This window comes from Gayadomonas joobiniege G7, assembly GCF_000300815.1.
Classification (GTDB): domain Bacteria; phylum Pseudomonadota; class Gammaproteobacteria; order Enterobacterales; family Alteromonadaceae; genus Catenovulum; species Catenovulum joobiniege.
Window position 1 is genome coordinate 346,029 of the sequence record NZ_AMRX01000008.1, and the last position, 230,686, is coordinate 576,714.

At 41.2% G+C, this 230,686-nt stretch carries 159 protein-coding genes and 4 pseudogenes (1 of these 163 running past the window's edge); 105 read left to right on the forward strand and 58 right to left on the reverse strand.

Going from position 1 to position 230,686, the window contains the following annotated elements; all coding sequences use genetic code 11:
- Positions 1 to 152 precede the first annotated feature (152 nt).
- Both C727_RS0116185 and C727_RS0116190 read right to left on the reverse strand, forming a co-directional pair.
- A complete protein-coding gene (locus tag C727_RS0116185; RefSeq protein WP_155949311.1) occupies positions 153 to 2,681 on the reverse strand; it encodes a glycoside hydrolase family 3 protein in 2,529 nt (842 codons plus the stop codon).
- 434 nt (positions 2,682 to 3,115) lie between these two features.
- The gene (locus tag C727_RS0116190) at positions 3,116 to 3,988 is read right to left on the reverse strand and encodes an alpha/beta hydrolase (RefSeq protein ID WP_162131408.1); all 873 of its coding nucleotides are present in this window, start codon (positions 3,986 to 3,988) and stop codon (positions 3,116 to 3,118) included.
- Between the two features lie 290 nt (positions 3,989 to 4,278).
- Here C727_RS0116190 and C727_RS0116195 point away from each other — a divergent pair, with 290 nt between their 5' ends.
- The 7 genes from C727_RS0116195 to C727_RS0116225 all read left to right on the forward strand — a co-directional run bounded on the left by C727_RS0116195 (position 4,279) and on the right by C727_RS0116225 (position 12,101).
- The gene (locus tag C727_RS0116195) at positions 4,279 to 4,845 is read left to right on the forward strand and encodes an RNA polymerase sigma factor (protein WP_155949288.1); all 567 of its coding nucleotides are present in this window, start codon (positions 4,279 to 4,281) and stop codon (positions 4,843 to 4,845) included.
- A 79-nt stretch (positions 4,846 to 4,924) separates the two neighbouring features.
- Positions 4,925 to 5,698: an SDR family NAD(P)-dependent oxidoreductase gene (locus tag C727_RS0116200; RefSeq protein WP_017446707.1), complete on the forward strand. Its 774-nt coding sequence runs from the start codon at positions 4,925 to 4,927 to the stop codon at positions 5,696 to 5,698.
- 10 nt (positions 5,699 to 5,708) lie between these two features.
- The gene (locus C727_RS0116205) at positions 5,709 to 6,563 is read left to right on the forward strand and encodes a fumarylacetoacetate hydrolase family protein (RefSeq protein ID WP_017446708.1); all 855 of its coding nucleotides are present in this window, start codon (positions 5,709 to 5,711) and stop codon (positions 6,561 to 6,563) included.
- A gap of 16 nt (positions 6,564 to 6,579) precedes the next feature.
- The gene (locus C727_RS0116210) at positions 6,580 to 6,888 is read left to right on the forward strand and encodes a UxaA family hydrolase (RefSeq protein WP_017446709.1); all 309 of its coding nucleotides are present in this window, start codon (positions 6,580 to 6,582) and stop codon (positions 6,886 to 6,888) included.
- Complete coding sequence (locus C727_RS0116215) at positions 6,878 to 8,077, forward strand: UxaA family hydrolase (protein ID WP_017446710.1); 1,200 nt, start codon at positions 6,878 to 6,880, stop codon at positions 8,075 to 8,077. Before C727_RS0116210 ends, C727_RS0116215 begins: the two co-directional genes overlap by 11 nt.
- Before the next feature lie 30 nt (positions 8,078 to 8,107).
- A complete protein-coding gene (locus tag C727_RS0116220; RefSeq protein ID WP_017446711.1) occupies positions 8,108 to 9,598 on the forward strand; it encodes an arylsulfatase in 1,491 nt (496 codons plus the stop codon).
- 10 nt (positions 9,599 to 9,608) lie between these two features.
- Positions 9,609 to 12,101, forward strand: coding sequence for a glycoside hydrolase family 95 protein (locus C727_RS0116225; protein ID WP_017446712.1), 2,493 nt, complete (start codon positions 9,609 to 9,611; stop codon positions 12,099 to 12,101).
- Between the two features lie 30 nt (positions 12,102 to 12,131).
- Here C727_RS0116225 and C727_RS0116230 read toward each other — a convergent pair whose 3' ends face one another.
- A complete protein-coding gene (locus tag C727_RS0116230; protein WP_017446713.1) occupies positions 12,132 to 12,911 on the reverse strand; it encodes an IclR family transcriptional regulator in 780 nt (259 codons plus the stop codon).
- 199 nt (positions 12,912 to 13,110) lie between these two features.
- Here C727_RS0116230 and C727_RS0116235 point away from each other — a divergent pair, with 199 nt between their 5' ends.
- Both C727_RS0116235 and C727_RS0116240 read left to right on the forward strand, forming a co-directional pair.
- The gene (locus tag C727_RS0116235; protein ID WP_017446714.1) at positions 13,111 to 13,848 is read left to right on the forward strand and encodes a sialate O-acetylesterase; all 738 of its coding nucleotides are present in this window, start codon (positions 13,111 to 13,113) and stop codon (positions 13,846 to 13,848) included.
- A gap of 51 nt (positions 13,849 to 13,899) precedes the next feature.
- Positions 13,900 to 15,570: a DUF2961 domain-containing protein gene (locus tag C727_RS0116240; protein ID WP_017446715.1), complete on the forward strand. Its 1,671-nt coding sequence runs from the start codon at positions 13,900 to 13,902 to the stop codon at positions 15,568 to 15,570.
- 70 nt (positions 15,571 to 15,640) lie between these two features.
- Here the strand turns inward: C727_RS0116240 and C727_RS0116245 are convergent, their stop codons facing one another.
- The 8 genes from C727_RS0116245 to manD form a co-directional block, all read right to left on the reverse strand.
- Positions 15,641 to 18,421: a glycoside hydrolase gene (locus C727_RS0116245; RefSeq protein WP_017446716.1), complete on the reverse strand. Its 2,781-nt coding sequence runs from the start codon at positions 18,419 to 18,421 to the stop codon at positions 15,641 to 15,643.
- 106 nt (positions 18,422 to 18,527) lie between these two features.
- Positions 18,528 to 21,920 (reverse strand): TonB-dependent receptor, encoded by a 3,393-nt coding sequence (locus C727_RS0116250; protein ID WP_017446717.1) that lies wholly within the window; start codon positions 21,918 to 21,920, stop codon positions 18,528 to 18,530.
- A 318-nt stretch (positions 21,921 to 22,238) separates the two neighbouring features.
- Positions 22,239 to 25,433 carry a TonB-dependent receptor gene (locus tag C727_RS0116255; protein WP_017446718.1) on the reverse strand — a complete coding sequence of 1,065 codons (3,195 nt, stop codon included), beginning with the start codon at positions 25,431 to 25,433 and terminating at the stop codon, positions 22,239 to 22,241.
- A 237-nt stretch (positions 25,434 to 25,670) separates the two neighbouring features.
- Positions 25,671 to 26,984: an MATE family efflux transporter gene (locus tag C727_RS0116260; RefSeq protein WP_017446719.1), complete on the reverse strand. Its 1,314-nt coding sequence runs from the start codon at positions 26,982 to 26,984 to the stop codon at positions 25,671 to 25,673.
- Positions 26,985 to 27,010: 26 nt separating this feature from the next.
- Positions 27,011 to 27,844: a hypothetical protein gene (locus C727_RS0116265; protein WP_017446720.1), complete on the reverse strand. Its 834-nt coding sequence runs from the start codon at positions 27,842 to 27,844 to the stop codon at positions 27,011 to 27,013.
- A 17-nt stretch (positions 27,845 to 27,861) separates the two neighbouring features.
- On the reverse strand, positions 27,862 to 29,616 hold the full coding sequence (locus C727_RS0116270) for a sodium:solute symporter family transporter (protein ID WP_017446721.1): 1,755 nt from the start codon (positions 29,614 to 29,616) through the stop codon (positions 27,862 to 27,864).
- Positions 29,617 to 29,625: 9 nt separating this feature from the next.
- Complete coding sequence (locus C727_RS0116275) at positions 29,626 to 30,768, reverse strand: Gfo/Idh/MocA family protein (RefSeq protein ID WP_017446722.1); 1,143 nt, start codon at positions 30,766 to 30,768, stop codon at positions 29,626 to 29,628.
- A gap of 36 nt (positions 30,769 to 30,804) precedes the next feature.
- A complete protein-coding gene (manD, locus tag C727_RS0116280; RefSeq protein WP_026052764.1) occupies positions 30,805 to 32,025 on the reverse strand; it encodes a D-mannonate dehydratase ManD in 1,221 nt (406 codons plus the stop codon).
- Positions 32,026 to 32,412: 387 nt separating this feature from the next.
- On the opposite strand from manD, the gene C727_RS0116285 reads away from it, so the two are divergent.
- Positions 32,413 to 33,423, forward strand: coding sequence for a LacI family DNA-binding transcriptional regulator (locus tag C727_RS0116285; RefSeq protein WP_017446724.1), 1,011 nt, complete (start codon positions 32,413 to 32,415; stop codon positions 33,421 to 33,423).
- Positions 33,424 to 33,482: 59 nt separating this feature from the next.
- Here the strand turns inward: C727_RS0116285 and C727_RS19940 are convergent, their stop codons facing one another.
- The 6 genes from C727_RS19940 to C727_RS0116315 all read right to left on the reverse strand — a co-directional run bounded on the left by C727_RS19940 (position 33,483) and on the right by C727_RS0116315 (position 45,285).
- Positions 33,483 to 35,876, reverse strand: coding sequence for a sulfatase-like hydrolase/transferase (locus C727_RS19940; protein ID WP_017446725.1), 2,394 nt, complete (start codon positions 35,874 to 35,876; stop codon positions 33,483 to 33,485).
- On the reverse strand, positions 35,876 to 37,858 hold the full coding sequence (locus C727_RS0116295; protein WP_017446726.1) for a glycoside hydrolase family 97 protein: 1,983 nt from the start codon (positions 37,856 to 37,858) through the stop codon (positions 35,876 to 35,878). Before C727_RS0116295 ends, C727_RS19940 begins: the two co-directional genes overlap by 1 nt.
- 227 nt (positions 37,859 to 38,085) lie before the next feature.
- A complete protein-coding gene (locus tag C727_RS0116300; RefSeq protein WP_017446727.1) occupies positions 38,086 to 39,336 on the reverse strand; it encodes a hypothetical protein in 1,251 nt (416 codons plus the stop codon).
- Positions 39,337 to 39,427: 91 nt separating this feature from the next.
- Positions 39,428 to 41,026: a glycoside hydrolase family 30 protein gene (locus C727_RS0116305; protein WP_017446728.1), complete on the reverse strand. Its 1,599-nt coding sequence runs from the start codon at positions 41,024 to 41,026 to the stop codon at positions 39,428 to 39,430.
- On the reverse strand, positions 41,023 to 41,667 hold the full coding sequence (locus C727_RS0116310) for a hypothetical protein (RefSeq protein WP_017446729.1): 645 nt from the start codon (positions 41,665 to 41,667) through the stop codon (positions 41,023 to 41,025). The genes C727_RS0116305 and C727_RS0116310 overlap by 4 nt, the downstream gene beginning before the upstream one ends.
- A 150-nt stretch (positions 41,668 to 41,817) precedes the next feature.
- Positions 41,818 to 45,285, reverse strand: coding sequence for a hypothetical protein (locus C727_RS0116315; protein WP_017446730.1), 3,468 nt, complete (start codon positions 45,283 to 45,285; stop codon positions 41,818 to 41,820).
- A 208-nt stretch (positions 45,286 to 45,493) separates the two neighbouring features.
- Between C727_RS0116315 and C727_RS0116320 the strand changes: the two genes are divergently transcribed.
- From C727_RS0116320 to C727_RS0116370, 11 genes are all read left to right on the forward strand, one after another.
- Complete coding sequence (locus C727_RS0116320; protein WP_017446731.1) at positions 45,494 to 48,577, forward strand: glycoside hydrolase family 2 TIM barrel-domain containing protein; 3,084 nt, start codon at positions 45,494 to 45,496, stop codon at positions 48,575 to 48,577.
- 17 nt (positions 48,578 to 48,594) lie between these two features.
- Positions 48,595 to 49,389 (forward strand): SDR family oxidoreductase, encoded by a 795-nt coding sequence (locus C727_RS0116325; RefSeq protein ID WP_017446732.1) that lies wholly within the window; start codon positions 48,595 to 48,597, stop codon positions 49,387 to 49,389.
- Positions 49,390 to 49,496: 107 nt separating this feature from the next.
- Positions 49,497 to 51,041: a sulfatase family protein gene (locus C727_RS0116330; RefSeq protein ID WP_026052765.1), complete on the forward strand. Its 1,545-nt coding sequence runs from the start codon at positions 49,497 to 49,499 to the stop codon at positions 51,039 to 51,041.
- Positions 51,042 to 51,154: 113 nt separating this feature from the next.
- A complete protein-coding gene (locus C727_RS0116335; protein ID WP_017446734.1) occupies positions 51,155 to 51,787 on the forward strand; it encodes an RpiB/LacA/LacB family sugar-phosphate isomerase in 633 nt (210 codons plus the stop codon).
- Between the two features lie 133 nt (positions 51,788 to 51,920).
- Positions 51,921 to 54,092, forward strand: a complete 2,172-nt coding sequence (locus C727_RS18810; protein WP_017446735.1) for a sulfatase-like hydrolase/transferase — start codon at positions 51,921 to 51,923, stop codon at positions 54,090 to 54,092.
- A 72-nt stretch (positions 54,093 to 54,164) separates the two neighbouring features.
- Positions 54,165 to 54,395, forward strand: coding sequence for a VF530 family protein (locus C727_RS0116345; RefSeq protein WP_017446736.1), 231 nt, complete (start codon positions 54,165 to 54,167; stop codon positions 54,393 to 54,395).
- A 60-nt stretch (positions 54,396 to 54,455) separates the two neighbouring features.
- A complete protein-coding gene (locus C727_RS0116350; protein ID WP_017446737.1) occupies positions 54,456 to 55,892 on the forward strand; it encodes a sulfatase in 1,437 nt (478 codons plus the stop codon).
- Between the two features lie 136 nt (positions 55,893 to 56,028).
- The gene (locus C727_RS0116355; protein ID WP_017446738.1) at positions 56,029 to 57,402 is read left to right on the forward strand and encodes a sulfatase; all 1,374 of its coding nucleotides are present in this window, start codon (positions 56,029 to 56,031) and stop codon (positions 57,400 to 57,402) included.
- A 92-nt stretch (positions 57,403 to 57,494) separates the two neighbouring features.
- Positions 57,495 to 58,091 (forward strand): RNA polymerase sigma factor, encoded by a 597-nt coding sequence (locus C727_RS0116360; RefSeq protein ID WP_017446739.1) that lies wholly within the window; start codon positions 57,495 to 57,497, stop codon positions 58,089 to 58,091.
- Positions 58,092 to 58,127: 36 nt separating this feature from the next.
- Positions 58,128 to 59,141, forward strand: a complete 1,014-nt coding sequence (locus C727_RS0116365) for a FecR family protein (RefSeq protein ID WP_162131409.1) — start codon at positions 58,128 to 58,130, stop codon at positions 59,139 to 59,141.
- Between the two features lie 78 nt (positions 59,142 to 59,219).
- Positions 59,220 to 62,237, forward strand: a complete 3,018-nt coding sequence (locus C727_RS0116370) for a TonB-dependent receptor (RefSeq protein ID WP_162131410.1) — start codon at positions 59,220 to 59,222, stop codon at positions 62,235 to 62,237.
- Here the strand turns inward: C727_RS0116370 and C727_RS0116375 are convergent.
- From C727_RS0116375 to C727_RS0116385, 3 genes are all read right to left on the reverse strand, one after another.
- Positions 62,234 to 62,998, reverse strand: a complete 765-nt coding sequence (locus tag C727_RS0116375; RefSeq protein ID WP_017446742.1) for an SGNH/GDSL hydrolase family protein — start codon at positions 62,996 to 62,998, stop codon at positions 62,234 to 62,236. The two genes, C727_RS0116370 and C727_RS0116375, sit on opposite strands and share 4 nt — an antisense overlap.
- 106 nt (positions 62,999 to 63,104) lie before the next feature.
- Positions 63,105 to 63,653: a hypothetical protein gene (locus tag C727_RS0116380; RefSeq protein ID WP_017446743.1), complete on the reverse strand. Its 549-nt coding sequence runs from the start codon at positions 63,651 to 63,653 to the stop codon at positions 63,105 to 63,107.
- An 11-nt stretch (positions 63,654 to 63,664) separates the two neighbouring features.
- Positions 63,665 to 66,814: a LamG-like jellyroll fold domain-containing protein gene (locus tag C727_RS0116385; protein WP_017446744.1), complete on the reverse strand. Its 3,150-nt coding sequence runs from the start codon at positions 66,812 to 66,814 to the stop codon at positions 63,665 to 63,667.
- 234 nt (positions 66,815 to 67,048) lie between these two features.
- Here C727_RS0116385 and C727_RS0116390 point away from each other — a divergent pair, with 234 nt between their 5' ends.
- The 8 genes and pseudogenes from C727_RS0116390 to C727_RS0116425 all read left to right on the forward strand — a co-directional run bounded on the left by C727_RS0116390 (position 67,049) and on the right by C727_RS0116425 (position 82,156).
- Positions 67,049 to 68,614 (forward strand): arylsulfatase, encoded by a 1,566-nt coding sequence (locus C727_RS0116390; protein WP_017446745.1) that lies wholly within the window; start codon positions 67,049 to 67,051, stop codon positions 68,612 to 68,614.
- Between the two features lie 145 nt (positions 68,615 to 68,759).
- Positions 68,760 to 71,921 (forward strand): beta-galactosidase, LacZ type, encoded by a 3,162-nt coding sequence (lacZ, locus tag C727_RS0116395; RefSeq protein WP_017446746.1) that lies wholly within the window; start codon positions 68,760 to 68,762, stop codon positions 71,919 to 71,921.
- Between the two features lie 57 nt (positions 71,922 to 71,978).
- Positions 71,979 to 73,901 carry a hypothetical protein gene (locus C727_RS0116400; RefSeq protein ID WP_017446747.1) on the forward strand — a complete coding sequence of 641 codons (1,923 nt, stop codon included), beginning with the start codon at positions 71,979 to 71,981 and terminating at the stop codon, positions 73,899 to 73,901.
- Between the two features lie 180 nt (positions 73,902 to 74,081).
- Complete coding sequence (locus tag C727_RS0116405) at positions 74,082 to 75,230, forward strand: efflux RND transporter periplasmic adaptor subunit (RefSeq protein WP_237742352.1); 1,149 nt, start codon at positions 74,082 to 74,084, stop codon at positions 75,228 to 75,230.
- Complete coding sequence (locus C727_RS0116410) at positions 75,220 to 77,163, forward strand: MacB family efflux pump subunit (protein ID WP_017446749.1); 1,944 nt, start codon at positions 75,220 to 75,222, stop codon at positions 77,161 to 77,163. The genes C727_RS0116405 and C727_RS0116410 overlap by 11 nt, the downstream gene beginning before the upstream one ends.
- Positions 77,164 to 78,531: a TolC family protein gene (locus tag C727_RS0116415; protein ID WP_017446750.1), complete on the forward strand. Its 1,368-nt coding sequence runs from the start codon at positions 77,164 to 77,166 to the stop codon at positions 78,529 to 78,531. It begins immediately after the preceding gene.
- Positions 78,521 to 79,006: pseudogene (locus C727_RS18815) on the forward strand (GFA family protein). The gene C727_RS0116415 and the pseudogene C727_RS18815 overlap by 11 nt, the downstream one beginning before the upstream one ends.
- 153 nt (positions 79,007 to 79,159) lie before the next feature.
- Positions 79,160 to 82,156 carry an MGH1-like glycoside hydrolase domain-containing protein gene (locus C727_RS0116425; protein WP_017446753.1) on the forward strand — a complete coding sequence of 999 codons (2,997 nt, stop codon included), beginning with the start codon at positions 79,160 to 79,162 and terminating at the stop codon, positions 82,154 to 82,156.
- On the opposite strand, the gene C727_RS0116430 is transcribed toward C727_RS0116425, so the two are convergent.
- The 7 genes from C727_RS0116430 to C727_RS0116465 form a co-directional block, all read right to left on the reverse strand.
- Positions 82,134 to 82,463 (reverse strand): hypothetical protein, encoded by a 330-nt coding sequence (locus C727_RS0116430; protein ID WP_017446754.1) that lies wholly within the window; start codon positions 82,461 to 82,463, stop codon positions 82,134 to 82,136. The genes C727_RS0116425 and C727_RS0116430 overlap by 23 nt on opposite strands.
- Positions 82,464 to 82,526: 63 nt before the next feature.
- Positions 82,527 to 82,835, reverse strand: coding sequence for a hypothetical protein (locus tag C727_RS0116435; protein WP_017446755.1), 309 nt, complete (start codon positions 82,833 to 82,835; stop codon positions 82,527 to 82,529).
- 419 nt (positions 82,836 to 83,254) lie between these two features.
- Positions 83,255 to 84,739: a mannitol dehydrogenase family protein gene (locus C727_RS0116445; protein WP_017446757.1), complete on the reverse strand. Its 1,485-nt coding sequence runs from the start codon at positions 84,737 to 84,739 to the stop codon at positions 83,255 to 83,257.
- A gap of 9 nt (positions 84,740 to 84,748) precedes the next feature.
- Positions 84,749 to 86,485, reverse strand: a complete 1,737-nt coding sequence (locus C727_RS0116450; RefSeq protein ID WP_017446758.1) for a purine-cytosine permease family protein — start codon at positions 86,483 to 86,485, stop codon at positions 84,749 to 84,751.
- A 73-nt stretch (positions 86,486 to 86,558) separates the two neighbouring features.
- On the reverse strand, positions 86,559 to 87,518 hold the full coding sequence (locus C727_RS0116455; protein ID WP_017446759.1) for a sugar-binding transcriptional regulator: 960 nt from the start codon (positions 87,516 to 87,518) through the stop codon (positions 86,559 to 86,561).
- A gap of 11 nt (positions 87,519 to 87,529) precedes the next feature.
- Complete coding sequence (locus tag C727_RS0116460) at positions 87,530 to 88,204, reverse strand: HAD family hydrolase (protein WP_017446760.1); 675 nt, start codon at positions 88,202 to 88,204, stop codon at positions 87,530 to 87,532.
- Positions 88,205 to 88,527: 323 nt separating this feature from the next.
- Positions 88,528 to 90,036, reverse strand: a complete 1,509-nt coding sequence (locus C727_RS0116465) for a UxaA family hydrolase (protein WP_017446761.1) — start codon at positions 90,034 to 90,036, stop codon at positions 88,528 to 88,530.
- Between the two features lie 122 nt (positions 90,037 to 90,158).
- On the opposite strand from C727_RS0116465, the gene C727_RS0116470 reads away from it, so the two are divergent.
- The 7 genes from C727_RS0116470 to C727_RS0116500 all read left to right on the forward strand — a co-directional run bounded on the left by C727_RS0116470 (position 90,159) and on the right by C727_RS0116500 (position 106,404).
- Positions 90,159 to 90,512 carry an L-rhamnose mutarotase gene (locus C727_RS0116470; protein WP_017446762.1) on the forward strand — a complete coding sequence of 118 codons (354 nt, stop codon included), beginning with the start codon at positions 90,159 to 90,161 and terminating at the stop codon, positions 90,510 to 90,512.
- A gap of 476 nt (positions 90,513 to 90,988) precedes the next feature.
- Positions 90,989 to 94,525: a TonB-dependent receptor gene (locus tag C727_RS0116475; RefSeq protein ID WP_017446763.1), complete on the forward strand. Its 3,537-nt coding sequence runs from the start codon at positions 90,989 to 90,991 to the stop codon at positions 94,523 to 94,525.
- Positions 94,526 to 94,551: 26 nt separating this feature from the next.
- On the forward strand, positions 94,552 to 96,066 hold the full coding sequence (locus C727_RS0116480) for an Ig-like domain-containing protein (protein ID WP_017446764.1): 1,515 nt from the start codon (positions 94,552 to 94,554) through the stop codon (positions 96,064 to 96,066).
- Positions 96,067 to 96,107: 41 nt separating this feature from the next.
- Positions 96,108 to 97,622 carry a tryptophan halogenase family protein gene (locus tag C727_RS18820; RefSeq protein ID WP_017446765.1) on the forward strand — a complete coding sequence of 505 codons (1,515 nt, stop codon included), beginning with the start codon at positions 96,108 to 96,110 and terminating at the stop codon, positions 97,620 to 97,622.
- Between the two features lie 18 nt (positions 97,623 to 97,640).
- On the forward strand, positions 97,641 to 101,312 hold the full coding sequence (locus C727_RS18825; protein ID WP_017446766.1) for an Ig-like domain-containing protein: 3,672 nt from the start codon (positions 97,641 to 97,643) through the stop codon (positions 101,310 to 101,312).
- 197 nt (positions 101,313 to 101,509) lie between these two features.
- Complete coding sequence (locus C727_RS0116495) at positions 101,510 to 105,286, forward strand: hypothetical protein (RefSeq protein WP_017446767.1); 3,777 nt, start codon at positions 101,510 to 101,512, stop codon at positions 105,284 to 105,286.
- Between the two features lie 56 nt (positions 105,287 to 105,342).
- On the forward strand, positions 105,343 to 106,404 hold the full coding sequence (locus C727_RS0116500) for a hypothetical protein (RefSeq protein ID WP_017446768.1): 1,062 nt from the start codon (positions 105,343 to 105,345) through the stop codon (positions 106,402 to 106,404).
- Here C727_RS0116500 and C727_RS0116505 read toward each other — a convergent pair.
- Positions 106,401 to 107,330, reverse strand: a complete 930-nt coding sequence (locus tag C727_RS0116505) for a hypothetical protein (RefSeq protein ID WP_017446769.1) — start codon at positions 107,328 to 107,330, stop codon at positions 106,401 to 106,403. The genes C727_RS0116500 and C727_RS0116505 overlap by 4 nt on opposite strands.
- A gap of 124 nt (positions 107,331 to 107,454) precedes the next feature.
- Complete coding sequence (locus C727_RS0116510; protein ID WP_017446770.1) at positions 107,455 to 109,029, reverse strand: sulfatase family protein; 1,575 nt, start codon at positions 109,027 to 109,029, stop codon at positions 107,455 to 107,457.
- A 218-nt stretch (positions 109,030 to 109,247) separates the two neighbouring features.
- Between C727_RS0116510 and C727_RS0116515 the strand changes: the two genes are divergently transcribed.
- Positions 109,248 to 111,485, forward strand: coding sequence for a bifunctional diguanylate cyclase/phosphodiesterase (locus C727_RS0116515; RefSeq protein WP_017446771.1), 2,238 nt, complete (start codon positions 109,248 to 109,250; stop codon positions 111,483 to 111,485).
- Between the two features lie 56 nt (positions 111,486 to 111,541).
- Here the strand turns inward: C727_RS0116515 and C727_RS0116520 are convergent, their stop codons facing one another.
- The 5 genes from C727_RS0116520 to C727_RS0116540 all read right to left on the reverse strand — a co-directional run bounded on the left by C727_RS0116520 (position 111,542) and on the right by C727_RS0116540 (position 116,881).
- A complete protein-coding gene (locus C727_RS0116520; protein WP_017446772.1) occupies positions 111,542 to 112,438 on the reverse strand; it encodes a LamG domain-containing protein in 897 nt (298 codons plus the stop codon).
- Between the two features lie 80 nt (positions 112,439 to 112,518).
- Complete coding sequence (locus C727_RS0116525; RefSeq protein ID WP_017446773.1) at positions 112,519 to 113,445, reverse strand: ZIP family metal transporter; 927 nt, start codon at positions 113,443 to 113,445, stop codon at positions 112,519 to 112,521.
- A 149-nt stretch (positions 113,446 to 113,594) separates the two neighbouring features.
- The gene (locus C727_RS0116530; RefSeq protein ID WP_017446774.1) at positions 113,595 to 115,022 is read right to left on the reverse strand and encodes a mannitol dehydrogenase family protein; all 1,428 of its coding nucleotides are present in this window, start codon (positions 115,020 to 115,022) and stop codon (positions 113,595 to 113,597) included.
- Entirely contained in the window at positions 115,023 to 115,856 is an 834-nt protein-coding gene (locus C727_RS0116535; RefSeq protein ID WP_017446775.1) for an amidohydrolase family protein, read from the reverse strand.
- Between the two features lie 8 nt (positions 115,857 to 115,864).
- Positions 115,865 to 116,881: a zinc-binding alcohol dehydrogenase family protein gene (locus tag C727_RS0116540; protein ID WP_017446776.1), complete on the reverse strand. Its 1,017-nt coding sequence runs from the start codon at positions 116,879 to 116,881 to the stop codon at positions 115,865 to 115,867.
- Positions 116,882 to 117,236: 355 nt separating this feature from the next.
- Here C727_RS0116540 and C727_RS0116545 point away from each other — a divergent pair, with 355 nt between their 5' ends.
- Positions 117,237 to 118,886: a sulfatase-like hydrolase/transferase gene (locus C727_RS0116545; RefSeq protein WP_017446777.1), complete on the forward strand. Its 1,650-nt coding sequence runs from the start codon at positions 117,237 to 117,239 to the stop codon at positions 118,884 to 118,886.
- Positions 118,887 to 118,923: 37 nt separating this feature from the next.
- On the opposite strand, the gene C727_RS0116550 is transcribed toward C727_RS0116545, so the two are convergent.
- The 3 genes from C727_RS0116550 to C727_RS0116560 all read right to left on the reverse strand — a co-directional run bounded on the left by C727_RS0116550 (position 118,924) and on the right by C727_RS0116560 (position 126,573).
- The gene (locus tag C727_RS0116550) at positions 118,924 to 120,384 is read right to left on the reverse strand and encodes a tryptophan halogenase family protein (protein WP_017446778.1); all 1,461 of its coding nucleotides are present in this window, start codon (positions 120,382 to 120,384) and stop codon (positions 118,924 to 118,926) included.
- Positions 120,385 to 120,464: 80 nt separating this feature from the next.
- Entirely contained in the window at positions 120,465 to 122,942 is a 2,478-nt protein-coding gene (locus C727_RS0116555; RefSeq protein WP_017446779.1) for a hypothetical protein, read from the reverse strand.
- Positions 122,943 to 122,958: 16 nt separating this feature from the next.
- A complete protein-coding gene (locus tag C727_RS0116560; RefSeq protein WP_017446780.1) occupies positions 122,959 to 126,573 on the reverse strand; it encodes a TonB-dependent receptor in 3,615 nt (1,204 codons plus the stop codon).
- A gap of 581 nt (positions 126,574 to 127,154) precedes the next feature.
- On the opposite strand from C727_RS0116560, the gene C727_RS0116565 reads away from it, so the two are divergent.
- The 4 genes from C727_RS0116565 (at position 127,155) to C727_RS0116580 (ending at position 135,760) form a co-directional block, all read left to right on the forward strand.
- Positions 127,155 to 130,892: a TonB-dependent receptor domain-containing protein gene (locus tag C727_RS0116565; protein ID WP_017446781.1), complete on the forward strand. Its 3,738-nt coding sequence runs from the start codon at positions 127,155 to 127,157 to the stop codon at positions 130,890 to 130,892.
- Between the two features lie 60 nt (positions 130,893 to 130,952).
- Positions 130,953 to 132,692 carry an Ig-like domain-containing protein gene (locus C727_RS0116570; RefSeq protein WP_017446782.1) on the forward strand — a complete coding sequence of 580 codons (1,740 nt, stop codon included), beginning with the start codon at positions 130,953 to 130,955 and terminating at the stop codon, positions 132,690 to 132,692.
- 237 nt (positions 132,693 to 132,929) lie between these two features.
- Positions 132,930 to 134,306, forward strand: a complete 1,377-nt coding sequence (locus tag C727_RS19695; protein ID WP_017446783.1) for a c-type cytochrome — start codon at positions 132,930 to 132,932, stop codon at positions 134,304 to 134,306.
- Positions 134,306 to 135,760, forward strand: coding sequence for a DUF7133 domain-containing protein (locus tag C727_RS0116580; protein WP_017446784.1), 1,455 nt, complete (start codon positions 134,306 to 134,308; stop codon positions 135,758 to 135,760). The genes C727_RS19695 and C727_RS0116580 overlap by 1 nt, the downstream gene beginning before the upstream one ends.
- 66 nt (positions 135,761 to 135,826) lie before the next feature.
- Here the strand turns inward: C727_RS0116580 and C727_RS0116585 are convergent, their stop codons facing one another.
- The 5 genes from C727_RS0116585 to C727_RS0116605 form a co-directional block, all read right to left on the reverse strand.
- Positions 135,827 to 136,972, reverse strand: coding sequence for a serine hydrolase domain-containing protein (locus C727_RS0116585; RefSeq protein ID WP_017446785.1), 1,146 nt, complete (start codon positions 136,970 to 136,972; stop codon positions 135,827 to 135,829).
- Positions 136,973 to 137,124: 152 nt separating this feature from the next.
- Positions 137,125 to 138,327 (reverse strand): glycoside hydrolase family 117 protein, encoded by a 1,203-nt coding sequence (locus C727_RS0116590; RefSeq protein WP_017446786.1) that lies wholly within the window; start codon positions 138,325 to 138,327, stop codon positions 137,125 to 137,127.
- A gap of 66 nt (positions 138,328 to 138,393) precedes the next feature.
- Positions 138,394 to 139,398, reverse strand: coding sequence for a Kelch repeat-containing protein (locus C727_RS0116595; protein ID WP_017446787.1), 1,005 nt, complete (start codon positions 139,396 to 139,398; stop codon positions 138,394 to 138,396).
- Between the two features lie 25 nt (positions 139,399 to 139,423).
- Positions 139,424 to 140,272, reverse strand: a complete 849-nt coding sequence (locus C727_RS0116600) for a type 2 periplasmic-binding domain-containing protein (protein ID WP_017446788.1) — start codon at positions 140,270 to 140,272, stop codon at positions 139,424 to 139,426.
- 117 nt (positions 140,273 to 140,389) lie between these two features.
- On the reverse strand, positions 140,390 to 142,099 hold the full coding sequence (locus C727_RS0116605; protein ID WP_017446789.1) for a sodium:solute symporter family transporter: 1,710 nt from the start codon (positions 142,097 to 142,099) through the stop codon (positions 140,390 to 140,392).
- Positions 142,100 to 142,553: 454 nt separating this feature from the next.
- On the opposite strand from C727_RS0116605, the gene C727_RS0116610 reads away from it, so the two are divergent.
- On the forward strand, positions 142,554 to 143,300 hold the full coding sequence (locus C727_RS0116610; RefSeq protein ID WP_017446790.1) for an outer membrane protein OmpK: 747 nt from the start codon (positions 142,554 to 142,556) through the stop codon (positions 143,298 to 143,300).
- 69 nt (positions 143,301 to 143,369) lie between these two features.
- On the opposite strand, the gene C727_RS0116615 is transcribed toward C727_RS0116610, so the two are convergent.
- The gene (locus tag C727_RS0116615; RefSeq protein ID WP_017446791.1) at positions 143,370 to 144,671 is read right to left on the reverse strand and encodes an NCS2 family permease; all 1,302 of its coding nucleotides are present in this window, start codon (positions 144,669 to 144,671) and stop codon (positions 143,370 to 143,372) included.
- Between the two features lie 105 nt (positions 144,672 to 144,776).
- On the opposite strand from C727_RS0116615, the gene C727_RS0116620 reads away from it, so the two are divergent.
- Entirely contained in the window at positions 144,777 to 145,340 is a 564-nt protein-coding gene (locus C727_RS0116620; protein ID WP_017446792.1) for a phosphoribosyltransferase, read from the forward strand.
- Positions 145,341 to 145,430: 90 nt separating this feature from the next.
- Here C727_RS0116620 and C727_RS0116625 read toward each other — a convergent pair whose 3' ends face one another.
- Complete coding sequence (locus C727_RS0116625) at positions 145,431 to 146,900, reverse strand: alpha-L-fucosidase (protein WP_017446793.1); 1,470 nt, start codon at positions 146,898 to 146,900, stop codon at positions 145,431 to 145,433.
- Between the two features lie 6 nt (positions 146,901 to 146,906).
- Complete coding sequence (fucP, locus tag C727_RS0116630) at positions 146,907 to 148,334, reverse strand: L-fucose:H+ symporter permease (RefSeq protein ID WP_017446794.1); 1,428 nt, start codon at positions 148,332 to 148,334, stop codon at positions 146,907 to 146,909.
- A 349-nt stretch (positions 148,335 to 148,683) separates the two neighbouring features.
- On the opposite strand from fucP, the gene C727_RS0116635 reads away from it, so the two are divergent.
- From C727_RS0116635 to nspC, 12 genes are all read left to right on the forward strand, one after another.
- Positions 148,684 to 149,421, forward strand: coding sequence for an SPOR domain-containing protein (locus C727_RS0116635; RefSeq protein WP_162131411.1), 738 nt, complete (start codon positions 148,684 to 148,686; stop codon positions 149,419 to 149,421).
- Positions 149,422 to 149,589: 168 nt separating this feature from the next.
- A complete protein-coding gene (locus tag C727_RS0116640; protein WP_017446796.1) occupies positions 149,590 to 150,171 on the forward strand; it encodes a DUF4402 domain-containing protein in 582 nt (193 codons plus the stop codon).
- Positions 150,172 to 150,221: 50 nt separating this feature from the next.
- Positions 150,222 to 150,665 carry a hypothetical protein gene (locus C727_RS0116645; RefSeq protein WP_155949291.1) on the forward strand — a complete coding sequence of 148 codons (444 nt, stop codon included), beginning with the start codon at positions 150,222 to 150,224 and terminating at the stop codon, positions 150,663 to 150,665.
- Between the two features lie 11 nt (positions 150,666 to 150,676).
- The gene (locus tag C727_RS0116650) at positions 150,677 to 151,471 is read left to right on the forward strand and encodes a fimbrial biogenesis chaperone (protein WP_162131412.1); all 795 of its coding nucleotides are present in this window, start codon (positions 150,677 to 150,679) and stop codon (positions 151,469 to 151,471) included.
- 18 nt (positions 151,472 to 151,489) lie between these two features.
- Complete coding sequence (locus C727_RS0116655; protein WP_017446799.1) at positions 151,490 to 154,342, forward strand: hypothetical protein; 2,853 nt, start codon at positions 151,490 to 151,492, stop codon at positions 154,340 to 154,342.
- A gap of 69 nt (positions 154,343 to 154,411) precedes the next feature.
- Positions 154,412 to 155,044 carry a hypothetical protein gene (locus tag C727_RS0116660; protein ID WP_017446800.1) on the forward strand — a complete coding sequence of 211 codons (633 nt, stop codon included), beginning with the start codon at positions 154,412 to 154,414 and terminating at the stop codon, positions 155,042 to 155,044.
- A 137-nt stretch (positions 155,045 to 155,181) separates the two neighbouring features.
- Entirely contained in the window at positions 155,182 to 155,913 is a 732-nt protein-coding gene (locus tag C727_RS0116665) for a FadR/GntR family transcriptional regulator (protein WP_017446801.1), read from the forward strand.
- A 151-nt stretch (positions 155,914 to 156,064) separates the two neighbouring features.
- A complete protein-coding gene (locus tag C727_RS0116670; protein WP_017446802.1) occupies positions 156,065 to 156,805 on the forward strand; it encodes a FadR/GntR family transcriptional regulator in 741 nt (246 codons plus the stop codon).
- A gap of 18 nt (positions 156,806 to 156,823) precedes the next feature.
- Entirely contained in the window at positions 156,824 to 158,392 is a 1,569-nt protein-coding gene (locus tag C727_RS0116675; protein ID WP_017446803.1) for an MFS transporter, read from the forward strand.
- Positions 158,393 to 158,395: 3 nt separating this feature from the next.
- Entirely contained in the window at positions 158,396 to 159,292 is an 897-nt protein-coding gene (locus C727_RS0116680) for a 2-dehydro-3-deoxygalactonokinase (protein WP_017446804.1), read from the forward strand.
- Between the two features lie 467 nt (positions 159,293 to 159,759).
- Positions 159,760 to 160,968: a saccharopine dehydrogenase family protein gene (locus C727_RS0116690; protein WP_017446805.1), complete on the forward strand. Its 1,209-nt coding sequence runs from the start codon at positions 159,760 to 159,762 to the stop codon at positions 160,966 to 160,968.
- A gap of 105 nt (positions 160,969 to 161,073) precedes the next feature.
- On the forward strand, positions 161,074 to 162,261 hold the full coding sequence (gene nspC / locus C727_RS0116695) for a carboxynorspermidine decarboxylase (RefSeq protein WP_017446806.1): 1,188 nt from the start codon (positions 161,074 to 161,076) through the stop codon (positions 162,259 to 162,261).
- Between the two features lie 159 nt (positions 162,262 to 162,420).
- On the opposite strand, the gene C727_RS0116700 is transcribed toward nspC, so the two are convergent.
- Positions 162,421 to 165,312, reverse strand: a complete 2,892-nt coding sequence (locus C727_RS0116700; RefSeq protein ID WP_017446807.1) for a TonB-dependent receptor — start codon at positions 165,310 to 165,312, stop codon at positions 162,421 to 162,423.
- Between the two features lie 140 nt (positions 165,313 to 165,452).
- Here C727_RS0116700 and C727_RS0116705 point away from each other — a divergent pair, with 140 nt between their 5' ends.
- From C727_RS0116705 to C727_RS0116725, 5 genes are all read left to right on the forward strand, one after another.
- Positions 165,453 to 166,208, forward strand: a complete 756-nt coding sequence (locus tag C727_RS0116705) for a hypothetical protein (protein WP_017446808.1) — start codon at positions 165,453 to 165,455, stop codon at positions 166,206 to 166,208.
- 175 nt (positions 166,209 to 166,383) lie between these two features.
- Entirely contained in the window at positions 166,384 to 167,304 is a 921-nt protein-coding gene (locus C727_RS0116710) for a hypothetical protein (RefSeq protein WP_017446809.1), read from the forward strand.
- 104 nt (positions 167,305 to 167,408) lie between these two features.
- Entirely contained in the window at positions 167,409 to 169,985 is a 2,577-nt protein-coding gene (locus C727_RS0116715; protein ID WP_017446810.1) for a TonB-dependent receptor, read from the forward strand.
- Between the two features lie 208 nt (positions 169,986 to 170,193).
- Positions 170,194 to 171,174, forward strand: a complete 981-nt coding sequence (locus C727_RS0116720) for a DUF1852 domain-containing protein (RefSeq protein ID WP_017446811.1) — start codon at positions 170,194 to 170,196, stop codon at positions 171,172 to 171,174.
- 25 nt (positions 171,175 to 171,199) lie between these two features.
- Positions 171,200 to 172,228: a methionine synthase gene (locus C727_RS0116725; protein ID WP_026052772.1), complete on the forward strand. Its 1,029-nt coding sequence runs from the start codon at positions 171,200 to 171,202 to the stop codon at positions 172,226 to 172,228.
- 45 nt (positions 172,229 to 172,273) lie between these two features.
- Here C727_RS0116725 and C727_RS0116730 read toward each other — a convergent pair whose 3' ends face one another.
- Both C727_RS0116730 and C727_RS0116735 read right to left on the reverse strand, forming a co-directional pair.
- Positions 172,274 to 173,167 carry a DNA-binding response regulator gene (locus C727_RS0116730; RefSeq protein WP_017446813.1) on the reverse strand — a complete coding sequence of 298 codons (894 nt, stop codon included), beginning with the start codon at positions 173,165 to 173,167 and terminating at the stop codon, positions 172,274 to 172,276.
- Positions 173,164 to 176,565 (reverse strand): hybrid sensor histidine kinase/response regulator, encoded by a 3,402-nt coding sequence (locus tag C727_RS0116735; protein ID WP_017446814.1) that lies wholly within the window; start codon positions 176,563 to 176,565, stop codon positions 173,164 to 173,166. Before C727_RS0116735 ends, C727_RS0116730 begins: the two co-directional genes overlap by 4 nt.
- Before the next feature lie 271 nt (positions 176,566 to 176,836).
- Between C727_RS0116735 and urtA the strand changes: the two genes are divergently transcribed.
- The 30 genes from urtA (at position 176,837) to C727_RS19215 (ending at position 206,561) form a co-directional block, all read left to right on the forward strand.
- Complete coding sequence (gene urtA, locus C727_RS0116740) at positions 176,837 to 178,078, forward strand: urea ABC transporter substrate-binding protein (protein ID WP_017446815.1); 1,242 nt, start codon at positions 176,837 to 176,839, stop codon at positions 178,076 to 178,078.
- A 63-nt stretch (positions 178,079 to 178,141) separates the two neighbouring features.
- Positions 178,142 to 179,068 carry an urea ABC transporter permease subunit UrtB gene (urtB, locus tag C727_RS0116745; protein WP_017446816.1) on the forward strand — a complete coding sequence of 309 codons (927 nt, stop codon included), beginning with the start codon at positions 178,142 to 178,144 and terminating at the stop codon, positions 179,066 to 179,068.
- 11 nt (positions 179,069 to 179,079) lie between these two features.
- The gene (gene urtC, locus C727_RS0116750; RefSeq protein WP_017446817.1) at positions 179,080 to 180,267 is read left to right on the forward strand and encodes an urea ABC transporter permease subunit UrtC; all 1,188 of its coding nucleotides are present in this window, start codon (positions 179,080 to 179,082) and stop codon (positions 180,265 to 180,267) included.
- Positions 180,264 to 181,007 (forward strand): urea ABC transporter ATP-binding protein UrtD, encoded by a 744-nt coding sequence (gene urtD / locus C727_RS0116755; protein WP_017446818.1) that lies wholly within the window; start codon positions 180,264 to 180,266, stop codon positions 181,005 to 181,007. Before urtC ends, urtD begins: the two co-directional genes overlap by 4 nt.
- Before the next feature lie 12 nt (positions 181,008 to 181,019).
- Complete coding sequence (urtE, locus tag C727_RS0116760) at positions 181,020 to 181,715, forward strand: urea ABC transporter ATP-binding subunit UrtE (RefSeq protein WP_017446819.1); 696 nt, start codon at positions 181,020 to 181,022, stop codon at positions 181,713 to 181,715.
- A gap of 43 nt (positions 181,716 to 181,758) precedes the next feature.
- Positions 181,759 to 182,994, forward strand: coding sequence for a formamidase (fmdA, locus tag C727_RS0116765; protein ID WP_017446820.1), 1,236 nt, complete (start codon positions 181,759 to 181,761; stop codon positions 182,992 to 182,994).
- A gap of 61 nt (positions 182,995 to 183,055) precedes the next feature.
- Entirely contained in the window at positions 183,056 to 183,403 is a 348-nt protein-coding gene (locus tag C727_RS0116770; protein ID WP_017446821.1) for a zinc ribbon domain-containing protein, read from the forward strand.
- Positions 183,404 to 183,588: 185 nt separating this feature from the next.
- Positions 183,589 to 184,632, forward strand: a complete 1,044-nt coding sequence (locus tag C727_RS0116775) for a family 16 glycosylhydrolase (protein WP_017446822.1) — start codon at positions 183,589 to 183,591, stop codon at positions 184,630 to 184,632.
- 9 nt (positions 184,633 to 184,641) lie between these two features.
- Positions 184,642 to 186,516: a CRTAC1 family protein gene (locus C727_RS0116780; protein ID WP_017446823.1), complete on the forward strand. Its 1,875-nt coding sequence runs from the start codon at positions 184,642 to 184,644 to the stop codon at positions 186,514 to 186,516.
- Between the two features lie 161 nt (positions 186,517 to 186,677).
- Positions 186,678 to 188,201 carry a sulfatase-like hydrolase/transferase gene (locus tag C727_RS0116785; RefSeq protein ID WP_017446824.1) on the forward strand — a complete coding sequence of 508 codons (1,524 nt, stop codon included), beginning with the start codon at positions 186,678 to 186,680 and terminating at the stop codon, positions 188,199 to 188,201.
- 65 nt (positions 188,202 to 188,266) lie between these two features.
- The gene (locus C727_RS0116790) at positions 188,267 to 189,421 is read left to right on the forward strand and encodes a mandelate racemase/muconate lactonizing enzyme family protein (protein WP_017446825.1); all 1,155 of its coding nucleotides are present in this window, start codon (positions 188,267 to 188,269) and stop codon (positions 189,419 to 189,421) included.
- Positions 189,418 to 190,851, forward strand: coding sequence for an aldehyde dehydrogenase family protein (locus tag C727_RS0116795; protein WP_017446826.1), 1,434 nt, complete (start codon positions 189,418 to 189,420; stop codon positions 190,849 to 190,851). The genes C727_RS0116790 and C727_RS0116795 overlap by 4 nt, the downstream gene beginning before the upstream one ends.
- Positions 190,852 to 190,862: 11 nt before the next feature.
- Positions 190,863 to 192,320 (forward strand): sulfatase family protein, encoded by a 1,458-nt coding sequence (locus tag C727_RS0116800; protein WP_017446827.1) that lies wholly within the window; start codon positions 190,863 to 190,865, stop codon positions 192,318 to 192,320.
- Between the two features lie 334 nt (positions 192,321 to 192,654).
- Positions 192,655 to 192,864, forward strand: coding sequence for a cold-shock protein (locus C727_RS0116805; RefSeq protein ID WP_017446828.1), 210 nt, complete (start codon positions 192,655 to 192,657; stop codon positions 192,862 to 192,864).
- Positions 192,865 to 193,078: 214 nt separating this feature from the next.
- Entirely contained in the window at positions 193,079 to 194,095 is a 1,017-nt protein-coding gene (locus tag C727_RS0116815) for a hypothetical protein (RefSeq protein WP_017446830.1), read from the forward strand.
- A 78-nt stretch (positions 194,096 to 194,173) separates the two neighbouring features.
- Positions 194,174 to 196,141, forward strand: a complete 1,968-nt coding sequence (locus C727_RS19820; RefSeq protein WP_237742353.1) for an RHS repeat domain-containing protein — start codon at positions 194,174 to 194,176, stop codon at positions 196,139 to 196,141.
- Positions 196,141 to 196,551, forward strand: a complete 411-nt coding sequence (locus C727_RS0116825; RefSeq protein WP_017446832.1) for a hypothetical protein — start codon at positions 196,141 to 196,143, stop codon at positions 196,549 to 196,551. The genes C727_RS19820 and C727_RS0116825 overlap by 1 nt, the downstream gene beginning before the upstream one ends.
- An 89-nt stretch (positions 196,552 to 196,640) precedes the next feature.
- Entirely contained in the window at positions 196,641 to 196,844 is a 204-nt protein-coding gene (locus C727_RS19825) for a hypothetical protein (protein WP_017446833.1), read from the forward strand.
- Positions 196,825 to 197,073 (forward strand): RHS repeat-associated core domain-containing protein, encoded by a 249-nt coding sequence (locus C727_RS19830; protein WP_237742354.1) that lies wholly within the window; start codon positions 196,825 to 196,827, stop codon positions 197,071 to 197,073. Before C727_RS19825 ends, C727_RS19830 begins: the two co-directional genes overlap by 20 nt.
- A gap of 3 nt (positions 197,074 to 197,076) precedes the next feature.
- Positions 197,077 to 197,580, forward strand: a complete 504-nt coding sequence (locus C727_RS19835; protein WP_017446834.1) for a hypothetical protein — start codon at positions 197,077 to 197,079, stop codon at positions 197,578 to 197,580.
- Complete coding sequence (locus tag C727_RS0116840) at positions 197,580 to 198,119, forward strand: hypothetical protein (protein WP_017446835.1); 540 nt, start codon at positions 197,580 to 197,582, stop codon at positions 198,117 to 198,119. Before C727_RS19835 ends, C727_RS0116840 begins: the two co-directional genes overlap by 1 nt.
- Before the next feature lie 142 nt (positions 198,120 to 198,261).
- On the forward strand, positions 198,262 to 199,248 hold the full coding sequence (locus tag C727_RS19840; protein WP_017446836.1) for an RHS repeat-associated core domain-containing protein: 987 nt from the start codon (positions 198,262 to 198,264) through the stop codon (positions 199,246 to 199,248).
- An 11-nt stretch (positions 199,249 to 199,259) separates the two neighbouring features.
- Positions 199,260 to 199,481 (forward strand): hypothetical protein, encoded by a 222-nt coding sequence (locus C727_RS0116850; RefSeq protein ID WP_017446837.1) that lies wholly within the window; start codon positions 199,260 to 199,262, stop codon positions 199,479 to 199,481.
- A gap of 246 nt (positions 199,482 to 199,727) precedes the next feature.
- A complete protein-coding gene (locus C727_RS19845; RefSeq protein WP_017446838.1) occupies positions 199,728 to 200,183 on the forward strand; it encodes an RHS repeat-associated core domain-containing protein in 456 nt (151 codons plus the stop codon).
- 75 nt (positions 200,184 to 200,258) lie between these two features.
- On the forward strand, positions 200,259 to 200,744 hold the full coding sequence (locus C727_RS19635; RefSeq protein ID WP_155949292.1) for a hypothetical protein: 486 nt from the start codon (positions 200,259 to 200,261) through the stop codon (positions 200,742 to 200,744).
- A 62-nt stretch (positions 200,745 to 200,806) separates the two neighbouring features.
- Positions 200,807 to 201,091 carry a hypothetical protein gene (locus tag C727_RS0116865; protein ID WP_017446840.1) on the forward strand — a complete coding sequence of 95 codons (285 nt, stop codon included), beginning with the start codon at positions 200,807 to 200,809 and terminating at the stop codon, positions 201,089 to 201,091.
- On the forward strand, positions 201,092 to 201,370 hold the full coding sequence (locus tag C727_RS0116870) for a hypothetical protein (protein ID WP_017446841.1): 279 nt from the start codon (positions 201,092 to 201,094) through the stop codon (positions 201,368 to 201,370).
- A 198-nt stretch (positions 201,371 to 201,568) separates the two neighbouring features.
- Positions 201,569 to 202,471 (forward strand): hypothetical protein, encoded by a 903-nt coding sequence (locus tag C727_RS0116875; protein ID WP_017446842.1) that lies wholly within the window; start codon positions 201,569 to 201,571, stop codon positions 202,469 to 202,471.
- Positions 202,472 to 202,600: 129 nt separating this feature from the next.
- Positions 202,601 to 205,141 carry a glycoside hydrolase family 2 TIM barrel-domain containing protein gene (locus C727_RS0116880; protein WP_017446843.1) on the forward strand — a complete coding sequence of 847 codons (2,541 nt, stop codon included), beginning with the start codon at positions 202,601 to 202,603 and terminating at the stop codon, positions 205,139 to 205,141.
- Positions 205,142 to 205,253: 112 nt separating this feature from the next.
- Positions 205,254 to 206,561: a family 16 glycosylhydrolase gene (locus C727_RS19215; protein WP_162131413.1), complete on the forward strand. Its 1,308-nt coding sequence runs from the start codon at positions 205,254 to 205,256 to the stop codon at positions 206,559 to 206,561.
- A gap of 6 nt (positions 206,562 to 206,567) precedes the next feature.
- Here the strand turns inward: C727_RS19215 and C727_RS0116890 are convergent, their stop codons facing one another.
- Positions 206,568 to 207,581 carry a helix-turn-helix domain-containing protein gene (locus tag C727_RS0116890; RefSeq protein ID WP_017446845.1) on the reverse strand — a complete coding sequence of 338 codons (1,014 nt, stop codon included), beginning with the start codon at positions 207,579 to 207,581 and terminating at the stop codon, positions 206,568 to 206,570.
- A 170-nt stretch (positions 207,582 to 207,751) separates the two neighbouring features.
- Between C727_RS0116890 and C727_RS0116895 the strand changes: the two genes are divergently transcribed.
- From C727_RS0116895 to C727_RS0116935, 9 genes are all read left to right on the forward strand, one after another.
- On the forward strand, positions 207,752 to 209,815 hold the full coding sequence (locus C727_RS0116895) for a hypothetical protein (protein ID WP_017446846.1): 2,064 nt from the start codon (positions 207,752 to 207,754) through the stop codon (positions 209,813 to 209,815).
- Positions 209,816 to 209,972: 157 nt separating this feature from the next.
- The gene (locus tag C727_RS0116900; protein WP_017446847.1) at positions 209,973 to 210,977 is read left to right on the forward strand and encodes an alcohol dehydrogenase catalytic domain-containing protein; all 1,005 of its coding nucleotides are present in this window, start codon (positions 209,973 to 209,975) and stop codon (positions 210,975 to 210,977) included.
- 12 nt (positions 210,978 to 210,989) lie between these two features.
- Positions 210,990 to 212,102: a mandelate racemase/muconate lactonizing enzyme family protein gene (locus tag C727_RS0116905; RefSeq protein ID WP_017446848.1), complete on the forward strand. Its 1,113-nt coding sequence runs from the start codon at positions 210,990 to 210,992 to the stop codon at positions 212,100 to 212,102.
- Between the two features lie 4 nt (positions 212,103 to 212,106).
- The gene (locus C727_RS19430; RefSeq protein ID WP_017446849.1) at positions 212,107 to 212,883 is read left to right on the forward strand and encodes an L-rhamnose mutarotase; all 777 of its coding nucleotides are present in this window, start codon (positions 212,107 to 212,109) and stop codon (positions 212,881 to 212,883) included.
- On the forward strand, positions 212,880 to 213,677 hold the full coding sequence (locus tag C727_RS0116915) for an SDR family NAD(P)-dependent oxidoreductase (RefSeq protein WP_017446850.1): 798 nt from the start codon (positions 212,880 to 212,882) through the stop codon (positions 213,675 to 213,677). Before C727_RS19430 ends, C727_RS0116915 begins: the two co-directional genes overlap by 4 nt.
- Position 213,678: 1 nt before the next feature.
- Positions 213,679 to 214,449 (forward strand): SDR family NAD(P)-dependent oxidoreductase, encoded by a 771-nt coding sequence (locus C727_RS0116920; RefSeq protein WP_017446851.1) that lies wholly within the window; start codon positions 213,679 to 213,681, stop codon positions 214,447 to 214,449.
- Between the two features lie 12 nt (positions 214,450 to 214,461).
- Positions 214,462 to 216,099, forward strand: coding sequence for a sodium:solute symporter (locus C727_RS0116925; RefSeq protein WP_017446852.1), 1,638 nt, complete (start codon positions 214,462 to 214,464; stop codon positions 216,097 to 216,099).
- 22 nt (positions 216,100 to 216,121) lie between these two features.
- On the forward strand, positions 216,122 to 217,720 hold the full coding sequence (locus C727_RS0116930; protein WP_017446853.1) for an alpha-L-fucosidase: 1,599 nt from the start codon (positions 216,122 to 216,124) through the stop codon (positions 217,718 to 217,720).
- 549 nt (positions 217,721 to 218,269) lie between these two features.
- Positions 218,270 to 218,974 (forward strand): phospholipase D-like domain-containing protein, encoded by a 705-nt coding sequence (locus C727_RS0116935; protein ID WP_017446854.1) that lies wholly within the window; start codon positions 218,270 to 218,272, stop codon positions 218,972 to 218,974.
- 90 nt (positions 218,975 to 219,064) lie between these two features.
- Here C727_RS0116935 and C727_RS19440 read toward each other — a convergent pair.
- Positions 219,065 to 219,466 (reverse strand): annotated as a pseudogene (locus tag C727_RS19440) (group II intron maturase-specific domain-containing protein); the annotation flags it as partial.
- Positions 219,467 to 219,562: 96 nt separating this feature from the next.
- On the opposite strand from C727_RS19440, the gene tnpB reads away from it, so the two are divergent.
- Together tnpB and tnpC are read left to right on the forward strand one after the other, a co-directional pair.
- Positions 219,563 to 219,931 (forward strand): IS66 family insertion sequence element accessory protein TnpB, encoded by a 369-nt coding sequence (gene tnpB, locus C727_RS0116945; protein ID WP_017446856.1) that lies wholly within the window; start codon positions 219,563 to 219,565, stop codon positions 219,929 to 219,931.
- 34 nt (positions 219,932 to 219,965) lie between these two features.
- Positions 219,966 to 221,573, forward strand: a complete 1,608-nt coding sequence (gene tnpC / locus C727_RS0116950) for an IS66 family transposase (protein WP_017446857.1) — start codon at positions 219,966 to 219,968, stop codon at positions 221,571 to 221,573.
- Positions 221,574 to 221,600: 27 nt separating this feature from the next.
- Here tnpC and C727_RS0116955 read toward each other — a convergent pair whose 3' ends face one another.
- Positions 221,601 to 222,755: a hypothetical protein gene (locus C727_RS0116955; RefSeq protein WP_017446858.1), complete on the reverse strand. Its 1,155-nt coding sequence runs from the start codon at positions 222,753 to 222,755 to the stop codon at positions 221,601 to 221,603.
- A 187-nt stretch (positions 222,756 to 222,942) separates the two neighbouring features.
- Here C727_RS0116955 and C727_RS0116960 point away from each other — a divergent pair, with 187 nt between their 5' ends.
- Positions 222,943 to 223,164 (forward strand): hypothetical protein, encoded by a 222-nt coding sequence (locus C727_RS0116960; RefSeq protein WP_017446859.1) that lies wholly within the window; start codon positions 222,943 to 222,945, stop codon positions 223,162 to 223,164.
- A gap of 58 nt (positions 223,165 to 223,222) precedes the next feature.
- Positions 223,223 to 223,492 (forward strand): hypothetical protein, encoded by a 270-nt coding sequence (locus C727_RS18850; RefSeq protein WP_017446860.1) that lies wholly within the window; start codon positions 223,223 to 223,225, stop codon positions 223,490 to 223,492.
- Positions 223,493 to 223,546: 54 nt separating this feature from the next.
- Here C727_RS18850 and C727_RS19640 read toward each other — a convergent pair.
- Positions 223,547 to 223,678 (reverse strand): annotated as a pseudogene (locus C727_RS19640) (IS256 family transposase); the annotation flags it as partial.
- Between the two features lie 69 nt (positions 223,679 to 223,747).
- On the opposite strand from C727_RS19640, the gene C727_RS0116970 reads away from it, so the two are divergent.
- Positions 223,748 to 224,959 carry an IS256 family transposase gene (locus C727_RS0116970; RefSeq protein ID WP_026052775.1) on the forward strand — a complete coding sequence of 404 codons (1,212 nt, stop codon included), beginning with the start codon at positions 223,748 to 223,750 and terminating at the stop codon, positions 224,957 to 224,959.
- 31 nt (positions 224,960 to 224,990) lie between these two features.
- Here C727_RS0116970 and C727_RS0116975 read toward each other — a convergent pair.
- The 6 genes and pseudogenes from C727_RS0116975 to zigA all read right to left on the reverse strand — a co-directional run.
- Positions 224,991 to 226,073: pseudogene (locus C727_RS0116975) on the reverse strand (IS256 family transposase); the annotation flags it as partial.
- Between the two features lie 110 nt (positions 226,074 to 226,183).
- A complete protein-coding gene (locus tag C727_RS0116980; protein WP_017446863.1) occupies positions 226,184 to 226,855 on the reverse strand; it encodes an RloB family protein in 672 nt (223 codons plus the stop codon).
- A gap of 2 nt (positions 226,856 to 226,857) precedes the next feature.
- Positions 226,858 to 228,126, reverse strand: coding sequence for an AAA family ATPase (locus C727_RS0116985; protein ID WP_017446864.1), 1,269 nt, complete (start codon positions 228,124 to 228,126; stop codon positions 226,858 to 226,860).
- A 774-nt stretch (positions 228,127 to 228,900) separates the two neighbouring features.
- Positions 228,901 to 229,341 (reverse strand): MerR family transcriptional regulator, encoded by a 441-nt coding sequence (locus tag C727_RS0116990; RefSeq protein WP_017446865.1) that lies wholly within the window; start codon positions 229,339 to 229,341, stop codon positions 228,901 to 228,903.
- Positions 229,342 to 229,475: 134 nt separating this feature from the next.
- Positions 229,476 to 230,156, reverse strand: coding sequence for a DUF1826 domain-containing protein (locus C727_RS0116995; RefSeq protein ID WP_017446866.1), 681 nt, complete (start codon positions 230,154 to 230,156; stop codon positions 229,476 to 229,478).
- A protein-coding gene (zigA, locus tag C727_RS0117000) for a zinc metallochaperone GTPase ZigA (RefSeq protein WP_017446867.1) crosses the window boundary here: on the reverse strand, positions 230,153 to 230,686 show its 3' portion. The gene runs 696 nt beyond the window's last position; only the last 534 of its 1,230 coding nucleotides appear in the window; its start codon lies off the right edge, out of view; it ends in the stop codon at positions 230,153 to 230,155. The genes C727_RS0116995 and zigA overlap by 4 nt, the downstream gene beginning before the upstream one ends.

Consider the following 230,686-nt stretch of genomic DNA (forward strand, 5'->3'; position numbering starts at 1 on the left):
AAGCAGCGTTTAAAGGTTTACCGGAACAAAGGTAGGGTCACAGGTGCATATTTTTAATGACGTACTTTATCAAGAGTTACTAAGTTCGATTGTTTTGCTTGCAACCAGTATCTGATAAACCCCGCACAAATTCGATTGTGCGGGTCTTGTTTTTACTCGCAGTCTAGCAAGTTTTTTTGTTCCGCTGTGCTTAAGCGAATATTAGCCACGCTTAATTCGTTCATTTGAGCGCTGCTTAGGCCCCAAATTGTGCTGATTGGCTGGCTAAAGTCTGTTTGTTTAAAACAATTTAATTTAACCGCAACAGGTTGCCACTGACCGTCTGTTTTTATTAATGAGTTAATTGAAACAGTATCTAATGCTTGCTGCTTTTCTTGCACCAATACATTAATATTACCGCGCACGGGTTTATCGGCTTTTACTTCAAAGACCAAGGCTGCATTTGCATCTGCATAAGCAGAAATGTTTATGCCGTTGTTTTGCTGCATAGCGATAGCGCTTAATTTTTGCTCTGCAGTCCAATTGATTTTAAATGAGTCTTCTTGCACAAACCGGTTTTGACTTGAAAAAGTGATGGCATCGGTTGTGACCACACTGGCATTGATTGCAGTAGATTGCTCGCCAGTGTTCAATGCAAAAGTATAACCTAACTTAGGAGCCTGGCTGAATAAAACTAAATCAGAAGAGGTGTCTAATTTAGGCATGTCAGCATAGTCTTCTTGCAATTGAGCAAGCTGAATATCATCTTGATAAGTTAACCCGTAACCCAATTTAAACAACGCATCATTTTTGTCTGTGTAGGGGGCATTGACGGGTTTAGCATTGGCTTTAGCAGGCCAGCTAAAGCTGAGCTTGCCAGTAAAATCATACTGCACTTGTCCGTTGACATCACGTAATAATACATCGGCGATACCTGCACCTTCTGAGCCAGGTAACCAAGCGGCCACAAAAGCATCAGACTGGTTGATTTCTTTGTTCATCCATAATGGACGGCCCGATAAAAATACTGTGACCACAGGGATGTTTTGCGATTTTAATGATTTTAATAAAGCCAGGTCTGCTTTAGTAATCGGCTGGTATTCAAAAGTGCCAGATTTAATATCACCTTGCATCTCAGCATAAGGTTCTTCACCTATTACTACAATTGCAACATCTGGCTTTTCACTGAACTGGCCATTTTCACTTAACATGACTGAGCCGCCAGCGGCTTCAACCTGATTTTTAAACCCTTGATAGATAGAGGTTGCGTTCGGGAAGTCGTCGTTGGTATTGCCGGTTCCTTGCCAGGTTAATGTCCAGCCACCATTTTGTTTGCTGATATTGTCAGCACCGTCACCCGCTAACAATATTTTTTGTTTAGGGTTTAATGGTAAAAGACTGTGATTATTTTTTAATAATACGAGTGACTCGCGCACCGCTTGGCGAGCGATGGCTTTATGCTCTGGATGCCCTAAACGATCGCTATTTGCTGCATGTAATCTTTGCGACGGTAAATCATTAAATACACCGGCTCTTAATTTAACGCGCAAAATTCGGGTCACAGCATCATTGATTCTGGCTTCTGAAATTTCGCCGCTGCGTACTTGAGCTAAGGTATTATGATAAAATGCTTTCCAGTCTTCAGGCACCATAATAATATCAACACCTGCATTGATTGCGGCTGCGCAGCTTTCGTTGCTACAACCTGCTACTTGGCCATGTCCATTCCAATCACCAACGACTAAACCATCAAAATTCATGCGCTCTTTTAAAACATCCGTTAATAGATATTTATAACCATGCAACTTTTGACCGTGCCAACTGTTAAACGATGCCATAATGGCTTGTACGCCAGCTTCAATTGCGGTGACATAGCCTTGCGCATGAATATTTATTAACTCTGCTTCGCTGGCCAAATTATTGCCTTGGTCAACGCCTCTATCAGTGCCGCCATCACCAACAAAATGTTTGGCTGTTGCTAAAATGTGTTGGTTAGATAAAAAGTCTTTACCGGCTTCACCTTGAATGCCCTCAACATATTTTCCTGCATAGCTTCGTACAATAGCCGGATCTTCGGAAAAACTTTCATAAGCTCGTCCCCAGCGGTCATCGCGTGCAACTGCAACGGTAGGCGAAAAGTCCCAATCGATGGCTGTCGCAGCCACTTCTCGTGCGATAGCTGCGGCAATATCTTTAATTAAATCTGGGTTATTGGCAGCACCAAGGCCAATATTGTGAGGGAACAAGGTTGCACCTAATACATTGTTGTGGCCATGAACAGCATCTGTGCCCCAGATACAGGGAATACTGCTGCCATCTAAAGAGTCGTCTAAACAGGCTTTATAAAAGTCATCGGCTGTTTTTATCCAATCTTGCACGCTGGCGTATTTGTTCTGCTGTGGAAACGAGCCACCACCATTTAAAAATGATCCAAATCCATATTGGCGCATCTCTTCAACTGTAATAGAGCGTAACTCTGGTTGCACCATTTGAGCGACTTTGTGCTCTAGGGTCATTTCAGCCAGAAGTGCCTCGATTTTTTTTTCTAACTTGGGGTCTTGTTTTATTTTAGAGATGGGCTGGGGCCATAGTTTTAAGGTTTCTGATTTTACGTTTGGCTGAACTTTATCTTCTGTGTTTTGGCATGCAAATAATGCACAAGTAGTGGCTGCTATCGCCGTATATTTAAAAAGTTTGGTCATCATAATAAGGATCCGCTATTGCTCTATGTAACATTTAATTCAATGTTACATATAAGTTAATTTTTAACCTATTGAGAAACGATGAAGCGGGTAAAATACGGGTTTAATCGTCTTTGCTTGCTGCTTATCCATGTTGATTGTGAGGTAGAGCTAGGATTCAGACCATGTGTTGCGTATCATTGTAAATGATTTACTTATTACTCCATCACTGGATGATCGGAAAGTGATATATTGTGCTTCTTTAGTAGAACATATACTTGGTAAATCTTATCAAACTAGGCACTCGCTTCATCTAGGTTTAAGATCCTTTTTATAAAGAGAAAGTATTCGCATAGATATCAATTGTAAGTATTCAATACAGATCAGGATTATGTTTATTAAGGATTGAGCGGAGCTAGCTGCGCAGCTCCACTTGTTTTAACTTTTCTAAATTCTTATAGCGCATTAATTTTCTGAAGGTCAGCTTGGCCTTTTAAATATCCTAAAGACACTAAAAAGTTATCAACTTTTAGTAGTGTATCTCTGAAATTGTTTTTGTTTTTATAATTAAAAAAACCATGCCCTTGTCCTGGGTAAATTTCTAATTCACTGCGAATGCCTAAAGCATGCATTTTTTGTTGAAAGCGTTTGGGTACAGAGATAGGGATGAGTTTATCTTTGTCGCCTATCAGGACTAAAGTTGGTGGTACACCAGCATGCAAGTTATGCATTGGCGAAATATCTTGCCAATAATTTTTGACTGTTTCGTAACCCCAGCCGTCTGGACCGTTATCAAAAACTGGGTTAAATAACACCAAGGCATTTGGCACTGTACTAATGGTTAGATCATCAGTTTTAGCATTAAAAGAGGGTATGGTTGCCGTTGATGCGGCTAAATGGGCCCCAGCAGAACCCCCTGCTGCAATAATTTGGTCTGGATCAATATTTAACTTATCGGCGTTTTGACGCAGCCAACGCATCGCTGACTTTGCATCACTAACGGCATCTTTAGGCGTAGTATTATTGCGCTTTTTAACTCTGTATTCAGCCGAAATCGCTAAAATTCCTCGATCGGCTAAATAGTCTGCTTGACGATAGAATTGATTAGGATTACCGCTCACCCAGCCACCACCAAAAAAGAAAATAATAGCCGGTGTTTTTATGCCCTGCGCCACCTGTTTGGGCAAAAACATATGCAGTTTTAAGTCAACTTCACCTACTGTTTTATAAACCATGGATTGATCGGGTTTGGGTTGAGCTGCATGACTGATATTGATCAAACCTAAACATAACAAACAAAAAACACTCAATTTTTTAATGATATTCACAAGTCTATTTTCCTCAAAAATTATCTTAATGATATTAAACATTTAACCTTCTTAAAACCGGAATTTTAATTCTGCTTTGTTAATTAAATGATAATTTAAATTTAATTAACCTTGACTTTATAACATGTTTTATTAAAATTGAATCAAATGTGAAATGATGTTTCTCATTTAGAATAGGTCGAATGCGAATAGGCATAGAGCGTTTTAAAAATACTTCACAAATAGTGATGAAAATTTGACCTAACGTGAAATGGATTCTTGGTTTATCAAATGACGGTGACAATAAGATTATGAACCATTGCAGAATGCAGTTAACCGATACATTTATCAAACACGATCTTTTTATTAAGCGTTTTTTAAAAAACTATTTAAAACGTGATCAAGATATAGAAGATATTACTCAAGAAGTGTTTATTCGGGCGATGCATGCTTCTGATCAAAAAAACGAAATTAGTCAACCAAAAGCCTTTTTATTTACGATTGCTAAAAATCTAGCACTCAACGAAATCGCGCGTAAATCTAATCAAACTACCGATTATATCGAGGACTGTATGCCAGAAATGGAAAACTATGGCTGTAATGGTTTGGAATTTGAGTTTGATAAACGTCAGCGAATGGAGATCTACCAAGAGGCATTAGGTCTGTTGTCTGAAAAGTGCAAACAAGTCTTTTTATTAAGAAAGGTCTATTCATTTTCGCATAAAGAAATCGCACAAGAGTTGGGCATTTCTATTAGTAGCGTCGAAAAGTACTTACGTGAAGCAATTTTAGTATGCAAGCGTCATTTAGAAACCTACGAAAATAAACAAACGTTTAAACGTAGTTATTATCAAGCGGATCCCGTTAGCTCACTTTAAATTGCTGCATAAACATGATTGACAAATGTTAAAAAAATAATAACATGTCAAATATAAAACAATGTTTCGGATTTAATTTATGACTTCGCAGAATATTAAAAATGCCGCTGTCACTGGCGGCGGTAGTGGCATTGGTCGCAGCATATGTCTGGCGCTTTCTAGAGCTGGGCATAACGTAGTGGTACTAGATCTCAATCTGGCTGCAGCGGAAGAAACTCAAGCCATGATCCAATCTCAAGGCGGCCAAGCCCAGGCTTATCAACTCAATGTTGCCGAACACGAGCAAGTGTTGTCTGTTTTTGAGCAAATACAGCAAACGACAGCCATCGACATTTTGATAAACAATGCCGGCATTGGGTTTGTTGGCAACATCGAAAATACACCCGTTGACGATTTTGACCGAGTTTATCAAGTGAACGTCAAGGGTATTTATAATTGTGTGCAAGCGGTCATAGCAGGTATGCGTGAACGTAAACACGGCGTTATTATTAACATGGCCTCTATTGCCTCTTCGGTCGGTATTGAAGATAGATTTGCCTATTCGATGTCAAAAGGTGCGGTATTGACAATGACATATTCAATAGCACGTGACTACATTGACCAGGGGATCCGGTGTAATTGTGTCTCGCCAGGTAGAGTGCACACACCATTTGTAGATGCTTACCTAGATAAAAACTACCCAGATAATAAACAAGAAATGTTTGACAAATTGTCTAAAAGTCAGCCAATCGGTCGTATGGGTACACCAGAAGAAATTGCTAATTTAATCGAATATTTAGCCTCAGATAAAGCGAGCTTTATCACTGGCAGTAACTTTCCGATTGATGGTGGTTTTGTCACCATCAATAATTAATGGAGTCTTTATGAAACTTTTAAGAGTAGGTCCCGCTGGTCAAGAAAAACCAGCCGTGTTAGACAAACAAAATAAAATCCGCGATATCTCTTCTTTGATCACTGATGTTGAAGGCCAATTTTTATCAAACGAATCTCTGGCAAAACTGGCCGAGAGCGACTTTTCTCAATTGCCTGAATTAAGTGCTGAGCAACGCATTGGTCCATGTGTGAACAAGGTCGGAAAATTTATTTGTATTGGTTTAAATTATAGCGACCACGCTGCTGAAACAGGGATGCAAGTACCAGAAGAGCCAGTGGTATTTATGAAAGCCACCAGTTCTATCACTGGTCCAAATGATGACATTATTAAACCTAAAAACAGCACTAAACTAGATTGGGAAGTTGAACTGGGTATCGTAATTGGTGAGCACACGGCATATGTTGATGAAGCAGACGCAGAAAAACACATTGCTGGTTATTGTTTAATTAATGATATTTCTGAACGTGCATTCCAGATTGAGCGTCAAGGACAATGGTGTAAAGGCAAAGGCTGTGACACTTTTGGTCCAATCGGTCCTTGGTTAGTGACCAAAGACGAAATCGAAGATGTGACTCAGCTACCTATGTGGTTAGAAGTTAATGGCAAACAATACCAAAACGGCAATACCAATACCATGGTATATCAACCGGCCTTTATCGTTAGTTATTTAAGTCAATTCATGAGCTTACAGCCGGGTGATATTATTTCTACTGGCACTCCACCGGGAGTTGGCATGGGCCAAAATCCAGCTGTTTATCTTAACCATGGCGACAAAATGAAATTAGGCATTGATGGTTTAGGTGAGCAAACACAGACGGTTGTTGACTATACACCTGCTGGTTAATGGATAGGGCGCGCATATGAATAAAGAGCCACGTTTGATCTTGCTGCATCCAAATGACAATGTTTTGGTTTGCAGTCGATCAATTAAAAAAGGTGAGCCGCTGACGGTTGAGGGGCACTCTGTAGTTGCCGACGCGGATATGGAGCTTGGACATAAAATTGCTCGCCGAGCGATCACCGCAAGCGAAAAAATTATTAAATACAACGCACCTATTGGCTCAGCTAGCAAAGATATTGAGTTAGGCCAGCATGTCCATATGCATAACTTGCAAAGTGACTATATTGCCAGCCATACAAGAGACAATAAAGGAGGCAATGGTGCTTAAAGGTTATCTACGAAAAGACGGGCAAAAGGGTATCCGTAATCAAGTATTGGTGGTTTATTTAGTTGAATGCGCACACCATGTTGCGCGCACTATTGTTAACAAGGTCAATCAAGAAGAAGTTCAATTATTAGGATTTCCTGGTTGTTATCCAAACGACTATGCGCTTGATCTAATGACGCGTTTATGCACACATTCAAATGTTGGTGCTGTGACTTTAGTTTCGCTGGGCTGCGAAGGGTTTAACCGTGAACATTTGGCTGCCGAAATAGAAAAGAGCGGTCGCCCAGTCTCTACTTTAGTGATCCAAAAAAGCGGTGGTACGTTAAGCACCATTAATAAAGGGATTGAAATTGTTCAACAACAAGTCTCAGAAATTAACCAAGTTGAACAAGTGCCAATGGGCTTGGATGAGCTAATTATAGGAACGATTTGTGGTGGCTCTGACGGCACCAGTGGCATCAGCGCCAATCCTGCAGTTGGATACTGTTTCGACCAGTTGTTAGCAAAAGGCAGTCGTTGCATTTTTGAAGAAACTGGTGAGTTAATTGGCTGTGAAGTGATTATGGCTGGTCGAGCTCAAACACCAGAGGTTGCGGATAAAATTGTCTCAGTTGTTGAAAAAGCTGAGCGTTATTACAGCATTATGGGGTATGGCAGCTTTGCGCCTGGTAATGCCGAGGGTGGTTTAACCACACAAGAAGAAAAATCTATGGGGGCCTATGCTAAATCGGGCGCATCAATGATCACAGACGTGATTATCCCCGGCGAAATCCCAACTAAATCAGGTTTATATTTAATGGATGTTGTACCTGATGGCGACCCTCGTTTTGGATTTCCGAATATCGCAGATAACGCAGAAATCATCGAAATGGTTGCTTCAGGTGCCCACATTAATTTATTTACAACGGGACGTGGTTCAGTTGTTGGTTCTGCAATCTCCCCTGTTATTAAAATCTGTGCTAACCCTGAAACCTACCGAAATTTATCAGGTGATATGGACATTAATGCAGGTAAAGTTATTGATGGCGAAGCAACCGTTGAAGAGGTAGGGCAGGAGATTTTTGATTTGATTGTGGCGGTGGCCCAAGGACAAAAATCTTGCTCAGAAGCGCTCGGGCATGCGGAGTTCTTAGTAACCTACAAACAATTTCAAAATAAAGAACAAATGGGCCCAGGTTGTCTAATCTAATTTGAAATTCATTAAACGAGTTTAAAAATAATGAAAGCTAAATTTGTTAAAAACATGATAAAGCTCTCCACAGGCTTGTTATTTGCTAATTTGATAACAGCGTGCGGTCAAAACGAGCAGCAAAGTTCCACTGAAACTCAGGTAGCGCCAGAACAAAAAGCGCAGGTTGAAGTGGCAAAAAAGCCTAACATTATTCATTTGATGTTAGATGAATGGGGCTATTTTGAGTCCTCATTTATGCATCATCCAAAGCTAGAAACTCCAAATATTGATAAGTTTGCGCGTGAAGGCATGGTATTTAGTCAATTTTTGGCGGGCAATAACGTGTGTGCATCGACTCGTAGCAGTTTGATGACAGGGCAACATGCTGGACATACGCCCATCCGCTCAAATGAAAAAGGTAATATTTTAAAAGACAGTGATGTCACTATTGCTGAAGTATTAAAAAAAGCCGGGTACGTCACTGGCGGGTATGGTAAGTGGGGGTTAGGCGATCGTGGCACAACGGGTATCCCTGAAAAGCAAGGTTTTGATGAGTTTTATGGGTACTATAACCAAGTGCATGCACATAGCTATTACCCTGAATATCTTGTCCATAATAGCGAAATAGTGCCATTAAAAGGCAACACAGGTTACCCATTAGATGGCGAAACCTTTTCTCATTATTTAATTCATGACAAAGCGATGGAATTTTTACGTAAAAACGCTGAAAAGCCGTTTTATGCGTATCTAGCTTACACGCCACCGCATGGTTATTGGGATATGCCAGATGATGATCCAGCTTGGCAAAAATTTAAAGATCTGGATTGGGGCGGCAAAAACCAATTTGGCGAAAAAAACGCACAATTGTATGCTGCCATGGTTGAGATGATGGATCGTCAGTTAGGCGAAATTATGGCTTTTTTAAAAGAACAGGGCTTAGATGAAAATACGATTGTCATTTTATCTGGCGACAATGGTGGCGAGGCTTATTTTAGAGACAAAGAGCATCCACATGGGGTATTGGCGCCTAACTTAAACCCTGTGACAGGTGAGCGTTTTAGAGGTGGCAAACGTCAATTTTATGAAGGCGGTTTACGGATTCCGTTTATCGTACGTTGGCCAGGTAAAGTGGCACCAGAAACTCAATCTGACTTTTTAGGTTATTTCCCAGATGTCATGCCGACGCTTGCAGACATTGCTGGCTTAGAAAAACCAGAAACAACAGACGGTGTTTCAATTCTTCCGACGCTATTAGGTCAACCTGAGCAGCAGCAACAGCACGAATATCTATATTGGGAAGATCATAAAGCCAAAGCGGTGCGAATAGGGCATTGGAAAGCAGTTGCAAAACATGGCGAACCATTTGAGCTTTATAACTTAAAAACCGACATTGAAGAGCAAAATAATGTTGCGGCGGATTATCCTAAGATTGTCGCTAGAATGGAAGCTATTGCTAAAGAGGCGCATAAACCAATTGAAGTCGGTCAAGTGCTCGATGAAAGTTTAGCTTTCAAGCCTGTAAAATGGAAAAAGCCGTAGGAGTTTGTTAATGAAACACTTTAAACGTACGTTAGTGTTGGCCAGCTGTTTTTCTTTGCCGCTTGTCGCGGCAGAGGTCGGACAGCAAAAAGCGCTAACGATCTGGGCTGATGCTCCGCCGGCGCAAATGCAAGAGACAACCCCTTTGCCTGACCCAAAAGCTGGCGAGCGAACTAAAATGAAAACTCTGCATGCCAAAATCTGGGAAGCAGAAGGTTTTCCAATTGGCAATGGCCGCATGGGCGCTATGGTGTTCGGGGGCATTGCAAAAGAACGCATTCAGTTAAACGAAGACACCCTTTGGTCAGGACGTGAGCACCCGGTTGCCAACCCACAAGCTAAAGAAGGCATTCAGGAGGCACGCGAACTTATTTGGCAAGGCAAATATGGGCATGCAAACGAAGTTGCTCGCACCAAAATTCTTGCTAAAGAAGGCCCAGCCCGTAGCTATCAAACGCTTGGCGACTTGATTATTGAATATCCAGATTTATTTGATCAAAACGCGACTGAATATGAAAGGCGTTTGAATATTGAAACCGCGCTGGCAACTACAGAATTCACGGTTAACGGTGTCCATTATCAGCGAGAAGTTTTCGCGTCAGCCCCAGATCAGGTAATAGTGATCAAACTCAGTGCCGATCAAGCGAATGCATTGAACTTTAAGTTGAATTATAAACGCCGGTATACACAAATTAACAGTCAGCCGAACGGTTTAACTTTTAATGGTATCGCGCAGCACCATGGCGAATTATTCGGCACTAAATACGCGGGACAGTTGACGGTTAGCGAAACTGATGGCCAAGTGAGCAGCAAAGATGGCTTAATTGAAGTGACTGACGCCACCGAGGCTGTTTTACTTTTTAGTGTGAATACAGATTATAATCATGCTGATCCGCACAAGCCGTTAAATACTGACCTAGCCAGCGCGAGTGCTGCCACAATAGCGGCAGCCAAAAATAAAACTTATACGAAGTTAAAACAGGATCACCACAAACACTACAAACACTTGTTTGGCCGGGTAAAAGCAAACTTTGCTGGTTTAGAAAGTACTCGGCTGCCAACCGAAACTCGGTTAAAAAATTATAGCAATGGTCAAGAAGATTTAGAGCTATTAACGTTATATTTTCAATTTGCCCGTTACCTAATGATTTCGAGTTCAGCCGAAGGAGCTATGCCGGCCAACTTACAGGGTTTATGGGCCGATGGTTATGTAGCGCCTTGGAATTCTGATTATCATGTTAATATCAACATGCAAATGAATTATTGGTTGCCGCAGAGTGCAAACCTAGCCGAAATGCATCGACCTTATTTAGACTTTATCGAACGATTGTCTATTGCCGGACAAGCAACTGCTAAAGCTTATGGTATGCGTGGCAGTACGGTTGGTCATACGACAGATGCTTGGTTGATGACCGCTTTGTCAGGCCAACCTCAGTGGGGTATGTGGGTAACCGGCGGTGCTTGGGCGACGCGCCAAATGATGGAATATTATAATTACACAGGCGATAAACAACGACTGCGCGAACAGGCGCTACCAACTTACCGGCGCTATGTTTCGTTTTTTCTTGATTGGCTCACAGAAAATCCAGACACAGGTAAATTGGTATCTGGTCCAGCAACTTCACCCGAAAATAAATTTATTTATATCGACCCTGAGTCAGGTGAAGAAAAAGTCACAACTGTGTCTATGGGCCCTTCAATGGATCAGCAGATCATTTTAGAAGCCTTTACCTATTATCTTGAGATACTCGATATTTTGCAAGAATCTGATCCGTTGCGTAGTGAAGTTGAAGCGGCGTTGAGCAAGCTTGAGCGTCCACAAATTGGACCGGATGGACGTATCATGGAATGGTCGGAAAACTTTGCCGAAAAAATGAAAGGGCATCGCCACATTTCACATATATACGGCCTTCATCCAAGTGACTTGTTCACTTACCGAAACAATCCAGAAATGGTTGATGCAGCGCGGCAAACAGTTGACTATCGATTAGCTAATGGGGGTGGTCATACTGGGTGGAGCCGAGCATGGATAATTAACCTTTGGGCCCGTTTTAAAGAGCCCGAAAAAGTTCGCGAAAACTTGCAAGCATTGTTTGCAAAATCGACCCTCAAAAACTTGTTTGATAGCCACCCTCCCTTCCAAATTGACGGTAATTTTGGCGCGAGTGCTGGTATTATTGAAAGTTTAATGCAGAGTCATGATGGTGGTATCGAAGTGCTACCCGCATGGCCTAAAGAGTGGATGCAAACACCAGGATTTATTGAAGGTATTCGGGCACGCAAAGGATTTGAGCTAGATATTGCGTGGAATGATGGTGAGTTGATTAATGTAAAAATTGAATCGATTGCCGGAAATCCTTGTCAGATTATTCTTAATGAGCATCTGCCAAAGGTTAAAGTAACTAATTTGACGTTAGGTGAAACAGTCACCTTCACTAAAACGAACGATTTAGTGACTTTTTCAACCGATCCAGGCCATGTTTATAAAATAGAAAAGATTTAAGAATTTTTTCAAAGATTTCAGTTATGGTGGTTAAAAACCACCATAACTGCTTGCCAATGTTGAGATCCTTTGTGCAGTATCCCGCAGTGTTTCAAACGTTTCAGTAATATCAGCATGGCTAAAGCGACCTTTTAAATAAGGTACCGTTAAGCTGGCCAATACGACTTGCTCGTTTAACATTATCGGAAACGATAAATCGACAACACCCTGAATAATTTGGCTTTCGCTTTTGGCATAACCGTTTGCAGTTATTCGTTCTATTTGGGTTTCAACCAATGCTCGGTCGAAATCTGCTCTAGTATTTTTATATCTCTCAAACAGAGCAAGTTTTTGCTGTTCATCCATAAATGACAATAATACTAACCCAGAGCCTGATTCATACAAATCTAAATGGTGGCCAATGCGCACTGACAAACCGACCGAAGAAGGACTTTCTACCCGCGCAATGACTACCATGCGTTCGCCGCTTGCTACGGCCATATGGCAGCTTGATTGGGTTGCATGGCTCAGTTCATGCATCAAAGGATAGGCCGCTTCAACCAAAGTGCCAGTGGGGGGCACACTCATGCCTAAGTCAAATAACTTGTTCGAAATATAAAAGTAATCAGAACCTGGTTTTTTGCTTAAATAACCACGCTGTTCTAATGTTGTGACCATACGAAAGATTTCGCTTTTAGAGCGGCTTAGTTTTTCCGACATTTGGGCAAGAGACATGGGGACTTTTTCTCTTGCCAGCATCTCTAAAATATCAAAGCCTTTTTCGAGTGCAGGCGCTGCATATTTTCGTTTTGTTGGAGTGGTTTCAGCCAAACTTCTCTTCCTTTTCTGTTTTAATTATCTAATTAGTATGCCTAACGTAACAAAACTTTAAAAGAAAAATTAAATTTAAAATACAAGTTTTTATTTGAAAAACTCATTTAAAGTTACGGATTCGTGAGGGATGACGGTTTAATAATTAACTTTTTATTTAATTTTAGACTGAGGCCCAATTGGGCGACATAGGAGCAATATGAAAGCCATATTTTCTGCGGTATTTATCTTATTAGTCGCTGCCTGTTCAAGTACTTCTGAACCGAGCAATAGCGTACAGCAATCTAACTCACAAAAGCACTTATTTATTTTGGCGGGTCAGTCAAATATGAGCCAGTTAGACTTAACCAAGTCTTTCAAACCTCAGTTAAATAAAGAGTTTGGTGCGAACAATATTATTATTGTTAAAGACGCAGAGCGCGGCTTATCCATTAGTCGTTTGGATAAAAATTATCGTTTGCCCAACGGTAAAACCCCTAAATTGGTTGGAGATGTGTTTGAACGTTTAACTAAAAAAGTGGATAAAGCCATTAAAGGTAAAAATATAGCTTCGGTTACTTTCATTTTAATGCAAGGCGAACGCGATGCTAAATTACAGTTAGCGTCTGTGTATGGCGAGAGTTTAAAGCGGGTAATTGCAGACTTAAAAACTAAATATCAACAACCCAATATGAATGTGGTACTAGGCCGTATTAATGATTTTGATCTTGCAAATAAAAATTATAAACACTGGAGCAAAATTCGCGCTGCACAAGTTAAAGTCGCATCTGAATTGAACAACATTTATTGGATCGATACCGACGATTTAAATAACCGCTATGACCAAAAAACACAGCAGCAGGTCAATGGACTTAACATGACAAAACAAGGGTTTGTTGAGTTAGGTTTTAGATTTGCTGAAGCAGCTACCGCGTTGATCAAACAGACACAATCATAAATTTGGGGTGATTTTATATCACCTCAATAGTACAACACCTAAGGTTAAAAAATGAACAAACTTATCTGTACAGGCTTAATGGCCGTTATCTATATATCAGGGCTTGGGGCATGTAGTTCTGGGTCGGGCGAACAACTAGTATCTAAAAAAGTTTCTGAGCAAGCTAATCAAGCTGTTACCATGCAATCCCTGCTTAAGGAAATGGTCGATCGGTCAGCAATTGCTCAGTATCCTACTCACGACTTTAGGTTAAAGCAAGAGAGCAGCTATAACCGAGGTTCAGTGAGCCCTGATGAGCCTGAAGGTTGGTTTTTAAATCATGACTTTAATAGTAATGCTAAAGATGCCAATTTTATTCGTACCGAAATCAATGACGGACGAAAAGAGTGGGTATTAATGGATGCCAAAGGCCCTGGTGTTCTGGTTAGAACCTGGATGCCCTGGCAGAATGATAAAAAACCAACAACTGATTCTATTATTCGTTTTTATTTTGATGGGGAAAGTGAGCCAGAATATGAAGGCAACATGTTTTCGTTATTAGATGGTAGTGGCGATATTCCTTATCCACTTGCGCATAAATCATTGCGTTCTGCCGTTTCGTTTTTTCCAATGCCTTATGCCAAAGGCCTAAAAGTGACCGTCTCAGAACGACCGTTTTTTTATCAATTGACTTACCGTGAATATAGCTCTGAAACAAAAATCAAAAGCTTTAAACGGAGTGATCTAGTACACGCCAAACCATTAATTAATCAGGTCGCTCATGAACTGCTATATCCTAACAATAATACTGACGGCAAACCGGTAAAATTATCAGGCACGCTTGCACCAGGTGGTGAAAAATCTTTGTCGTTACCTAAAGGAATGGCAGCGATTAACGCTCTGGCATTACAATTAGGCGACTATTCAAATAAAAATATTACGCGCTCGATTGTTGTTAAAATGGACTTTGATGGTCAACAAACTGTGCAGACACCCATTAGTGAATTTTTTGGCACAGGGGTTGGCCTAAATCCATTTACAGGTTGGTATCGAACTGTATCTGAGTCTGGGTTATTAAGCAGCCGCTGGGTGATGCCGTATCAGAGAACAGCCTCGATATCTTTGCTGAATTTATCCGAACAGGCGGTTGATTTTGAGCTAACCGCGCAAGTGGGCGACTGGCAATGGGATGACAATAGCTTATATTTTCACGCTATTTGGCGCGGCCAGTACCCTGTGGCTACCCGCCCATTTTCAGATTGGAATTATGTTAACCTAACTGGACGAGGGGTATATGTTGGAGATACTTTGACAATATGGAATCCTATTGCCCGTTGGTGGGGAGAAGGGGATGAAAAAATCTTTGTCGACGGTGAAACTTTCCCTTCGATTTTTGGCACAGGTACCGAAGATTATTATGGCTATTCGTGGGGCGGTAAAAGCACTGACTTTTATCAGCATCCGTTCCATGCACAGCCGTTTAGCCATCAATATAACAAGTTGAATAGAAAAACAGGTGATGAGCGAAATACTCAAGGTTATAGCACAGAAACACGCACTCGCGCGCTGGATACCATGCCGTTTGCAAGTTCGTTAAAACTAGATATGGAAGTTTGGCATTGGGAAGAGGTGGATATGGGGTTTGCGGTTGGGGCGTACTGGTATGGTGACTTAACAACCCGTCACCAAGGCTCTAGTAATGCTAAAGACGCTCTAAAACACAGTCAGACAGAAGTCCGGTAAGCTTTTTTTCTTAAAATGGTGACATCGCGATTAAGTCAAAGATGTCACCCGAATCAATTTAACAGAATATTTATTCAGAGACTGTTAATTTAAACTCTACTTGCCCAGGGCAGCCCCCATTTTGCGGCGTATAAATCGCGCTATAAGTACCTGCTTGTGCCAGTGTGACCTTGCTTAATTGAATTTGACGTTGATCACTTGCGTAGTCATCAGGCCCTGACCAAGACCAAGTTCCACCATGTGGTTGCGGACCAATATCAATGGTATCACCGACTTTAACGCTCGCCTCTCCGGTTTGCATCCAAGTACCTTGATTTATTCTAAAATAAGGGGTCACTTTCGCCGGCGTACATTCACCGGCGACTAGGTTTGTGGTAAAGGTTTGGCTTGCTTGGCAACCGGCTGGGGTGGTAAAAGTAGCCGTGTATGTACCAGTTTGAGCATCACCTGCATCACTAAACTGCAGTTGTTGTACTTCCATGGCAGAAAAACCATTTGGACCTGTCCATTGCCAACGGCCTGCAGTTGATGCATTGGCTGAGATCTGAAAGGTATCACCCTGTCTATACTCTAGTTGGTTGCTTTCTGACCAGGCGCCTGCTATCTGCACTTTAGGCATAATTAACGGTGTTGCACTACAACTGGCTGTGACCTGATAGGCTTGCTGGACACTGCAACCTTGTTCACTGGTAAAGGTGAGCTGATATTGACCTGATTGTTTGGGTTTTATCAGAGAAAGCTGAGGGTTTTGACCAGAATGGCTAAAACCGTCCGGCCCATGCCATTGCCACTGACCTTGACCGTTAGCCTGAGGTGAAAACCTGAGTTTGTCTCCTGCTGCTAGGTTAATATCGCTATGCCCTGTCACAGGGCTGTTGTCATTAATTTGATAGCCTAACGACACGAATGGGTCAGTTGCACAATCGATTTGTAATTCAGTGCTAATTTGGCTGCTATGACCATTTTCATCTGTAAAAGTCGCAATATATTCGCCAGCGCTAAGCGAAGAGACATTAGCGATCTCAATGGTTTGAGTGGTGGCACTAAAATCATTGGGGCCCTGCCAAGACCAGTCTCCATCAATACTGCTGGTCGCTTTGAATGCGACCGTATCACCTTCTTTAACAAAAAGACGATCACCTGTGGCCCAAGTGCCATTATCTTGTTTTATTTCAGTGATCAGCGGGTAGTCAGCGCGAATCATAAAGCCAGTTAGGCTGCGGGCTTTAATGTCTGCGCTAAACAGATCATCTGAGGTGAGTGAAATAGATGATTGATTGCCCCGTATCTCAGTATTCTCTTGCCAATAAATTTGCTCGATCTGCATACCAGATTTTAAATTAAAATTTTGCACTGCAATGTCAATTGCATTGAGATCTGTTTCTCCAGTATTGACGATCCATAAAGAAAGTTGATCCCCTTGTTTAAACGCCATGGTTTTTAGCTCGGGCTGAGATTCAATTGTGGTATTAACATATTCACTATCCACTATGCTGTTAATAAAGGTTTTCATAATAAAGTAGCTGCGCATACGGCGACCATCTGAGCCTTTATCAAAAAATATTGGTTTAGCGTAATACTTGTTGGTTTGCACTTCGCCATAACCTCGTGGCCATAGCTCAAAAATGGCTTCGCCTTGTAAACCCCCTGCGTACATATCAGCTTTTTTGGAATAGGCACCTAATACACTGCCGATATTCACCTCATTTAAAATAGGGCCACCGCCACCATGGCCGGTTTCGTCATTAAATGCTATTTTACCGGCCTCCCCAGCGGCGGTTGCAAAATCCTGCCAGGTTTTTGTTTCGCCAGACCAATAGTCGTGTGAGCTATATCCGTATACATGCTGGTTAATGCCTAAATCCTGGTATTGTCCGATTAATTTAATGCCGTTTGAAATCGACCAAGTACCTGCATCTATGATTTTAGGCATAGCCACATTGCGACGGCTGAGTTCTGCGATGAGGGTTTCTAATGCTTCTTTGGTTCGCTCTGCTGTGATCACGCCAACATATTCTTTTGACATCGCTAAATAGCTTAAAGGAACACCAGATTGCTCCATGTACTCGACGTAGTCGGCCAAAAACAAAGCATACTTTTGGGCATCAAAGTGCTTACTGCCGGTGCCTGCACCATTTTTATATTCATAATCGTAGATGAATGTGGGTAAATTATTTCGGTTGCCCTGACCATAGCCATTATAATCAGACTCTAAGGTTGCAAAAAACTGCATGTCCGGATTAATGGCTTTGATCATCTTCATAGCTTTTATGGCGTTGTCATAAATAGAAAAGTCTTTTACGCCAGGGCTCATCTCTTGATGTTTGTCATAAGATACGCGCCAGGTATTAAATTTAATATCTTCCACTAACCATTTTATAATCTCTTCTTGGTTGGCGGCTTGATGAAAGTTTCTATGGCTACGCTCCATATCACCACCAAGCATTATTATTGGCTGAGCTGTGGCAGTTGCATCTAACAAAATACTGGCTTGGACTGGGGGTTCAATTTCGCGTGCCCAACAATAACTGTCATCCTCTTCTGTTATGTGGTTAAAGATATCTGAGCTACAGAGCACACCATCATTGTGTGTTTTTATGCTGTAGTCACCAGAATTACCAAAGGCCACTTCGAACTGGCCGTTAAATTCACAGGTCTCGCCAGCTTTAGCACAATACTGCCAATCTTTACCACTTGGGGCAATGGGAGACGCCGGTTGGGGCGGTTCAGGCTCAGGTTCGTTAGGACTCGCCGAGTCACTGCCTCCGCCTCCGCCTCCGCCACATGCGCCTAATAATAAACTCATCAGGCAAACATAGGTATATTTAGGTTTAAATAACTTAAGGTACATCTTATACATCCTTATTTAGTGCTTTTTATGGTTTTGTCGCTTTTTTAGGTAAAAAAAAGCAAGCGGTTAAGCTTGCTTTTTGGTTTCTAACGGAGATAACTAGAATTTAGTCAAATCTATAGTTGATACCCACTGTATAGATGCGGTCAGAATAACTAGAACGGTCTGTTATTTGTCGATCGATGCGATAGTGGTGTAATTTTGTTTTAGTAATATTGTTGATATTAAACTGTACTTTTAGCTTTTTATTGATTCGGTAGTTAGATGAAAAATCTAAACGTGTTGATGAATCTGAGTACAGTGGCCAGTTGCGGTTTCCACTTTTATAATATCCACTACGATAGTTCGCTGCTAAACGTGCATTTAACTTGTTTCTGTCGTAGAAGAAAGAAAGATTACCTGAGTGTTCTGACATATTTTGAATCGGCATAAGTGCATTTGGATCTTCCAAATCAAATCCATTTGGCAAAGGTCCGTCACTGCCCTGAGCAACTAGCGCATCAAGCGCATCACGTTGTCCTTCAAAATCACCAGCTGTTATGCCAAGTGCATTTAAATCAAGCGGTAATTCTGTGGCTTTATCGATAAAGGTTGGATCTGGTCTGCTACCGTCACTATAGGTATAGTTGGCTTGAAAACCAAAACCTTGCCAAAAGCCAGGTAAAAAGTCTAACCATTGAGTATAACCAATTTCGATACCTTGACGGGTTGAACCTTTGCCGTTAAAGGCGGTACGGATACGCCAAAGTTCATAACCCGGTTGAGCTGAAATATCTTCACCAACTAAGATATCTTCACCAGTTTCACCGCCATTACCTTCAACACCAACTAAGGTTGTACCAGGTTCGGCAGGCACTGCTAATACGCCGCGACGAGTTACAGTGTCTGCTTCTACTTTACGGTGGAAGAAAGCTAAGCTGAACATGTTGCCTTTACCCCAATAACGTTCATAACTTAAATCTACGTTGCGAGAGGTTTGTGCAACTAGGTTAATGTTACCTATATTCGTTGTGCCTGAGCGGATACCAGGACAAGTATCTGTTACACCCTCATAGTAGTTTTGAATTGCGTATTGTTGAGCAATCATTTTGTCTCGGACATCTTGTGGCAGATTTTCTGGTGGAAAAACACCATTATCCGGCAATACATTGAATGGGTCTTGCGGATCGTAAGGCACACAGCCTTGGAAGTTATTTAACTGAGCAACTGGTAAAAGTTTGCCTAAAGCAGGGCGAACCATGGTTTCAGCGGCTGCTAAACGAACTAAACCATATTTATCACTGGCAATGGCAAAGTTCATGCTAGGTAAGTAGTTGGTATAATCATTTTCAGAGATTAACGCTTTAGGATCACCGTTCTCGTCTACCGAGTTATAAGTTTCTGCTTTAACTTCTGTTTTAACGGCACGTATACCAAAGTTGCCACGGTAAGTTAAATTAGAAGTTAAATCACCATCTAGGTTAGTCATCACATAAAGTGCAGTGGTATCTTCAGTTAAGTTATAATTCTCACCTGGGCTTTCAGAATAACCGCCAACGTCATTAAAACCTGATAACTCGTTCCAGCGTTCACGATCGTCTTGAAAAACCGCCAAGTCAATTGCGCTAAACGAAGGTACAGAGCCTGCCTCAGCATAAAAACCATCATGGGTTTTTATCAGATCAGGATACTGGTCGGCAAACTCCACACCTGACATAGGTTTTTGACAATCTAAATCAGTTTTGGGGTCGTATGAATTTGCTACGCTTTGATCTTCTTCCGTTCCCCACGCCCATTTTCCAGCGCAGCTTACGCGGAAGCGAGTTGAGTTTTCCATATAATCTTGAGCAACACGTGCACCAAATTCAAGTGTGGTGAATGGCCCCCAATCTAAATCATAATCAAAATCAATTTTTGCTGCAGAGCTGGTTGGATCACGTTTCCAGCCATCGTTCCCAAAACTAGCAACTCGCCAATAGCGCATATCATTTGGATCCATACCTTCGGTATCTAAAGTTAACCCTATGGTTCTTGGATCTGATAAGTCCACTGTCAAGTCAGAACCGTTTTGACGGATCGCGGTAGCCTGATCTGTGCCAACGATGCTTTTATCGTCAATTCTATAACGTTGATCGTTAAAGTTTAGTGGGTTACCAAAATAAGCATTGAGTCGTGCCACAACATAATGGCGTTCATGCTCAGATTTTGAGTGGGCGGCTTCGGCTTCAATGCCTAAACGATCGAAATTCCATTCACCTTTTAACGCGACTGTCGTTTGAGTGGTTTCAGATGGAAATGCCTGTGCATTGACGTTATTAACAACACCAATGGCACTAGTGTACGAGGTGGCTGGCAGGACGGTATCAACAAAACGACCCATGGCATCATAACGCTCAACCTCGGTGCCAGTTTTTAAGTCAGAAAAGGCATATAGCTCACCATCTGGACCTAGCTCTTCTGCTGGCAATACCCAGTTGGTATCAGTATGTATCCACATAATATCGCTATAAGCCATATTGTCTGCTTTATTGTGAATTACATCTAAGGTATATGAAGAGTCTTGTGTTGGTTTCCATTGCAGTGTGGTTGCAATCGCCGTTTTAGTATTTTGACGATTACTATCAATTAAACCAAATTGACGTGCTCGATAAACAGTGATTTCACCCTCTTCTGGGTTACAGCGGCCTTGCGCCAATACTGTCCGGCCACTATTGTCTTCTGCGTACATGGGACAACGCTTTTGCCATTGGTTTGTACGCACCACATCACCACCATTGTGGTTGTCGTTATACGTTAAGTTAACTAAAGCACCAAAATCCCCAAGTGGGGTATCGCGCCATGAGTGAGTACCGATAATATTCAAGTTGGGGAAAAGTTCTTCGGCTTCGTCACCATATTTGGCTTTTGCGTTCACATTAATAAAACTCTTTTTAATGCGCAGTGGACGTTTAGTTTTTAAATTGATGGTTGCACCTAACGAACCTTCAGTTAAAGCGGCGGTTGGTGATTTAATAACTTCTAAAGAGTCGATTAATTCAGCTGGAAAATCAGCCAAGTTAACGTCACGAGACGGATCACCACCTTGACCACCGGCGACACTACGCCCGTTTAGCTCTATTCGGTTTTGCGAAACACCCCGTACTTGGAATGCCCCAGCTGAACCATTGTCACCAAAAATAACCTGAACACCTGTGACCCTTTGTAAAGATTCAACCACATTCTCATCAGGGAAGGCACCCACATCTTCGGCCGTGATCACATCAATTAAGTTATTGGCGGTACGTTTAAGCTCGGTGGCTTTTAATAAACTTGAGCGTAAACCTGTGACTTCGATAACTTCGGTTTCTTCCGCTTCTTGTTTTGCCTTTTTTGCTCTAGTTTGAGCATTTGGATTTGTGACTTCGGTTTCTGCTTCGTTCACAGCGGTCGTGCTTTCGGTCTCTTGTGCGTTTGCCGAATTAATTGCTGCTAAGACCGAAATAGCCAATAAGGTTGGCTTTATTTTCGAGGTTATTTGCATCGTATGCTCCACATTGTGTTTACCGTTTAGCTGAGATTTATAAAAACTAAAACGGTTTTTTTAATGTTATTTACATTTAAACCTTAGTAAAAAAGGCTCTTTGTAACTAATGGTTACATTTTATAAACATTACAGGGAGCAAAACCCTCAAGTTTTTTTGCTATTTTTGATAAAAAAATTGTGCAAAGAGGTTACAAAAAATAGAAAGAATTTACTGGGTATGGGGTAAGTGTCTGAATATGCGTAATATTACCCGAGGAAACTAAGTTTTTTTTAGAAATTAAAAAGGGCAACAGAATGCTGTTGCCCTAGCGAAAATTAGAAGCGTACACCCACACCTAAAGTATAAGTGGTATCTGAGTATGATAATCGACGTGTGATCGATGGGTCATAATCATATTGGTGATTCCAAGTGCCTAACAGGTTTTGGATATTGAATGTTGCGCGCACACTCTTAGTCACTTGATAGCTAGATGCAAAATCTAAGCGCTCTGTATCGTCGTTATATAAGTTATTTCCTTTATAATAGGCATCACGGAAGTTATACGACACACGCACGTTAACCCCATGTTTATCGTAGAATAATGACGCATTATAAGAGTGTTTAGACAGGTCAATAACTGGTTTAAAGGCCTCTTGATCGTATAATTGTGCGCCTTCGGTATCGGCTGATACAAAGTTATCATTTTGATCAATATAAAGGGCATCTGGACGAGAACCATCGGCATAGGTGTAGTTAAGCTGTACACCTAAACCACTATAAATACCTGGCAAGAAGTCAAAAAACTGAGTGAAGGCTAATTCAAAACCTTGGCGAACACTTTCACCGCCGTTTTGCATCTGTTTAACGCGCCATAGTTCATAACCTTCTTCAACCGCTTCTGGCAATTGAATGCTTGTTTCAACAGGCAGACGGAATACGCGGTTCGAACGGACAATGTCTGCCTGAACATCACGATAGAATAAGGTTGCAGAAGCTGAGTTACCTTTGCCCCAATATTTTTCAAGACTTAAATCATAGTTATAAGCGGTATAAGGTGCTAACTCAATGTTACCTATGGTTGTACCAAAACCTCGAATACCTGGGCAGGCAAGACCTGTACCATAATCATTCGCAATTGCCTCTTGCAACGCTAGTTGCTGAGCTTGCACTTCCTCACTGGCATTAGGATCTGGGTAAGCCAAACCAAGTGAGTTAAAAGGGTCTGCCGGATTGTAGACGTTACAACCAATAAATTGGTTAAAGCTACCCGTTGGTTTAAGTTCACCAAAGTTTGGGCGCACCATTACTTTAGCTGCCGCAAAACGAGCAATGGTTGATTCATCATATACTAAAGCCAAGTTTACACTTGGTAGTGCTTCAAAATAATCGTGTTCCAGTGTTAGTGGTGAGCCTTTGTTTTCTAACGTTGCATTTGGATAGGTTAACGATTCTATGCTGGTATAAACGCCACGTACACCAAAGTTACCGCGGTAAATTAAATCACCAAATATTTCACCGTCTAAATTTGCTTTTAAATAAATAGCAGCGGTTTCTTCGGTTAATTTATAGGTTTCAATCGGGTCATAAACATAACCTGAGTTAACAACATCTTCACCTTCGTCATAAAAACCAAATATATCTCGCCATTTTTCTTTGTCGTCAAAATATAGGCGGTTATTGGTCCCTAACCATGAGGTAAAGTTTGTTTTGTCGGCGTCAGAAAAATAGCCTTCAACCACGTCAAAAGCTTCTGGATGTGCTGCCATCAAATCCACAACAGAAACAGACGGGTCTGTACACTCCCTGTCAGTGTCTGCATCATATGAATTGCCGTTTGGCCCGTCGGCACCATAGGCATAGTTGCGGTTACAGGTGAAGCGGAAACGACTGGTACGTTCCATGACGTTTTCGGTTAAACGAACCCCAAATTCTAATGTCGTAAAATCATGCCAGAATAAATCATAATCAACGTCCGCTTTAAATTCTGCAACACTTGGCTTATGAATCCAACCATCGTCTTGTAAACCGCTCAAACGATAAATACGAGGATCTAACAGGTCTGCCCCTTGCCAATCGATACCAACAGTATCGCCACGTAGGTCCATGGTTAATGACTGGCCCGCAAGGCGAATTGCTTCATCAGGGTCAACTCGTAACGTTTGATCATTCATGGTGGTATCGTTACCAGCCCAACGCGCCATGCCAATAGAGATATAATGACGTTCAAATTCAGAAGTAGAATAACTGGCTTCACTGGAAAGCTGGAAGTTATCAAAATTCCATTCGCCGCTTAAACCAAATACATAACGCTCTGTGGTTAATCCCATGCCCTGGCTACCACCGCCGTTTGTGAAAGCGTTATCCATATTGACGTATTCCACTGGCTGCACTGTCTGTGCAACTTCGCCTAGTTGATTGGTAATTTCAACAGGGGCTGCTAATTCGACGTCTTGGTAGGCGTAGTGCAGATAGCCGTCTTCTTTTCCGTCGAAGATAGCTGGGTCCATAAAGTCTCGGCCCTGATTAAAACCAAGTCGATAAGTTTGGTTGAAGGTTCTGTCGTCTTTGTATAAGTAGTTAAAATCGAAAATATACTCAGAGTTAGACGTTGGTTTCCACTGGAAAGTGGTATTGAGCGATGAACGCTCGCGTTCGCTTAGCGACTGCAAATGAACAGAGGCATTTGGCGCATAAACCATTTGCACGTCTTGGCTATGACCATTGTTGGTAAAAGTAGCACAGTTGTTTTCAGTTTCAGTCACACCGTTTTGGGTACGGTATAAAGTGCCATCAGGTTTGCTGACCGCATATGTTGTACAGCGATTACCCCAACCATTTAATCTAAGGGTATCACCACTGACTCTGTTATCGTTATAGGTCGCGTTGACCAAAACACCAAATTTACCTATTTCTTCGTTTTCCCAAGTATCGGATAAAACTACATTATAGTTGCCGTAAACTTCGTCAATATTGTTGCCATATTTTGCTTTTAAATTGAGTTTGACAAGTGGTTTAGCAAAGTTGAAAGGGCGGGCTGTTTTTAGGTTAACCGTTGCACCTAACGAGCCTTCTGTCATATCGGCGGTCGGTGATTTAATCACTTCTAAGCCGGCAATCAGTTCACTTGGGATATCACCCAAGTTTGCGTTTCGGCCTTCACCTTCACCAGCAGCCATTGAGCGACCATTTAATTCGACTCGGTTTTGGCTCATACCACGAATTTGGAAAGAGGCTGCATCCCCTGCATCATCACGGATGATTTGAACGCCGGTGATCCTTTGTAATGAATCCATTACGTTAGAATCTGGAAACTTACCAACGTCTTCTGCGTTGATTGCATCAACAAGTTTGTTGGCATTTTTTTTAAGATCAGTCGCCGAAATCACACTATTACGTAGACCCGTCACCTCAATAACTTCAGTATCTTCAACTTGGGCGTTAGTATCAGCATCTTGCGCGTTCGCCGCGTTAATAGCGGCGAAAACAGAAAGCGCAGTTAAGGTTGGCTTTATTTTCGATTTAATTTGCATGTTTATGTCCACCTTGATTGTGCCTGCTGCAGTGCTCTCCCTAACAAACACTAAAGCAGGAATTAGTTAATTTTGATAGCTGAAAAGCGATGTAAAAAACATAGTTTTTCGAGCTATGAGTGTTAAACAAATCAAATCTTCAAATCCTCATTTTTTTTACAAAAATTTACAAAAATCGATAAAGTTGCGTGCAAAATAAGTGATTTAGTTCGCTAAAATCGTCATTGATTAATGATTTTAAGACACTGTATTTCGGCGCAGTAAATAATAAAAAGGGCCTAATTTAAGGATCTCTTCAAGTGGTAATAATGCAAAAGCCCAAAATAGTGGCAGCTTTAGATAAAGCACAAATATTGCGCATAACGGCAAAGTGATTAACCATTGGCAAATAAAATGAATTTTTAGGACTTGCAAACTGCTACCCATAGCACGCAGTGAGTTACCGGCAATCGTATTAAAAGTTCGAACAATAGGCAGCAAAACAAATAGGGCAGTAATGCTGGCGATGGCTGTATAAGTTTGAGCAGCCAATTCGGGATAAATAGATTGAATCAATAAACTAAACACATATAGCGCCAAAGCGACTCCAAAAGCCATGGCAAAACCGGCTAACAAACAGCTTTTTATAATCGTATTAAGATGCTGTTTTTTTGCCCGACCAATTGCTTGGCTGATGCTAATGGCATTGGCTTGTGCCCAAGCAACAATAAAAAGAGTGGCCATTTTAAGCCAAGGAAATAGTAAGGTAACGGCCACATACTCATATAAATTTAGCTGAGAAAAGAGCAACAAATACAGGGTGTTGCCGATTGAAAGTAAAATAAAATTAATGGCGATTGGAAAAATCTCAGTAAAATGTTGGTGTAATTGCCGACAATGTTCAGGGCTTTTTGCCGCTGCTAAAAACTGGTATCGTCGCTCTATTATTTTAATGGTTAAATAAGCGCATCGAAATATTATCGCTGCTAAACTACCGTACGCTGCGCCAACTAACCCCATCTCTAAAACAAAAATAAAGCTGTAGCTTAAGACGATATTAATGGGTACTTCAAACAAGTAAGCATTAAATGGCAGTCGGGTTTGTCCTTGGGCATTTAAAAATGCAATTAAGGTTTGTGAGAGTGCATTAAAAATAAAAATAAACTGGGCAATAAATAAATAATTTTTCGATAAAATAATCACCTCTGAATCATCTGATAACAAAGGTAAAAAATGGTTTTGGCTGCCATTAAGCAGCAGGATAAAAGCGATGCCAGCCAATAGATTGATTGCCGCACTGTATAGTGCAGATTGATGCAACCTCAAGCTGTTTTTGGCGCCAAAAGCCCGGCTGATAATCAGTTGAGAGCCATTTGCTAATGCCAGTTGTACGCCCAGTACAAAAGCGACTATGGTAACAGAGATCCCCATTGCCGCGACTGATAGTTCACCAAGTGGTGCGACAAGTAGGGTGTCTATGACTAACATGGCTTGCATTAAAATGGCGTTGAGCGCCATTGGCCAAGCGAGTTTAATATTTTTACGCAGATAAAACGCAGTGGCTCTGTTCATTATCGCTGTTTCATATTGGCGATTATTTAGTCTAATAAAGAATAGATTTTATTAGACACCCTTTTATATTCAGTAGATTCAACAAATCCGATAGAAAACTTTTGTGGACTATTGAGGTATTTGTTTTTTTGGCTGCGGCCAAACGCAAATACAGTCATATCTGGTCTATCTTCATAGTTGTCGGGGTGATCGTCGTCCTCGTGATGCAACATAATGAGCATTCTGGGTGAATTTTTGTCACCAAACGCCATCCATTCAGGCGCGGGTAGATCACCGTCAAAATGCGTTCTGATGTTTTGTTTTTGTTCAATTGCAGACGAAAACCAAAAATCAGAATCATCCATTTTACCGCCAGGTACGCCTTCGTATTGCACCCAATACTGGTGTCCGGGGCTCACTTTTGTCATTAAAAAGTCACAGCGGTCGGGATAAAAATTCCATTGTGCCTGCCATTGACCATTGCCGGATGTCACCTTGATGCGAACATGATTGTTGTTTTCAAGCTCGACTATTGCAGTGGAGGGATCTGTGCCGGCGTTCATCGCGTGAAAATAACTGCCGTCTTGTTTATGAACGGCATTAGGGAAACCGCGATATTCACCTTTATGACCAGAACCTGGCGTTTTATCAAACGCCAGCCAATCTACGCCATCTTTGTCAAGTAAACTGGATAAACCGCCACCTTGTTTTTCTAAATAATAGGTTGCGGTTGGCGTTTTAATAATAAATGCAGGATCGCCGCCTGCGGATTGATCAATGCCATGGCTCAATGTGACTTGTTTAGTCGTTTGAATTTGGCTGCAAGCAGTCGTCAGCACAGCACTGGCTAACATTAATATTGTGAATAATCCTAAACGCATAACAACTCCTATAAATATCATTCATTTAGAGCTTTAATGTTGGCGCTCTTTTTTAATAAATAACCAACAAACAGCACCACACCAGCACATAAAGCAAAAATAATCCGACCTGAAAGCGGGTTAGGGATCAACGTCATTGCGAGCATGCCGGAGCCCATAATCATCACCATAGTACCGAGTTTGTTTCTTTGCTGACGGTCATATTCATCTTGCTCACCATCGGATACCACTGGGGTTTCTACGTCGGCAAAAAATCGCTCGGTCTCTGCTTTGTGAAGATCGTTCGCTCCGTTATAAAACAAGCTGGTTGCGCAAAAAAAGCCGGCTGTGATAAATAAGTGTCCCATAATGGTTAACATTAAATTCATATCAACAGACTCGCGTCGAGTTAGGGGATCTAAACCCATCATATCAGCAACTAATTCAGGGGTGATCACTTCCATCATCAACCAAGAAACAAACATGCCAAGTGCAACGGTTGCCCAAGGTGCCCAATGTGGTGTTTTTTTAATGAACAAACCAAACAATAAAGGAACGAGTAGCGGGACCTGGATCATGGTGGATACTTGCATCATGAGTTCAAATAAGCTGAGTTCTTTTAATGATTTAAAAAACAATGCGGCCAGTATTACCAATAAACCATTAATCGTACTTGCAGCCATCCCCACAGCTAAAAGACTTTTATCCGTGGGCTTTTTGCCTTTTTTGGTTAACAAAGGCTGATAAACACTACGAACAAAAATACCGGCAGTTTTATTTAACGACGAATCCATTGACGACATTGTGGCTGCAAATAACCCAGCGACCAATAAACCAACAGTGCCAATGGGCATCGCATTTTGGGTGAACACTAAATATACCGAATCTGCCGCTTTATTACCTAATTGAGCATAAGCTTGTGGGGCATCTGGATATAAAATAGCTGACGCCCAAGGTGGAATAAAAAAGATAATGCTGCCAACACCCATGAGTGTTGCTGCTAAAATGGCCGCTTTACTGGCTTCTTTAGAGTCTTTAGCGGTTAAAAAACGGTAGGAGTCGTTTAAATTCATTATGGTGATCATTTGTTTCACCAAAAAGAAAATAAAAGTACCAAACAAGAGGAGTCCATAATTCATATCCGGTCCCATGATAAAACCAGAAGGAAAGTCGGCGACTAATCTAACTGGACCACCCACTTCAATCAAGGCAACCACAGCGCAAGCCACAGAAACAACGGCGACGACTAAAGTTTGTAAGAAGTCTGAAGCCACAACGCCCCATGCGCCTGACAATACCGAAATAAATAACAGCGTAAGTCCAGTACCAATAATAGTAATACTGACGTCAGCATTAAAAAAAGTACCGGTAAACACACCAAGCGCGTTTAACCAAACACCACCATTGATAATGCCGAAAATAATAATGGCCCATGAAAAAAATAACTCATTTTGATGGCCAAAGCGTCTTTTTATACCCTCGGTGGGTGTATCTACTCGCATCTGGCGAAATCGTTTAGCGAAATAAGCCCAGCCACATATATACGCAAATGTATTCGCAAAAAAGACCAAACTAATCGAAAAACCGTCGGTAAAAGCTTTGCCGGCTGCACCGGTAAAGGTCCAGGCAGAAAATTGGGCCATAAAAGCAGCCGACCCAACCATCCACCAGAGCATACGTCCACCCCCGCGAAAATAATCGCTGGTTGACTTGTTTGCCATGCGTTTAAACACAAAAGCAATGCCAATAACGAGCGCAAAATAAGCCGCAATGACTAAATATTCATAGACCATAAATCAACCTTATTTTTGCAAATGAGTCACATCGACCCAGTTATTATTTTGGCGGATCAGATCAATCAATTGCTGGTATAAACAACCTTCTTTAAAGGTCTGGTAAGGGCGGACAGATTGGCCTTGAATATCTTTAACAAATTCACGGGCTAAATAACGCCAGTTGCGCTCGGTATCACCTTGCACATCCGGAACATCATCGACAATGTCTTGAGGTAGGGGCATTTCTTGCCAGTTATTATCGTTATCGTACAGGTATAAAGGTCCTTGCCCGTAGTGTCCTTCGATATAGATAGCCCCTTTGCTGCCATAAAAAACAATATGATCTTTGTTAAATCTTGGATTTAAGCCGCCATGTTTAAATAACACAGAAACAGGTTTTTGTGCGTAGTCACTGGCTAATTTGGCTAAAACTGTGTAACTCCATTCAACGTTAGACTTACCCCATTTTAAACTAGGGTCGTTCAGGTTTTTTGGAATAAACTCGCGACGGCTTTTAAAGTTGTGAACACCTTCTACAATAGGTGCTTTGCCTAAATCATCCCGTACTTCACCACAAATGGCTAGGATTTGCTCGCCAATAACTGAAGTGACAATAGATAACTTATGAGTGAAGTTATTGTTTAAGCGACCGCCACCATCTTCTTTGCGGTGTGACCAGCCAAACGGAATATCACGCTCTAAATTAAAATGAGAAATGCATTCAACTTCTAGCGGTTCACCAATGACACCATCGGCGACCAAACGTTTAGCATGTAAAATTTCTGGCATATATCTAAAACTGGCCGCAAAAGCTGTTTTAACTTGTTTTTGCTCGGCGAGTTGCTGTAAAACTTGTGCCGATTCACCGTCAACCGTTAGCGGTTTATCACAATATATGTGACAACCCTGTTCGATTGCTTGTTTAATGGCTTCAAAGTGCGCGCCGCCGGGTGTCGCAATTGAGACTATATCTGGCTGACAGTGTTGCAGTGCTTGTTGCCAATCGGTGCCTGCAAATTCAATATCCATTTTAGCCGCGACCTCTTTAACCACTTTTTCGGTGCGACCAACAATACCGACCACGTTAGCACCCGCACCGCGAAAGGCATCTACATGACCTTGACCACCAAAGCCAGTACCATGAACCAGAACTTTTAATTTATTACTCATTTCAACTGTCCTATTTGTTTGAATTTAAGATGATAGTTACCAATTCCACACAGTGCCGTCTTCGAGTCGGCTGACCGGTAAATAAGAACGTTTATAAGGCAGCGCTTTGGCCGCATCTTCATCAAAATCTATGCCTAAGCCGGGGGCATCACTAACAAACGCCATGCCGCTTTCTACTGTGTAGTTATGCTTAAACACCTGATTAAGTTGCTCATTATCAAAACCGACAAACTCTTGAATCGCAAAATTAGGCGCTGAGATATTTAGGTGCATATGTGCAGCAAAACAAATCGGCGATAGATCAGGTGCCCCGTGTGGTGCTGTGCGCACATTAAATAGATTGGCAAAATCTGCAATTCGGCGCATGGCAGTAATGCCCCCAGCGTGGGTTGCCGCTGTGCGGATAAAATCGATATGCTGATTTTGAATTAAAGATTTGCATTCCCAAATCGAATTATAGGTTTCTCCAATGGCCAGCGGTGTGGTGGTATGTTGTCTGATCACCTGATAGTTGTCTTGGTTTTCAGCGATTGATGCGTCTTCTAAAAAAAATAAATCATAAGGTTCTAACAATTTGCCTAAGCGGGCTGATTCGATAGGCGTTAAGCGGCTATGTACATCATGTAAAAAGTCAATTTGGTCTCCGAGACGTTCTCTTGCTTGCTTAAATAATTCGACCACCATGGCAAAATATTTTTTTGTTGACCAGGTTTCTTCGGGTGGTAAAGGCCGGCTGCCTTGCAGTTCAAAATAATCTTTTTTATCCCCGAGCACGCCATAAGTCACCGCTAAACCTGGAATGGCTGCTTGCAACCGAATCGCTTTGAACCCCTGTTTAATCAGGGCTTCGGCTTTGTCTAAAGTATCTGAGATAGATTCGCCATTAGCATGCGCATATAAATTGACAGCGTGGCGACTTTTACCGCCAAGTAGTTGGTATACGGGCAAGTTTGCTACTTTGCCTTTTATATCCCAGAGCGCCATATCAATTGCGGCAATCGCTGCCATATTGACTGGACCTTTACGCCAATACACACCCTTGTAGAGATACTGCCATATATCTTCGATATTATGTGCATCACGACCAATCAGGCAGGGCGCTATATGCTCTTCGAGCATAGTGGCAACAGCCATTTCTCGACCGTTTAATGTGGCATCTCCAATCCCATATATCCCTTGCTCAGTAATAATTTTTACTGTAACAAAGTTGCGCCCCGGATTGCAGACAAAAACTTTAACTTGTTCAATTTTTAACATTTTGACCCGCACACCTATTTGATAAAACGATTTACTAAAACGATTTATTAAATAACTTAGCATATCAAAATTGAATGTCAATTAAATGTTGATCTCTGGTAAAGTTTTGTCGTTTGATAGATACAGGTCTAGCGGGCTGCGGGCGTAGCCAGATTTAGAACCAATAATAATATTTTTAAGGTACTAAAGCCCATAAAAAATCAAACCCCATTGGGTTAGATCTTGCTGAGCGTTTAGAGCACTTTCAAAGTTACGGATTTAAACACGGTGAACGATGCCATCATTCAGATAATAAACTTCGTTAAGCATATCAGCTAAATAAACGATATAATAAAGCAGTTTTTATAATTATTGTTTAATTTACGTTAAAAATATCTTTGGGAATATATGGCAAAAGTTAAGCTGGTCGACGTGGCTGAGTACGCGGGCGTGTCAAAAAGCACGGTTTCTCAGTATCTAAATGGCCGTTACGATTATATGTCGGAAAAAACAAGAATTCGGATCGAGCAGGCGATTAAAACACTAAATTATGTGCCTAATTCTATTGCGCGTAGTTTAAAAACTGATACGACCTTAACCATTGGTGTCGTGGTACGAGACATAACTGGCTATTACACAAGTCGGGCCATTCGCGGCATCGACGATTATTGCAAAGAGCAAGGTTATAATGTGGTGATTTATAATACTGACTTTGATCCTGAAACCGAAGCTAAAGCCCTTCATTCACTAAATCACCTAAATGTTGATGGAATTTTAATAGCGCCTTCGGGTAAAAACAGTGCGCTTATCGACGACTACGAAAATAAAGGTTTGCCGGTTGTGCAGTTTCAGATAGCGCATCGGGCCGAGGAAACAAATATCATTTTGTCGGATTATCGGCAAGCTGCCTTCGAGGCGACCGAATATTTAATCGAACTGGGACATAAAAATATTTGTTTTGTGACGCAAGATTTTTCCGACGTTTATTCCCGAAAAGAAAGATACGAGGGTTTTACTGCGGCTTTGAACAAACATCAAATCGCTCTAAGCGAGGTCACAATTTTACATTGGTCTCGGGAGCAAGGTTTTGCGCAGCAACCTTGCAAGCTATTGCAATCTACGGTTAAACCTACGGCATTTTTTTCTCAACATCTGGCCATTACCGCTGAGCTATTGACGGTTTTTAACGAGCACAATGTACAAATACCGGATGACGTGTCGTTATTAGGATTTGATGATTTGCCGATGGCCGAATTTTTCAAAGTGCCAATCACAGTAATTCAGCAACAGGCGTACGATGTAGGTGGTGCAGCGGCAAACCTTTTGCTTAAACGTATAAAAAGGCCTCAACTGGCTGCACAAAAGTCTTATATTCCATGTCGTTTACTTAAACGTGATTCCTGTAAAAAAATTAATTAAATTAAAATAAAAAACCCCAAGCTTGTTTGGGGTTTTTTATTTATTGATAGCAGTGAGAATCAATCTGCATGGGTCACATCAAATCGATGAATAAAAGGTAATTGCCCTTTTGCTCGACCAATTTCGACACCCCATTGCGGTAGCTCACCTAAATTATCATCTGTGAAAGCATGCGGGCGGTATGCACCTGCTGCCCATGGGTGATTAAGAACGTCATGAGTTTTATAAAAATTCATGCCGTCTGGTGAGTACATGATGGCGTTTTGAATTTCGACAGGGGCTCGTTTACCAACCATAGCAGCAACACCCGAGCCCTGTGGCCATACATAAACTTCATGATTGCCAGGAATAACTGGGTTATTGGTCACTTTTACATAAGGGCCTTGCGGTTTATTGGCAATAGCTAAACCCATTTGTGTTTCTTTTGGGCTACGACCTAATTGGCGGCCTTTATAGTATAAATAGTACTTGCCGTTTCTTACCATTAAACTTGCATCATCGACTAAATGGCTATCGAAGTCTGTTTCGGTTTCACTATTTTTTAAAATTGGATAACTATATACACGCTGCCAAGGCCCATCTGGTGAATCAGCAACCGCCACACCTATTTTTGAGTCCGGGTTAAATGGGTATTTATAAGGTTTTGAAGTCCCAGTGTAAAATAGCCAGTATTTATTTTCGGCGACTAAAATATTGGGTGTAAACACACTGTTGGCTTCCCAACTGCCGGCTTTGCCTTTTGCAAGGGCTTGGCCTTGTTCAACCCAATGATGGCCGTCTTTTGATGTTGCATACCAAACAGTGGCGTCATATCCGGTTGAGATTTTACCTTTTGAATACCAGAGGTAATAAGTATCACCAACTTTAATAATATCACTCGGATCGCGGCGCATAACGCCTTTTTCGATGCCAATCCCTGTCAGCGAAGATTTTTCAATCTTCACTTGTTTATTGTTTTGATAATCTGGACGCCAAGGTGATCCAAATTCAGTGTATTTAGGATTGGGGCGTAAAAACTTAGCATTATGCTGCTGATACCACTGGTGGAGTGTGTTTTTCATTTCTTCAACACGTTCAGGGTATTTAGCAGCCAGGTCATTACTTTCACTTAAATCGTTCGCTAAATTAAATAATTGCAATTGACCATCTTCGAACCGCTCGATGAGTTTCCAGTCACCAATGCGAACCGCTGCGCCAGGGAAACCACCTTGATTTGAGTAGTGCGGGTAGTGAAAAAATAAAGGTCTTTCGTCAGTGATGGTGCCACCTTGAATAAGCTCGACTAAGCTATCACCATCGGTTTTGGTATCAGTATAATCAAGCTTTAATAAATCATATAATGTAGGCGCTATATCTAACGAGCTTGCAGGTGTATCTGTTACCCGACCAACTGAACGGCTACCAGGCACACTGATCACGTAAGGCACTCTAATTCCACCTTCGTATAACCAGCCTTTACCTCCTTTGAGGGGTAAGTTTGAAGTTGAGCGAGCTTCACCAATAGATAAACCACCATTGTCAGATAGAAGCACCACTATGGTGTTTTCATCTAAACCCTGATCTTTTAATGATTTTAGTAGGCGACCTATGTTGTGATCGACATTTTCAACCATAGCTGCATAGGTTGGCTCTGTTTGTTTTACTCGGTTTAGCTTTGGTTCGCCTTCAGGCCAAATTTGCTCAACGGGCTCAAATTCACTACTTGGATCCGTGTCTTTAAATTTGTTTTTATAAGCTGCAACTCTGTCTTCAGGCGCTTGAAGGGGGGTATGCACTGAATAATAAGACATCATTAAAAAGAAAGGCGATGCTGACTTTTTATACTCAGCCATCAACTTAGTCGCCTCTGTGGTTAAACGATCCGTTAAATATTCGCCTTTGGGACCACTTTCTAATCTGGGATTTTGATACGGGGCAAAATAACCTCCGCGAGGCATACCTGCAGCATGACCAGCAATATTAATATCAAAACCATAATTTTCTGGCCACTCTTGTTCGCTTTGTCCTAAGTGCCACTTGCCGACAAATGCAGTTTTGTAGCCATTATTTTTAAAAACATTTGCGATCGTATTGTGGTTTTCGGGCAGATGTTCGGTGTATTTAGTCGGCTTAAATTTACCTTCACGGTAGCGGTGAAAGCGACTTTTATCGCGGAAAAAATCTGTATTGTCCGTGACCACTGGATGCAAACCGGTAATGAGCGAAGAGCGAGTGGGGCTGCATACGGGGCTAATGGCATACCCATTGGTAAAGGTCAAACCAGAGCGGGCAATCTCGTTCATGTTTGGTGTTGAATAATTGGTTTCCGGATTGTATACAGCAACATCGGCCCACCCCAAGTCATCGACTAAAATCAGCAATACATTTTTATGCTCAGTTGCCGCTTGAGAGAAGCTGCTTGCTAGCATTAAAAACCCCCCTAACAGAGGTTTAAATCGAGAGATTTTTTTCATTATTTGTTTCCTTCATTGTTCGGGCTGATCCAAATGGCTTGGCCGCCGCCTGGTGCCATTTTAAGATCGATTAAATCGCCTTTTTTAGCCTCTATTTTAAAGATTTGATAAGCTTCCCGGTTGGTTTTAAAATGAGCGTCTTCGGCATCTGCGTAAACTTTAACTCGGTAGTTTTTGCCTGCCTGTAAAAAATCTAGTTTAAGGGGCAGAGTACCACCTTGTTCATTAATGGCCGCACCAATAAACCAGTCTTCGCCGCTGCGGCGGGCGGTGATAATGTGTTGTGTTATATCGCTGGATAAAACTCGTGATTCGTCCCAACTGGTTGGCATTTGTTGCAAAAATTCAAACAAATCCGGTTTGGCTAAATACTCTTCTGGTGCATCTGGTAAAATAACTAGGCCTGAAAAGATAATCAGGGTTCGAGCGACTTCGCCAGCCACGGTTGAATAAACTTCTGAGCGGACATAATCACGGCTTTCGACTAATCCATCTAATTTAAAAAAGCCGTTGGACATATCAATAGGCCCAGCCAACGCATTGACATGAGCCATTTCTATAAAGCCGGTCGGGGTAAAAGAACGGCGGCTATCTGTTTGTCCGTGAACTGCTTCACGGGTAACCCAGTTCGGCCAAGTCCGGCGCATTCCGCTCGGTACTATCGGTTGATCGTGAAAGTTGATGAGTAACTTATGTTTTGCCGCTAGCTCTACAATCTTAAGTGTTTTTTTAACTTTGGCATCGCCGTCAAGTTTCATAAAACCATATTTTACACCGGCTGCACCCCATTCAGCCCAAGTTTTGAAAAGCTCGTCCAGATCATGGTTAATACTTGCTTTATCATTAAGATACAAAATAAAACCTATGCCTTTTTGTTTAGCTTGTTTGATGAGATCTTTAATGTGTAGCCCATCAATTTCGGTGTAAGGGTTAGATTCTTTATTATGTTCAGGCCCATACCAATTTGCGTCTATCATGACATACTGCATATTATGATTGGCCGCAAAATCTATCATACGGAGCAGTGATTCGTTGTCGAGAGCATAGGTGTGGTCTGCATAACTTTGACCACGAACGCGCCAATCCCAAAATGATTTACCTGTTTTAATCCAGTTAGTATCTTGAATACGGCTTTCTGGAGACAGGTTCAGTACAGCTTGCGAGGTAATTAATTCACCGGCCTGTTCTGATATTTGTAATAAGCGCCATGAGGTGGTTTTAGGTAACTGCTCTATCGCTAAAGGCTCACTAATAATGCTAAGGCCTTTTTTATCAGTTTTGGTTTTTAATTTAATTAAACCAGTTTCTTCTCGGCCAGCTTCTTGTATCGCTAACACAGTTTTATTTGGGCTAAAAAACATAGCGGGTAACTGCAAAGCTCGGTCATTTGCTTGTTTTAAACTGGCTAATTTTAGCGGGTCTCGCTCGCCACGATAACTATATAGAGCCCCATCATTTTGTAAGTTGATGTCTGTCACTTCATAAAGGGCGTCGCCGCTTAATTCAGGCGCTGATTCAAAGCTATGTCGAAACGCAACTGCATTATTAAACACTCTAAATTCTAGGCGGCTTATAACTGACTGACTGGTTTTATCAACCAGATTAAAAGTCGCACTTTGATATTCATTGTGTGCCGAGTTAAATTGTCCCCAAGGTAAATGATAGGTTTCATCAACGCGTTTTTTAGCGATCATCACTAAGTCATGCTCGGCAGATTGTTGCCCGTCAAGGCGCAAATCTATAATGGATTCAGTGACGAGCGTTTTTCCCTGGTAACTGATCTGATAAACCGGAGATGGCCCTTGGTCCCAAGCTAACTTTATTTTGATATTTTGGTCAGGTGAGCTAAAGGCGTATTTTTCAGATAAATCTTCTGCTGCTAAGCTGAGCGGACTAATAAATCCGCTCAATAATAGGGCTGAGAGTTTTAATTTTGGTTTTTTAAGCCAGTTCCGCTTAGTTGGCAACTTAAGTATGTTCATTGGTTTTTCTTGACCTATTGAGAATTGGGCTTTAGCTAAAGCCACAAAAACGAAATAATCTTGTTGTTAAAACAAAATACTTAGGCAAACCCGCAATACAGAATGGCAATATTTTATTCAATCATCGCAGCCATTATTAATTAACTTAAGGTGCGCTATAAAACAATCACTGAATTGTCGACGGCTAACACCTCATCATGAGTGATAAGGTGTTAGCCTGTGTTGGCTTAAAGTTGATTTAACGGAACATCCAAGTGCACATAAGAACCGGCAGGAACGGTCACATTCCAGCTCGCATTGTTGCCAAGATGATAAGTGTTAGCGGTGCCTTCATCCGTTGCAGTCCAAATCGTTCTAGTAACAGTGCCTGACGCTTTATAACCATTTTGTAACTGAATGGTCACCGTTTTGTCTGTGCTATTTTTATTGGTAATATTAACGCTTAACACACCGTTGTTAACAAAACTAACGGTAGTTAAATCAGTATCATCACTGGTAGATCCAGCCACTTGCCCATCAGCGTTAGTCATAAAGTGTTTAGCTGTGCTAAAACGATACGCTCGGGTGCCGCCGTTGTACCACACCAAGCGGTTGGCTGTTTGGTAAATTATAACACGCTCAGCCCCACCACGGATTGCGGGAATAAAGTGTTCTAAGCCTAAACGGGCGCTTTCTAAGTCGGTCGAACCCAAAGCATAACGAGTTGATTCGGTAAACCAAGTTGGGTGATTAGTGGCCGTGACTAACTCGTTCCACTTGCTATCTTTTTGTGCGTATGAAAAGTTGGCATCATCGTAAAAATGGGCACCAATGATATCTAACCTGTCTTCAACATCAGCGACTTTGTTAATGCCGGCTTGTAGGGCATAAGTCTCAACGCCAATACGCTGAAAATCATTTCGTACCATTTGATTCCAGATTTTGTTGTAATCGCTGTCGTCGGCATCATCTTCATTGTACGGGCCTAAAATATCGACAGTGGCGTCATTGATTTGCATATTGTCCAAATAATCATCCAAATAAGCGGCATATTTGGTTAGGTTTAAGTTATACAAGTTATAGCTACAGTTGCAAAAAAATGAACTGGCGAATTTATCAGCGTGATGCAGGTTATTATTTTGATCGCCGTCACCGTTGGCGACACTGGCAAAAATTTTAAGTCCTTTGTCTTCGGCAATATCACTGACCCGATAGACTCTCTCATAAAAGGGATCACTGATGTCCCGGGTGGTATAAATGGGCACTCGGACCAGATCCATGCCCATTTCAACAAACCTGTCCATCACGGCACTGGTATTGCCATCATCGACGCCTTTTAACGTAAGTTTAATGTCGGCACCAAAAGCAACTGACTGATTTTTGTCGGCCGGGTCTATTGTAATGGTACTGGCATAAACAGCTTGACTGGATAAGCCAGTGGTTGCCAGGGTTAGCGCTAAGCTGAGTGGCTTAACGAATGATAAAGGATTTAACTTCATAACTTTTTCCTTTGTTAGTTTTTTATTAGAGCCAATTATTATCATTGGCTCTAATAGAACAAATCAAAGTTGCAAAACCTTTTTTTAATTGTTACTCAATAGTAACTGTTGTGATCGAGTTGGCAGGTACCATAAACTGGTTAAAGTTTATCGAATCGGTTTGTTTAGCTAGATTGAACGTTTGATTGGTGAGATAAACAGAGACATTTTTGTGCTGTGGTTGCGTTATGCCCATTAATTTCAGCTGCTTGGATTCGGGTGCTGCATTTATAATGACCACGACTTGTTTGTGACCTGTGGGGCTTTGATACGCGGATGCCATTAATCCGTTTAAATCATCTGCGCCTGTTGTTTCAATCCGATAATAGCCAGGACGAATAAAGCGACTATACTGGCCTAATGCCCAAAAAGTTTTTGATGTAATTAGAGAGTCTGCGTCTAATTCCGCATTCACTTTTAACAGGCCATCTTTGTAGTCGTATGCGGTAACAGCCAACCACCAATGCCAAGCACTGACATTTAAACGAGTGAGATCCCGGTGCATAATACGTGCAATATGCAGCGCATTTTGCATATTTTGGCCATCAAACTTGCGTCCTCTAAACTTTCTAATATCAGCCGGACCACCCAGAATACACATTTCACTCATCCAAAGTTCCGCACCAGGCGAAACCGTTTGTGCATGCTGCCAAACTTGATCTCTAAGTGGCCCTAAACGTTCGCTAGCCGCATCGGAAAAATAGCCATGCAATGAAAGTTTGTTACCTAAAACGGTGCGCATTGCTGGGTCACCTAAAAAATCTTGAATATAATTTTTATATAGCCCTTTGCCATTTTTATTCATTCCGCCTTGATAAACATCTGAATTGCCGTTGAACTGTTGGAATGTTTGGTCACTCAGAGCGGCAGCATATTCAACCACTTCACCTCCTTCAATCTGGACTTGGCTGCTTAAATTTAGATGTTTAAGTTTTTGATACAGTTCAAGGTAGAGGCTTTTTAATTCTTGGTTGTTAAAGGGGCTCCCTTCTTGGTTGCCGTTTTTCCACTCCCACGTCGGTTCGTTCACTGGGCTGATAAAGTTAATTGGCACAGACAGCTCTTGTCGCAAGTATTGGATCGCATTTATTAAAAAGTCTACATACGCACTTTGCATCTCAGGATTTAAATTACTCGATTGAGTGTCGCGATCTGGGAAAGCCAAACCATTTTTTGTTGCCCAAACAGGCGGGCTGTTAACAAAAGCAATCAGGTCGGGTACCTTGTAATGTGCGGCTTGTTTGAGCAGGTAAAGCTGCCCTTGTTGGGCATTTGGATCAATCGGGCCATAGGGTAACTTTTGTAATAGACCCGCGCGGCGGTATGGTTTACCTAATGGATCTAGGCGAATTTGACTGGCTTCACCTTGCTCTAAGCTGCCAGCACCCAGGTTAAAACGCCACGCGGTTAAACCAATTCCCTGATCTGGCGAAAATAATAGCTGACTGAGTTGCTGGAGTTTGTTTTGACGCCCGTTTTTAATCCATTTTTTTACCAACGGATCTATGATCCACGCATCGGATGCGCCAAATGCTCGGATCTTTTGAAATTTTTTCGTATTGTCTAAAAAAATGATGTTTGGGGTATCACTAACCGCCTGCGCTAGGCAGGAGGTTAGCAAAACCAAAATACATAAAATCGCTTTTATCATGTTTTGTTACATCTGTGAGTAAATTTAAAAAGCCTTAACATTAAGATAAATAATATGCCAAATTGGCTGAAAGCGCCTGAACTGGTGTCAGCTTCATCTGTTTCGGGTGTTGGTTCGGGTGTTGGTTCAGGGGTTGGTTCAGGTGTTGGTTCGGGTGTTGGTTCAGGTTCCGGAACTGGGTTAATTTGAGTTTGATAATTGACCTCAACATCTTGATAAGTATTTTGTGCAAAAAACAGCCCTTCAAATAAACCATTGTCTTGACCAGAAAATGATACTAATGCATTCCCTTCGGCTATCGTATCAAAGGTTAAAGTTGCAAGTTTGTATTCACCTGGACCACTGATAGGATCACCATCTGGTTTGACCGAACCACCAATGTCTGCCAGATCATCCACTGTTAGCCAAGAGGCAAGGCTGGTATTGGTCAATTGTAAATTTTCGGCTTGAGTTAAGTCCATTTTTAAGCCGACGCCAGTCAAGGTTTCTCCATCGTCCAACTCAACCATTAAATCAAAGCTTATAGATTCTCCTAAAGTGACCTGCGTTTGCTTAGCAGATACTTTTAAGTCCGCCTGCGCTGATAAACTAATAAAAAAGCCAGTGGCCAGGGCTAAAGCTGGTTTGCATTTTATGTACATAGATTTTCCTGTAAATTTTTGTAAAGTAAAAATCGCATAAAATATTTTTATGAGGTGCACTACTCAAAACAGTTGTCGTTTACAAATCCGCAAAATAGATTTAATAAAAATTAAAAAGCCTCTAACCTAAAAGCTAGAGGCAGGTAGGGGTTATTGATTAATTAAAATTAGAACGTCATTTTGACAACCGCTGCTATCAGTATAGATCGCTTGGTATTGGCCAACCTGTTCTGCTTGAATATTAGTGAGTTTTATTTGTCGAATGTCGCTGCTAAAACCATTCGGCCCAATCCATTGCCATGAGCCCCCAGAGACAGGTTGTGGTCCAATATCTACTGTATCGCCCAAGCTTACAGTGATCTCAGAGGTTTGTGCCCAAGCGCCATTGTTGACTCGTATATAAGGCGTAATTTTAGGTTTGGTACACTCACCATCACCAAGCGCTACTTGCCATGTCAATTGATTCGAACAGCCATGCACGGACGTAAAAGTTGCTTGATAAGTTCCTAATTGAGCTTGTTCAAAATTATCAAAGCGCAACGCACGTACTTCAATGGTTTTTAAGTTGCTCGGGCCAGTCCAGTGCCAGCTGCCAGCTACTGAAGATAAGGGGCTAAATCTTAATGTTTCGCCTTCATTGATAGTGACATTATTGGCTTGGGTCCAACCACCCTCGTTTATTTGCACTCTGGGCGTTAACGCCGGAATGCTACACTCTGCTGCAATATAATAGTCAACTGTAGTGCTACATCCTTGCACACTAGTATAAGTCGCTTGGTAGTGCCCCGTCATATCTGCGCTAAACGAATCAAATGTCACCTCACGGTTCTCTGAACTAAATCCATTTGGACCCGTCCAATGCCATCGCTCATTCCCATTTGGCAGCGGAGACAGAGTCAACGCATCACCTGCAGTCACACTAATGTTTGTTTGCCCGCTGCTCCAAGCGCCGCCGTTTATTTTATGGCGTGCAGTGGTATTGGGTGACTCAGTACAAGAAACTTGTAAACGGGTTTGTATTTGGCTGGTTACGCCGGTTTTTCCGGTATAAGTGGCAAAATAATCGCCTGCCATGGTTGGGCCGATATTTGTTAAACGAATATCTTTTTGACTTGATTGATAGCCTTGTGGGCCAGTCCACAACCAGTCGCCATTCACTCGGGATTGCGCAGAAAAATCAACTGTATCTCCTTCTTCTACCGTCACCATCTGCGTTGTTGCCCAATTACCGTCGTTAACTCTTACTGCGTTTTGCAAGCTATAGTTCGCTGATATTTCAAACACATTGATGCTGCGAGCTTTGATATCAGAAACAAAGTGGTCGTCTTGTGCCATGTTAACTTGACTAACGACCCCAGTAATATCTGAAAATTCATCCCAATATGTTTTTTGCAGATCCATGCCACTTTCTAATCCAAACTGGGTGACGTTAAAATCGAGTTTGTTGTAGTCGGTGTCTGAATTATTGATAACCCATAAGGTGATTTTGCCGTTTTTAGAAAAAGCCATAGTGCTAACATCAGGCAGCGAGTTGGATTCAGTTTTAATGTACTGACTATCAACGGCATTCGTTGCAAACTTTTTCACCAGGTAATAAGCACGCATGCGTCGGCCTTTAGAGCCGTTATCGAAAAATATTGGTTTAGAATAATAGTTATTTTCTTGAATTTCGTTAAAACCGCGCGGCCACAATTCAAATATAGCTTCGCCTTGTAAGCCGCTCGCGTACATTTCGGTTTTTGCCGCAAAATTACCTAATGCAATGTCAAAATTAGCTTCTAAGGTGGCTTTACCGCCACCGCCATGACTAGATTCTTCGTTAAAAGCGTACTTACCAACATTGTTTGCAGCTGAGATGAAGTCAGCCCATGTTTTGGTTTCACTCGACCAATAATTATGTGAGCTGTAACCATACATATATTGCGTCATATCTCTTTCTTCATACTTATTAATTAAACTAACGCCGCTGCTCAGTGACCAAGTGCCCGCATCCACTAATAAAGGCACAGCGACACCGCGAGTATTAAGTTCATCGATCAGGGTTTGGATCGCGATTTTAGCTCGATCAGCGGTAATAACGCCGACGTATTCTTTGGAGGTAGCTAAGTAGGTGAGTGGAAAGCCAGCGTTATCCATAAACTCAACATAGTCCGCTAAAAACAAACCATATTTAACAGCGTCAAATGATCGTGTACCTGTATCTTCGCCAGTGCTGCGGTCATACGCGTAGTCGTAAATCCAAGTGGGCAAATTATTCCGATTGCCTTGGCGGTAACCATTGTAATCTGATTCTAAGGTTGCAAAAAATTTTATATCAGGGTTGGCTTGTTTAATTAAGTTAAGCGCAAATAACTCATCGTCATAATATGCCCAGTTTTTCACCCCCTCGACGATTTCTTGGTTTTTGTTGTAAGCGATACGCCAAGTATCAAACGGGATATCGTCAATTAACCAATCGATAATTTCTTCAGGGTTGGAAGCGTTAATCAGGTTGCCACCACTGCGCTCCATGTCGCCCCCCATCATAACAATAGATTGACCAACATCCGCTGCGTTTATTGAAATCGAGGGAGTATTTGGCTCATTCGCTGCCGGTGGTACTTGTGAGGGGGTATCTTGATAGTCTTGGTAGCGGGCATAAAAGAGACCATAATCCTTGCGACTGATTAAACCATCGCCATCCAGATCGGCTGCGGCATTATAGCCGTCATCTCCTTCGCGCTTTCCTAGCTGAGTTCTAAACAAATTTAAATCATCTGTGCTTAAAGCGCCATCACCGTCTAGGTCGCCTTCTATCGCGACACTGTCCACTGGAATTAGGTTTTCAACGCCGTTGATAATTTCGATTTCACTGAGTGCATCGTCCCAGATTCGAACATTATCAAAAATCGCATGGACTGACCCTGGATGATTGGCTGCGCCTTCAGTGCCTGTGTAATAATTGTAACCATCTAACACATCGACCGTGCCGCCTTTAAATCGAGCGCCTATGGTAATATCTGCTTGCGACCATTGCCAATCAGCAAAATCGACATCGTACTCGTGATAATAAGCAAATACGCCATCAACATACCAAGTGATACGATTATCATTAAATACCAGAACATACTCATGCCAGTTGCGCACATCCATATCTGGAATATCAGCAGGGACGCCTTTTACTTGGCTGCCGCTGGCGCTGATCCCATAAAAAGCATGATTCCAATAGTCATTGCCTGGGTTTCTAAATCCAAGCGACAGCATATATTGATTGGCTAAATCGCGAATGGCAAAACTGTGTGATGCCCATGCGGTGCCTCCATCGGCACGGGAACTGATGTGATAATAATCAAATTTAACGGTAAAACGACCATCCACCTGATGTAAAGGGATCCTTAAATACCGTAAAAAATCTACCTCAAGTGCATAACCAGCTTTAGCTTCGCTGGTAAAGGATAGTTCGCCATCTTCTTCAGCACCTGTCATAAAATCTGATGTGCCAGTAATGTTGTCAGATAGTGTTTGTTGATCAAAATCTATTGATGTGATGAGGTTTGCAGCCAGTGCGCTACTCGTTGCAATAAGCGCGGCGCCGCCGAGCAATAGGTTGAGCGAGGTTTTTTTTAATGTTTGGTACATAACCAAACCTCCGTTTAGTAATTAATGTCCAGATAATTAAGGTACTCCTTAGCTCCTCATTGTTTATAAACAGTTTTAGATATCTAATCCTCAATAAAATGTTTATTTTTTGTTGGTTTTTTGTTGTGTGTCCAGGGTGAGGTTTTTATTGAGGGTTTGCACTGCTCAATTGTTGTATTAGCATTATGAGTAGCTAAGAGTTAATTGAATGTTTAATTTAGGACAAAAATTATTGGCGGCAAAAACGGTTTTGATTTTTTTGGCGCTATTAGTTAGTCATTCGGCTTTTGCCCAGCGGCTGACGATGGATTTGAATAAAAACTGGTTGTTTAAGCGAGCAGATATACCTGCAGCAAAGCAGTATGAGTTTAACGATAATGACTGGAAAAAGGTTCACGTCCCTCATGATTGGTCTTTTAATAACGGGGTTTCACCGAACGGCGCGCAAGGTGCAAATGGCGGTTATTATGATGGTGGCATCGGCTGGTATCGTCGGACGCTGTCGATAGATGCGCAATGGTTAAAAAAACGTATAGTGCTGGATTTTGATGGTGTTTATATGAACAGCGAGCTATGGGTGAATGGCCAGTATGTTGGCAAAAAAGCTTATGGCTATATTTCATTTCGTTATGACATCACCGACTATTTAAAACCGGGTGAAAACCAAATTGCAATGCGTGTTGATAACAGTAAAGAGCCATCTGCTCGCTGGTATCATCCGGCTGGTATTTACGCACCGGTACAATTGCTGGTGACAGAAAATACCTATATTAAACCGAACGGCGTTTATGTCACCACGCCAAAAATTGATTCAAATTCAGCACAAATCCTTGTGCAAACTGAAATAAATAAAGAAGATGCAAATAAAAACGTGCGTTTGCAAACTCGTATTTATAGTCCATCTGGTAAGTTAGTTAACCAAACAGAACAAGCGGTTTGTGAAGATAATAGTTGTACACTAAAAACAAACTTAACTATTCCAAAACCACAATTATGGTCTCCGGATTCGCCTAACTTGTACCAAGTGCAGACAAGCCTAATGCTTGATGGTCGAGCGATTGACGAAACTAAAACGACGTTTGGTGTTCGTAGCATTAAATGGGAAACCGAAACCGGTTTTTGGTTAAATGGAGACGTGGTTAAGTTATTAGGTGTGAGTGAACACTACGAAGGTGGCCCTGTCGGCGGTGCCTGGACCAAACCCTTATTACGTTGGAAGCTGGCCTTGTTAAAAGATATGGGGGTCAATGCTGTACGTACAGCTCATAACCCTTACCCTCCTATGTTTTACGAGTTGTGTGATGAGTTAGGCATATTGGTCATGGATGAGATTTTTGATGGTTGGAGCAAAAAAGCCCATTTTGATTATGGCCAACAAGCGTTTGCAGATGATTGGAATACAGATTTAACCGAGTGGGTTAAACGTAATCGCAACCATCCTTCTGTTGTTATTTATAGCGTTGGTAATGAAACTCGAGGTGAAGAAATTGCTCGCAAGCTGGTTGCGCGAGTGCATGAACTAGATAATACCCGACCAGTGACTTCTGGGCATAGTGCTTCTCAACAAATGGATGTATATGGTGTGAACGGTGGCAGTGAAAAACGCCAATTTTTTGAAAAAGAAAGACCGCAAAAGCCTTTTGTGGCAACCGAAGCGCCTCATACTTGGCAGACCCGGGGTTATTATCGCAGTAAAACTTGGTTTAGAGACGGTAATAAAAGCCCCAAACAAGGTATTTTTCCACTGCCAGATCTGACTGAAAAAGAGATTTTTCATTACGAGTGGGCTGATCCAAAAACTTGGAAAAATAAAAAGCAGCACTTTAATTCATCTTATGATAACGCAACAGTGCGTATCACCGCTCGCAAAAACTGGGAATTAATGCGTGACTTACCTTGGTTTAGCGGACATTTCCGTTGGACGGGGTATGACTATTATGGCGAAGCCGGATACGTACATGGGGGGTGGCCATTTCGGTTATTTATGGGCGGCGCATTAGATGTCGCTGGTTTCAAAAAAGACCTTTTTTATTTTTATCAAAGTCAGTGGACAGATGAGCCTATGGTGCATATTTTGCCACATTGGACGCATCCAAGAATGAGTGAAGGCACAAAGGTCCCAGTTTGGGTATATTCTAACTGTGAAGAAGTTGAACTGTTTTTAAATGGTAAATCTTTGGGTACAGATAAACCAGGTACAAAATGGGATCAAATGCAAGCTGAATGGATGGTGCCTTGGCAGCATGGTACTTTGCGAGCTGACTGTATCAATCAGGGGCAGCGTGTGACTTCAACCGAGCAAACAACCGCAGATGTCCCTAGCCAGCTGACATTGCACAGCGAAACAACTCATCTAACGCCAGCTAAAGATCAAGTCGCTGTGGTCACTGCAAATTTATTGGATAAAAACGGGGTTTATTATCCATATGGCGAAAATAGAATCTATTACAAACTTTCAGGGCCTGCGACAATCCGCTCATTAGAAAATGGCGATCCGGTTGATACAGCTAAAAACTATGGTGTGAATAACCGTAAAGCCTTTATGGGTGCAACACGAGCTTTTATTGATATTGAACAAAAAAATGCTGACGTCAGTTTATTTGCTGCTGCAATTTTAGGTGATAAAAGTTTATATACTTCTAACTACGTGACTATCGATACGCAACAAATTGATATTACAGGCCAATCGTCTGCAGCCAATATTGAGATATTCTATAGCACCGACGGTTCTCAACCGGATCGTAATAGTCAGCGCTATACAAAACCTTTTCCAGTCTCTGCAGGCACTCAGGTTAAAGCGGCGGTTTATCAAAATGGTGAGTTATTATTTGTCATGCAAGAAGGTTTTGCCGACGGATCTGGACTCTTTTGGGGCGACGGAAAATCAGCCATTAGCTATCAAGCTCAGTCGCAGCAGGATTTGGGTATGTTAGCGATAGACGCTAAGTTTTCAGGTGCCACCAAAAAATCAGATCACCTTGATTTTAATGGTAGAGAGGGAAATATTCGCTGGTATCAAGAAAATGATGGTGAAGCCGGTGAGTTTTTACTGACTTTTAGCTACGCGTCTAAAGATAGACAATCTCAGCGGCCAATGGATTTATATTTAAACAATCAAAAAGTGATACAAATCGATTTTCCAGCAACGGGCGCTTGGAGCGGACAGTGGAAACAAATTTCCGTTAAAGTCAATTTAGTGGCCGGTGCAAATAATATCGAACTGCGCACCAAAGGTGAAAGTGGCCCAAATATTAAAGCGTTAGCCATTGAATATGCCAGCGATAAAAATTAAATAAAGAAGAAGACAGTATGGATTTAAAACTAAAAAATAAAGTTGTGGTGGTTTCAGGTGCAGCCGGGTTGCCAGGCAGTATTGGTCAAACCATGATTGCAAGTCTTGCTGATGAGGGTGCATTACCTGTGTTATTGTGCCAAAGCGAGCGGGGGTATCAATATGAACAAGACCTTAAAGCAAGGGGCATTGATGCACTATTTATTCAATTAGATATGTGCGATCCGGTTGCAATCGAAAACGCAGTGACACAGATATTGAATAAATACCAGCGTATTGATGCTGTGATCAATAATGTGGGTGTTAATGATGGCGTTGGGTTAGACGCTTCTTACGATGAGTTTATGCAATCAATTAAAGTGAATTTAGCCAGCTATTTTATGTTGGTTAAATGTGCCCTGCCGGCATTAAAAGAGAGCTGTGGCAATATCTTAAATATTGGCTCTAAAGTCGCTATGACAGGACAAGGGGGGACCTCAGGATATGCTGCGGCAAAAGGCGGTGTTTTGGGATTGACACGAGAATGGGCGGTGGATCTAGTGCAGTATCAAATTAGAGTGAATGCTATTTTAATTGCCGAATGCTGGACACCTGGTTATCAGCAATGGCTTGATGGAATGCCAGACGGTGAGCAAAAACGTGCTCAGATTGAAAATAAAATTCCTCTATGTAATCGAATGAGTACACCACAAGAGATTGCTGATACAGCCCTTTTTGTATTATCCGAGCGGTCATCTCATACCACAGGCCAATTTGTGCATGTGGATGGGGGCTATGTTCATCTTGATAGAGCTTTATTAACCGCTAAATAAAGCGAATTGAAATAACACTTAAGCCGCGATATCCATTGCGGCTTTTTTATATTAAAACAAAAAAGTTTAACTTTGTGTGTCTGTTTAGCGGCACAAATGAGGTCAAAATGATTAAATATGCAAAGATCTTAGTCTCCGCCTGTTCGCTTTTGTGTGTTTTATCTAGTGCGAGTGCAATCGCTGAGCAAACCCCAGATAAACCTAATGTTGTGATATTTTATGTGGATGACCTTGGCTGGGGAGATTTAAGCAGTTATGGCGCGCATAGAGTACAAACACCACATGTTGATAAACTCGCTAAAAACGGCATTCGTTTTACTGATGCACATAGCTCATCGGCAACCTGCACCCCCTCCAGATATTCTTTATTAACCGGTGAACATGGTTTTCGCCGGAACGCACAAATTCTAAAAGGTGATGCGCCGCTATTGATAGGGACAGAGCAAGCAACCTTGCCAAAAATGCTAAAAAAGGCGGGTTACATGAATGCGGTTGTCGGCAAATGGCACCTTGGTTTAGGTGATGGTAAACAGGCAGTGGATTGGAATGGAAAGGTAAAACCTGGCCCATTAGAAATTGGTTTTGATTACAGTTTTTTAATTCCGGCCACTGGCGATCGAGTACCAACCGTTTATTTAGAAAACCATCAGGTGGTTAATTTAACGCCCGATGATCCTTTATCGGTAAACTATAAACAAAAAATTGGCAATCGACCGACCGGATATGAAAATCCTGAGCTACTAAAGCAGGGGGCTGATAGACAACACGATAAATCTATTATTAATGGGATTAGTCGGATTGGTTGGATGAAAGGTGGCAAAAGTGCAGAATGGAGAGATGAAGATTTTCCGTTTGTGACCACAGAAAAAGCGAATCAATTTATTAGCCAGCATCAAAAACAGCCGTTTTTTTTGTTCTTCTCATTTCATGATATCCATGTTCCAAGAGTGCCACATAAAATGTTTCAAGGCTCGACCGAGATGGGTGTGCGCGGTGACGCCATTGTGCAGATGGATTGGATAACAGGGCAGGTGGTTAATCATTTAGAATCACTTAATTTACTCGACAACACCTTGATAATTTTTACCAGTGACAATGGCGCTGTAATGTTTGACGGATACCATGATGAGGCGTTCAGCAAACAAGGTAGCCATAAACAAAATGGACCCTTTAAAGGGGGCAAGTATAGTGCGTATGAGGCGGGCACTCGTGTGCCCTTTATTGTTCATTATCCAGCCAAGGTTGAACCAGGTATCAGCAGTGCATTAATGAGTCAAATGGACATTTATGCGTCGATAGCGGTTCTATTGGGTCAACCCTTAGCAAAAACCGAAGCCATAGATAGTCAGGATCATTTGTCTGCGTTATTCAATGCGACCTCACTTGGCCGTGAATTTTTGATTGCAGAAACCCCACACACCAGAGCGCTCCGCTATCAAGATTGGAAATATATACGACCAACAGCAAAGAAAAAACCTTCGTTAGAAACGCTCAAAAAAATTGCGAGTGGCGTGCAAAAAACGCCTCAGCTTTACAATTTATCGGCTGACATCTCTGAATCAGTTAATTTGGCCAATGAACTTCCGCAAAAAGTGCAATTTTTGGAAAGAAAAATGCGACAAATTGAGCAGCAGACTGAGCGCTATAAATAGCGCTTCTCACCGTTAAAAGTTCGTATACGAACTAAATTAACTAAACTTATGAAGCAGGGCGCCAAACAAGTTAGCATAGCTGTTAGCAAAATAAATGAATTGGAGAGATAGTTATGAAAATCGCCTTAATGAACGAGTTTAGTCAAGCGGCCAAAAATCCTGTGGTACTAGAGCAGTTACAAGCAGTGGCTTCAGCGCAGGGACATACGATATTTAATGTGGGTATGGATGGCGATCAAGACCATCGTTTAACTTACATTCATTTAGGTATTATGTCTGCCTTGTTATTAAATTCAAAAGCGGTTGATTTTGTTGTCGCAGGATGTGGAACAGGGCAAGGGGCTCTGATGTCTTTAAATGCCTATCCTGGCGTCACCTGCGGTTATTGCATCGAGCCATCAGATGCCTATCTGTTTGCGCAAATCAATAATGGTAATGCCTTATCTTTACCCTTTGCTAAAGGTTTTGGTTGGGGTGCGGAGCTCAACATCAAGTATATTTTTGAAAAAGCCTTTACCGGTGTTAAAGGTCAAGGTTACCCACCAGAGCGCAAAGCTTCACAAGTCGAAAATGCTCAGATTTTAGATACAGTTAAAACGAGTTTGGCGAAAGACTTATTGAGCGGTTTAGAAACTTTAGATCCTGAATTAGTCAAAACTGCGGTGGCAGGTGAGCGTTTTCAACAATGCTTTTTTGAAAATTGTGAAGATGAAAAATTTGCTGAATTTGTTCGTCGTTTTGTATAAAAACCCAGAGCCCGTTTTAAATCAGGTTCTTTTAAATACTGTGTCAAGTAGAGGTAAAGAATTGTAAATAAGCTTGGAAGCGAATCCATGGAACCTTAAAGTGAGAGTATAAACAATCTTTTAGGGTGATTATATGCAATTTTTACCTCTTATTATTTATGGGCTGATGTTATCAGCCTTTACCAAACAAGCCATTGCACACGATGCGCAAAACCAGCAGCCAAACATATTAGTTGTTATCTTGGATGATCAAGGTATTGATTCATCTGCCCAATACTCAGTTAGTTCTGAGCAACCGCAAACCCCAATGCTGAATCAGTTAGCTAACTCTGGCATTGTTTTTGATAATTTTTGGGCGACGCCAGCCTGCTCAAGCAGTCGGGCCAGCTTATTAACGGGTAAATACGGCATTCACAATGGTGTTAATCAAGTACCGGGGCGTTTATCTAGCCAATATACGAGCTTGCCTGCATTATTAAAAGGTTCGGCTAAACCACATGGCTACCAAACGGGCTATTTTGGTAAATGGCATCTAAGCGGGCGAGAAAATAATTTTGATGCGAGCGTTTATGGTATCGATTATTTTGCTGGCAATGTTAAAAATATTAAAGATTATTGGCAGTGGCCATTAACCCTCAATGGCGAGCAAAAAGACGTGGATATTTACCATACGACCGCCATCAGTAGTTTAGCGATTGATTGGATCAATAAACAAAACGATCATAAGCCTTGGTTTGCTATATTGGCCTATAACGCACCGCATGTCCCGTTTCATAATCCTCCAGCACACTTGCACTCAAAAAAGTTATCAGGTAGCCAGCGAGATATTCGACAAAATGCGCGAGCTTATTATTTAGCAGCCATTGAGGCAGTAGATACTGAACTTGCGCGAGTCATTGCAAATATTCCGGACGCCATGTTAGAACAAACCATGATTTTTGTATTAGGTGATAATGGTACACCAGTACGGGCATTGCCTAAAGATGCCAAATATAACCGTAACCAAGCTAAAAATAGCCTGTATCAAGGCGGAATACATACCCCACTAATGGCCGCAGGTTTCGGTGTTAATCAAGCCAGTGCTCGAAGTTCAGACTTGGTAAATATCAGTGATTTATACGCCACTATCGCGCAAGCGGCAGGCGTGCGAACCAGTGAACAAACAGATAGCGTGAGTTTTTATGCAAGATTAAAAACGGGTGAAGCCTCGGCTCGTAGGTATAACTTTATGAGTTACCAACACAAAGGGCAAAAAATGTATGCTGTCCGTGATAACCGTTACAAACTCATATCCACTAATGGTCAATATTCACTTTTTGACTTGCAGCAAGATCCGTATGAAAAAGATGATCTTTTGGCGGCCGAGCTGACTGCCACGCAGAAAACGGCTTATGCTCAATTAAAGGCAGAGTTGCAGCGGGTGACAGAAACGCCCGTCGCGAGCGAAGCGGAAGCCTCAGATGCCATTGATTTAACCGGTATAATACTGGATTCAAGAGCGCATCAGTGTTTGCATTATGTGAATCAATATACCTCAACCGCGACAGATATCCATGAAGATATAAACTATCAGGGTAAGCTTGTGATTCGTTATCGTAACGGTAAGTGTGTGTTTACGAGCAATGCGATCCCCAATCATGATTTTAATGATGGTCGCCGTTCGTTTCCGAATCAAGTACAACCGCAAAATAATCAGTTTGAGGTCACAGCCAAACCAGAATTTACTGGCAAAAATACACCCCTGTCTTTGTTAACCGATAATGCTATTTTGCTTAACGGCGTTAAAGTCGATCTAGTGGCAGCGGGCTGTTACGGCGTTCGCGACGGCAAAATCGGCTGTCATGATATGTCAACGCCGTGGCGCTATGACCCTATGTTTGAAAACAGTGGATTTGTGGTCGATAGCCATAACGCGCATGCTCAGCGCGACGGCACTTATCATTATCATGGCAATCCAAATGCCTTGTTTGATCCAAGTGGCAAAACAGAGTCACCTGTGATTGGATTTGCTGCTGACGGATTCCCTATATTTGGGCCTTTTGTTAAAATCAACGGCAAAATTATTGAAGTCAAATCAAGTTACCAGCTAAAACAAGGCCAGCGTCCAGATGGTTGGGGCGAACCCGGCGGTCAATATGATGGAACTTTTGTGGATGATTATGCGTATGTTGAAGGTTCAGGCCATTTAGATGAATGCAATGGGATGGAGCATGATGGTATTTATGGTTATTATTTAACAAGCACCTATCCACATATGCTGGGCTGCTTTAAAGGTAAACCCGACGTTTCATTTAATAAAAGATAAGCGCGGTTAAAGACTTCACCCCGCCTTGCTTGCGGGGTAAACTAGTGCCATTGTGTTTAACAGTAGCTTTTTATGAACCAACAACCGAACAACCCGTTACATGGTTTGACCTTGGAAAAAATTCTTGTGCGCTTACAAAAACATTATGGCTGGCAGGGATTATACGAGCAAATACGAATAAATTGTTTTAATAAAGATCCTTCAATTAAATCATCGCTAAAGTTTTTACGCAAAACACAATGGGCGAGAGATAAAGTAGAAGCGCTTTATATAGATACTTTTTGCCCTTATCATCAAGGCTGAAATTACGGTTTTAGCGACTTTAAATGTCTTATTAATTCAATTGTAAAAAATAGAGTCAATATGAGATATTTAGTCAATTTGCTTATCGCTTGTTGCTTAATGTGTATCACGCATGCCCAGGCAAACCAAAAGCCGAATATTGTTATGTTGGTTGTGGATGATTTAGGCTGGCGAGATCTGGGTTATAACCAGTCTAACGCCAACATTTTTGAAACGCCCAACATAGATAAGCTTGCACAGCAAAGCGCACTTTTCACCCAAGCTTATGCAGGTGCTGCAAATTGCGCCCCAAGCCGAGCCGTGTTAATGTCAGGTCAATACGGTCCAAGGCATGGCATTTATACTGTATCTCCGTCTGATCGAGGATCTAAATACGCACGCCGTATCAAGGCAACAAAAAACCTCAATACACTGCCCGATGCAGTGATTACACTGGCCGAGACTTTGAAAACAGCAGACTACACAACGGGTAGTTTTGGCAAGTGGCATTTAGGGGAAGATGCTAAAACTCAAGGGTTTGATGTGAATGTTGCCGGTTATCAAAAAGGTCATCCAAGTTCTTATTTTAGCCCATATAACCTTAAACATTTAATAGATGGCCCAGATGGGGAATATTTGACTGATCGTATCACGAGCGAGGCAATCAATTGGATAAAGGCACAAAAAGAGCAGCCATTTTTTGCCTATATTCCATATTATACAGTGCATACACCTTTGCAAGCCGAACCCGATATGCTTGCAAAATACCTTAATAAAAAAGGAATTATCAATAAACAGCAAGCAACTTATGCGGCTATGGTTGAGTTGATGGATAAAAACGTTGGACGTATCTTGACCGCACTTAAAACCTTAGGTTTAGCTGATAATACGCTGTTTATTTTTACCTCGGATAATGGAGGTATACGCTCAATCTCAGCACAAGATCCGCTCAGAGCTGGTAAGGGATCCTATTATGAAGGTGGAATACGGGTGCCCTTGTTAATGTTTTGGCCCGGTAAAATAGCGCCCCAGCAAATAGATGAACCAGTTATTAATGCAGATTTTTACCCGACCTTAGTGAGTTTAACGCGGGCAGAAAAACCGTCACAGGTGTTGGATGGGATCGACCTGATGCCAAGGTTATTAAATCAGCATCCGCTGCCAGAACGAGCTTTATTTTGGCATTTCCCAATTTATCTGCAAGCGTATAATCCAGCTGCAGATCAGGGCCAAGACCCCATGTTTAGAACCCGTCCAGGTTCAGCAATGCGTTTTGGTGATTGGAAACTGATTCATTATTTTGAAACAAACGAATACGAGTTGTATAACTTGCACACTGATTTATCGGAACATGTTAATTTAGCCACAATTTTGCCGGATAAATTGGCGCATATGAAAAATATGTTACGTCAATGGCAAATACAAGTTGGCGCCCCTATCCCGAGCGATAAAAACCCAGACTTTGATTTGAACAAAGCAAAAGAATGGATTAATCAACAATTTTATAAAAAAAATTAATATGATTTTACGGTTTTTCTAAAGCGATTTGTTTAATCACTCAATAGTAAAAAGTGAGTAAAAATTTTGTCACTCGCAAGGTCCGTTGGCGACTAAAACGCCAACGGACCTTTTTTGCGTTTTAGTGGAGTGAAATATGAGAATAAATATACTAAAAGTAATTTATTTGATTCTGCTTTTGCCTTCAATAGGCATGGCAAAACCAAACATTTTAATGATTTTAGTGGATGATTTAGGTTGGCAAGACACTAGCGCTTATGGAGGCCGCCTATACCAAACCCCAAATATTGATAAATTGGCAAAAAGTGGGGTTAAATTTAACCAGGCTTACGCGGCGGCTCATATTTGTTCACCCACCCGAATGAGTATATTAACCGGTCAATATCCGGCTAGATTACAAGTCACTGATTGGATCCCTGGCTGGTCTTTTCCGCACGAAAAATACTTGCCGCCAAATTGGAACCAACAAGGCCTTTCACACTCAATGACCAGTATCGGTGAGGTAATGCAAGCGCAGGGTTATAAAACAGCCTGGCTGGGGAAATGGCATGTTCGTGGTTTAAAAAACGCGACTGAAACCACTGATTACGAACATCACAAAGCCGCACAAGAGCACGGTTTTGATGCCGGTGAACAAGATTTTCGCTTAAATGGAAAATTGAATCCAGATGATCCTAAAGGGGTGCTAAATTTAAGCAAACAAGCGATTGAGTTTATCGAGCAGCAATCAGGTCCATGGTTTGCAACTATTAGTCATTATAGCGTGCATACACCGGTTCATTTTAATCCTACCCGCAAACAAGCGTATTTAAACCACCCAGATAAAGCAGTGCAGGCGCATGCAGGTTATGCGGCTATGTTGGATGCTTTGGACCATAGCGTAGGCTATTTATTGAATTATCTGCAGGCATCTGAGCAATTAACCAATACGGTTATTATTTTCACTTCTGATAACGGCGGTTTAGATAAAAATGATTCAGGCCAGCCAACGGATAATGCGCCGTTGAAAAACGGTAAGGCGACTCTGTTTGAAGGCGGTATTAGAGTCCCATTTATTGTTAGTTGGCCGAATGTAGTATCCCCCGGGACAGAATCAGAAGCACTCGTTTCAAGTATAGATATTTTGCCAACCGTCGCAGCCATTGCCGGAAATACTCAGCCGCAAACTTCGCAAATATTAGATGGCATAAACCTATTACCGATTTTAAAAAATGAACAGATTGCAAATGCCCGAAATACATTATTTTGGCATTATCCACATTATCATCGGCAGGGTGGGCCAGCATCTGCAATTCGCCAAGGGCATTATAAACTCATCCAAGCATTAGATTCAGGAGAGTTATACCTCTATAACTTGGCGAAAGATATTGGCGAACAAAAGAATTTAGCCAATAGTCATAGTTTATTAGCGGATCAACTTTTGCAAAAGTTACAGGACTGGCGTCAATCCGTTGGGGCTCAAGCTCTGCGAAATAACCCAAACTATAATAAAGATAAAGCAAAATTCTGAGGTTTTGTTACGGGTTTAGCCTGCTGAATTGTTATATTAACGAGCCAAAGATAGTGAATGCTATTTATCGGTTTCTAACAGAGCATAAATAAATGAGCAAAGATAAATCTGCGTCTAGCCTAGTGGCCAAAGTTGTTTCGGCGAGTAGCAGCGTCACCAGCACTTTTATTGAACACAATCAGTTTATGAAAAAATTCTTGGCTCGCTTTTTAAAATGCGAGCAAGACATTGAAGATGTAGTTCAAGAGGTATATATACGGGCTGTATCTGCCGAAAATGAACGTAATAAAGCGGGTCAAAGTATAGATCAGCCAAAGGCATTTTTGTTTACTATTGCTAAAAATTTAGCGTTGAATGAGCTTAATCGAAAGTCTCGGCAGGCGACTGACTATATTGAAGACTGCATGCCAAGTTATGCCGAACAGCAGAGTGAGTCGCTAGAGTCTGAACACGATGCAGAATTATCTTTGGGCACTTATTGCGAAGCGGTTGCTGCTTTGCCAGAGAAGTGCCGAAAAGTTTATTTATTGCGTAAGGTACATGGTCTGCCGCATAAAGAAATTGCTAAGCAGCTCGATATATCGCTCTCGAGCGTTGAAAAATATTTAAAGTTAGGCATAGTGAGTTGTCACGCAGCCTTAAAAGAACAACCCAATAGTCGTACGAAAAAAGTACAGGTGCGACGTTAGTACCCCAATATCAGGTATTTTAAGATGGAAAACAAAGTGAGTTACATAAACCAATGCAGTCAAATCGAGAACGAAGCACTCGATTGGCTCATTTTACTTGATGGGGATGAAGAGCCAACAGAGCAGCAGCTCTCTGAGTTAAAACAATGGCTGGCACAAAGCGAGACGCACCGACAGGCATTGCGTGGGTTTAATGATTTTTGGAACGATCAAGCGTTAACAGAACTTTTTGTTCAGGTACAACCTAAAACAAGCAAAAAAACTCGCTATTTTTTCGGTGGGGTAATGGCGACTGCCGCAAGCATTATGTTTGTCGCAGTAGTCGCTTGGTTGTTCCCGGATAAAAATATACATACAGAAACATTTGCCACGCTAGTGGGTGAACAAAAACGAATCGAGTTAACAGATGGCTCAGTTTTGCATTTAGATACCAACTCTCGTATTCGAGTTTTATTTAACGATGAGCAAAGAGATCTGTTTTTACAACAAGGGCAAGCGTATTTTGATGTTGCTAAAGATAAACAGCGCCCGTTTAGAGTGTATGCTGGCAATGGCAGGGTAGAAGCTATTGGGACAGAATTTAGTGTTGAACTTGCTGAGGGTGCACTAAAACTTTTAGTGACCGAAGGGGTGGTGGCCGTTGCAAAGTCGTTGTCATTAGATGACGAAAAACGCTTCGAATATGTCACACTAGGCGCTGTTAACGCTGGTAACCGATACAATTTGTTAGAATCGCTTAAACTTGCCGACCTTAAACATAACTTTAATCAAAGGATAGAAGCGGTTAACGAAGCTGAGTTGGCGGAAGGTTCAGCCTGGGTTTCTGGCGCTCTGGTATTTGATAATGAACCACTTAGTTTAGTGGTAGAAAAAATAAATAAATATTCAACAAAACCTTTGTTAATTAAAGATCCTAATATTGCTAATTTAAAAATAGGTGGTCGTTTTAATGTTGGTGATTTGGATGCCTTTTTAAACCTGTTAGAAGCTGGATTTTCGGTAAAAGTAGAACAATTTTCTAACGAATATGTATTAACTTCGGCAAATTAAATTTATAATATTTACATGATATTTTTAGTTTAATGGCTAATGAGAGTTAATCCTGCAATTTTTTTAGGGTGGTTGTTATTGCAACCGCCGCTTTTGGCCAGTGATCCTTCTACGACTTTCCCTTCTGAAACTGTATTTCAGCTTACGTTGCCACGGGATAATGTCGCCAGTGCATTGCAAAAACTCTCGGAGCAAACTGGCTACGCTGTGGTCTATTCACCAAAAGATGTTGATGGTTATCAGTCACATGCTCTTTTTGGCTATTTTGACACTCAACAGGCACTCGATTTTTTATTAGCTGATACTCCACTCACAGGTGTCTATCAACCCGGTATCGGCATTCGTGTTTTTTTTGATACTGCTAAATTTGCTCGTTTGCAAGCCGAAGCTAAACCCGTTGAAAGTCCTAATGAAACAAAATTTATCGCGCAAAATAATAACGAACTAGAAGCTGAAGTGATCAGTGTTCGTGGACAAATTGATCGAGCGAATGCAGACACTTTAAATAAAAGATATTCTGACTTTATTATTGACTCTGTGCATGCTGGGGCTTTAGGTCAATTACCTGGGCAAGATATCGCCAATGCCTTGCAAAGGATCCCAGGCGTGAGTATTGAAAGGCGAGACGAGCAGGGCGTATTCGCGACTGTTCGTGGATTTGGACCAGAGTTTAATACGGTTCTATACAATGGGCGGGTTATTGCCACTGAGAATCAGGGCCGGGAATTTAGTTTTGATGTATTGTCGCCCGAAATCATTACGAGCGCGGATGTTTATAAATCTTCTTCAACCGACGTGCTCAGTGGCAGTATCGGCTCGACTATTAATTTGCGGATCCCTAAACCTATGCAGCATCCAGGATATCGCAGTTACACCAATATCGGAGGGCACTTTAACAAGCTGTCACAAAATTGGTCGCCTCAATTTGCTACATTAATTAGTTACGCAAATCAAAACTTTGGTGCATTAATCACCTTAAACTATCAAAATATTGATTATCGTACTGATTCAGCGCACACAGACGGTTGGTTTAACACAGATCTTAGTTATGTTAAAAATCAAGCTGGAGAAGGTGACTTCAGTCAGGTTTGGGTGCCAAGAAACTTTGATTTACGTACAGATGAAGGCAATAAGAGCCGTATCGGCGGCAGTATTGTTTTAGAAAGCCAAATAAATGATGTTTTAAAAGCGACTCTGGATTTACTTTATTCACGCTATAAAATTGATTCAAATATTCGTTCAAATGCAAATTGGACACACATATACAGCAGTAGTCAAATTGAAGATTATCAAACGATAGATGCCGCTATTGTTGATGAAAATAATACACTATTGCAGTACCGTTATGATCCAAGAGGAAATTATGCCACTGATTTTGTTCAACTCAATCGCAGCAGGCCCACGCAGACCAGCCAGATCGGTTTAAATCTATTATGGGATATTGAACAAAATTGGGCGGTGGAATTAGATATCTCCCATTCATCCGCTGCCAATAAAAATGGGGGTAACCGAAAGTTCATTATCGCGGGGGCACCGAACGCTAATCCATTATACAAATATGTACCGGGTGAAGCTTATCCTCGGTTAAAGTTTCAAAGACCCGTCGATGTAACAGAATTGCGGAGTCATGGGACTATTTATTCCGGTAATGATATTGAAGATGCAATTAATCAGCTAAGGCTGGATGCTGAATACCTTATTGATAAGGGGGTCTTTGATAGCTTGTATTTTGGTACCTATATATCTGAACGTCAGAAGAGTAATATTGGTTATCGGTCACCTTGGGGGTGGGAATTTGCGGGATATGAGTTTGACATACCGGATGAGTTATTTACACCAATCGACACAGGTGATTTTTTATCTGGCCACGTGCCAAAAACTTGGTATGCCTTTGATGCAGAGGATTATGTTGGCTTTTTATGGTCTGATGAAAATATTCAACAAAACGTTATTGGCAGTGGTCATTGGTTAGAAGATAGCATTTGGATTAGAAAAGCCGCAGGGGGGGTAGCACCCATCGAGTACCCTAGTAATTCTTGGCGAGTGAAAGAGTCTATTCAGGAAGCTTATGTTAAATTAAGTCTGTCGGGCGATTATTTAACGCGTCCGTGGGAGCTAAACGCGGGGATACGTTATGCAAATACACAGGTTAATTCAGAAGGTTACGAGCAAGCAATCACTAATATAGAATCTATCCAAAGTGATCCTACAAACTTATCTTTAACCTTATCTGATCCTATTGATATCGCCAAATATCATAGTTACTCGCACTGGCTTGCGGCAATTAACTTTAAATATAATTTAACCGACAGCCAAGTGTTACGCGTTGCATTATACGACACTATTTCAAGGCCATCGTTAAGTAGTTTAATCCCCTCTATTGGAAACTATAACGCGCGGGTGGGTGCCAGCACTGCTGTGGCCGGAAATCCTTATCTAATGCCATACGAAGCAGCCAATCTAGATTTATCTTGGGCTTGGTATTTTTCCGGTGGCAGTTATCTAAGCGCTAATTATTTTTATAAAAATCTAGCAAATTTTGTTTCCGATGAAGCCAATATAGAAACTTTATTTGATCACCCCGAAGGGGACTATATTGTTTTACGGCCGGTGAACGGTGATAGTATCAAAGTGTCCGGTATTGAAGTATCGGTCGCAGCGCGGTTAGATTTCATTGCTGATTGGGATTGGCTTACAAATACTGAATTGCAAGCTAGGTATACCTTTGTTGATGGTCGTAACAGCAGTGCTGCGGTTTCGAGTGAGACTGACTTATTAATCGAAGGTCTATCGGATTCGTTTAATATCGTTGCCAGCCATCAGTATAATCAATTTAAAGGCGTTTTATCCTATACTTTTAGAGATGAATATTTACGTAATGCCAAAGCAGATATGGGGCAACCCGAAATGGTAGAGGCCTATCGACAGCTGGATTTTAGCTTATCTTGGATAGCAGATGATCAGCTGGAGTACTATTTTGAAGGCAGTAACCTGTTAAATGCTAAGCAGCGCACTTTTTCTATTTATAAAGAGCGCTTACTTAATTATGAAGATACCGGGGTTTCGTATACCCTAGGGGTCCGATTGGGATTTTAATCTGCTTCGATTGCCTGCTCTATACTAAATGCGACTTGTTCGGCCAAATATTGATAGCCAGCTGGTGTAAAATGCACATCTCCTTTAGCTTTTTGAATTTGTGCTTGTTTTTTGCTGGCATGCTGATGTAAATCATTAATACTGATCTTGTTCTTGAGCATCAACTGTTGAGCAATATTATTGTAGTGAATTTCATCACCTTTTATGCGGCCCAGCTCATGATCCGGCACTGGGGTTGTGTTTGCCCATATCAGCTTAGCTTGTGTATTGTTTTTTAAAATTTTAATAATTTGCTTTAAATTGGCTTTATATTGTTCCGGAGTGGTTGTTAGTTTCCCGTTTATTTTGTCTCTATGGCCTTGGTTTTTGGACTCAGGGTGGCGGTAACAAATATCCCATAGACCCCAATTAAAATGAACAAGATCCCAGTGGCGATCCCCTAACCATTTTTTAAGGTTTTTTGCACCAAACTCGCTATGTTTGCCATTACTGGGTACTCTAAAAACGTCTACTTTTCCGGCTAATAATTTACGAGTGGGTACTGTATACCCGATTGAAATAGAATCGCCTATTAATAACACATTCGGTCGGTCGGGGTGATCCACTGGATTGTTAAACGCTTTTTGAAAAGCAGGCCCTTCATACAACTCATTGTTGTGTGCCAGATCACTGTTATTTTTTGACATGGGATTGGCATAAAGCAAGTTTGAAATGTTAATGACTAAAAGCTGAACGATAAATAAAAAAGCAAATTTTGTCATGTTTAAATCCTTTTTAAGGGCTTAAAAGTAATATATTAAATGTTAAAAAGCCCTATTGCGCTATGGCTCAAGGGCTTTTGAATAAGTTCACCGGTAACGGAAATTGTTAGTTTTGTTGTCGTTTAACTTTTCTGCGCCAAAATACCATCATCATAGCCAGTGCTGCTAAACTCGCTGTGCCTGATTCGGGTACTGGATTAACCGTCACGTTAAAGCTAGTGTCGACGTCTTGATAGCTAAAGTCATCAAAAAATAACCCCAAAAAGAAACCGCCATCAGCCCCCGTTAAATCTACCGTGCCCGAACCGGCTGCACCAGCAGTAAAGTTTAATGTTGCTATGGTATAAATATCATCGCTAATCACAGGGCCTGCGGGGTCGACAGAGCCGCTTACATCGGCAAAAGGATCTGCGTCCAGCCAAGCGGCTAAATCGACAGAATCTAAGCTAATATTAGCGGCATCAGTTAAATCAAGATTAAAACCCAAACCTGTTAATACCTCACTGCTGTCTAAATCGACTTGTACATCCACTGCAAAGCTATCTCCTGCATTCACAGTGACATCAGATGGTGGCATCAGAAATGCTGCCTGACTGGTAAAACTTAATACCGATACAGTTGCAGCACATAATAATTGTTTTATCTTTTTATTCATGGTTGTATTCCTTAGTTGTTTTGACGATATAGTGAATAGAACAAGCTATAATCACGGCGTGATACAATGCCATCATTATCTAAATCGGCAGCTTCGTTAAAATCGCTGTCTGAAACCCGTTTACCCAATTGCGCTCGAAAGAGCGTGAGATCAGCTGGGGTTATCGCTGCATCTCCATCAAGATCACCGTCTACCGGCGGTGCTTGATATCCTTCTGCAATCAATTGAATATCGTCAATCAACATACGGCTTGAATTGCTGTTTTTAATGCTCAATTGATTCAAGTCATAACTTGGATCAGTTGCGGTGGTCACAAAACTATTGCCATGTGCCCAGTTTATTTTGTTGCGGTAAATGACCCATGCAATCTGGGTTTGACTATCGCTATTTGGGGTGATAGTTAGATGAATTTGATAAGGAACATTGGCTTCAAATTCTTCTGGGATACCTAAATCAATTGTTTGTTTTCCTTGCAGGCCGTCAACTGCTAACTCTGCGATAGAGGTTGCCGAATTTGAGCTGTTTAATATCAGTTGATAAGCTGCATCGCCTGCTTGATTTAATATTTCTACCGTGCGTCTTGCACCCAAGGTATCAGAGGTACTGTCAAACATCACGTTTAGCGATAAGGTTAATGCGTCGTAGTTTTCTGCCCGTATTGGCGAATTTAAATCGACCGTTAATCTGCTGTTATCTGCTAATGATTTTAATGCAAGCGCATTTGAACTTAATGGCCCGTCAGCATCGATAATTGACATGCCTGAAACTGTATCACTTTGTTGCTGCCAGTTATGGTCTGCCGCTAGTATTTGATTGGCATTGACCTCACCCATTGGAAGATTATCCCAGCTTTCATTTAATAACACCTGATCATTTGCAGTATCTAAATTAAAGCTAAAAGTGGTTACAGTCATTGGCGGAAAATCTAACGTGAAAGACTTGTCATTAATTTGTTCCGCATAACCTGTTTCGCCAGCAGGAATAGTTTCACTATACTGGCGATACCAAACGGGATCGCTCAACTTGCGGTTATTTAGAGAAAATTGATAATCCTGATAGCTATTTTCAGTGCTAAAGTTCATCACCCAAACACGGATTTGGTTGCCTTTGCGTAACACTCGAGTATGTAGCTTACCATCAGTTAAAATATCGCTACCGTCGTGGTCATCGCTCATGACTGGGCTGTAGTTTAATAAATTACCCATTAGCTCTCGCATAATGTTGCCACGCAGACCACTGCGACCGTATGACCACCACATCAAACCATTAAAACCATGATCTGTCATGTCAAAAAGTGATCCAAGCCCATCTTCTATTTCTTCAATGTCGGGGATGTCTGATTTGGTATTCCAATGTAATTCAGAGTGCCATCTGTCTTTAAAGCCTGAATTGGAGATATCTTGGCGTAGTAAGTTGATTTCTCTTTCGCGGCGGTCTTCTGGATAATAATGAGTACCATAAATATCCATGGTATCCAGCCAGCCGTTGCGATTTAAATTGCCCATCCAGTCTCTTAGGCCAGGTTCATAATCTTCGTATCCAATAATCTGTGGCATCGGGAATCCACGCTCAGCAGATAAGGTTTTTAAAAAGCCGACAATTTTTTGGAATCTATCCGGCCAAATTTTACCTTCGTTAAAGATGTATTCGTTATCTATGCCAAGGATGTGAGTCGGGATCCCCTCAGATGCCATATACTCAATGTAGTCAGCGAGCAATATTGCGTATTTTTCTGGATCAACCCCATCGCTTTGCAAAACCCATTCAGGAAACGAGTAGGGGCCATTTAGTTTTTTACTTGCAAATACAATCAGGTTTTCATTGCGAGCCATCGCTGCTTTAATTTTTTGTACTTCTGGCGCGTAATAACTTGCATCAACTACACCTGCTTCAGGGTGCGCGGGTTTACCATTGGCTTGATCGGGCCTATCTCGGGTGCCATAAATTGAGGTTCTAACCCCATTAAACCCATCAATTAAATAAAGTTTGTCTGCAAAATCATCGCCCATGGTTGCGCCCCAACTACTCTTGAGGTCGTAAAACATGTATTCAATTTCTTGGTTTTCAGAATCTGGGAATATGACTGCATCACTATGGTCTAAAGCGTATGCGGCTGATTGCAAGATGGTTATAGCTTGACCATTAATATTAATGGTGGCTTCTCGCGGATTGAATAAAGCGTTTTCTTCAAGCGTTAGGATAACTTCAGCATCACCATCGCCAGAACTGATATCGGCGTGCACCCAGCTAGGTAAGTCGTCAATTTGCCAAGCCTGATTGCTACTGACATACAGGCTTACTTGTTGGTTAGCAGACGAGCTTTTAATATACTCCTTATTAATGCTCAAATAAGCTTCTTCAGGCACTAAATTTTCAACACCAGCGGTGATTTCGCTTTCGGTTAAAGCGGAGTCCCAAATGCGTACATTATCAAAAATAGCATGCACTGAACCTAAATGGTTGTTATTACCTGTTTGATTTAAATAAGCGTCTAAGCCATCAATTTCTGTGGTTGAACCCCCTTTAAAGCGGGCCCCTATTGTTATATCAGTATTGCTCCAGTCCCACTGAGAAAAACTGGTATTGAACTTTTGCGTATATGCAAAAACACCGTCTACGTACCAGTCAACTTGTGAATCATGAAAGACTAAAACATATTCATGCCAAGTATTTTTCGCAAAATTTGGAATATCATCGGCATTGCCTTTGATCTGGGCACCATCTTTAGTGATGCCGGCCATGGCATCACTCCAAAAATCATTCCCTAAATTTCTAAAGCCATGTGACCACATGTAGCCATTGCTCGTGTCCCTTAATGCAAAGCTATGCGAGTGCCAGGCGGTATTGCCCTCTGGTGTAGAGTCGATATGATAATAATCAAATTTAACTGTAACAGCGTTATTACTAATTTGGTCAAGAGGGATGCGCAGATAGCGAAGTGAGTCGACTTCTAGTCCGTAACCAGATTTAGCTTCGGTTGAGAAACTAATATCGCCGTGATTTGGATCACCTGTTAAGTAGGTGGCACTCGGATCATTTATGTTACTGATGCTTTGTTCATTAAAATCAAACGAAATTAACGGTTCTGCACTTTGCACCGACGGGCAAAGTGCAGCTAAAGACAAAGCAGTTAGGCAAGCATTTAGCTTAAAGGTCCGCATTTGTAATCATCCTATTATGAGGTAAAAAAAACTTGAGTACCGCTCAGCTCACAAGATAGGTCTAACAACAAAAACAGATGAATGTTTAAAAACCGTAAATAAAATTTAAATAAATATTTTTTTTACATAGGATGTAAAAAATAAAATGTATTAATTTTTGCGGTTTTATCGTTTTATTTTGTTATATGAATACTCAATTCGCATCTTGAATATTAACAAGAGGTTAATCTCTGAATGAAAATTAAAAAACCATTGGTTGCACTTAAAAAAGTGCTTGTCCCCGTTTTAAGTGCGGGTTTGACCCTAAGCTGTGGTAGTAGCGTGGCTGAAGTACAAACTGGTTCTGTGACTTACGACAAACCAAATGTCATTTATATTATCGTAGACGATATGGGAATTGGTGATATCACACCATACGGACAAGATAAAATCCGTACACCCAATATTCAAAAAATGGCTGAAAAAGGCATTACTTTTGCGCAACATTATGCGGGTAATACGGTTTGCGCGCCGTCACGTGCCGCTCTAGTTACAGGTTTGCATACAGGTCACACCCAAATTCGAGGTAATTACGAACTGGGTGGTTTTACTGATGACGAAGAATTTGGTCAAATGCCATTAAACCCTGGAACACAAACCATAGCGACAGTGATGAAAGATGCGGGTTATAACACTGCACTTATTGGTAAGTGGGGATTGGGCGGACCCGGTTCTTACGGGGTGCCAACTAAGCAGGGGTTTGATTACTTTTTTGGTTATTTAGATCAAAAACAAGCACACAACCATTATCCAACCCATTTATGGCAAAACGAAGAAAAATTTCCGCTGAATAATGAGTGGGTTCACCCACACCAAGAACTTCCAGAAGGTGTGGATCCAAACGATCCAGCGTCTTACCAAGCTTATTTAAGAGAAGATTTTGCGCAAGAGCGATTAACTGAAGAGGCTTTGAAATACGTTAAAGAAAACAAAGACAAGCCATTCTTCTTATATCTAGCTTATGCCGGCCCTCATGCCGCACTACAAGCCCCTGAAGACGAAATCGATAAATATAACTTTGAAGAAACGCCATATACAGGTGAGACAGACGGCAACTATTTACCACAACGCCGTCCGCGTGCTGCTCGCGCAGCTATGATCAGCCATATTGACGAAGGTGTTGGTCGATTGAATAAACTGCTAGAAGACCTTGATATTGATGAAAATACGCTGGTTATTTTCACAAGTGATAATGGTCCGTCGTTTGAAGGTGGCGCAGATTTAGAATTTTTTGATAGCAACGGAAAATTCCGTGGGTACAAGCGTGATTTATACGAAGGTGGTATCCGTATGCCAACGATTGCACGTTGGCCTGGTCAAACACCCGAAGGTAAAATCACCGATCATGTATCTGCCTTTTGGGATGTTTTACCAACGCTGGCTGACCTAACAAATACCGAATTGACTAAAAAGACAGACGGTATTTCATTTTTACCCACTTTGTTAGGTAAAGGCGAACAAAAGCAACACGATAGTCTGTACTGGGAATTCCATCATTGGAATGGCGATCATGCTCAAGCGCTTCGTATTAAAGATGATAAAAATGGCGATTGGAAAGCGGTTAGAGTTTACAACCCAAAAAATCGTCAAAATCCACCGATTGAGCTATATAACTTAAAACGTGATCCGGGTGAGCAAAACAATGTCGCTTCTCAATATCCGGAGATGGTTAAAAAAGCCGAAAAATTGTTTAAAAAGTCCCGTACGCGTTCATTTGTTGATAGCTGGAACTTTGATTTTTGGCCAGGTAAATATAAATAAACAATTAAACTATTGTCAGGTTAAAAAGGGGCTTTATAGCCCCTTTTTTAATTATTTTAGTAACTTTTTTGCGGTTTTTTAATTTTGTTTTGTTTTATTGATAATTCAATAATTTTGCAACAATGTCTATTCAATAGAGATAATTATGAAACTAAAAAGAGCAATTTTAACCTTATCCAGTGTATTGCCTATCACACTAGCAGCTGGCCTTAGCCATGCTGAGTTGTTAGAGTGGCAAGATCCGGAAGTTTTCCAAGTAAATAAAGAGCCAGTTAAAGCACATTATTTTGCCTATCAAGACGAAAGTGAAATCGACCTTTACGAACCTTGGAAAGCACATAACTATAAGCTATTAAATGGTACTTGGAAGTTTCATTGGGCTAAAAATCCGGAGAGCCGCCCGGTAGACTTTTATAAAAATGATTTTGATGTTAGCGGTTGGGATGATCATCAGGTGCCTGCCAACTGGCAACGCAATGTAGCAGGACAGAATTATGGTGTACCAAACTACTTTAACCATCCTTGTCATAAACCTAGGATCCCAGCGCCAGAAACGCCAAAAGACGTCAATCCAGTAGGTTCTTACAAACGTTCGTTTGACGTGCCGGCAGATTGGTCTGGCGAGCAAATATTTGTTCACTTCGGCGGCGTAAACTCAGCTTATTATGTTTGGGTGAATGGCGAAAAAGTGGGTTATGCAGAAGATTCAAAAACCCCGTCTGAGTTTGACGTAACCGACTATGTTAATCCCGGTCAAAACCAGATTGCGTTAGAAGTATACCGTTATTCAGACGCAACCTATTTTGAATGCCAAGATATGTGGCGCATGAGCGGGATTGAACGCGATGTTTACATCTACTCACGCCCTAAAGTACATGTAGAAGATTATTTTGCAGATACTAACTTAACTGACGACTATCAAGATGGTGTGTTTAATTTTACCGCTAGCATTGAAAATGATAGTCAAGAAAAAGCGTCTGGATATCAGCTAAAAGTGGAAATTTTAGATGATTCAGAAAAAACCATATTTAGCGATACGCTGAAAGTTAACGCTGTTAATAAAGGGCAAAAGTCTGAAATCAGTATCAATAAAACCCTTAAAGACGTCGCCAAGTGGAGTGCTGAACAGCCTAATCTGTATCATCTTAAGTTGACTTTATTAAACAACGCCAACCAGCCAGTTGAATTTATTGAACAAAAAATTGGTTTTAGGCGAGCTGAATTAAAAGACGGTTTAATTTTAGTTAATGGTAAGCCAGTTAAATTTAAAGGTGTTAACCGACACGATCATCACCCAGAATCTGGTCACGTGGTTCCAAAAGAAACCATGCGTAAAGACATTGAGATGATGAAAAAAGCCAATATCAATGCAGTTCGTACCTCACATTATCCAAATGACAGCTATTTATATAAGTTGGCTGACGAATATGGTTTATATGTGATGGATGAAGCCAACATAGAAACACATGGTTTAGGTGCCGCTAACCAAGCACCTTATAATCCTAAAAAACACATTGTGAATAAACCTGAATGGAAAGGAGCTTATATTTACCGCGCGGAAAATATGTATGAGCGTGATAAAAACCATGCTTCTGTTATTTTATTCTCGCCAGGTAACGAAACCGGGGATGGTCCGAATACCGCAGCTGTTTACGATTATCTAAAAGCTCAAGGTCCACGACCGGTGATTTTTGAGCAAGCACAACAAAGACGTCATACTGATGCCTATGGTCAGATGTATGCGCATCCGGAACTTGTTGAATATTATGCATTAAATACATACCCAGATGATAAACGTCCGCTGATCCTGATCGAGTACGAACACTTGATGGGTAACTCAGGCGGTAATTTAAAAGATTATTGGGACATTTTTGAAAAATACGATTCACTGCAAGGTGGCTTTATCTGGGATTGGGTTGACCAAACTTGGGCGTTAAAAGATGACAAAGGACAGGCGTACTGGGGTTATGGTGGTGACATCGAGCCTGCAGGCACACCAAGTGATGGCAGCTTTAGTGCAAACGGTGTTTTATACGCTGATCGCAGCCCATACCCTTATTATTACGAAGTTAAAAAAGTTTATCAAAACATTGACTTTTCAGCGGTCGATGCGGCTGATGGTAAAATATCAGTGATTAATGAAAACTACTTCAAAGACTTATCAGATCGAGTATTAGATTGGCAGTTAATCGAAAATGGTCAAGTGGTTAGTCAAGGGAGCGGCATTCGTTTATCGGCAAAACCTCAACAAAGTGAAACCATTACTATTGATTACGACTATGATTTTGAACAGGGTAAAGAGTACTTTGTTAACTTAACCGTTCGTAACCCTAAAGCTGAAGGTATGCTACCTGCAGATTATGCGATTGCGACTGGCCAACTGGCGGTGACAGAAACGAAAGCTGACTTCACTCAGGGACCTGAGTCTGAAGGCGAGCTGGAACTGAGTCAAAATGCAAACTCGGTGACTGTTTCTGGGGATGACTTTAGTTATCGCATAAATAAAGGCAGTGGTTTATTAGAGTCGATTAACTTCGACGGCGAAGAATTGTTAAAATCTGCTATCCGTCCTGACTTTTGGCGTGCACCAACTGATAATGATTTTGGCGAAAAATTCCCGAACGAGTCGGCTATTTGGCGGAATGTCGGTGACCGAGTTATAGGTAAAAATTTAACCACTGAGCAAGGTGAAAACTGGGTTAAAGTAAATGTTGAGCAACATTTACCATTGATTGAAACCCGTCAATTAGTGACTTACACCTTCTACGCCAATGGTGAAGTAAACTTAGATACTTGGTTCTATGCTGCTGAGCATAAAAAACGCCCAGCCTTGCCTCGTATTGGTTACCAATTGGAATTGGACCAGAGCAAAGATCAAATAAGTTATTATGGCCGTGGTCCAATGGAAAATTATTGGGATAGAAAAGCCGCTGCTTATATGGGGGTTTACCAAAACAATGTTGACGATATGTATGTTCCATATGTACGTCCGCAAGAAAACGGTCACCGTACTGACGTGCGCTGGGCTCGTTTTTATGAAAAAGACGGTAAAGGGATTGAAGTTATTGCTCAAAACAAAGTGGGTATTAATGCACAGCGTTATTCAGTAGATGATTATCTGCAGAAAAAACGTGGCACTCAACATCCAAATGAACTCGTGGCGACAGAAAGTGTATTTGTTAACATCGACCACAGACAACGAGGTGTTGGCGGCATTGATTCATGGCGAACTGCGCCACTGTTCAAGTACACTGTGCCTTGGATGGATTACCGATATTCAATCACGATACGTCCGTATCAAGACTAAACAATCAAAGGGGCGCTAAGCCCCTTTTTTATAGGCACTCAATTAAAGGTTTTAACAATGAAGTTTGGGCAAAATAAATTAATTAGTTTAATGGCTTTTTCTGCTTTGGCAGCCTGTTCAAATCAACCTGAGTCTGATTCTCAAACAGCTTTACAAGCACAAATTATTGTTGATGCAGACGCTGTGTTTGCACAGCAAAACCCATTGTTTTATGGCGGCAATAATATTTACCCGAAAGGGGGGCAAGGTTTATTAAATATAAAAAGTGGTGAATTTGACCAACAAACGCTAAAAATGTCAGCCGAGCTAGGTTTACGTACATATCGCTTTCCTGGTGGATCTGAAGGCAACTTGTATAAATGGAAAAGGGCTATTGGCCCAGTCGATCAGCGCATTGATAATGTGAGTGGCAATAACCAAGGTCCACAAAGTAACGAATTAGGCCCTGACGAATTTGGTCGCCTGTTAGAAACGACTACCTTTGATCAAGGTGTCATCATGGTCGCCTACGGTTACGAAAAACCAGATGATGCCGCGGATTGGGTTGAATATATGAATGCCGAAGTGGGCGAAAACCCGAACGGCGGTATCGATTGGGCCGCAGTACGTGCCAAAAACGGGCATCCAGAACCATACAATATAAAATATTGGGAAATTGGCAACGAAGTGTACGGAAACTGGGAATTAAACTGGGGATCTTACCCACATAAAGGGGATGCGAAGCGTGGAACTGGCAACGTAGTATTTGACGACACCACGGGCAAAGCGGGTACTTTACCTTTTGGTTCAGCAGATCGTTATATCCACGGTGGTTATAAGTATTTTCAACAGCAAAAAGCCGCCGCTAAAAGCTCATGGAAAGATCAGCATATAAAAACGAACGGCCAGGCCAATCAATCTTTTTACGTTAAATTTGCCCCGGTTAGCCTAGCTCAAGCCGACAAACCTTTTGTGGTAACTATTAACGGAATAAAGTGGCAACGCGTCGATACATTTTCAAATTCTGGACCAAAAGATAAACATTATCTACTACAACCAGATGAAGGCAAGATAACCTTCGGTGACGGGAAAAATGGCTTGATTCCGCCAGCGGGTCAGTTTGTGATGTTAGATTATTTATCTGGTAAACAACCTGGATTTATAGATTATTATCATAAAATGAAAGCTGTTGATCCGTCGATTGTGATCCTGTCTTGTTTTGAGAAAGAGTCGTTTTATAAACTAATGGCAGAGGCTAAACAGCCATATGATGGTGTGGTTAAACATTATTATCCGCCCCTACCAAAAAACGTTAGCCCAGAAGAATTCTACCGTCATTCGGTATATAAGGGCTTGCAAATTAGCCGTCCAATGCACGAACATCAAGTTTGGACAAAGCGCTATCCTAATCCTGCGCTAACAGGTAACGAAAAGCTTTGGTTGACTGAATATGGTATTCGCGGTCATATGGAACAACAAGTGATCATGCAAACGGTTATCAATAAATACAGTGATCAAATTGGTAGTTTATTAGGCCATTCGTTGTTTTTAAATAACAATACGCCAATGATAACAGATCAAGGGTATTATCGAGCCCGTGCCTTGCCAGTGCCTTTGTTTAGCAAGCTGTCGCAGAACAATTTTGTTAAATCTGAGGTGGCAGCACCGAGCTACCGAATTAAAAATCAAGTGATCCCAGCGGTGTTATCTACTGCGAGTATTAGTGACGATAAGTCTGAGATGAGTATCGTATTAACGAATACTTATCCGGATAAAGCAGTCAATGCGGAAATCGATTTAAAAGGTTTTAAACCTGATCCGTCTGCACCTGTTGAAGTTTGGCGACTCGCCAGCCGAACAGATAAAGTGATTGATGAAAATCGTCCAAATCAGACAGAAAACGTGCAACTGACCCGTGAAGCTGATATTAGCTATGCAGAAAGCCTAAACTTTAATATGGCAAAAGGATCGATTTACTTGCTTAAGTGGCAAGCTGAATAAACCTCAGTTAAACCCATCTATAAGCCCTTGTTCAAGATGAACGGGGGCTTTCTCTTAAATGTCAGTCGTTTGTAAATAAGTGTAAAGACGCTGGCGCTTAACGATGAATGTGCCAAAGTATTTATTAACTTAAATAAAACACTTATCTTAAATATGGCCCACTCGAAAAAGTTTTCTCTGTTGCTCAAATTACTTTTGATTTTGTTTGTGATTGCGGCGCCAGTCGCAGGTTGGTTTTATTATCAAAATGATGATCAAACGGGCCAACAAAATTTCGTGTTTGATGTTGCTGCGATAGGAAACATAGAAAATAGTATTGTTGCAACGGGCCAGCTTGAGCCGAAAAAGTACGTAGAAGTGGGGGCTCAGGTCTCTGGTCAGGTTGAAAAAATTTATGTCGAAGAAGGACAAGAAGTTAAACAAGGTCAATTGCTTGCAGAAATAGATGCGACAGTATTCGAAACTAAAGTACAAAATGCCGCAGCGGCATTAGAAAACAAAAGAGCGCAACTGGCTCAGCTTGAGGCCGAATTAGAATTGGCCGAACTTAGGGCAAAACGAAATCAATCATTGTTTGCCCAAAATGCGGTTAGTGAAGATACTTTAATGAGCAGCCAAACGAATGTGAAAGTGTTAAAAGCCCGCATTCGTGCTAGCCAAGCGACCATTAAAGCCGACGAAGCTTCATTAGCCGGTGACCAAGCAACATTAGATTTTGCAAAAATTTATGCGCCTATTTCGGGCACTGTTGCCAGTATTAAAGTGCGCGAAGGGCAAACCCTGAATGCAAGTCAAAATGCACCGACTATTTTGCAGATATCAGATTTAAGTTTAATGACGCTTAGAGCGGAAGTGTCAGAAGCAGATGTGAATAAAATTACCCGGGGTATGCCGGTTTATTTTTCGACTTTAGGGAATTTAAAACGCCGTTGGAATTCACAAGTGCGTCAAATTTTACCTACGCCAAATGTCATTAACGATGTTGTTTTATATCAGGTATTGGTTGATGTGAAAAACGATGATCGGGCATTAATGGATTCTATGACTACTCAGGTTATGTTTGTGGTTGATAAAGCTGAAAATACCTTATTAGTGCCGCTTAGTGCGGTGCGTAAAACCCTCCGTGGCGCTATGGTGCGCGTAAAACGTGGCGATACCGTAGAACGGCAACCGGTTAAAATTGGTGTTGAGAATAGAACCCAGATTCAGATTCTGTCTGGGCTAAATGAAGGTGATCAAGTGGTTATTGGGCAGCAAGGCGCTAGTGGTCCTCGCCGAGCCGATAACGAGCGTTTTGGCCAGCGAATGGGAGGCCGTCGTGGCTTCTAACGCTCTGCTGACACTTAATAACGTTGGCCGCCATTACACCAGTGGTGATGTCACTGTAAAAGCGTTAGATGGTATTAATTTAAACATCTGCCAGGGTGAGTTCATCGCCATTATGGGTCAATCGGGTTCGGGTAAATCAACCTTGATGAATATTCTTGGCTGTTTAGATAAACCGACTCATGGTGAATATTTAATTAACGGTCATAATGTTGCCGAGTTAGATGTTGATCAACTTTCCGCTCTGCGCTTAAAAACGTTTGGTTTTGTTTTTCAACGTTATCAATTATTGGCAAACGCAACCGCGTTAGAAAACGTTGCAATGCCGGCAATTTATAGCGGCGAAGATAAAAACGAACGTGAATCACGTGCAGCGACACTGTTATCGCGTTTAGGTCTAGCGCAGCGAGCAGCGCATACGCCGACCGAACTATCAGGTGGCCAGCAGCAGAGGGTTTCTGTTGCCCGAGCATTGATTAATGGTGCCGAGGTCATTTTAGCGGATGAACCCACAGGGGCATTGGATTCTGCTAGCGGTGAGCAGCTATTAAACCTATTAAAAGAGCTGAATAAAGAGGGTGTTACCGTTATCTTGATCACTCATGACGCGGAAGTGGCTGAGCATGCCGAGCGGTTAATTCAGATAAAAGACGGCCGGCTATTATCTGACTCAGCATGCGATCAGCATAATCACGAACAATCTGACGCCGATATAAATGCTAAACAATCGATCAAACCTATGCCAGGTGTAAGTAGTATTGAATCGATTCGAATGGCGACTATGTCGCTTAAATCAAACTGGTTTCGAACCTTATTGACTTTGCTCGGTATCATCATTGGCGTTGCATCTGTGGTGACTATGATGGCAATCGGCGAAGGTGGCAAACAGGATGTATTAAAAAAAATTGAAACTATAGGTACTAATTTAATATCGATCAGGCCAGGTGGTCGAAATATGCGAAATACTGGCGATATTGCGACCCTTACCTTAGAAGATGCATACGCGATAAAAAAACTGCCCAACGCTTTATATGTTGCACCCGAGCGCAGCACCCGAGCGACGATACGCTTTGGTGAGAACGATTTTTCAGGTCGTATTACCGCAACAGGACCAGATTACAAAGGGGCAAAAGACTGGCAAATGGAGCGCGGGGTATTTTTTACCGAGCAAGACATGGCCGCTTTTGCGCCTGTTGTTGTCATGGGTAAAACCGTAGCAGAGGAGCTGTTTACCAATAATGAAAACCCGGTCGGCCAATATATTTTAATGAAAAATGCATTTTATCAAGTCATTGGCGTGCTGGCCGCAAAAGGCGCAAGTGCTGGTGGAAACGATATGGACGATGAAGTGCTGATACCCTATACCACGGGCCAACTAAAAGCGTTTGGCCGTGATTATCTTTCGTCTATTACGATAAAAGCTGCGAGCACAGAGGCGGTTGAGCAATTACAAGCAGATATTAGTGCTTTATTAATTAAACGCCATGGGCAAGAAGATGTTCGGGTTAGAACCACAGAGTCCTTAGTTAAAGCAGTGACTGAAACACAGGATACGCTCACTTATTTGTTGGCCTCTGTTGCAGGTATTTCATTATTTGTTGGCGGCATCGGGGTGATGAATATCATGCTGGTGAATGTATCTGAGCGGCGGCGAGAAATTGGATTGAGAATTGCAACGGGGGCTAAACCCAGAGATATTTTAAAACAGTTTAATATTGAAGCTTGGGTTGTTTGCCTGTTAGGTGGATTGATAGGGATTGCGCTGGGATTTGTGATTTCATTATTGTTGCGTAGTTTTGCCATCCCCGTGGCCTTTACACTTTTGCCCCCAGTTCTTGCTTTTGTAACCTCGTTATTAGTAGGTTTAATTTTCGGTTATGCACCGGCAAAAAAAGCGTCTCGCCTTAATCCGATTCAAGCGCTTGCAGAGGAATAGATGACAGCTAAGTTTTATTTACCCGTATGTTTGTTTTTGGCCGCGTGTGCATATCAGCCCACCGAATATCAATTGACCCAACTCAATAGTCAAGCGGAGATTTTTAAGCCGGATGCCGCCCCGATAGCGCTAGATTGGTGGACACAATTTAATTCAAAACAGTTAAGCGAATTAATGCAGCGCTTGAGGGTACAAAATCCCGATTTAGCGATTGCCAAACAACGGATAAAAAAAAGTCGGGCGTTGTTACAGCAACAACTCAGTACTCAATGGCCCACTGTCAACGCAAGGGCAGGTCAAAATAGTCGCTACGATTTTGACCGGGCACAAACAAGCAGTGGTTCCAGTGGCTCGTTTTCGGCCAGTTATACGGTCGACTTGTGGGGCAGCCGCAGTGCCCAAAATCGTTTAGCTGAACTGTCGTTAGACAACCAAAAACAAAGCTGGCGGAGCGCTTTGATCCAGTTACAAAGCAATTTAGCTAGCCAATATTTTAATACTTTATCGCTCGCCCAGCGGGTCCAGATTAGCCAAGAAAATTTGCAAGCCAGTGAATCGCTGTTAAATTTATTGCAAACCCAGTTTGAAGCCGGTAGTGCATCTAAAATCGAAGTCAACCAACAACGCAATACCTATATAAGCTCGCAGAATCAACTGGCGCGCTTAGTTAAAGATCTCGAAGTGAGTCAACGAGCGTTAGCCGTTTTATTAGGCCAGCCCTCTTTAACGATTGATTTAACTGTTGAAAATATTATGGATCTGGCGGTCCCGCGCATCAAAGGATTACAAAAAGCACAGGTTTTAACACAACGGCCTGATATTCAATTAGCTGAAAATCAATTGTGGCAGGCCGATGCGAGTTTATTTGTGAACAAACAAAAAAAGTGGCCAACTTTAGGTTTGTCCGCAGATTTAAGTTTAGCCGATCTTGCGTCACTAAGCTCTGGATGGGGTGCATCGCTTGCGGGTTCACTTAGCATGCCGTTATTTGACGCAGGCAATATAGACGCACAAATTGAGGCGGCAAAAACTGATGTAGCAATCGCGCAGCTCAATTATCAGGCTGTTTTGCTGGCCGCTTTTGCTGATACATTGGATACCTTAGCAGATTTACAATATCAGCAACAAAATCATCAATATAGTGCTCAGCAATTAGACAATAATCAGTCTTTGTATCAGCTAGCAAAAATTCGCTACGATGCGGGTGAAACGGATTTTATAAATTTATTAAATGCGCAGCGTAGTTGGGCCAGCGCTCGACTGGATTTTGCATCGGCTAAATTGGCTTTGCTACAGGCCAGCGTTAATTTGTTTAGTGCGGTCGGCAGCGCACCCGAAACCACTCAGGAAATAAATAATGAATCTTGACGGTTCATGCCATTGTGGTCGCGTACATTTTAGTGTTATCGCCAATCAACCCTATCCGTTCAATCAGTGTTATTGCTCAATTTGTCTGAAAACGGCTGGTGGGGGAGGTTACGCGATAAATTTGGGCGCTGACTTTGGTTCACTAGAGGTTGAAGGTGAAGAGTTCATTAGCGTTTATAAAGCTATGATTAAAGATCCCAATACCGGTGAACGTCAGCAAAGTCCTGGCCAAAGAAATTTTTGTAGCCAATGCGGAAGTGCGCTTTAGCAATGGGACCCAAGATGGCCAGAACTTGTGCACCCGTTTGCGTCTGCAATAGATAGCGATTTGCCGATACCGCCAGAGCGTACGCATATGATGTTAGCGTCGAAAGCTCAATGGGTTGAGCTTCAAGCTAATGCACACGATAAATTATTTGAAGAATACCCGCAAGAGTCACTTGCCGAATGGCACAATCGAGTGGTAGAGGATTAACTGGATCCTACCAAGATGCAAAAACGCCTGCCGTATTCGAGTTAATAACAGGGTTTGATACTCTGCTGGACGATAATAATTAACAAAAAAGATACAATTGAACTAGGACTTTAGGTATACTGTCTTAATCGTTTTAGATCGTTAGAGTTTTTTATGTTTACTGTTATTGTCAAATCAGCGTTAGTCAGCCTTTTAGCGGCATCCACAGCTATTTTAATGGCCTGCTCACCGGCCAAGCAGAGTGCCAGTACAGAGTCTTTTAAAAAAATTAAACAGTTGCCAACCCAACTTTATTTGCGCGGCTCTTTTAATAGCTGGGGGTTAACGAGTCCGTTAACACAGGTATCAGATGATAGTTATCAGGTCGGAGTGGATCTCGGACTTGGTGTTCATAGCTTTAAAGTTGCCGATGATAACTGGTCTTTTCAATTAACATTGCAAAGTAACGATAGCCAAGCTTTTGAATTAAAAAATCAGCTTGAAAAGCCGCTCGATTTACAATTAGGTGAAGCTGAGCAAGAAGCAGTGCAAATGATGGTGGAAGAGCCAGGCGAGTATCAGTTTTTAATCACAGTAAAAAGTGATCGCGCATGGGTTAAATTAACTCGTTTGCAAGCAGAAAACCAATCGGCAACGCCGCCTCACAACCCTCAGCACCCCCATCAAAAACTTGTTTTTAAAAGTTATGATAACAAGCCGTTAACCGCCACTTTTTCGATTAGCGAGACAAACAATGGACTTCGCAACTATGTGCATTCAACTACGCAAAAACTAAGAGATCCAGTGCCTCAGTTTAGTTTATATCAGGAAAAACCCGATCAGCCTCTACTTCGTTCAGGGAATCTTGCATTGGATGCTTTATTTGCGCTTGCGGTCGACGAGGTCGATTTGAATTCAGTGTCGCAAATAAAAGATTCTAGCTACAATAAAGGGTTGCCAATTGCGTGTGATTGTTTTGAAACCGGCGAAAAATGGCACTATGTTTGGACACGTGATTTAGCCTACGCGGCTCATCTAGGTTTGGCATGGCTGGATCCGCAGCGGGTTAAAAACTCATTGGAATTTAAATTATCTGGTTACCGGGATGGGATCACAAAACCGACTTTTGCTGCTGGTAGTAGCAGTGGATTACAAATTATTCAGGATACAGGGAGTGGCGGGAGCTGGCCGATTAGCACAGACAGAGTGACTTGGGCATTTGGCGCAGAAGCAGCCTTGAATACTTTAACGGGTGACGATCGGTCTAATTTTATAAAACGAGCGTATGAAGCGCTAGTCAATACCATAGAAAATGATCGGTTAGTCGCTTATGATCAAAACTTAGCTTTATATACGGGTGAGCAATCATTTTTGGATTGGCGAGAGCAAAGTTATGCCGCCTGGCTGCCTGATGATTTAACGTCGATGGCAACCAGTGCTGCGCTATCAACTAACGTCGCTCATTACCAAGCTATTCGGCTGACGGCAAAACTTGCCGGTGAATTGAAGCAATCACAAGCCGAAAAAAAATATCAAAACTGGGCCAACGAATTAAAAACCTCAATAAATGATCAGTTGTGGTTAGCTGACAAAGGTTTGTACTCGAGTTTGACGGCCGGGCATTTTGATAAAACTCCATTAACTAAATTCGATTGGCTGGGACAAGCCCTGGCTATCATTAGCGGCGTGGCAGATACTCAAAAAAGTAAAAAAATTTTAGCGAGTTACCCGCATGGACCTATGGGAGCGCCTGTTATCTTTCCGCAGCAACAAGGGGTGCCTGTATATCACAACCGTGCGATCTGGCCATTTGTGACCGCTTATGGATTACAAGCGGCCATTGAGGGAGATAATTATCTGGTTGCAGATCAAGCGTATCAAACCTTGATCCGCAGTGCTGCGCTTAATCTCTCGAATATGGAAAACTTGGAATGGTTGTCGGCCCAGTCTGTTTGGCTTGAAAAAACACAAGCAGAGCTGTCAGGGCCTGTGATTAACTCTAAACGCCAACTTTGGTCGGTCGCAGCCTATTTGAATATGGTCATAGAAGGGGTGTTTGGACTTAAACTTGAGCAAAATGAGTTAACTATAAACCCGTATATTACGACAGCGCTTGTTGAACAGTTTTTTAGCCCAGCGGATAGGCTTTCCCTGCAACAGATAAAGTGGAAAGGTAAAAAGCTTAGTATTGACATTCAGCTACCAGAACGAATGCATAAACATCAAGGTGCTTTTCGGGTTGAACAAGTGAGTTTGAATGGCCAAAAGCTATCAGGACAGGCTATTAAGCAAAGCTTGTTAACCGAGGGGCAGAATCTTATTCAGGTGGAGTTAGGCTTGCCCGAACCACAAACAAGAGAACTTACTCAGGTCGCTGCAGGACCCGGCGATAAAGATCATCAAGTATTTGCGCCTTATGAACCTGATTTAATGGTGCAAACGACCGAGCAAGGGGTACATCTTCGTATTATTGATGATAAAAACCAAGGCGATGTGAGCTATCAAATTTTTAGAAATGGTCAGCCTTTAATCGATAAGCTACCGCAAAAAAACTGGTTTGATTCGTCGGCACCAAATTTACAAGCCTGTTATTCGGTCGCAGCGGTTTATGCGTCCAGCGGCAATACTTCGCATCATAGCCCAGTAGTGTGTCGTGATAACGGCAGCTTTGTATCTATTGATAGTGAGCAGGTCGCGACCAATGTCAAAGTAACAGACTCGGCGCTCGGTAAAGTAGTTAAAAATTGGGGGCATACGAAGGATGAGCTGACAATTAAGCAAATTGAAATAAAAGAAACGGGCGAATATGCCTTTCAATTTGCGTACACCAACTATCAACATAATATTAATACCGGCATTACTAATGGCGTCAAGTGGTTGCAAGTATATGATGAAACAGATAAATTGTTAGCTCAAGCGGTTGTACAAATGCCTCATGGCAAAAAGCAAAATGGGATCCTTTATTCAAGCCCATTGCAAATTGAATTAGCGGCGGGTATTTATCGAGTTAGCTTGCACGACTTTTTTAACATGAGCTATTTAACCAATAATCAAAGCTATACCGCCGCTGGAGGCATAGCTGGGCCCGTTAATTTAGTTAACCTCTATGGACTTAGACTTATGCCTGTTGTGATGAATTCGCCAGCGGCTAATCATAGTCACGAACACTAAATAATGCATGTAAAGTTAGGGTGCCAGTTTGTTCTTGCTTAACACTTGTGTTTTGGTTGTTTGGCACCCGGCTTAAGACTCGAGGTTTTAATTTAGGTTTTAGGTGGGCGAACCTTAGCCCTTTTTTGGGATCTCTTGGCGCTGGTTTATTTTGAACCGAGGTTTCATCTAGCTCACTTTGCATTGTTAAAGTGACTTCAAGCTCTTCGAGCGCCACATTTAATTTCATCTCTTTCATGGTTTTATGAGACTCTTCAACAGACTCGCCCATTGAAAGTATTAGCTGAGATAAATCAATATTTTTCATACTTTAACTCCCTTAAATAAACAGGTGGCATTTTAGTTAATGCACACCTGCTAAATCACCACGCTAAGCTGCATCACCTTCAATCTCTTTTCCGCTAAAAAGAAATCGCACCTCTAGTCCATAAGTTGCTTTTTGGCGGGTTGATCTAGTATGACCGACTTTAGACTTCACGGTTAAAAACTTTAAGTTTAAACCTGCGCTTAGTGACCCCGAAGTTTTTGTTTCAATTGAAGTTTCAGCCGCATAAGTGACTTTTATTTCAAACTCTTCAAGCTCGACTGGAATGTCGGCTTGCTGCAATTCTCCAACACCTTCCGAGGCACCTTCTGCTGCTGCGAGGATCAGCGTTTTGATGGTCGCTTCTTGTGACATAATCATCTCCTTAAAAATAACTACTATGGTCTGCAAACGACTTGGTTAAAAAATAAGCAAGCCGCTTGTTGAAGATAGCTTATTATTTATGGATGTCTAATTTTTTGTTCGTATGAGTCTAATTCTTAAAAGTGGAGATAGTTTCAGCGTCTTGATTTGTCAGAGGCATTGAATGGCTTGATGAAAATTGAACCCCTTGTCACTAGGTAATACACTGCCGATGAAAGCGGAAACCAAAGCGTTTTTGCAATTATTTTTTTGCCGAGAGCTGACAGGCCTAAGTGAAATTGTTGGTTTAGAGCTAGACAAATTGTGGTTTGCGGATAACAAATAATACCCAATGAGCAACGAGTTGTTTGTAAAATAAACCTACATAGTACTGCTTTAAAGGACATACTATGTAGGTTTTTTAGTTCGTTTTATTTAGCCAACCAATTTTGCATAATGGTTTTTATCTTATCATCGGAAAGATATAAATCCTTGATCGCTTGCTGATAGGTTTCGGTGAAATTTGGCTTGTCGGATAAATTACCAAAGACAGTTTTTACCTTTAAAAAAGACAGGCTATCAGTCACAGTGCCTTGGGCTGCATGGTGCAGCTTATCTTGCATCGCATCAATGATGGTAAGCGCTTCACCATTTTCAGAAGTTTGTTTATCGCTGTAGTAACACCAAGCAGCGACCACTAAAGTAGAAAGCTTAGCGCTGCGACCTTCTGCTAAGTTTTCATTAATGGTAGAAATTAAAAACTTAGGCAATTTAGCTGATGTTTCTGAGCAAATCCGTGATAACGCATCTTTAATATTTGGATTTGCGAAACGAGCCAATAAAGCGTCTTTATACTCTTCTAGATCAATGCCTTCAACGGGTGCTAAAACTGGTGTAACCTCTTCGTCCATAAAAGCACGCAAATATTTGGCAAACAAAGGATCTGACACTGTCTCATCGATAGTTTGATAACCATGAATAGAGCCTAACAAACCTAATACCGAGTGACCTGCATTTAACAGTCTAATTTTCATGGTTTCGTAGGGCGTCACATCGGGTACAAATTGGGCGCTGACCGCATCCCAATTTGGACGACCATCACTAAACTCATCTTCTATAACCCACTGGCTAAAAGACTCACAGGTGATCGGCCATTCATCTTGGTAGCCTAAGAGTTTTTCTACGGCATCAATATCTGCTGGTGTAGTCACTGGTGTAATACGGTCGACCATGGCGTTAGGAAAAGCGACGTTATTTTTAACCCACTCAGCGAGTTCTACATCGCTTTGAGCGATAAAAGTTAATAATAAACTTTTAGTCACCGAGCCATTATGTTGAATATTGTCGCATGACTGTACGGTAAAGGCTTTTTTACCCATCGCCCGTCTGGCTTTTAATGCCGCTGTGATATAACCGTAAAAGGTTTTGGGGTCGTCTGGATAATTGATATCATGTTGAATATCAGCATGTTTAATATCTAGCTCACCGGTTTCTGAATCTTGGTTATAACCACCCTCGGTGACAGTTAAAGAAACAATGCGGGTATCATCACTAATGAGTTTATCTATGACCGCTTGTTTGTTCGCTGGCGCAAAAATGAAATCCACCATAGAGCCAATGATTTTAGTATCAATTTTACCATTCGAATGGCGAACTAGCAGGGTGTAGAGATAATCTTGTTTTTTTAATACTTCACTTAACTTGCGGTTGGCCTCTAACAAACCAACCCCACAAATACCCCAATTTTCATTACCGGGTTGCTTCAACAACTCGTTGGTATACATAGCTTGGTGGGCGCGGTGAAAACCGCCCACTCCAATGTGTACAATACCAGCTTTTACCTGACTACGGTCGTATTCAGGTTTATCGACTGAGCTAGGTAGAGTGCTTAATAATGTTTGATTTAATGTCTTCATGATAAAACCTTAATTTAAGCTGTTTGCGTTGTCAGCATTTAATGACTTTTCGCGCTGTAGTGCCCAATAGGCAGTAACAAAATAAATAATAGTGCCGATGAAACAATAGAGTTCAAAGTCTGCTTTATTTGCTTCGTACGTCATCATATCTGGGCTAAAAAACATAACTCTAGTCGCGAAAACAGTGACAACTGCTAACGAGATCCATGAAATAGCATGCAAAATTTTGCTGACTTGGCTGTGATCCTGTACATAAGGGACTTCTTTAGCCGCTTGTGCAGCCTGAAACTTTTCAATTTCGGCATCTTGTTTTTCTTCCAGCGCTATTTCTTTTTCGTAATTTCGATCGGCGCCATATTTTTTAGCGAGCAGGGTGTAAACGACTATCGTAAAGATCCAAGTTGGAATAAACAGATAATAAAAAGACATTACATCCAGTGCATTTAGACCAAAACCAAAGATCAGTGCTAAAGCCCATGCAGCGATTGCTGGCACACTGGTTGTTAAGTTTTGATAACGAGCCCAATAGCGGGTTAAACCTAATTTTGGAAACAATTTATGTTCGGCAAAAACAATACCGCCAACAGGAACAACTAATAACCCAGCATAAGTTAACAGAGGCAACATTTGCGTAAATACGAATGGAAAACAGGCAATAATGACTGTTACGACACCCACTACAGCGGTCGTTTTACGGCGAGAATGGTTTACAAAAATTGACTGGGCGGCTAAGCCTGCTCGGTACAAGTTTGCATTGGCAGTTGTCCAGCCGGCAATAATCACTATAACAAAACCAGTTAAGCCTAAAGCATGATAAGCCACATCACCCGGATCTAAGTTAGCAATTGAGGTTTTAATTAATACAGCCGCACCTGCACCCATAATACCGGCGGAGATCCAAGCTAAATAGTGGCCAAAAAACATACCAACACCAGAGAACAAACCATAGCTCTTTTTCTTGGCAAAACGGAAAATGGCCATGTCAATTAGACCAAAGTGAGTAATAGAGTTGGCTGCCCACGCAAAACCAATCACTTCTAACAAGCCGATTCCAGGCTCTCCATTTGCCGCCACACCAGTCCAAACTGAACTGTCACCAATGGTCATAAAATCGCCCCAGCTAGATAAAGTTGTTGAGCCAATAACCTGCTCTGAAAGGGCGGGAAATAATGCGAATGAGCCAGATAAAAAGATCACAAACAACCAAGGCGCACAAATTTTAGAAAAATCAGCAACTGTTGAAAAACCATACATAGCAACTAAAACAACCACAGTGCCAACCGCGAGTACAATAGCAACAAACATCCAGCTATTGGGGTACCAATTCAGCTGTGCTGGTATATCGAATAAAAACCTGACTGCGGTTGAAGACACTGTGATCATGGCTGCGGATATGACAGAAAATATAACCACATTGGCCCAGTTATAGAGCTTGGTCATTGAGCGACCGGTTATTTTATAAAGATAATTATACAGGCTTAATCGAGTCTCTACAGCGATGGGCGCGGTTAATAGCCACCATGAACACATCGCTAGTAAATTACCAATTAATAAACCGATAATAATATCAATTGTTGAGGCACCTAAGGCAACAAATGTTGCACCTATTACGAATTCGGTGGCAGCAACGTGTTCACCTGCATACAAACCAGCAAAATGTTTCCAGCCATGCAGTTTATGTTTTGGCACAGGCATTTGTTCTTCGTTGACCTGTGCTAACGATTCTTGAGTGTGGATCTCGGCCATAATTTGCCTTCCTTTTAGTTCAAGTTCCGGAAAACCGGAAGGTTAACTTATCCCCGCTATGACGCGGGTGCGGTTAATTGTGTGCAAGCAATTGTTCCGCTGTGTATTCGTTAGTGATAAGTGAATTAATCAACTTTCCCTCAAGTGCTGCATACATGGCTGCAACTTTTGTTATACCTGATGCAATTCCATAAACAGGTTTTTCAGCACAGGCCTTTAATGGGGCACTGACTACGCGCTGGTTTAACGAAGATGCCACCAGTTGACCGTTTTTATCAAACAACCAGCTGGTGATCTCTCCACAAGCACCCTGATGGATAACATCCTGTAATTCACCATGCTGAATAAATCCATCAATAAACAAGGGAGCTTGCTGGTCGATCTGGCCGATGCCAACAAAAGTGACGTCTGCTTTTTCAACCAAAGTTAAAATATTTTTTACTGCTGTTAAGCGATGTAAAATTTGTTTTTCTTTTGCCGAGCTTGCATAAACAGGCAGCGGCATCGGGTAGTGTTTGGCATGAATTTTATTTGCCATTGCTACTAATATGTCAAATGCTGATGCCGATCCGTCTTTGCTTACATTACCGACAACAGACACAATTTTGTGCTGTGGGCAATGCATTTCAGACAATTCGTCTACACTGGCTTTTAATGTTCGGCCAGTGCCAAATGCCAGAGTTAATCCAGTCTCTGACTTTAAGTATCTTTCTATTACGGTGGCGCATCGCTGAGCTATCCCTAAGGTTGAATTAGGCATCGCTATATCGCTTGGAACCACTTCACAATCAAATAAAGCAAATTTATCTTTTAGTTTAGATGCTAAATCCATGCATTGGTTGATTGGATGGGCGAGTCTTACTTTTATTAAACCCTCGTTCACTGCTAAAGCCACCAATCGTTGCGCAGACTGTCTTGAAACATCTAATTTTTGAGCAATTTCATCTTGAGTATTTTTTGCAACATAGTAGAGCCAAGCCGCTCGGGCAGCTTGTTCTAACTTTTTTAACTCAGCAGACGATCGCTTTTCCACTTTAATTTTCCTTAGCGTTTAGCTAGCTGAGGGTAAACGTTAAAAAATTCTTGCCAATCGGCCAGCACTTGGGCTGATTCAGGGCAATGAATGCTTATCGGGCTATTTTTTAAATGGATGCCCCCACAATAATGAAGTAATTGCATGTTGGCCGAAATGGCCGCTTGCATGCCGGCCGGACTATCTTCAATTACCAAACAATCTTCCGGTGCGATCATCATTGTTTTAGCCGCATGTAAAAATAAATCAGGTGCAGGTTTACCATTTTTAACCTGACTGGCGGTAAATACCCTATCAGCAAAATAATCTTGCAAACCAACTAGCTTGAGTGCGTGTGCGGTGCGTTCTGGGCTTGAGCTCGTGGCCACACAAGCGGGTACAGCTAATTTGTTTAACATTTCTTTCAAACCCCTTGTTGTTTCAAGCGACTCACTAAAGCGCGTTAACAATGTGGTTTGGTAATTAACTTCAAACTCTGGTGAAAGTGAAATATCAAACTCTTTTTTAAGGGTATCAACCACAACCTGAAACTTTCGCCCTAAAAATGTTTGGTAAACATAATCAATCGAAACCTGTACTCCGGCGTGCTTGGCAATCTGTTCTACTAAAACCTGGGCGCTCAATTGTTCGCTTTCAATCAAAACACCATCACAATCAAAAATAACCAGATTTATGTTTACACTCATTTAACAACCCACCTTTTTATGAGCTTATGCTCAATATGTTGGCATAATCTCATTCATGTGATTGCTTGTCAATAATAAATGTGCATTTTATAAACATCCTTGTAACGCTTAGTAATATTCTGCGGTGTGACTTAATGACTGTTATAAAAAATAACTAGTTGCGCAAAACGAGTTTGCGAAATAAACAGATGTAACTGGGAGTTAATAATTTTGAATAATTTTAATTCAGCAGGATTGGGGAGAGATGTTAATCGTTGAAAAGGGTATCTGCCTTAAATAAGACAGATACCAAATGAAAAGTATGTTGTACTTTGATTTGTATATTACAAAGTGACACCGTTTTTCCAAATCGCTATTTCCCGGCTATCGTTTTTTTCGTTATTTGTTAAACGACCACTCGCGACATCCAGAACGTAGGCAAGCAGCTTATCGGCACACTCATCCAAAGTGACATCGGAATCCAGGATTTGACCGGCATTAAAATCTATCCAATGTGGCTTTTTGGCGGCTATGTTAGGATTTGATGAGATTTTAACTGTTGGTACTGGAAATCCTAATGGCGTCCCCCGGCCTGTCGTAAATAAAACCATATTTGCACCGGCAGCCGCGAGGGCAGTTGATGATACGGCATCATTTCCTGGCCCTTGCAAAAGCGTTAACCCTTGACTACTGGTGGCCATTTCGCCATAGTCGATGACTTCATTCACCACAGCTTGGCCACCTTTTTGGATGGCGCCAAGCGACTTTTCTTCTAATGTGGTTAAACCGCCGTCTTTGTTGCCCGGAGATGGGTTTTCATATACAGGCTGTTGATTATCAATAAAATACTGTTTAAAACCGTTAACTAAAGTCACAATCTTAGTAAAGGTTTCTTGACTGTCCGCTCTATCCATTAAAACTTGTTCCGCACCAAACATTTCTGGCGTTTCGGTGAGGATAACCCGACCACCCATATTGGTCACTTTGTCTGTCATTCTTCCAACAACAGCGTTCGCTGTTAGGCCACTAAAACCATCTGAGCCGCCGCATTTCATACCTAAAGTTAGTTTGCTAATTGGCTGTTCGCTACGCTCATCTTGTTTCATAAGTTTCAGTAATTCTTCAACTAGGTTAAGTCCATGTTCAACTTCATCTTCAACTTGCTGACTATTAAAATAACGGACTCGGTTTTCATCTAATCCTGTCGCTTCGGCTAATAAAGATTTTAACTGGTTATTTTCGCAACCCAAACCTATCACTAAAACACCACCCGCATTAGGGTGCTGGATTAGGCTAGCCAGCAGTTTACGTGTATTACTTAAATCATCACCGAGCTGAGAACAGCCAAACGCATGAGTCAAAGGAACGTAGGCGTCTGCGGCTTCTGGATAGCGTTTTTCGGCGAGTGTTGCGATACGTTTTGCGGTCTGATTAACACATCCCACTGTATTGACGATCCAAACTTCGTTACGTATACCGACGCGACCGTTATTTCGAAGGTAACCTTTAAAAATTGGAACCTCTTCACTGCGTTCAGGCAAGGCCATTCCGCCGTTAAACTGATATTCTTCCGTACCGGATAAACTCGTTTTTAAATTATGGCTATGCACATGTTCGCCCGCGCTTATTGTTTGTGTCGCATGCCCAATAGCATAACCGTATTTGTAGATACTTTGCTCAGTTTGCACGTCATGAATCGCTATCTTATGGCCAGCTGGCACATCGCTACGAACTTTAATTGACGACCAAGGTTCAGGTAATGCTGTTCCTTGAGTGATTGCTTGGACAGCAACCACCACGTTATCTTTGGGGTGCACTTGAATAAACTGACGATGCATGGCTTTAGACGACATATGAAAATCCAGATAATTTAATTTATATATGATTGTCTAATTTTGTATGTGTTGTGTCAATGAGTGTGGTAAATTATCTGTAATAAAACGAACTCAATTAATCTTTTAAAGGAAGCTGCATAATGTCAAAAAGAATCTGCTTAGCGCTTGATCTGGTCGATGATAAACAATTAATAGCCGAGTACATCAATTATCATAAACCTGAAAATGCATGGCCGGAAATTACCCAAAGCATCAAAGATAAAGGTATTTTGGATATGGAGATTTATCATACTGGTGATCGTTTATTTATGATAATGCAAGTAAGTGAAACATTTGACCCAGAAAATTTTGTGCCAACGCCTGAAGCGGCAGCTAAAGAAGCGGCGTGGGAGTCGCTAATGTGGAAATACCAAAAAGCCTTACCCAATGCCAAAGCAGGAGAAAAATGGGTCAAAATGGAAAAGATTTATGATTTAAAGGATGCTGTAAAATAACCACTCGTTTCGTTGCAAAGCATCATGTTTGTAAATGACTGCGCAATCATTTTGCTCGCCTCTCTCGCTTAAAAGGGCGAGAGAAGTTAAAACTACTGAGTCTAAAAAGTCTAGATTAGCTTTATTATTTAGTATTTTAACAAGCTCTATTATTATAAAAGTGCTTAAGAAAATATATGTAAAATATTGTATTTACATATAAGTTTTCATTCTCACCTTCTAAATTTAACATCTGTCCTTATTTAATACTTAATTTGAGTGTGTAAATACTCATATTAGACTGAAAATTAAGTTGCCTATACTTCTTTGTTGCTTTTATAGCGTTGATTGGTTTGTTATTTTAGATTTTGTGTTTTTTATTTGATTTTAACGTGTAATTTCGTGAATTAGGTGTTTCATAGGTTAAAATTATGTAGTATATTTCAAATATAACGATATTCGTTTGTATGCGAAATTTATAGTCCTTGGAGAATATAATGAACACAAAACCAACACTCGCAAAAACAAGCCTGGCTGTAATGGCTGCGCTCGCTGCGCAAGCAGCCTGGGCGGCAGAAGATACTGAAACTGAAAATAAAGCGGTTAATGAAAATACAACTGAAACCATTGAAGTTACTGGTTACCGTGGCAGCGTATTAAGATCTATTAGCGAAAAGCGCAATGCAGGGACAATTGTCGATTCTATATTTGCTGAAGACATAGGTAAAAATACTGACCAGAACATTGCCGATGCTTTGTCTCGCGTGACAGGGGTAAGTGTTCAAACCGAAGATGGTGAAGGGACTGTGATTTCTGTACGGGGTGCAACGCCCGATTGGAACAATGTTTCGTTGAATGGCGTCACTTTGACCAGTGGTGGCGAAAACCAAGCGGTTGACCTTAGTGTTTTTTCATCAGATATCTTATCGTCGATCAATGTGTATAAAACTTCAAGTGCCGATCATGATGAAGGTTCATTAGGCGCGAACGTGGTTTTAAATACAGTAAAACCACTTAATGTTAAAAACGAGCGGATCACGGGTGAAATACAAGGTCGTTACAATCAATTTGCTGACGAAACAGATTATAAAGTTTCTGGTTCTATCATTAAAAAGTTTTTTGATGATAGATTTGGTCTTGCATTAACTGCAAGTGATGAAACTGATTTTATTCGGCGCGACCAAATCGGCGGTGATTGGCAAACACCTTATCAGGTAGTAGACGTTAGAGCGGGCGGTGCGCGTGATACCGACGGCAATTTGATCACCGAAGATATGAAAGCCATTATGCGGAAGACGATCGGTTATGAGTTGCATCAAAACGCACACGAACGCCAGACCGTCAACGCAGGTTTACAATTTATTCCTGGTGAAAATACCGATATTCAATTGGATTTGTCGTATACGAAAAAAAGGGTATTGCAAGATAACCATAAGATATCAGTCAATGCGCCAAACCAATCAAATACCGAGTTTGATAATTTTGCCGATGACCCACAACAAGATTGGTGGGTGGTTGACACTGAAACGAACACCTTAGTTAAATACTTAAACCGCCATGGAGGCGGATCTTTTGGACGTTCTCAGGGCGGCAATGAGACAGAAACCAAAACGGCAACGTTAAAAATTCAACATTATATTACCGATGATCTAAAGGTTAACATCACAGGCGGCTATTCACGCTCTGATTTTGAATCGTTACCTAATTCAACGGTGAGCACCGCAAACTGGGGCACAATTCCTCGTCAAGTGCTTGATTCAACACCGCTAGAGCTACTGGAGCCTGTCGGCTACGACTGTACCGGTGGCGATAAGTGTCAATTTGTTGTGGCAACTGAAGACTATACCTATGTACCGGGCGGTGTGAATGACAATGAATCAAATATCGCAACAGGTGGTTTTAATCCGCTGGATCCTTATGCATCGCATATTGGCTATACCTCAAGTGTCGATTCATCAACGGTCGATATTAATAAATCATTATATGTAGACTTTGACTGGTCAGTTGATTTTGCAGGTATTCATAAAGTTGAATTTGGGGCCAAGATTTCTCAGCGAGATAAAGATGTTTATCGCGGCCAGAAACAATTTTCTGGTGCTGATGAAACCGTGTTTGACGCCGAAGGGCGACCGGTAAGCGGTCAAAACACCTCAGATATTTATGTGGTTGATATCTTAGATCAAGGTAAATTGCCGGTCGACGACTTTATGCAAGATCTCGTCGGGCATCGTAGTGAATATAGTGAAGACTTTTTGTCCGGTTGGGGTTTAATTAACGCGAATAAAGCATTTGAAGAAATTTTTGGTTTGAGTGATTTTTCGCTTAGAGTGGATGAAAGTGCCAGTCGAAGAATGATCCAAGACAACCACTCCTTATATAGTAAATTTAACTTTAGCTATTTAGATGACCGATTAACTGGTGACATAGGGCTTAGATATGTGCATACCGAGGTTCAGTCGCCATCAGGCACATCTGCCGCCAAGTTCTTTGAAGGAGATAGAATATTTACCGGTCACGAATTGATTGCAAACGGATTGTTTGATGATAGCAACCCTGCTTGCCCGCCAAATCAAGGCAATAACCGAACAATTCGGATTGATGGTACATATGAGTTAGCACCGGGCGAAATATTTGTCATCGATCCGAATGTAGGTGGTGAAGATGACGGTGTTTTAACAGGGGCAGCTGCGGATAGTGGAGACGTGACGGTAGTACCGAATTTTTACCCATGTTATGACCCTAATATGGCCATTATCAATGTTGCCGGTGATACATCAGATTCAATGTATCTAGGTCCTGAAACGGCTGTACCTAAAGGTTATGATGGACGAAGCTGGTGGCAAAATTATCGCCATGCAGATACCTCAACTCAAAAACGCTTTGATGATGGACGTGAACAAAGAGGTTATGCAAGTTCAGGCTATTCAGAAAACCAAATGTGGTTACCGAGTTTAAACTTGAACTATGCAATATCTAGTGAAGTGATAGGTCGCTTTGCGATATCCAAAACTATGGCGCGACCTAAGTTTGATGATTTGCGCCCTAATTGGGAATACATAGAAAATGTTTGGGGTGAATTTAGTACCTTTAAAGCACCAAATCCTATGTTGAAGCCGCTGGAATCTCGTAATCTTGATTTATCGTTAGAATGGTATTTTGAAAAAGAAAGTCAATTATCAGTGGCATTATTTGATAAAAAAATGACTGATATTCCAGAGGAAGTGCAAAGCCGCTTTTATATGCGTGATTTAAGAAGGGAGTATGACTTAACCGAAGTGGATATTGATGAAGTTTTGATCCCTCAAGAAGAAGGAATTGTGCCGGGGCAGGACATTCAATTGAATGACGAGCTCACGGTTCAATGTATGCCGGATCGCATTGTGCAAGATAAGTTAAAAGACTCTTTTACCTTAGGGTGTGAAGATATACGCGTGAATTCTATTCGAAATTCTTCGGGCGCATATACCCGAGGTTTAGAGTTTACTTATCGCCAGGCCTATAGCTTTTTACCCGGTATCTGGTCTGGTTTAGGTAGTAATATTAACTATACGTATCAACGCTCCGAAAGCGAGCCCGAACGATTAATTGTTGCGGGCATAGATACAGGTAAAGATCTTAAAGCACTGCCGCAAAGTTATACACCAGAGCACACAGTCAATACCGCATTCTATTGGCAGAAATTTGGTCACAGTATCAAGTTAACGCATAGATACAATACATTGCAGTTAGTTAGACGTGGCGACCAAGGCGGCGCTGTTTGGCAAGACGCGAAAGAGAGTTTAGATTTTTCAGCGGTCTATAAACTAAACAATCATGTTTCTTTTACCTTTAATGCGCTTAATTTAACCGATGATACGGTTCGCACATTTTTCACCAGCACAGATATGGATCTAGGCATGACCAATGATCAAGGTGAACCTGTGTTGTTTGATGAAGGTAACGCGATTACCAATAGTGCCGCTGATACCAGTCGAACCATCACTGAGTACCAATTGGGTCGTCGTTATCGATTGGGCGTACGAGTTAACTTTTAATGAGCAGATTTAATAAGGTGAAAACAATGAAAAATTTATTCTTAAACGTAACTGCTTTAGCAGTAACAACTGCTCTGACTGCTTGTGGGGGCAGCAATGAAATCAGTAAGCCAATTGATGATACTAAAATCCCTGCAGTAACAGTAGAAGATGCAGTGATGTCTCTTGAGTTTGGCGAAACAGAGGGAGTCAAACGAATCAGTTTGCTGCAGGGAGTAGACAACCCGTATCCGCAAAACAGTGTATTTGCGACTAAGTTCCAACACGTTTTTGAAAAAGATGATGATGGAATAAAATTGGACACTGAGCCTGATCTTCCACCAGGGGCGATTACAAAACAAGCTGAAGAGATAATAATTGATACCAGTGCTTGGTTAGATGTTTTGGAATATCAGGAAAGTCTAACATATGAATTTTCTTATACCCTAGACAATGGCTCTGCTGAATTAGTTGAGCGTACTGTCATGGTTAAAATAAATGGTGAAGAAGTTGTCGCTGAGCAAATTGACTTATTAGTTGCTGAAGATGCAGAAGTGCCGGTAGGCACACAGGTTAACATTGAGGCTGTTGTCAGCCCTGCTAATACCACCTTTCCTGAGCTGACTTGGAGCACGAGTGATGCAAGCATTGCAACTATTAATGAGCAAGGGGTTGTGACTGGCGTTGCAACTGGCAGTGTCGACATTTCAGCGACCAGCAAGGATGGCGATGTTACCGCGACAACCAGTTTAAATGTGGTGACAGACTCTGATAAGCCGATCGGTGTTGAAGTTCAGCAAGATGGTCAAACAATAGATATGTTGACGGTGGAACAAGGGCAAGCGATTCAATTATCTGCAAATGTATTGTTTCAAAATAAAACAGAGGATTCAGATGACTCGGTCACTTGGACAGGTTATAACGATGAATACTTTACCGTTTCGGAAAATGGTTTAGTGGAAGGTCTGCAAGTTTTGTTTAATGGCCTGCTGGATGTACGTACCAATGTACAGGGCTTTTCAGATAAAGTTTCTGTTCGGGTTACACCAAGTAAAAACCTTCTTTATAATCATAATTATAACTTCGAAAATGACAGCATAGCACCTTGGATCACTTACTGGGAAAATGCTGAAGGTTCGATAGCCCAAGTGTCTGAAGAAGCAGCCTTTAGTGGTGAAAAAGGACTACACTTAAAATCTGATGCCGGTAAAAATCTAGGTATCACATTAGGCGTTGATCATGCACCACAAGTGTTAGGTTCTAATGATGGCAACACCTACCGCTTTAGCTTTAAAATTAAAGTAAACGATGGAACGCCAGTAAATGGCTGGTTTAGAGCGGTTGCACAAGGGTATTGGGCCACTCGTTGGGATAGTTGGTGGGGATATGAACCAGAAAAAGCAGATGCAAACGGTTGGCAGACTATTGTTATTGAAAAGCCAGTGAAAAACTGGGCCGGTCAAACTGTGAACGGGCGATTCGACTTTTATTTAAATGCGAACGCTAAACAAGACGTCTACATTGATGACTTACGCTTAGAAGTTGTTGAAAACGCAGACTAACCTATCTAGCCACTCCACTCAGGAGTGGCTTTTTTGTGTTTATGAAAACTAAAATTCTAATTGCGGGCGGGGGCAGTGCAGGATGGATAACTGCCGCCGTTTTAAGCAAAGGCTTACCCGCTCAAAAATACCAAATTGAACTGATAGAATCACAAGATGTGGCACCGATTGGAGTTGGCGAAGCGAGTATTCCTCCGATATTTCAATTTTTAACTTATTTAGAAGTCAGCCCAGCTGAGTTTATCAAACAAACCGGAGGGACTTTTAAATATGGCATTGATTTTGAAGGCTGGGGTAGCCCAGGCCGTCGCTATATGCATGCTTTTGGCCCGGTCGGCACTCACTTTGAAGGCATAACATTTGCTGATATTTGGCTTGCTTATGCCGAACAATTAGGATTTAAAAACTTAATTCCGTTTTCAAGCTCAGCGGTGGCGGCCTATAAAGGCAAATTTAGTTTACCAAAAGCACGAAGCGGTGTTGGGTTTAAACCGCTTGAGCAGTTGTTTTCGGCCTTTCATTTTGATGCTGGCCGTTTAGCCAATTTTTTAAAAGACTATGCGATTAAAAAAGGCTGTATTTGGCGGCAAGACCATATTGCCAGCGTAAATCAGCACAATCAGAAGATAGATTCACTAACGCTAGCTTCAGGCCAAACAGTGACAGCAGACTATTTTGCTGATTGCACTGGTCAAGTTGGTTTATTCAATAAACAAACACTAAACGGAGAATTTCTCGATTGGCGGTCTTGGTTGCCTTGTGACAGCGCCCTAGTTGTGCCAACAGACAGGCTCGAACATCTGCCGCCCTACACTAAATCTGTTGCAATGAGTGCAGGCTGGCGTTGGCAGATCCCGCTGCAAAATCGCACAGGCAATGGTTATGTATTTAGCAGTCAATTTATTACTCAAAAACATGCCGAAAAAGAGCTGCAAGCGGCACTTAAACTATCAGATCAAAACGCGCAAAAAATGCGTTTGATCCAGTTTAAAACCGGCTATTTAAAAAAACCTTGGCAAGCAAATTCTATTGCTATTGGGTTATCCGCTGGCTTTGCAGAGCCGCTAGAATCGACCAGTATCCACTTAATTTATAAATATGCGATCGAGCTTAAAAATGCCTTTATATACGGTCGTGATATGCAGCAAGAGGCCGATGATTTTAATCTTAAATTCGAGCAAGACATGTTAGATATACGCGATTTTTTGATCGCACATTACAAAATCAACCAATATAAAAACAATGATTTTTGGAGCTCACGGCAAAACATGGCGATCCCAGATCGACTCGGACAAAAACTAAACAGCTTTAAACAAAGTGGTCAGATTGACTTGCCTACTGGCACTTTATTTAGTTATTACAGTTGGTTTCAGGTATTGCTCGGGCAAGGCATATTGGACGATCAAAATCAACAAGTCGCCGCACTCGAGTGTCAAAAGTTGCCCGACAAACAAATTGCAGATCAATTTTTTAAAACAATTTATCAAAAAATTCATCAAGCCACCGAACCTTTAAGCGCCCATCAAGCTGTTTTGCGCGACCTTCAACTTAACTAAGCACTATGGGAAAACACTATGTATAAATTAACGCACTGTGCGCTCGGGATCAGCCTAGCTTTGACTATGTCTGGGCTTGCCAAGCAAGCCGTTGCTAACCCCACTCAAGTAAAAATCTATCCTCACCATAAGCTCTACATAGGTGATACTTCGGACTTGCAGCGAAATAAGTTTTTTAATTTACATACCAGTCCAAGTGATCCTGCGATGCAGAAAGTAGAGCGAGATTATTTAATAAATGAACTGAACGCCGATTTTGGTCGAGCGTTCTCCAGCCCTTTTAATCGGGGCATGGGAAGTCATTATCCAGATACCCAAAGCGTGATGCAAAACGGCGCAAACAGCTTGCAAAATTACAATAAATTCCCACACGCGGGGTATGATGTTTCGCGTATGGTATCAACCGAACATCCGTACAATGTGATAGTTGACGGCAATGATCCAATTGATGGTGCACGTTTTATTGCAGATTATTATCAGAATTATTTTAATGATGAGAACCGCCCTGGTTTTTATGAACCTATGAACGAACCTTTTGTGCACGCTCATGAGTTTGTAGATGGCCCTTGGAATAATGAAAATAATGAAGCCATGCAGCGTCACATGGCGACTTGGTTTGCTGAAATTGGGCGCGAGTTTGATGCCAGGGGCATTCCCGTTGATGTAGTGGGATTTTCATCGGCTTGGCCATCACTTGAGTTAAATAACTTTAACCATTGGCAAACCCGAATGAAGATGTTTATTGATACTGCGGGTCAATATATGGATGCTTTGTCGTTTCATTTATACGATGGGGTGAATGTTACAGGGCAAGATAATTTGCGTTCAGGTGCGAACACTGAAGCCATCATGGATTTGCAAGAAACCTATACAAAGCTGACATTTAATCGGGTGATCCCCCATGCGGTAACCGAGTATGGCGGTATTATTGATGGTTATCCTGATGAATACAGCGCAGAAAAAAGCTCACAAGAACTAAGATCTTATAACCATATTCTGTTTAGTTTGTTGGCCCGTGAAGATAGATTGTTAACCTCAATTCCTTTTATTACGGGCACAGCACAATGGTATTATCAAGCAAATAATTTTAACCCTTATTCAGCGACCATCTATCGACCGGACCCAGACAAAATTGTAAACGGCAAAGTAAATGGGTTTTTAGAAACTGAAAAAGCCAAATTTTATAAACTTTGGGCCGATGTAAAAGGATATAGAGTTGATTTTTCGGAGCAGGACGCCGATCTCGGTACGCAAATTTTTGCTCATGGCAATAAACTTTATGTCTGTTTAAATAACTTTGATAATCAGTCCAAAACTGTGAATTTAGATTTTATGCAACAGCTAGAGGTCACTAACCTAAGGGTAAAACGTTTGGATGTGCCGTATGGGCAAGCAGCCCGCTATAGCGATCAAAGCTTAGCGACTCATACAGAGAGTTTTACGTTAAACCCTGATGAAACTCTGGTTGCAGAATACCAGTTGCAGGATAATTTACCGATTGCTCAGGCCATAGGGCGTGATACATATTATGCACAGCAACATTTGCAAGCGATTGAAGCCCGTCAAATCATTCAATTTGATATTAATGGGGTTGATGTTGAGCAAGACCAATCCCAGTTAAACCAATGGGTTGCTAGTCAAATGGATCCAGCCGAGTTAGTGTTGGATAAAGAACACCCGCAAGGCGAAAAATTCTACCCTAAGCTTATGCAAAAATATCAGCGGCAAATTGAGCGGCTTCAACGGTTAAAACCCGACGATTGGCAACAAACGTCAACGGCGCAACGTCTGTTCAATAATATGCTTAAACAGCCATACATGGGCAATGCACTCGCCGCATCTTTTAATCAAAATGGGTACAGCCAAGCGGGGCGTGATGCGGTATTACGTATGAGTATTAGTCGCAAGCATGATAAAAGTAAACAGCCACAAGTATGGGTCAATGGGTTTGCGGTGACTGTGCCTGATAATTGGGCGGGCCTTGACCAAATAAACCGTGATGATTTTTTTGCCGCAATAGAGATCCCAGTGCCTTCACAGTACCTTAAAACTGACAATAAAATTGATATCCAATTTGACGATAGCCAAGGTTTTATTAGCTCATTGATATTGGAAGTTGAAACTGCTAAATCGTTGGACCCTGTGATTAGCGAAGCGATTGAGCTCAATCTTGCTGATGTGGTCATGAATAAAAACGACAAAGTGCGCGTACGTGCCAGTGTATTGCCTGAAAACACGTTAAACAAAAGTCTAAGCTGGCAAATTGCCGATCAGCAAGTGGCTCAAGTAGATGATTCAGGTTTAATTACTGCAAAAGCACCAGGTTCTACCACTTTAACGGTGTCTTCTATAGACGGAGGCAGTCAAACACAAATTAATGTGGAAGTTCGAGATCGTTTAAGCCAGCGCAATACAGTGACTTTTGTCGAGTCTATGAGTGAGCTGCCAGAAACAGATACAATCAGCCTTGATATAGCCTATGACAATGATCAAGTCCGCGATCTGGTATTGTCTTTATATGATGCGCAAAATAAGTTTGTTAAAGAATCTCGAGTGCAATTGCCAGTTGGTGAGGGGGTGCAAACCCTCCAGCTTCTTTTGGATAACCCACTGCAAGGCGGAAGCGAAGTTAGACTTTTAGCTTCGTTGCGCTCGGTCGGTGGTGATTGGCGAACCACAATTGACAGCCATGACATGCGTAATATTCCAGTCATAGCAGAGCAAACAACAGAGCCGGATCCGACTCAATTATTAGCCCATTTAAATGCTGATTTTGAAGCCGGATCACTTATCGATTGGTCGTTTATATGGGATGCCATAGGTACAGTTGATGTAGTCGCTGGTGGGCCCGAAGGTTCAAGCTATGTGGCGAACGTGGATACGACAGCGGGTAAAACGGGTTTATTAATTGGTCAAGATCTACCAGTCGCCGCGGGGAAAAAATATTTGCTTTCAATGGATATTAAAAAAACTCAAGGCAGTGGCTGGGGCGGTGGTTTTGTGCAACTCATTAATAATGAAAATGGCTGGGTTGGCAGTCCACAAGGGCCTTGGTTTGGCACTAGCCAAAATGGCCAATGGATGACATTTGAAAAAGAAATTGATGGCGCGGATTGGCCTGAACAAGGGACTCAATTGCAAATTGTATTCGGCACTCAAGGCCACTTTTGGGAATTAGATAATGTTAGGTTACAAGACATTACGCCAGAAGCAAATTTATTAGCGAGCGCCAATGGTGATTTTGAATCAGGTCTGTTAGAACCTTGGGTCGGTTATTGGGAAAATAACAGCTCAACGGCATTAACGGTTACGTCACTTGCGAGTGACAACAGCAATCATGTCCTAAAAATTCAAGCAGATGGCACTAAAAATACAGGTATTACTCTGCCGGTTGGCTATACACCGCAGCAACTTGGTGACAACGATGGCAGCCAATATCAAATCAGTTTTAAGGTTCGCTCGTTGAATACGCCGATAAATGGTTGGTTTAGACTGGTTGCTCAAGGCAGCTGGAATACCCGCATTGAAACTTGGTTTAATGCCGACACAGAATGGAAAGAAGTCACAGTGATCCGTGACTCAGTCGATTGGTCGCAAAATGCAAATGAAGCTCGTATCGATTTATATATTAATGCAAATGCAGCGGGCATTGACGTTGAAGTCGATGATATACAAATTACAAGGTTATAATTTAAGCTAACTTTGCTTGGAAAATACCCCTTAATATAAACGTTTAGGGGTATTTTCCATTTTTTTTCCACAAATTTTAACTTTTAAGTTATATTTATTAAAGCCAAACGATGTCAACCTTGGTTATTTTATACAACCAATTCGTAGCGCTCGCCTTATATGTAATCCGATTAATAAAAAAGTAGTAAGGGTAAAGGATGAAAGCGATCAAATCCGCAATATCAATAGCAATGTTAAGTTCTCTGGCGGCCTGTGGTGGCGGAGGTAGTGAAGGTTCAGGTGAAAGTGATGGAGGCGGTTCTCAGCCCCCTGTTTCTGGCGAAATCATAATATCGGGCACAGTTACCAAGGGTATTTTAAAAGATGCGGACGTGGTTGCTTATAAGTTATCAGGCAATCAATGGGTTGAACTTAGCGCGAGCGAAATTAAAGAAGACTCAATTACAACAGACGAAAATGGCTTTTATCAGTTCACTTTGGTTAATTATACTGGGCCTGTTAAAATTGAGTTAGTGGCGACTGATTCGACTCAAATGCAATGTGATGCACCTTCTGGTTGTTTGGAAACGGCCTTTGGTGCTGATTTAGATTTGCAAACAGTTGCACCAAACTTTACCTTATCTGCAACAGATGTCGCTAAAAGTGACGAAACGTTAAAACTCAATGTATCGGTTTTAAGCCATATCGCCACCGAATTGGCATCACAAGATTTGGCTAATTTAACTGAACAAAAATTAGATACTACATTTAGCAGTGTCGCAAATGCATTTGGTGTTTCTGGAGATATAAGAACCTTAAATTCCGTGAATGTTACCGATGATGATGCTGTCATTTCCGCCACTGAATCCTCCTCAGCTAGTGCTTCACTTAAATATGGTTTAGTGAATGCAGGCATCGCCGAAGCTTTATTTTCCAATTATAGCGAAACTAATTCGTTAACTGCGTTATTACAGCAAGCCGTTGGCGATATCATAACTGCTGGTGGGCAGATTGCCGTTAAACAAGATGCCGATGATGATTTTGAATTAACAACTAATGATGTGCTTGGTGGCGCTGCAAATACCGCGGCTAAATTAAAAGATAAATTAAAAGATACTCACCCAGATGCATCAAATGCTTTGGCACAAACTGAAACTGAAATTACCAATGAAAAAGTTCAAAAAGAAAACCAAGCCGGTGATGATGGACGTTTAGAAAGTGATGGAAGTGGTGGTTCTAACGGTGGTGGCAACACCCCAACAAAATCAGAACGCGCTGCAGCCATGGTAAATGATGTTAGATTAATGACGGAACTGATGGGTATGGGCGCAGAAGCTGGTGGCGCCACAGCGAACTTTATTCCGCAGCTCGAAAACTATCAAGCCTTACTGCAAGATGCAGGCGTTATGTTAGAAAATGAAACAATAAGTTTTAATTTTTTGGATGAAATTGGTGCTTTGTTAGCCGATATCTACGAAGTGCATGGTGATGAGATAGAGGCGCAAACCCTTACTTCAAAAACCTGGTCAGCGCAAACATTTAATCCTTCATTAACTGGAGAAGTTTCTTTTAACAGTCAAACCCTCACATTTGAACTGAAACAAATTACGCACGGGACTAACGTTGCTAATTTAAATGCCAGTATCAGCGGATTTAACGGGGAAACGGCTGGTAGTGAGTTTGCATTAAACATTCAAGGTGATATTGAGACAGAAACATTAAGTTTTAACATTGGCAGCCGCCAAAGTGATAAGGCAGTTATCACCTTAAAGTTGAGCAACCCGATATCACGGCAGGATTTAGAAGACGGCCATACCGATACCGAGGTTGAGGCAGTCGATTTAGATTTAAGCCTTGAGTTAGTACAAAAACAAACGGTCTCTGTGAGCAACCCGATCAAATTTTCTGGTTCGTTAACAGCGAATGTCCTGCTTAAAAAAGAACCTGTTATTGTTGAAGAATATTGGGATGGCCAAGATTATTATGTGGTGCAACAGACTCTATCGTTACCCGAAAATTTGACCCTAAGCGGTGAGTTTTCTGCTGCAGATGGGCAAAAAATCGAAGCCAGTCTGACCGCGAAAATACATAATGCTCAAGATTTTGAGACGTCTGGTTATCAAGGTTTTGGTAAAACCCTCAAAAATATTGCTGATGTTGTGGTGACTAGCGACTTAAACAAAATAACAACGGTTTTTCCGACAGGTTCTGAGATTGAGTCCGTTGAGCAAACTTTTAATAAAGATGCGGGTAGTGAAAATTGGACGGCTGTTTATCTTGCCCAGATAGCTGACGGCGTTCAGACAGTGGTGCATACTGATAGGTTTAGAGCGATTGATGTGGGGCAACCAAATAATAGGTATACATTTACCTACCTTGCGGAAAACCCAAATGATGACAGTGTTGAACTGGAACAAGTGGTATTTGAACCTCAATCTGACGGTAGCTTTGAAGTTTATTATCATGAAGTAGATTATCCCAGTTACGGTAGCGTGAACGCCGAGCAGTATTTTTCGAGTCAGGGTTTATTATTAGACGAAAATGGCGATGAGATAAGCCTAAACGATTATTACGATCAGGATTCGGGCCCGTATTTTAGCGTTCAAGACGCCATTGAAGGATCTTGGGCTGCTGAGATGATCGCAAGTTTAGAAAACATATTTACGATTGATACTATGTTTGAGCTCAGAGATAGGGTGCAACAAAATGATCCGCTTGATTATGTGTTCAATATCAATGGTTATGGTGCCGTACAATTGGCTCGAATTGATCTAGATGCAGGATTGGCTCAATCGCTAGACGGTTATCATATCGAGAGAAACATCGCAGATGCAATCAATCTTAACCTGACGGAAGATAAAAATACCTTAACGGTCTCTAGTGAGATAGATGGACAAGTAGGTTCTCAGTTGGTGTATTCGTTTGAATCGTTAGCCGATGATTTTTCAGCTTATCGTTTTCAGACGACTGAAAGTTATCCAGACGAAGGTGAGACCTTTAAGCAGATAAAACACTATCAATTCGAAAACGCAGTACCTGTGTGTAGTGAAGATCCTGTGGTCGGAGGTACTGGTGGGACTGCTACAGGCTCAAGCGGTCGTCCGGCAGTTTTGCAAAGCTCGAGTGTAAACTGCAAAGATATGCAGCGCATTACCTTTATAGTAGAAACTCAGCACAAATATGCGGATACCTATTTCGAACGCTACCAATTAACCGCAGCCAATTTATTTGCCGACGATTATAGCGAAGAAATTGATGTTAAATCTGAGACTTGTTCGGTATCAGACGCTGGCTCTGCCAGTGATTGTGATAGCTGGAATGAAACCAGTAGTTATACAATTATGCATTTAAACGATTTTCACTATCAAGTCCATGGCATAGAAAATGTGCTGCAAGCATTTGTGCATTTAGAGCATAATGGTTATATCGATGCTCATTCTAATTATTCAGTGCACAATTATGTAGGGAACTATGGCTCGTTAACGGGTTATTTTGATATCGACAATATTCAAGTGGGTGATAACCATATTAATGGGCATTTGGACTGGGTTGACGCCAATGAAAACCTTGAATCGAATAATAACTACTTAGACCTTATGATGGCTCTATCAGTTGGTCTTAGTTTAGATGATTATCAGGTGAATTTACAATTAACAGGTGAACGTGAGGCAATGGATGAAGGCACCTTTAAATTGGATATGGCATATGAACTGCCTGACGAACAAGGTACTAGAGACTTTAGTGTATTTGTAAACAGCAAGGATTTTGAAGCGGGTCAGCAAGTTAATGTGGAAGCTTATAACTCACAAGGCGTGAGCCTGATGATCACAGAGCCAACCGAAGCTGAACAAAAACAAGCAGAGGATAATGGCAGTGATCTGACGTTTGGTCAAATCAAGGTAGATGATGAAAACAGTGCCGAACTATTTTGGCGAGCAAATAATGATACTTTTTGGGTGCGATATGCAGACGGCACTTTAGAGTCGTTAAAATAAATTAAAGCGGGCAGCTAGCCCGCTTTTTTATATAAATCCTCACTTAGAGAGTAAAATTGAATAAGCTTTTAATTTCAGCTAGTTTAGGTTTAATCTCGTTAAACCTAAACGCTGCCAATCGAATAATACTGTCGCTCACCAGCGACTCTTTCACTGACGTCATCCCGATTAAACAATTATATCGAGATGAATGGCAGCAAAAACCTGACCAAGATGCCAAACGCGCGTACAGTAATAATCAGGTGAGTTTAACTTTTCGCCACGGTCATTGGTCTTTTGCCGCCGGTCATTATATTCAGCTAGCAGCGAACGCCAGTGAGGATACCTTATTGGCCTTATGGCAAGAGGCGCAGTCACGTCCCTTTGATACAGGCAGATCGTATCAGCTCGCATTAGAGTTGCATCAATTGAATGCCAATTTTGCTACTTTAGGGTATCAACTTGAATTTAACAAAGGCTATATCAGACCAAACATATCTTTTTGGCAAGCCACTCGAATGCGAAAAACTCAATTGACTGGGCATGTTTCAGTCAACGATGCACAGAAAATTAACGGTTTTGTCGCTTTCAGTGAATCCTACACCGATAATAATTTGTTAAAGCGGCCTTATCAAAATTGGCAACAAAAAGGAAAAGGCTGGAGTTTAGGTTTTTCTGCTCAATATAAATGGTCAAATCTTTATTCACTTCAAGTCGATGCCGAAAACTTATTTAGCAGTATCCACTTCAAAAATACGGGTGACAGTGGGGGTGAGATAAAAACAGAAGGTAGATATATTAGTGAACTGGGGTTAGCTAATATAACCCCTTTATTTCGCGGTTGGGAACGCAATACAGATAAAAAGCTGCGCCTAGCTTATAATCTTGTTAGTGAATTTAGTGCTGACCGTTTTTTACTTCAGCATAGGTATTTTGCGGCCCATCATAGAATTTATTTAGGGTGGCAATGGCAAGCCGTACAATATACGGCTAAAGCTTGGTTTGATCCAATCAACCTAATGCCAAAAGTTTCCTTAAAAACACAGGTATCCGAGTGGACTTTGGGGATCGATAAGCTCAATCCAGAAAATGCCAAGCAGCTTAATTTTTCAGTTAAGCTGCTGCATAGTTGGTTTTAATACGCCCAGCGTAAACCGAGAGTGAAAGCGTTGTTATATAGTTCAACTTCAGGCACACTGACCTTTGCATCACCTTGGTAGTGTTTAGTCACTACATCGCGGTATTTATAATAACCAGAGACGGTCGCTAATAAGCTTAAATGATCGACGACTTGATAGCGAAGACCTAATTTAGCCATCAGGCTATAGCCGTTAAAAGTGGCTTCTAAGCTTTCGCCTTCAATGGTGGTGTTTTGAATCACAGAGTAGGCTGGTATTGCTAGTTCAGTGCCAAAATACCACGAAAAATTGCCAACGCCTGGGCGCTCGTTTGGCTCATAGCGGTAGCTGATAACGCCCATAAATTCATCTTGTGATTCAGACACTGCGATATGACTTCTATATCTTTCTTCAACACCATGTCCGGGCAAATAAAATTGTTTCGTTTCATCGTCCGGAAAATCTTCTTTTAGTTTAGCATTAAACGCATCAGCCCCTGGCTGAACATATTCAAAGTGCGAGCGAATAAAGTCTAATGAGCTTAGTCTGACCCCTAAAATGACTCTATGTTGCTCAGTCATTTTATAGCTCACTCTAAATGCCAGTTCGTTTTGCTCAATTTTAAAGTCATTTTGCTGTATATCGCCAAACTCACCCAATGACCAAGTTTCGGTTTCTATGCTAGGGGCAAAAGTTGCTGCGCCATCTAGATATAAACCAAACTTTTCGGACAAAGCAATATAAGCTGAGTTGCGGGTGGTTGGGTTTAACACTTGAATTGATTGTTTAAGCTCACCATACCCTTCAAACTGTTCGATGGTTTCGTGATAGCTAATACTTTCGATACCAAGTTCTATGTCACTGTATGAGAGGAGTTTTTCTTCGGCCGCTAATGGTGTGCTTAGACCTGCAAGGATAAGTCCTTTGCTTATTACGCGATACATCATGCGAGTCGTCCTATTGTATTTTATTTGTATTATTTGTTTATAAGGGGTGCAAATCAATAATAGCGGGTTATGAGTAAAAAATACATATCTGCCGATATTGCTATCGGCAGATTATCCAGACTTGTTAGTGTTTGTCTATTGACGAAAGGTATTTAGGCGCAGTTGGCTGTTTTGATTCACGGATCGTTAAATATTCCTCCCGCATGCGTTCAACACGATCGGTCAACGTATTGACTAAATTGCCTGACTCTAATTCGCGGATATTGTTTGATAAATCAAACAAAGCAATAGGTTCAAACTTATTTAGCTTGTAGTTGCTCTGCAAAATAAGTTTCCAATTGTTTTTAACATATATGGCTTGGGTTTTACTGCCACCTTGTAAAAACATCTGGTTACGACTGAAAAATTGCTCTTGGTTGGTGACGAGTGGCAATAAATTATTACTGTCTGGGGCTTCTTCTGCATTTAGCTGACGACCTGAGGCTGCTGCTATAGTGGCTAAAATGTCTTGTACGACAACCGCTTCATCTGAAATCTGGCCTGACTTGATTTTTGCTGGCCAGCTAATAATATAAGGCGTTCTATGACCACCCTCGTAAGGTAAATTTTTAGAGCCACGATAAATACCACTGGTTTTGTGCCCAGCTTGAATGCTGCCTTTTTTCAACAAGCCACCATTGTCAGAAACTAACACCACTAGGGTATTGTCGTATTGTCCCGATTGTTTAAGGGCATTTAATATTCTGTTGATTTGCAAATCCAGTTCTTTGATCATGTCTAGATGAGCAGACGGCGTGCTACCAGCCACTTTTTCACCATCAAACTTGGCAGGTGGCATGTGCGGTATATGAACCATAGGCGTTGCATAATAAAGAAAAAACGGCTCATTTGAAGCTTTTTGGGTAATAAAATTCACCGCTTTTTGCGAGAGAATATCTCCCATTTTACGAGTATCCCAATGGCTATCGCCCATGCCTGGACCTTTATCACTGACAATTTTAGGCTCTATGGCTGTATTTTCATCTAGATATTTAATTTTAGAATCTTTGTGTAAAGGATGCCAAATTTGGTTTTCGTAGGCTAAATAAATAGGCCCTTGGATACCCGTTGGTAGCATATAGCTATAATCAAAGCCCAAATTATTTGGACCACCACCAATCATTTTTGTCAGGTCAATTTTATTTTGTTCTTTATAGTCGGTCCCACGGTAGACTTTATTTGTTCCTTTTTCAGCAAAATCACCGCCTAAATGCCACTTACCAATAAAACCAGTGCGGTAGCCTTGTGGTTTTACCGCGTTCGCAAGTGTCATATCAGTATCTTTTATTGCATTGGGTCTAAAGGTATTCCAAACACCCCATGGCGCATAAGAGCGATAATTATTATTACCACTTAACACTGCATACCGAGTTGGTGCACAGAGTGCTGTTGCAGAATGGCCGTTATTAAACCAGATACCGCGCTCGGCCAGGCTATCGATAGCTGGCGTCTCTACGGTAGAGGGTTTACGTAAAATATTCCGGTTGAAATAACTCACATCGCCCGACCCTAAATCGTCAGCTAAAATCACTAATATGTTGGGTTTTTTAAGCGCCTCTTTATTGCTTGTGCTTGGCTCGACATACTGAGCCTGCTGGCTACAGGCAAATAAAAATATAATGGATAAAGTTATTAAGATTTTTTTCGTGGATAGTTTCATTATTTTCTGCAAATTACATTTTTTTAACAGTATAAACTTTGTGTGTAAATATGAAAAGTTATTTTTTAGTATGATTTTTTATGTGCCTGTTGTTGCCTTAAGTTATTCACTAACTTTGATTAAATTAACAGTGCATCGGTATAACTTTACTATACTGAACAAACGGAAAACATTTTAGGAAGCAACGGGGCAGTACTTTCTACAACCTAGGGCAGAGTATGCACGCGCCATTAAACAAATCATGGTTTTATTTGATCCCAGTTGTCATTAGTATTTTAGTTATTGTGGTGTGTTCGGCTGTGGTTAGTTGGCAACGTTTAAATAGCCAAATTGTGTCATCCAACCAAGACCACTGCCAACTGGTCGCTAAGTCTGTATCTGCGTATCTGAATCAACTAAAAATCATTTTGAATATATTAGTTAAGCAAAAGCAGGTCACTCGAGAGTTTTTTTACGATTTAATTGACGAAAAAGATTCGGTGACCGGATTTGCGGTTATTCAGCCAGACGGATGGATCGCTTATACCTCTTCATCTGGGGATAGAAAGCTGCACATTAACGTTCTAGATAGCGAGTTTAGCCGAGATTCATTTTTAGAAGCCTTGTCTTCGAAAGACATTGTCATTGGCCGAACTTATCGCTTTAAGGATAAAAATTTAACCGGTATTCCAATCCGTAAAGCGGTTTATGATGGTGGCATGGTTAAATACGTGATATCTGTCGGTGCATACGTTCATTACGAATCTTGGTTTAATGAGGGGATTTTAAATCAAGTTGATATCATTGAAATTTTTCGGGAAAAAGATTTTTATCGGCAAATATATCTGCGAACTGGCGCTTTTCCCGATCGGGTTTATTCAACACCACTGCCAAAATCAGAGCAGGATCAATTGTTGACTCGTGTTTCAGCCAATCGTAAAGTGCTAAAAGCAGAACAGGTTTTTAGTTTTGTTGATACACATGCGCTTGATCAACAGAGGTATTTAAAATCTTTCAGTTATATTCCAGAATTAAAACTTTGGGTTGGAACTTATTTTTTATACGATCACTTAATAAATCAGTATATTCCGATATTAATGACCCATATTGCGGTTTGTATTTTAGTGTTAGCAGGCTGTTTTTACGCGTTTTGGCGCATTCAAAATATACATATTCAAACGCAGGCCCAGTTAATCTATCAGGCAAATCATCACCCGATAACTCACTTGCCTAATAGGCAATATCTTTACTGCGAATTTGACGAGTTAGTTACAGGGCTTGAACGAGCTTTTTGTTTTATTTTATTAAATATCAATAAATATAAAAATATTAATGACAGTCATGGAGAGGTAGTGGCAGATCACGTATTGCTGGAATTAGCAAACCGTTTGCAAAGTGTTATACCTGCCAAGGGTCATTTAATACATTTAAATGCGGATGAATTTTTATTGTTACTGCCCAAAAAGATCTGCAAAAAAAGTAAGTTTTTAGCCAGATTACAAAATCTGCTAACCATGCCTTATTCGTATGGGATGGCTAAACTTAATGTGAGCTGCCGGCTTGGGGTTGTTGACTACCCGCATCATGGTACTGAGTTGTCAGAACTTATGTTAGGTGCCCACATTGCAATGGAGAGTGCGCTAAAAGAGGCTCGTTTTTACAATGAATTTAATCCTGCACTGAGCCAAGCCTATAAACGTCAGATGTTGATTGAGCAAAGCATAGCACCTGCGGTAGAGGCAAATGAATTTTATCTTGTTTATCAGCCACAGATATTGCGCAATGGTCAAATTTGGGGGGTAGAAGCCTTGTTACGCTGGCGCAATGAGACGTTATCTAACCCAGGGCCAGACGTATTTATTCCTGCAGCAGAAACATTAGGCCAAATGCCCTTATTGGGCGCATTCGTTTTAGAAAAAGCTTTGATTGATATTAAACAACTCATGTCTGATATTAAGTTACCCGTTCATTTATCTGTGAATATATCGGTTAGCCAACTAAACCATCCAGAATTTATATACGAGTTAAAAAAAATCTTGTTATTTACCCAGTTTGATCCAACTTATTTAACGCTCGAAATTACGGAATCCATGTTGATTACAGAGCCTGAACAAACGATTAAGCGGCTCAATATTTTAAAAACAACCGGTGTGTTGATATCAATGGATGATTTTGGCACTGGGTATTCGTCGCTCAATATGTTGGCTAAATTGCCAATTGATGAACTTAAGATAGATAAATCTTTTGTTGATGATGTTGACGATTTGCTTTCTCATCAAAAAATGATAAAAAACATAATTGCAATCGCAAAAAGTTATCATATGTTCGTTGTGGCTGAAGGCATAGAACACATTAGCCAATACAATATTCTAAACCAATTGGGCTGCGACTCTTACCAGGGCTATTATTTTGCAAAACCCATGTCGATTGATGAATGTATAGAGTATTGCCGGCGGAAAGATGATCAATCAGGTTAATATGATTAACCTGATTGAGCAAGAATTAAACGAGTACACTTAAGCCGTTATCAAGGTTAATTGTGTCGCCAAACGCGAACCCAATCATAATAGGTAGTGCGTTCAGTTTTATTGCCTTTTTTGACCATGCCGCCATCAGCGGGCACAGGATTCCAGTCGTAAGTTTCAATTGCCATTTGAATAAATGCAGGAACATCCCATACTGCAGGGGGGGTGATTGAATAGACGTAGCGGCCATCTAAATAAAAACGTATCTCATCAGTTGACTTCCACCAAGCCGCATAAACATAATAACGTTCATGGTTTTTGGTTTCTGTTTTAACCGAATCTTGGATCTGAATCGGTTCTGGGTTGTATTGATTTTTGCGGTGGATCGTATTTGAATGAAAAATTTGATCCCATTCTTTCGCCCAACTTTTTGTCAGTTCAGAAGTAGTGCCTACACATTCTTGAATATCTAATTCCAGCTTCTTTTTAGAATTGCCTTTAGTCATTAACCAGAAAGTTGATGACATTTCTGTGGCATTCGCTTTCATACGGGTTTCAAAATACCAACCCGGTTGGCCCGGATTAATCGAGCGAACGATAGCACCCTGGTACGTATATTCGCGGCCTTTCTGTATAAGTGGCTCAGATAAAACGCTCACCTCAACTTGCATTGCGCCGCCTTTTTCTGAGACGTTCTCGGCTTTAAATAACCCAGGCGGCCGACCGATCCAGCCCCAGCCGTTACCTTCTGGCTCTATTTGCCATTTATTAAGATCAATTTCAGTGTCATTAAATTCATCTGACATATTTTCGACCAACTGCCATTGTTTGTTTTCGATTTGCGGGGCTTGGCCTGGCAGTATGTAGGGGCCAGTGGCAGAAATAGGTGTTGATTGAGGTTGACTGGTTACACAGGCTGTAAGATATGAACAGACTATTAATATCAAGCTGATTTTTGTTTTCATAATATAGGTATATTTTGTCTAAAAGGTAAACAAAATATACCTTAATATTTTTTGTATTTAAATTGAAATATTCATATATATTACCCTAGCGAAGTGTCCAGTACCATCATCACGGCAAAACCGAACATTAAACCTATGGTCGCTGCTGTTTGGTGGCCATTTCTATGGGTTTCGGGGATAACCTCATGCGATACCACGAATATCATAGCACCAGCCGCAAGCCCCATTCCTGCTGGGTAAGTCAGTGCTAGGCCACTCGTTAAACCTACACCAATTAACGCACCTATGGGTTCTAATAAACCACTTAATGCGGAAACGCTCACAGATAAACCTGCTCCAAAACCAGCACTTCTTAAAGCCATTGCAACCGCTAAACCTTCAGGGATGTCCTGCAAAGCAATTGCGGTAGCTAAAGGAAGCCCTGCACTTAATTCACCTGGGCTGAATGCAACGCCGACTGCCATACCTTCCGGTAAGTTATGTAATGCAATCGCAAAAACGAATAGCCAAACCCTATTGCAGCGTTCATGACCTGGCCCACAAGGACCCGTTTTACTGTGTTCGTGCGGGGTAAACTCGTCCAACCCCAACATTAACAAAACACCTAACATCATACCTGCGACAACAATTGCAGCCCCCGTACCTGCATGGTTTGTTAGCGCTTCGCCAGCCTCTAACCCTGGCAAGAGTAATGAAAAAGCAGCAGCAGCTAACATCATTCCTGCTGCAAGCCCTAACATAATGTCTTCTATTTTTCGTGGAATGTTTTTTAAAAACAGGGCGGGTAAAGCGCCTACTGTGGTCGCAACAAAACCAGCAGTGCCACCTAATAAGGCATAATTTAATGCTTGTTGGATTAATTTATGCTGAGATATATTTAAACAGCTCATCACAAACATCGCCACAACAATAAGCAGAGCGAGCAATAAACCAGCCGCTGCAAATGGCTTTTGTTTAGCATGGAGCTTGATTTCTTGACTTAGCGAGAGTGTTTCAGATTGGCTCATCAATCATACCTCAGTTACTTGTAATTGATAATTATTATCATCTAAGTGTTTCTCAAACACAAGTTAAAGTATGAGAGAGTCTGATAAATAGATCAAAAAAATGACCAATATCCCGTTTAAATGTTTAACGAAGATATTGGTCGTTTCGGTTAAAGTTTTTGCAGGGCCGCTTTTAATGTTTGTAAAAACAGCTCGGATGATTTGAGTTGTTCGTTAAATACCCCTGAGTTTTGCACAAAGTGGGCAACATTTTCGGTTGACCAAGTTTCATACTGACTCACTAAATCAATTAATAAGTCAGCTTTAGGATCTACTAGCTCTTCTGCATGTACTTGTTTATATTTAATTACTTTGAGCCAAGCTGCAATTGCTGTGCTGATTTTATCAATAGGACGATCTGCTGTTAAGTTATCCGTTAGCGTTTGTAATAGGCGAATCGGCAATTTTTGCGAACCGTCCCACGCAATTTGACTTAATAAGTGCACAATATTCGGATTTTCAAAGCGCTTAATAATGTCGTTAGCATACTCAGATAAATCTAATTCAGTAATTTCGGGCATGGATGGAATAATTTCTTCCGTTAGCATGGCTAGGCAATGTGCTTTTAATGCCTTGTCACTGATCGCTTGATAAACACTTTCATGGCCTTTTAATAAACCCATATAGGCGAGGGTAGAGTGGGTCCCATTTAAGATCCGTAATTTTGCCTGTTCGAACTGATCGATATGGGGGGTGAATATAACACCCACTTTATCCCATGCAGGTTTGGGTTCTGGTAGAGTGTCATCTATGATCCACTGGGTAAAAGCTTCCCGTTGAATTGGCCAAGCATCGTCAAGACCAAATTCGGTTTTAACATACTCGCGGGTACTATCTTCGGTTTTTGGCGTGATACTGTCTACCATGCTACAAGGGAAAATCACATTCTGTTCGATCCATGTCGCCAAGTCAGGATCATTTTGTTTAGCTAACTGAATAACCGCACCTTTAAGTTTAACGCCATTATCCGGTAAATTGTCACAACTTAAAACGTTAAACGCAGGCGTATTTTGGCTTTTACGTAAGTTTAGACCAGCCACAATTAAACCAGGTGCTGAGAGCGGCTGGCGCGGATTTTTAATATCGTGAACGATATCAGGGTGGGTCAGATCTAGCTCACCTTGACCATTTAAACAATAGCCTTTTTCTGTGACGGTTAAACTTACGATTTTAGTGTCTGCGCTTTTTAATTGATCCAGTATTTCATCTAGTTGATCACCCAGTACTAAGACTTTTTTGATCGAGCCTATTACTTGAAAGTCAGAGTCTATGTCGTTTACCACTAAACCATACAGGCCATCCTGAGGGGTTAACTCATCTCGCGCTGTAGCACTACGCATAGAAACAGCGCAAATGCCCCAGTCGCCACCATATTCGTTCATGGCATCATGGGTAAATACTGCTTGGTGAGCGCGGTGAAAAGCGCCGGGACCTAAGTGAACTATGCCTATTTTGGTCGCTTCTCTGTCATAGCTTGGAAATTTTAATGTGCTGCCTTGCGCTTTAAGCGTCTGTAATGTTTTATTATTTAGTTTCATTTAGCTGACCTTGTAAAAACTTGCTGCGTTTTGTCCAAATATTAAGTCGCATTGGCTGGGACAGTTTTTATTGACGTACTCTTCGATAATTTTAAATATTTTTTGATAGTTACCTGCAACCAAACACACCGGCCAATCTGAACCATACATGATACGTTCAGGGCCAAAGGCTGAAAAAATAACATCTAAATAGGCTTCAAAGTCGTCTGCTTGCCAGTTTTGCCAGTCTGCTTCTGTCACCATACCAGATACTTTACACATGACATGGGAATGCTGAGCTAAAGTGCGAATACCGTTTTCCCAGTTTTTAAAACTCTGTCCATTTTTAATGTCGGGTTTAGCGATATGATCTAATACTATCGGCAGCTCAGGTACTTGGTTAACCAGTTCGATAGATTGAGGTAATTGGTGATGAAAGACTAATAAATCGTAGACAAAACGAGTGTTAGATAACTGTTTTAGACCTTTTACAAAAGAAGGGTTTAACATAAAGAGCGGCTCAGGCTCGTCTTGTAGTACATGGCGGAAGCCTTTAAGTTGCTCTACATCTTGCCATTGGTTTAGCTGATCCGATATATTGTCGGCCTTCAGATCAATCCAACCGACAACCCCTTTAATTAATGAATTTTTTTTGGCTAATTCTAATAACCATTCGGTTTCTTGCAGAGTTTGTCTAGCCTGCACTACGATGCTACCATCAAGTTTACATTGTTCCAGCTCGACGGCTAAATGTTCGGGCAGAAAGTCTCTTTTTAATCCTTTCATTGACTCATCTATCCACCCATAATCCTGCTCTGAGTAGATCCAAAAATGCTGGTGAGCATCGATACGCATACTATCTCCTAACTATCAAATTCAATTAACCCCTTGAGCATACCGGATTCCGGTTTCACCCAGTCGGGAAATACTTCCACTAATTTATCAAATGACGTTCTATGTGTGATCATAGCATTGCTCTTGACCACGCCTCTAGTCATGCAGTCTACCACATGCTCAAAATCTTCTTTGGTGGCATTACGGCTTCCCATTAAAGTGGTTTCACGTTTATGAAACTCTGGGTCGTTAAAGCTAATTTCACCTTTAACTAAACTGACAAATACAATTCGGCCACCATGTGCAAGATTAGTAAATGCTGATTGCATTGCATGGACTGAACCTGAGCAGTCAAATATTACTTCGGCAAAATTGTTGTCTGTTAGTTTAGCAAGCTCATCACGCATTTGTGGCCCTGCTTTAATAGTACCAAAAGTATTAAACTCTTTTTGACAAAAGGCCAGTCGATCTTCATTTAAATCAGATACGATGACATCAGCTCCTTTTTCCTGCGCAAATTGGATGACGCCCATACCAATAGGGCCTGACCCCATTACTAACACCTTTTCGCCCTTTTTAATGTCAGCTCTGCGTACTGCGTGAGCACCTATTGCCAGGCATTCAATTAAAGCCATTTGCTCAAAAGCTAAGTTGTCAGCAGCCACTACAGCAGATTCCGGCACGTTCAGGTATTCACACATACCCCCATCTGCATGAACACCTATTACTTGAATATTTTGACAAGCATTGGTTTTGCCTTGTTTACATGCAATGCACTGACCGCACGAAAGATACGGGATCACATAAACGTTCTGGCCAACCGATAAACCACAATTTTCACCGGTTTCAATAATAGTACCAGCTAATTCGTGACCTAATACTCGAGGGTATTCGAAATAAGGTTGGTTACCCGCATAAGCATGGATATCTGTGCCGCACACACCGACAGCTCTTATTTTAACCACAACTTCACCAGCAGCGGCTTTGGGAATGGGCTTTTCCTGAGCTTCCATTTGCCCAGGTTTGACACAAACGATAGATTTCATAGCGTATCTCCACCTACTATTTAGATTAAATCTAAATTCTATTTTTTACACATAAGTTAATTTTACATTATAATCCATAAATGAAAAGCTGTATTTATATTTAATTTGTAAGTTTGCTGTTACGTTTGAAGGCAAAGTGCGTATTCGCAGCTAACATAGTTCTTCGATACGCCGGCTATATTTAATAGTTGAATTTTTGGTTATAAAATTTTTTTGTAACATTATATTTAATGTAAACTTAATATTGAATATTGTTTACTTTTTGATTGCGGTTATAATAATTTAATCAACTTGATTTGCAAATTGTTTTGATATGAATTATTTGATTTGCATTTAAATGTTTAAGGAACCCAATATGATTTTAAAGTATGCGCTTACTGCGTTGTCAATATTGTGCTTATCTGCTTGTAGTCAAAAGAATGCGAGCGAGCAGCCAATTGTTGCTGAAAAAAAACCTCAAGTGGTCGAACAGCAAAAACAAATGAATATTCTTTATATAATGACAGACGATCATGCAGCGCAAGCAGTAGGGAAGTATGGCAGTCGTTTAGCTAAATTAAATCCGACACCCACATTAGATAAGCTCGCCGACGAAGGCATGTATTTTAAAAACGTGTTTGTGACTAACTCTATTTGCACACCGAGTCGAGCAACTATTTTAACCGGTCAATATAGCCAAACGAACGGCGTGTTGGATTTAGTTGGATCTTTGTCAACCGAGCAGCAAACTTTACCTAGACTCATGTCTGATGCCGGATATGAAACTGCCGTAATAGGAAAGTGGCATTTGAAAAAAGAGCCGGGCGCCTTTGATTATTACCAAGTACTAAAAATGCAAGGGACTTATTTTGATCCCTTGTTTCGCGTGCAAGGTGACAAACCTTGGCCTAAAAATACTAAAACCTATAAAGGTCACTCCAGCGATATTATTACTGATTTATCTATAGAATGGTTAAAAAAACGAAAAAAAGAGGGTAAACCTTTCTTTTTGATGCACCAGTTTAAAGCGCCACATGACTATTTTGAATATGCACCCAGATACGAAGATTATTTAGCCGATGTAGAAATTCCAGAGCCCGTCGATCTATACAAACAATTGGATAGCCAAGGCTCGATTGCGACTAAAGGTGTGAATAACGAACTGGTGAACGATTTAGGGACCTCTATTTCTCAGCGACACAACAGACGAAGTCTGGGGCGAGATCTCGGCATAGATCCATCTTTGCCGCATGACGAGTTCACTCATCAAGCGTATCAAAAGTTTTTAAAAGCTTATTTACGGTGTGTTAAAGGCGTTGACGATAATATTGCGCGCTTAATTCAGACTTTAAAAGACATAGGCGAGTACGAAAATACCATTATTATTTATACCTCAGATCAGGGCATGATGTTAGGTGAACATGATTTACAAGACAAACGCTGGTTTTATGAAGAGTCGATTCATATGCCGTTTATTGTGCACGATCCTAGAGTTAAAAATGGTCCTAAAAGCAGTGATTTGTTAATTAATAATACTGATTTTGCCCCGTTTATTTTAGATTTAGCTGGCCAAAGTGTCCCAGACGACATGCATGGTCGTAGTTTTAAAGCCGCTTTATACGGTGAACAAATTGATGACTGGCGTTGGGCATCTTATTATCGTTATTGGACACATAGACAATATCATGATGTACCGGCTCACTTTGGTTTAAGAACTAAAGACTACAAGCTTATTTTCTTTTATGGTAAAGGTTTTAAAACTGGTCATACACCATTTTTCTATGACAGAAAGTGGGTCGAAAAAACAGGTAAACTTAACAATGAGATAGCCACGCCGGTTGCTTGGGAACTTTATGATTTGCGCAAAGATCCTCAAGAGTTAAATAATGTATATGGTGATCCGGCTTATGCAGAGATCACGGCAAAACTTAAAGCCGAGCTTAAACGCCAGCGTAATCTATACAATGAAACCGATGAAAATTATCCTCACCTAGATAAAATCATTCAAGCGCATTGGAATGACTAACCAGTAGGCCTAAAATAAACCCGTGTATCACACGGGTTTAAACTGGTAAAAAATAGTCAATAATCTGAGCGCGTTTCGCAAGGATCTGCTTTATTTGCCGGTTATCTTTTTCTGCCGCGGGCATTTTAGCGGCGGGAAAGCAGCCATAACCGGCTAATAAACTGTGCCAAGATGCGGAAGGGTAGTAGCCAGTTAACTGCTTATTTTCTAAAAGGGCGCTGAGATCGCCACCTTCTTGCCAACATTGTAAAATCGCTTCCAGTTCATCGGATACTGGGATTTTTTGAGCATCTAGCCAATAATCACTATCTTGTCTAGAGTTGCAACGATAATGGCAGACAATATAATCCCGCACACGCTCAAATGCGGTATTTATCTTGTCATTAAATAATTGGCGTGCCGAATCTTTATCAGCTGTCTGCTCATTTATTCTGATAAAACTCATGAGTGTATCTTGCACAAAATTAAGTGCAGTTGCTTCTAGTGGTTCGATAAAACCCTGTGAGAGGCCAATAGCAAGACAGTTTTTATACCAGTGTTGGCTAGAGCGGCCCACCCGCATGTTTAAGTGACGGGCGGCTGCAGATTCTCCGTTAGGGCTGTTAATCATATTTCTAAGTTCTTGCTCGGCGGCTGATGAGTCTAAGTAGCGACTGCTGTACACATAGCCATTGCCGGTTCTATTTAATAGTGGAATACGCCAAGCCCAACCCGCTGTAAGGGCGATTGAGTCGGTTTGGGGTAAATACGCTGGCTGCGGTTCTGAGGCTATTGCCACTGCGGAGTCGTTAAACAAATTATTTGCATAAGAAATAAAAGGCACATTTAATGTTTTATCAATCAGCAGGGCCGTAAAGCCTGTGCAATCGACAAAGAGATCCGCTACTAGCGTCTCTCCACTTTGAGTGTCTAGCGACGAGAGACTGCCATCTGTATTTTGATTTACCGCTGAGATGGTATCTCTTTTGTGTTCAACGCCGAGTTCGACCGCTTTTTTGGTCAGTAGTTGAGCCAATTTAGCAGCATCAAAATGATAAGCATACAAGGTTTGTGGCGCATTTTTACCATCAGGTAACACTGCGCGTTTGCGCTGCCGGCTTAATGCGGGGGTAATAAAATAATTGTCAGGATGTACATCAAGGTCAACCCCTTGGCGTTTTAGGCGTGTGTGATTTGCAAAAATCTTGCTAGGAACCTGATCAAGTTCACTTAAAAAAGGGTGAAAGTAGCTTTGATATTGATTGTGGCTAGACCAATTGTGAAATCGTATACCATTTTTAAAAGTGGCGTTACAAAATGGCATCCAGTCTTTTTCGGCTATGCCCAATTGCTCAAACAGAGTTTGAATATAAGGGGTTGAACCTTCACCGACCCCTACGGTTGCAATGTTTGGCGATTCAACTAAACAAACCTTTGCGTCGGGCCAGTTTTTTTTTAAAAGTGCGGCCGACATCCAACCTGAAGTTCCGCCACCGACAATTAGTATGTTTTTTTTCATTGTGAGGCTCTTATATTTTGCGTACAGATAAAAAAACAGCCGGTAATGCCGGCTGTTATTCGTTTGTGCTTAATTTAAGATTAGCGCTGAGGAACCGGGTACAAACGAACATTATCAAAACGATAGTGTGCATTTGGCGGAATTTCAATGTGTAAAGTCACATCTTCAGCAGCGGCCCAATCATAGTTAGGATCTGATACCAAAGCACCTTCTACATCATGGCCTAACGATATCGTATTTAAATGTAAGCGTTTTTTATCCCATTTTGTGGCGCTGGTGGGACCATCGTAAACAATTTTACGCACAGTCTCATTGCCACTTTTCAAAAACGCTTTAATACGTTTTGCGGAATTAGTGTCTTTGTCATAGCCTGGGTTTTGGTAATCAAACTCAACAACATAGCGCATGCCATTTTTAATAGCACCTTTTGGTATATCTGAATACACCAAGGTTGTCCATCCATCGGTATTTTTAACTTCTAAGCCAAATTGATTAGGTGCACTAGGGTTTGCATTGGAGCTGGCAGCCGCATTCACTTCAATGCTATCTGCTCCAGAACTCCAACCTGTGCTTAAACCATTACTAAAGCCGCTATTTTTAATCAAACTACGGTTATTCGTATCAATTTTAACGATAGAAAATTCGTCAAAATAATGATCTGCCCCGCCTAAGCAAGTTACCCCGAACGTTTTATTGCCATCAAAAAATTCATTCGCTTCTAGTGTGGTTGTACGCTCCGTCCAACTGCCTTTGGCAGCACCCGCATTTTGGGTACTTGTAATATATAAATGATCTGCACCATTATAGGTACCATTTTTATTAAAGTAACAAGTTGTAGTGCTCCAAGGGTGTTGGGTATTTAGATAATAGCTAAAATAAAAGAGATCACCTTGTTTTAAAGTACCGTCTATTGCATCGGCTTCAATTCTAAAAAATACGCTCCCTTCTTTGCTGTGCAGTGAATAATCAGACCCTGGCAACGTTATGTCCGAGCTAACAGCAAGCGAGTCAGCACCGCTTGGCGCCCATTGATAAACAATATTATTATCTAACGCCCCACTTTCAAAATCGCCGCGTGCACCTAGCATATTATTATCGCTACCAGTAATGGTCACTACATATGTGCGCTCATCAGTGGTAAATTCGCCATCAGTAATTTTATAGGTATAAGTTACCTCTTCGGTTTCGCCTTCTTTCAGATAGGTAAAGTAAGCCGGATCTATTAACAAACTACCACTGACAGGGTCTATCACACCACCAAAGGCTGAGCCGCTGGCTTGTAAGTCGACTGGCTCCATTGAATCCCCGTCTGGCTCCAGTACGCCATCCAGCAGATTTAAGAATATTGAGTTGCTACTATTGGTCGATACATTTGCGTTAAATTTTTCTTCGATAAAGACTGGCGAATTATTTCCTTCACTAGCACCAAATAGCGTATACCGCATGGTGCGATCAACTTCGTTATGACCGTCGGTAAAGGTTACGGTAATGTCAAAATCAACTCGGTCGCCGTTATCTAAATAATTAGCTAAGCGTTTAGGGTTGATCACCACATTATATGAAGACAATTGCTCAAATGTTGGGTCTTGGGTGGTGATAACATTTACAAAAGCGTTCAAGTCATCAGCCGAAAATTCAATGTCGGTGTCTATTGGTTTAACGGTTGGTGGCCCGACCACACCTATCTGCTCAATACGGTAAGTATTGTCTCTATTATATTTTTTACTTAGATCCCCGTCTTTTAGCATCATTTCCCTGTTTTTAGCGATGTCCTTGTCATAATAACCATACATAAAATCAAAGGCTTGAGCATCACTCTTTTCAGAGCCAAATGTATGTGGCATCTCGTAAGGTGTATCAGTCGGCTCATTACCATCATAAACAACCCAGGTTGGCGCACTGTCTTCACCGTTAACTGTCACCTTTAAATATCTAACCACTTCATTTTCACCATCCGTCACCAAGTAGCGAAAGTTCAATACTGCGGTTTCTGTATCACGCAATAAAGGCATAAATTCATAGGGGGCAACTCTTAACGTATTTTGAGTGAAACTAAAACCATATTCAGGATCTGTTATCCGCGGTAAATTTTGATACTCACGAATGTCTTGCACCAGGTTAAATAAGATTTGCTCACCAGCTTCAACATTAAAGTGAGCCAATATTTCATCACAGTATTCAGGGTAGTTCACCGCGGCTAATAAAGTATCTGAACAATCTGGGCCGCGCCAGAAATATTCGATATTTTTAACTTCAAGTGGTTTACCCGACTTAGAGGGTTCAACGCCTTTAAGCAGATCGATCTCAAAATATTCTTCACCAGTACTGGCGAACGAACGTTGAGACTCGGTAAAGTTATATTCCCAGCGTTCGACAGTTAAACCACTGTCGGGCAGTGTATCTGTTACAACACTACTATATTGATCTGCCAGAACGGCGGTATCCAGCACCAAGGTGCCCTTAGCAGCATTTTGACTACCGCCATCGCTGCTGCCACCACAAGCCGTCAAAGCTAAGACGACTGCGGATGCTAATGTATTATAAAAATGCTTTTTCATTGGATTTATCCTCGCCTTAAAAATTTGCTCTTAAACTTAATCGATAGGTACGGCCATTTTTGTAGCTCAGCATGGTCCGACTTTTATTAACACCACCATCCAGCGCATTGCCTTCATCAAAATCAATGCCATTGCCTTCGCTGTCAAAGTCCAGCTCATTAAAAACACTGGTATAATAGTTACGAGTTTCAGTGTCGGTTAAGTTAAGCGCCTGAAATGAAAGGCTAAACGTATTATTTATTTTATAGTTTGCAGTTAAATCTAAGCGACCTGAACCTTCACGCCATAAAGCCCCTTGTTCCTGTCCCCGGTTAATAAGCTCATCTGTTTTGCCGCGATAGGCTAATCGAATCAAGTGGCCATGTTTTTGCCAATAACCGGCAAAGTTATAAGAGTGTTCTGGTGCCCATGCAGTAGGGAATTCAGGAAGCTTTCGCCCCTCAACAATCTCACTTTCGTATTTACTGCTCTGGTAGGTATAGTTAAAGTCCATGCCTAAGCCAGACCAAATACCAGGTAAAAAGTCATAACTTTGTCGATACGCAAACTCTAAACCGGTAATTTGACCACTTTTACCGTTTCTCAACTCACTTTTATTAAATAGTGAGCAATAAAAAGTTGCCATGGCTTCACGTCCACCTGGATCTGCTGCTTGATCAGCGGCGTCTGCGGCATACCACCAGTCTTGGTTTACTGCAAATATACTGCCCATATTCGGGGCACATGCATTTGTTCTATCACCCCAAAGTTTGGATGGATCTTCTTGCCATTCTGCTAAAATATCTTCTTTGGTTTTGGTTAGATTAAGTTCTTCTAGCGTATAATTCTGCGAAAAATCCAAAAAGCGCAAATCAGCCCCATAAACCGGCGTGATCACTCGCTCTTCAAAATCTTTGAGCTCCTTATGGAAAAATGCCAGTGATAACATGCCTTCTTGGTTAAAGTACCATTCTAAAGATAAATCTAAATTGGTGGATTCTTGTGGCTCTAGTTTGGTATTGCGCAGATTAATGCTAGCTCCTCGAGTATTACCATTTGTTGGTTCACCCCAGTAACCATGGGTCATTTTAAAGCCAGGCTGCAACGAGTCTATTTGCGGATGTGACATAGTCTGCGAAGTGGCAAAACGACCAATCAGCTCATTAGTAAACGCCATGTTTAAATTCAAACTTGGTAAAATACGGCTATAACTATGGGTATCTGAAACACCAAAACTAGATAAAGATTCATCTGTTTTGCCATTTAATGGGCGTTCAATGCCGTTATCATCGATATAACTTTGGTCAAAACTATAAAAATCACGTAAATGGCGCCAGTCAGTATGTCTTGCCCAAGATGCGTGATTCGTTTTATCCAATGTAAGCGGGTCATAACAAGGATATGTTTGCTCTGCTGGAATTCTAACATCATCAGTTGGATCATCTGGGGTCCCATTAAAGTCCCAACCATATCCATCTATTCGGTTAAACCACGTTTTATCATTCGGTGAATAGGGGTCGGTATTAGCACACTCAACTTTTTCCGGCATACCATCAAGTAGTTCTGGGGTGCGTAAATGGCGGAATAAAAAGGGGTCAAATACGCGATTGAAGCTATCTTGTGGCCAATTGATGCCAGAATAGCCAGTTGCTAATACTTCAGTTTTAACATATCGAACACCAATATCACCGGTTAGGTTTTCGATAGGATTAAAGTTAAGTTTTAGATAAAACGCTTTATTGTCTAATTCAACACCACGGGTGTTTGAGTTGTCTCTTTGGTATTGAGGATCTTTATTGGCCGCAATCTCTAAAAACTTTTCAATATCAACTTGCGGGAAACCATTTGTGACTGCTGAGCTTGGTACATCTAATGATGACATAAAATTATCATAAGGAAAGGCTTCATCTTTTAGATAGTTTTCTGATGGTACAGCCGATAAGGTTTCACCGGGTGTGATGATCCGCGTCCCTGTGATATTACCAAAAGCATCATAAATATTGACGGGTACACCATTACTTGAGTTTAACAGGCGTCCGGACTGATGATCTACGTACTTTTCTCGTTTATTGAACCTTGCACCGGCTTCTATTTTAGTTAGGCCGAAAAAGTCAACATCCCAATCTAAATCGATGAAACCGCCTTTCATTTCATCTTCAACCTCACGTTCAGTTACTGTGAAACCATTGTATCGGTTCGCTGAAGTATCTAAGGGGTTAAAGCCCGTTGTTCTTTCGTTATCCCAGAGGTTTAATCTATCTTCGTGAGACATGACTGAAGTGCCAGTAACCATTAAACAAGTACCAGTGCTACAATCATAACCGACGGGTTGAATGCCAGTATGTGGAGTCCCGTATTGATCTGCGGCTAATAGGGCTTGTGAGCTAACACCACTTAACATACTAAAGTAAAAACGACGGCGGTTTGGGTCTTGTTTGGTTTTAGAATAATCTAATCCTGCATTAACTTTAATGTCGTCATTTATAAATTGTTCAAGCTCTAAATTAACGATCGTATTAGAAATATCATCGCCACCTGCGTTGGTGGAATAACCGCCATCGCCGAAGCGGTTGACTGATTTAACCAGGGTTCGGGTTTCTGTGTCCATGGTCCACCAATCCTGCTGTGGATCTGAATAAGTTGGAATGACATCGTTCCCGTTTAACTTTAATTCGTGTAGTTCACCTTCGAAGAAGTTTTCATTTAAAGTGATTTTAGGACGAACATTGACGCCCTGTGAGTTGTTCGTTAATTCTTGTTCACTGGCCGTAACATTGAATAAAATATTGGTATTCACAGTTGGAGCGTATTGCAAGGTGAGTGTTCCGCTGACTCTATCACTTTCGTTTTGATACAAATCATAGTTAACAGTATTTGGCGCTAACGCTTTAGTATCGGCAACTACACCACCATCTGTGGTTCCAGCAATTTTTACATCCACAACTTCGTAATCATTGATACGTATTTGGTCGCGTCTATTTGAACTCGTTTCTTTACTTAAAGTAGCAAATACCCCAAATGTATCATCAAATAACTTACGCGACAGGGAAGCTGATACTTTATAGTCGTTGTTTTCACCAAAGTCATCACGGCGATATTGAACTTCAGCCACTGTTGTTTCGCGGCGGCTTAACGGGCGCGAAGTTTTCAGTGCAACAGTTGCACCCAATGAGCCTTCAATATGGTCTGCGCTTGGGGACTTATAGACAGAAATCTGAGAGAGGATGTCTGATGAAAAAGCACTTAAATCAACCGCTTGACTGTCGCTCGCACTGGTTAATGTTACCCCGTTAAGTGTGATCACATTTTGGTTAGGATTGGCACCACGAACCGTAATCAGGGTACCTTCCCCGTCGCGCTCTTGCACTGAAACCCCAGTAACACGGGATAGCGCATCAGCAATGTTTTGGTCTGTTGATTTACCTATATCTTCAGCAAAAATGGTATCTGAGATATTTCCGCTATTGCGCTTTTCACTGATTGATTTAAGTATACTGCCTCTAAAACCTTGTACTTCAATGACTTCCGTTTCTTCTTCTGCTTTTTTATTTTTATCGTCAGCCTTATCTTCGGCTGCAAAAGCATATTGGTTTGCCGCTAATACTGACGCTATTGTCAGTACAATGGGCTTTGTTTTAAATGAGTTAGGCATTGAGTATCCTCCGGGTTATCTAAATTCCAGCAATCAAGATGCAGCTGGATAGATTGAGAGTTGTTAATTGTGTTATAAAAATTTAACTGTGTGTTTTCTTTTTGTATTTATATTTTATATATAGTTTATTGTCAACAATATGTTTTAAACGTTTTTGTTTTGTTTGCTTTCTGTTTCTAATGATTTTTTAATTAAGTCAAGCTTAATTCTATGATAATCATTACTTTAATATAGAAGTTTTAAATTAATTAGGATGATAATAAGGTTTTATTCATAACGAGTTTAAATCATGTGTAAATTTAATATTTTGAGTATTATTTGGTGCTTTATGTGTAACCTTTGATTTATTGTGTGATATATAAAAACTGATTAAAATCATATATATATGTTTTTTATTTTGTTTTTATAAGTGGTTGGATTCTAATATTACTCATTGACGTTAATTTATATAAAATTTGCACAAATTAAACTTGAAATAATTAATTGTTAACAATAGTATTGTAAATAACATGTATTTTTTTGTGGCATGTGGCGCCCTCAAATTGGGTAGTTTTTTACAAGGTTTTAATCGGAGAGATTAAATGTTAACAACATCAAAGCACAGCTTAAGTTTGATATCGCTCGCGGTGTTATCCAGCTTAAGTATTCATACACAGGCAGCAGAAGCAGAAAAAAACAATAAAAAAAGTGATGCTGAAGTCATCGAAGTGACCGGTTACCGCGCTTCGGTTTTAAAATCAATTAATGATAAAAAGAACCAACGGACTATTGTTGATTCAATTTTTGCTGAAGATATAGGGAAAAACACAGACCAAAACATTGCGGATGCATTATCTCGTGTCACGGGTGTTTCAATTCAAACCGAAGACGGTGAAGGTACGACGATTTCTGTGCGAGGTACCGAGTCTAGCTTTAATAATATTTCGTTAAATGGGGTCCAATTAACCAGTTCGGATGGTTCATCTGCGGTTGATTTAAGCGCGTTTTCATCGGATATATTATCGTCTATTCAAGTTTATAAAACATCCAGTGCAGATCATGACGAGGGTGCGTTAGGGGCCAATGTTGTATTAAAAACGCCGAGCCCTCTGAATTTTAAAAATGATCGCCGCAGTGTTGAGCTGCAATATCGCTATAATGAGTTTTCAGATAAAGACAATCGTAAACTCTCTTTATCTATGTCACATAAGTTTAGCGATAACTTTGCGGTTATGGTTACAGCCTCAGATGAAACTCAAGATATTCGACGTGATCAGTTAGACCTTAGACCAGAAGAAATTACCGCTGAAGCTGGCCGTTATTCAACAAGTGATGGTTCAGAAAATACCACAGATGTGACCGGTATCTCGTACAATACAGTTAAATACCAAATGAATAATAACCGTCGTGACAGAAAATCGTTAAATACGGTCTTCCAATATGTCCCTGGCCAAGATACTGATATAAAAATAAATATCAGTGCATTTGAGCAAACGGTTACTAACAATAACCAAGAGATAGAAATGGCTCCGCTGCATGCAAATAGTTACTTCAGTGGTGGCGACAACTATTATGATCCAACACCAGCGGATCATTTAAATAGTGATAGAGTTTTAGATCCGCAGGAAGACTGGTGGACTTACAACCCTAATAACCTGCAATTTGAGAAATTTTTAAACCGTCAGGCTTTTGGTCGTTTAAACGAAGCCAACAAGAATACTGAAAATTCCAATATGGTTGGAACGCTAACCGTCAATCATTATATCTCGGACACTTTAAAAGCTGAATTTACGGCAGGTTATTCTAAAACTGAGTTAGAGATGTTGCCAGGTTCAGGTGGCGTATTGTCTATTTCGAATCGGTTATTAAACAATAATGACAAATGGATGATACCATCTGACCAGATCATACCAAATGGTTACGATTGTACCGATGGCGATTGCCAGATGGTCGTCACACCGCCCGAGGACACCGTGGGTTCGCAGCCTCCAGGTGTCGCAGGCAATTATACCGATGCTTATGGGCCTTTTACACCATCTGATCCATACGCCAATACCATGCAAAATATCAACGTAACTAACGTGTATACACAAGACGTTAACAAATCGGTCTATTTAGACTTTGATTGGGACGTTGATTTTGCCAATATTCACAAAATTGAATTTGGTGGTAAATGGTCTGAGCGTCGCAAAACATATGAAAGTCAATGGTTCCTAGTGAATGCAGTAGATACAACTCATTATGATACCTCTCAGGTAGACGAAGATGGCAACTATAAAGAGTTAACGCTAAGAGATGGATGGAATGAAGTTTCATTAATCCCTGTTTCAGATGTGGCGAAAGAATATCCGTTTGCACCTGACGGGTTTATGGAAGGCCTGGTCGGCAACAATCCTCAGTATAATTCGGATTTTTTAAATGGCTGGTACTTAATCGATACTCAAAGAGCCGCTGAACAGTTATATACCGAAGAAGTTGAGTTTGAAAACTTATTATGGGAGCCAGCCAATAGTAATGAAGCAACGGTTGAGCAAGAAACGCGGGCCCTATATGGCAAACTAAATTTTGAATTTATGGATGGCCGTTTAATTGGCGACGTGGGTTTACGTTATGTTGAAACCGATGTTGATGTATTGGACGATCAAACGACTTTAACTTATCACGGTAGTCCAAACATTTGGACCTGGCACGAATTAAACAACGCAGGTCTATTCAACCCGAATTCGCCGAGTGTTTGTAGTAATTTCTCTGCTACGCCAGGTGAAAATGACACTCGTCAAATTGTGCGAATTGATCAAGGGCCTGTTGGAGATCCTTTTGCTTGGGAAGATGCATTTAATGGTGTAAAGCAGACCGTAAATCGTTACGACAGCAATGGTAATCCAATTATTTTACCGGATAAAAAGTTTGTTGAGAATGGCGTGGTGTATACCGACTCTCTGAATTTTGTCGAAGATGAAAATGGTGAGTTAGTGAGTGTCACCTATAAAGCCGGTGACTCTGTACCAGCGCAATATTCGATCGACCCGAATAGTCCGTTAAAATGTTACGACCCCATTTTTGCAGGGTCGTCTAATGGTTGGTCGAGCGATTCTGCTCCCTCGACACGCCCAGATCAATATTCAGACTTATCAACCACAGCGGAATCTAATCGACGTATTCGTAATTATGATGCAACCTTAACCCATGACTACGCAAACTGGCTGCCAAGCTTAAACTTAAATTATATCTTTACTGATGAGTTAATCGGTCGTTTTGCTATATCTAAAACCATGGCGCGTCCAAAATTTGGAGATGTAAGAGCTGGTTTTAGATTTAATGAGTCTCAACATAGTGACCAGAATAATATTAATAATGCAAGCGACCCAGAGCTCATGCCTCTAGAGTCAACAAACCTGGACTTATCGATAGAATGGTATTTTGATAAATACAGTCAGGTTTCTTTGGCTTATTACACGAAAGATATTAAAAATTATGTTGATGACATAGTGACCGAAGTTTATGTCGCTGATATTCGACGAGATATGGACATAGAGCGTCTTCCTTTAGCTGAATTTCTGATAAATCAACCAGATGAAATTAATCTGGCTCAGGATGAAATATTACGCCCAGGAACCAGTTTAAATGACTACGACAGCGGCAAATATGCTGGTGATAACCGCATGTGTCATCCAGATAGGATCACGAACTTAACTTGGGATAATCTTGCTGAGTGGCAAAATCGTTGTGCGACAGTCAACTTAAACTATAAAACGAACGGTGTAGAAGCTACTGTAGAAGGTATTGAGTTTAGCTATCGTCAAACTTACGACTTTTTACCAGGCGCTTGGTCAGGCCTGGGTTCAAATATTAACTACACCTATGCTGAGTCTGAGTCAGAGCCGGGCAAAATTGAGTTGTTGGGTGATGCTGAGTTAAGATCAACGCCGCAGGCGAATACACCAAAGCATACGTTAAATACCTCACTTTATTGGCAAAAATTTGGACATTCAATTCGGCTGACGCATAGATATAACTCGATTCGTTATATTGGTCGAGCTTTTAACAACTACCGTCAATGGGAAGATGATAAAGAGTCATTAGATCTAGCTATCAACTATAAAGTAAATAAAAACCTTACCTTTAGATTTGATGCGCTGAATCTAACCGATGCGACTGTTCGCCGCTTTTTAACATCAGAAAGCGCCATAGTGACTCATATGAATGAAGCTGGAGACATGGTTACCGAAGCGTATTATGCAGGTAATCCAATGGAAGATAGCTCAGTGGACACAAGTTTGACTCGTTTTGAATATAGAACGGGCAGACATTATCGCGCCACTTTGAGATTTAACTTTTAATCCCAGTGCTAAATCAATTTAGCAGGTTGTAAAAGCAACCTGCTTAACGAGGTATATACCATGAAAATTAAATTATTATCCAGTGTTGTATTAACAACACTATTGGCAGCCTGTGGTGGCAGTGATGACGATAATACGATTGCCCAAAAAGCAGTAATACCTGCCGACGAAAATGGCGATACTACTTTATATTTATCTTATATTGAAGAAGATCCGAAAGCTTTAGTTAATTTATTGGATGGAGTGGAGACGCATGGGCGGCAAGCATTCGTCGTCAATCCTCGCTGTCAGGTTGATCCGGAAACTGGCGAGCCTGTGATGGATCCAAATAACCCGGAAAAGGAACTTTTGATCCCCGAGCAAGGTGTGATCATGCGGGCAAATATAATGGAAATCGATCCCTCTAAGTGGAACAACCAAGTTAAGTACACAGTCGATGGGCCAGAAGAAATTGTTTATAACTGTTATTATTCAATTGATAATTTTGCTCGTGAAGAAGTTCAAGTTGAAGTAGAAGGCGAAGACGGCGAAATGGAAACTGTCACTGAAATTCAACCTGTTATGGCGGAGCGGCGTATTCAACTGACCATTAGGGCGAAAGAGCACTTAGCTGAAACGCTTGAGGTATCACACGACGCAGATATTGAAGTACCCTTAAACCACTCTGGTTTTAACTTTGCTGTTTTTGAAGTATTGCCAGAAAACGCTTCAATCAAGACGGTTGAGTATAGTTCGAATAATTCTGATGTGCTTGAAATAGATAGTGAAACCGGCGCTGTCACCATAAATGGCTTAGGAACCGCCGAGGTCACTATTCAGACTGAGTCGCCTAATAATCCAGTGACGGTTACTCGCACTGTTCATGTTGTTGAAGATACAAGTAAGCCAATAGGCGCAGCTTTTTATAATGAGCAAGGTGAAGTGCTAACAAAACTAGATCTTGAAGAAAAAACGAGTATAAAAATAAACGCTAAAGCGCTATTTATGGACGGCGTCGATCCGGCAAACTCAAATACCAAGATAACTTTCAGATCATTAAATGAAGAAATGGCGACGGTTGACGAAGAAGGGAATATTACCGCTGGCGTTAAATTAGGACAAGTCAGGATTGCTGCTATCACTGAAGAACAAGGATTTTTTGGTTTTATAACTCTGAACGTCACCGGTGATCCGAGTTTATTTAAGTTGAATAATTCAGATTTTGAATCTGGTGTTTTTGGTGAAGTTGGCACTTGGCAGGAATTCGGCGCAATAACTTGGGCTGGTCCAATTTCTTATATGGAAGGTACTTATATAAACAGTGATTCACCAATCGATGGAAATTATGATGCTTACACAAAAACCCCAGAAGAGGGCGTTTTAAAGTGGCAAGCCGGTGGCTTTGAGTTGAAGTTTATCGATCCGGAAGAAGGAGAGGAGATAGATCCAAGTAACCCGCTGAATCCACCTATCTTAAAATCTGGGGTATATACGCTAAGCTTGGACACCAAGTTTACCACGAATCGAGCTAATAATAACTTCTACATCCAGCTATGGCATATGGGACAGTTTTCAAAAACGGCACCAGAGTCGCTGTCTGACCCCTATTATAATCAAGTTGAAACCACTAAAGTCACTAAATGGGGGCTTCTAAAGAATAATACTCAGTCGATTTCGGTTGATTTGGAATTTGACTTGGAAGCGCCTCATAAGCTATATAAAATCGCACTTTCAGCGAATCATGGCGAGACTGGCAATATATTTACTTGGTATGTTGACAACATACGTCTAGTTTATAAAGGGCCTTTACCTAAACCCTAAGCCACTGCGAAACAATGAAATTGCTTAGTAACTATAATTAGCTTTTATCGCTACTGGCTTTACCCCAAAACCCTTGCCCTATGGCAAGGGTTTTTGCATTTTAACGTGTTAGTTTAGGTTAAAATAATCTTTTGTTTTTTATGTATACTTTTTAATAAAAAGGTTTCAATTAACTCTTTCATGCATTATAAACAATCAACAATATTGTTAACAGGGTCTACCTGAACGGAGAAGCATGTGATTGCTAACAACCGAATAATTAAAAGAAACCTTGGCAAACTCGTCACGGGTTTGCTGCTCACTGCCAGTTGCCTAAGTCAGGCTGCTTCGCTTGATGATAAACTGCAAAAGTTAGCGCAAGATCCGGCTGCGCTAGCGGATGGCAAACAAACATTTGAAACCGTCTGCGCGGCTTGTCACGCCAAAGACTTATCCGGTGGTGCTGGTTTTAATTTAAAAGATGAAGAATGGGTTCATGGTGATAAACCAAGCCAAATATATCAAAATGTGGTCGATGGTTTTATGGATAAAGGCATGCCGGGTTTTGGGGCTATTTATAAAGCTCCTAAACTCGAAAATGTAGTCGCTTATGTTTTGTCTAAACGGCAAGGTTTAGCTAACTTGAGTTATAAAATTTATCCGGTTGAAACCCAGCAGTCACAAAAACACTACCAATTACCGAGTGACATCAACCCCAGTAAATCAGGGCCTCTGGCCAATAATCTTATCGATTTTAACCTGCCAGAAATTAATAACTATGTGATCGAGTTTGAAGGTGACCTGTATGCCCCAACCGACCAAGCCACTAAGCTGCATGCAATGACAAGCTTTAAACATAGAACCGAGTTATTTATTGACGGCAAAATGGTAGAACCTGAAATTGATCATTGGCAAAAACGTATTTGGCCGCTTAAAAAAGGTAAACAACATATAGTGATGCGTTACTACCGCATTAATCAAGCCAAAAATCTGAATTCTCGTATCAATATTTTTGTTTTAGATAACAGAATGAAAGAAAAGCTATTTGCTATTTCAGTGCAGGGCAAACAATTTTTAAAAAATGCCACTATTCCGATAAAAGCAGAACAAACAGCCCGCATTGTGCGTAAAAAGGTCGTTGACTTACCAACATTTTCAATTTCAGTTGGGCTGCCACAGCAGGTTAATTATGCATTTAATACCCGCTCATGCAGCATAGTTGGTATGTGGACCGGCGATTTTATTAACGTTGGCCCTAATGTTGAAGGTCGAGCACGTGACGGTTCCCTTATTTTGGGCGAGTGGGCCTTTAAACATCCACAAGAAGTTGCCGCAATAGAAGAGATGAGTTGTCATTTTGAGCAATACCGGCTGAGCAAAAGCGAACCTGAATTTATTTACCATTATGGCGACAATAAAATTAAGTTGACCGCTCAAGGGCAAAGTAGCCACCAACTGATTTTAAATTACCAGTTACTCAGTGGTGATATAAGTAGTATGCGTCACTGGCAATTACCGCAAGGTGATGATATTGATGTTGACGTAGCCGGAGGACGCATCGAGCAGCAACAGCTAGTACTGGAAAAATCGACTCGGCAATGGCAAATAACAATTACTAAAAAAGGCAAAGAATAATGAAAATTAAATTATCCACCTTAGCCGCCAGTTTAACGCTTGTTAATTTATTTTATGCAATGCCTGCAAAAGCGGCAAAAACTACATACATTCCTGACGGTTATAGTATTAAAACCATATCAACGCCAAAAGACGTGCGTTTTCATGTAACCGGCATGGACTCAAACAATAAAGGTGAACTTTTTGTTGCCACCCGTTTTGGCGACGTGTGGCGGTATAAAAAGAACAACTGGCTCAAAGTTGCGGAAGGCCTGCACGAACCAACGGGATTAATGTGCGACCAAGACGGCAGTATAATTGTTGCGCATAAGCCCGAATTAACTCGTTTAGTAGATGAGGATGGCGATGGTGTTAGCGATCGATATATCAATATGGCCAGCGGTTGGGACTTTCACGATAACTATCACGAATTTAATTTTGCACCAGTCAAAGACAAACAAGGCAACTATTATGGCACCTTAAACTTGGGTCATGGTGTGCCTGATTCTTTGAGTATTGGCGCTATGGATACCGCTGGCGGTTACCGTGGCTGGGCCTATCAAGTTAACCAGCAGGGCGAGTTTGTACCTTATGCATACGGTTTGCGCTCTCCGGCAGGTATTGGCATAAGCCCAAATAATCAAGTGTTTTTTACTGATAACCAAGGCGACTGGGTAGAAACTTCCAAACTGCATTTACTCAAAAAAGATGCTTTTTATGGACATCCTGTGAGTTTGCGTGACCATCCAGATTGGACAGTTGAAAAAATATTAGAGCAAAAAGATAACTTTAATTTATTTGATCAAATGCGTGAGTATCCGGTGGTGTGGTTTCCGCATGCCGAAGTTGCAAACTCGCCCGGTAATCCTGAATGGAATGTGACTAAAGGCAAGTTTGGCCCGTTTGAAGGCCAGATTTTTATTGGTGATCAAACGCAATCGAACATTTTTAGGGTAATTTTGGATGAAGTTAATGGCATTTACCAAGGTGCTGTGATTAATTTTATTGATGGTTTTCAAAGTGGCAACATTCGCACCGAATTTGATAATAAAGGCCAACTTTGGGTCGGCCAAACGGCTCGTGGCTGGTATTCAAAAGGCGGTAAACCTTTTGGTTTACAAAAAGTCGTTTGGGACGGCACCAATCCATTCGAAATTTTATCCGTTAAAATGATTGATGGGGGTTTTAAAGTAACTTTAACCGAGGCTATGACTAAAGCCTCAGCGCAAAAGCTAAAGGTTGAGATAACCGAGTGGGGTTATAAATATAGCAACCGCTATGGTTCGCCAAAAGAGGATGAAAAAAGCCTTCCAATAAAGTCACTTAATGTCGCAGAGGATGGCAAAAGTTTAATCTTTACAACCGACCTCACAGAGCGCAAAGTGATTAAGTTTAAACTCAGCGGACTAAAAGATGCTAAAGGCCGCAGTCCTAGTGTGCCTATTGTTTATTACACTGTCAATCAAGTTAAGTAACAGATAGTGCCTCTGTTTTGCCTCAAATCAGCAGATAGATTTGGGGCAAAACTTTATTTTACAGACTTAGTTCAAAGACTTTGCTTGTGCCCAAAAATCTGAGGTAATTTGGCTAATAACGTTGGATTCAGCATTTAACAAAATGGCAAAACCCAGATCAAAATCGGGCGAATAGCCAACAGCAGCTCGGTAGCCACGTACCCAACCCGAATGAAAATAAACTGGAAAGCCATCAAACTGATAAATTCGCCAGCCGTAACCATAATAAGCATCGTTTAAATGATTTCGCCAATATCGCTTTTTTAGCTCGCGTGTGGTATGTATTCTTGGAGTGGTGAGTTCGGTTAATAGATCTTTAGAAAGCACCTGAGGTTTGTAACCCAAGTTAGCAATTAACCATTGCGCTAAATCGCTAATACTTGCGTTTACTCCGGCTGCTGGTCCGACTTTATAGAAGTCAGGGTCAACTGATACCTGAGTCCAGATATAGCGTCCCTGTTTTTTATTGATTAACACATGGGGTTTCGCAAAGTTATTGCTCTGAATAAAGGGCCTAAGGCCGATAGATGCATTTTTCATCTTTAATGGATCAAAAATCCGCTCGTCAAGGAGTTGAGCAAAGGGTTTTGTTTGCACTGTTTCAATAACAGGTTCAACCAGCGAGTAAGCAACGTTTTGGTAACCATAACATTCACCGGGTGCGCATAATGGACTTAATTTATCAAACCAAGTGAGCGTACGTGCCATATCCCAATTTTCGGCCAGCAAGTTATCGTAGGCGTTTGGGATCAAACCAGTTGAGTGGCTCAACAAATGATGAATCTGAATTTTATTAGCCGCGGTTTTTTCGGCTAACCGAAATTCAGGTACGTATTTGGTAATAGGATCGTGCAAATCTAATTTATGCTCTTGCGCCAACATAGTGGTTAAAGTAGCCGAAAAGGTTTTAGAAACAGAAGCCAAACGAAAAACTGTATCTTGGTTAACTCTTTGAGTTCGTTTTTTATCTGTGTAACCAAAGGTCTCTAATGCGGCAATTTTATTGCTTTCGACAATCACATAAGCTGCGCCTGGGATGCTGTATTTGCGCAATTGTTGTTCGACATTTTTGGCAAATTGAGCATTAAACGACTCAATCGAAGCGGCTTGGCTGGCAGCGGTTAAAAAAGTAAAAAATAAAACAATAGCAGAAATAGTTTGAGATAAGCTCATACAAAATGCACTAAAAATTAGAACCTGTTGAAAATTTAAAAGTGCGATATTCTACCTGTATTCACAAAGATTAGACAGAGAAGAGTTGAGATTGGGTTCACGGCTTAAAACAACAGCCTCTCTAACAATGTAAAGAGGCTGTCTTGGATGAGTTAGATTCGTTTTTTCTGAATCGGAGAGAAAGTAAAACGCGTGATATAGTTGTCACTCTCGAGCCAGCTTTTGCCCGGCGTGCGCACATATTTATGTGACAAACCCCAGCGCAAAGCTTCTGTTGGATGTTTTTCTGTGTCTAATGACTCAACTAAACCTAAAGCTGGTGGCACCTCGTTAACAACGGCCATAATTTCAAAGTTAATACCGTCTTTTGCCCATTGAATGGTTTCTTTTTCGGGACCATCATGGCCAGACACCATAGCAATGCCGCCATCGTAGTGCCAAATGGCTAACTCATGCCCACTTTGCGTAATAGGGTTATATTTTGATTTAACATATGGGCCTTCAATATTATCCGCAATAGCGACACCCCAGCGGATTTCACGGCCACCCATAGTGATCTTTTCGCCTTTACGCTCGCCTTTATAATATAAATAAAACTTATCTTTGTAGTACATTAAGGTTGGATCATGTACTTTATGGCTATCCCACTCACCTTGCGAAACCACCGCAAAACGGTCATCTTTTTCACCTTTCCATTCGCCGGTTTCACTGCTTGGACTTAAAATAGGTTTGGCTAACTTTGTCCAAGGACCATGTGGGTTATCTGCAACCGCCATGCCTATTTGGTTATAAGTACGTAGCAAGTAGGGCGCTTTAACGGTCTGATACACTAAATAGTATTTACCATCATGCGCCATCACTTCTGGAGTAAAAACCGATCTGTCATCGTAACTGCCAGTAGGACCTAAACCAACGGCTAAACCTTCTTCTTTCCAGTGATAACCATCGGCCGAACTGGCATACCAGACTTCTGATTTGTCCCACGGAAACACTTTTTTATCTGGATCGCCGGTTTCAAAACCATGGCCAGGGCCTATGCTTTTGGTATACCAGGTATAATAGCGGCCATCAATTTTTAAAACTTTTGACGGGTCGCGGCGAATAACCCCTTTTTCGTAAGCAAAATCACCCGTTAAGTTTTCTACACTAAAGCGGCCAAACCACTCTGCATTTTTATAATATCCACGCTCTAACGCGCGTTTAGAAGCCGCACTAAGATAATTAACATCTTTAATGCCAAGATAATCTAAAGTGTCTTGTGAATATTCGCTATAGTCAGTTGCTTGTTTAGTGCCGCATGCACTGGCTAAAGCAGCCAGTGCCACACAGCTCAATAGGTGTTTGAGTGATTTCATATTGTCTATCTGTTGTCTGTTTACAATAACCAATATTTAATCAATTTTTGACAATATTTAAAAGAGTTAATTTAAATTTAATTTTTCGGTGGTTTTTAATTCTGGACGGCCACCTCGGTTGCCCGATCCACAACAAGTCCAAATGGCGTTATCATATAAAATAGCGCCGGTCCCATGTCGCCCCTCAACCATAGGTGGTAAACTTTTCCATCTTTGGGTTTTTGTATCTAAAGCTTCTACTTCGTTGTGCGCTTTGCCAGGTTTAGCGCTTTCGCCGCCTAACACCAACAAATGTTTGTCAACGACCAAACTTGAAGTGCCGGCACGCCCGGTTGGAATGTTCTGCGCTTTTGGCAGGGTGGACCATTGTTGGGTTTTAATGTCGTAAACGTCAACAGGTAGAACAACTAATGAAAATACCTGCTTAGTAATTTGAGATGTGCGGCGGCCGCCAGCTAAGTAGATTTTATCGTCTATAATTGCTGCTTGATAATGATCTCTCGCTCGCGGGGCATCTGGCAGTTGTTGCCACTGGCCGGTTTTTAAATTGTACACATCAAGCCATTTAACCCAGCCGTCGATATGACCGTTTTGAATGCCTGCGGCTATATAAAGGTTGTCACCCTGTAAAACGACCCCAGCGCCGCCGCGCAATCTATCCTTTGGTATGGCTGGACCTATTTCCCAGTGGTCGCTGTCTGGATAATAATAAATGATATTTTCAACTGGGGTTTCGCTAGGGTAATTGCCCGTCATAGCGCCGGCTATGACAATCTTATTTTGGTAAACGACAGCTTGAAAGTGATGGATCTGGAAAGGTGGTTTTGCGCCTTTTTGCCATTGATTGGTTTTAGGATCATAGATGCTAACAGGGCGAACGCCACGACCGCCGACGGCATAAAATTTACCTTTGTACTCTAAAAAGGTCGCTTCATGACGCTGAACGGGTGTATTTTTAGTCTCTACTGTTTGCCATTGGTTGGCGATATTTAGTGTTAGAGCAGGGGGTTGCTGTTGGCAACCCGTAATAAATGTTAAAATTAAAACAGATAAAGTTAGGCTAAGTTTCATGACTCATCCTTTTATATTTAAAAATCTATTTTAACTTATACCATAATCTGTCGTCATTAAAAGGGGTATCAGCCGGTAAATTAGGGTTTTTGATTCTAAAGACAGTGCGCTCGGCTAAATTGGCTTTATCTAATACGGCTTTGATCATAGGGTTATTGTAAAAATAATCATCAAAGCTGCCGTCTTCTATCGCTTGTAATAAACCCGCTTCAATTTTATCAGCCAGTTGAATATTGTTTTTATGCACAAAAAGGTAAGCGGGCAGCGGATAAATTAATAATAGTTTATCTTCAACGGTCAAATCTAACTCAGCATAGTCAATGACTTCTGACCAAGGTTCATGTACACCGCGCGGAAAATAATCAAAGCGCTCACCTTCTAACATATAAAACAGGTTTTCGTATTTATTGGTGGTTACGACAGGCAAACCTGCATTTTGCAAAATCGCCGTATCGGACCAAGTTCGGCCTTGTCCGGCTTTTAATTGTTTTAATGCATCCAGGCTATTAATTGTGTCAAATTTAGCTTGTTGACCTTGTTTGATGATAAACACTCTGTGACCTAACAGTCCTTTATATAAAGGCACCCTGATGGCTCTAAATCTTTTTTCATATTCTTTGTTGCTGCCCAACCAAATAACATCTAACTGCTTACTTTCAAGTGCGCTTTCTAACTTGCTTTGGGTGAAGGCTGTCGCCGAAGATTGGAAGTTATAAGTGTTTTCAGTGTCATAAGAGAGTGCGAGTTTTAATAATCCTAGTTGATATTTTTCTTTTGGCACATCAGCTAAGGTGTGTTTAATGTTGATATTTTTGGCTTGAATTGAACCACTAATAAAAATTAATACGAGCAGTATTGCCGATAAATACTTCATAATTTTATCCCGCGTTCATCTATGTTTAGGTTTAGTGATGCGTTTAAATCAGCAAACCTAAACACATAATAAAAGGGGCAGTTAAAGCTGCCCCAAGTTAGTTTTTAGTATCTAGTTTTACCAGAACTGGATATATAAACCGATAGTCATAAGCACTACTAACAGACCTGCAATTTTTGCAGAGCCAGAAGAGGCTAAATCAATTTCTTTGTTTTCTGGTAATTCAATTGGCTTATCAAGTGGTTTGATAAGGGTTGCAATTGTACAGAACAGCATAACCAAGATAAAACAGATTGCCATACGGTCTAAGAAGGCGATTTCGTCTGAGAACCATAAACCAGCATCTACGATCATATCGCCAAATACCCATTTAATTGACCCGTACAAAATAACGTTTAATAAAATACCACTCCAGCCTAAGAATCTTGGTGCACGTGGAACCAACATACCAAACAAGAAGATAGCGATAATACCCGAGCTGATAAAGCCTTGGAATTCTTGAATAAAGGTGAAAATACCACCGAAGGCAGGTGATGCTAATGTTGGTGCAATAGCAGCAGAAATAATTACAAAAACAACAACGCAAGCACGACCAACTTTAGGCAGTTTGTCATCACTCATTTCTGGTTTAATCTTTTTAACCAAGTCCATAGTAGCTATGGTTGAAGCCGAGTTTAACATGCTGGCTAATGAACTTACGATAGCACCAAAGATGGCAGCAAGAATAAACCAAGAGATCCAAGGATAGGGTTTGATTAAGTTACGTAATAAGGTTGGGAAGGCAGCGTCGTAATCAAAACCACCGTTTTGTAAAGCCAACTGCTCGTAGTATAAGTTAAAGGCTAAAATACCTGGAATAACCACAACAAAAGGAATTAACAGTTTTAAGAAAGCGGCAAATACAATACCTTTTTGGCCTTCGGCTAATGATTTAGAGCCTAAAGTACGTTGAATAATGTATTGGTTTAAACCCCAGTAGAAAAAGTTAGGGATCCATAAACCGATAATTAATGCAGTCCAAGGGATCTCTGCATCATCAATTGGACGTATCATATGCAGTTTACCACCTTCTTCGGCGGTGCCCGCATTAAGTAATTGGAATCGCTCCCAACTGCCAGCACTTTGCAGTTGATCGACAGTAACATCTTTTAATGTCGCTGTTTTTACTAACGAAGCTGGATCTGCTGAGCCTAATGCTTGGAATGCTAAATAGGCAACAATACCACCACCAATAATCAGCGCAGAGCCCCAGACTAAGTCAGTCCATACACAAGCTTTAAGACCACCAACAAATACATAACCAGCAGCCAACACAGCAATTAACCAACAAGCTGCGGTTAAATTACCTAAAATAAATACGTCGGGATAATAACCTGAAATAACTTTAGCACCGGAATAAATAACCGAAGCAGTGGGTACACCCACTAAAATAAGTAGCGTAGCAACGGCCATCACAGTACGTGAAAACGAGCCATAGCGGTATTCAAGGAATTCAGGAACTGTATAAATACCCGCTTTCAAAAAGCGAGGTAAAAATACAAATGCTACAACCACTAAGGTAATGGCAGCCATCCATTCGTATGACGCTATGGCCATGCCCAACCAATCGGCGGCTTTACCAGACATACCAACAAACTGCTCAGTTGAGATGTTTGCTGCAATTAGAGAAAAACCAACCAAATACCAGGATAACCCTCGACCGGCTAGAAAGTAAGAACTACTAGATTGATGTTCTAGGTCATCTACACCTTGTTTACTTTTCCAGATACCCATGCCGATAACACCGGCCACTGCGAGTACGAAAAGTGTGATTTCAATATAATTCATATTATTTTTGCTTCACTGTTCGTTAATTAAGTTTAAAAAGTCGATTTCAGCGCCGTCTGGTTTTGTAGCTAAATGCCAGACGTAATGCGTAGAAGCTGGTAACTGAATTATTACCTCCCCCCTTCTAACGCGGTTGTAACACTGCAAATAACACAGTTTACATAACGTTAAATTTACCACGCATAGTGCAGCAATGTAAACGCTTTACCTATTTTAATTTTGCCTGTAAATCATTGTTTTTTAATATGGTTAACAATCTACAGTATCCAGTTAACTCCCTTTTAATTGTAACCTTTTGTTTTTATTATGTAACAATAGCTTTAATTTTACCTTTTGTTAACGCTTTTGCATTCGTATTCATTAAAATTTTTATTGCCTGTTTTTTTAATGACAAAACCCATGCGTACTGTAAAATATGCCGCCTTGATATTAGATAGATTAGGTTCCCCGTCCAATGAAAATAATTCATAGTGTGTCTGCACTGACAACAATTTGCACCCTTTTTGCGTCAACAGGGGTGCATAGCGAGATATTATGGAGTGATAATAGCTTTTCTTTATTGTATGGGTATGAGCATGTTGAGCCGATCGATGACTCAAGTGACCAAAGGGTGCTCACATTTGAACATGCATCCGGTCACGACTGGGGTGAGTTTTTCATGTTTTTTGATCGCACGACTTACCGTGAATTAACAAATGATAATAATGCGACCTATGGCGAAATAGCACCCGATTTAAGTTTAACTTATTTAACAGGTGAGTCTTTGTCGGCGGGGCCGCTAAAAGACGTATTTATTTCGGGTAATTATGAATATGGCGATAACTTTGATAACTACCTTTATGGGGTAGGGGCAAGCTGGTCCATCCCGGGTTTTAAATATGCTAAAAGCATGCTCTATTATGCCAATAATGAATTAACTGATGATGATATTCAGTTGACCTTAGTCTGGGGTTATCAACTACCTATCGATGGGTTAGAAGTTTCGTTTGACGGTTATATGGACTGGTCAAGTGCAGAAGCTGACCATGCGTCTGAGTTACACTTTAATCCTCAATTGTTGCTCAACCTCAGCCCGTTAGTCGGTTTGCAAAAAAACAAGCTGCAAGCGGGTATTGAGTACTCGTATTGGCGCAACAAATACGGGTTAGATTTTTTAGACAGCGAAAGTGTTGTTAGTGCTATGGTTAAATTTCATTTTTAATCTTTATAGTTTGTTCGCAGAATAATAAAAAAGGGCCATCGGCCCTTTTTTATTATTCAATGATTCAAATTAAAGTGACGTATGGTAGGAACAAAGGGCGACCGCTAAAAACCACATAAAGGTATTTACTTGCTTTATTTGGCCCGTTAAAATTTTAATCGCGACCCAAGAAACAATTCCTAGTGTGATCCCGTGTGCAATTGAAAAGGTAAACGGCATTCCGATAACAGTTAAAAAGGCCGGTACCGCTTCATCAATTTTACTCCACTCTACATCTTTAGCCCCTAACATCATCAGCGCACCTACAACAATGAGCGCAGGCGCTGTCGCAACAGCGGGCACTGCAATAAACAAAGGTGTAAAAAAGAGTGCAAATAAAAAGAAAATACCGACAACAACGGCGGTGAAACCAGTTCTACCTCCAGATTCAATACCAGCGGCTGACTCAACATAAGTGGTGACTGTGCTTGTGCCTAACAAAGCACCAGCTGACGTACCTACGGCATCTGCGGCAAACGCTTTTTCTGCGCCCGGTAATTCACCTTTTTTATCTAACAAACCTGCCGCTCGCCCTGTACCAATTAAAGTCCCTGCGGTATCAAAAATATCAACGAATAAAAAAGCAACTACGATAGTCACAAAAGCGCCGGTTAGTGCTTGGCTAAAATCAACGGCCATTAAAGTTTCGGTTGGCAAACTAGGCAGTGCCACCAGTGAGCTTGGCGCAGGTGCTAAACCGCTTATCCAAGCGATGCCGGTGAGCAGTAAAATGCTAATTAACAGGGCTGCTTTGATGCCTTTGTGCATTAAGGCTGCGGTTACAATAATGCCGGTGAGTGCCAAAATAACTTCTGGGCTACTTAAGTCACCCATTGTCACTAATGTAGCTTGGTGATCTATCGTGATGCCGGCATTTTTAAAACCGATAATAGATAAAAACAGCCCAATACCCACCATAGTGGCGATTTTAAGGTTATTAGGAATTGAGTTAATCATTTTGCTGCGAAAGCCAGACATGGCCAAGAGTAAAAATAGCACACCTTCAACAAAAACCGCGGCTAATGCCACTTCCCAACTAATGCCCATGCCTTGTACTACGCCAAAGGTAAAATAGGCGTTTAAACCCATGCCAGGTGCGAGGGCGAATGGGAATTTAGCGTATAAACCCATAATTAAACAGGCAATACTGGATGCCACTGCAGTTGCAAAAGCAATATCTTCGGCAGGCATGCCAGTAATACTAAGCAGCTGAGGGTTAATAAATAAAATATATGCCATGGTCAAAAAGGTGGTAAACCCAGCTCTAACCTCACTGGCAAAATTAGTTTGATAAGCGGCAAAATTAAAATATTTGGCGATGGTTTGCTGCAAAATAACGACCTCAAATTTGGATTTGCGTATAATTTGAGGCGATTATATTACATTTAGCGCTCATCTTGGATATAATTTGCGTTTACCTTAATTTCGGGCAAGCAAATGGTTGATAAGTATTACATTGGCGCTGAAGAGCTGTTACAGGATTCCTTCAAATTAGGACTGGAAGTTTTTAAAAGCGAGTTTAAACCAGACTATATCGTTGCGGTTTGGCGTGGTGGCACTGCGGTCGGTATTGCTTTGCAAGAAATATTACACGTTTGTGGCATAGATGCCGACCATATCGCAATACGTACGTCGTCATACAATGGCATCGACGATCGCGGCCGCACAGTGCGGGTGCATGGTTTAGATTATCTGGTTAAAAATATAAACGCGGATGATAACTTGCTGATTGTGGATGATGTGTTTGACACAGGCTTGAGCGTAAAAGCCATTTTAGACGAGTTAAAACGCAAATGCCGTCGCAATACGCCTGAAGACATCCGTATTGCAACACCTTGGTTTAAGCCTGAGAATAATAAAACGTCCCTTACACCCCATTACTTTTTGCATAAATCGAATGAGTGGTTAGTTTTTCCGCACGAGTTTGATGGTTTAACGCATGAGGAAATTGTCGAAAACAAACCGGCAATTAAACGCTTATTTGACGAGTACGGTATTTAATAAACTAGCTGCTTCGGTTGTAAATACGCTTCAAATTTATACGGATAAAAAAGGTAAAACCATCGCTTGATAAGCGATGGTTTTTATAGCTTAAAAGGTAATTTTAAAGCTGTGCGCATAATCGCTTGGAAAACTATTAGGCACTTGGATGGTTAAAACATCCTCAGTTTGTTGCCAGTTAAGGGCTTCGTCACTGCCTAACAGCTCAACCTGTTTAATGTTTTTAACCTTGTTTTTTGCCAAGCTTCTAATGTTAATCGCGCTTTCAGGTTTGGCTAAAACTATGGCGTACAAATGGCCGTTTTTGCGGGTAAAGCGAATATCTTTAGCTGTATTGTCTGGGTTTTTATGTTCACTTAAATGGCCTTCAACCACTTTAGCTGGACCTTCACCATAAGTGTGCCAAGGACGCGTCCCATAAATGGCTTCACCATTTACTTTTAACCACTGACCCATTTGTTTTAAGCGCTCGCGAACAGGCGGTAAAATACGACCATCTGCGGTGGGCGGAATGTTTAATAAGACACGGCCGTTTTTACTCACAACATCAACTAAAAAGTCGACTAAACGGTTGGTCGATTTATAATTGGGTGTATCAGTGTGGCTCCAAGAATCCCAGTCAATTGAATCATCGGTTAACCAAGGATAGGGTTTTATATCGCTCATGCGGGCGCGCTCTAAATCTAATACCGCGCTACCTTTTTTAAGGTCGTGAAACTTATAGGTGACAACCACGGCTTGATCACGCTCAGCCGCATGATTGTAATAATCCGCTAAAAACTTTAAACGGTATTTTTCATCAATAATATCCATTTTATTGTCAAAATAGACTAAATCTGGATTGTACTTATCGACGACCTCTTGAATTCTAGCCAGCCAATCCTGGTTAAAGTTTTCATCAGGCAGCGGATCGGTTTTATCATGAGCCATAACAAAAGTGCCTTTAGGTACCCAAGGCCCATATAGGTCGGCATACTGAGGATCGCCAGCGTCGGTATTTTTATCCCAAGTAGGATACCAAGCATATTTCCATTGGTGATGAAAAGTTGCAATAAATTTTAAGCCGCGCTTGCGCAGTGCAGAGGCCATTTCACCAACAACATCGGTTTTGGGGCCCATGTCTGCTGCGTTCCAACGAGTCACCTCGCTGTCCCACATGGCAAAACCGTCGGCATGTTCGCTGACCGGGCCAGCAAACTCCGCCCCTGCGTCAGCAATCAGTTGTGCCCAGTCATCGGCATTAAAATGTTCACCAGTAAACATAGGGATAAAATCTTTATAGCCGAATTTATCCAGTGGTCCATAGTTGTTTTCGTGATGTTTTCTAATAGGATGTCCTTCGCGGTACATCCAGATAGAATACCACTCAGTTTTGTGGGCGGGCACTGTGTAAGGTCCCCAATGAAAATAAATACCAAATTTGGCATCTAAAAACCAAGCGGGTGTTTGGTGTTTTTTAACCGATTCCCAGTTGGCTTCATAAGGAGTGGCTTGAATTGCACCTGAGCTCAGCAAAGCTGAGCTCAGGCAAGTTAACGCTAAAGTTTGTTTAAATAACATAGGCCTTTAAACTTTATATTTTACGTGCGCTCGGTAACCATAAATAGCAATCATTACAAAGCACAATAGTGGCAAGACAAATGAGGTTTGCACACTCGGTAAACCGGCAAATAAAGACTCACCGTCAATGAGTGAACCTTGCATTGGAGGCATAATAGCACCGCCCACAATCGCCATAACCAAACCGGCTGAGGCTAAACTTGCATCATCGCCTGTGTCTTTCAGTGCAATACCATATATGGTTGGGAACATAAGTGACATACAAGCTGAAACACCGACTAATGAATACAAGCCTGGGTAACCGCCCATAAAAATTGCACCTAGTACACAAATACTTGCACCAGTCGCTAATATCATTAATAAGCGTCCGGGTCGGATATAACTTAATAAAAAGGTACAAATAAAGCGGCCAGATAAAAATAGGATCATAGCTATCATGTTATAGCTTTGTGCTTCGGCTGCTGTTAAACCCACTGACGTCATGCCGTAGTGAATAACAAAGGTCCAACACATAATTTGTGCACCCACGTTAAATGCTTGAGCGAGCACGCCTTCAAGATAACGACCATTATTGAATAATCGTTTAAATGTATCTTTTAAAATTCGGCCATTTAACGGCGCTTGGTCTGAGTGGGTTTGAGGCAGTTTAGAGAATAAAAAAGCTAAAAAGACTAAAAATACCACCCCAGCAATGGCGATATATGGGCCTTTTACTGTTGCTAAATCGGCAGCTTGCATCGCGTGATGAGCTTCGGGTTGATTCACCGAAAAATCCTGTAAAGCTTGCACTAACTTGCCGTCAACTTCTGATGGCAGCATCTCTGCATATTCAGGATGCGCCGCTTTTTCAGCTTGACGGAACTCTTCCACCTGTAATTTATTTAAAATAAAGGTAGACGCGACCATCATACCGGTTAAAGAGCCAATTGGATTAAAAGCTTGCGCTAAATTTAAGCGTTGAGTGGCAGTGTCAGGGTGACCCATAGATAAAACGTAAGGGTTAGCCGTTGTCTCTAATAAAGCTAAACCACAGGTTAAAATCCACAGGGCCGCTAAAAAGAAATAAAACTCCATGTAGGCACTGGCCGGTAAAAATAAAAGTGCACCGCCTGCGTATAAAGCCAAACCTAATAAAATACCAGATTTGTAACTATATTTACGGATAAAAATCGCAGCCGGGATAGCCATCACCCCATAACCAAAATAAAACGCAAACTGCACCAAACTACTTTGTGCGTTTGAGATTAAAAAGATGTCTTTAAACGCCTTAACTAACGGGTTGGTGACGTCATTGGCAAAACCCCATAGCGGAAACAGAAGTCCGACTAAAATAAACGACAAATAGAACTTTTTTTCTAATATTTTGGGCTTAGTTTGCGATCCTATATCTGAATCTGCAACACTCGCCGCATCAACGCTTTTGCTGCTTTCCATTTGGTTACCTTTGTTTATATATAAATTATATCTTTTATATTAAATTAAAAACACGGATGATGTAAAGAATAGGTTATAAAAAAAATTAGTCTAAACGTTTTCCCCACTAACGTAAATAAAATGTATAAAATTGTTTTGTAAGTGTTTTGTCACATTAAACATCAACTCAGCCTATTTTAATTTGCTAGTTTGCGCGCTTAAAGGGTATGCTTATCGGCAAATTAATGAAGTGAGTTATTAATAGAACATGTTGGGAGCAGTTAACCGCATAGTTTTTTTTAGTCTTTTGGTTTGCTTAGCAGCTTGGTTGACCGCGTGTGCGCAGTCAGATTCGGTGTCGCACCAAGCAATGCAAATAAAAAGTTTGCAAGAAGATGTCGCCGAATTAAAAAAGCAGCTTGAACACACTCAAGGTGGTTTAGATAAAATTAAGCAAGCAGAACAAGATTTAACGTTAATTGTAGAAACTTTGTCGGCGAACAATGATATTCCCACCTATCAAAATAACAGCAGGGTGCAAAACGGCCTGTTAGTTAAAAGCGAAGCTAACTCAGTCTTAAAAATGGATAATGGTGAAACGAGCACCTTTGAAAGTACAAATACCAGTGGTGAACCCTTAACTCAGCAAACTTCCAATTTACAAAGTTTTGAACAAACAGCTCAGGCGAATCCTAGTGAAGACGCGAGCCATCTTGCAAAAGAATCAGAAAATACCCAAAACCAGCAAACGTATTTGCAAATAAAAGGCAAAAAAACGACACAACCTGAAACCCAAACCAGTGGCAAACGAGCCTTGTTAGAGCCAATAAAGGACTTTACTAATCAGAACCCGTTTGCCGTTCAGCTCGCTTCGTTAACTACATTAAAACAAAGTCGAGCGTTTTGGGCAGAGTTTAAAGCTAAACATAATAAAATAGCTAGCGGGCAAACACCGAGAGTGCAATCAATAAAAAAAGGCCCCGTCGCTTATTACCGAGTTAAATTAGGGCCTTATACTAAACAGGCAGCGACCTCAATTTGCCAGCAATTAAAACAGCAAAAAAACGACTGTTTAATTACTGAATTTAATGGTGAAAAATTGTTTTAATTGACAAGGTCGAAAAAAGTCGTTAAAAATTATTAAAGAAACACGCAATAACGTCGATAAAAAAATGCTGGACGCTGAAGTATTGCGCAAGGGATTGACTAACTTATAAAAACCCTTCCTCAAAACCCAGCCAACAGTAAATAATAATTTTCATTAATGGAGAAGTATATGAAAAAAATAACACTTGCACTGGCGGTGGCTGGTTTATTTTCAACAGGTTCCGTTTTAGCCGAGACAGCGACTGGAACGATCGAATTTACGGTTCAAAATGCAATTAGTGTAGAAGCCGGTGATAATTTAAATTTTGGTACCTTTCGAGCTGTACCTAGCTCTGTAGCTGCTGAACAGGCTACACTTAAAATTGGAGCTGATGGTTCGACGGAGGACGGAAAATCGAATGGTGGAGCGACTATTCAAAAGTTTGAGGATGGGTCGCCAGGTACCTTTGTTGTGACAGGTGCAGCGCCTTTTAGTAACTTGACTATTGATTTCCCAGCAGACGGTGAAATCACGGTTACCAGTGGAGTTCCAGGTTCTCCCGTTTTCGAAATTGACGCTTTCGAAGGTACCGTAATAACAGGTGCGAACCCTAATACAGCTATTGCTGATGCCGACGCTGTAACCGCAGATGCTGATGGCAATTTAACGTTTGCAGTTGGGGCAACTATAGGTACTGACAGTAACGGTAGCACTGGGAGTTATCAAAGTACGGATTATACTGGCACATATGTAGTTGAAGTAAGTTATTAATCGCATTTGAATAACCAAGCAAAATCGTGAAAGGTTTTTTGCTGACTGTCTTGTTACTACTGGTCGTTGCGACGGCCAGTAGTGCGCAAGTTGAGTTAAATCAGCCTCTTTCGTTAGGTAAAATAGTGGCAGCTCATAACCAAGACGTTAGTGAATTTATGATGCAGCCAAATGGTCAAATGATTTTAAGCGGCGATTTTTGGATTGTCGAAAGAGGTCAGCCGGCCGAATTTTTGTTAACTGGATTTAAACCTTTTGAAGACTTAACCATTCGTGTGGAAACAGATAACGGATTTGTAAATCATTTTAACGGAAATTTTGAAGCATTTAAAATTGATAGGTTTTTATATCCGCAAACAGTGCGCGTAAACGCTTATGGTGACGCAGTCATCAGGGTGGGTATTGTGATCCAGTCTAGTGGTTCAGGCACCGCATACCAAAACGGCCCTTATCGCGCAGCTTTTAATCTTTATGCTGATCCAGTAGAACAATAATGAGCCAAAACATGCTAAAAACAATCCTTATTTGCATATTCTTTAATTTATTCATGTTTAATGCAAAAGCTGAATTATTAATATCACCTACCCGTGTGGTAATGGATGAGAGACAAAGAAGTGCGTCGGTCAATTTAATTAATACTACACAAATGACCCGAACCTATCGTCTTTCGTTAGTTGATAAAGTCGCTTTACCTAATGGCGGTTATCAAAATATCGCCTCCGAGAATTCATCGCTACCAGTTGCTAGTCCGTATATACGCATTAGCCCAAGCCAGGTGACTTTAAAACCAGGGCAGCAGCAAAAGGTTCGTTTGTTATTTCGTCGGCCGGCAGACTTAACCGATGGAGAATACCGTACTCACTTAACATTTACCCCATTGCCCCGCAGCCGAGAAAATACCGACAATAATGGAGAAATGAAGATTTTTGTTGAAGCTTTGGTGAGTTTTTCGATCCCTGTACTCGCTAGGCAAGGTCGCTTAGATGTCAATGTAGAATTTGCTGATGTCAACTTAGTGCAACAAAAAGCAAAAAAAGAACTTTTAGTAAAACTGGCACGTAGTGGCAAACACAGTCCTAGAGGGAATCTTAAGATTTATGCGCAAACCAATACGGGTGAGTTGGGCAAAATTGTCGGCCAGTTGAACGGACTTAGCCTGTATCCAGAAAACGAAAGTTATGTAAAAACCATTGTTTTAAACCCGCTTGCGACAAATAGCAAAAATTTAGTTGTTCGTTACGAAGGCGTGAAAGAGTTTAATGGTCAAATATTAGCTGAACAGACTCTGTCACTTGACTGATCTTATTTTTGTATTTGAATGATGCGCTGTTTTGGCTACTGCCTGCTTGTTTGTTTAGTATTTTGTTCGCCATTAGCAATTTCTAACCAGCAAGCTGATGTAGAAATCCCAGTAGGCGAGCCGCTTATTTTAGAGGTGATTGTTGATAAACATTCGTTGGGCGAATTATTTGCAATAAAAAGCGAAACAGGGGCGTTAATTGGCTTATCCAGTTTATTTGATTTATTGTCTTTTGCAATTGAGGTTTCGTTAGCGGAACAAAAGGCTAACGGCTGGTACATATCAGCGGACTATCAGTTTGAGCTGGATCTCGCTTCCGAAAGCGTTCGGCTGAACTCGCAAACTTATGCTTTGCCACTTGATTCAGTTGTTATTGATGATGATCTTTATGTAGACAGCAAATATATAGAACAATGGTTTTTATTTAACAGTTCGCTTAATTTTTCACAGCAAACTTATCGCTTAGCGCCTCAATACCTGTTGCCTTTTCAACAAAAGTTAAAGCGGCAAAACAAATTAATACAAACTAAAGGCAAAATACAGCCTATTCAACTTCCAATGCGCGATAACGCATACCAGCGCTTATCTGTCCCTGTTTTGGATACACAATTGTCTTATTTAAATAGTGATTCTAATGACGAGCGTTATTCGCTGTCTGTTGTTGGTGGGCATGATTTATTTGCTCACTCTAGCAACTATTATGCGCTTACCGACTCTGGTGGTGGGGTACAAGAATTCAGGCTTAAACTTTCTAAACGAGATGATAAACCGTTTAAACTCGGGTTATTAGATGTGCTTGAATATTCGGTGGGTGATGTGCAAGCCGTTTCTAGCGGTTTTAGCAGTACTGGCTCAGTGAGTCGCGGTATTAATCTCACTAACCGCCCGCGCTATCAAACAATAGAAACCAATGTCACTGAGTTTTCTGGCAATATACAGCCGGGCTGGGATGTTGAGTTGTATCGAAATAAAATTTTAGTGGCTAAGTTAGATTCAAACGAATCTGGCCGTTACGAATTTTCCAACGTTGAATTAATTTATGGACAAAATGATTTTGAGTTGATTTTTTATGGGCCTCAAGGGCAAATAGAAACCGAAACTAAAAGTTTTTTAGTGGAAAATAATACGTTAGAAGAACGAGACTTTATTTTTCAAATGGCGTTGACTCAAAATGGGCGGCAGCTTTTTGATAGCTTATACAAAGATTATCATTCAAATCCTGCATGGCTGTTTTCTGGACGTTACGATTATGGTTTAAATGATGACCTTTCGGTTTATTTAGGACATCAGTTATTTTTACAGGATACTCAGTCCAATGTAAGTAACTTAAGTTTAGGTGCAAATGCGATCCTTTATGAAGGTTTATTAGGCACTATTCAGTATCAACAAAATGATGACAAGGTTCAGCGTTTATTGACCAGTTTGCGGACCCGTATTTTGTCGCAATCAATTAACTTAAGATACAATCAAACAAATACCCAAGCGAGTATGCTCCGAAGTTATTCAGCGGCGCTTGAAGGGGCTGTGTATGACAGTCACTACCTTAATATTAAGTACTTAAATACCACCACGGTTAATGATAGCAGCCTGGAAAAAACTTACCAAAATACCAATACTTTGGCGTTTCACACACCTTGGTTTTCATTATCGAATTATTATGACTGGCGGTACGATACACAGACAGATGAGCGGTTTAATTTAGGCTCAGTTGGTATCCGTCAGCGTTTAGGTAACTTTTACTATCAATTGGCGGCGGCATATGAATACGATTCCAGCCTAGAATTTACCGGCATCAATGCCAGCCTAAATTGGCTTTTGTCGCCTAATTTGACGCTCGATATCGACTATACGGATAACTATTATACTAACTACTGGGACTTAAAAACACGGGTCAATTGGCTTCAACCAAACTACAAATTATCCAGTAGTTTGACGGTAGGCAATGATGACCGTTGGCGTTTTTTAATGTCATCTAATTTTAGTTTTGGCTACCATGCTAAAACCGACATCTATTTTTTAAACAGATCTCGCTTAACATACGGTGGCATGGCCTTAGTGCGGGTATTCAAAGATAATAATACTAATGGAGTATTTGATGTTGGCGATACACCTATATCAGGCGTTAAAGTCAGTGCGGTGCAACAATTTAGACGCGCTGAAACGAATAGTGAAGGTTTAGCTTTTTTAAAAAATTTAGCCGCTGGTAAAGCAACTGATATAGATCTAGATATCAGTGGGCTTAGCGGTGAATATCTAGTGCAAGCTAAACAAGGAAGCTCAATCACTCCTCGGGCTGCCTATGTCGAGATGTTAGATATTCCTCTGGTAAATGCAAGTGAGCTAGAAGGAACAGTGCTAAAAAACGGACAAGACTACGCTCCCTACGTTCCATTACAGTTAAAAAATAAAGCCGGTGAAGTGATTGCCGAAACCAAAAGTGAATTTGACGGTTTTTATCTTTTTATCGACATACCGCCGGGTGAATATAAAGTCGAAGTACCAGCATCTTATTTGCAGCAAAAAAATGTTCAGGTTAGTGGCCGACAAGAAGTCAGCTTTGATGGCAGTGGGCAGGTTTTAAATGGCATAGATATAGTGCTGAATTCAATACAAAGTGAGCCTGGGTATGTGCCTGTTGGGCCAACATTTAGCTCGCAAACCTTGGTTAAGCTTTATTGGCTGCAAATTAAAAAGCGGCTTCCGTCTGATTTAGGTAATGAACAAAGTTTTGTTATAAACGACAGTGAGCAGCAAAAATATCGTTTAGCTTATCATTGGTATAAAACCGCAAAGCAGGCGCAGACTTATTGCCAACGTTTAACACAGCTTAACCTTAGTTGTCAGGTAGAAGCGCTCAAACGTCAACTTTGATATATTATTGGCAAGGTAATTGCTTATAAAAGGTTAGTTTAATCCTTTATTATTAAAAGTGACAAAAAAATGGCAGCGCGAATTTTTACCATCATTTTATCTTCTTTATTATTAGCCGCTTGTATGAGCTCACCCGGCTATTTGTTTGGCCATTCGCAGCCTGATTCAAGTGATACTCACAGCTCAAATACAGACACTGCGGCAGGCCAGGTTACAGAGCAAAGCATAATCAAGCAGCAAGTGGTCGAAGAAGATTTGCCGCAGATCGTAAAACAAACTAAACATCCGTTAGTTAAAACTTGCGAAGAAAAATCAGCCGAAGATAGTTTTTATTTTTTAGATCTGATTTGTCAATTGTCTGCCACCGAATTAGAAAGTTTAATATTGTATGTGCCCCAAGTTAAGCATCAGCATTCAGATGCCAAAAGTGCAACCCTTGTTCAACAAGGGTTGATCCGCGAAGCCAAATATTGGGGCATTAAAGTCATGAACAAACCCATTAACGCTGAACCTGTGAGCCACCTAGCGGCAGAACTAGTAGATACCGAGCAAGCTGAATATTTATTGGTGAACTTAATCAACTACGATGGCCATCAAATTCAAGCCGCCGAGCGATTGAAGTTAGCTGATTATAAAATGCAAAGCGGCGATCGAAAACACAGAACACTCACCTTAATTGGCCGTTATTTATTAAGAGACTAAACCCAAAGTATTTTGTATATTGTTGTTTACGGTTTTATTAAACTTAAAAAGCGCTATAATCAAACAAAGATATTAAGTTTGATAAAAAATAAAGATAACATGTTTGCAAAATGCATGTGAGGTTAAAGGCAAAATAAATGAGTGAGTTACTCTATTACGATTTAAAACAAGCCACAAAAATGACTCCAAGTCTGCCAGTACAAGTAGCCAGAGAGTTGGGGCGCCGTATAGTCGCTGGCACATTTGAACCAGGTAGTTTGATTGATGATGAAAATAAACTCGCTGAGCGGTATCAAGTTAGCCGTGTGGTGGTTCGAGATGCTGTTAAAATTTTAGTCGGTAAGGGGCTGTTAGATGTTCGCCGTGGCATAGGAACTAAAGTACGTTCACGCGATCAGTGGGTATTGTGGGACGATGATGTACTCGCATGGCATATTACAGCACCGCCAAATCCAAGTTTTTTGCACCAATTAATGGAAATTAGGCTGGCTTTTGAGCCTAAAGCTGCCCGTTGGGCTGCCGAGCGGGCCAGCGAAAAAGACATAATGGAAATTGAAGCTGCTTGTTTAAAAATGGAAGCCGAAAAAAGTTCGGTTGAAAAATTTATCGTAGCTGATGCACATTTTCATAGAGCCGTATTGCGAGCTGCGCACAATGAGTTTTTAACGGCGATGGAAGGGGTGATTTATTCGGCTTTATTAGTGAGTGTTAAAATTACTAACCAAGATCCTCGCGAAAATGACGAATCTATCGGGTTTCATCGCGAAGTTTATCAAGCAATTGCCGAAAAAGATGGTAAAAAAGCTGAAACCTTAACCGAAAACCTACTTAAAGACGCAGCCAAGCGTCTTGAAAAAGAGATTAAATAATCTTGTCCTAAAATAACCAGTTTAATTTTTTAAGCTGGTTAACCTTCCTAATTATTGTAAATATAATGTTTTAATTGCAAACGTATTGCATTTTCAAACATCTCATGTTTTAATTTGATAACTTTAAACATCCTATGTTTGATAAAAAGATATGAGTGAGCTTGTTTATTACGATTTAAAAAGCGCTTCGGGTATGGTACCCAGTTTACCTGTTCAGGTGGCCAAAGAGCTAGGTCGGCGAATAGTCGCGGGCACTTTTGAGGTTGGTAGTTTTATTGATGATGAAGCCAGCCTTGCCGAGCGCTATCAGGTTAGCCGCGTTGTGATCCGTGATGCGGTAAAAATTTTGGTGGCGAAAGGTTTATTAGAGGTAAGACGAGGTATTGGTACGCGCGTTCGCTCCCGTGATCAATGGATTTTATGGGATGACGATGTGTTAGCTTGGCATATCACCGCATCCGCGGATGCTAATTTTTTGAAAACCTTAATGGATATTCGCATTGCCTTTGAGCCCAAAGCTGCGCGTTGGGCTGCTGAGCGTGGTACCAACGAAGATATCCAGGCAATTGAAAACGCTGTATTACAAATGGAACACGAACAAGGGTCGGTGGAGAACTTTGTTAAAGCAGATGCCTTATTTCACAAAGCAGTATTAGGTGCTGCCAACAATGAATTTTTAAAATCAATGGAAGGTGTGATTTATTCAGCACTTTTAGTCAGTGTAAATATCACCAATAAAGATCCGCGCGAAAACGACGTGACAGTAAATATTCATCGAGAACTTTATCAAGCGATTGCGGCTAAAGATGGCAACAAAGCCGAAGCTATATCAGAAAAATTGTTATCTGATGCTTCTAAACGATTACAAAAAGAAGCGCACGAAAGCAAATAAATATAAGGTCTTTAAATTATGACTCAAGCAGACAAAAATGTATCACGCTTTGCGTTGATCGCTGCCTTTGGTGGTTTTGTATTTGGTTTAGATGCAGCCAACATCTCAGGGGCCGTTCGTTACATAAGCTCACTATTCGAGTTGGATAGCATTCAAGTGGGCACTTTGGTTGGCTGTGCGCTTATTGGGGTCATAGTTGCCCTGTTTATTACCGGGAAGTTATGTGACAAATTTGGTCGTAAAAAAGTGCTGTTAGGCATTGCGTTTACTTATGCGCTGTCATCTATTATCTCGTCATTGGCTGTTAATTATGAAATGCTTGTGGTAGGTCGATTTATTGGAGGGGTGGCCTTTGCGTCTATTACAGTGTCGGCAATGTATATTGGTGAAATAGCATCGCCAGATAAAAGAGGACGTTATGTCTCAGTAAACCAGCTAATGATTGCAGTGGGTTTATTGCTCGCTTTTGTTATTAACTACTTTTTGATCAAAGCACTGCCAACGGTTGACTTTTTAAGTAATGATAATATTTGGCGCTACATGTTGGGCGCGGAGCTGATTGCTAACGCCGTGTGGATTGTTTTATTAGTGGGTATTCCAGAATCTCCTCGTTGGTTAGTGTCTAAATCTCGCGAAGTAGAGGCTAAACAAAGTTTGCATAAATTAGCAGATGCCACTCAGGTTAATACAATCTATACCGAAATCGAAGAAAGTTTATCTCACCACCATAACGAACCCGTATTCAAACAACTTAAGTCGTTATTTAGCAAGAGAATGTCTGCTGTTGTTATTTTGGCTGTAGTGTATGCCATAGTGCAGGGCGCAACCGGTATGAACGCGGTATTATTTTTTGCTCCTATGGTGTTTGAGCAGATAGGTATGAGTGTGGAAGATACCTTTGTGCAAACCATTACCATGGGACTTATTGGAGTTGTTTCGACCGTCATTGCCATTTGTTTTGTTGAAAAGCTGGGGCGTAGGTTTTTAACATTAGCGGGTTTGTTATTAGTGGCGGTTGCTCATATTGCTATTTGGCAAGGTTTTAAGCTGGCCAATTACAAAATGGATGAGGTAATTATTGTTGAAATCAAACAAGAGCTGGCCGGACAATCACTTGATTTAAACAAATTAGATCAGTTTGTCGGGCAGCGTTTTAAAAATGACGTTGAGTTAAAAACAAAACTGGCTCAGGTATTCGATAAAAAAGAATTGCCTATCGTTAGTGGGCCAGTGATTAACCAGAGTATTCAAGATGTAAATGGGCCTATAATCATCGCTGGGATCTTCCTCTTTTTGGCGGCCTTTAATATGTCGATTGGCCCTATTATGTGGGTGATATTTTCAGAAATATTTCCAAATAGTGTACGTAGTGTCGCACTGCCATTTGCAGCTTTGGTGCAAACAATTTCTTCGTGGAGCATTCAGCAATTTTTTCCATGGCAGTTAGAAAACCTCGGCACTGCGAGTACTTTTTTAAACTATGGTGTACTGGCCATTATCGGCTTAGCTGTGTTGTGGTTTATTTTGCCAGAGACAAAAGGCAAAAGCATTGAAGCGTTAGAAAAACAGTTAATTAAAGCGGAATAAAAGATGTTAGATGCAAATGAATTGAGTTTTTTAGCCCTTGATTGGGGGACCACTAACTTCCGAGCGTTCGCATTTGACGTTAATGGGAAAGTTATCGCCGAAAAACAAGCACCAATGGGATTATTACAAATTTCAGATGGTCAATTTGCCCATTCGCTAGCAAACTTATTAAATGAATGGATTTCGCAATATCAAACACTGCCAATTATAATGGCGGGCATGGTAGGTTCGGCTCAAGGTTGGCATCCGGTTGAGTATTGTGCAGCACCGGTAGATTTATCCGAAATACAAAAACACTATTTTGAATTTAATCTGCCTTGGGGGGCTAAAGCTAAGATAGTGCCTGGGGTTTCATTTTTGGCTGAGAATGGCATGTATGATGTGATGCGCGGTGAAGAAGTCCAGTTGTTTGGACTACAACAAATCGCTAGGCAGCATAATATGCAAGCAGTCTTTCCAGGTACACACAGCAAGCAGGTTGTTATTAAAAACGGCAAAATAGTTCGTTTTGAAACCTATATGACAGGTGAACTATTTTCTATTTTAAACAACCATAGCTTGTTAGGGCGCGGTCTACCTAAGCAAATCTCCTGCGAAAAAAGCTTTTTAAAAGGGGTAGCCCTGGGGCAGAACCAAGGTTTAAGTCATTTAATATTTGCCGCGAGAACGTCTCGTTTATTTAATCAAGTAGCGGACACAGCCGTTGCAGACTTTTTATCTGGTGTGATGATAGGTTACGAAAGCCAGTTTATTAATGCAGATACGATCTACTTGGTTGGCGGCGAAGCATTAGAAAAAAGATATCGATTAGCCTGTGAAAGCCGACAAATTAACGTAAAAGCATTTTCTGGCGATGAGTGTTTTATTGCCGGGATCAAACAATTACAACACCTAGTTTAGTCATTGCTGGGCAAGCCTATTTGAACGGTTTGCTCCGCTTCATCAAGTGAGTCAAATTCCGCCAATAAATTGATTGTCAAGCTCTAGCCTTGGCGTTAGACTAGTCAAGTCGACAATCTGCAAGTGTTCAGCGCCGAAACTTTCTCTCTTTGAATACCGTATTAACTGAACAGACGCATCAGCGTGTGCTCGGCATATAAAATTAATCCCTGTTGCATCAAATTAATGTAAGTCTGCATTTTAAATGTGGCCGATTGGTTTTATGCATTAAATTTTGTCGGTTGATTAGTTGAATGATTTAGGCGTTTGCAACCATGAAATAAATGTAGGTTTAATATTAAAACAACTGAACGTTTAAGAGCGTGCAGTGAGCGTCGTAAGTGTTTGATGTGAGTTAGCCAATGCGTGTAGGCTGTTCTAACACATCATTGGTTTTTTAATTGATAAATTGTGTAGAAGAAAGTTTTATGAGTAAAGTTGTTATTATTGGCGCTGGCGGCGTAGGCCAGGTAGTCGCATTTAAATGTGCCCAGTTACCTGAAGTGTTTAGCGATATTACCTTGGCGAGCAGAACAGAATCAAAATGCATTGATATTGCAAAAAAAATAAAACACAGTTTAAATCGCGATATCAAAACCGCTCAAGTCGACGCCGACAAGGTAGCAGAACTGGTTACATTGTTAAATAACATTAAACCTGAGCTAGTGATTAATGTGGCTTTACCGTATCAAGACTTAACGATTATGGATGCGTGTTTAGAAGCTGGCGTACACTATATGGATACTGCCAATTATGAGCCATTAGACACAGCTAAATTTGAATATAAATGGCAATGGGCATATCAGGACAAGTTTAAACAAGCAGGTTTAACTGCTTTGTTAGGCTCGGGGTTTGATCCAGGCGCAACCAACATGTTTACTGCGTATTTGGCTAAACATTATTTTGACGAAATTCACACACTAGATATTATTGATGTAAACGGCGGCGATCATGGTTATCCGTTTGCAACTAACTTTAACCCCGAAATCAATATTCGAGAAGTGACTGCCGAATGTCGTCATTGGGAAGACGGGCAGTTTGTGACGACGCCAGCGATGTCGTTAAAGCAGCAATTCACCTGCCCTGAAGGGGTTGGTAGCTATAACATTTATCGCATGTATCACGAAGAATTAGAGTCGTTAACTAAACATTACCCAACACTTAAAAAAGCTCAGTTTTGGATGAGTTTTGGTGACAGTTATTTAAAACACTTAGAAGTTTTGGGCAATGTTGGCATGACAGGCATCGAACCAGTTGAATTTCAGGGGCAATCTATCGTGCCTATTCAGTTTTTAAAAGCACTGTTGCCCGACCCGTCAACTTTAGGCCCTCGAACTAAAGGTAAAACTTGTATTGGTTGTGTGGTCACTGGAATTAAAGACGGTAAACAGAAAACCGTTTATTTATACAATATAAAAGACCACCAAGATTGTTTCCAAGAAGTACAATCGCAAGCCATTTCATACACGACAGGTGTCCCTGCCATGATAGGCGCAAAAATGATCTTGCAAGGTGATTGGAAAAAAGCCGGTGTTTGGAACATGGAACAGCTAGATCCTGACGCATTTATGAATGACATGAATGCCTACGGCTTACCGTGGAAAGTGATCGAAAACCCAGATTTTGATTTAGTTTAAGTTCAGCTTACTCAAACTGAATAAACAAGGTGATACTTTGTTGGTACACCTTGTTTGATGTTTCTCCTATTGGCGATTAGTCGCCCTGACAAATTTTGATTTCCCATGACAAATAGTAAAACTTTTTTGCAGTTTGATGCTTCACGCGTGCCTTCTCCGTGTTTTGTGGTGGATGAAGTGGTAGTCGAAAATAATTTAAAAGTGCTTGATTACGTACAGCAACAATCAGGCGCCAGAATTTTATTGGCACTTAAAGCCTTTTCTATGTTTAGCTTAGCGCCATTGGTTGGTAAGTATTTGTATGGCACATGTGCCAGTGGTTTACACGAGGCTCGACTTGGCCATGAAGCGTTTAAATCAGGCAAAGCAGGTAAAGGCGAAGTTCATACTTTTAGTGCCGCATATTCAGAACAAGATTTGACAGAAATTTTAAAAATATCAGATCACGTGGTGTTTAACTCGTTCGGTCAATGGCAAAGGTTTCAACCGCTTATTCAAGCGGCAAAACAACAGCGCCCTCAGCTTGAGTTTGGTTTACGAGTTAATCCATTGCACTCAGAAGGCGCTGAGCCCATTTACGACCCCTGTGCACCAGGTTCGCGTTTAGGCATTCCTTATCCCGAGTTTAAAGACAAATCTCTCGAAGGCATTACCGGTATTCATTTTCATACCCTTTGTGAACAAAATTTTGAGCCGTTGGCACGTACCTTAGATGAAGTTGAAAAACATTTTTCTGAGATTCTGCCAAAACTTAAATGGGTCAATTTTGGCGGTGGTCACCATATATCTAAACCTGAATACAATATTGAAGGTTTAATTAAACGGATAAAAGCATTCCAAGCAAAATACGATGTCCAGGTGTATTTAGAGCCAGGAGAAGCCATAGCGATTCATTCAGGTGTTTTAGTTAGCGAAGTGCTGGATTTAACATTTAACGCAATGAATTTAGCTATTATGGATAGCTCAGCTACCTGTCATATGCCAGATACGATCGAAATGCCCTATCGAGCGGACATTTTAGGGGCAGGGCAAGCCAACGAATACGCACATACCTATCGATTGGGCGGACAGACCTGTCTAGCTGGCGACGTCATGGGCGACTATTCGTTTAAAACAGCGTTAAAAGTTGGGCAGCGTTTAATGTTTGATGATATGGCCCACTACACCATGGTTAAAACCAGCACTTTTAACGGTATAGGATTACCAGCCATTGCCATTTGGAACTCAAACACGGATGAGCTTAAAGTGGTCAAATCTTTTGGCTACCAAGACTTCAAACAGCGTCTATCCTAACAAGAATAAAGGGCTTTTTAGTTTGAGAAAAAGCCCGACCGCGGGGTTAGAGCAAATCGGGCTTCGGGGGGAGACTATCATGAAGAGAGATAATACGGGACGTTTAGCGTCTTATCAATCTAAACGTAGTATGTTTTGAGCTGTGCAGGCAAGATTGCGTTAAAACTTAGCCGTTAAACCCACTTGTACTCGTCGACCTGAATATTGAATCAGGGTGACTCTTTCTCTAACATCTGCATACTCTAAAATATTTTCGTCGGTTAAGTTAATCACTTCAGCGCTTAACGTTAATTGCTCGTTGATGTCGTAAGAGGTACTTAAATCAAATTGGCCGTAAGCTTCGACATGTTGTGGTAAACCGTTAGAACCTATCACAGGGCCCGAACGATATTTTAAATAGTCATCACGCCAATTGTAGGCTAAACGAGCTTGGAAGTTATCTTTGTCATAAAAACCAATCAGGTTGTACGCTGTTTTAGAAAAGCCTTCTAAACCGCTGCCAGCCGCTAATACGTTTTCACGCGCTAACTCGTCTTCAGCCGCTTCTTTATCATCGGTGTCTGTGTAAGTAAAGTTCGCTTGCACTCCAAACCCATCAAATAACCCAGGTAGGTAATCAAAATAATGTAGAGCCGATAATTCAATGCCAGCTACACTGCCGCCTGAACGGTTACTCTGCTCTTCTGACAACTCATAAAAAGTGCCCCAATCTGGTTGAGTGGTAATTTGATACCCAGTATCTTTACGAACGGTTTTTTGCGAAATAAAAGTGCTAATGTCTTTGTAAAACAAACCTGCCGTATAAGCGTTGCCATTGTCTTGGTAATACTCAAACGAAATATCAAATTGATTTGCTTCATACGGGTCTAAATAAGGGTTACCACTTTTTGTATTATATTGGTCCGCACGAATACGGTCTGGGTAGGTGCTGTTTACCCCAATATCTTCTAACGCGGGACGGGTGATCACTTTTGCAGCTGCAACTTTAACAAAATAACCGTCACCAAAATCAGCATTTAAGTTAAAGCTAGGTAATAAATGGTTATAACTTTGCTCAGCTGTTGCTTGCATGGCATCACTATATTCGATTTCAACAATAACGCCATCATTAGGTTCATAAACATCCGAAATATCGGTGCGTTCACGACGGAAGCCAGTAGAGGTTGTTTCGGTTTCTACGTAACGCAAACCTAGGTTCCCGGTCCAACGAAACCACTCAGTTTCACCTTCCAAGTTGGCTTGTGTGTATAAAGCCAAAGTTTCTTCTGTATTCGAAACAGATTCAGCAGGGCGTAAGTAGGTTTGCGCCCAGTTCGGTTCTTGGCGGATATCAGCAACGGCTTGTTTGTATGCCGCAAAGTCGTTTAATAAAACAAAATCACGCGGAAAATCACCACTTTCTTGGCTCAAAAAGTCAGTGTTGTTCACTGAAAACAAACTATCGTCAAAGTTGATCCGTTGGCCACAAGTATTATAAGGGTATTGGGTATTGTTAAATTCAAACCATTCTTCGTCTGTTACCGGCGTAAAAGGTACCCATTTTTCGGTGTTGAAACAGCCGTGATTAATTTTAAAAACTTGTTTCGATTTTTCACGATCAGTATAAGCTAAACCAAAATCGACACTCGTTAAATGATCACCATCAGTCATATACACAAAGTCTAACTTAGCTTCTGTGACTTCATCTTCGAGCTTAGAGTGTTGAATATCGTTCCAGTGGCTACGAATTGCTGCTGGATTGTCGTACTCAACCGTTGTGTCTATTGTCATGATGTCGCCACTATTATCAACTTTCAAATAATCATTGTCGGTTAAACCCATTATTTGACCGTCAATATAGTTAGGATCATCAATGGCTAGACTATCATCGTAGTTAGGGTTGACAGCGTGGGCCACTAAGGTATTGCCAACCGGCGTGGCATTCGCTTTTGAATAAGCTAAGTCGAAAACCATTTTTAAGTCGTCAGAAAAGTAAAATTCACCATTATAGCCAGCGGCAAAAGTGTCTGAGTCTTGCCCGCGTTCTTGCATGAGCACGTCGATAGATTTACGGTAGCGGGTGGCCTCTAAAACCGTAAAATTGTCCGAAACTACAACATGGTCCCAACCCGCACCTTGCAGAGCAACCTGGATACCATTGCTTTTAGCTTGTCGACTTAACTCGGTGTATAAAAAATCTAACGTATGTTTGATGTTATCAGTTGCTTGCCATTCGAGCGTAACATTGGCGCTGTTACGATCTCGCTCTTCTGTATCTAGGGTAAAAGTACCGCGACCCGGATACCAGACTGTGCCTTCGTTGACAGTATTACCGTTGGCATCTTGAACCGGAGAAATTAACCAATCTTGGTTATTTGCATTAAATGATCCCCAGTGGGTAGTCCCAGCGGCATCAATTCGGTTTTCTGAGTCTTGACGTGATACACCAACCAAAACGCCCAAGGTATCATTTAAAAATGTATTGCTAACAATACCAGATAGTTTATAACCAGATTTTTCGGCTAAATCATTATAAATCGCATGAACTGAACCGGCAGCTTGCAGACCAGGTGACTTGAGGGGCCTTGCTGTATTCACGTTAATATAAGCACCCAAACTCCCTTCGGCAATATTCGCTCGTGAGGCTTTAATTACGTCAGCACCAGCAATCAGCTCAGAAGGAATCGATTGAAAATCAAATTCACGACCACGTTCGCTTGTTGCAATCGTGCGATTATTTACTTTAACCGCATTAAATTTAGGGCCCATACCGCGCACAGATACTTTAGCGCCTTCACCATTGGTACGGGAGATCATAACACCTGTGATGCGCTGCAGCGATTCAGCAACGTTTTGGTCGGGAAACTTACCAATATCCTCTGCGACTATACTGTCTTGAATCGACGGGGCATTTTTTTTAATGTCCATAGACTCAGTTAAACTGCTGCGGATGCCTTTAACTTGAATAACTTCATCAGTTGCACCTGTTTCAGCTGCAATAGAACCAGCGGAAGCTAATACGCTACTAATCGCTGCATTTAGTGCAAGTTTTGTGAATATTTGTTTTTTCATTGTTAGCCCTTTGTGACTTCAGTTTGATTTTTGTTTTATTTAACCTTAGATAGAACAAAAGTAAACATCATATGTATTGATTTTGTGAATTTGTTGCTTTGCAGTATGCTAAGCGCAGGTAAACTCAATAAGGATAAAAAATGAACAAAATTCAAAAAGCAGCACAAGTGTTATTACAAAACCGTGAGCAAGACGGCTTATTTAATGGTTTTGCTGATGCAGACAAACCAACCGATTGGCAAACATCGGTTGATATTCAAAAACAAATGATAGTGCTATCGGGGCAAGAAGTAGCAGGCTGGAAATGTTTGTTACCACCGGCAGAGGGTAAAGTTGTGGTGGGTCCTATCTTTGCCGATACTGTGTCAGAAGGCGAGGTTTGCACCTTGAGAGCAGATAACGGTAAAGCGCGCACTGAACCAGAAATTGCATTTATTTTAGGGCAGGATATTGACCCTGAAAAAGGCGAATACAGCGACGATGATGTTTTTGCTGCAATTAAAGAGTGTCGTATGGCCCTTGAATTAATGGAAGAGCGATTAGCTCCCGATCTGCGTGGCGATTTTAACTATCGTTTGGCTGATGTATTAATGAATCAAGGCCTTTATTTAGGCCCTGTGGTTGACAAACAAACCGCCTTTGAATTGGCTGAAGTGCATATTGAGTTTGAGCAAAACGGTCAAGTCACTCAAGCAGAGGGTAAACACCCTAATGGCAAAGCATCGGCCCCATTACGCTGGTTTTTCAATTTTGCTATTGAGCAAGGTTTCACCCTTAAAGCTGGCCAAGCCATTATCACTGGATCTTTTGCTGGCATAATAGAACAAGACTTTGCGCCAAGTACTATTCGTTATCAAGATGTAGGTGAATATCAGGTAAGCTTTAAACAAAAATAAGCATTATAATCAATTAATTGCCTTTATTTTTCTTGATTGGCCATTGGTTTTAAGCGATTGATTTATCGAGCTTGAGGCGAATGGCTTTTGTCATTTAGGTGTTACTCATTCGTCATAGTTATCTCATATAAAGGCTTTAAACTCCGCCGGATTTATCTAAATTTTTGGAGTTTTAATGAATTTTAGTCACCCCATTGCTCGTACTCAACTTTGTATCTGTATTCTTTTTTGTTTCTTTGCAGCATTAAATCCTGCGATTGCCGAACCTATAAATCCCGCGCAGTACCAAGCTCAACGATTAGCTAGTTTTAATACTTTTGATGCTCGTCAAGCGGTAGCAGTTGATAAGGAACATTTTTACGCCATCCATAATTTTCGTATAACTCAACATGACAAAACGAGCGGAAAGCCCCTGTTACAGTGGGATGGTGAAAGTGATCAAAACGGGCGATTGATTCACCTTGATAGCGGTGTGGTTTGGCAGGGTAAATTATATGCCGCACATTCTAATTACCCACATTGGCCAATGACAAGTTCAGTTGAAATATGGGAAGCCAAGACCCTAAAGCATTTGAACAGTCATAGTTTTGGTATCCAGCTTGGCTCTTTTACTTGGTTAGATAGACACAAAGGTCATTGGTGGGGCGGATTTGGTAACTATAACAAGGTGCAAAAAAATCAGTCTCAAGTGTACGGTTTTACCCATAATACGCAAGTTGTAAAAATGGACGATCAATTTAACATTTTGCAAAAGTGGGTTTTACCCAAAGCCATTTCACATCGAATTGCGCCAATGAGTAATTCTGGCGGAAGTTGGGGTGCAGACGGCTATCTATATTTAACCGGGCACGATCATCAAGAAGTTTATGTAATGAAATTACCGCGTTATGGTTCAGAACTCATCTGGGTTGCTACCGTTTTTGTTGAAGGAATGGAAGGGCAAGGCATTGCCTGGGATCGCAGCGAAAAAGGTATTTTTTGGGGAATTTTAAAAAAAGAACGAAAAGTACTTAAATTTAAAATGCCGACCATCCAAGCGCAACAACTCACAGCGGAGCAAGAAACACTAAGGGTGCGAGACTTTAATAAAAATTGATTTTTGACCCCTGTTCATTAAAGCATCACAAGGTTGTCACTGCATTGACTCATTCTATTTTTACTATCTGCGCGGTTAAAAAAAACAATTCCACGGAGATAAAAATGAAAAAAATAATTACATTGTCACTATTGAGTTTAGCGGTTTCAAACGCAATCGCAGCAGATAAAGACATTTCAAATCATGGCGTTATTGAAGAAATGGTTGTGAGTGGCCAACGTTTAGCCAGATTAAAATCATTAGAAGTCAAAAAAAATTCTGTTGTTGTAATGGATGCCATGTCTGCTGATAACTTGGGGCGTTTACCGGATAAAAACGCTGCAGAATCAATTAACCGATTGCCTGGTGTATCAGTATTGATAGAAAAAGGTGAAGGGCGTTTTGCTTCAATCCGGGGCATAAAACCCGAATGGAACCAAGTCACTATCAATGGTTTTGAAATTGGTTCACCGGAAAAAGATGGCAGCGGACGTCAGATGCCTCTTGATGTTTTGGGGGGAGAATTGCTGCAAAGCGTGGAAGTTTATAAAGCAAAAACAGCAGACATGGACGGGCAAGGCATTGGCGGTACGGTCAATATAGTCACTAAAAAACCACTGCAAGGGAAAGACTTTCAAGGTACCGTCAATATAAGGTTAGGTTTGGAAGAAGCCGATCAAGACAACCCATTTTATGAGCGCGAAAATCCTTATAATATTGATGCAGCCGTATCGGGTAAGCTGAGCCCTGAGTTGGGCTATATAGTAGCAGCCTCAAAAACACACCGGCAGTATCTGGCACAAGGGATTTATCAAGATGATTGGAAAGAGGTAGCTGGCATTGCCTACCCAGAACAAAGTAAAAATAATTATTATGTGGTTGGACGTGATCGAACCACATTAACTGCCGGCCTTGAATATCAAGCAGCTGATCACACCAACTTGTTACTGCAAGCATTTTATAGTGAATTTGAAGAATTCCAACACAGAAATAGATTCCGACAAGGTGTTGAACAAGATGCGGGTTTAATCTCAAACGTGACTGAAGACGGTTTTGATGTCGCGCAAGGCGCTACTTTTATTCGCGGTGACCTGCGTCGAGAAGATGTGACCAAAGAAGTCAATAATATCAGCTTAAGTGGTGAAACTAAGTGGCAAAGCTGGCTATTTGACTATGGGATTAACTTAGGACAAAACAAAATCGTAGAAACTAACTCGGCGTGGGATTTTCGACAGGATACCTCGCAGGGTTTAGGACCTGATTCAGTCAGTTTTAGTCGCGATGGTATTTTACAAGTAAGTGAAGGGGGCTTAACCCATAATCTACCTGAAAACCTTCGTTTTAATACAGTTCAATATCAGAACGATCAGTCTGAGCAGGATATATTTAGTGCTAAATTTAATGCGGAGTACGCCTATTTAAGCAGATCATTCGAAGGCGCGGTTAAATTTGGTGTTAAATACACACAAAACGAAAAATCTTTTGACTTGGGCAACGATGAGTATGATGTTACCCGTAACAATATAGCAGGCTTTAATGTCGACCGTGGCGATTTCATTAATGATGTAAATGGCGAAGGGCGGAAAAATGTTTGGTTTGATTTATACGCGCTAAACCAATTATTTAATGATCAGCCAGAGCTTTTCACGTTTGACCAAACCGCCAGCGAACAAAACAAGGTTGCAAATGATAAAAAAGTTGAAGAAACGACCACTGCAGCTTATTTGATGAATACCTTACAAATTGATAAGTGGCAAGTGATCACTGGTTTGCGTATTGAACAAACAGACGTTGAATCTGTTGGTCAGCAAGCGGTTGCTGACGACTATCAATCAGTGAGTGTTTCTGGCAGTGATCACTCAGTATTGCCGTCAATTTTGGTGAACTACCGACCAGTAGATGATCTTATTGTTCGAGGTTCTTGGACTGAGAGTTTAGGTCGTCCTAACTATGCAGACATCAGCGCAACTTCGACTTATCAAGTTAACGAAGACGGTGATGGAGTATTAAATATTGGTAACCCTGATTTAAAAGCTTACCAGTCTTCTAATTTAGATTTGTCTGTGGAGTGGTATCCAACAGATGCGAGTGTGATAAGTTTGGCATGGTTCAATAAAACTATAGATAATCTTATTGTTAATAATGAACAGACAATCAATTCAGGAAGTTTTCAAGGAACAGAATACGCTGTTGATAAATTATTGGTGAATACAAAACGAAATGCTGATAATGCAGATGTAGAAGGTTACGAGCTGAATATTCAATATCAATTTGTTGACTTGCCAAAACCATTTGACGGCTTAGGCGCAACGTATTCTTATACCTCAATTGATGCCACTTTTTATGATTCAGAAATTGGCGAAGCTCGAACCTTAGAAGGTCAACCTGAAGAAATTCAGAGCTTTACGCTCTTTTTTGAAAACTACGATTGGTATTTAGGACTCACCTATAACTATAATGCGGCGTTTTTGACGGATATGGGCGATATTGCCATCATAGAAGATGATGTGACACAAGGGGAGTTTGGTCGTTGGGACTTTAGAGCCTCATATTATGCCTCCGATTCATTTACTGTCTATGTTGATATCAACAACTTAAATAACGAACCTACGACTGAGTATCAGGGGGGCTTAGAGCGCTGGAATACTGAGTATGAGTACGTTGGAAGTACTTATTATGCTGGATTTACATATGCTTTTTAATTGCTTTTAATGAATAAAACACAGTGCCAATGGCACTGTGTTATAGATCCCGCCTTTAATTTTGAATTTTATTCATCATAAAGATGAAATTATTTTAGTTTTTTTCAACTTAATCTGCGTATAAATTACCTATCTGCTTTGAACGCTCGGTTCAAACAAACAATCTTTTTACACAAACATTTTCACATTAAAAGTAGGAGGTCAGATCATGGTAAATGACGCGTTTACATTTGCGATACAAGGTATCAGTTTTGATGAAGACTATCAGCCCTCAGATAATACAAGGATCACTACAAACTTCGCGAACTTAGCACGTGGCGAACACCGCAAACAAAATTTACAAAGCGCGCTAACCATGATTAACAACCGATTTAATGCATTGGTTCATTGGGATAACCCAAACGCTGACAGGTATTCAGTTCATTTGGAAATCATCTCAGTTGAGATGCAAGTTAATGGTCAGGGGAATCGATTCCCATGTATTGAAGTATTAAAAACCAATATTTTTGATCATAAAACAAACCGTCATATTGATGGCATCGTTGGCAATAACTTTTCATCTTACGTGCGAGATTATGATTTTAACGTAGTCCTGCCTGAACATAATAAAAATAAACAGCAGTTTAGTATTCCAGAAGATTTTGGTGAATTGCATGGCAATATTTTTAAATCTTTCATAAATTCAGAGGTTTACCAACAGAACTTCAACAAACCGCCGGTTATTTGTTTAAGTGTATCAGACAGCAAAACCTATCTCAGGACTGAAAATCAGCATCCGGTTCTAGGGATTGAATATCAGCCGAATGAGTCCTCATTAACCGAAAGTTACTTTAAAAAGATGGGCTTGCAGGTTCGTTATTTTATGCCTGCAACCAGTGTTGCACCGCTTGCTTTTTATTTTATTGGCGATTTATTAAACGACTATAGCAACCTAGAGCTTAGTAGCACCATTAGCACTATGGAAACGTTTCAAAAAATCTATCGCCCAGAAATTTATAATGCGAATGCGTTGGCGGGCAAACGTTATCGGCCAAATTTAAACCATCCGGATCATTCAATAACCCAGATCGTTTATGACCGCGATGAGCGCAGCCGATTAGCAAAAGAACAAGGCAAGTTTGCCGAGTTACATTTTATAAAACCCTATCAAAATATTTTAGAGCAGTGGTCTGCTAACTGCGTTTATTAATTTATTGGCATTTAAAAATTTAACTATGAATACATTATTACCAACATCTATCGCTGGCAGCTTGCCAAAACCCCTTTGGTTGGCCCAGCCCGAAACTTTATGGTCGCCATGGAAATTAGAGGGTGAAGAGCTAGTTGCTGGAAAGCAGGACGCGTTAAAACTGTCGCTTTTTAATCAACAGCAGGCGGGGCTTGATATTGTTTGTGACGGTGAGCAAACTCGCCAACACTTTGTCACAACCTTTATTGAGCAGTTAAGCGGTGTCGATTTTACTAACCGCCAAACAGTGAAAATTCGTGACCGATATGAAGCCAGTGTCCCTGTGGTGGTTGATCAAGTTGTTCGCAAACAAGCTGTTTTTGTCGACGACGCTAAATTTTTACGAAATCAGACTAAACAGCCTATTAAGTGGGCATTGCCCGGGCCTATGACTATGGTTGATACTTTATCGGATCAGTTTTACCAAAGCCGTGAAAAACTGGCGTGGGAATTTGCCAAAATTTTAAACCAAGAAGCAAAAGAGTTAGAAGCGGCTGGGGTTGATATTATCCAGTTTGATGAACCCGCGTTTAATGTATTTTTTGAACAAGTTAACGACTGGGGAATTGCCGCGTTAGAGCGAGCAATTGAAGGTTTAAAATGTGAAACTGCAGTACACATTTGTTATGGATATGGTATTAAAGCCAATACCGACTGGAAAAAAACTCTGGGCTCAGAATGGCGTCAATACGAAGAGATTTTTCCTAAATTACAGCGCTCTAAATTGGATCTGATTTCGCTAGAATGTCATAACTCACGGGTCCCATTAGAACTGATTGAGTTAATCCGTGGTAAAAAAGTTATGGTAGGTGCAATTGATGTGGCGACACATCAAGTAGAAACAGCAGAGGCTGTGGCAGATACTTTGCGTAAAGCCATGCAATTTGTTGATGCAGATAAACTCTACCCGTGCACAAACTGTGGGTTGGCGCCCCTGCCAAAACAAGTTGCGAATGCCAAACTCTCTGCACTGGCCGCCGGTGCGAGTATTGTGCGGAACGAACTGAACGGATAGTTCCCTGACAGTGCAAAAAAGCGCGGATCTTTTTGATCCTCGCTTTTACCTTAGCGCCATCGCAGCTGCTGATGTCCTATTTTCAACACCTAATTTTTTAAAAATTTGTTCTAGATGTTTATTCACGGTACGTGGGCTCATCGCAAGCACAATGGCAATTTCACGGTTTGTTTTACCTTTGCTTATCCATAGCAGTACTTCAGATTCTCTTTTAGTTAAGCCGTATTTTTGCCGCAATACCAGTGTTTCATCTTTTTCTTCGATGTCGGCTAGTTTTAATAAATATTCGTTATCTTCGGTTTCTGTAATATAACTTAACTCTAATTGTTTATTTTCTGATTTAAGTTTTAACGGAATTTTTTTATTGTCGGACCGAATAAACTGAGCCACTTTTTGCGCAAACTTATCAGCTAACCAAGCATCATCTATTTGTGCTAACTCAAATAGTTGATAGGTTTGCGGCGTTGCCCATTCGATTTGACCTGAGTTATTTACGGCTAATAAAAACTGGCCCACAGTATCTAAAGCTTGTTGGCTATGAATGGTGATCCTGGCGTTATTTAAATGAGCCATCATACGCACAATCAACTCATCGGGGTTTATAGGTTTAGTAATATAGTCGGTACCACCGGCCATAAACCCTTTTTTAATATGATCGGTATCGCTCATTCCAGTCATAAAAATGACGGGGGTATATTTGAGTGCTGGGTTGTTTTTTATTATCTCGCAAGCTTCAAAACCGTCCATGTTAGGCATAATAGCGTCCATTAAAATAATGTCGGGTTTAATGCTTTGGGCAATGGTCACAGCTTGCTGACCTTCCATGGCAATGAGTATTGTTAAATCTTCACCATCAAGCGCATCATTTAACATGCTAAGGGTTTCTGGCGAATCATCGACAATTAGCACAACACTTTTTTGCTTTTTAGTGGTTGTCATTGCTGGTCTCTCAAAAAATCGCTGATTTGTTTAAATTGAAAGCACTTGCACAGGGCAAGCAGCTTATCTACGGTGGGCTCTGGTAATAAGTTTTTATTTTTGGCGTGCTGTAATTTAGTGAATACCGCTTTGTGGTAGCCCATATCACAAAGGGTGATGAGTTCTTGCCATACAGGGGTACTATCGTTCGTATTTTCCGGCTCAACTACCGATAAGGATTCAGCCGTGCTCGGCGAATTTTTTTCGTTACTGTCCAGGCGAGCTGATGGCATTTTTTGATAGCGCCACGTTAAAGCTAAATGATTGCCTATTTTGCTGATCAATTTATCGATATTAACAGGTTTAGTGACGTAATCATCATGTGCCTGTGACTCGGTATTATTCAACTGCTGTTCTTTCGCTTCAGCTGAAACCATAAAAATCGGTGTTTTTATCTGCTTGTTGCGCAACGCTTGAGTGAGTTCAAAGCCATTCATTCCAGGCATAGAAACATCTAATAAAAACAAGTCGGGTTGGCAGCCTTCTATTAGCTGTAAACATTCAAAACCGTCGGCCGCTTCAGCCACCGAAAAACCGAGTGAAGAGATAGTTTCGGTAATCAAACCCCTATGAATGGGATCATCGTCAACCAGCATGATTAATCTTTGCCTCCCATGGTAACCGACGACTTCTCTATTGCAAATATCTTGTGTTACCGTCTGTGCTTGCATGCTGCTAAGCATCAGAGATACTTTAAACTGACTGCCATGGTTTTTTTGGCTGGTTAAGGTGATATTGCCACCCATGATCTCAGTTAACAGGCGAGTGATGGTGAGCCCCAACCCTGTGCCAGCTACATGCGGATCACCGGGCTGACGGATCCGTTCAAAAGGTTTAAATATTTTTTCATACTGGCTCGGGTCTATGCCAACGCCGGTATCGGTAATAACAAAGTGTGCAATTTCGTTTTTATAATTAACTTTAAAAGTGACTTCGCCAGTATGGGTAAATTTAATGGCATTAGATAATAAGTTAATCAAAATTTGGCGTAATCGCTTTTCATCCGTTCGCACGTATTCGGGTAATTTCCCATAGGTTTTATAACTAAAACGTATGCCTTTTTTGTCTGCTTGTAGCCGATACATGCTGACCATCTGATTTAACAAAGAAGGAAAATGCACCTGAGTTTTGATTAAATCAAGTTTGCCCGCTTCAATTTTCGAAATATCTAACAAGCCTTCAATCAAATCAGCTAAATACTCGCTGCTGCGGCGAATAATGTTTATTGCATGAGGCTGCTTATCAGTTGTTATTTTTCCTTTTTCGAGTAATTGTGCATAACCCAACACAGCATTTAGTGGTGAACGTAATTCGTGGCTGATACCGGCTAAGTAGCGACTTTTAGCCAAGTTTGCAGATTCCGCTGTCTCTTTGGCAGCTTGTAACTTTTGGTCGGTTTTTTTATGAGCAGAAATTTCCTGACGCAGTAAACGGGTCTGCTGGCGGGTTTCGTTCACAGATATACGGCGGCTTTCGGTTAATAAAATGAAAATCCAGCAGATCACAGCACCAACAATCACCAAGATAAAAGAGGATTTAATGAGTGCGGTTTTTAAAACCTCAGGGTCAACGTCAGAGGCTAGTGAAATTTGAAAATATATAAAGCTTAATACACCAAAAACCAGCAATGCACAAAAAATAAATAGGCCGACAAAACTATATACACGGTCATTAATGCGGCTAACGATGCGTTTGGGAACCAATAACCGAATAAATCCTAATATTTGATCGTAAAATCGAGACTGACTTTTACACAAATCGTGACAGCGGGTATCCAGTGCGCAGCATAAACTGCAAATAGTGCCACCGTATGCTGGGCAAAGTGACATGTCTTCGTGTTCAAAATGATGTTGGCAAATGCAGCATTGGCTTTCAGCCTGTTTTGAGCTGGCTAATACATTGGGTCTCGCAATATAAAACTTGCCTTTTGTTAGGTAGGCAAACAAAGGCGCTAGTACAAAGGTGCTCGATAAAGTGGCAAAAGAAGCCATAGCTTCACCATTTTCGCCCAAAACACCAGTATGCAAAATAATACCTATGGTTGATGCGATAAACATAGAGCCAATGCCAACTGGGTTAACATCGTACAGATGCGCGCGTTTGAACTCTATTTGCTGCGGTCGTAACCCAAGTGGCCGATTAATGACTAAATCTGCAACCATAGAGCCGACCCAAGCCACTGCAATTAAACCATAGATTGATAGGATTTTTTCCATTATGGCAAAAATTTCAAGCTCCATTAACAGCAACGCAATCGCCACATTAAAGACCAACCAAACGACTCGGCCTGGATGATTTTGAGTCACACGGGAAAAAAAGTTCGACCAAGCAATAGAGCCTGCATAGGCATTAGTTACATTAATTTTAAGTTGCGACAAAACCACAAAAATTCCAACCAACAATAAAACCAGATTGCTATTTTGCGCAACGTAACTAAAGGCCACTAAATACATATGATTGGGGTCAACAGCTTGGTTGGGACTTAAACCATGGGTAATAGCTAAATAGCCTAAAAATGAGCCTATGGTAATTTTTAAACCACCCACTAAAATCCATCCAGGGCCAGCGGATAAGAGGGCTAACCACCAGGTTTTTTTATTTTTTTCTTGTGGCGGCAAAAAACGTAAAAAGTCTACTTGTTCACCCACTTGTGCAATTAATGCGAGCATCATTGACGCGGCTGCGCCAAAAAAGAGTAAATTAAAATGACTGTGTTGATCTGGATTTAGCGGGACTTCAAATGCTTGCCAATGGGTAAAAGCTTCCCATTCATAAATCGCTATGCAAATGAGTGGTAAGAGTTGTAAAGCTAACCAAATAGGGTTAGTTATTTTTTGAAAGCGTCTAATTTGCGTAATGCCATGGGTGACTAACGGAATGATAACCACAGCACAAATAAAAAAACCAAGATATAGAGGAATATCTAATGTTAGCTGCAGGGCCATCGCCATGATGGCAGCTTCAATGGCAAAAAATATAAAGGTAAAACTAGCATAAATTAGCGAGGTAATGGTTGAACCGATATAGCCAAACCCTGCACCACGGGTTAATAAGTCTATGTCTATACCCGCTTTTGCAGCGTGGTAACAAATCGGCAAAGCAGTTAAAAAAATAATTAAACACACAGTTAAGGTGGCCAACATTGCGTTAGTAAAGCCGTACGATAAAGTGATCACGGCGCCAATGGCTTCTAACGCTAAAAATGAGATTGCACCCAACGCCGTTAGTGCAATTTGGCCATTACTCCAGCGCCGCGCTGATTTTGCGGTAAAACGTAGCGAATAATCTTCTAACGTGTGATCTGCAACCCAGGTATTGTAATTTCTTCTTACCCTAAAAATGTCCTGTTCGGGAGACATGTATTTACTCAACTCATAAATTTAAAAAGGCTATGCTTTGTGAACGCAAAGAATACGCCAACATAACCTCGTTAATTTTGATTGCATTATTAACGCTTGGGTATACGTTAAATAACTTATTCCAATCAGTTAAACGTGCCAGGGTCAAATCACTCAGTTGGCTGGGGTAATCGGCTAATTGTTGTCATCGCAGAAAAATTTAAACTAATTTCAGGCTTTTAGAGCAGCTTCTAAAGTTCCTAATCAACTAAAACCTCAACAAGGTGGCGATATGACAACTACACGCGGAATAACAACAAAAGTATCTTCGGTGCTTAAAAAACTGGCGCTTCCAATAGCGCTTTCGTTAGCAGCTTCAAATTTAGCGCACGCAGAGTCAGTTAATACAACGGGTTTAGCCGTGACTGACGACACAGTAAAAGTGGGCATTCTGCACTCGGTTACTGGCACCATGGCCATTAGTGAAACGGGATCGGTTCAGGCTGAAAAGTTAGCCATTGAACAAATTAATGCTATGGGTGGGGTACTAGGCCGTAAAATTGAGTACATCCAGGAAGATGGTGCTAGTGATTGGCCAACATTTGCCGAAAAATCAAAAAAACTACTAGTGAATGACAAAGTCGCGGCTGTGTTTGGTTGCTGGACATCGGCCTCACGAAAAGCTGTATTGCCAGTCTTTGAGCAATATAACGGTATGCTGTATTACCCAACTTTTTACGAAGGGTTAGAGCAATCACCTAATGTTATTTATACAGGCCAAGAAGCGACTCAGCAAATTTTAGCGGGCATCGATTGGGTTGTTAAAAACAAAGGCGCTAAAAAGTTCTTCTTGCTTGGCTCTGATTATATTTGGCCGCGTACCGCCAACAAAATAGCCCGCAAGCATATTGAAAAATTGGGGTTAAAAGTGTCCGGTGAAGAATATTATCCGCTCGGCCATACTCAATTTAACTCTGTGATCAATAAAATCAAACTTAAAAAACCAGATGTCATTTACGCCATTGTGGTTGGTGGTTCAAACGTAGCGTTTTATAAGCAGCTAAAAGCCGCCGGTATCGATATGACTAAAGAAAAGCCGTTAGTGCTAACCATTTCTGTGACTGAAGATGAAATTTTAGGTATCGGTGGTGAAAATATTGAAGGTGCTTATGCGGCAATGAAGTACTTCCAGAGCATGGAAAATGAAAACAACAAAGCCTTTGTTAAAGCCTTTAAAGAGCGTTGGGGTGACGACATTGTGATTGGCGATGTGACCCAGGCTGCTTATCTTGGCCCTTGGTTATGGAAAGCAGCGGTTGAAAAAGCCGGCTCTTTTGATATCGACAAAGTACGTGCTGCTTCACCTGGTATTGAGTTAACGACAGCACCAGAAGGGTATGTGCGAATTCACGAAAACCACCACTTATGGTCTAAAACCCGCATTGGTTTAGCTAAAAAGGATGGGCAATACGACTTAATTTACGAAACAGACGAGTTAATGGAACCTAACCCATTCCCAGTCGGATACAAATAAAACAAAGTGTGGGCAAGCGCCCACGCTCCTTCTCCTTTTTATTGTTTAGCGGAGGTACTGGATATGTTTAGCGACTATACAGCCAATGAATTGACCGCGATTTTTGCCATGCAAGGGTTTGCCGGTTTAATACTGTTTTCTGTGCTCGTCTTAATGGCACTTGGCTTGGCCATCATTTTTGGCCAAATGGGTGTTATTAATATGGCTCACGGAGAATTCATGATTTTGGGGGCTTATATAACCTATCTGACCTCCAACGTATTTGCAGAATACTTACCAGGTTTATTTGATGGCTACTTTTTTGTCGCCATGATCCTGGCTTTTATCACCACCTTTTTATTAGGAATGCTGGTCGAATGGGGGCTTATTAGATTTTTATACAAACGCCCCTTAGATACTCTGTTAGCAACTTGGGGGTTAAGTTTAATTCTGCAACAAATATATCGCAGCGTTTTTGGTGCGCGTGAAGTCGGGGTGAGTTTACCCGATTGGATGATGGGTTCTTATGCGCTGACAGATATTATTGAAGTGCCCATAAACGGCATCTTTGTGATGTTATTAACCGTCACGATTGCGATTGGCGTGTATTGGTTAATGTATCGTTCAGGTTGGGGCCGCCAAGTTCGTGCCGTGGTGCAAAATCGGCCAATGGCCAGTGCGGTGGGCATCAATACCGAAAAAGTAGACCGTGTCACCTTTGGTTTAGGCTGTGGTATTGCAGGCATCGCCGGCAGTGCGTTTACTATGATAGGTTCAACTGGACCCACCTCAGGTCAACTCTATATTGTTGATACCTTTTTAGTCGTGGTTTTTGGTGGCGCTCAAAGCTTATTAGGCACTATTGCTTCCGCCTTTACTATCTCCCAAGCACAATCAACGATGGAGTTTTTCTTAAGCGGTTCTATGGCTAAAGTTTTAACCCTGTTGTTTGTTGTTGGCATCTTGATGTTGCGTCCACAAGGACTCTTTGCCATGAAAATCCGTCATTAAGGAGCCAGTAGATGATGAATTCGTTAAAACAAATTTTTCCTAAAGGTGATTTAATAGCTTTTGCCATCCTAGCTGTATTGCTGGCAGTGGTATTTCCATTAGCTATGGATGTGTTTCGGCTTAATCTTGTCGGCAAATATCTCACCTACGCGTTTGTTGCTTTAGGCTTGGTATTATGCTGGGGGTATGGTGGTATTTTAAGTTTGGGCCAAGGTATATTTTTTGGTTTGGGCGGTTATTGCATGGCGATGTTTTTAAAGTTAGAAGCCTCTAGCCCCGAAAACACGGCGATTCAATCCACGCCAGGTATTCCTGATTTTATGGATTGGAACCAGCTCACTGAATTGCCTTGGTTCTGGGAACCCTTCCATAGTTTATCTTTTACTATCATTGCCGTGATGCTTGTGCCGACTGTGTTTGCGTTTTTTATTGGCCTAGCCATGTTTAAACGCCGGGTTGGTGGGGTTTATTTTGCCATCATCACACAAGCCATTGCAGCTATTTTAACCATCTTAATTATTGGCCAGCAGGGCTACACTGGCGGCGTGAATGGCATTACAGATTTACGGACCTTTTTAGGTTGGGACATCAGAACTGACAGCGCTAAAGTGATTTTATACTTTGTCAATTTGGTTTTATTGTTTACCTGTTTAGTGATTGCGCAAATTATTCGCAAAAACAAACTAGGCCGTATTTTAGTCGCGATGCGAGGCCGTGAAGAACGAGTGCGCTTTTCTGGATACGATGTAGCGAACTTTAAAATCTTCGTATTTTGCATTGGCGCTCTATTTGCCGCTTTGGGTGGCGCCATGTTCACCTTACAAGTCGGTTTTATGTCCCCAACTTTTGTTGGCATAGTGCCCTCTATTGAAATGGTGATCTTGTGTGCCGTCGGCGGACGTTTATCCATCTTTGGTGCCATCTATGGTGCGCTTTTAGTTAACTTTGCCAAAACCAGCTTTTCGGAATCTTTCCCAGAGTTATGGTTGTTCGCGATGGGCGCTTTGTTTATCAGTGTGGTGCTGTTCTTTCCAAATGGTTTAGCCAGCGTTTATCAAGATCATATAGTACCAAGATTTAAAAAACGCTTTAAAAAACAAGGTAAACCGGTTGCTGTTAAACCACGCGTACAAACAGCCAAAAATCAGCCCAATACAACTGAAAAAACAGATGATGTGTTAACCGGAGGTACCTTATGAGTCAAAAAGATTTTGTTCTCTCGGTTGAGGGACTCACTGTGTCTTTTGATGGTTTTAAAGCGGTAAACGACCTCTCACTTTATGTCGACGAAGGAGAAATTCGGGTCATCATTGGCCCCAATGGTGCCGGAAAAACGACAGTGCTTGATTTAATTTGTGGTCGTACAGCTTCTACTTCTGGCTCTATCAAGTTCAGAGATAAAGAGCTGACAAAAATGAGTGAGCACCAAATAGTGCATGCTGGCGTCGGTCGAAAATTTCAGAATCCATCTATTTATGAAGATTTATCGGTATTTGAAAATTTAGAGCTTTCTTATCCGAAAGGGCGCAGCGTGTTTGGTGCTTTGTTTTTTCGCCGCGATCAAGCTGTGATTAACCAAGTGCATGAAATAGCCGAAATGATCTTTTTACAGGATATGTTGGATAAACCAGCAGGATTGTTGAGTCACGGGCAAAAACAATGGTTAGAAATTGGCATGTTACTGATTCAAGAGCCTGATTTGTTGATGCTAGATGAACCGGTAGCTGGGATGTCCGTCGCTGAACGGCGCAAAACAGCTGAACTACTTAAACGCATTACCAAAGGTCGCTCAGTGATTGTGATTGAGCATGATATGCAGTTTGCCGAAGAAATTGCCGACCGGGTCACCGTTTTACATCAAGGCCAAGTACTGTCAGAAGGCAGCATGGAGCGGGTGCAAAACGATCCTAAGGTAATTGAAGTTTATCTTGGCCATTAAGAGGAAATAAATATGCTGCAAGTAAAAGACTATCGGGTTTCTTACGGCCAGAGTGAAGTTGTGCACGGGGTAAACTTCGAACTTAAAAAAAACGAAATTGTTGCCATCATGGGGCGCAATGGCATGGGTAAAACCTCGTTAATGAAATCTTTGGTGGGCATGGTGCCGGAAAGTGGCGGCTCTATATCACTGCAAGGCACTGATTTAACCGGAATGAAAAGTTTTGAACGGGTGGCAAACGGCGTAGGTTTTGTGCCCCAAGGGCGGATGATCTTTTCGACCATGTCGGTGCTTGAAAATATTGAAACCGGCTTAACCTCAACCAACCAATCCAAGCTACCGCCAGACAGTGATTTGTACGAATTGTTTCCGGTATTAAAAGAAATGAAATCACGAAAAGGCGGCAACCTTTCTGGCGGTCAGCAACAGCAACTAGCGATCGCAAGAGCCTTAGCCAGTAACCCTAAAGTGCTTATTTTAGATGAACCAACTGAAGGCATTCAGCCTTCCATCATTAAAGAAATGGCGAGAACCTTGAAGCGTATCCGTGATGAGCGAGGTTTGTCCATTTTAGTATCTGAACAGGTGCTAAGTTTTGCGCTTGAAATTGCCGACAGGGTATTGGTAATTGAAGGTGGCAACATAGTGCACGAAGATGATATTGCCAATATTGATGAAGACAAAGTAGCCAGTTATTTATCCGTTTAAAAACTCAACCAGCAAAATGCGGCTAAACCGCAAGGAGATAAAAATGACTAATACAATTATTAAAGTCGACTTAAAAAAATCTGCATACGAAAACGAAAAACTACATAACCGTTGGCACCCAGATATTCCAATGGCCGAGATGGTCAAGCCGGGTGATGATTTTATTATTGAGTGTATCGATTGGACTGGTGGGCAAATCAAAAATAACGATGATGCGAGCGATGTGCGTGACGTTGATTTGACCCAAGTTCACTTTTTATCAGGGCCAGTTGGGGTTGAGGGGGCTGAACCTGGCGATTTATTAGAAGTCGATATTTTAGATATAGGGACTTTCGACGATAGCCAATGGGGTTTTAATGGTTTCTTTTCTAAACAAAATGGCGGCGGTTTTTTAACAGAGCATTTTCCTGAAGCGCAAAAGTCGATTTGGGATTTTAAAGGCATGTTCACCTCATCACGTCACATTCCTGGGGTAGAATTTGCCGGTTTAATTCATCCTGGGTTAATTGGCTGTTTGCCTTCGAAAGAAATGTTAAACGAATGGAATACACGTGAAAAAGACCTCTACGATACCGAGCCAGATAGAGTACCAGGTCTTGCGAACTTACCGTATGCAGAAACTGCCCATATGGGTAAAATGCAAGGCGAAGCGGCAAAAGCTGCAGCGGCTGAAGGTGCCAGAACCGTACCACCAAGGGAACATGGTGGTAATTGTGATATTAAAGATTTATCACGCGGATCTAAAGTTTATTTTCCTGTTTATGTAAAGGATGCAGGTTTAAGTGTTGGCGACTTACACTTTAGCCAAGGGGATGGAGAAATTACCTTTTGCGGTGCGATAGAAATGGCCGGCTGGATCCACTTACGAGTCAATCTGGTTAAAGACGGCATGAAAAAATATGGTGTTAAAAACCCAATATTTAAACCAAGCCCGATCACACCTAAATACGATGATTATTTAATTTTTGAAGGCATCTCTGTTGATGAAGAGGGTAAACAGCATTATTTGGATGTTAATGTTGCCTATCGCCAAGCCTGTTTAAATGCCATTAACTACCTCGAAAAATTTGGTTATACCAGAGCGCAGGCATACGCCATATTAGGCACAGCGCCAGTTCAAGGTCATATTAGTGGGGTGGTGGATGTGCCAAACTCTTGTGCGACCTTGTGGCTACCAACTGATATCTTTAAAGAAGACATCAAAATCAGCCCAGACGGACCGACTAAATATTACGATGGCTCGATTGATGTGCCACTTGCACCTGATATTAAAAAATAATCTTTTGTTTAAGTTTTATCTGTAGCGCTGGCAACGGCGCTTTTTACCTAAGGAGTATGATATGCCTCTATACGATTATAAGTGTGCACAGCATGGTGTTTTTCAAGAAATGGTGCCGCTGGCCAAAGGCCATGAACCTTGTGCTTGTCCTCGTTGTGGCAAGCTCTGTGCAAAAGTTATTTTGATCCCCCCGCAAGTATTAGAAATGGCTCCTAATAAACGAAAAGCAGCCGAAAAAAATGAAAAAGCCAGTCATGAGCCGATTATTTCAACGCCAGAAAGTCGCGATAAAAAACACGGGCGTGGATGTGGCTGTGAACATACCGCGGCAAAAACGCGCAAAGCGGTTTATTTAGCCGATGGTAGTAAAATTTTTCCTTCTGCCAGACCTTGGATGATCAGCCATTAACCTTTCTTAAGCCATATGAACCAACATTTTGTCTCGGGCAAAATGTTGGCCTTACCAGCAAAAACTTGCCACCTGTGTACGGCACTATTAAATACAATGTTTTAAATTTGTTTTAATTCTTTGATCTAAACATTAATCTGAGTTAAATTATATTAAGTTTAACATCATATGTTTGGTTTAAAATTATGTTTATGTCTAAAAAATTAAAAATGTCACTCCTTACAACGGGCTTGCTGATGGCAACCGGCATTATCAGCGCCTGTTCAACACCCCAAAAAAATCAGACCATAGCGCAAACGCCTATGCCAAGTGAAAGCCCAGTTAGCAAGCAGCCATTGCCATTAACAGATCCACAGAATACAGGGGCTTGGGTTCTAAATGAACAAGTCAGTGATGAGTTTGACGGTGATACGTTAGACGAAAACAAATGGTATATCGTTGGTAAATTTGAAGACGGTAAACCTGTTTATAAACATCCAGACAAACCCAATAAAAAAGTTTGGAAAGGGCGAGCACCTTCTCAGTTTTCTGGCCGAAATTACCGCCTAGAAAACGGCAAACTGATTTTAGAAACCCGTTGGGAGCCTGATTTTCCATTTGAAACTAAGATACACAAACCGGTTTTTGGCGAGCCAATGAAATATGAAAATATCACGACAGCCTGCATCATTGGTCGCCGTTATTTTAAATACGGTTATATCGAAATAAAAAGCAAAGCGGCCGACGCTGCAATTTCCAGCGCGTTTTGGGCTATGGGTGAAAAATTAGAAATTGATTTTTTTGAGCTATTTGGTTCGCATAAAGGACAAGGTGAATCTCATTTAGATCGTCAGCTTTGGTGGTCGATTAGAGACTGGGGCAAAAAAGTTCGTGGCAAACCTACTTATACAGAGCGCAAAGATTTAGGTTTTAGAGTGGCAGCAGACTTTCATGTTTATGGTTTTGAGTGGGACGAAAGCGGCGTTAAATATTATGTTGACGGTCAATTAATCAGCGACGTGAGCCGAGCTGATGTAGACGCTTTTGCAAATGAACACCGAGGTGTTGAGCATGGTTATGTTGCCACCAAACCTATTAGTTTGTGGTTAGACCAAGAGACTTTTCCTTGGCATGGCGTGCCGGAAAGTTTGCAAGACTTAGAAAAAAACAGCCCGCCCAACGAGGCTCATGACGGGGTTGTTGATTATGAAATTGAATACGTCCGAGTATGGCAAAAAGCGTCTAAGTAGGGGAGAACAATGAACCGAAAAATGAACCAAGTAAAACCAATAATAGCAGCAATGAGTTTATTATTTGCATCGGGTTGCCAGGGGTTAAGCGCTGAGCAAACGCAAGATACGATAGCATTTGAAGCAGCTGAGCAAAACATATTTCCAGTGTCTAAAAAGTTTTTACGTCAATGGGACGCTGCGACTGTTGTAGATTTAGACCAAGATGGTTGGCCTGATTTAATGCTTAACGATCATGGTTTTAGCACCCAAGTATTGTGGAATAATCAGGGCCGGTTTAGTCAACCTTATGATCTATTGATGGGCGACTCTCATGGTATTGCGGCGGCAGATATAGATAAAGATGGTCAAGTAGAAATTATTATGGCGCGGGGCGGCGGCTCAGGCTCAAATGCCCGAAATGCTAAAATGGTCAAGGTGAATAAAAATCGCGAGTTTACTGAGATCGGCGATTATTCAATACCTTTGGCCAACATGCGTGGACGAACAGTAAAGTTTGCTGATTTAGACAACGACGGTTTTTTAGATTTAGTTAATTTTGCATTTCCATCAAAAGAGAAAAAAGGGCAGAGCGAAAACTATCTATATCGTAACAACAGAGCCGGTGAATTGGTTTTGGCCGGTACATTGCCGAGTAGTTTTGGTGATGGCCAAAAAGTACTGCTGACGGATTTTAATGGCGATCATGCGTTAGATATTTTTATGTATGGCAATGGGCCAGCCCGGCTATTTAAAAATGAAGGTAAATTTAACTTTAGCGACGTCACCAACAGCGTACTACCCGAAAAATACAAACAGGTGTCGAGCGCCATTGAACTGGATTATGACAATGATGGTGATATGGACTTGTTCATCACTCAAGGCAAAGATTTTGAATCAGGCCAAAGCTTTTATAACGGTGCCAAGCAGTCTTTTGCGTTTTATTCTAAACGTGGCAAAACCCAATTTAAAGAACTTGCGGGCGGCGAGGTTATTTATATTAAAAACCTGCAAACCCAGTGGCCACATAAGTCGTTATTTACTGGCGAGCCAGGTTTAGAGTATCAATTTCCAGGTGAAACCCATTCTGGCCGCAATGTGCGTTTGGTTAATAGCGATGCATTAGGCTTTGTTGATAAAACCGACAAAAAAGGGGTTTATATTGGCTATGTTGGCAATCAGGCATGGCGTTTAGCTGTTAATACTTTTTCACCATCAACAGGCGTTATTGACGGTATTGTCAAAGCACCGGATGTTAAAAAAGTTGAACAGGAAAAAGTGGTAAATATACTCTTAAATAATCATCAGGGCCGATTTACAAATGTCACTAAAAGCGCTGGTTTAGCAAAAAAAGGCCAATTTACCAGCAGTGCAGTGGCTGATATTAACAACGATGGCTTTTTGGATATTGTGGTGCGTAGTCGCGGTGAAATGGTATTTGATAATCCTGCTTTAGTTTATATAAACAACCAGAAGGGTGGTTTTGAATATAAAAATAGTTTGGGCATAGTCACCCGTGAACCGGGCGCAATAGGCTTAGGAATAGAAGCAATTGATGCAAATTTAGATGGTCGAGTTGATTTTGTCGTCGGCGACGAACGGGGTCGTTGGCACCTATTTTTGAACCAAAGCCAAAACCAAAGCCATTATTTGCAGGTGGCAGTGGGTCCCTCTGCCAAACAACAAGCATCTTCGCTTGGGGCTGTCGTGACTGTAAATGGTTGCAAAAAACAACAGCAAAAACGCATTGGCACAACGGCCGCTATGTATTCTATAAGTTTTAACCCTATTGTGCATTTTGGTTTAGGCGACTGTGATAAAGATTTAACAGTTCAAGTTAAATGGCCAACCGGAGAGTTGCAAGTCAAAAAAGCGGTGAACGCAAATCAAAAACTCGTGTTCTAAATTTGTTCAATATTTGTATTAATAAAATTATAAAAGCACTAAACTTATTGACTATACAAACATCATATGTTTATATTGTTGGTAACTTGAATAAAGTGTGTAAACAACAAACACGATAAAACCAAACAAGGTTACTTTATTAAATTAACAAAGGAATTTTTATGAAATTCAGAGCGGTATTAACCAGCTTGACGTTCGTTGCGGCAGCTTTAAGCAGCGGCTTCTCAATAGCAATAGCAGCAGATCGAGCGATAGCGGCAGACAAAAAAAATGTATTAATCATCATGTTTGATGACATGCGTTTTGATACTTTTTCGTATCGGGGTGGTCCTGTTCATACGCCTAATATAGATGCTTTGGCCGATAGCTCGGTTCGGTTTGACCAAGCAATGACCACCACAGGTTTATGTTCACCCTCTCGCGCTGCTATGTTCACCGGCCGCTGGGGTCACAAAACTGGCTTAGACGATAACCTGGATATTTACCATACTCGATTAATGGAACTAGATCCCAGCGAAGGTGGATTAATTCGTCGCGCTAAAGATGCTGGGTATTACGTTGGTTATGTCGGTAAATGGCACTTGGGTGCACAAGGTGCACAGTTACGAGGTGCCGATTTTGTTAAAGGCGGCCATGAACACTTTGCGAAGCGTTTTCAGCGCAACTGGACACCGTATGCCATCCGCGAAAATGTTGAAAAATACCAGCAAGGTATTTTAAACGAAAACAATGAAAAGCTTGAGTATTATCAAACGCTGCCCGGCAGTTACGAAACCACTGAAACAAAAGGTAAAGTGGAATATGGCCGTGAATTAATGCAAAAAGCAGTTAAACAAGACAAACCCTTTTTTGGTGTTGTTAGCTTTAAACAGCCTCACCCACCGTACCGTGTGCCTGAGCCTTATGCCAGTATGTACGATCCTGAATCATTAGAATTACCTGCAAACCATATGGTGCATGGCAAAAAGAAACCGTTAGGGCAACGCGGTGTATTTTGGCCTTGGCATGATGTTTCGCACATGACGGACTTAGACTGGCGAAAAGCACGCGCCCATTATTATGGTGCAATCGCTATGGTGGATAGAGCGGTAGGCGAGTTGATAGATGCGGCCAAAGAAACAGGTTTATACGATGATTTACATATAGTCTTTGTTGGCGATCAAGGCAGCATGTTAGGTGAGCACGGTTTATTTGACAAAGCGCCTTATGCGTACGATGAATTAATGCGTATGCCATTGTTAATGCGTGTGCCAGGTGTAGAGCCAAAAATTGTTAATCGTCAAGTGGGTATGTTGGATATTGCACCCACGTTAGCAGAATGGATGCAGCTAGCAAATGATGGTGATGTGGATGGCCATAGCTTAAACCCTTTAATTGAACAGGGCGATAAGGCCGAAGCGGGTCAGCCAGATACCGCTTACTACGCTTACGAGTGGTACAACGGCGCTTGGTTTGGTGTTAGAGCCATACGTACGCCAGAGTTTAAGTTTGTTTGGAATCCAGGTGATTCAACAGATGAGTTATACGACCTAAAAAATGATCCGGTCGAGCTGAAGAACTTGATTAATGATAATAAACATCAAAAAACATTAGTTAAGTTAATTAAGCAACTAGAAGCTGAATTGCTCAGAGTAGAAGATCCGGCTATCGAGCGATTCCGCCTTCACTTTAAAAAGTTCTTATAATTTAGAAAAGTGGAGACGTTTGACGTCTCCATCAAAACATATGACCTTACGTAAGGTGGTAACAAATGAAAATTGAATGCGTAAAAACACATCATCTTAGATGCAATCTAGATGAACCTTTTGGTTTTAGCCAATGGTTTTATAACCAACGAAATGTGTTAGTTATAGAGGTGATCACCGACGAAGGCGTTTCAGGTTGGGGAGAATGTTATGGTCCGGCAGATGTGATTCAAGGGGCGGTAGAAAAATTCTACGGCCCAAGAATTTTAGGTAAACCCGCTTTATCTACCGATGCTATTTGGCACTTTATGTGGCGAGCCTCGTTAGATTTTGCCCGTTCCGGCGTGATGATGGCAGCTATGTCGGGCATTGACATGGCACTGTGGGATCTTAAAGGTAAAGCACTAGGCTTAAGTGTGAGTGAGCTAATGGGTGGGCGCAATCGTGATTTTGTCCCATGTTACGCAACTGGCATGTACTATACAGATTTGCCGGAGGATAAGCTGCTAACCTCATTAGTTGACGAAGGCGCAGGGTACGCGAACGAAGGTTTTCAAGCGATGAAAATCAAAGTGGGTAAAAACCCAGAATTTGATATTAAATTTGCCAAAGCACTACGTGAAGCCTGCCCTAACACCCAATTAATGGCAGACTCTAACCATGGTTTTGATTTGCCCGAAGCAATCCGAGTAGGACGGGTATTAGAAGCCTTAGATTATCTCTGGTTTGAAGAGCCACTGGCGCCTGATCATTTGCATTTATTTGATAAGCTACAACAAAAGTTAGATATTCCTTTAGCAACGGGCGAATGTTTTCAAACACGTTTTCAATTTAATAGCTTAATTCAGTCAAATTCGGTGCATTTGCTACAACCGGATTTAGCCTATTGTGGTGGCCCAAGCGAAGCATTAAAAATTAGAGCTATGGCCTCGGCGAATGGCATTAATGTGATCCCACATGTTTGGGGCACTCAGTTAAACTTAGCCGCTGCGACGCATTTTTTAGCCACCGCATATCATGAGCCGGGTCGCGCGGAAGAAAAAACCTTGTTTATGGAATACGATCGCACAGAGAACCCTTTACGTGATGAAATGTACCAAACCGAAATTAAGGTGACAGCGGGTATTGCCGAAGTCCCTACAGCGCCTGGTTTAGGCGTGCAAATTTGTCCTAACGCATTGAAAAAATTTGATATTAATTCAACGGAAACCAAATTATGAGCAAGCAATACAAAATGTTAATCGGTGGCGAACTGGTCACAGCTAAAACAACCTTTAGTGTTGTTAACCCAGCAACCGAAGAAGTGATTGCCGAAGTGCCAGATGCCGAACCAGCCCATATTGAAGACTGTTTAAAGAGTGCAGACAAAGCCTTTGCTAGCTGGTCTAAAACGTCGTTAGCGGAACGCGAAAAAATTATTCTTGATTATGCGAATTTATTAGAAAAAAACAAAGATGAAATCATAGATATTTTGATTTCTGAAACCGGCAAACCCATTGAAAATGCCGAATATGATTTTGGTATGTTAGTTACCTGTCTTAAATTTTTTATTGAAGAAGCAAAGCGTTTAGACACTCCTGTGATTAATGACCCAGACGGTCGTTTCCATCATTACATCAGCCGTCAGCCATTGGGTATTGTGGTGGGGTATTTAGCGTGGAATTTCCCGCTGTTAAATATCGGCTATAAAATTGGTCCTTCATTAGCAGCTGGCTGCTGCGCTATTATTAAACCCTCTCAGGTTACCCCAATGGCAACCTTGCGCTGCGCAGAGTTAGCCATTGAAGCAGGCATACCTGCGGGTGTTTTAAATGTGATCACTAGTAATAACTACGACATTACTAATCCGTTATTAACCTCTGATTTAACCAGTATGTTTACCATGATAGGCTCGACCAAAGCTGGTGTTAAAGCTATGCAAACCGCTTGTACCTCAGTTAAGCACTTTTCGGTTGAGTTAGGTGGCAACGCACCTGTCATTGTTTATGATGATGCCGATGTTGAAAAAGCCGCTGAAAAAATCGTTGGCCTTAAATTTGCGAACTCTGGTCAAGTTTGTGTGTCACCTAACCGGGTTTTTGTACACCAGTCAATTTATGAAAAGTTTTTATCGAGTGCACGTAAACACGCAAAACAAATTAAGTTAGGTGTCGGTCGTCAAGAAGGAAATATCATGGGCCCAATGATGACAGACAAAGAGCGCCAGCGTGTGATCGGTTTAATTGAAAAAGCCATTGCACAAGGCGCAAACTTAGTGGCCGGTGGCAGTGTCCCCAGCGATAAACAAAAGGGTTTTTATTTGGAGCCAACCATTTTGTCTGATGTGAGTTTAGACATGGCGGTAGCAAATGACGAAATTTTTGGCCCAGTATTACCTGTTATTCCATACTCAGATTCAGATGACATTATTGAATTGGCTAACGACAATCAATACGGCCTGTCTGCTTATGTATTTACCGAGAGCTTAAAGCGAGGGATGCAAGCTGCCGAAAATATCCAAGCCGGTAGCGTTTGCATCAATGAACCTCACTACTCGGTGCAATTACCGCACGGTGGGTTAAAACAAAGTGGGGTGGGTAAAGATTGCTCGCGCTATAGCTTGCAAGAGTACTTAACGCTTAAACGTGTTTCAGTGTTAATAAAGGATTAAGGTGACTTCCAATGTTGAATAAAAAAACACTCATTTCTGCATTGTTTGCAGTCTGTGCCAGCGCTTCTGCGTTTGCGCAACCAGAGCGTCCAAATATTGTTGTCATCTTAGCGGATGATTTAGGCTATTCAGATGTTAGTTTTAATGGCTCTAAAGATATCACTACACCTAACTTAGATAAGTTAGCGGCAAACGGCACAGTAATGACCTCTGCTTATGCAGCGCATCCATTTTGTGGACCTAGCCGCGCAGGGTTAATGACTGGCCGTTACCCGCATAGATTTGGCTCTCAGTTTAACCTGCCAACAAACCACAAATCGGGCGGTTTAGGGATCCCAACCGATGAAAAGTTTATCAGTAAAGTATTGCAAGAGTCTGGGTATTACACAGTTGCCGTGGGTAAATGGCACTTAGGCGAAACGCCAGAATATCATCCGAATGCACGTGGCTTTGACGATTACTACGGATTTACCGGCGGTGGTCACGACTATTTTCCTGAAAAATATCAAAAAAAATACCAAGCCAGCCTAGCCCGAGGGATGGACGCAACCATCTTTGATTATATTCGTCCGTTAGAACGCAACGGAAAAGAAGTGCGTGAGACCGAGTATGTTACTGACGGATTAGCGCGAGAAACCGCTGCTTATATTGACAAAGCCAGCAAACAAGATAAACCCTTTTTTATTTATGCTGCCTTCAATGCACCGCATACACCTATGCAAGCAAAAGATGAAGACATGGCAATGTTCCCGAACATTAAAGATAAAAAACGCAAAGTATATGCTGGCATGGTCTACGCGTTAGATAGGGCTGTTGGCCGTATTGTTGATCAATTAAAAGCCAGCGGTGAGTATGAAAATACCTTGATTGTATTTTTTAGTGATAACGGTGGTAAAACGCCAACGGGTGCCAGCAACGAACCGCTGCGTGGCCGTAAAGGCGATACTTTAGAAGGCGGTTATCGCGTGCCTATGTTTTTTCATTGGCCCAACAAGATCCCCGCACGTGACAACTACTACCATGTGATCAGTGCATTAGATTTATTCCCAACTTTTGCCAATTTAGCAGGCGCGGATTTAACCGGCGTTAAAAAGTTAGATGGTGTTGATGTACTGGATGCTGTGATAAATGGTGAAAACGCACGCCCAGGCCAAAGTGTATTTGCCATGCGCCACCGCTATGGGTATAGCGATGTGGGTGTGCGCAAAGATAATTTTAAAGCGTTACGTTTTGGCTCTAAAGACGAATGGCAGCTGTATGACGTAAACAAAGATCCAAGCGAAACCAAAGATTTATCTGGCAAATACCCAGTGTTATTGAGCCAGCTAAAAGAAGAAGCCGAAATTTGGGCATGGCAGCATGCAGAGCCAAAATGGTTTCATATTCATCGAGAAGGTTTCCAGTGGCGCGAAAAAGCGATGCCACGCTTTCATGAAACCTTTAACTACAAACCTATGTATGGTGAGTAAGTTTGCCTATTGGGTTTAATGTGACTCGATAAATAGACTTTAATTTTGAAAACCCGCCGTTTGGCGGGTTTTTTGTGCACGTTTATCTGTTTGGTCTATGACATAGCCTGAGTTTGACTTAAAGTTATATAAAGATAGATAAATAGATTGACAGTGTTATAGATGCAGTATACTATTTGCGCAGCTTGAAAGTAAGTCTGTTTTTATCATCTCCATTTCGTTGCATTCTTAGTAGTTCCACGTCCTGTAGTTTGTAAATTTCAATTTATATTTCCTGCTCAATCGTGCCTTACCAAGGCATATGTACAATTTTTTTATATACAGGATATTTATTATGTCTAATACAACGACTGGTACCGTAAAATGGTTTAACGAAGCTAAAGGCTTTGGTTTTATTGAGCAAGAGTCTGGTCCAGACGTATTTGCACACTTCAGTGCAATTGCTAGCACAGGATTTAAAACTTTGGCAGAAGGCCAAAAGGTTCAATTTACTGTGACTCAAGGCCAAAAAGGTCCTCAAGCAGAGAACATCGTAGCACTATAATCTTAGTCTACACAGATTGATTAAAAGCAAGCCCTTGTGGTTTGCTTTTTTTTGCTTTTAAAAAATCTTCAACTTTTAATCTGTTTATCTTAACACAGTATATAAAAACGCATAAATATTGTAGTTATCTGTTTTTCAGCCAACTACGCCCATCATCAGCCAGCTACGCTCATCATTTAAGCGATAATGCACACGCATTTTATCACGCCGCGTTTTGGATTGTTTTTGCAGCCGTTGTTTTTTAACCACAAAAGGTAATTTATATTTATTTAGCCAAACTATCGAATATTCTCCTTTGGGTTATGTAAAAAAACAAACCGACTCTCTGGGTGTTGAACAATTGACACAAAGGTTTTATTGCTCGGCTAATACTTGTCCTGCGGGTGGTTACTATGGTGTGCGCACTTTGGTGACGCACCCAGATACGCCTGCTTTTGGTGCTGAGCCTGTCATTACTTATTTTAATAAGCAGCATCAAGTGATCGCTAAAGATGTGAGCGTTTTTAATGGAGATACCATTCGCCAACAAATGAGTTATTACCCGTCGGGGCTACTGCATAAAAAATCCAATAGTTTTATTGTTGGCGGAGTCAGTGAGTCTAATAAGCGCTGGGACGAATATGACTACGATGAGCAGCGCCGCGTTAAAAAGATAAAATATGCAAATGGTGGCGAGAAAACGTTTAGCTATAATGTAATAAACGGCAGCTCGATTGGTTTAAGCGAGTGGTCAAAACTGCAAAAAATCACCCAAATAACCAAAGTGATAAAGGATTATGAAGATGGCTCACCCGCCCAAGCACAACTGCAAACTAAAATAAGTTATTTAAACGCAATGGGGCAACTTGTTAGCGTAGTTGATGCGAATGGAACGCAGCTAAACTCTGTATATAATGCACAAGGGCTGCTGGTTAAAAGCCAAACCAATGGAGATACCAGCACCACCGTCATGGTTGATTATAATAATCAAGGTCAACGTATTGGCTTGACCGATCCAAGCCTTGGCCATATCGCATTTACATACACCGGGTTTGGCGAGCTTAAAGAACAAATTTGGCAGCCTAACACCAGCGCCGAAAAATCTATGCACCACTTTTATGATAAGTTGGGGCGGTTAACCTCGCGAGAAGACACCGACAGTCACAATGCGACCACACAGCACCAATGGCATTGGGACCAGCAATATAAAGGCGCACTCGACGCTATTTACACTGGGGTCTCGCAAGGCTGAGGGCCTTATAACAGCAATCTACATGAACAGCTGTATTCTTATAATGTTAAAGGGCAATTACATCAAGTTGAAGAAAAAGTGCCAGGAGAGTGGTCTGCAAGCATATCCTATACCTATGACACCTTTGGGCGCGAACAGACTAAATCGACCCCCAATACAAATATCAAGCGTCTGTACCACTTAATGGGCACCCCAGTGCAAACTTTGGAAGATGCGGCAGAGCCGTTTAAAATCTGGCAGCTTGGCGATGTGATAGAAAATAGCCAAGGCGAGAGAATACAGCGGCAACTGCTTGGCGATAGATTAGTGCAAACCCAAACCTATGGACTAAACGGCCATATAAAAAGTATTGCGGCGGGGATCTATAGCGGTCATGCCAGCATACAACCGAGTGTTATGCACCAGAGTTATCAATTTGATACCATAGGCAACTTACTTGCAAAAACAGACTATAATATTGGGTTAAAACCGCTGCGTGAATGGTTTACATACGATGCATTGAATCGTTTGAAAAACCGTAAAACATTTGAGCAAAACAGTGATGGCAGTTATGGAGATTATTCGCTTGCTTCCGGTGGGCAGTCAGTCGATTACAAATATGACTTATTGGGCAACTTAATTTATCGCTCAGACAAAGGTGTGTTAACCGGTAGCAGCCCGCAAAACCTGTTTTACAGTGAGGTCGACAGTGCAAATAACAGTGTTAGTCCTTACGCAATCACATCGGCTTATGGGGTGGGTAGTCAAGCATCATCGAGCATCCATTACCAATATGACAACTACGGAAACGTCACTAAACGGGGTAATAAAAACATAGAATACAATGTGTTTAATAAACCCACCAATATAGATGGAGCGTATTTTGCGTATACCGCAACGCACAAGCGCTACCGAAAAACCAGTAACAACGGTGCGATAACCTATTACGCTGACAGCGGTGCTTTTGAAGAAACAATGGATGGTCCTATCTTCACCCAAACAAGTTATATTGACGGGGTATTTATAAAAAAATCTATTAGTGACTATAGTATGGGGGCATCTAGTGTAGAGCGTCGCTTTACATTAAAAGACCACTTAGGCTCAATTAACGTGATCACAAATGAAATAGGGCAAATAGCTGAGCAAATGAGCTTTAATGCCTGGGGTGAAAGACGTAACCCAGATATGAGCAGTGGTCCAGCTTCATCGGCCGGTACCACCACCCGGGGTTATACGGGTCACGAAATGTTAGATGATCACGGCCTAATCCATATGAATGGTCGGGTTTACGACCCAAATATTGGCCGATTTTTAAGTGCGGATATAGTGGTACAATCACCGAGCAATAGCCAAAGTTATAACAGGTATAGCTATGTTTTAAACAACTCACTGAGCCTAATAGACCCAAGTGGGTATACGTACGAGGGCTGCCCACCGAGCGATGCGACAGGTTGTGGTCAAATGGTAGATGATCTCGGTGGTCCGGCCACAATGCCTTGTGAACAGGGAGGAGACATGGAAACCTGTGAAGTCACCGGTTATGTTCCGCCGGGTGCATGCGGTGCAGACGTAGACTGCCAGATGAATGAATACTTGCAAGCGATCGATAAAATGCATGATGAATTTATTGAGCAAGCTCAGCCGACAGGTGATATGTTTGGAGGGAGTACAGAGCGGACGTTGGAAAGTCCTCAAGAAAGGATCAATAGGCTCAATCGAAATGTCTCTAAAAATTATCCTTCATTGGCATCACCACAAGTGATAGCAGTCAAAGACGCTGGTAAATACTCTGGAAAATTTACTTCTAATGGAAAAGTTATTGTAGAGTACGGTGGTTCTGATTCGGCTGTCGAATCATCTATTTTTCATGAGAGATTACATGTCGATGAGGCAAATTATACAACAGGAGGTTCGCAAGGTTTGTATATTCTTCATGAGTTTATCGAGCATGGTATATTTCATGACCCCAACATAGATAAAATGACGACGGACTACTATAGGCACATACAATTCCCTAATGTAAACGGTTTGCCTCAATTAAATGATCTACCTTGGAGAAAAGAATAATGAAGACTTTTATTAAGGTTATTTTAGGTATTTCCCTTATTATATCAGTTGCCTTCATTATCTATATTAATGATAGAGGAGAATCACGCCTCCAGAGAAAACTTGCTGCATATTGTCAATTTTCTGAGTTAGCAAAAGAGCTAAATTCATTTTATTTTTCCAATGGTCGTTATATTTCAGAAAGAAGCTGGAGAGATAAAATAAATCTAAATATGCTGAATCAGCGGTGTAATATCTACTTTTCTGAGGATAATGGTAGATTTAAAGATATTTTCGGCGCAGCGTATAAATATGAAACGATTGATGGAGGCAATGGGATGCGCATAGCCAGAATTGGTGCAGAAGAAGATCCGCAGTATTTGGGATTTGAACAAATAATGGTTTTTAAATTAGGCAAGCGGGTTGAATAATGACCCAATTCTTTAATTTTATGAGTGTCTCCTTCTCGCTCATTACAGACATTTATAATTGACTGGCGGTGTGCTTATAAAGTGGAAAAGTGAACTTTAATGCCTGGGGTGAAAGACGCAAACCGGATATGAGCAGTGGCCCAGCTTCATCGGCCGGTACCACCACCCGAGGTTATACCGGCCACGAAATGTTAGATGATCACGGCCTAATCCATGATGAATGGTCGGGTTTACGACCCAAATATTGGCCGGTTTTTAAGTGCGGACATAGTGGTGCAATCACCGAGCAATAGCCAAAGTTATAATAGGTATAGCTATGTTTTAAACAACCCACTGAGCCTAATAGACCCAAGTGGGTATTGTAATACAACCCATTACGACCCAGATCATACTGGTTGTGGTCAAATGGTAGATGATCTCGGTGGTCCGGCCACAATGCCTTGTGAACAGGGAGGAGACATGGATACCTGTGAAGTCACAGGTTATGTGCCGCCGGGCTCATGCGGTGCAGACGTAGACTGACAGATGAATGAATACTTGCAAGCTACCGATAAAATGCATGATGAATTTATTGAGCAAGCTCAGCCGACAGGCGATATGTTTGGTTCGAGTGCACAAGAGGGTGATGGGTTCTTTAAGGGGCTTTGGAAAAAAGCTACCGGTTGGCATTTTGAAGGACGTGATGCTTTGAATACTAATTTACCAACTTACGACCAAGCTATCGCTGAAGGGTCTGAATGGACGTTACTATCTGAAAAACAATCTATTTTCCATGATGACGGTATAGGTAAAAAAGAACTGAAGTTTATCCACTCTGATGGTCGCGAAGCTATTTTTAATGGCGATTCGTTAAGTTTGGTGACTGATCCCAGATATGTTGGTACTTATAACTATGTAAATCCTGCCCCAGTTCCTGAGAAATGGTATGACGTAGGTGGATGGGGAACATATGCTGGCAAAGGTTTTGGCCATCTTGTCTTAGATGTTGTCCCGTATGGTATGGGTGGAAATGTAAGGGGAGAAAATTAGTGTATATCGGTGCAAAAATAGTCTTTGGACTTATTCTATTGGTACTTGCTGTTTTGGGATTGTCAGCCTGTAATACAGCAAAAATCATTAAGTACGAACATGAGCAGTCAGCAGAGTTTTATAAGAACTTTGACTTTGGAGCTAGTGCCCTCAATGCTTTCAAAGCTGATGATGTTTTACTTGTCGTTGATGTAAATAAGGCAACCCACACCAGCTATGTAGTCTGGCTAGGTTTATATTCGGATAAAGCCGGAAGGTCTATAAATATTGAGCGCGCTGTGGTTACTGGTGATGGTTGGGAGAAGAGCCAAAGCTTTAACCGCGAATTGGTTTTAGAGACCCATATTCCTGATCATGAATTGCTCGAGTTTGATAAAGGTTTGAAACTTGTTGAGGTGGACGAGGATGACTTGAAATCGGTTGTCAATGCAGGTGGGGAGTTGTCTTTAACAGTTTTTTATAATGTTGGTAGTGGCACTGAAAGTACAACTTTTATTCTCAAGCAAAAGGTTGAGAAGCAGACTGTCTTTTCAACTTAAGAAGCCCCTTCACAATACCAGAGGAGCTCAAGATGATTTGTTCTAAGCTTTACTTTTTAATGGCCCAAAACCGGTCAAGCTAATTGTCGCCTAATACTCAATTAACGTGATCACAAATGAAATAGGGCAAATAGCTGAGCAAATGAGCTTTAATACCTGGGGTGAAAGACGCAACCCAGATATGAGCAGTGGCCCAGCTTCATCAGCCGGTACCACCACGCGAGGTTATACGGGTCACGAAATGTTAGATGATCACGGCCTGATCCATATGAATGGTCGGGTTTACGACCCAAATATTGGCCGATTTTTAAGTGCGGACATAGTGGTGCAATCACCGAGCAATAGCCAAAGTTATAACAGGTATAGCTATGTGTTAAACAACCCACTGAGCCTAATAGACCCAAGTGGGTATTGTAATACAACCCATTACGACCCAGATCCTACTGGTTGTGGTCAAATGGTAGATGATCTCGGTGGTCCGGCCACAATGCCTTGTGAACAGGGAGGAGACATGGAAACCTGTGAAGTCACAGGTTATGTGCCGCCGGGTGCATGCGGTGCAGACGTAGACTGCCAGATGAATGAATACTTGCAAGCTACCGATAAAATGCATGATGAATTTATTGAGCAAACTCAGCCGCCTGATGATATGTTTGGTGCGAGTACAGAGCAGACATCTGCACAAAAGGGGCTAATATACGATCCGAATGACCCTAACTATCACTCTTACTACCTGCGTACTGCGATGTGTAATCTCGGAAAAAATGGTTGCAGCGTGGAAATGGTCATGGGATCCACGGAAAGAGAATCCGTTCCCTTTGTAATCGCCCCTAAAACTGGTGAACCTCTGACTTTAGCAGGTGGTAATCCGATCAAGCATTATAGTGGTGAAAACTGGTCATTAAATATGACGATGGAGGGGTACACATATCATCCGGGGCAAGTTTTACATGTTGTTACTGCTGAGCAAGGTGTGGTTTATTTAAATACTTATGGAGAGGGTACGGGGCCTAGTCCGTGGCTAAATAATGCTGTTGGTTACACCTTGTTTGGAAAGATGCATGCTGATGTTTGGACAAGTGTAAAAACGCAGCAAATTCAAAATTTCTATAGTGATTTATTTAAGTAGCGGGAAAAACAATGAAACAAATACTTTTTTTATTTATTAGTTTAGGCTCTTTTGTTCTTTCTGCCACACTGTTTTACATGATTGTTAGCTATTTGCTCTTATCATTACCGCCTTTCAATAAAGCAGTAATGCCGGATGCTACATCCTTGGTTGCAGTCATTTTGTCGGGGCTGCTTAGTATTGGCTTAGCGGCTTATGTAGCATGGAAAATTTATTTTAATTTGGCGAAATAGTTAACAAATTGCCGTTAAAACCAATTGCTTGTCGTAGGCGGTTAGTTGTAAGTGGTGCAGATGGTAAATCCCGCCTGATCCAACCAAGTCCTGTAATGGTCCAAAACAACTGTAGAGATTTATAGCTTACTATTAGCAAAATTATAGTATGGGGCGTCTAGGGTCGCTTTACATTAAAAGACCACTTAGGCTCAATTAACGTGATCATAAATGAAATAGGGCAAATAGCCGAGCAAATGAGCTTTAATGCCTGGGGGGGAAAGACGCAACCCAGATATGAGCAGTGGCCCCGCTTCATCGGCTGGCACCACCACGCGAGGTTATACGGGTCACGAAATGTTAGATGATCACGGCCTGATCCATATGAATGGTCGGGTTTACGACCCAAATATTGGCCGATTTTTAAGTGCGGATATAGTGGTGCAATCACCGAGTAATAGCCAAAGTTATAATAGGGGTGAAATACACGATGAATTTATTGATCAAGCGCCACCGCCTGGTGATGTGTTTGGTTCGAGTACTGAGGGGACGTCGGGATCAAACTCTAGGTTAATTTATAATCGAGGTGCAATCCAAACCCAACCAGGTGATGGTAAGGGGTATGCCGGTAGTTATAAAGTTGAATGTAACCGAGTTTGTCAAAACATAGCTTTAGCCGAAGTGACGGGGAATATAGCTTATATTCAGATGACACTGGCATAAAAGCAATCACAAAAACAAAGCGCGGATGCACTCGCGTTCACTATAATTGGACTTACTCAAACAATACTAAAAGCGATGTGTATCGCTGGTTCAAAAGCATTTTCAACACCAATGAGTAGAGAGGGATTAGCTGCTAGCGTTGTTTTATCAGTAGGAACTGGACCCGTAGTGAATAGGTTTACGGTAGACTCAAAAGCAGCAGAAGTTATTTGGAAACATAACGAATTTTGGTTTAGGTGCAGGTTTCGCATTAGGATCTTAATAAAATTGGTGGTAGATAATATGAACGGAATTATAGGTGCATTTATTTTATATATGGCTTTAGTTATTACTGAAGCTACCTGCAAGTATAAAAAAGTTTCTACGAAAAAAGCCTTTTTTTATGGGTTCGCTAGTTTGTTTTTGACTTTTATCGTTTTACTTTTTATTGGTGAAGTCATGGTCGGTTCATATTCCAATTCAGGTGCTGAACATCGGTATTTATGGTTTTTAGGCGGTGTAGGGCTTGGCATTGCATCTGGGGCAAAAGTAGCGATGGCTTGTGAATCAGCAGATTATTAACTCATAGTTGTTACTTAAAGGATCCAATTAGACTTAGCCGTTTTTTAAGTGCGGACATCTTGGTGCAATCACCGAGCAATAGCCAAAGTTATAATAGGGATAAAATACACGATGAGTTTATTGATCAAGCGCCACCGCCTGGTGATATGTTTGGTTCGAGTACAGAGGGGACGTCGGGTTCAGATGTATCTATAGAGGGTCTATGGCTCTCTGTTGGAATTGGTAAAGTTATGTCACCCGTAGATAACTACTTGAGTCAAGGTTCAAAATCGTCAGAAATTATATGGGGCCAAAATTCATGGTGGCTTGGAAATGGCTTAGGCTATATCCCAATTACGGGGAATTAGATGGAAATTTTATTGTTTGGCTTCGTGGCATTAGTGTTTAAAATTATTGAAGTTATATGTGTAAGAAAAAAGTTTTCACCTATTAAATCATTTGTAATTAGCTTTATTACTGTTTTAGCTGCGTTTCTAATAGTATTACCTGTTGGTATATCAATTAGAGAGCCAGAAAATACAAATACTCAAACTAGATTGTTTATATCGTTGGGCGGCATTATTGTTGTAAGCGCGGCAGCTGGTATTAAATGTTGCTTTAATGCGCATATCAACCATCATTATTAGCATATTGCGCGTAAATGTTAGGAGTTTATGGATTGATTAATTACATCTTACGCACACATGAGGCTAAGTCGGGTAAAACGCCAAGTGAAGCTATGGTTTGTTCTAGACGTCAATGCTTAATAATACTAGACACAGCAACCCAGCTCGTTGTAAATTGTTAATCAAATGTATTGGTTAACAATTTACAAAGGCTATTTAATGAAATTTGTCCTATCTATTTTAATTTATTTGATCACTGCCATTAATTTGGTGTTTGCTCAAACAGGTGGTTGGAACTTTAATAACAACCGTATTGCCATCAGTGCCGATGGCAATAATCAAGCTGACAATTTGCATCGGTGGCCAAGAGCTGATCCGGATGATTGGGGCGGCACTGCTGTGGCACTGGCTATTATTGCAAAGTTAGATGCGCGCGATAATTTGGTTCATTATTCATATAATAATTTTGTAGATGCGCCTGCCCATACCACTGAGACCAATGAGATGGCCGATAGTGTCAACGGTGCGATTGAACGCTGGGATTTTAACAAAAATAAATTTTTTGATGCAAGTGCTGATCACCAAGCTGCACTTGATCATTTAGTTAAAGAGATCAGTCAATCAAGCGCCGAAGATCCATTATATTTTATTCATATGGGGCCTGCGGAGTTTTTTTATCGTGCTGTAAAACAAGTGGTTGAGCAGGGCAACGCCGAACACTTATCGCATGTTTATGTTATTTCACACAGTGGGTATAACAATAACCATTTACGCCGTGGCGATCCTAAGTTTGATAAACATCCAGTCGCGGCTAAAGATAAACATCATACGCTTGCAGAAACCATAAGCTTAAGTGGTCAACGACTTAACTATAAACAAATTCAAGATCAAAATGCTAAATGGGATGCCAATAAACTTTGGAACTCTGAACATGATTGGTCGGTTTGGCAATGGATGAAAAATCACCAAGATGAAAGCATTCAATGGATTTATCAGCGTTTGAAAAGACATCCAAAAGGGGTGGCTGATTGCTCAGACGCGGGTATGGTTTATTACCTGCTAACTGGCGACGATAACGGAAGTCCAGCCAAGTTACAAAAACTCTTTGCTGCTGGTATTTAAATGACTTTCGCTAAATAGCTAGATGCGTTGAAGCACTAAATATAAATTTGTTTTTTACACATAATCTGTTTGTTTTGCATGTGAATTATGTTTTAATCTTGTGTATTCATTATGTAACGAGATTAAATTATGCGGTTAACAGGACTTAGTGTTCGCGTATTTGGCGTTTTTTTCTTTTTTATCACTGGTGTGCTATATGCCAAATCAGCGCATCAAGCCATTGATTTTAACTTTAACTGGCGCTTTATTCAGCAAAATATAGAAGGTGCTCAGCAGCGAAATTTTGATGACAGCCACTGGCAAACTGTTCGCCTGCCGCACGACTGGAGTATTCTGTCGCCTTATAGCCAAACCAATACGGCGGGCGCAACTGGCTATTTGCCTGGTGGTGAGGGCTGGTATCGCAAAGCCTTTAATACCCCAAAGCTCAACGGTAAACCAGCCGCTAAAGTTCAAATTTTGTTTGATGGTATTTATAACCACAGCCAAATTTGGCTCAACGGTTATAAATTAGCTGAGCGGCCTTCAGGTTACGCACCATTTTATCTAGATTTAACACCTTATCTAACTCAAGATGGTAGCCAAAATCAGCTTGCCATTTATGTAGACCGCACTCGTTATGTTGATTCACGTTGGTATACAGGCTCTGGTATTTATCGCAATGTTAAATTGTTGGTAAATAATAAAATTCATATGCCAGTTTGGTCGACACGTATCACAACGGTTGACGCTAACCCGAAAAGCAGTCAGATCAGGCTTGAGCAAGCTGTAGTTAACGACAGTGATCTAACGCAAGCGGTCAAATTTGAAACGACTATTTTAGACGCTCAAGGTCAAACACTGGCGACTAAAAACACGGTTGTTGATATTGTTGCTGGCGATGAGAGGGTGGTCGAGCAAGACTTTAACTTGAACAAAGCTAAACTTTGGTCGCCAGCTGAGCCAAATTTGTATTGGCTGCAAACCAAGATATATAACAAAGGGCAGTTAGTCGATAGCAAAAAAACGCGCTTTGGTATTCGTACCTTTGTGAATGATCCGACCAAAGGGTTTTTTATTAACGGTCAGGCGCTAAAAATAAAAGGGGTTAATTTACACCATGATGCGGGTTTAGTTGGCGCAGCTGTTCCTGATGACGTATGGCGTCGACGTTTGCTCAAGTTAAAAGAAGCTGGGGTCAATACCATTCGTACCGCGCATAATCCAGCGTCTAAAGCCTTTTTAAACTTGTGTGATGAAATAGGGTTTTTAGTTCAGGAAGAGATTTTTGACGAGTGGGACAATCCAAAAGATAAACGCAAAAACTTTAACCAGCAGGGCGCTGTGGACTATATCACACAAAGTTATAACATAGATTTTGCGCAGTGGGCAGAGCAAGATTTAAAAAACACGGTACGCCGAGATCTCAATCATGCATCTATCTTTCAGTGGAGCATAGGCAACGAAATCGAGTGGACTTATAATCGTTATACTAGCGCGGCAGGCTATTGGGATAAAAACAACAAGGTAAATTATTATTGGGACGCGCCGCCTTATACACCCGAGCAAAGCAAACAGGTTTTTGCTGAGCAAGCCATTAAAGGCCCTCAGTTAGCCAATACGGCAAAGCGTTTGGCGGCTTGGGTAAAAGAAGTAGATAAAAGCCGACCTGTGACCGCCAACTTAGTGATACCTTCGGTCAGTCACCATAGTGGATACACAGATGCGCTTGATGTTATTGGCTATAGTTACCGACAATCAGTATACGAATATGGCCGCCAACATTATCCCGAAAAAATGATTTTAGGCACAGAGAACTGGGTGCAATGGCATGAGTGGAAAGCTGTGCTGGATAAACCTTATATTGCCGGAATTATGCTGTGGACCGGTATCAGTTATTTAGGTGAATCAAATGGTGATTGGCCAAAAAAAGGGTCATCTTCAGGCATGTTGGATTTTGCTGGCTTTGAACGCCCAAGCTTCCATATGATCAAAAGTTTATGGGATGAGCAGCCGCACCTGTATATGGCCACGCAAACATTGACCGACTCTTTATACAAGTTAGAGCAAAACCAGCTGGTAGAAAAAGAGCCAGGACAGTGGAAAAAACGCAAATGGGGATGGCATGCGTTAAACCCTCATTGGAATTATCAGCCAGGACTAGACACTGTAGTTGAAGTTTATACCAACCAAGCGGCAGTCGAGTTATTTTTAAATGGCCAATCAATGGGCATACAGCAGTTAAGCGAGCAGCCTGATCGTATCTTAAAATGGCATCTTCCTTTTGCTGCGGGTCGATTAACTGCCAAAGTGGTTAATTCTGAGCAAAGCGTTAGTTTGCAAACAGCCTCGGAACCGGTTGCGGTAAAACTGACCGCGGATACAAAAACCTTGAATAATAACCACTATGATGTTGCCCATATCACAGCACAGCTTATTGATATAAATGGCCAGCCGGTCAGGCATAAAGACACAGAAATAGAGTTTTTGGTGAATGATCAATTAAGGTTCTTAGGTACTGACAATGGTGCTGTGGACAATATTCAGTCGCATCAAAGCAGCAGCATAAAAACGCACCAAGGTAAAGCCTTGCTGCTGGTGCAAAGCCAAAACCAAACTGGAAGTTTTAATATTGCGGTTAAACTTAAAAACAAAATAGTTGATAAGATACAAATTGATGTTGTAAAGTAAAATTAATGTATACATATGATGTTTATCTGATGTAATATTCGCTTTAATCAGTCAATAAGGTAGCGATATGCGTTTACACACAAGTTTAAGTTTTTTCTTGTGCGGGCTATATGTGGCTAATGTAACAGCCGCACAAGTGCTGAAGCCAAATGGGTTTGCACAAGGGCAACCGCGTTTGCAGATGCTGTATGATAAATCAGACGAATTTAACCAAGCAGAACTTAACTTAAATAAATGGGTGAGCGCGCCTAAAGACTTGGTGATTGGTGCATGGACGTTTGTTCCTGAAAATACATTTATACGTGATGGTAAATTGCAGATTAGCGTCACTCAGCAAACGCACACGAGGTGGTTTAACGACAGTTGCTGGGACGGCAAAGCGGGTGGTTCGGCAAAAAAAGTGGCGCGTGAGCTGTATTATAAATCTGGCGCACTTAAGTCTAAAAGCGATACAGTGTATGGTTTTTACGAAGCTAAAATTAAAGGGGTTAAACTATTTCCTGGCCTTAGCCCTGCATTTTGGTTGTACAGTGATGGGCATCCGTACTCAGATCGCGATCAGGCGGGCTCCGTTGATTACAGCGAAATTGACGTTGTAGAGTTGCAACAAGCTGACTGGCATGGCCCTGGAGTCGATGATGCCGACCCAATTAACGTGACTGACCATAATTTACACGCACGCATTGTTGCAGAGAATGGCCAAACTTATTGGCGGCGGCCAAAACCTTATCCTGATGAGCAATTATTGCAATACCAAACGCCGTTTGATCCATCTAAAGGCTTTCACACTTATGCAGTAGAAAATCGTCAAGACAGAATTTTTTGGTATGTCGATGGCAAACTCATTGGCTCTAAAAAGAATTTATATTGGCATCGACCTATGCATGTGATTTTTTCCATGGGTTTAAGGCGACAACTGATCAAATACAATGCAGCTTGTCAACGCGCCGATCCCAACCCAGCCACAGTGACGCAAAAAGGCTTTCCAGACGATGCGACCATGGCCGTTGATTATGTACGAAGCTGGCAGATTTTACCGTCCATCTGGCTGGCAAATGCAGATCAAATTCGAACGATGGAGCAGAGCACAACTCAGCCTTTGGTATTGGACGTACATTATCATGCTGGCAGTAACCATTCTATAACGGCCGGAAACTATGGTGGTTTGCGGGTCAATTTATTAGAAAAAGGGCCAGACGGTTATAAAAAGGTGGTTAGCTCTAAAACGATGAGCAGTGTTTTGTCAGAGGATAAAAAATTTGGTGGGCAACTCACCGTGAGCATCCCGACAGCCACTTTAATGCCAAGTGAGCAACTAAAGCCGGGGCATGACTATTATATTACTGCGGTTTTTAAGTCATCTAACGGTAAAAATATCTACTTGAATCAGTCGGTTGGGCCGATTAAGATTGTTAAATAAAACAAATTAATTTGGTAAATTGTTTTTGCGCCAGCGCAAAGGTGGGCAGCCATATTTTTGTTTAAAACAACGACTAAAGTACTGGCTGTTCGAAAATCCCAGATCGTAGGCCAGGTCAGTGACCGACAGGCCAGGCTTGTCGACTAACAGCCGCGCGGCGTGCTCTAACCGGCAGTGCATTAAATATAATATTGGGCTGCTATTACTCAGCTGCTGACAATAATTTGAAAAAGCCGAACGCGCCATTTGGCAATGTTCAGCCATTAAATCAAGCGTCCATTCAAAACCTGCAATTTTATAATTATTTTTTAATTCATCTAAAAATATCTCTACGCTTCGAGCCTTTGAGGTTAAGTGGTCTTCTAAGGCGATATTTTTACTGCGCAATAACTGTAATAAATTTAGCAATAATTGATTTAATTGAATTTGCAACTGAGAGATCTCACGTTCGACCTCAGTGGTAACGATAGAAGCTTGTAAGCGTTTAAATACATTTAAAATATCATTGTTTGCTTGCCAAACAGGGGTTTCATTACGACGTAACAAATCTTCTAATTCTTGTTTATCGACCTCGGTTAAAATACACCAGCTTGGCCACTGCCAACTCTGGTTAGGACTACGTACACCTACGTCAATAATAATCCAATGTAAGCGACCGCTGCTTAAATTAGGATCGCCAACCTGATGAAGTTGCCAAGGTCTGGTAATGGTAAGGGTTTTTGAAGGCACTTGGTACGTATCCCCATCGACACGTAACACATTGGTACCGTTTTCTTGGAAACAGATTTCAATGCCCTCGTTTCTGTGGGGGGATATGCCCCAGTCTTGCTCACCGACCACATGCATAAAACCCATACTGCTAATGCCCGAAAGTTGCGTTTCGCTCAGTTCGCGACCTGGATAGTTGCCATGCGTTAATGCGTGCATCTCTATTTTATGATCTTTAACCGCTGACATCTGGGGTAGGCAATTGTCAATTTCAAAGCGTAAATGATCAGACTTGTAAACAGGTTTTTGCATAACGAACCAGGTATAAATTTATAAAATCTACCGCATTGTAAATAATACAAGTATTAAATCAATCTCATCCGGAAAATAAATTTTGCAAAAATCCATAAAAATTAATGTCAACTTTTTACATTGTTACAATATTTATATAAGGCATTAAGTACAAATCAGAGAGAATATTAATGAAACCTATGGGATTTAAATTTAAGTCGATGACTTTGGCTTTAGTCAGCACTCAATTGTTTGTGCAAGCAAATCTAAACGCAGCTGAACCTATCAAGATTTCAGTGAATGCCAATATGAAACATATTGTTGGTGGTGTAGCCGAGCTAGATCGCAGTAAATTTATCACCTTGCATAGTTTTATTGGTGATACAAATTGGGGCAACAGTGATGCTAAAAAAGGCTTGTCAAAAGAGGATGCAGCCCTGCGAGATCAATTTTTAAATCAATATGACGTTTATTTGGGCAGAGACAATGGTGCATTTCCTTGGCATTTAGCTCGGTTAAAAAAGTCAGCTAAAAACGGTGAGATCTCAGTATCGCATGTTGAAAAATTTGGTCAGCAAGATAAACAAAACTATGCCCAATTTTATCAAGCCGATCCAACGGCCGTGTCTGCGCTAGAAAAACGCACAGTCAATATGATGCGAGGCGGCCAACCTGTAATGTATCCGCATTTAGAGTATCAATTTCCCTGTACTGTAAAAAAATGTAGCCAATATAATACTTGGATCAAAGGGTTTGATGAATTAGCCAAATTTTATGCTGACAATTTGACCTTTTCTTACGGTCAGGGCGGCACAACCGGAGAGCCTAAACCTGCCTACATTGAAGTGATGAATGAGCCTATTTTATTTGCTGCAAAGCACAGAGCAACGGCTCAATCTATCTCTGAGTTGCATGTAAAAGTCGCCAGAGAAATCAAAAAGTCGCACCCAGAGATTAAAGTTGGTGGCTATACGGCCGCTTGGCCCGGCATAGAAGAGCGAGATTTTGCAACCTTTGATGAGCGTTGGAAAGTATTTATTGATACGGCCGGCAAGGATATGGATTTTTATTCAATTCATATTTACGACAGTTACCGCGGCAACAAAGAAGCCTATCGCGCAGGTGCGAACGCAGAAGCTATTCTGGATATGTTAGACCAATACAGTTTAATTGCGACTGGCGAAAGAAAACCTTGGGTGATCTCTGAATACGGCTATTTTACGCCAAATCCAATTGAGCGAGCCGAAATTAAAGAGGTTGGATATTCAAGAAAACTAGACTGGTTAAATATCCGCTCTTTTTCATCAATGATGATGGGGTTTTTGGAGCGCCCCGATCAAATTGCAGTGTCTATGCCGTTCCATATCAACAAAGCGCTTTGGTATAACAGCCAAAACGGCGGCGTGGATGCAAATGGCAAACGATACAGCACTCGTTTATTTGTAATGGAGGAAGAGCTATCCGGCAAAAAATACGTAAAAGAAAAAGCGGATTCAAAATGGGTGTTTTCAGATATTTTAAAGTGGTATCAATTATGGTCGGATGTCAAAGGCACTCGTGTTGATAGTTTTGCCAACCAAATAGACATGCAAGTTGATGCTTATGTTGATGGCAATAAACTTTATTTAATTGCCAATAACATGGAGCTAAGCGAGCAAGGTTTAGCCTTGGATGTGCAAGGGCTTTTTAATAACCAACTAATTCAAGTAAGCAGTAAACACCTGTATTGGCATCCACAGCAACAGCGTGCTGTTTTAGAAAATGAACGATTAGCCACATCGGCTAAAGTTTTCCCGATTGCCGCTGAAGCCACCCGTATTTTTACCTTTGAATTTGCCAATGAGATAAAAATTGATCAGCATTTAAATGAGCACAAATATTATGCCAGCGATGAAAATAGCTTTCGCCAACCGATTAAAGCCGATACGCCGATAGAATTTGAAGTGAACCAAGTAAACAAAGGTAAACAGGGCGAAGCCATTTTAAGATTAGGGCTGGGCCGTAAACATCATTTGAGTTTAACGCCACAAGTTACATTTAATGGCGTTGAGTTGGATGTCCCGTCCGATGTGCGCGGTCATTATGAAAATAAAGCGCGCAAAGACTTTTTTGGTATTTTAGAGATCCCTGTGCCATTTTCGGCGATTAAAAAAGACAACCGCATAGAAGTTGTTTTTGCAGATTCGGGCGGTACAGCAACCACCGCAGTATTGCAGGTTTTTAATATGTCTAAAGCGATAAAACGTCCTCAGTAACTCTCTTTTAGCCGCGTGTTTGTTATAAATGCGCGGAGTTTAATTTTTATAATATTTACCACCTGTAAAATACTGCAAGTTCTTAATGCCTTCGGCTGATATCATTCGTTTTAACTTTTAGTTTTTATATTGTAACTATTATTAAACAAGGGTCGATATGCTGAGTGTGCAATTAAACGAGCCTAAGCAGTTTAGCCAAATGCAACAACCTATGCCTAAACGTCAACAAGGTGAGGTGTTAGTTAAAGTATTAGCCTGCGGGGTTTGTGGTTCCGACTTACATGCAATGGCTGGTAAACAGCCATTTTTTAACTTTCCGCGTCGTTTAGGACACGAGCTTTGCGTTGAGGTGCTTAGCGCAGACGAACAATCATCCTTCAATCCAGATGAGCGGTGCGTTGTTGAACCTTATTTTTTTTGTCGGCAATGCACTGCTTGTCGTGCCGGTAAAACCAATTGCTGCACGCGTTTACAGGTATTGGGGATCCATTTTGATGGTGGTCATTGTCAATTTATGACGCTGCCTGAGCAATATCTGCATAAAGCAGCGCAACTCTCGGTTGAGCAGGCTGCTTTAGTTGAGCCTTTAGCAATAGGTTTACATGCCGTGAATCGTGGCAATATTCAAGCCGGCGAAAAGGTCATAGTTATTGGCTTAGGCACCATAGGTCTGGCTGCGGCTTTATTTGCTAAAGCGGCGGGCGCTAATCTTTTGCTGGTTGATGTGAGCGAAAAAAGAGTGGCATTTGCTGAGCAACAGATGCGCTTAGGACAGGCAATAGTCGCAAAAGATCAACTCGCTAAACAAGTTGCCGAAATTTTTCCGCAGGGCGCAGACAAAGTGATAGATGCGACCGGTAATGCGCAGTCAATGAATGCAGCGTTTGAGCTGTTAGGATTTTCAGCTACTTTGGTTTATGTTGGCTTGCACAGTGGTGATGTGCGTTTAGATATCGGCAAATTTATTCAAAAAGATATCACTTTAGCGGCAAGCAGAGCGGCATTAAGCAGCGAGTTTAAACAGGTGATACAAGCGATCACCGATGGCCAAATTGATCCACTCGCGATGATCACCAAAAAACTAGATTTTTATCAAATCGATCAGAGCTTGCCTAAATTATTAGAAGATCCCGAGCTCATCAAAGCACTCATTGAATATTAAGTGACAGCAAATATGAAAATTACCCGGTTAGAACCTATTATTTTACACGCCCCCGTTACCCGCGGAGGTATCGCCGATAGCACCCACTCGATTACTCATTGGGGGGCACCTGGGGTGGCTATTCATACTGACTGCGGTCATGTTGGTTATGGTTTTTCTGGCACCCATGCGCACCTACCAACCGACCGTTTGATTGTGGATTGCATTACCCAAAGTTATGGTCCGTTATTATTGGGTGAAGACGCGCTGGCCACCCGAGCATTGTGGCAAAAGTTGTATCGTCATAGCGAAATTTATTGGGTTGGGCGCTCAGGCATTACGCATTTAGCGCTGGGCGCAATTGATATTGCACTGTGGGATCTTAAATGCAAAAAACTCGGTGTCCCTTTATGGCATTTGTTAGGCGCATCCGGCCAAGAAAATGTGCAAGCGTACAACACTGACGGCGGCTGGTTAAACTGGAGTCAGCAGCAACTGGTTGCCGACTGCAAACGCATGGTAGAAGAGCATGGCTATAAAGCGGTAAAAATTAAAGTGGGGGGCGACAGTGGCCGTGAAGATCTGCGTAGAGTCGAAGCAGTTCGTCATGCATTAGGCGATGATATTCAAATTATGACAGATGCTAATGGCCGTTGGTCGGTGCCAGAAGCCATTCGCTACGCCAAGCAACTCGAACAATTTGATATCAGTTGGATTGAAGAGCCGTTGCGTTTTGATGACATTAAAGGTCATCGCCGTTTAGCAAACAGTATAAGCACGCCGATAGCCTTAGGTGAACAACTTTATTTAACCGAACAGTTTAGAGATTTTATCCAAGCGGACGCGGTAGATTTTGTTCAACCAGATATTGTTCGTTTGGCCGGCATTACCGAATGGTGGACAGTGGCCGAACTGGCGTATGCGAATAATATTCCAGTGGTGCCGCATGTTGGCGACATGGCGCAGGTTCATCAACATTTGTGTTTTGCTCACCCTGCATGCTCTTTGCTGGAGTATATTCCATGGCTCAACAATTGGATGGAGCATCCAGTGCAGGTTAAAGACGGCTACTTTGTTGCTCCGCAAGCACCAGGTGCAGGCATGCAACCCAGTGAATTGGCATTAGATACCATCAATAAACTATAAGCTTATGAAAAAAATATTATTAATCACTGTATTCTTTTTAAATGCCTGCCAAGTGATGGCATTTTCGCCGTACGAAAATCGGTTGCATTTTGCTGATGTTCAGCGCATTGGTTTAGTTGCTTTAGCTAAACCCGAGCAGTTAGAGCAACTTAAAAATCTCACTCAAATAACGCCTGAAGAGCAGATAAAATTGTCAGCTAAAGGCATCACCAATCTGCTGATATCCACTCAAACAGTGAATGAAAAAGTTTTTGTTTTTGCATATTTTGAAAGCAAAAACAAAGCGATCTCGGGTTGGGACGTTCGCTTTTCGCAAGCAATACCAAAATTAGCAGATTTAAGCCAAACACTGATTGCCCATCCAAGAGCAAAAAAAACGGCTGTGTGGCTGCGAATGGAATGGATGAATTTAATTGCCAGCCGAGAAGTGTTTCCGGTTGACGGCCAAAAAGTTAAAACCATGGCATTAATGAGCGGTTTAAAACCGACAAAAGAACTAACCTATCGCCAACTTCACCAAAGCAATTGGCCAGCCGTGGTAGACACCATGGTTAAATCTAATTACCGCAACTGGACCAGTTTTTTAATCGAATTAGATCAAGCTTTATATCTATTTACCTATGCCGAGTATATAGGTAACGACATGCAAAAAGACAATCAAATCATGGCTGCCGATCCGGTCACTCAACGCTGGTGGCAACACACCGAAGATTGCTTAATTAACTTGCATGGGCAGGGCAATTGGTCGGGCATGGAGAGCATAATGGAGGCGCAGCCATGAGATTAAATAACAAGGTTATTTTTTTAACTGGTGGTGCGCACGGCATTGGTTGGGCGTGTGCAAAAGCCTATATAAACGAAGGTGCAAATTTGGTTATTGCCGATATCAATGCAACGCAAGCTGAGTGTAAGCTGGCGGACTATAAGGGCCCTCACTTATCTATTCAATGTGATGTTCGCTGTGATCAGTCAGTCGCTGCAGCGATTGCAAAAACGGTAAAAGAGTTTGGCCGAATTGATGTGATCCACAATAACGCAGGCATAGGGGCGCCAACCAAAAGTATTGATAAAACGTCATTAGAAGAGTGGGAGCAGGTGCAAAATACCAATTTAAAGAGTGTATTTTTAACCGCGCGACACGGTATTGCAGCCCTTAAAAAAAGCCGCGGCTGTATTTTAAATACCTCTAGTATGGCCGGAGTGATAGGCCAAGCTGATCATGCTGCATACGCAGCAACTAAAGGCGGCATTAATGCGCTCACCAAATCTATGGCATTAGATTTTGCAGCTTTTGGTATTCGGGTTAATGCAATTTGTCCCGCGGGCGCGTGGACGCCTATGTTACGCGAATGGGTGAATGAGCAAGCAGAGCCACAGCAAATGCAAAACTATTTAAATAATATTCATGCCCTTGGTTATTGTCCTGAAGGAGACGTTATTGCGTCGTCTGCACTGTATTTAATCTCTGACGATGCGCGTTTTGTCACTGGACATATTATGCACGTGTCTGGCGGTGCCGAATTGGGTTATCGCCATTTGCCGCCTGCGAGCGGCATGCCAACAAAAGGGGAATAAAATGACTCAGAGTTTTAACCCTTTGCTACTCAATAATCAATTAGCGCTGATAACCGGTGGGTCAACCGGAATTGGTTTTGCCATTGCCAAAGCTTTTGTCGCGGTGGGTTGTCAGGTGTGTATCACTGGCCGCCGTGAGGCGTTACTTAAACAAGCGCAACAGCAACTGGGTGATCGTGCCACTTATTATTGTGCCGATGTAAATAATGATGACGATCGACAGAGCATGGTTTTGCATGCAGAGCGTACTTTTAATCGCAACATTAGTATTTTAGTGAACAACGCTGGGCAAAATATTAAACAAGCGGCCGTGGATGTGCCGTTAGACAGCTTTAACGAAGTGTTAAATACTCATTTAACTTCGGCGTTTGCATTGGCTCAGTTGGTCGCGCCTAAGATGCTGCATAACAACGCGGGCAACATTATATTTTTAGCTTCAATGGTCTCATTTATCGGCGTTCCTAACGTGATTGCTTATAGCGCCGCAAAAGCGGGTGTATTGGGGCTTACTCGAGGATTAGCGGCAGAGTGGTCTGCTCAAAATGTTCGGGTAAACGCCATTGCACCGGGCTGGATACACACGCCAATGACAGACAAAGCGTTTGCCGACGATCGACAGCGAAAGCAAAAAGTACTTTCACGCACGCCAATGCAAACCATGGGTGAGCCGGATGATATTGCGCAAATGGCCGTGTATTTATGCTCTCCTGCAAGCAAATTTGTGACTGGACAAATTATGCGTGTGGATGGTGGTGCCGAGATTGGTTTTTAAGCGGAGTCTAATATGAATATCCATTGGTTTGATGCAGCGATCATTGTTTTTTACCTACTCGCTATTACAGGGTTAGGACTCTACAGCGGACGCCGTTCGGGTGAGTCCAGTGCGCGCTATTTTCTGGCGGGTCGAGCCTTGCGCTGGCCTATGATAGGGCTGGCACTATTTGCGACCAATATATCTACCGTTCACCTGATTGGATTAGCAGCGTCGGGTTACGATCATGGCATGGTGGTGGGCAACTTTGAGTGGCTAGCGCCGTTTTTATTGATTGTTTTGGGTTTGGTGTTTGCGCCTTTTTATTTTCGCAGCAAGATCTCAACATTGCCAGAGTATGTTGAAGGTCGCTATGGGCCGGGCGCGCGCACTGTGCTTGCGATAATGGGGGTGATTGGCGCGCTCTTTATTCACATTGGCGTTACCTTATATGCTGGCGCGGTTGTTTTTCAGAGCTTTGTAAACATCGACATTGTTTGGTCTATTTTAATTATTTCAGTATTAACTTTGCTTTATACCGCCTTGGGTGGGTTGAAAGCTGTTGTTGTTACTGAAGCAGTGCAAACCATTACCCTATTGCTGGGATCGGCTGCAGTTGCCTACTTTGCATTTGTCGCATTAGGCGAGCAGGGCATTAATTCGCTTGAAAAACTGACTGCAGCGGCTAAACCAGAGCAATTGAGCATGTTGCGTACTGAAGGTGAGTACACTTGGTATGCAATGCTGTTAGGTTATCCAATTTTAGGTATTTGGTATTGGTGTAGCGATCAAACGATAGTGCAGCGAGTTTTGGCGGCTAAAACCGAACGAGATGCCCAATTAGGGCCTATTTTTGCGGGCTTTATTAAAATTCTCCCTGTGTTGTTTATGGTATTGCCGGGCATCGCTGCTTATGTGCTATTTGCTTCTAGTATCGGCGACAACAAAGACGCCACCTTAGTGGTATTAATTCAAGAGTTACTACCGATTGGTTTACAAGGCGTTGTGGTTGCCGGTTTATTGGCGGCGCTAATGAGCACAGTTGCTGGTGCGCTGAATTCGACAGCAACCTTGGTCAGCATAGATATTGTTAAAAGGATAAATCCTCAAACACCAGACCGAGCGCTTGTTTTATATGGTCGCATTACCGTGGCTGTGGTTTTGCTATTAGCCATTTTATGGTCGATGCAGGGCGAGCGTTTTGGTGGCATTTTTGAAGGCATTAATCAAATGATCGCTGTGTTAGCACCACCGATCAGCGCCGTTTTTATTTGGGGGATTTTTTGGCCGCGGGGCACTAGCCAGGCTGCTTTAGCGACCTTAATTATTGGTTTTTTGGCGGGCGCTGTGGTGTTTTGCATGGATTTTCCAGCCGTATCCAGTTGGTTTGTTGGTGTCAATGAACAGGGTGAGTCTATCCGATATTTTACTCAAGTGTTAGGCATTCCATTTATGCTGCAAGCTTGGTGGCTGTTTGTTTTAAGCAGTGCGATTTTAGTGGTCGTGAGCTTGCTAACCCCTGCGCCAGATCGCTCAACAGTGGCCCAGTATTGCTGGCAGAGCCCGCTATTGGTGCTAACAGAAAAGCCACTTAGGTCAGTTTTTGACCCACGAACTTTGTCACTGCTGTTAATCCTAGTCATGTTAGTTTGTTACAGCTTTTTTATCTGATTTGAATACGAGAATTGATGTTATGCTAAAACAGTTAGTTAAACCCTTGGCGCTCGCGTTAAGCCTCACATTTTTGGCTGCGCAGTCAGCTTCGGCGGATGAAAGCTTTAAACCAGACTGGCAATCTCTAAAAGGCGTAAATGCCATTCCGGATTGGTTTAAAGATGCAAAATTTGGCATTTATACGCATTGGGGGCCTACCTCAACTGCCAACATTGGTTTAGAGTGGCCGGCCGGTTGGTATGGGTTAGATTTGTACATGGATAAGCAGTATGACTGGAAAACTGGTAAAATTAGAGCTTATCCTGTAGCTGGACAACCCGGAAAAACCCAAAGCCGACCTTCATATGTGTTTAAAAAACATAGTGAAATGCACGGACATCCCAGCCAATTTGGCTATAAAGACATTATAAAAAGTTTTAAACCGAACAAATTTGATGCCGAAGCGTGGGCGCAACTCTTTAAACAGTCGGGCGCTAAGTTTGCAGGGCCCGTTGCAATCCACCACGACAATTTTGCAATGTGGGACAGCCAAGTTACGCGCTGGAATGTAAAAGATTTTACTGGCATAGATGTCACTGGCGAGTTAAAAAAAGCCATTGAAAAAAGAGATATGAAGTTTATTACCTCATTTCATCATGCTTTTACCTGGGTTTATTACGCCAACGCTTATAAATTTGATGCAACGGCCGAAACGGCCGATTTATACACGGATGAGCACGCACTGACAGACTTTACACCAAACAAAAAGTTTCATGATCGCTGGTTAGCCAAATTGAAAGAGGTGATTGATAACTACAAACCGGACGTGATTTGGTTTGACTGGTGGGTTGAAGAGTTAGACGAAGAATACCGCAAAGAATTTGTTGCTTATTATTACAATCAAGCCAAAAAATGGGGTAAAGAGGTGGTGATTAACTATAAAAACACCTCGTTCCCGAGCCATGTTGGCGTACTTGATTATGAGCGCGGACGTCCAAATAAAACCAAGTCTCCGTACTGGATGACAGATACTTCACCAGGTGCTTGGTACTATAGTCAAAACGCCAAGTTTGTTGAACCCAATGAGTTGGTTGATATTTTAATTGATATCGTCGCGAAAAACGGTTTGATGTTGCTGAATGTGCCGCCTGATCCAGATGGCTCTATCCCAACTGAAATGCAGCAGCTTTTAACCAAAATGGGCGACTGGTTAAAAGTGAACGGAGAAGGTATTTACGGCTCGCGTCCATGGACAGTTTTTGGCGAAGGGCCCACGAGAATTCGCCGTGGCGGCCACAAAATAGAAAAACAAAAGATTAAATACACAGCAAAAGACATACGTTTCACCCAAAAAGGGGAAGATACTCTGTATGCTTTTGTGATGGATGCGCCAACCAGCGATATATTTATCGAAACACTGGCCAGCAGATTCACGGTGTTAACCTCTAAAATCAGCAAAATTGAGTTGTTGGGCAGCGATCAACCTGTGCAATGGAGGCTCAACGATAAAGGTTTAACCATAAAAGCCCCCAAATCAGTGCCCAACACTATGGCGTTAACTTATAAAATTAGCCTATATGATGAAGAAGAAGTCGGCATTGGCGGCGAAGATCCAGGCAATGCCGTGGATGGTGAGTAAATGCCCTATAAAAGAGTAGGTTCGCACCGCCGCAGGCGTTGCGAACAAGTGTATACGCCGCCGCACCTGCACTATTGGCAAACCCAGCTAAAATGCAGCTGCTTTTACTACAACTGAATACTACGCCGTTTTTAAATTATATGGCGAGACGTGAAGTCTGCTTTGAGCTTGCCTAGTTTGCCACAGGTCATGAAGCGATAGGTGAAACTGATTAAAGCAATAAAAGCTATCACAAACAAAGCCCATTGAGTTAGGCCCTGCTGTGCATACTAAAAAAAGTTGCAAAAAACGACTCATTTGGCTTAAATTAAAATCAAATCAACGCGCAAACCACAAAGGAAAAGACTGGAGCATGCAAATAATAGGGACTCAAGCGTTTACCTCACTCGAGCTTAAAAAAGCAAATTCCCATAGTATATGTAGCATAAATCAAACCAGCCGCATCCAATTATACCGGTTGTGTCGTTTGCCCGTTCAACAAGAGGTTCATCCACACTTAGTGTGTATGAACACCAAAGCGTTAGCATCATCAAGGAGATACCGTGAAGTATGAATAATCTAAATGAGTTTCAAATAGAAAATGACGGAAATTTCGACCAAAATTTTGAAGATAACAGCGTTTCAGATGCTAAAGGAATTGAAGTCTATTTTAGGAACATTGAAAGTATTCTTCTTTCACATATCGAAAAGGCCGATGCTGTATTCGGTGCAGTAGCGTGGTTAACGAGTTACACAATTCTGGATGCGCTAGCAAAGAAAGATAATGTATCAATAATAGTTCAAAAAGAAGATTTCTTGAGGCCAGATGTTGGTTCTAGAACAGACTTTAAAGATACTTTGAGAAAGAAATATCGAAACTTGAAATGCGACCTCACTCGGTATTCATTTGGAAATATCTTGAGTTCAGTATCCGTTGCTAGTGATCCTTCCTTAGACCCAGTTCGGTGTGTTGGCAATCATAACAGAGATAAATCTCCGGCATTCCCTCGAATGCATAATAAATTTTTAATCTTTTCAAAAGTAGAACCCAGTTCGGATGATCATGGCATAGAAAAAGTGACACCGTATGGTGTTTGGACCGGCTCATTTAATCTTACAAAAAATGCGACTCTATCGTTAGAGAACGCGTTGTACATTAAAGATGAATTGATAGTGAAAGCATATTTCAGAGAGTATGGTCAAATAGCCGCCATGTCTGAAGAGTTGAACTGGAATTCTGACTGGGCGGCTCCTGAATGGCGAATTGGAACCTAAATGCTAATCGGGTAGCCGTGGGTATCTAGCCCTCAGCCCCCACAACACCCTGCATGCGGGTCCGCACAGGGCGTTTCATCTAACAAATTATCAGTTCGGAAAATGCACTTTGATCCATCCGTCTCTGAGTGAATATAATCCTTCAGATTTCAGATAACCCAAGCTCAAGGCTTGTTGAATCCCCGGTGTTTTTGAGCTGCGCCAAGGCCCTTCACTTGTGATCCCACAAGCAACGGCTGCTTGCACATGCACACCCCGTTTCATCAAGCTTCTCACTTTAGTTCTCGGTTTCCGCCATTGTCGCCAGTAACACATTCTGACCCTACGCCGTATCCAGTGGTCTAAATCAACACACTGCTGGTATGCATTTGCAATTCCATAGTAGTTAATCCATCCCCTTAGATATTGACTCAATTTAAACAATTGGTAGTGCATGCTCACGCCCCATTTACGGTTAGTTAAAATGCGCACTTGTCGTTTAAATTTATGCAGGTGCGTATTAACATCATGCCGATAACTCAATGGCATCGTTATTCGTGATGTGACCTCAGACAACGTGCAAACCGTTACGCAGTTATTGAGGCTGTTATGAAAACACGCTATTTACGACCAGCACTGACATTGCCACAAATTTACCTCTATCTAGATCCCATTGATTTTCGTAAACAAGCCCATGGTTTAGCTGTATTGGTAGAGCAAGAGTTGGGGCATAACCCATTTACCGGTGCCTTGTATGTCTTTTCTAATCGTCGGCGCAATAAAATCAAGTGCTTGATGTGGGAAGATAACGGTTTTGTGCTCTATTATAAAGCGCTGGCTGAAGAGAAATTTAAATGGCCAAAACCGTCTGATGACCTCATGGTATTGGATGGCGAGCAAATAAACTGGCTCTTAGATGGCTATGATATTAGCCTGCTAAAAGGCAATAAAAAGTTGCATTATGAGGCAATAAATTAGCGCTTTTTAGTGCCTGATTTGGTATCATAATGCCATGAAAAAGACAGGCAAAAATCAAGATAAAACAGTCACTCACAGCGGTTTAAATACGGCTGAGTTACTCGCTATGTTAGCGCAAAAAGAAGCGCAACTTGAGGCTGCCTGTCAACAACGCGATGCAGCTATCGCTGAGCGTGACAAATACAAAACACTGACCGATGACTTACTGCGGTTAGCTAAAATCAAACGCTTTGCGGCAAGCAGCGAAAAACACGTAGCGCAAATTAACTTGTTTGATGAAGCCGAGCTTGAAGCCGCCATTGATGACTTAAAAGCGCAAGTGCCCGCAGAAAAAACTTCACCGAAGACTGCTTCAGCAAGCCCCCGTAAAAAAACACGTAACAGAGGCTTCAGTGCAACGTTAAACCGCATCCGCCGAGAGCTTCGACTCAGTGACGAAGAAAAAGCCGGCGCAAGCAAAACTTTTTTCAGCAAAGTAAAAGAAGAATTAGAATATATCCCAGCACAACTGAATGTGATTGAGATATGGCAAGAAAAAGCCGTCTTCGAGACAGAATATGATATTGAGCGCATGGTCGCTGCAACACGCCCAGTACATCCATTGGGCAAATGCATTGCCACAACCTCATTACTGGCTCACATTATCACCTCAAAATACGCAGATGGATTACCTCTATATCGACTCAATAACATGTTAGCCCGCCTAGGCCATGAAATTGGCCGCAATACCATGGCAAATTGGGTTATCCGACTCGATGAAGTCTTTCAACCATTAATCACTTTGGCTCGTCAGCATCAAAACCAAGGGAACTACCTGCAAGCGGATGAAACCCGTATTCAAGTTATTAATGAAGCAGGCAAAAGTGTGCAAAGTGATAAATGGATGTGGGTTACACGCGGCGGCCCGCCAGACAAACCCACCGTTTTATTTGAATATGACCCATCTCGTGCAGGTGAAGTACCGGCTCGTTTATTAAATGGATTTAAAGGGGTCTTGCAAGTCGATGGTTATGCCGGTTACGCAAAAGTCTGCCGTGAAGAAAAATTACCACGTATTGGAGGTATGGACCATGCACGGCGTAAGTTTATTGAGGCGAGTCGTGCGGCTAAACCGAGCGCTAAAAAGCGTAAAAAAGGTCCCCCCTCTAAGGCAGATGTTGCCATTGGCTACATTCGAAAACTGTATGTTATCGAAAATAACATAGCGGACTTGAGCGCTGAAGAAAAATACCAGGCTCGGCAAACGTTAGCATTGCCTATTCTCAAGACACTTAAAAGTTGGTTAGAGCATAACCTGAGTAGGGTGTTAAAAGACTCTCTGACGCACAAGGCTATTTCTTATATGCTCAATCAATGGGATGAGCTGATTGGCTATTGTAACTATGGCTATGTAAACATCAGTAATGCCTTAGCAGAAAATGCCATTCGGCCATTCGCTGTCGGTCGGCGAAACTGGTTGTTTGCAGACTCAGCACGCGGTGCAAAGGCCAGCGCAACCTGCTACTCACCGATAGAAACGGCTAAAGCCAACGGAATTGAACCCTCAAGCTACATAAAATACGTACTTGAAAATATCGCTCAAGCAACCACAGCCGAAACATTAGAAGCACTATTGCCTTGGAATATGCCAAAATCAGCTTAAAGGGGTGATTTAAGATCGCTTACGGTTTTAATTCGTCATATCACCGTCAGAAAAATACTCCTTGAACTTTTCAATTTCTTTTTGAGTTTTATTTATATTTGCCTTAATTCGTTTTGTTAGAACGTTGGTAATATAATTATCTATATCATCTGAGTAATCATCTGTTCCGTTTAAGTAGCACCAGTTTTTAAACTCTTCCCTTAAAAAATCAAACTTATCAAACAATTGCTTTTTAACAAAACTTTTAAAGCTATCAAACTCTTGTTCATATTCTAAACCTTCGATTGTTTTGTATTTGCTTTTATTCCTAATACAGTACATGCCAATAATATATGCTAAATACCCGTCATATCTCGTCGCTAACATTTTTTCAGGTGGCGGTATTGGGGTATTTTCAACTTTGTCTTGATTATTTCCTGAAGTGTATTTTTCAAGTTGGAGTTTGACCAGTTCTTCACAATAAGCTAAAACTTTCTTCTGATAAATTTGATCTAGTTTTTTTATTTTGTCTAACTTGTAGTCACTAATAAAACGGATTTCACCGTTTTTCTCTTCGATTATTATCTCTATGAATTCAGATTTTTTATTTGAGGTTATTAGTTCAGGTTTACTTAGATTCGTTTTCTTCTTTGCTAATGTATTTTGGATTAACTCAGTGTGAAATATTAAAACTCTTTCTAAATCATTACTTATCCAAAGGTTCTCAATGCTAAAGAAGTCATTGAGTTTTCGCCACTTTAGGCATTGTGGAAGAGAATTTTCTCCTGTTTTATTCATCAAATATTCAACTGACCTTATTGCAACTGGATATTTCTCTGTAAGTATATTTCTTGCGGATGAAGTTAGTTCTTCTAAATTAGTTTTTTCAATTACCTGAACTAGGTGATCATTTTCTTCTAAGAAGCGTTTAGCCGCATCAATACCTTCTATAGAGCCTACTGAGCTTAACAGCTCAGCTAACTCTGTATCGTCTTTAGCTTCATTAAGTTTATCCCCATAAACAATTAAAGCGTCTAATTTTACTTCATCGATAACCATAAAAGGGTAAGGATCAAAGAAAGAATCACCATCCTCAGCTAATTTTTCTTCTACCAAATAGTTCAAAATTTCATGTCGAATAACTGCATCTAACTCTATGAGCCATTTTTCTACAAATGGATTATTAATCTTTCTTTTGGTCATGATTCTATCGTTTAAAGGGAAATGTTGGGCTTTATAATGTGACCTAACGTTTCCTCGCCTATTAGGTTATGCCCGAGTAATATACTCAGGGTAGCAGATATAAGTGTTACAAACGTTATTTTTAAAATCTAAATAACAAATAGTTAGACTTTTTTATTGTTAATTAATTATTTTATCGGAGTTTATAATGAATAACCATGAATACAGAATTAAAGAATTAGAAAGAAAAGTTAGGGGTATGCAAGTTCAAATTGAAAGGTCTAATAGTATGACTAAAAAGCATGAAATGGCTATACGAAACCTTGAAATTAAAAATGCTGTTAAGTCTGGCGTTTCTCAGAAAAAAGTAGCTGAAATTTATGACCTGAGTGCCGCTAGAGTCAATAAAATTGTTAGAAAAGCAGTATAAAGAGCAAGAAAATAATTAATCAATCAGTACAAACTAAAGTATATTAAGGGTGAGAAATATGGGAACACTTACACAACAAGGAGCATTTCGAAAAGATAGAAATGCCCTGAACAGAGCTAAAAAAGCAGACGTATCAACTGCCGACATAATTAATAAGATGGCTGAAACGCATTCTAACCCAAACTCGGCACAAGCTTTTGCCGAAGCAGCTGGAGCAGTAATTCATGTTGAAACTAATATCAATAAGGAGTCTCCGATTCATGACGCTTTTGAGGCTATTATTGAAGAACGCAACGCATTGTTTAACTCGGGGGAGATAACTCCATAATAGTTGAATTTTTTAAAGTTGAGGGCGTTCAGAATTCTGTGTCAGCCTAAATTGCTAAATATCTAGCACACCATCTAACCTACCTTCGAAGTGGATGGCTAATTGCGACAATGTCAGATTCCAGTTATGGATTGGCATTGTCCATTTCTTCGAAGCATTTAATGTGCCCGCATACATAATTGAGACTGTAACTAATTTTGTGTAATTGCCTATCTCAAATTACCCTATAGATGGGTTAAGGATAGGCAGATGAACATGAATAAGAAAGAACTTGAAGCTTTCGCAAGGGAAGCCGCCAAAGGGATTAAAACCCCTGAGGACCTAAGCGAATTTATCCAGATGCTCAAGAAAATCACCGTTGAAGCGGCACTAAATGCAGAGATGGATGAGCATCTAGGTTATGAGAAGCACCATAAATCAACTTCTACAAACAGTCGCAACGGTAAAAGTACTAAACGAGTTAAAACTGAAGATGGTGAATTTGAACTCGATACTCCTCGTGACCGTGAGGGCTCCTTTGAGCCAAAGCTGGTCAAAAAGCACCAAACCCGCTTTACGTCCATGGACGATAAAATCCTTTGGCTTTACGCGCAGGGTATGAGTACCCGTGAAATCGTCAGTGCATTTGATGAATGGTATGGTGCTGAGATATCGCCTACATTGGTGTCTCGTGTCACGAACGCGGTTATTGAGCAGGTAATTGAATGGCAATCTCGCCCTCTAGACGCTATTTACCCTATTGTTTACCTAGACTGTATCGTCGTTAAAGTTCGCCAAGATAAACGGGTTATCAACAAGTCCATTTTTCTTGCATTGGGAATAAATACCGAAGGCCATAAAGAGTTGATGGGAATGTGGATTGCCGAGAATGAAGGTGCCAAATTCTGGTTAAATGTGCTGACCGAACTTCAACAGCGTGGTGTAGAAGACATCCTCATAGCGTGTGTTGATGGCCTAAAAGGCTTTCCTGATGCAATCAATACAGTCTTCCCTCAAACCAACCTTCAACTGTGTATTGTACATAGGGTGCGAAATTCATTGAAATATGTTTCATGGAAAGACTACAAGGCCGTTACAGCAGACCTCAAGCGCGTTTATCGTTCAGCTACAGAAGATGAAGCCTTACTTGAATTAGAGCGCTTCGGTGATGCCTGGGATAGCCAGTATCCGCAGATCACAAAATCATGGCGCAATCATTGGCAAAATCTAAATACGCTTTTTAATTATCCTGAGGATATTCGAAAGGCAATCTACACAACCAATGCGATAGAGTCGCTTAACAGTGTGATTAGGAAAGCGATTAAGAAGCGAAAAATCTTCCCGAGTGATGACTCAGCAAGAAAGATGGTTTACCTTGCGATTAAAGATGCCAGTAAAAAATGGACAATGCCCATTCAAAACTGGCGTCAGGCGATGAGTCGATTTATCATCGAGTTCGAGGAACGCCTCGAAAGACATATTAACTAAGTGGCAGTTACACAGAATCTGTTACAGGGTCCAATAATTTCATCAAGCTATTTTCGTTCGGGGATCCCCCCTTAGTTTTGGTTAACTTCCTAAATTGACGGTGCCCAGCTTCAATTGCATTGGTCGTATAAATCGCCTTACGCACATAATCAGGATACTTGAAGTAAATGGATAAATTCGACCATTTACGGCGCCAAGACTCGATAACGATGGGATATAACTTGCCCCATTTTGCATCGAGTTCGTCGAGTGCAACCTCGGCAGCCTCTATGGTTGCTGCACGATAAACAGGCTTTAAATCAGCCATTAATGCTTTCTTGTGTTTTGAAGCAACGTATTTCATTGAGTTACGTTTTTGATGGATAACGCACTGTTGAACCTCTGTTTCAGGATAGATAGTGCCAATCGCTTCAGGGAAGCCTTTAAGTCCATCAACACAGGCAATTAAAATATCGCAGACGCCACGATTGTGTAAATCAGTTAACACCGATAACCAGTAGTTTGCGCCTTCACTTTCTGAAACATACAGACCAAGTAATTCCTTACGGCCTTCGATATTAATACCAAGCACGGTGTAAACAGCCTTGCTAACGTAGCGGCCATTCTCTTTGATTTTATGGTGAATAGCATCAAGCCAGATGAACGGATACAGCGTATCAAGATTTCGTGATTGCCAGGCCTTAAGCTCTGGTATTAGCTGGTCAGTTACGCCTGTTATAGTGGCTTCGGATATTTCAATGCCGTACTTTTCCTGAACGTGGCCTCGAATATCGCGGTAGCTCATGCCTAAAGCAAACATGGAAAGGATTTTTATTTCAATTTCAGGCGTTAGCTTGGTTTGATTTTTCTTAACCAACTGAGGCTCAAACGAGCCAGTACGGTCTCTTGGCGTTTCAAGCTCAAATTGACCGACGGATGATTTAATCGTTTTCTTGCTTGTACCATTCTTGCGGTTAGGTTGTGGATCAAAGCCTAAATGTTGTTCTAGCTCTACTTTTAAAGCAGCTTCGGTTAACTGTTTAATGAGTGGCGTTAAAACACCATCTTCGCCAGTTAGGCCTTTACCAGATTGAAGTTCAGCTAATGCTTTGTTGAAGTCGAAAGATTGGGTCATGTGTCATTCCTTTTTTCTTAATATTACTGAAATGACACAGATTTCTAAACACTACCGAATTGTCAAAATCGACTTTTTCTACAGTCTCGTTAGAGCTACCTCTACAATTTTTATTTATTTCTTACGCTTGGTTTGTTGTTTATAAAATTATCCATGTCAATAAACAAATCGCGTACATCGGTATAAGGGTTTAAAAAGTGAGGTAGGACTTTGCCATTTTCAGCCGAGTCTAAAGCTGACTTATTTGCTTTAGCCGCATTTTTTATTGCTTTTTGTACTCCATCATCAGCTTTTAGGGTATTGAATAAATAAGCAAACCCTTTATCATAATTATCAATGCCTCTTGATTTTAAGGCTGACTTTAAGTTGCTTTGAGCTAATAAGTCTGAACAAGAATCATAGCTCGCTGTGCTGTATTCCATATGCAGTAATAACCAAAACTCAAAGCAAACATTTGAAAAACCTATTTCTATATTATTTCTATTGGCTAAATCCCTAGCTTCCAAATGTAATGAATGAGGGTATTTAGCTATAGATTCTCGATCAAAAACAACCCAATAAACATCATTTTTAGTTGTGGTTTTCTTATGTTCAATCGCAGCTTCAACCAATTGCACAGGAGTATTTTTCTTTGTGTCTTCAACTAATAGGATATTCTTTTTATCTGAGTGAAACTCGTCAATGTAGCCTCTAATATAATATGGCTCTGTTTTTTCACCTTCGCAAAAAATATGGAATGCTGGCACTAATGCTCTTTTAGCGTTTGATTTTTTCTTTGGCATGATTAAAACACCTTTTTAATCACGTCAGATATACTTTTGTAATTGATTCTAGGGATTGCGCCTAACCTGCCTTCATCATACCATTTAGCAAATGGACTAGAATCTTTTAGATCTGAATCATAGCTATCTAAACAATACAGTTGAGTACCATTAATTTGATCTTTTTCGGTTAAGTAAATTTGATCCTTTCTCATTGTATCTGAACCCATTAACACTAAATCATGAGTCGTAAATATCAACTGCGCATTTTTTTTATTAACTAAAGGATCATTAAAAAGCTTTATTATTAATTCAGCGATATGAGGATGAAAACTGGATTCTATTTCATCTACAAATAATACAGAACCATCGCGAATTACTTGAATAAAAAATGGCAATAATCTGAAAAGCCTGCTTGTTCCCCTAGATTCTCTATCTTTTTCAAATCTAACCAAATCGCCTTGACTATTGGGGTGAAAAAAATATTCTTTTTTAGATAGTTCCTTTCTGAACATTCTTTGAATGTTCTCGGGCATACTACTTGGAAATTCAAACTGATCCTTATCAGGCTCTTCTTCAATCCCAAAGCTTTCAATTCCTAGATCAACTTTATTTAGAAATGTATTAATAATTTTGACTGTATTCTCGTCTTCATCCCAGTTAGAAACACCTGCAATTTGGCCTACTAAAAGAGTGTCGGTATACCTACGAAAGTAATTAAATATTTTTCTAACTATTTCAGGAGAATCAGGAGTATTCCCTGCTTTTGATAGGTATGCATTATTTGCAAAAAAAGCTATTTGCTTTTTACCGCCTTTGTAATGTTCACCAAATTTAACAGCTTTCCAATCGTGAGAAGAATTTCTAGTAAATAAGTTTGCTGGTCTGGCAGAAGGATAATAATCCAACTTTTCAAAAGAAATTTCGTTTCTGTTGAATTCTATTTGGTATCTATATCTTAGAGTCTCTACATAAAATTCTATTTCGATTCTTGTAGGCTCTCGAGATGTACTATCACATAGAAGGTAAGGATCGTAACTATCAATAGGTTCTCCGTCTTTAAGGTCTCCACTACTTATAATTAAGTCCTGTAAAGCTTCAAACGCAAGTATAATATTTGTTTTACCTGCGGCATTTGAACCATAGACAGCGCAAGTTTTAAGAATTCCTATATCTTCCTCGATATAAGAAATATTTCCCGAATGATGTTTAGGTTTTTTATCGGCATGAAAGCTAATTAGCTGTTCTGTCTTTATTGACCTGAAATTTTTAATTGATAAATCGATAATCATAATAAAACCTATTCAAAATTCTTTTTAATCCTTGAATTTTGATTTTTTTTCTTTAAACCTGTATTTAAAAGTATTTTAGCACATAAATATTGAAAAGTAAGCGGGGTTTATTTATAAATATTGTAAGTGGCTCTAACACATATGAGCCTCCTCGAGGTCAATAGGTAATAGTGATCTTTTCGGCAACTTTTCGGTTGTCGAGTCCAAGTTAATCAGCAAAACAATCTACTTCGTTTGTCATTATGGCTGATAGGTCACAATCGCCTACAGCAAACACATATAGAGGCTCTCTTACAGTGGTTTCACCACATGCCTGTTTGGTTTTAATCCGTTAAAGTAAACAGGGGCACTACAACTAAATGGATTTAGGAGGTAGGGTGACGCAGGAAGCCAAAGCCGAGACATTCATTGTTTAACCTTCATATGTCACCATTCAAGGTAGCGGGTTTAATAAATTACCCAGTTAGTACCAAAACCTTGAAATATTTAGGTAAATATAATTGCTCTCAGCGGGTGACACAGGCCCAGAACTAAGACGTTTACTTTTTCAATCTAAAGTTCGTATAACATATATCAGCCTTCTGTAAGGCTCTGGGCACCTTAACAGAAGGCTCAATCGTTGTTAGCAGCAAGACTTGTCTGAGTCTGCACAACAATCGCCGCACGAACAACTATCGGCGCACTTACATGCGTCGGTGTTACAACAGCACTTTACAGTTTCTGAATTTTGTTTACAGCATTCGCATACTTGGTTCATATATTCTCTCCGACAAACTATGGAAGTTGGGGGGATTCACAACACGCCCAATTATTTTCAAAACACTCTAACAATTCGCATTCTAACGTCGCATCCTTGTTAGATCCGCATGAATTTTGAAACCTCTCAATGGCTTCAAGAGCCACTTTAAGATCGGCAATCTTCTGTCTTATTTCAATGGCTTTAGCTTTAGATTTCTGTTGAATAACTTGTCTTGAGTGACTACAACATGCGTCAAAAGTAAAAAACTCTTTTATCTCTGCTAAACTAAAACCAATCTCTTGTAACTTTTTAACTAAACGAATTTTCTTTACATATTCGTCTGAATAGTACCGAAAACCATCTGTTTTTGGCGGCTGGCTAATAATTGCTTTACGCTCGTAAAAGCGAATGGTTTCTACACCAACGTTTGCAGCTTTTGCCACACCACCAATTGTCAACGAAGATTGCTTTTTCATATTCACGCCTTTAATCTACACTCTGTACTATAGTACGGAGTCAAGGGGCTTTTAGTAAAATAATTAAAGAATATAAAAAAGAAACGAATATCACAATTCTAAAGGGTTGCGATCGCGGATTAAAAACACTTTCGCTAACTAATAAAATCAAGTGTGATCACTAAGCGATGTGAATCTGTTACTTGGGGTGAGCGGTGGATTAATCCAGCGCCTTCGTTGTTGGGCCAAAGCTCACCTTTTAATAATGCCACGTCACCTTGGGTTAACTGCTGTATGTCGTTGGCGCTGTGATACAAACCAGATTGATCATCAGTTAATCCGTGGCTGGCGGCTCCGAGTCGGTCACGGTTGGCAAGATGATGAGGGACCCATTCTGTAGCAACCCCTCTATAGGTAGAAACCAACCGGCAAGGCACTTTGTCAACGTGGAATTTAGGACACATTGCGCGATCGAGCGAGGTCATTCGCAGCCCAACTTGTTTAAGATCAAATAAGCAGCAGTACATATCAACTAACAATGTGATGTCGTCGCTTAATAAATCGGTTGCCACACTTGGGCTCGTGCAAAGCGCTTCTTTTATTGCCACTTTGCAATCTTCCGGAGCCACCACCATAGAGAGTTTTAATTTGGGTCTATCTAATAAGATCTCGTCAACGGCTTGTTCGAGCGAGTGGTCTAACTGACGCTGCCAGATGACCATGTTGGTGTCTTCTTGATATACCTGCGTAAGTACCTCGGGGTGACTGTCTATAATGGCTTGTTTAAAAACGATAGAATCTAACTCGTTTTTATTGGCTTCGGCTAATGCGCTCATGCGGTTTCTCCCATGTCTGCTGATGGATTTAACTCATGCCAAGTTGGAAAGGGGTCAGCTAACGTGAGCCAGTAACTTTTTCCTTGCAGCAGCTCGTTTTCAGACAGTAGGCAATCATCAAGTGCTTGGGTCATGTCCTTTTGTTTGAGATCTTGGCCAATAAACACCAGCTCTTGGCGCATGTCGCCAAATGGCTCTTGCCAATTTTTGTGTATTTCGTTAATGGATTCTGGATCAGTTGGCCAATCGCTTTTGGGTACGGCCTTCCAAAACATACCGGCAAAACCGTACCGTGCGATCCCACCGGCTTGACTAAACTGGCCAACAAATTGTGGCCGAGTGGCTAACCAAAAATATCCTTTCGAGCGGATTAATTTGCCAAATTTTTCTGTGTTGTGTAATAGCTGATGAAATTTTTCAGGGTGAAAAGGGCGCCTTGCTGAATAACTAAAACTGCTAATATTATATTCTTCGGTTTCAGGTAAATGTTCTCCGCGCATCTCTTTTAACCAGCCGGGGGCTTGCTCGGC

Excerpts from the sequence above, each read along its gene's own strand:
- C727_RS0116185 (WP_155949311.1), bottom strand. The coding sequence starts at position 2,681 with ATGACCAAACTTTTTAAATATACGGCGATAGCAGCCACTACTTGTGCA.
- C727_RS0116195 (WP_155949288.1), top strand. The coding sequence starts at position 4,279 with ATGAACCATTGCAGAATGCAGTTAACCGATACATTTATCAAACACGAT.
- C727_RS0116200 (WP_017446707.1), top strand. The coding sequence starts at position 4,925 with ATGACTTCGCAGAATATTAAAAATGCCGCTGTCACTGGCGGCGGTAGT.
- C727_RS0116205 (WP_017446708.1), top strand. The coding sequence starts at position 5,709 with ATGAAACTTTTAAGAGTAGGTCCCGCTGGTCAAGAAAAACCAGCCGTG.
- C727_RS0116210 (WP_017446709.1), top strand. The coding sequence starts at position 6,580 with ATGAATAAAGAGCCACGTTTGATCTTGCTGCATCCAAATGACAATGTT.
- C727_RS0116215 (WP_017446710.1), top strand. The coding sequence starts at position 6,878 with ATGGTGCTTAAAGGTTATCTACGAAAAGACGGGCAAAAGGGTATCCGT.
- C727_RS0116220 (WP_017446711.1), top strand. The coding sequence starts at position 8,108 with ATGAAAGCTAAATTTGTTAAAAACATGATAAAGCTCTCCACAGGCTTG.
- C727_RS0116225 (WP_017446712.1), top strand. The coding sequence starts at position 9,609 with ATGAAACACTTTAAACGTACGTTAGTGTTGGCCAGCTGTTTTTCTTTG.
- C727_RS0116235 (WP_017446714.1), top strand. The coding sequence starts at position 13,111 with ATGAAAGCCATATTTTCTGCGGTATTTATCTTATTAGTCGCTGCCTGT.
- C727_RS0116240 (WP_017446715.1), top strand. The coding sequence starts at position 13,900 with ATGAACAAACTTATCTGTACAGGCTTAATGGCCGTTATCTATATATCA.
- C727_RS0116245 (WP_017446716.1), bottom strand. The coding sequence starts at position 18,421 with ATGTACCTTAAGTTATTTAAACCTAAATATACCTATGTTTGCCTGATG.
- C727_RS0116250 (WP_017446717.1), bottom strand. The coding sequence starts at position 21,920 with ATGCAAATAACCTCGAAAATAAAGCCAACCTTATTGGCTATTTCGGTC.
- C727_RS0116255 (WP_017446718.1), bottom strand. The coding sequence starts at position 25,433 with ATGCAAATTAAATCGAAAATAAAGCCAACCTTAACTGCGCTTTCTGTT.
- C727_RS0116260 (WP_017446719.1), bottom strand. The coding sequence starts at position 26,984 with ATGAACAGAGCCACTGCGTTTTATCTGCGTAAAAATATTAAACTCGCT.
- C727_RS0116265 (WP_017446720.1), bottom strand. The coding sequence starts at position 27,844 with ATGCGTTTAGGATTATTCACAATATTAATGTTAGCCAGTGCTGTGCTG.
- C727_RS0116270 (WP_017446721.1), bottom strand. The coding sequence starts at position 29,616 with ATGGTCTATGAATATTTAGTCATTGCGGCTTATTTTGCGCTCGTTATT.
- C727_RS0116275 (WP_017446722.1), bottom strand. The coding sequence starts at position 30,768 with ATGAGTAATAAATTAAAAGTTCTGGTTCATGGTACTGGCTTTGGTGGT.
- manD (WP_026052764.1), bottom strand. The coding sequence starts at position 32,025 with ATGTTAAAAATTGAACAAGTTAAAGTTTTTGTCTGCAATCCGGGGCGC.
- C727_RS0116285 (WP_017446724.1), top strand. The coding sequence starts at position 32,413 with ATGGCAAAAGTTAAGCTGGTCGACGTGGCTGAGTACGCGGGCGTGTCA.
- C727_RS19940 (WP_017446725.1), bottom strand. The coding sequence starts at position 35,876 with ATGAAAAAAATCTCTCGATTTAAACCTCTGTTAGGGGGGTTTTTAATG.
- C727_RS0116295 (WP_017446726.1), bottom strand. The coding sequence starts at position 37,858 with ATGAACATACTTAAGTTGCCAACTAAGCGGAACTGGCTTAAAAAACCA.
- C727_RS0116300 (WP_017446727.1), bottom strand. The coding sequence starts at position 39,336 with ATGAAGTTAAATCCTTTATCATTCGTTAAGCCACTCAGCTTAGCGCTA.
- C727_RS0116305 (WP_017446728.1), bottom strand. The coding sequence starts at position 41,026 with ATGATAAAAGCGATTTTATGTATTTTGGTTTTGCTAACCTCCTGCCTA.
- C727_RS0116310 (WP_017446729.1), bottom strand. The coding sequence starts at position 41,667 with ATGTACATAAAATGCAAACCAGCTTTAGCCCTGGCCACTGGCTTTTTT.
- C727_RS0116315 (WP_017446730.1), bottom strand. The coding sequence starts at position 45,285 with ATGTACCAAACATTAAAAAAAACCTCGCTCAACCTATTGCTCGGCGGC.
- C727_RS0116320 (WP_017446731.1), top strand. The coding sequence starts at position 45,494 with ATGTTTAATTTAGGACAAAAATTATTGGCGGCAAAAACGGTTTTGATT.
- C727_RS0116325 (WP_017446732.1), top strand. The coding sequence starts at position 48,595 with ATGGATTTAAAACTAAAAAATAAAGTTGTGGTGGTTTCAGGTGCAGCC.
- C727_RS0116330 (WP_026052765.1), top strand. The coding sequence starts at position 49,497 with ATGATTAAATATGCAAAGATCTTAGTCTCCGCCTGTTCGCTTTTGTGT.
- C727_RS0116335 (WP_017446734.1), top strand. The coding sequence starts at position 51,155 with ATGAAAATCGCCTTAATGAACGAGTTTAGTCAAGCGGCCAAAAATCCT.
- C727_RS18810 (WP_017446735.1), top strand. The coding sequence starts at position 51,921 with ATGCAATTTTTACCTCTTATTATTTATGGGCTGATGTTATCAGCCTTT.
- C727_RS0116345 (WP_017446736.1), top strand. The coding sequence starts at position 54,165 with ATGAACCAACAACCGAACAACCCGTTACATGGTTTGACCTTGGAAAAA.
- C727_RS0116350 (WP_017446737.1), top strand. The coding sequence starts at position 54,456 with ATGAGATATTTAGTCAATTTGCTTATCGCTTGTTGCTTAATGTGTATC.
- C727_RS0116355 (WP_017446738.1), top strand. The coding sequence starts at position 56,029 with ATGAGAATAAATATACTAAAAGTAATTTATTTGATTCTGCTTTTGCCT.
- C727_RS0116360 (WP_017446739.1), top strand. The coding sequence starts at position 57,495 with ATGAGCAAAGATAAATCTGCGTCTAGCCTAGTGGCCAAAGTTGTTTCG.
- C727_RS0116375 (WP_017446742.1), bottom strand. The coding sequence starts at position 62,998 with ATGACAAAATTTGCTTTTTTATTTATCGTTCAGCTTTTAGTCATTAAC.
- C727_RS0116380 (WP_017446743.1), bottom strand. The coding sequence starts at position 63,653 with ATGAATAAAAAGATAAAACAATTATTATGTGCTGCAACTGTATCGGTA.
- C727_RS0116385 (WP_017446744.1), bottom strand. The coding sequence starts at position 66,814 with ATGCGGACCTTTAAGCTAAATGCTTGCCTAACTGCTTTGTCTTTAGCT.
- C727_RS0116390 (WP_017446745.1), top strand. The coding sequence starts at position 67,049 with ATGAAAATTAAAAAACCATTGGTTGCACTTAAAAAAGTGCTTGTCCCC.
- lacZ (WP_017446746.1), top strand. The coding sequence starts at position 68,760 with ATGAAACTAAAAAGAGCAATTTTAACCTTATCCAGTGTATTGCCTATC.
- C727_RS0116400 (WP_017446747.1), top strand. The coding sequence starts at position 71,979 with ATGAAGTTTGGGCAAAATAAATTAATTAGTTTAATGGCTTTTTCTGCT.
- C727_RS0116415 (WP_017446750.1), top strand. The coding sequence starts at position 77,164 with ATGACAGCTAAGTTTTATTTACCCGTATGTTTGTTTTTGGCCGCGTGT.
- C727_RS0116425 (WP_017446753.1), top strand. The coding sequence starts at position 79,160 with ATGTTTACTGTTATTGTCAAATCAGCGTTAGTCAGCCTTTTAGCGGCA.
- C727_RS0116430 (WP_017446754.1), bottom strand. The coding sequence starts at position 82,463 with ATGAAAAATATTGATTTATCTCAGCTAATACTTTCAATGGGCGAGTCT.
- C727_RS0116435 (WP_017446755.1), bottom strand. The coding sequence starts at position 82,835 with ATGTCACAAGAAGCGACCATCAAAACGCTGATCCTCGCAGCAGCAGAA.
- C727_RS0116445 (WP_017446757.1), bottom strand. The coding sequence starts at position 84,739 with ATGAAGACATTAAATCAAACATTATTAAGCACTCTACCTAGCTCAGTC.
- C727_RS0116450 (WP_017446758.1), bottom strand. The coding sequence starts at position 86,485 with ATGGCCGAGATCCACACTCAAGAATCGTTAGCACAGGTCAACGAAGAA.
- C727_RS0116460 (WP_017446760.1), bottom strand. The coding sequence starts at position 88,204 with ATGAGTGTAAACATAAATCTGGTTATTTTTGATTGTGATGGTGTTTTG.
- C727_RS0116465 (WP_017446761.1), bottom strand. The coding sequence starts at position 90,036 with ATGTCGTCTAAAGCCATGCATCGTCAGTTTATTCAAGTGCACCCCAAA.
- C727_RS0116470 (WP_017446762.1), top strand. The coding sequence starts at position 90,159 with ATGTCAAAAAGAATCTGCTTAGCGCTTGATCTGGTCGATGATAAACAA.
- C727_RS0116475 (WP_017446763.1), top strand. The coding sequence starts at position 90,989 with ATGAACACAAAACCAACACTCGCAAAAACAAGCCTGGCTGTAATGGCT.
- C727_RS0116480 (WP_017446764.1), top strand. The coding sequence starts at position 94,552 with ATGAAAAATTTATTCTTAAACGTAACTGCTTTAGCAGTAACAACTGCT.
- C727_RS18820 (WP_017446765.1), top strand. The coding sequence starts at position 96,108 with ATGAAAACTAAAATTCTAATTGCGGGCGGGGGCAGTGCAGGATGGATA.
- C727_RS18825 (WP_017446766.1), top strand. The coding sequence starts at position 97,641 with ATGTATAAATTAACGCACTGTGCGCTCGGGATCAGCCTAGCTTTGACT.
- C727_RS0116495 (WP_017446767.1), top strand. The coding sequence starts at position 101,510 with ATGAAAGCGATCAAATCCGCAATATCAATAGCAATGTTAAGTTCTCTG.
- C727_RS0116505 (WP_017446769.1), bottom strand. The coding sequence starts at position 107,330 with ATGATGTATCGCGTAATAAGCAAAGGACTTATCCTTGCAGGTCTAAGC.
- C727_RS0116510 (WP_017446770.1), bottom strand. The coding sequence starts at position 109,029 with ATGAAACTATCCACGAAAAAAATCTTAATAACTTTATCCATTATATTT.
- C727_RS0116515 (WP_017446771.1), top strand. The coding sequence starts at position 109,248 with ATGCACGCGCCATTAAACAAATCATGGTTTTATTTGATCCCAGTTGTC.
- C727_RS0116520 (WP_017446772.1), bottom strand. The coding sequence starts at position 112,438 with ATGAAAACAAAAATCAGCTTGATATTAATAGTCTGTTCATATCTTACA.
- C727_RS0116525 (WP_017446773.1), bottom strand. The coding sequence starts at position 113,445 with ATGAGCCAATCTGAAACACTCTCGCTAAGTCAAGAAATCAAGCTCCAT.
- C727_RS0116530 (WP_017446774.1), bottom strand. The coding sequence starts at position 115,022 with ATGAAACTAAATAATAAAACATTACAGACGCTTAAAGCGCAAGGCAGC.
- C727_RS0116535 (WP_017446775.1), bottom strand. The coding sequence starts at position 115,856 with ATGCGTATCGATGCTCACCAGCATTTTTGGATCTACTCAGAGCAGGAT.
- C727_RS0116540 (WP_017446776.1), bottom strand. The coding sequence starts at position 116,881 with ATGAAATCTATCGTTTGTGTCAAACCTGGGCAAATGGAAGCTCAGGAA.
- C727_RS0116545 (WP_017446777.1), top strand. The coding sequence starts at position 117,237 with ATGATTTTAAAGTATGCGCTTACTGCGTTGTCAATATTGTGCTTATCT.
- C727_RS0116550 (WP_017446778.1), bottom strand. The coding sequence starts at position 120,384 with ATGAAAAAAAACATACTAATTGTCGGTGGCGGAACTTCAGGTTGGATG.
- C727_RS0116555 (WP_017446779.1), bottom strand. The coding sequence starts at position 122,942 with ATGAAAAAGCATTTTTATAATACATTAGCATCCGCAGTCGTCTTAGCT.
- C727_RS0116560 (WP_017446780.1), bottom strand. The coding sequence starts at position 126,573 with ATGCCTAACTCATTTAAAACAAAGCCCATTGTACTGACAATAGCGTCA.
- C727_RS0116565 (WP_017446781.1), top strand. The coding sequence starts at position 127,155 with ATGTTAACAACATCAAAGCACAGCTTAAGTTTGATATCGCTCGCGGTG.
- C727_RS0116570 (WP_017446782.1), top strand. The coding sequence starts at position 130,953 with ATGAAAATTAAATTATTATCCAGTGTTGTATTAACAACACTATTGGCA.
- C727_RS0116580 (WP_017446784.1), top strand. The coding sequence starts at position 134,306 with ATGAAAATTAAATTATCCACCTTAGCCGCCAGTTTAACGCTTGTTAAT.
- C727_RS0116585 (WP_017446785.1), bottom strand. The coding sequence starts at position 136,972 with ATGAGCTTATCTCAAACTATTTCTGCTATTGTTTTATTTTTTACTTTT.
- C727_RS0116590 (WP_017446786.1), bottom strand. The coding sequence starts at position 138,327 with ATGAAATCACTCAAACACCTATTGAGCTGTGTGGCACTGGCTGCTTTA.
- C727_RS0116595 (WP_017446787.1), bottom strand. The coding sequence starts at position 139,398 with ATGAAACTTAGCCTAACTTTATCTGTTTTAATTTTAACATTTATTACG.
- C727_RS0116600 (WP_017446788.1), bottom strand. The coding sequence starts at position 140,272 with ATGAAGTATTTATCGGCAATACTGCTCGTATTAATTTTTATTAGTGGT.
- C727_RS0116605 (WP_017446789.1), bottom strand. The coding sequence starts at position 142,099 with ATGAATTATATTGAAATCACACTTTTCGTACTCGCAGTGGCCGGTGTT.
- C727_RS0116610 (WP_017446790.1), top strand. The coding sequence starts at position 142,554 with ATGAAAATAATTCATAGTGTGTCTGCACTGACAACAATTTGCACCCTT.
- C727_RS0116620 (WP_017446792.1), top strand. The coding sequence starts at position 144,777 with ATGGTTGATAAGTATTACATTGGCGCTGAAGAGCTGTTACAGGATTCC.
- C727_RS0116625 (WP_017446793.1), bottom strand. The coding sequence starts at position 146,900 with ATGTTATTTAAACAAACTTTAGCGTTAACTTGCCTGAGCTCAGCTTTG.
- fucP (WP_017446794.1), bottom strand. The coding sequence starts at position 148,334 with ATGGAAAGCAGCAAAAGCGTTGATGCGGCGAGTGTTGCAGATTCAGAT.
- C727_RS0116635 (WP_162131411.1), top strand. The coding sequence starts at position 148,684 with ATGCAAATAAAAAGTTTGCAAGAAGATGTCGCCGAATTAAAAAAGCAG.
- C727_RS0116640 (WP_017446796.1), top strand. The coding sequence starts at position 149,590 with ATGAAAAAAATAACACTTGCACTGGCGGTGGCTGGTTTATTTTCAACA.
- C727_RS0116650 (WP_162131412.1), top strand. The coding sequence starts at position 150,677 with ATGCTAAAAACAATCCTTATTTGCATATTCTTTAATTTATTCATGTTT.
- C727_RS0116655 (WP_017446799.1), top strand. The coding sequence starts at position 151,490 with ATGATGCGCTGTTTTGGCTACTGCCTGCTTGTTTGTTTAGTATTTTGT.
- C727_RS0116660 (WP_017446800.1), top strand. The coding sequence starts at position 154,412 with ATGGCAGCGCGAATTTTTACCATCATTTTATCTTCTTTATTATTAGCC.
- C727_RS0116665 (WP_017446801.1), top strand. The coding sequence starts at position 155,182 with ATGAGTGAGTTACTCTATTACGATTTAAAACAAGCCACAAAAATGACT.
- C727_RS0116670 (WP_017446802.1), top strand. The coding sequence starts at position 156,065 with ATGAGTGAGCTTGTTTATTACGATTTAAAAAGCGCTTCGGGTATGGTA.
- C727_RS0116675 (WP_017446803.1), top strand. The coding sequence starts at position 156,824 with ATGACTCAAGCAGACAAAAATGTATCACGCTTTGCGTTGATCGCTGCC.
- C727_RS0116680 (WP_017446804.1), top strand. The coding sequence starts at position 158,396 with ATGTTAGATGCAAATGAATTGAGTTTTTTAGCCCTTGATTGGGGGACC.
- C727_RS0116690 (WP_017446805.1), top strand. The coding sequence starts at position 159,760 with ATGAGTAAAGTTGTTATTATTGGCGCTGGCGGCGTAGGCCAGGTAGTC.
- nspC (WP_017446806.1), top strand. The coding sequence starts at position 161,074 with ATGACAAATAGTAAAACTTTTTTGCAGTTTGATGCTTCACGCGTGCCT.
- C727_RS0116700 (WP_017446807.1), bottom strand. The coding sequence starts at position 165,312 with ATGAAAAAACAAATATTCACAAAACTTGCACTAAATGCAGCGATTAGT.
- C727_RS0116705 (WP_017446808.1), top strand. The coding sequence starts at position 165,453 with ATGAACAAAATTCAAAAAGCAGCACAAGTGTTATTACAAAACCGTGAG.
- C727_RS0116710 (WP_017446809.1), top strand. The coding sequence starts at position 166,384 with ATGAATTTTAGTCACCCCATTGCTCGTACTCAACTTTGTATCTGTATT.
- C727_RS0116715 (WP_017446810.1), top strand. The coding sequence starts at position 167,409 with ATGAAAAAAATAATTACATTGTCACTATTGAGTTTAGCGGTTTCAAAC.
- C727_RS0116720 (WP_017446811.1), top strand. The coding sequence starts at position 170,194 with ATGGTAAATGACGCGTTTACATTTGCGATACAAGGTATCAGTTTTGAT.
- C727_RS0116725 (WP_026052772.1), top strand. The coding sequence starts at position 171,200 with ATGAATACATTATTACCAACATCTATCGCTGGCAGCTTGCCAAAACCC.
- C727_RS0116730 (WP_017446813.1), bottom strand. The coding sequence starts at position 173,167 with ATGACAACCACTAAAAAGCAAAAAAGTGTTGTGCTAATTGTCGATGAT.
- C727_RS0116735 (WP_017446814.1), bottom strand. The coding sequence starts at position 176,565 with ATGTCTCCCGAACAGGACATTTTTAGGGTAAGAAGAAATTACAATACC.
- urtA (WP_017446815.1), top strand. The coding sequence starts at position 176,837 with ATGACAACTACACGCGGAATAACAACAAAAGTATCTTCGGTGCTTAAA.
- urtB (WP_017446816.1), top strand. The coding sequence starts at position 178,142 with ATGTTTAGCGACTATACAGCCAATGAATTGACCGCGATTTTTGCCATG.
- urtC (WP_017446817.1), top strand. The coding sequence starts at position 179,080 with ATGATGAATTCGTTAAAACAAATTTTTCCTAAAGGTGATTTAATAGCT.
- urtD (WP_017446818.1), top strand. The coding sequence starts at position 180,264 with ATGAGTCAAAAAGATTTTGTTCTCTCGGTTGAGGGACTCACTGTGTCT.
- urtE (WP_017446819.1), top strand. The coding sequence starts at position 181,020 with ATGCTGCAAGTAAAAGACTATCGGGTTTCTTACGGCCAGAGTGAAGTT.
- fmdA (WP_017446820.1), top strand. The coding sequence starts at position 181,759 with ATGACTAATACAATTATTAAAGTCGACTTAAAAAAATCTGCATACGAA.
- C727_RS0116770 (WP_017446821.1), top strand. The coding sequence starts at position 183,056 with ATGCCTCTATACGATTATAAGTGTGCACAGCATGGTGTTTTTCAAGAA.
- C727_RS0116775 (WP_017446822.1), top strand. The coding sequence starts at position 183,589 with ATGTTTATGTCTAAAAAATTAAAAATGTCACTCCTTACAACGGGCTTG.
- C727_RS0116780 (WP_017446823.1), top strand. The coding sequence starts at position 184,642 with ATGAACCGAAAAATGAACCAAGTAAAACCAATAATAGCAGCAATGAGT.
- C727_RS0116785 (WP_017446824.1), top strand. The coding sequence starts at position 186,678 with ATGAAATTCAGAGCGGTATTAACCAGCTTGACGTTCGTTGCGGCAGCT.
- C727_RS0116790 (WP_017446825.1), top strand. The coding sequence starts at position 188,267 with ATGAAAATTGAATGCGTAAAAACACATCATCTTAGATGCAATCTAGAT.
- C727_RS0116795 (WP_017446826.1), top strand. The coding sequence starts at position 189,418 with ATGAGCAAGCAATACAAAATGTTAATCGGTGGCGAACTGGTCACAGCT.
- C727_RS0116800 (WP_017446827.1), top strand. The coding sequence starts at position 190,863 with ATGTTGAATAAAAAAACACTCATTTCTGCATTGTTTGCAGTCTGTGCC.
- C727_RS0116805 (WP_017446828.1), top strand. The coding sequence starts at position 192,655 with ATGTCTAATACAACGACTGGTACCGTAAAATGGTTTAACGAAGCTAAA.
- C727_RS0116825 (WP_017446832.1), top strand. The coding sequence starts at position 196,141 with ATGAAGACTTTTATTAAGGTTATTTTAGGTATTTCCCTTATTATATCA.
- C727_RS19835 (WP_017446834.1), top strand. The coding sequence starts at position 197,077 with ATGAATGAATACTTGCAAGCTACCGATAAAATGCATGATGAATTTATT.
- C727_RS19840 (WP_017446836.1), top strand. The coding sequence starts at position 198,262 with ATGAGCTTTAATACCTGGGGTGAAAGACGCAACCCAGATATGAGCAGT.
- C727_RS0116850 (WP_017446837.1), top strand. The coding sequence starts at position 199,260 with ATGAAACAAATACTTTTTTTATTTATTAGTTTAGGCTCTTTTGTTCTT.
- C727_RS19845 (WP_017446838.1), top strand. The coding sequence starts at position 199,728 with ATGCCTGGGGGGGAAAGACGCAACCCAGATATGAGCAGTGGCCCCGCT.
- C727_RS19635 (WP_155949292.1), top strand. The coding sequence starts at position 200,259 with ATGTGTATCGCTGGTTCAAAAGCATTTTCAACACCAATGAGTAGAGAG.
- C727_RS0116870 (WP_017446841.1), top strand. The coding sequence starts at position 201,092 with ATGGAAATTTTATTGTTTGGCTTCGTGGCATTAGTGTTTAAAATTATT.
- C727_RS0116875 (WP_017446842.1), top strand. The coding sequence starts at position 201,569 with ATGAAATTTGTCCTATCTATTTTAATTTATTTGATCACTGCCATTAAT.
- C727_RS0116880 (WP_017446843.1), top strand. The coding sequence starts at position 202,601 with ATGCGGTTAACAGGACTTAGTGTTCGCGTATTTGGCGTTTTTTTCTTT.
- C727_RS0116890 (WP_017446845.1), bottom strand. The coding sequence starts at position 207,581 with ATGCAAAAACCTGTTTACAAGTCTGATCATTTACGCTTTGAAATTGAC.
- C727_RS0116895 (WP_017446846.1), top strand. The coding sequence starts at position 207,752 with ATGAAACCTATGGGATTTAAATTTAAGTCGATGACTTTGGCTTTAGTC.
- C727_RS0116900 (WP_017446847.1), top strand. The coding sequence starts at position 209,973 with ATGCTGAGTGTGCAATTAAACGAGCCTAAGCAGTTTAGCCAAATGCAA.
- C727_RS0116905 (WP_017446848.1), top strand. The coding sequence starts at position 210,990 with ATGAAAATTACCCGGTTAGAACCTATTATTTTACACGCCCCCGTTACC.
- C727_RS19430 (WP_017446849.1), top strand. The coding sequence starts at position 212,107 with ATGAAAAAAATATTATTAATCACTGTATTCTTTTTAAATGCCTGCCAA.
- C727_RS0116915 (WP_017446850.1), top strand. The coding sequence starts at position 212,880 with ATGAGATTAAATAACAAGGTTATTTTTTTAACTGGTGGTGCGCACGGC.
- C727_RS0116920 (WP_017446851.1), top strand. The coding sequence starts at position 213,679 with ATGACTCAGAGTTTTAACCCTTTGCTACTCAATAATCAATTAGCGCTG.
- C727_RS0116925 (WP_017446852.1), top strand. The coding sequence starts at position 214,462 with ATGAATATCCATTGGTTTGATGCAGCGATCATTGTTTTTTACCTACTC.
- C727_RS0116930 (WP_017446853.1), top strand. The coding sequence starts at position 216,122 with ATGCTAAAACAGTTAGTTAAACCCTTGGCGCTCGCGTTAAGCCTCACA.
- C727_RS0116935 (WP_017446854.1), top strand. The coding sequence starts at position 218,270 with ATGAATAATCTAAATGAGTTTCAAATAGAAAATGACGGAAATTTCGAC.
- tnpB (WP_017446856.1), top strand. The coding sequence starts at position 219,563 with ATGAAAACACGCTATTTACGACCAGCACTGACATTGCCACAAATTTAC.
- tnpC (WP_017446857.1), top strand. The coding sequence starts at position 219,966 with ATGAAAAAGACAGGCAAAAATCAAGATAAAACAGTCACTCACAGCGGT.
- C727_RS0116955 (WP_017446858.1), bottom strand. The coding sequence starts at position 222,755 with ATGACCAAAAGAAAGATTAATAATCCATTTGTAGAAAAATGGCTCATA.
- C727_RS0116960 (WP_017446859.1), top strand. The coding sequence starts at position 222,943 with ATGAATAACCATGAATACAGAATTAAAGAATTAGAAAGAAAAGTTAGG.
- C727_RS18850 (WP_017446860.1), top strand. The coding sequence starts at position 223,223 with ATGGGAACACTTACACAACAAGGAGCATTTCGAAAAGATAGAAATGCC.
- C727_RS0116970 (WP_026052775.1), top strand. The coding sequence starts at position 223,748 with ATGAATAAGAAAGAACTTGAAGCTTTCGCAAGGGAAGCCGCCAAAGGG.
- C727_RS0116980 (WP_017446863.1), bottom strand. The coding sequence starts at position 226,855 with ATGCCAAAGAAAAAATCAAACGCTAAAAGAGCATTAGTGCCAGCATTC.
- C727_RS0116985 (WP_017446864.1), bottom strand. The coding sequence starts at position 228,126 with ATGATTATCGATTTATCAATTAAAAATTTCAGGTCAATAAAGACAGAA.
- C727_RS0116990 (WP_017446865.1), bottom strand. The coding sequence starts at position 229,341 with ATGAAAAAGCAATCTTCGTTGACAATTGGTGGTGTGGCAAAAGCTGCA.
- C727_RS0116995 (WP_017446866.1), bottom strand. The coding sequence starts at position 230,156 with ATGAGCGCATTAGCCGAAGCCAATAAAAACGAGTTAGATTCTATCGTT.